This is a genomic window from Pedobacter suwonensis (assembly GCF_044762335.1).
Taxonomy (GTDB): domain Bacteria; phylum Bacteroidota; class Bacteroidia; order Sphingobacteriales; family Sphingobacteriaceae; genus Pedobacter.
In genome coordinates this window covers 1-230,686 of sequence record NZ_JBIWEB010000006.1, presented here as the reverse complement: position 1 = coordinate 230,686, position 230,686 = coordinate 1, and the positions used below count along the sequence as shown (strand labels likewise).

144 protein-coding genes and 1 other RNA gene (1 of these 145 cut by a window edge) are annotated in these 230,686 nt (G+C 40.5%); 62 read left to right on the top strand and 83 right to left on the bottom strand.

Annotation, left to right across the window (positions count from 1 at the left end; all coding sequences use genetic code 11):
* The 9 genes from ACIQXP_RS12055 to katG all read right to left on the bottom strand — a co-directional run.
* Nucleotides 1-679, bottom strand: partial view of an NAD(P)/FAD-dependent oxidoreductase gene (locus ACIQXP_RS12055; protein WP_293744509.1) — the 5' portion only. 599 nt of this gene lie to the left of the window's left edge; only the first 679 of its 1,278 coding nucleotides appear in the window; its start codon is at nucleotides 677-679; its stop codon lies off the left edge, out of view.
* Nucleotides 680-768: 89 nt separating this feature from the next.
* Complete coding sequence (locus ACIQXP_RS12050) at nucleotides 769-1,797, bottom strand: SAM-dependent methyltransferase (protein ID WP_387503929.1); 1,029 nt, start codon at nucleotides 1,795-1,797, stop codon at nucleotides 769-771.
* A gap of 115 nt (nucleotides 1,798-1,912) precedes the next feature.
* Nucleotides 1,913-2,722: a DUF1295 domain-containing protein gene (locus tag ACIQXP_RS12045; RefSeq protein WP_387503928.1), complete on the bottom strand. Its 810-nt coding sequence runs from the start codon at nucleotides 2,720-2,722 to the stop codon at nucleotides 1,913-1,915.
* A gap of 84 nt (nucleotides 2,723-2,806) precedes the next feature.
* Nucleotides 2,807-3,136, bottom strand: a complete 330-nt coding sequence (locus ACIQXP_RS12040; RefSeq protein ID WP_387503927.1) for a DUF1475 family protein — start codon at nucleotides 3,134-3,136, stop codon at nucleotides 2,807-2,809.
* Nucleotides 3,137-3,649: 513 nt separating this feature from the next.
* On the bottom strand, nucleotides 3,650-4,378 hold the full coding sequence (locus tag ACIQXP_RS12035; RefSeq protein WP_090981758.1) for an acyl-CoA desaturase: 729 nt from the start codon (nucleotides 4,376-4,378) through the stop codon (nucleotides 3,650-3,652).
* A gap of 138 nt (nucleotides 4,379-4,516) precedes the next feature.
* Nucleotides 4,517-5,014 (bottom strand): cupin domain-containing protein, encoded by a 498-nt coding sequence (locus tag ACIQXP_RS12030; RefSeq protein WP_387503926.1) that lies wholly within the window; start codon nucleotides 5,012-5,014, stop codon nucleotides 4,517-4,519.
* A gap of 289 nt (nucleotides 5,015-5,303) precedes the next feature.
* Nucleotides 5,304-6,860 (bottom strand): RagB/SusD family nutrient uptake outer membrane protein, encoded by a 1,557-nt coding sequence (locus tag ACIQXP_RS12025; RefSeq protein ID WP_387503925.1) that lies wholly within the window; start codon nucleotides 6,858-6,860, stop codon nucleotides 5,304-5,306.
* 25 nt (nucleotides 6,861-6,885) lie between these two features.
* Nucleotides 6,886-10,086 (bottom strand): SusC/RagA family TonB-linked outer membrane protein, encoded by a 3,201-nt coding sequence (locus ACIQXP_RS12020; RefSeq protein ID WP_387503924.1) that lies wholly within the window; start codon nucleotides 10,084-10,086, stop codon nucleotides 6,886-6,888.
* 911 nt (nucleotides 10,087-10,997) lie between these two features.
* A complete protein-coding gene (katG, locus tag ACIQXP_RS12015; protein WP_387503923.1) occupies nucleotides 10,998-13,274 on the bottom strand; it encodes a catalase/peroxidase HPI in 2,277 nt (758 codons plus the stop codon).
* A gap of 378 nt (nucleotides 13,275-13,652) precedes the next feature.
* On the opposite strand from katG, the gene ACIQXP_RS12010 reads away from it, so the two are divergent.
* Both ACIQXP_RS12010 and ACIQXP_RS12005 read left to right on the top strand, forming a co-directional pair.
* A complete protein-coding gene (locus tag ACIQXP_RS12010; RefSeq protein ID WP_387503922.1) occupies nucleotides 13,653-14,012 on the top strand; it encodes a VOC family protein in 360 nt (119 codons plus the stop codon).
* A 135-nt stretch (nucleotides 14,013-14,147) separates the two neighbouring features.
* Nucleotides 14,148-14,609, top strand: coding sequence for a MarR family winged helix-turn-helix transcriptional regulator (locus tag ACIQXP_RS12005; RefSeq protein ID WP_387503921.1), 462 nt, complete (start codon nucleotides 14,148-14,150; stop codon nucleotides 14,607-14,609).
* Between the two features lie 119 nt (nucleotides 14,610-14,728).
* Here the strand turns inward: ACIQXP_RS12005 and ssrA are convergent.
* Nucleotides 14,729-15,095, bottom strand: a transfer-messenger RNA (tmRNA) gene (gene ssrA, locus ACIQXP_RS12000).
* 387 nt (nucleotides 15,096-15,482) lie between these two features.
* Between ssrA and ACIQXP_RS11995 the strand changes: the two genes are divergently transcribed.
* A complete protein-coding gene (locus ACIQXP_RS11995) occupies nucleotides 15,483-16,073 on the top strand; it encodes a GIN domain-containing protein (protein ID WP_387503919.1) in 591 nt (196 codons plus the stop codon).
* 249 nt (nucleotides 16,074-16,322) lie between these two features.
* Nucleotides 16,323-17,441 (top strand): alpha/beta hydrolase-fold protein, encoded by a 1,119-nt coding sequence (locus ACIQXP_RS11990; RefSeq protein ID WP_387503918.1) that lies wholly within the window; start codon nucleotides 16,323-16,325, stop codon nucleotides 17,439-17,441.
* 257 nt (nucleotides 17,442-17,698) lie between these two features.
* Here the strand turns inward: ACIQXP_RS11990 and ACIQXP_RS11985 are convergent, their stop codons facing one another.
* From ACIQXP_RS11985 to ACIQXP_RS11920, 14 genes are all read right to left on the bottom strand, one after another.
* Nucleotides 17,699-20,611 carry a glycosyl hydrolase 115 family protein gene (locus ACIQXP_RS11985; RefSeq protein WP_387503916.1) on the bottom strand — a complete coding sequence of 971 codons (2,913 nt, stop codon included), beginning with the start codon at nucleotides 20,609-20,611 and terminating at the stop codon, nucleotides 17,699-17,701.
* A 221-nt stretch (nucleotides 20,612-20,832) separates the two neighbouring features.
* Nucleotides 20,833-22,767 (bottom strand): RagB/SusD family nutrient uptake outer membrane protein, encoded by a 1,935-nt coding sequence (locus ACIQXP_RS11980; RefSeq protein ID WP_387503914.1) that lies wholly within the window; start codon nucleotides 22,765-22,767, stop codon nucleotides 20,833-20,835.
* A gap of 12 nt (nucleotides 22,768-22,779) precedes the next feature.
* Nucleotides 22,780-25,872, bottom strand: coding sequence for a SusC/RagA family TonB-linked outer membrane protein (locus ACIQXP_RS11975; RefSeq protein WP_387503913.1), 3,093 nt, complete (start codon nucleotides 25,870-25,872; stop codon nucleotides 22,780-22,782).
* 926 nt (nucleotides 25,873-26,798) lie between these two features.
* Nucleotides 26,799-28,766: a sialate O-acetylesterase gene (locus tag ACIQXP_RS11970; protein WP_387503912.1), complete on the bottom strand. Its 1,968-nt coding sequence runs from the start codon at nucleotides 28,764-28,766 to the stop codon at nucleotides 26,799-26,801.
* Nucleotides 28,767-28,903: 137 nt separating this feature from the next.
* Entirely contained in the window at nucleotides 28,904-30,460 is a 1,557-nt protein-coding gene (locus ACIQXP_RS11965) for a glycoside hydrolase family 43 protein (protein WP_387503911.1), read from the bottom strand.
* Between the two features lie 298 nt (nucleotides 30,461-30,758).
* Nucleotides 30,759-32,441, bottom strand: a complete 1,683-nt coding sequence (locus ACIQXP_RS11960) for an endo-1,4-beta-xylanase (RefSeq protein WP_387503910.1) — start codon at nucleotides 32,439-32,441, stop codon at nucleotides 30,759-30,761.
* A 13-nt stretch (nucleotides 32,442-32,454) separates the two neighbouring features.
* Nucleotides 32,455-33,423 (bottom strand): DUF5627 domain-containing protein, encoded by a 969-nt coding sequence (locus tag ACIQXP_RS11955; RefSeq protein ID WP_293744527.1) that lies wholly within the window; start codon nucleotides 33,421-33,423, stop codon nucleotides 32,455-32,457.
* A gap of 32 nt (nucleotides 33,424-33,455) precedes the next feature.
* Nucleotides 33,456-35,216, bottom strand: coding sequence for a RagB/SusD family nutrient uptake outer membrane protein (locus tag ACIQXP_RS11950; protein ID WP_387503908.1), 1,761 nt, complete (start codon nucleotides 35,214-35,216; stop codon nucleotides 33,456-33,458).
* An 18-nt stretch (nucleotides 35,217-35,234) separates the two neighbouring features.
* Nucleotides 35,235-38,111 (bottom strand): SusC/RagA family TonB-linked outer membrane protein, encoded by a 2,877-nt coding sequence (locus tag ACIQXP_RS11945; RefSeq protein WP_387503907.1) that lies wholly within the window; start codon nucleotides 38,109-38,111, stop codon nucleotides 35,235-35,237.
* A 27-nt stretch (nucleotides 38,112-38,138) separates the two neighbouring features.
* Nucleotides 38,139-40,022 (bottom strand): RagB/SusD family nutrient uptake outer membrane protein, encoded by a 1,884-nt coding sequence (locus tag ACIQXP_RS11940; protein WP_293744530.1) that lies wholly within the window; start codon nucleotides 40,020-40,022, stop codon nucleotides 38,139-38,141.
* Nucleotides 40,023-40,032: 10 nt separating this feature from the next.
* Nucleotides 40,033-43,107: a SusC/RagA family TonB-linked outer membrane protein gene (locus ACIQXP_RS11935; protein ID WP_387503905.1), complete on the bottom strand. Its 3,075-nt coding sequence runs from the start codon at nucleotides 43,105-43,107 to the stop codon at nucleotides 40,033-40,035.
* Nucleotides 43,108-43,820: 713 nt separating this feature from the next.
* A complete protein-coding gene (locus ACIQXP_RS11930) occupies nucleotides 43,821-43,964 on the bottom strand; it encodes a hypothetical protein (RefSeq protein ID WP_387503904.1) in 144 nt (47 codons plus the stop codon).
* A 226-nt stretch (nucleotides 43,965-44,190) separates the two neighbouring features.
* On the bottom strand, nucleotides 44,191-48,366 hold the full coding sequence (locus ACIQXP_RS11925; RefSeq protein WP_387503903.1) for a hybrid sensor histidine kinase/response regulator transcription factor: 4,176 nt from the start codon (nucleotides 48,364-48,366) through the stop codon (nucleotides 44,191-44,193).
* A 209-nt stretch (nucleotides 48,367-48,575) separates the two neighbouring features.
* Complete coding sequence (locus ACIQXP_RS11920) at nucleotides 48,576-49,676, bottom strand: endo-1,4-beta-xylanase (RefSeq protein ID WP_293744534.1); 1,101 nt, start codon at nucleotides 49,674-49,676, stop codon at nucleotides 48,576-48,578.
* Between the two features lie 294 nt (nucleotides 49,677-49,970).
* Here ACIQXP_RS11920 and ACIQXP_RS11915 point away from each other — a divergent pair, with 294 nt between their 5' ends.
* The 4 genes from ACIQXP_RS11915 to ACIQXP_RS11900 all read left to right on the top strand — a co-directional run bounded on the left by ACIQXP_RS11915 (nucleotide 49,971) and on the right by ACIQXP_RS11900 (nucleotide 57,618).
* Nucleotides 49,971-51,059: an endo-1,4-beta-xylanase gene (locus tag ACIQXP_RS11915; protein WP_387503902.1), complete on the top strand. Its 1,089-nt coding sequence runs from the start codon at nucleotides 49,971-49,973 to the stop codon at nucleotides 51,057-51,059.
* A 343-nt stretch (nucleotides 51,060-51,402) separates the two neighbouring features.
* Nucleotides 51,403-54,027: a glycoside hydrolase family 3 protein gene (locus ACIQXP_RS11910; RefSeq protein ID WP_387503901.1), complete on the top strand. Its 2,625-nt coding sequence runs from the start codon at nucleotides 51,403-51,405 to the stop codon at nucleotides 54,025-54,027.
* Nucleotides 54,028-54,089: 62 nt separating this feature from the next.
* Nucleotides 54,090-55,469 (top strand): glycoside hydrolase family 43 protein, encoded by a 1,380-nt coding sequence (locus ACIQXP_RS11905; RefSeq protein WP_293744537.1) that lies wholly within the window; start codon nucleotides 54,090-54,092, stop codon nucleotides 55,467-55,469.
* A gap of 76 nt (nucleotides 55,470-55,545) precedes the next feature.
* The gene (locus tag ACIQXP_RS11900; RefSeq protein ID WP_402757551.1) at nucleotides 55,546-57,618 is read left to right on the top strand and encodes an alpha-glucuronidase; all 2,073 of its coding nucleotides are present in this window, start codon (nucleotides 55,546-55,548) and stop codon (nucleotides 57,616-57,618) included.
* Between the two features lie 204 nt (nucleotides 57,619-57,822).
* Here ACIQXP_RS11900 and ACIQXP_RS11895 read toward each other — a convergent pair whose 3' ends face one another.
* Together ACIQXP_RS11895 and ACIQXP_RS11890 are read right to left on the bottom strand one after the other, a co-directional pair.
* Nucleotides 57,823-60,285: a glycoside hydrolase family 95 protein gene (locus tag ACIQXP_RS11895; RefSeq protein ID WP_387503899.1), complete on the bottom strand. Its 2,463-nt coding sequence runs from the start codon at nucleotides 60,283-60,285 to the stop codon at nucleotides 57,823-57,825.
* Between the two features lie 19 nt (nucleotides 60,286-60,304).
* The gene (locus tag ACIQXP_RS11890) at nucleotides 60,305-61,180 is read right to left on the bottom strand and encodes an alpha/beta hydrolase (protein ID WP_387503898.1); all 876 of its coding nucleotides are present in this window, start codon (nucleotides 61,178-61,180) and stop codon (nucleotides 60,305-60,307) included.
* Nucleotides 61,181-61,657: 477 nt separating this feature from the next.
* Here ACIQXP_RS11890 and uxuA point away from each other — a divergent pair, with 477 nt between their 5' ends.
* A complete protein-coding gene (gene uxuA, locus ACIQXP_RS11885; protein ID WP_387503897.1) occupies nucleotides 61,658-62,842 on the top strand; it encodes a mannonate dehydratase in 1,185 nt (394 codons plus the stop codon).
* 73 nt (nucleotides 62,843-62,915) lie between these two features.
* On the top strand, nucleotides 62,916-64,580 hold the full coding sequence (locus ACIQXP_RS11880) for a glycoside hydrolase family 43 protein (RefSeq protein WP_387503895.1): 1,665 nt from the start codon (nucleotides 62,916-62,918) through the stop codon (nucleotides 64,578-64,580).
* A gap of 273 nt (nucleotides 64,581-64,853) precedes the next feature.
* Here the strand turns inward: ACIQXP_RS11880 and ACIQXP_RS11875 are convergent, their stop codons facing one another.
* Nucleotides 64,854-65,954, bottom strand: coding sequence for a glycoside hydrolase family 43 protein (locus ACIQXP_RS11875; RefSeq protein WP_387503894.1), 1,101 nt, complete (start codon nucleotides 65,952-65,954; stop codon nucleotides 64,854-64,856).
* 601 nt (nucleotides 65,955-66,555) lie between these two features.
* Between ACIQXP_RS11875 and ACIQXP_RS11870 the strand changes: the two genes are divergently transcribed.
* From ACIQXP_RS11870 to ACIQXP_RS11815, 12 genes are all read left to right on the top strand, one after another.
* Complete coding sequence (locus ACIQXP_RS11870; RefSeq protein ID WP_387503893.1) at nucleotides 66,556-67,443, top strand: sialate O-acetylesterase; 888 nt, start codon at nucleotides 66,556-66,558, stop codon at nucleotides 67,441-67,443.
* Nucleotides 67,444-67,453: 10 nt separating this feature from the next.
* A complete protein-coding gene (locus tag ACIQXP_RS11865; RefSeq protein ID WP_387503891.1) occupies nucleotides 67,454-68,827 on the top strand; it encodes a glycoside hydrolase family 43 protein in 1,374 nt (457 codons plus the stop codon).
* A gap of 261 nt (nucleotides 68,828-69,088) precedes the next feature.
* The gene (locus ACIQXP_RS11860; protein WP_387503890.1) at nucleotides 69,089-71,041 is read left to right on the top strand and encodes a glycoside hydrolase family 97 protein; all 1,953 of its coding nucleotides are present in this window, start codon (nucleotides 69,089-69,091) and stop codon (nucleotides 71,039-71,041) included.
* Nucleotides 71,042-71,066: 25 nt separating this feature from the next.
* Nucleotides 71,067-75,104, top strand: coding sequence for a hybrid sensor histidine kinase/response regulator transcription factor (locus ACIQXP_RS11855; RefSeq protein WP_387503889.1), 4,038 nt, complete (start codon nucleotides 71,067-71,069; stop codon nucleotides 75,102-75,104).
* Nucleotides 75,105-75,375: 271 nt separating this feature from the next.
* Nucleotides 75,376-78,507 (top strand): SusC/RagA family TonB-linked outer membrane protein, encoded by a 3,132-nt coding sequence (locus tag ACIQXP_RS11850; protein WP_293744548.1) that lies wholly within the window; start codon nucleotides 75,376-75,378, stop codon nucleotides 78,505-78,507.
* A gap of 67 nt (nucleotides 78,508-78,574) precedes the next feature.
* Nucleotides 78,575-80,407, top strand: a complete 1,833-nt coding sequence (locus ACIQXP_RS11845; protein WP_293744549.1) for a RagB/SusD family nutrient uptake outer membrane protein — start codon at nucleotides 78,575-78,577, stop codon at nucleotides 80,405-80,407.
* A gap of 8 nt (nucleotides 80,408-80,415) precedes the next feature.
* Complete coding sequence (locus tag ACIQXP_RS11840) at nucleotides 80,416-81,096, top strand: DUF3823 domain-containing protein (RefSeq protein WP_293744550.1); 681 nt, start codon at nucleotides 80,416-80,418, stop codon at nucleotides 81,094-81,096.
* Between the two features lie 72 nt (nucleotides 81,097-81,168).
* Nucleotides 81,169-83,088, top strand: a complete 1,920-nt coding sequence (locus ACIQXP_RS11835; RefSeq protein ID WP_387503887.1) for a glycoside hydrolase family 43 protein — start codon at nucleotides 81,169-81,171, stop codon at nucleotides 83,086-83,088.
* Nucleotides 83,089-83,706: 618 nt separating this feature from the next.
* Nucleotides 83,707-84,987: an OmpA family protein gene (locus ACIQXP_RS11830; RefSeq protein WP_387503886.1), complete on the top strand. Its 1,281-nt coding sequence runs from the start codon at nucleotides 83,707-83,709 to the stop codon at nucleotides 84,985-84,987.
* An 18-nt stretch (nucleotides 84,988-85,005) separates the two neighbouring features.
* On the top strand, nucleotides 85,006-85,587 hold the full coding sequence (locus tag ACIQXP_RS11825; RefSeq protein WP_293744553.1) for a hypothetical protein: 582 nt from the start codon (nucleotides 85,006-85,008) through the stop codon (nucleotides 85,585-85,587).
* A gap of 129 nt (nucleotides 85,588-85,716) precedes the next feature.
* Nucleotides 85,717-86,106, top strand: a complete 390-nt coding sequence (locus ACIQXP_RS11820) for a hypothetical protein (protein ID WP_387503885.1) — start codon at nucleotides 85,717-85,719, stop codon at nucleotides 86,104-86,106.
* A gap of 55 nt (nucleotides 86,107-86,161) precedes the next feature.
* Nucleotides 86,162-86,347, top strand: a complete 186-nt coding sequence (locus ACIQXP_RS11815; protein WP_055909662.1) for a CsbD family protein — start codon at nucleotides 86,162-86,164, stop codon at nucleotides 86,345-86,347.
* Nucleotides 86,348-86,784: 437 nt separating this feature from the next.
* Here ACIQXP_RS11815 and ACIQXP_RS11810 read toward each other — a convergent pair whose 3' ends face one another.
* On the bottom strand, nucleotides 86,785-90,309 hold the full coding sequence (locus ACIQXP_RS11810) for a family 43 glycosylhydrolase (protein ID WP_387503884.1): 3,525 nt from the start codon (nucleotides 90,307-90,309) through the stop codon (nucleotides 86,785-86,787).
* 313 nt (nucleotides 90,310-90,622) lie between these two features.
* On the opposite strand from ACIQXP_RS11810, the gene ACIQXP_RS11805 reads away from it, so the two are divergent.
* Both ACIQXP_RS11805 and ACIQXP_RS11800 read left to right on the top strand, forming a co-directional pair.
* Nucleotides 90,623-93,688 (top strand): beta-L-arabinofuranosidase domain-containing protein, encoded by a 3,066-nt coding sequence (locus ACIQXP_RS11805; RefSeq protein ID WP_387503883.1) that lies wholly within the window; start codon nucleotides 90,623-90,625, stop codon nucleotides 93,686-93,688.
* A 1,115-nt stretch (nucleotides 93,689-94,803) separates the two neighbouring features.
* Nucleotides 94,804-96,660: a DUF4859 domain-containing protein gene (locus ACIQXP_RS11800; protein ID WP_387503882.1), complete on the top strand. Its 1,857-nt coding sequence runs from the start codon at nucleotides 94,804-94,806 to the stop codon at nucleotides 96,658-96,660.
* A gap of 122 nt (nucleotides 96,661-96,782) precedes the next feature.
* On the opposite strand, the gene ACIQXP_RS11795 is transcribed toward ACIQXP_RS11800, so the two are convergent.
* On the bottom strand, nucleotides 96,783-98,369 hold the full coding sequence (locus ACIQXP_RS11795) for a family 43 glycosylhydrolase (RefSeq protein WP_387503881.1): 1,587 nt from the start codon (nucleotides 98,367-98,369) through the stop codon (nucleotides 96,783-96,785).
* Nucleotides 98,370-98,410: 41 nt separating this feature from the next.
* Here ACIQXP_RS11795 and ACIQXP_RS11790 point away from each other — a divergent pair, with 41 nt between their 5' ends.
* From ACIQXP_RS11790 to ACIQXP_RS11770, 5 genes are all read left to right on the top strand, one after another.
* The gene (locus tag ACIQXP_RS11790; RefSeq protein ID WP_387504511.1) at nucleotides 98,411-100,786 is read left to right on the top strand and encodes a SusC/RagA family TonB-linked outer membrane protein; all 2,376 of its coding nucleotides are present in this window, start codon (nucleotides 98,411-98,413) and stop codon (nucleotides 100,784-100,786) included.
* 90 nt (nucleotides 100,787-100,876) lie between these two features.
* Nucleotides 100,877-102,781 (top strand): RagB/SusD family nutrient uptake outer membrane protein, encoded by a 1,905-nt coding sequence (locus ACIQXP_RS11785; RefSeq protein WP_387503880.1) that lies wholly within the window; start codon nucleotides 100,877-100,879, stop codon nucleotides 102,779-102,781.
* 33 nt (nucleotides 102,782-102,814) lie between these two features.
* Nucleotides 102,815-104,017, top strand: coding sequence for a DUF4959 domain-containing protein (locus ACIQXP_RS11780; protein WP_387503879.1), 1,203 nt, complete (start codon nucleotides 102,815-102,817; stop codon nucleotides 104,015-104,017).
* Between the two features lie 70 nt (nucleotides 104,018-104,087).
* A complete protein-coding gene (locus ACIQXP_RS11775; RefSeq protein WP_387503878.1) occupies nucleotides 104,088-104,777 on the top strand; it encodes a DUF4998 domain-containing protein in 690 nt (229 codons plus the stop codon).
* Nucleotides 104,778-105,192: 415 nt separating this feature from the next.
* A complete protein-coding gene (locus ACIQXP_RS11770; protein ID WP_387503877.1) occupies nucleotides 105,193-105,492 on the top strand; it encodes a hypothetical protein in 300 nt (99 codons plus the stop codon).
* A gap of 304 nt (nucleotides 105,493-105,796) precedes the next feature.
* Here ACIQXP_RS11770 and galB read toward each other — a convergent pair whose 3' ends face one another.
* Entirely contained in the window at nucleotides 105,797-108,262 is a 2,466-nt protein-coding gene (galB, locus tag ACIQXP_RS11765) for a beta-galactosidase GalB (RefSeq protein ID WP_387503876.1), read from the bottom strand.
* A gap of 312 nt (nucleotides 108,263-108,574) precedes the next feature.
* Between galB and ACIQXP_RS11760 the strand changes: the two genes are divergently transcribed.
* A complete protein-coding gene (locus ACIQXP_RS11760; RefSeq protein ID WP_387503875.1) occupies nucleotides 108,575-111,247 on the top strand; it encodes a glycoside hydrolase family 78 protein in 2,673 nt (890 codons plus the stop codon).
* Between the two features lie 158 nt (nucleotides 111,248-111,405).
* Complete coding sequence (locus tag ACIQXP_RS11755; RefSeq protein ID WP_387503874.1) at nucleotides 111,406-112,236, top strand: SGNH/GDSL hydrolase family protein; 831 nt, start codon at nucleotides 111,406-111,408, stop codon at nucleotides 112,234-112,236.
* Between the two features lie 347 nt (nucleotides 112,237-112,583).
* Here ACIQXP_RS11755 and ACIQXP_RS11750 read toward each other — a convergent pair whose 3' ends face one another.
* The 12 genes from ACIQXP_RS11750 to hemA all read right to left on the bottom strand — a co-directional run bounded on the left by ACIQXP_RS11750 (nucleotide 112,584) and on the right by hemA (nucleotide 124,291).
* On the bottom strand, nucleotides 112,584-113,174 hold the full coding sequence (locus tag ACIQXP_RS11750; RefSeq protein WP_387503873.1) for a hypothetical protein: 591 nt from the start codon (nucleotides 113,172-113,174) through the stop codon (nucleotides 112,584-112,586).
* A gap of 311 nt (nucleotides 113,175-113,485) precedes the next feature.
* On the bottom strand, nucleotides 113,486-114,046 hold the full coding sequence (locus ACIQXP_RS11745; protein ID WP_293744571.1) for a CopD family protein: 561 nt from the start codon (nucleotides 114,044-114,046) through the stop codon (nucleotides 113,486-113,488).
* On the bottom strand, nucleotides 114,043-114,768 hold the full coding sequence (locus ACIQXP_RS11740) for an ATPase (protein ID WP_293744572.1): 726 nt from the start codon (nucleotides 114,766-114,768) through the stop codon (nucleotides 114,043-114,045). Before ACIQXP_RS11740 ends, ACIQXP_RS11745 begins: the two co-directional genes overlap by 4 nt.
* A gap of 17 nt (nucleotides 114,769-114,785) precedes the next feature.
* Nucleotides 114,786-115,019 carry a hypothetical protein gene (locus ACIQXP_RS11735; RefSeq protein ID WP_265850734.1) on the bottom strand — a complete coding sequence of 78 codons (234 nt, stop codon included), beginning with the start codon at nucleotides 115,017-115,019 and terminating at the stop codon, nucleotides 114,786-114,788.
* 45 nt (nucleotides 115,020-115,064) lie between these two features.
* Complete coding sequence (gene hemE / locus ACIQXP_RS11730; protein WP_387503872.1) at nucleotides 115,065-116,090, bottom strand: uroporphyrinogen decarboxylase; 1,026 nt, start codon at nucleotides 116,088-116,090, stop codon at nucleotides 115,065-115,067.
* Nucleotides 116,091-116,295: 205 nt separating this feature from the next.
* Nucleotides 116,296-116,811, bottom strand: coding sequence for a hypothetical protein (locus tag ACIQXP_RS11725; RefSeq protein WP_387503871.1), 516 nt, complete (start codon nucleotides 116,809-116,811; stop codon nucleotides 116,296-116,298).
* Nucleotides 116,811-117,515: a response regulator transcription factor gene (locus ACIQXP_RS11720; RefSeq protein ID WP_039477978.1), complete on the bottom strand. Its 705-nt coding sequence runs from the start codon at nucleotides 117,513-117,515 to the stop codon at nucleotides 116,811-116,813. Before ACIQXP_RS11720 ends, ACIQXP_RS11725 begins: the two co-directional genes overlap by 1 nt.
* A 12-nt stretch (nucleotides 117,516-117,527) precedes the next feature.
* The gene (locus ACIQXP_RS11715) at nucleotides 117,528-118,394 is read right to left on the bottom strand and encodes a sensor histidine kinase (protein ID WP_090981597.1); all 867 of its coding nucleotides are present in this window, start codon (nucleotides 118,392-118,394) and stop codon (nucleotides 117,528-117,530) included.
* 103 nt (nucleotides 118,395-118,497) lie between these two features.
* On the bottom strand, nucleotides 118,498-119,868 hold the full coding sequence (gene hemL / locus ACIQXP_RS11710) for a glutamate-1-semialdehyde 2,1-aminomutase (RefSeq protein WP_387503870.1): 1,371 nt from the start codon (nucleotides 119,866-119,868) through the stop codon (nucleotides 118,498-118,500).
* A gap of 167 nt (nucleotides 119,869-120,035) precedes the next feature.
* Nucleotides 120,036-121,004 carry a porphobilinogen synthase gene (gene hemB, locus ACIQXP_RS11705; RefSeq protein WP_145856722.1) on the bottom strand — a complete coding sequence of 323 codons (969 nt, stop codon included), beginning with the start codon at nucleotides 121,002-121,004 and terminating at the stop codon, nucleotides 120,036-120,038.
* A 124-nt stretch (nucleotides 121,005-121,128) separates the two neighbouring features.
* Nucleotides 121,129-122,709: a hydroxymethylbilane synthase gene (gene hemC / locus ACIQXP_RS11700; RefSeq protein WP_387503869.1), complete on the bottom strand. Its 1,581-nt coding sequence runs from the start codon at nucleotides 122,707-122,709 to the stop codon at nucleotides 121,129-121,131.
* A gap of 355 nt (nucleotides 122,710-123,064) precedes the next feature.
* A complete protein-coding gene (gene hemA / locus ACIQXP_RS11695) occupies nucleotides 123,065-124,291 on the bottom strand; it encodes a glutamyl-tRNA reductase (RefSeq protein ID WP_293744579.1) in 1,227 nt (408 codons plus the stop codon).
* A 139-nt stretch (nucleotides 124,292-124,430) separates the two neighbouring features.
* Between hemA and ACIQXP_RS11690 the strand changes: the two genes are divergently transcribed.
* Both ACIQXP_RS11690 and ACIQXP_RS11685 read left to right on the top strand, forming a co-directional pair.
* A complete protein-coding gene (locus ACIQXP_RS11690; protein ID WP_387503868.1) occupies nucleotides 124,431-124,814 on the top strand; it encodes a DoxX family protein in 384 nt (127 codons plus the stop codon).
* Between the two features lie 550 nt (nucleotides 124,815-125,364).
* The gene (locus ACIQXP_RS11685) at nucleotides 125,365-126,189 is read left to right on the top strand and encodes an alpha/beta hydrolase family protein (RefSeq protein ID WP_293744581.1); all 825 of its coding nucleotides are present in this window, start codon (nucleotides 125,365-125,367) and stop codon (nucleotides 126,187-126,189) included.
* A gap of 332 nt (nucleotides 126,190-126,521) precedes the next feature.
* Here ACIQXP_RS11685 and ACIQXP_RS11680 read toward each other — a convergent pair whose 3' ends face one another.
* From ACIQXP_RS11680 to ACIQXP_RS11655, 6 genes are all read right to left on the bottom strand, one after another.
* Nucleotides 126,522-127,796, bottom strand: a complete 1,275-nt coding sequence (locus ACIQXP_RS11680; RefSeq protein WP_387503867.1) for a mechanosensitive ion channel family protein — start codon at nucleotides 127,794-127,796, stop codon at nucleotides 126,522-126,524.
* Between the two features lie 234 nt (nucleotides 127,797-128,030).
* The gene (gene ispG / locus ACIQXP_RS11675) at nucleotides 128,031-130,010 is read right to left on the bottom strand and encodes a (E)-4-hydroxy-3-methylbut-2-enyl-diphosphate synthase (protein ID WP_387503865.1); all 1,980 of its coding nucleotides are present in this window, start codon (nucleotides 130,008-130,010) and stop codon (nucleotides 128,031-128,033) included.
* A gap of 591 nt (nucleotides 130,011-130,601) precedes the next feature.
* Nucleotides 130,602-131,213 (bottom strand): RDD family protein, encoded by a 612-nt coding sequence (locus ACIQXP_RS11670; RefSeq protein ID WP_387503864.1) that lies wholly within the window; start codon nucleotides 131,211-131,213, stop codon nucleotides 130,602-130,604.
* Between the two features lie 110 nt (nucleotides 131,214-131,323).
* Nucleotides 131,324-132,301 (bottom strand): LiaF transmembrane domain-containing protein, encoded by a 978-nt coding sequence (locus tag ACIQXP_RS11665; protein WP_387503863.1) that lies wholly within the window; start codon nucleotides 132,299-132,301, stop codon nucleotides 131,324-131,326.
* Nucleotides 132,302-132,305: 4 nt separating this feature from the next.
* Entirely contained in the window at nucleotides 132,306-133,001 is a 696-nt protein-coding gene (locus ACIQXP_RS11660; protein WP_293744586.1) for a PspC domain-containing protein, read from the bottom strand.
* Nucleotides 133,002-133,020: 19 nt separating this feature from the next.
* Nucleotides 133,021-133,710: an SDR family NAD(P)-dependent oxidoreductase gene (locus ACIQXP_RS11655; RefSeq protein WP_387503862.1), complete on the bottom strand. Its 690-nt coding sequence runs from the start codon at nucleotides 133,708-133,710 to the stop codon at nucleotides 133,021-133,023.
* Between the two features lie 147 nt (nucleotides 133,711-133,857).
* Between ACIQXP_RS11655 and ACIQXP_RS11650 the strand changes: the two genes are divergently transcribed.
* From ACIQXP_RS11650 to msrA, 7 genes are all read left to right on the top strand, one after another.
* Entirely contained in the window at nucleotides 133,858-134,592 is a 735-nt protein-coding gene (locus ACIQXP_RS11650; RefSeq protein WP_090981566.1) for an MlaE family ABC transporter permease, read from the top strand.
* Nucleotides 134,592-135,344, top strand: coding sequence for an ABC transporter ATP-binding protein (locus tag ACIQXP_RS11645; protein WP_090981564.1), 753 nt, complete (start codon nucleotides 134,592-134,594; stop codon nucleotides 135,342-135,344). The genes ACIQXP_RS11650 and ACIQXP_RS11645 overlap by 1 nt, the downstream gene beginning before the upstream one ends.
* Before the next feature lie 20 nt (nucleotides 135,345-135,364).
* Complete coding sequence (gene vapB / locus ACIQXP_RS11640) at nucleotides 135,365-135,610, top strand: type II toxin-antitoxin system VapB family antitoxin (protein ID WP_293744588.1); 246 nt, start codon at nucleotides 135,365-135,367, stop codon at nucleotides 135,608-135,610.
* Complete coding sequence (locus ACIQXP_RS11635) at nucleotides 135,610-135,996, top strand: type II toxin-antitoxin system VapC family toxin (protein ID WP_293744589.1); 387 nt, start codon at nucleotides 135,610-135,612, stop codon at nucleotides 135,994-135,996. The genes vapB and ACIQXP_RS11635 overlap by 1 nt, the downstream gene beginning before the upstream one ends.
* Entirely contained in the window at nucleotides 135,997-136,878 is an 882-nt protein-coding gene (locus tag ACIQXP_RS11630) for an RsmD family RNA methyltransferase (RefSeq protein WP_090981558.1), read from the top strand.
* A gap of 88 nt (nucleotides 136,879-136,966) precedes the next feature.
* Nucleotides 136,967-138,016, top strand: a complete 1,050-nt coding sequence (locus tag ACIQXP_RS11625; protein ID WP_387503861.1) for a hypothetical protein — start codon at nucleotides 136,967-136,969, stop codon at nucleotides 138,014-138,016.
* Nucleotides 138,017-138,212: 196 nt separating this feature from the next.
* Nucleotides 138,213-138,755, top strand: a complete 543-nt coding sequence (gene msrA, locus ACIQXP_RS11620) for a peptide-methionine (S)-S-oxide reductase MsrA (protein WP_387503860.1) — start codon at nucleotides 138,213-138,215, stop codon at nucleotides 138,753-138,755.
* Here the strand turns inward: msrA and ACIQXP_RS11615 are convergent, their stop codons facing one another.
* The 5 genes from ACIQXP_RS11615 to ACIQXP_RS11595 all read right to left on the bottom strand — a co-directional run bounded on the left by ACIQXP_RS11615 (nucleotide 138,756) and on the right by ACIQXP_RS11595 (nucleotide 146,503).
* Nucleotides 138,756-139,844 carry an acyl-CoA dehydrogenase family protein gene (locus ACIQXP_RS11615; RefSeq protein ID WP_387503859.1) on the bottom strand — a complete coding sequence of 363 codons (1,089 nt, stop codon included), beginning with the start codon at nucleotides 139,842-139,844 and terminating at the stop codon, nucleotides 138,756-138,758.
* 22 nt (nucleotides 139,845-139,866) lie between these two features.
* On the bottom strand, nucleotides 139,867-140,487 hold the full coding sequence (pnuC, locus tag ACIQXP_RS11610) for a nicotinamide riboside transporter PnuC (RefSeq protein ID WP_387503858.1): 621 nt from the start codon (nucleotides 140,485-140,487) through the stop codon (nucleotides 139,867-139,869).
* Between the two features lie 344 nt (nucleotides 140,488-140,831).
* Nucleotides 140,832-143,711: a DNA gyrase/topoisomerase IV subunit A gene (locus tag ACIQXP_RS11605; RefSeq protein WP_387503857.1), complete on the bottom strand. Its 2,880-nt coding sequence runs from the start codon at nucleotides 143,709-143,711 to the stop codon at nucleotides 140,832-140,834.
* A gap of 430 nt (nucleotides 143,712-144,141) precedes the next feature.
* Nucleotides 144,142-145,824 carry a PNGase F N-terminal domain-containing protein gene (locus tag ACIQXP_RS11600; protein WP_387503856.1) on the bottom strand — a complete coding sequence of 561 codons (1,683 nt, stop codon included), beginning with the start codon at nucleotides 145,822-145,824 and terminating at the stop codon, nucleotides 144,142-144,144.
* A gap of 190 nt (nucleotides 145,825-146,014) precedes the next feature.
* Nucleotides 146,015-146,503 (bottom strand): cytidine deaminase, encoded by a 489-nt coding sequence (locus ACIQXP_RS11595; protein WP_293744596.1) that lies wholly within the window; start codon nucleotides 146,501-146,503, stop codon nucleotides 146,015-146,017.
* A gap of 148 nt (nucleotides 146,504-146,651) precedes the next feature.
* On the opposite strand from ACIQXP_RS11595, the gene ACIQXP_RS11590 reads away from it, so the two are divergent.
* The 3 genes from ACIQXP_RS11590 to ACIQXP_RS11580 are packed head-to-tail and all read left to right on the top strand — an operon-like array spanning nucleotide 146,652 to nucleotide 154,969.
* The gene (locus tag ACIQXP_RS11590; protein WP_387503854.1) at nucleotides 146,652-151,640 is read left to right on the top strand and encodes a translocation/assembly module TamB domain-containing protein; all 4,989 of its coding nucleotides are present in this window, start codon (nucleotides 146,652-146,654) and stop codon (nucleotides 151,638-151,640) included.
* Nucleotides 151,624-153,939, top strand: coding sequence for a translocation and assembly module lipoprotein TamL (gene tamL / locus ACIQXP_RS11585; protein ID WP_387503853.1), 2,316 nt, complete (start codon nucleotides 151,624-151,626; stop codon nucleotides 153,937-153,939). Before ACIQXP_RS11590 ends, tamL begins: the two co-directional genes overlap by 17 nt.
* 7 nt (nucleotides 153,940-153,946) lie before the next feature.
* Entirely contained in the window at nucleotides 153,947-154,969 is a 1,023-nt protein-coding gene (locus tag ACIQXP_RS11580; RefSeq protein WP_293744599.1) for a YihY/virulence factor BrkB family protein, read from the top strand.
* 212 nt (nucleotides 154,970-155,181) lie between these two features.
* Here ACIQXP_RS11580 and ACIQXP_RS11575 read toward each other — a convergent pair whose 3' ends face one another.
* A complete protein-coding gene (locus ACIQXP_RS11575; RefSeq protein WP_293744600.1) occupies nucleotides 155,182-157,053 on the bottom strand; it encodes a DNA topoisomerase IV subunit B in 1,872 nt (623 codons plus the stop codon).
* Nucleotides 157,054-157,584: 531 nt separating this feature from the next.
* Here ACIQXP_RS11575 and ACIQXP_RS11570 point away from each other — a divergent pair.
* Nucleotides 157,585-158,922: an APC family permease gene (locus ACIQXP_RS11570; protein ID WP_293744601.1), complete on the top strand. Its 1,338-nt coding sequence runs from the start codon at nucleotides 157,585-157,587 to the stop codon at nucleotides 158,920-158,922.
* A gap of 69 nt (nucleotides 158,923-158,991) precedes the next feature.
* A complete protein-coding gene (locus ACIQXP_RS11565) occupies nucleotides 158,992-160,326 on the top strand; it encodes an MFS transporter (RefSeq protein WP_293744602.1) in 1,335 nt (444 codons plus the stop codon).
* A 432-nt stretch (nucleotides 160,327-160,758) separates the two neighbouring features.
* Here the strand turns inward: ACIQXP_RS11565 and ACIQXP_RS11560 are convergent, their stop codons facing one another.
* On the bottom strand, nucleotides 160,759-162,471 hold the full coding sequence (locus ACIQXP_RS11560) for a RagB/SusD family nutrient uptake outer membrane protein (RefSeq protein WP_293744603.1): 1,713 nt from the start codon (nucleotides 162,469-162,471) through the stop codon (nucleotides 160,759-160,761).
* Nucleotides 162,472-162,486: 15 nt separating this feature from the next.
* Entirely contained in the window at nucleotides 162,487-165,717 is a 3,231-nt protein-coding gene (locus ACIQXP_RS11555; RefSeq protein ID WP_387503852.1) for a SusC/RagA family TonB-linked outer membrane protein, read from the bottom strand.
* A 577-nt stretch (nucleotides 165,718-166,294) separates the two neighbouring features.
* Between ACIQXP_RS11555 and ACIQXP_RS11550 the strand changes: the two genes are divergently transcribed.
* Nucleotides 166,295-167,593, top strand: a complete 1,299-nt coding sequence (locus ACIQXP_RS11550) for a DEAD/DEAH box helicase (RefSeq protein WP_293744605.1) — start codon at nucleotides 166,295-166,297, stop codon at nucleotides 167,591-167,593.
* Nucleotides 167,594-167,942: 349 nt separating this feature from the next.
* Here ACIQXP_RS11550 and leuS read toward each other — a convergent pair whose 3' ends face one another.
* On the bottom strand, nucleotides 167,943-170,729 hold the full coding sequence (gene leuS / locus ACIQXP_RS11545; RefSeq protein WP_293744606.1) for a leucine--tRNA ligase: 2,787 nt from the start codon (nucleotides 170,727-170,729) through the stop codon (nucleotides 167,943-167,945).
* A gap of 538 nt (nucleotides 170,730-171,267) precedes the next feature.
* Nucleotides 171,268-171,696: a hypothetical protein gene (locus tag ACIQXP_RS11540; protein ID WP_293744607.1), complete on the bottom strand. Its 429-nt coding sequence runs from the start codon at nucleotides 171,694-171,696 to the stop codon at nucleotides 171,268-171,270.
* A gap of 199 nt (nucleotides 171,697-171,895) precedes the next feature.
* On the opposite strand from ACIQXP_RS11540, the gene ACIQXP_RS11535 reads away from it, so the two are divergent.
* From ACIQXP_RS11535 to ACIQXP_RS11490, 10 genes are all read left to right on the top strand, one after another.
* Complete coding sequence (locus ACIQXP_RS11535; protein WP_293744608.1) at nucleotides 171,896-172,774, top strand: cell division protein FtsX; 879 nt, start codon at nucleotides 171,896-171,898, stop codon at nucleotides 172,772-172,774.
* Complete coding sequence (locus ACIQXP_RS11530; protein WP_090981518.1) at nucleotides 172,774-173,001, top strand: DUF3098 domain-containing protein; 228 nt, start codon at nucleotides 172,774-172,776, stop codon at nucleotides 172,999-173,001. Before ACIQXP_RS11535 ends, ACIQXP_RS11530 begins: the two co-directional genes overlap by 1 nt.
* Nucleotides 173,002-173,084: 83 nt before the next feature.
* A complete protein-coding gene (locus tag ACIQXP_RS11525; protein WP_293744609.1) occupies nucleotides 173,085-173,879 on the top strand; it encodes an undecaprenyl-diphosphate phosphatase in 795 nt (264 codons plus the stop codon).
* 108 nt (nucleotides 173,880-173,987) lie between these two features.
* Nucleotides 173,988-174,719 (top strand): tRNA pseudouridine(55) synthase TruB, encoded by a 732-nt coding sequence (gene truB, locus ACIQXP_RS11520; protein WP_293744610.1) that lies wholly within the window; start codon nucleotides 173,988-173,990, stop codon nucleotides 174,717-174,719.
* Nucleotides 174,716-175,576: a YitT family protein gene (locus tag ACIQXP_RS11515; RefSeq protein ID WP_293744611.1), complete on the top strand. Its 861-nt coding sequence runs from the start codon at nucleotides 174,716-174,718 to the stop codon at nucleotides 175,574-175,576. Before truB ends, ACIQXP_RS11515 begins: the two co-directional genes overlap by 4 nt.
* A gap of 11 nt (nucleotides 175,577-175,587) precedes the next feature.
* On the top strand, nucleotides 175,588-176,574 hold the full coding sequence (locus ACIQXP_RS11510) for a bifunctional riboflavin kinase/FAD synthetase (protein WP_293744612.1): 987 nt from the start codon (nucleotides 175,588-175,590) through the stop codon (nucleotides 176,572-176,574).
* A 630-nt stretch (nucleotides 176,575-177,204) separates the two neighbouring features.
* A complete protein-coding gene (locus ACIQXP_RS11505) occupies nucleotides 177,205-179,418 on the top strand; it encodes a cation:proton antiporter domain-containing protein (RefSeq protein WP_293744613.1) in 2,214 nt (737 codons plus the stop codon).
* Nucleotides 179,419-179,567: 149 nt separating this feature from the next.
* Nucleotides 179,568-180,602, top strand: a complete 1,035-nt coding sequence (locus ACIQXP_RS11500; RefSeq protein WP_293744614.1) for a DUF2157 domain-containing protein — start codon at nucleotides 179,568-179,570, stop codon at nucleotides 180,600-180,602.
* 70 nt (nucleotides 180,603-180,672) lie between these two features.
* Nucleotides 180,673-181,722 carry a PDDEXK nuclease domain-containing protein gene (locus tag ACIQXP_RS11495; protein ID WP_387503848.1) on the top strand — a complete coding sequence of 350 codons (1,050 nt, stop codon included), beginning with the start codon at nucleotides 180,673-180,675 and terminating at the stop codon, nucleotides 181,720-181,722.
* Between the two features lie 5 nt (nucleotides 181,723-181,727).
* Nucleotides 181,728-182,150, top strand: coding sequence for a secondary thiamine-phosphate synthase enzyme YjbQ (locus ACIQXP_RS11490; RefSeq protein WP_387503847.1), 423 nt, complete (start codon nucleotides 181,728-181,730; stop codon nucleotides 182,148-182,150).
* On the opposite strand, the gene ACIQXP_RS11485 is transcribed toward ACIQXP_RS11490, so the two are convergent.
* The 21 genes from ACIQXP_RS11485 to surE form a co-directional block, all read right to left on the bottom strand.
* Nucleotides 182,151-183,119, bottom strand: a complete 969-nt coding sequence (locus tag ACIQXP_RS11485) for a YihY/virulence factor BrkB family protein (protein WP_387503846.1) — start codon at nucleotides 183,117-183,119, stop codon at nucleotides 182,151-182,153.
* Nucleotides 183,120-183,278: 159 nt separating this feature from the next.
* Nucleotides 183,279-184,598 carry an alpha/beta hydrolase gene (locus tag ACIQXP_RS11480; protein ID WP_387503845.1) on the bottom strand — a complete coding sequence of 440 codons (1,320 nt, stop codon included), beginning with the start codon at nucleotides 184,596-184,598 and terminating at the stop codon, nucleotides 183,279-183,281.
* Between the two features lie 475 nt (nucleotides 184,599-185,073).
* Nucleotides 185,074-185,463, bottom strand: coding sequence for a LiaF transmembrane domain-containing protein (locus tag ACIQXP_RS11475; protein WP_293744619.1), 390 nt, complete (start codon nucleotides 185,461-185,463; stop codon nucleotides 185,074-185,076).
* A 299-nt stretch (nucleotides 185,464-185,762) separates the two neighbouring features.
* Nucleotides 185,763-186,452 (bottom strand): ribose-5-phosphate isomerase RpiA, encoded by a 690-nt coding sequence (rpiA, locus tag ACIQXP_RS11470; protein WP_293744620.1) that lies wholly within the window; start codon nucleotides 186,450-186,452, stop codon nucleotides 185,763-185,765.
* A gap of 499 nt (nucleotides 186,453-186,951) precedes the next feature.
* Nucleotides 186,952-188,913 (bottom strand): hypothetical protein, encoded by a 1,962-nt coding sequence (locus tag ACIQXP_RS11465; protein WP_293744621.1) that lies wholly within the window; start codon nucleotides 188,911-188,913, stop codon nucleotides 186,952-186,954.
* Nucleotides 188,914-188,924: 11 nt separating this feature from the next.
* The gene (locus tag ACIQXP_RS11460; RefSeq protein ID WP_293744622.1) at nucleotides 188,925-190,328 is read right to left on the bottom strand and encodes a 3-keto-disaccharide hydrolase; all 1,404 of its coding nucleotides are present in this window, start codon (nucleotides 190,326-190,328) and stop codon (nucleotides 188,925-188,927) included.
* 141 nt (nucleotides 190,329-190,469) lie between these two features.
* The gene (locus ACIQXP_RS11455) at nucleotides 190,470-192,758 is read right to left on the bottom strand and encodes a GH92 family glycosyl hydrolase (protein ID WP_387503844.1); all 2,289 of its coding nucleotides are present in this window, start codon (nucleotides 192,756-192,758) and stop codon (nucleotides 190,470-190,472) included.
* Nucleotides 192,759-192,795: 37 nt separating this feature from the next.
* Nucleotides 192,796-193,467, bottom strand: coding sequence for a basic secretory protein-like protein (locus tag ACIQXP_RS11450; RefSeq protein ID WP_293744624.1), 672 nt, complete (start codon nucleotides 193,465-193,467; stop codon nucleotides 192,796-192,798).
* Between the two features lie 427 nt (nucleotides 193,468-193,894).
* Nucleotides 193,895-194,875: a basic secretory protein-like protein gene (locus ACIQXP_RS11445; RefSeq protein WP_387503843.1), complete on the bottom strand. Its 981-nt coding sequence runs from the start codon at nucleotides 194,873-194,875 to the stop codon at nucleotides 193,895-193,897.
* Nucleotides 194,876-194,935: 60 nt separating this feature from the next.
* Nucleotides 194,936-195,907, bottom strand: a complete 972-nt coding sequence (locus ACIQXP_RS11440) for a hypothetical protein (protein ID WP_387503842.1) — start codon at nucleotides 195,905-195,907, stop codon at nucleotides 194,936-194,938.
* Between the two features lie 59 nt (nucleotides 195,908-195,966).
* A complete protein-coding gene (locus ACIQXP_RS11435; RefSeq protein WP_387503841.1) occupies nucleotides 195,967-197,793 on the bottom strand; it encodes a RagB/SusD family nutrient uptake outer membrane protein in 1,827 nt (608 codons plus the stop codon).
* Between the two features lie 10 nt (nucleotides 197,794-197,803).
* On the bottom strand, nucleotides 197,804-201,007 hold the full coding sequence (locus ACIQXP_RS11430) for a SusC/RagA family TonB-linked outer membrane protein (protein ID WP_387503840.1): 3,204 nt from the start codon (nucleotides 201,005-201,007) through the stop codon (nucleotides 197,804-197,806).
* Between the two features lie 123 nt (nucleotides 201,008-201,130).
* A complete protein-coding gene (locus ACIQXP_RS11425) occupies nucleotides 201,131-201,691 on the bottom strand; it encodes a discoidin domain-containing protein (protein ID WP_293744629.1) in 561 nt (186 codons plus the stop codon).
* A 743-nt stretch (nucleotides 201,692-202,434) separates the two neighbouring features.
* Nucleotides 202,435-203,310: an ROK family protein gene (locus ACIQXP_RS11420; RefSeq protein WP_387503839.1), complete on the bottom strand. Its 876-nt coding sequence runs from the start codon at nucleotides 203,308-203,310 to the stop codon at nucleotides 202,435-202,437.
* Nucleotides 203,311-203,376: 66 nt separating this feature from the next.
* Complete coding sequence (locus ACIQXP_RS11415; RefSeq protein ID WP_387503838.1) at nucleotides 203,377-205,644, bottom strand: GH92 family glycosyl hydrolase; 2,268 nt, start codon at nucleotides 205,642-205,644, stop codon at nucleotides 203,377-203,379.
* 503 nt (nucleotides 205,645-206,147) lie between these two features.
* Nucleotides 206,148-207,791 carry a RagB/SusD family nutrient uptake outer membrane protein gene (locus ACIQXP_RS11410; RefSeq protein ID WP_293744632.1) on the bottom strand — a complete coding sequence of 548 codons (1,644 nt, stop codon included), beginning with the start codon at nucleotides 207,789-207,791 and terminating at the stop codon, nucleotides 206,148-206,150.
* A 10-nt stretch (nucleotides 207,792-207,801) separates the two neighbouring features.
* On the bottom strand, nucleotides 207,802-210,852 hold the full coding sequence (locus ACIQXP_RS11405; protein WP_293744633.1) for a SusC/RagA family TonB-linked outer membrane protein: 3,051 nt from the start codon (nucleotides 210,850-210,852) through the stop codon (nucleotides 207,802-207,804).
* Between the two features lie 344 nt (nucleotides 210,853-211,196).
* Nucleotides 211,197-212,201, bottom strand: a complete 1,005-nt coding sequence (locus ACIQXP_RS11400) for a LacI family DNA-binding transcriptional regulator (protein WP_090981469.1) — start codon at nucleotides 212,199-212,201, stop codon at nucleotides 211,197-211,199.
* A gap of 261 nt (nucleotides 212,202-212,462) precedes the next feature.
* The gene (gene lpxB / locus ACIQXP_RS11395) at nucleotides 212,463-213,566 is read right to left on the bottom strand and encodes a lipid-A-disaccharide synthase (protein ID WP_387503837.1); all 1,104 of its coding nucleotides are present in this window, start codon (nucleotides 213,564-213,566) and stop codon (nucleotides 212,463-212,465) included.
* Nucleotides 213,567-213,684: 118 nt separating this feature from the next.
* Nucleotides 213,685-213,936, bottom strand: a complete 252-nt coding sequence (locus tag ACIQXP_RS11390) for a stationary phase survival protein SurE (RefSeq protein WP_387503836.1) — start codon at nucleotides 213,934-213,936, stop codon at nucleotides 213,685-213,687.
* Between the two features lie 26 nt (nucleotides 213,937-213,962).
* The gene (gene surE, locus ACIQXP_RS11385; protein ID WP_134204133.1) at nucleotides 213,963-214,802 is read right to left on the bottom strand and encodes a 5'/3'-nucleotidase SurE; all 840 of its coding nucleotides are present in this window, start codon (nucleotides 214,800-214,802) and stop codon (nucleotides 213,963-213,965) included.
* 221 nt (nucleotides 214,803-215,023) lie between these two features.
* Here surE and ACIQXP_RS11380 point away from each other — a divergent pair, with 221 nt between their 5' ends.
* Nucleotides 215,024-217,957, top strand: coding sequence for a M16 family metallopeptidase (locus ACIQXP_RS11380; RefSeq protein ID WP_387503835.1), 2,934 nt, complete (start codon nucleotides 215,024-215,026; stop codon nucleotides 217,955-217,957).
* A 715-nt stretch (nucleotides 217,958-218,672) separates the two neighbouring features.
* Here the strand turns inward: ACIQXP_RS11380 and ACIQXP_RS11375 are convergent.
* The 4 genes from ACIQXP_RS11375 to ACIQXP_RS11360 all read right to left on the bottom strand — a co-directional run bounded on the left by ACIQXP_RS11375 (nucleotide 218,673) and on the right by ACIQXP_RS11360 (nucleotide 225,262).
* Nucleotides 218,673-220,025 (bottom strand): RagB/SusD family nutrient uptake outer membrane protein, encoded by a 1,353-nt coding sequence (locus ACIQXP_RS11375; protein ID WP_387503834.1) that lies wholly within the window; start codon nucleotides 220,023-220,025, stop codon nucleotides 218,673-218,675.
* 11 nt (nucleotides 220,026-220,036) lie between these two features.
* Nucleotides 220,037-223,234: a SusC/RagA family TonB-linked outer membrane protein gene (locus ACIQXP_RS11370; protein WP_387503833.1), complete on the bottom strand. Its 3,198-nt coding sequence runs from the start codon at nucleotides 223,232-223,234 to the stop codon at nucleotides 220,037-220,039.
* 1 nt (nucleotide 223,235) lies between these two features.
* Nucleotides 223,236-224,597: a TlpA family protein disulfide reductase gene (locus ACIQXP_RS11365; RefSeq protein ID WP_387503832.1), complete on the bottom strand. Its 1,362-nt coding sequence runs from the start codon at nucleotides 224,595-224,597 to the stop codon at nucleotides 223,236-223,238.
* 365 nt (nucleotides 224,598-224,962) lie between these two features.
* Nucleotides 224,963-225,262 carry a hypothetical protein gene (locus tag ACIQXP_RS11360; protein WP_387503831.1) on the bottom strand — a complete coding sequence of 100 codons (300 nt, stop codon included), beginning with the start codon at nucleotides 225,260-225,262 and terminating at the stop codon, nucleotides 224,963-224,965.
* 777 nt (nucleotides 225,263-226,039) lie between these two features.
* On the opposite strand from ACIQXP_RS11360, the gene ACIQXP_RS11355 reads away from it, so the two are divergent.
* The 5 genes from ACIQXP_RS11355 to ACIQXP_RS11335 all read left to right on the top strand — a co-directional run bounded on the left by ACIQXP_RS11355 (nucleotide 226,040) and on the right by ACIQXP_RS11335 (nucleotide 230,632).
* A complete protein-coding gene (locus ACIQXP_RS11355) occupies nucleotides 226,040-226,270 on the top strand; it encodes a helix-turn-helix domain-containing protein (protein WP_387503830.1) in 231 nt (76 codons plus the stop codon).
* Nucleotides 226,271-226,539: 269 nt separating this feature from the next.
* On the top strand, nucleotides 226,540-227,421 hold the full coding sequence (locus tag ACIQXP_RS11350) for a DUF4747 family protein (protein WP_387503829.1): 882 nt from the start codon (nucleotides 226,540-226,542) through the stop codon (nucleotides 227,419-227,421).
* Nucleotide 227,422: 1 nt separating this feature from the next.
* Entirely contained in the window at nucleotides 227,423-228,016 is a 594-nt protein-coding gene (locus tag ACIQXP_RS11345; RefSeq protein ID WP_387503828.1) for a hypothetical protein, read from the top strand.
* Nucleotides 228,017-228,113: 97 nt separating this feature from the next.
* Nucleotides 228,114-229,094: a DNA-methyltransferase gene (locus ACIQXP_RS11340; RefSeq protein WP_387503827.1), complete on the top strand. Its 981-nt coding sequence runs from the start codon at nucleotides 228,114-228,116 to the stop codon at nucleotides 229,092-229,094.
* Nucleotides 229,091-230,632 carry an ATP-binding protein gene (locus tag ACIQXP_RS11335; RefSeq protein WP_387503826.1) on the top strand — a complete coding sequence of 514 codons (1,542 nt, stop codon included), beginning with the start codon at nucleotides 229,091-229,093 and terminating at the stop codon, nucleotides 230,630-230,632. The genes ACIQXP_RS11340 and ACIQXP_RS11335 overlap by 4 nt, the downstream gene beginning before the upstream one ends.
* The last annotated feature ends 54 nt before the right edge of the window (nucleotides 230,633-230,686 follow it).

Sequence of the window (230,686 nt, the reverse complement as noted above, 5' to 3'; positions counted from 1 at the left end):
TGATCCTGTCACGAAACGGGGCAATCAGTTTTTCACGGTAAGCCTGACTGCCGTTTTGCAATGTATACCATTGATGCTGAGTATTCAAACCTAAAAAACCATGATTTTTGAAGAAACGGATCAATGTGACAGCAGGAAAATCCAGAATCTGTTCCATTGGTGCACTCCATACCGCAGCACTCATTGGGATGAGGTATTGCCAGAGCATATCGTCACTGTAGCCAAATTCCTTAAAAAACTGCCCGATCGAATAATCCTGGTATTCAGGCTTATCCAAAATTTCTACACTTTGTTTGTTGAAACGGTTAATCTGCACCAACATTTTTAAATACGGAATATTGAATAAATTCTTCCGCTGGGCAAAAAGATGATTCAAGCTTGAGCCGCTATATTCCAACTTTTTGGGGAGAAACTGCACACTAAACGACATATCTGTCTTCATTACGGGTGCGTCAATCTCCGCAAACATTCCTGTCAGATTTGGATAAGTCTGATAGTTAAAAACCATAAAGCCGCTATCCAGGTAAATGGGTTCACCATCCTCTTTAAGCGTTATCGTATTGGTATGTCCGCCAATATAATCTGCTTCTTCGAAAATCGTAAGATCATATTGATGTTGCAGTTTATGGGCACAACCCATGCCTGCTATTCCTGAGCCAATAATGGCGAGTGTTTTCATGATGTATGATGGATAATGTAATACGGATGATGGAAGATGTCAGACATGAGATTTGAGACGGATAAACGATACACCTTAAACCCTTTACATTATACTTTTTCAAACAAATAATGGCATACCATCCATTCGTTCCCATTGTTGTAATTAAAAAGTTCTGCGCATGACATGTAAAATAACCTCCAATATACCCACCATTTCACCGCATGATCTTTCCCGTAAGTCGTTTCGAAAATTGGCATGATTTCCTTCTTATGCTTATCCATATTGCTTAACCAGGCTTCAGCTGTTTTGCCATAATTAGTTCCATTTACCACCCAATGTTTATCAATTTTAAGATCGTCGTTAAAGTAGAAGAACAAATGGTTGGATGGCATAATCCCGCCGGTGAAAAAGTATTTGCTCATCCAGTCGGTTTCGTCAATCACTTCAAATTTGTAAGCCAGGGTTTTGTGCGTAAAAATATGTACGAACAGCTTCCCATCAGGTTTCATAAATGAGGCCACCTTGTTAAGTAAAAATTTATAATTGCGCATGTGCTCAAACATTTCAACAGAAACCACCCGGTCAAATGTATCGGCAATGGTAAACGTATTCATATCGGCGGTTAAAACCGTTAGGTTTTGGATTCCGCGTTGCTTCGCCGTTTCATCAATGAAAATTTTCTGTGTAGCAGAGTTAGACACTACGGTAAAAGTGCTTTCCGGATATTTAGCTGCCATATATAGCGACAGCGACCCCCAGCCACAGCCCAATTCTAAAACATTCTGTCTGTTTTGTAAATCGGCCCTTTTACAGGTTAATGCCAGCATATCTTCTTCCGCAGTATCAATATCCTTAACGCCAGGTTTCCAGTAACCACTGCTGTATTTTAAGTTTCTGCCTAAACAGTACTGAAAAAATTCGGTTGGAAGCTCGTAATGCTGTTCATTCGCATCAGCAGTATTTACCGCAATAGGCGATTGCTTCAGCTCTGCCACCAGGTCCATAAATTTTTCCTGCTGCAATTCTTCATTGCCCAGCGTTTCATCATCCAGGCGCTGTTTGCACAATTTTCTAATGCCTATACGCAAGGCGGTATCCGGAAGTTTGTCGTTTTCTAAAAGTTTATCGTACCACATGTAAATGTAAGATGGAATAATGTAAGATGGTTAATGGATAATTTATTATTGAAACTGCTTAATGTACGATGTAAAGTGGCTGATGGTTTTGCAAATTGCAAGGCCCTCATCCGTATTACTTTTTCCTTTTTCCATCCCTTTTCCCCCAAGGAAAAAAGGCGCTTGTTGTTTCCTGGTATTTTTTATAGGCCACGGGTTTACTCCTCAGGTTTTGTTCTTCGTTGTTCGGAACGCCAGTAATCCTTGTTAATAAATACAAAATCACCGCCGGACTAATAATAGCCAGAATTCCCCATGGCGATGCCAGCGCAAAAATGAAATAAGCCATCCAGGTTAACCATTCAAAAAAATAGTTCGGGTGACGGCTATAGTACCACAAACCGGTGTCGCATACTTTGCCTTTATTAAGCGGATCTTTTTTAAAGGCCGCAAGTTGTCTGTCGGCAATCATTTCTCCAAAAAATGCGATTACCCAAACCAATGCACCTGCATACTCAAAAAAGGAAATAGCCTGCGACTGATTGGTGGTGATGATAAAAAATGGAATGGCCAGTATGACATTTGATATGGCCTGAAATTGAAAAAAGACAAAGAAATTTCGATCGGCTTTGTCTCCCCATTCTTTACGCAACTGTACATACCTTCCTTCTTCTTCATCCAGATGACCAATAACACGTTGCCAAAGATGAACACCTAAACGTAACTCAGCCAGTAAAAACATACCGCAGATTAAAATCTTTCGGGGTTCGTAGCCCTCAGATAAAAAAAATGTGATAATGGTAATTACAGGAAAATTCAGTGCCCAAAAAACATCAACCACACCCGCGTTTTTAATTTTCTTTGCCCAAAGCCAAACCATAGCCATGATAAAACAGCAGGCTATAAGCGAAATGAGTGCGATGAATAGTAGATGTTCGTAATCCATAAAATGTTTAAGGTTTAGGGCATAAGGTTTAAGGAAATGCATTCTACTTTAGGTTTTCACCTTCAGCCTTACACTTTTTGCCTTCTACCTTTTTACCAGCAATTCCTTAACACCTTCACCATCTTTTAGTTTAAATAAATACACTAAAACATAAGCCAGGGTTGCAATGCTGCCTAAACATACGAACAAAATAGCAATAGAGATTTTAAGAATAATGCTTTTTTCTTTATAAAACATCCAAAGTGTAATAATAAAGATGTTGGCATAAAAATCCCAGAGGGTAGCACGCATCCATGGAATGCTACCCAGGAAATTCCATTGTTCGAAAAGGTTGCTTTCTAACGAAGTGCTGATTACTTTATAACACATAAAAACCAACAATGCGGAGAAAATAAATTTGAGGAGGTTGATCATATGATAGTTTAAGTTTTGAAACAGATTGGAATATATACGTTAAGATAGGCGAAAAAGATTTAATATTCTCCCGGACGTTTTATGCTGTCCTTCTAGTACAGTCAGGATGATAGTGCGGAATATACTCGAAGTTTCCGTGGCAAAAATAAATGCATTTTTATTTGGAAAGCAGGTTTCTGTTATTATCGGTTGCGATAGCCCTGCCATTCGCTTCAATCTTTTTGAGGTGCTGTTATGCGCTGAGCAATTACCCTCTTTCATCGGGTGCAGATGCTTCGTACCTCAGCATTGACGGTAAATTAAGGAACCGCAAACAAAAAGGATTTTTGCTGCGGTCAGGTTTAGCTAACACAAAACAGTGCAGAAAAGGAAATCTATTAATCAGTGTTACGTGGCAAAAAACGTTATGTTACTAGTAGAGTTAAATGATGGTCTGTGGGGACACAGACCATGGCAGGAGAAATCGACGCGAGAACTCAAATTTTTTCTGCTTTGGTCTTTTGTCTTTTAACTTTAAACCTTTCTGATTTTGATAATCTTCATCCAGTGCAATACTTTCATTACCGGATAGGTTGGATCAAACTCCCACCATTTAGTAGCAAAATTTGGACTATTTGGTTTTTTGTGATGGTTGTTTTGAAAAAGCTCGCCCATCAATAAAAAATCCCAGGGTAAGGAGTTTTTACTATGGTCCTCATTATCATGATTTGAATAACCATACTTATGTCCACACCAGTTTACAATTGCCCCATGTAATGGCCCCATTAAAAAATGGATTGGTAACAGTAAATACATCCACCAGTAATTGGCAAAGGCAATGTAAAAACCGATATAAAACAACCCACATGCAATTCTCCAGGCCCATGAATTTCCGATCTTATCAACCAATGGCCATTCGGGATAATTTCCCTGAAAAGCTGGTTCCGGCTGTATTTTATATTTCAGATAATTCATGTACATATTCTTTGTGGCAATCATCATCCCGAAAACATCCTTAAAAAAATGCGGAGAGTGCGGATCTTTCTCTGTGTCGCTATAGGCGTGGTGCATCCGATGCAGGATGGCATAAGCCCGCGGGTTTAAAAATGATGAACCTTGCGAAATCAGTAATACCAGATAGAAAAACCGCTCCCAAAAACGCTCCATTTTAAACATCTTATGTGAAGAGTAACGGTGAAGGAAAAAGGTTTGGCTAAACAGGGACAAAAACCAATGGCAAAGAAAAAAAATGAGGATAATCATGTATAGGGGTTGTGTACTATATAAACGTATTATAGCAGCGTTTAGTTTCCGTGATACATAAAACTACGCTAGCTTAACCGTTTAGAAAAGAAGCATCCTGCTTTAATTTATAGACAGGATGCTATTTTTGATTGTTTATTATCTACCGAAATCGTCTTGAACACGTACGATATCGCTTTCATCTGATGGGTTTGAAGAATCGGTATGTTGCCAAATTTCAGCAACTACACCCCAATCTTCTAAACCGATTAGACGGTGGCGTTCACCTTGTTGTAATTTAATCTGATCTTTTGGTGCATATTTTTTTACTTCACCCTCTTCATCAGTCTGACTGGTTTTGATGCCGACTGTGCCGGTAACCACTTGCCAGATTTCTGCTCTGCGGTGGTGATATTGCCATGACAGGCGTGTATTTGGCGCAACGATTAAGATTTTCGGACTTAATTTACCACCAATTTTAAGGTCTTCAACATTTAATCCATCAAAATAAGTATCTGCAAATTGTTGCGCCTGCGCTTCATCTATTACAAAGAAACCACCCCAAGGACGTGTTTCATCGCGATTTACTACATTAAAACCTTCAATTTTTAAACGTTGCGCTACGCTTTCGAATATTTCTTTTTTGTCGTTTGTCATGGATTAAATATTAACTTTCAAATGGTTGTCGAGGTGCACAGGAACTTGTTGATCTCCTGTGTGGTTCTTTAATTTGCTGCAAAAATAAACCTAATAAATTAAAAAAGGCATTTAAAGCCTTTTATTTTTTACTCATTTTATAAATTGCCATAAGCGCAACCATTCGCTGGTTATATGGTTTGGTTTAACAGTCTGCCCCTCTTAACAAAAAGCAGGTATCCAAATATCGGACACCCGTTTTTGTTGAAAATTATTGATGGTCAGTGTTACGGCGACCATTCGATAACTGCTAATAACCCGGATTTGGCGTCAGGTTAGGATTATTCTTGATTTCAGGAGTAGGGATCGGGAACAGCAAATGTTTAGTTTGCAATGGTTGGTTTACACTTTTATTAATGTGTCCGACAAAATTATCAAAACCATTGGTGGTTTCATTGTACACTTTACGCAAACGGACCATATCAAACCAGATAATCCCCTCGTAACATAGCTCGTGCCAGCGTTCTCTCCACACCGCTTCTTCAAACTGTGTTTGGTTCAAACCCGCAAGATCAGTCAGTTGGGCCCTCTTACGTATGGCATTTACCGCAGCATAGGCAGCAACATTCGGACTACCATCTGCCCTGTTCTGTGCTTCGGCATAAATCAAGAAGGTTTCGGCATAACGGATCTGTGGAATATTCAGATCGCTTCTGCTGGTACCTTCTACGCCTAGTGTTCCGTTAGCAATCAGATCGAAGTGTTTAAAAATATATGGCTTACCGCGATTAATCAACGGCATTTTAAATCCATCGGTATAATAATCAGTAAAGAAATAACCTTCCCGGTTTTTAGCCCTTAAATCTCCTGCCTCATACGAACCATAAAAACTTGTAGTCGGAATAGCCGTTCCAATTCCATCAATTTTAGAAACCAATGGCTGGTGCAAAGGTAAATAAGATGACTGTAAGGGGTTCCCTGATCCGGCAGCATCATTGTACTGGATTCCGAACAAATGCTCTACCTTATTGTCATTCTTTGCATCGTGCAGCGCTCCGTAATTGGTAAACAAGCCAAGTGATGATGGATTTCCTGCTGAATAATCAATTACCTCTTTGGCTTTATCCGCAGCTAATCTATAATAAGCTGCTCCTTTGTTAAGGGGCTGCCCGGCCATGGTTAGATATACTTTTGCCAGTTCAGTTTTAATTGCTGCTGTAGAAACACGTCCGCTGGCGTCCATATAAGGCAGGCCGGACGCTTCTGCAGCAACCAGGTCATCAACAATCAATTTGTAAACCTGTTCCTGTGGTGTACGGGAAGGTGCAAAATTAGGATCGTTAGGACTGGTAACCGGCTTAGTAATTAAAGGCACATCGCCCCATAAACGCACCAGGTAAAAATAGGCCCAGGCCCGGACAAAAGCAGCCTCTCCCAAAATTCTTTTTTTCTGTGCATTATCCATTGGATTTATACCCGGAACTTTATCCAAAACCAGATTAGCTTGTGCTATTACTTTATAAAGTCCGTTCCAATTTTGGTTAACATGCAGATTTGTACCGTCATAAATGAGAGAATACAAATTGTTCAGATCGGAGTTTTGTGCGGTTTCGGTAGACTGTATGCCGGTTGGTGCATCAAGCATCTGCCAGTTGTTGGAATAAATACCCGCACCATTCCCTATAAACCGGAGTTCTGCATAAACAGCAGCAATACCTGCTTCTGCGTGTTCTGGCAAAGTATAAAAACTATTTGGTGAAAGATTGGTGGGATCTGTTTCATCTAAAAATTTCTTACATCCCGAATTCCCGATGATAGCGCCGCTCAGCAAAAACAAAACAGCGATGTTTCTTATGTTTATTTTCATGTTGATATCCTTTCTTTTTTAATGTTTATAATCCAATGTTTAAGCCTACCATGAAGGTAGTTGGCTTTGGATAATCGAAAAATGTCTGACCTTGAGCAAATGCATTTCCGTAGGTAGTTACCTCAGGGTCGTTACCGGTGTACCTGGTTGCCAGGAAGAAATTCTGAACAGATGTATAAACACGTAGTTTGCTTAAGCGTAATTTTTCAACAAGTGCTTTATCAAAAGTATAACCCAGCAACAGGTTTTTACCGCGGATGAAAGAGCCATCTTCCAACCAGTGCGTATCTACATTGGTTACATATCCCGCAGCCTGATCCCTGATGGCGGCAATCGGTGTATTTTGATTCTGCGGAGTCCAGGCATTTAGTACGCTGGCAAAACTATTGGCCTGTACCTGCCTGTCTTCACCAGAGTGATGGGTCATATTCAACACATCATTGCCATAAGAGTATTGCAGTTCTACAATCAGTTCTAAGTTCTTATAGCGAAATGAGTTACCAAAGGATCCCCAGCCTTTTGGCATTCCGTTGCCAATAATCTGGCGATCGGCATCGGTAATGGCATGATCACCGTTTACATCCAAATATTTGATGTCGCCCGGAAGCAAGGTTTTACCACCACGGTAACTCACAAATTTAGCTGCTTCTGCCCTTTCGGCCTCGCTCCAGGTGCCTAAACGTACCAGCCCCCAGAATGATCCTACCGGCTCACCTACCCTGATAATACCTGTTTGATTGGTAAAATTTGGGTTACCCACACCAAAAATATCATCAGGAGTGGCTAAAGAAAGCACCTTGTTGCGGTTAAGGGAGATATTGAAACTGGTTTTCCAGGTAAAATTATCGGTTTGTACGTTTACCGTATTAATCCCTAAATCTAAACCTTTGTTCTGCATCGATCCGATATTTTTTCTGATCACCGCGTATCCTGTGGTACGCGGAACCGGGGCATCCAATAACATATCAGTTGTTTTTCTATAATAAAGATCGGCTTCTAAATTAATGCGGTTGTTAAACAAGCCTAACTCTAAACCTGCATCAACCTGTGCTGTTTTTTCCCAAACCAGGTCTGGATTGGCCAACCGGCCAATACCGATACCCGTTACCCTGCTATCGTTAATAATAGCGGCATTATTCACCAATGTAGCCAACGACTGATAGGCTGGCAGTTCTGAGTTACCGCTTAAACCATAACTGGTTCTTAGTTTTAAGTTAGAGATGGTTTTGTTTCCCTTAAGAAAATCTTCATCCGAGGCTTTCCATGCCAGTGCTGCCGAAGGGAAAAAGGCGAATTTATGGTTCTCTCCGAATTTGGATGATCCATCTACCCTGCCTGTAAAAGTAACCAGGTATTTATCTTTAAAGGCATAGTTTAACCTGCCAAAATAAGAATTAAAGGCCGATCTGTTACGACTGGAGCCTACTGTAATCGATTTACTTCCGGAGCCCATGTTATTGTTTCCATAAAAATCGGTCACAAAATTCTCAGCGTGGCTGGTATTGCTAAAGAAATTGGTCGCCTGCCACGAGATACCTAATAATGCATTGATGGCGTGCGATTCGGCGAAACGTTTATTATAGGTTAGATAGTTTTCCAGTGACCAGAAGGTTTCCCGATCGTTGGTTATGTTCGCCGTTCCATTCTGCCCGTCGGAGATACCGTATAATTGTTTGGCATTGTATTCATTAATGTTACGGCTTACAATATTGGCTCCTAATTGGGTACGGAATTCTAAATCTTTGCTAAAGCTAATGGTAGAATAAATACTTCCCAAAGCAGTTTGGGTGACCATTCCATATTTTTGATCGGTTAAGATATGTACCGGATTGGAGCCGCCCTCTGCCCATGGAATCAGTTTATTATCGCCCCATTTGCCATCTGCCAGTTTAATGGGAAGAAAAGGGAATGCTTCTGTAATCATACGCACTGAATTTAAGCCACCTGTTCCCTGATCAACAATGTTTTCAATCTGATTATTGTAGCTTAAATTACCCCCAACCTTTAACCAGGGTTTAATTTTGCTATCAAAGTTAAAACGGCCCGAATAACGTTTTAAATAAGAGTTTAGCAAGAGTCCCTGGTCATCGCGATAGCCTGCAAAAACACCATAAGTATTATTTTCATTCCCACCGGTAAAACCCAGCTGATGATTTTGTGAAAGTTTGTTCTGAGTAGATTCTTTTAACCAATCCGTATTATATAATGGATTTCCGTTGTTATCAAAAAACTGAGGTAAAGCAATTCTGGCAGCCCTGGGAACGGGCGTTGAGGCATAACTTCCTGCTGCCCAACCTACCGGATCGTAAACTTTGATATTTTCATAAGCGAGATCCTGCACTTTTACATACTCAAAAGCATCAAGCATCTTCACATGGTGTGCTGCCAGGGTATTTATGCCAAAATCTGCATCATAGGTAATACGCTGGGCATTTGCAGTTCCTTTTTTAGTGGTAATTAAAATTACCCCGTTTGCACCCCTCGCGCCGTATATGGCCGTAGAAGAAGCATCTTTTAGTACCTCTACTGAAGCGATATCGCTTGGATTGATGTAATCAATGGCATTACTATTCTGTGTTTGCGAGCCCACCGGCAAAGCCACACCATCTACCACATAAAGAGGATTGTTACTCGTATTGATTGAACTAAATCCACGGATTTTAATGTTGGTTTGTCCGCCAGGCCGACCTGAGTTGGTATTTACCTGTACCCCAGAGATACGGCCGGCTAATGCCTGGTTGAGGGATGAAGACGGACGTTCCTGAAGTTCACTTGCTTTAACTACACCAACAGAACCCGTCAGGTCGGTTTTTTTAACCGATCCATAACCAATTACCACCACTTCATCTAACTTATTGGCTTCAGCAGGTGTCATCTTAATGCTGATGTTGGCTTCGCCCCCTACTGTAACATCCTTATTTTGATAGCCAACATAAGAAAAACGGATCACATCGTTTACATTGGCCTCAATGCTGAATTTACCCGCATCATCAGTTACAACAGTTTTACCTGACGAAAGGTTTTTGATGCCAACTCCCGGGATAGGCATATTTTTTTCGTCTAATACGGTGCCTGTAATTACTTTTCGATTTTGAATATGCACCAGAGGCAAGTTAAGGCCGGAAAACCCCTTGGGTTTTTCAACAACCGGATTCATCGAAAAAGCAGGACTATTGAGCAAAAAAAGCGCAGAAAGCCCCGAAATCTTGAGTAGATTGATTTTCATTGGTTTAGGTTTAGTAAATGGTTAGTTAATAGTGTAATATTTCTACTGCTAGCAGCTAAAACGCTTTATCAATTCTTTCAATCAGACGGCTTAAGTAAGCAATTTTGTAATAGGGGCTCCCATATAAATGGATTAAAACTACACAAAAGCAAACTACACAGACATATACTGCGCACAGGGTACAATAATGCCATCAGCTCATCGTTATATTCGGTTATTCATAAATCGTTTTATGTATTCAATAATAAGTATTTTATTAAGAAATCAAGAATATTGTTTCTGACAGTAGAAATACATTATCGTATAAATTAAATTACGGTATAATTATTTTGACAAAAGCTTAAATTTTTGAGTGAATATTTCAGGCAGACAAGAAACCTTTTCGAATTAAACAACTAAACCTCAAATATTTAGACGTATTTTTAAGAATTTCACAAAAAAAATTAGTTTATCGAGTAAAGTCTATTATTTTTTTGAAGGAGAAGTAATCAACATCGACAATGTTACGACCGGATAAGAACCGTATATAAACTAGAAAGCCTCATATTTCTATGAGGCCAATTATTTTGTTTTATTTGCATCCACAGAATAAAACTAAACCAAACAAACTAATGAGACTATAAGACAAATGAGTTTGGGAATTGTTTTTATAAATAAAAAATATTTTTAATATTTTTTATTTGGGTGATGGAAAAGCAGATACTGCAAAGTGATATTGGTATCAGACCAATGATAAAAATGTGATAATATAAATTAAAGAGGCGGTATTACAGATAGAATTGTCATCCTGAGCTTGTCGAAGGGCTTGTTTTAAATGACCTAAAAGGCGTTTCGACAGGCTCAACGTGACAAACCGAAGTGAATTACAATCTACAATACAGCATCTTTATAAATTTGCTTTGTATTTCTAATTAATTTAAATCAAAGCGATCTAAATTCATTACTTTATTCCAGGTGGCCACAAAGTCTTTCACAAATTTTTCTTGTGCATCAGCACTTGCGTAAACCTCTGCAATAGCCCTTAATTCGGCATTGGAACCAAATACCAGATCAGCGCGGGTTGCGGTCCATTTTGGCTGACCGGTTGAACGGCTGCTTCCCATATATAGCTCTTTATCCTCTGCAATAGCTTTCCATGCGGTTTCCATATCTAATAAATTGATAAAGAAATCGTTGGTCAACTGACCTGGTTTTGTAGTTAGCACACCGTTTTTAGATCCATCGAAATTCGTATCCAATGCACGCAAACCACCTACCAATACCGTTAATTCAGGCGCGGTTAAAGTAAGCAACTGGGCTTTATCAATCAGGAATTCCTCAGTAGGAACAGGTGATTTGGTTTTACGGTAGTTCCGGAAACCATCTGCCGCTGGCTCCAGATAACCGAATGATTCGATGTCGGTTTGTGCCTGCGAAGCATCCATCCGGCCGGGTGTAAATGGTACTACAATTGAATGTCCGGCATCAGCAGCTGCTTTTTCTACTGCAGCAACGCCTGCAAGCACGATTAAGTCGGCCAAGGAAACTTTTTTACCATCAAGCTGCGCCGCATTAAATTCATTTTGAATCCCTTCCAATACATTCAATACTTTTTGCAACTGCGGCGGATTATTAACAGCCCAGTCTTTTTGCGGTGCCAAACGGATCCTTGCGCCATTTGCCCCGCCGCGTTTATCGGAACCCCGGAAGGTAGAAGCTGAAGCCCATGCCGTAGAAACCAGTTCTGAAACGCTCAATCCGGAAGCCAATACTTTTGCTTTCAGTGCAGCAACATCATTTTCGTTGATTAATACATGATCAACAGCAGGTATCGGATCCTGCCATAGCAATTCTTCCTGTGGTACTTCTGGTCCCAGATAACGCGCCACCGGCCCCATATCACGGTGGGTTAATTTAAACCATGCTCTTGCAAATGCATCCGCAAACTGATCAGGATTTTCCAGGAAACGTCTTGATATTTTTTCATACGCAGGATCGAACCTTAAAGCAAGATCGGTGGTTAACATCGTTGGCAGGTGTTTTTTTGAGGCATCGAAAGCATCAGGAATAATGGCATCTGCATTTACTGCTTTCCACTGGTGTGCCCCCGCAGGACTTTTCGTTAACTCCCATTCAAATCCAAAAAGATTTTCGAAAAAATTATTGCTCCATTGCGTTGGTGTAGTCGTCCAGATTACTTCCAGTCCACTCGTAATCGCATCAGCGCCTTTACCAGAACCATAACTGTTACTCCATCCAAACCCCTGACTTTCGATACCAGCGGCTTCAGGTTCTTTGCCTACATGATCTGCGGAAGCAGCACCATGGGTTTTGCCAAAGGTGTGTCCACCTGCAATTAAGGCTACAGTTTCCTCATCATCCATCGCCATGCGACCAAAGGTATCGCGGATATCTTTGGCTGCTAGAATCGGATCCGGATTTCCATCCGGTCCTTCAGGGTTTACATATATTAAACCCATCTGCACGGCTGCAAGTGGTTTTTCTAAATTACGGGAGTGTACGTCGCCATCGGCATCATCGTCGGTAACCACCACACCATGTGCTTTATCCGCACCATCAGAGCCGTGTCCATAACGGAGATCGCCGCCCAACCAGGTGGTTTCTGAACCCCAGTATACGGATTCGTCAGCTTCCCAAACATCCTCGCGTCCACCGGCAAAACCAAAAGTTTTAAAACCCATCGATTCTAAAGCAACATTACCGGTTAGGATCATTAAATCTGCCCAGGAAATTTTGCGCCCATATTTTTGTTTAATTGGCCAAAGCAACCTACGCGCTTTATCAAGACTCACATTATCCGGCCAGCTGTTTAGCGGCGCAAAACGCTGCAAGCCGGCACCAGCACCACCACGGCCATCGCCTACCCTATAGGTTCCGGCGCTGTGCCAGGCCATGCGGATAAACAAACCACCATAGTGACCGAAATCTGCCGGCCACCAATCCTGTGAATCGGTCATCAGTGCATGAAGGTCTGCCTTTAAAGCTGCCAGATCTAAACTTTTAAAAGCCTCCGCATAATTAAATCCATCATCCATTGGGTTAGATAAGCTGGAATGCTGACGTAAAATACTCAACTTTAACTGTTTTGGCCACCAGTCGCCATTTCTGGTGCCACCACCTGCTACATTACTCTTCATGCTGCCGTTATGGAACGGGCATTTGCTGATATCGTTCGATTCTTTTTCCATTATGTATAATATTTTGTTAGTGAAAATCTGATCTGTTATTAAAAATTAACCGATGATTAAAATTAGAGAATTGAAATAACTAATCACAATCATTTAATTCTATAATGAAATAGTTAGAATCTATTACTATGTAATATCAGCAATTTAGGGGAGATGCGAAGACCTGGTGCCTCAAAATTTAACCCGGCGTTAATCTTATTTGGAAAATGCCCTTTAGAAGGATATGAAATTTTAAGTGGCATTTTTCAAATAAGATCAATCCATTCAAACTCCGGAACAATCCAAAAATTCAATTGTCCACTATTTGTAAAAATAAATGATCAAACAAAATTTTGTAATCGTGAATATTATATTTGCGACAACAAAAAGATAAAAACTATGAGACAATTAACATTTGCATCCCTACAAGTAAAAAATTTAGACGCTTCAAAAGCCTTCTATGAAAACCTTTTGGGTTTTGAAGTCGGCAATTCGAATCCGCAAGCCTGTGTTTTTAAGTATAACCATGGCGAAGCAAGTTTTGCTATTCGCACGCCTCTTGAACCGCTCGAAGACAGAGAACTGGGTATTGGCGTGGCCATTTGGTTCGCCGTTGAGGAAAATGTCGAAGAACTGAAAGAAAAGTTTATTGGGAACGGGGTTACAACTGCGGGAGAAATCATTGAAACGCCATTTGGCCGTGCATTTCATGTTAAAGATCTTGATGGCTATAAATTGACTTTCCTGAGTGCTAAATAAACCAGCAGATGCAATTCAAGTAAACGACAAAACAAATATTAAAATAGATCTGATATGGAATTAGCTACGGAATTTTTAATTTTATCGATATAAGAAGCGAGTCAACATTTTGATTAAAAAAGAGGATCCTGAATAATGTCTGAAGAAATTGAATTTCATTTTAAAAGCCCGGCAGATAGTCCAGGTTATCTGTTAGGGCAAGTCACTATGCTTTGGCAACGAAAGCAAAAAAGGGTACTTGATCCTTTGAATTTAACACAAACCCAATTGGTATTAATGGCAGCCTTAGCATGGCTTTCGAAAAAAAGTGATGCAGTAACTCAGGTAGACATTGCCAACCAAAGCAATGCAGACAGAATGATGGTGTCAAAAGTATTGCGCACCCTTCAGGAAAAAGGCTTTATCACCAGGCAGGAACACGAAACAGATACAAGAGCAAAGACGATTAAGTTAACAACTGAAGGAGGCCGTGTTTTGCAAAAAGCTCTGATTGAGATTGAGCATGCCGACCTGGCGTTTTTTGATACCTTAAAGGATGGGATTTCGTTATTCAATAAACATATGGTGCAGCTCATTGAAAAAAATAAAGATATTTAGGCTATACCATCTGTTAAAAGATGATCTACTGCTTAATTTACTTCGGATTAGCGAATGATTTCTACAAAAAATTCCTGCAAACATTTGATTTGCAGGAATTTCTATTTTCACATTAAATAATGTGGAGCCGAAGGGAGTCGAACCCTTGTCCAGTTGTGAGATAAATTATACCTTCTACATGCTTATTTTTCAGTTAATTTTCGGGAAATAAACGGGCTGAAAACCGACCTTATTTATATCCTTAGATACTTTGTCTCACTTTAAGTCGTATCTCCTTAAAGCCAGCTTTGTTGTTTCGATGCCCCAGATTCTAACCCAACAATGCAGCAGTTAGAGGGACAAAAGCTAAGCTAGTTCTAAACTAGGCAGCTAAGGCGTAAGTATTTTCGCCAACTAAAATTTGATCGTTCACTTTAAGTGCTCTCCGAACAACGCACTGCATGCTAACATAACTTTCGCCACCCCGTCAAATCCAAGAACGGCCCCAGAGAAAGTTTTTCTGGTACAAATACCAGACCACAAATATACGAAAAACTGTGTTAAATCACAATTTCCTTCATTTACCTATATCAGGTTATGCTCCGGATCAACAATGGATTTGATTGTTACTTAAACCCGAAGGGCATCACCACAACTGCAACGATAAAACCCATCTTCCTCAAATAAAAAAGAAATACGATCATCTACCTGCAAAGCGAATCAGGAAAATTCACAGCGACCACCATCTTTTTGTCTTTAAATTTTGGGCATTGGTCGATTGGCTCCCCAGACTGGTATAATGCCCTGATATACGCTGAAACGTTTGCCGGGTCTGCACGTCTTATAATCAGAACAATCAATAAAAACATTGTAAAAACTTAAAATTTAAAGCATATGAAAACTTTACTTAAAACATTATTCGCATCATCTTTAGCATTGATATTATCAACTTCAGCAGTAGTATCAGCTCATGCAACTGAAACCATTAAACCAGTTCATGCTTCAAAAGTATTGAACTTCAAACGCATTAAAGTAAAAGGAAATGTAGAGCTGACCATTATACAGGGAAAACGTACAGGCATTAGCTATGCGGATGAAAACAGCGGAGAAGTTAAGGTGATACAAAGCGGAGATGGTTTAGAAATTTCCGCTGCAGACAATAACACTGCGAAACTGACCATTTATGTAAATGATATTTACCGAATCCAAGCCATGGATAATGCCAAAGTAAAAACACAAGGTAAAATCAATGCGCAATACCTGCAGGTTTTTTTAAGCGGAAATGCATCCTTAGACTTAAACTCACAAACTGAAGGATTGTATACAGTGATTGAAGATCGTGCTGACTTAACCTTAAGCGGCTCAACCAGCGACCATATGCTGGTAATGGGCAAAGAACAAAAGTTAACGATGAACAAATTTGTTGCCGCTAATACCAAAACCAGTTTAAACACTGAAAATTCACTTGCCTTGCTTGGCAAATAAAGAAAAGGAATTATACTTGATTCAGGCGGTTCATTTACGGGCCGCCTTTTTTATTGGTTAAGAAAGCCGAGAACCAGGTTTAGCGCTGTAAAAGATTTGCTAACCATTTACCTCAATGGCATTAAACATTTCTGCTATAAAACTAAACAATCTGCGCAACCCCAAATAGATATAGCCATTATCTTTAAGCAATCTGCTTAACGCTTCATCTACAGGGCTAGGCGGACTACACAACTTAATCAACCAAATATGATGAAATTCGGAATTATGATAATTGCTTTGGGCACAAGCCTTTGCTTTGGCATATGCCAGGCTCAAAACAACCCGGAGACAATTAAAGAAGACTTCAAACCAGCTGTAACCAATCAACCCGGCCAGGAGTTCCCGCAGGTTAATTCACAAGGCTACGCCCGGTTTCGCATTAAAGCGCCACAAGCAGACAGTATCAGGGTAAGCCTTGGTTTGGGAGGACAAGGCGGAACCAAACTCACCAAAACAGCCGACGGTTTTTTTATCGGCACCACTGCCGGGGCAATGGACGAGGGTTTCCACTATTATCACCTGACCATTGATGGCGGCGTATTTAATGATCCCGGCTCGATGAATTATTTTGGCTCAACGCGCTGGGAAAGTGGAATTGAAATTCCGGCCAGGGACGAAGATTTTTACGCCAATAAAAATGTAGCTCATGGAAATGTGCAGCAAATACTTTTTCCATCAAAGAGTACCAACTCTTCACGCAGAGCATATGTTTACACGCCACCAGGTTATGGTAAAGATAAACAACGCTTTCCGGTACTTTATCTGCAACATGGATGGGGCGAAGACGAGACGGCCTGGAGTAATCAGGGCCGCGCGAACCTGATTATGGACAACCTGATTGCAGAAGGAAAAATTAAGCCGTTTATCATTGTGATGACCTATGGAATGACCAATGAAACTAAATGGGGACGTATGAAAGATTTTAAGATTGATGCCTTTCAAACCTTATTAACGGAAGAGCTGATCCCATATATCGACACCAACTTTTCAACGATAAAAACCTCCAATGGCCGTGCCATGGCCGGACTATCCATGGGCGGTATGGAAACGCACACCATTACGCTTAACAAGCCTGAACTTTTTGGTTCTTATGCGCTATTGAGTGGCGGAACATTCACTCCTGCCGAACTGAAAGACAAGCCAAAACCGCGATTGATTTTCATAAGCTGTGGAAGCAAGGAACGTCCTGAAGGTGTAAAAAATGCTGTAGCAGCGTTAAAAGAAGCGGGCTACAATGCCGTTTCCTATGTTTCGGAAAATACAGGTCACGAATTCCAGACCTGGCGCCGAAGCCTTCTTGAGCTTGCTCCGCTCTTGTTTAAATAGATTATTCTGGTAACGTGCATAAAAGTCAATTCGTGAAGAATCGTCATTGCGAGAAGGCTTTTTCAGCCGACGAAGCAATCTTTATAGTAAGGCTTATTAGTATGATAGATTGCTTCGTCGTTCCTCCTCGCAATGAAGACCATTCTATTGGTATCCATTAATGGTAACGAAATCGATTGCTTTTATTAATGCGTTGAAATAGTCTGCTACGCTCAAACTGACACACGAATTAATTTTATATAACTTTTTAACAGACTCTATCTTAATATCTTATTTTCTATCGGCCCGAGATAACTATATGGCAATTTATCTTTATAGATGATTAGTTTTTCCAGAACCACTGCGGGATCAACCATCCATATTTTTACGGTGTGCCTTCCAGTGTTTTTAAAAGAATGTGAAGAAGTAAGCGTTCTGGCATTATCCTTTACCGCGTTTGCCCAACTGGCATCAGATCCTGAGGCACTAGGCTTAGCTATAATGGTCAGGATTTGAGGTGCTGCGCCATCTACAGAAATTCCAACCCTTAATCCTTCGGGCGAGAAATTTACCGTTGGTCCTACCACCAAATCAATTTTAGCCTCACCGCTTTCGGCAAAGAAAACAGGATATTCTAACACAGGCGTACCAGGCTGATCAAGCGAAGCAGAGGTAACCGGAAAAACCGACATACCAGATTTTCCTCTTCCATAACCCGGTATGGCTTCCCAGCTGACCCCATTTCTGGATACTTTTTTACTGGCCTGAAAAGCCTCAAATGCAATTGGCGCACCTAAACTGGCAAAGGTTCCTTTTGCTTCTGCCAATTGTTTGGGTGTTGCCTTATTGGCTTTCACATTAATGACTACAGTGGTCGTGTCGCCAGATATCTGTATTTTACCTTCGTGTTTTCCACTATTGAGTTTGGTCCAGTCGATATCAACGAATACACGGTAATCATTTGTACCGGGAACACTTTCCTTTTTCAAACGGATCCACTGATCGGCTTTTAACTGGAAATTGATCGCTGCAGCCCCCTTTGCAAAAACTTCAAAGTAAGACTCCGATTTGTTTAAAGATTCGAATGCCGGAAGCGTGGGCGCCGGAGCGCTTGAGGGCCAGCTATCAAATGAGCCATCTATGGCAACGCCAAAATCTGATGTTGAAGACACCTGGATCTCATCTGTTTTAGGCATGATGTTTTGCTTTGGATCGTTCCAGCTGGTGTACCCAATCCTCACCTGATCCATCATGTGATTCCACTTACCGCCTGCCAGTTGATGGTTAAATTCATCGCTGAGTTGTTGATCCTGTTTAAAAAGATCGAGTGCAAGGTTACGCTGAAGATTGGTAGCAGCTCTTCCCTGTTTAAAATACAGGCGGTTTTTACCTACAGCAATATATAAATCGGTAACCGTTTTCATCGCCCGGATGGGATAATATACCAATTGATAAAATGCATCTTTGTATTTTTCAGGCAATTTCTTATTTACCTGCGCTGCCCTGTTGTTTAACGTACTCCATTCCCTACTTACGCGCTGCGCTTCATTGAAGTTTGCCAAACTAAAAGTTTCAGGACTCAGTAGTTCAGGTTTGCGCCTGGTGGTATATTTGGAGTAGAGGCGCACTAAATCTGCAATTTCTTTTGCCTGGCCGGTTCCAAATTCGCGTGTTGCCCAGTGTTCAAGAAAACCTGCCAGCCTTTCGCGGCTCATCGCGTTGGGGTTCCAGGCCATACGTAAAAAGAATTCAATGGGAATCTCCATGGGTTTCAGGTCGCCAACATTTACCACCCAAACACGGTCGGCGCCATACTGATAAGCCAGATTCATTTGCTCCCATACTTTTGGCAGGGAAGTGGTATTTAGCCATTTATAATTTCTGGGTGCGCCAACATAATCGAAATGATAGTAGATTCCTGATCCACCGCTCCGTTTGCGCTCCTGCGCAGTGGGCAAATGCCTTAAGTTGCCCCAATTGTCATCGGCCCACAATAAGGTAATATCATCAGGAACTTTCATTCCGAAATCGTAATAATCTTTAACTTCTTTATATATGGCCCAAAGCTGTGGAATCTTTTCTACAGGCTGATCCATATTTTCTTTAAGAATTTTGCGTTGATCCGTAATAATATTCTCCAGCAAGTTCACGTTGGATGCCATATCTCCACCTTCAACCATGGGTTCGTCTCCATCTCCACGCATGCCCATCGTAATCAGGCTTTCGTAGTTTTTGTTTCTTTTAATTCCCTCCTGCCAGAAAGCGTTTAACCCCTGAGGATTTGTTGCATAATTCCAGGCGCCAACCCCGTGTTTTTTCCATTCCTGTTGTGCCCGGATCATCGGTTCATGATGGGAAGTGCCCATTACAATGCCATATTCGTCGGCCAGACGTGGATTTTCAGGATCATCTTCATTAAATGCATTACTCCACATGGCTGGCCACAGGTAATTGGCCCGAAGGCGCAACAGCAGCTCAAACATATGGGTATACATTTTACTGTTCATCCCGCCAAACTTCTCTTTGGCCCAACCTGTCATGGCCGGGGCTTCATCGTTAATAAATATCCCCCGGTATTTTACCGCAGGTTCGCCAGAACTGTAAGTCCCGGAAAGCGCAAATGCACTTTGGCGGGGTTTGGGCGGAACATCGGCCCACCAATACCACGGCGATACGCCTAATTGTTCTGATACTTCGTATATGCCATATATGGTTCCTCTTTTGTCGCTCCCTGCAATAACCAATGCCTGATTGACGCCGGGAAACGGATTTTTAACAGTTGATATAACAAAACTTTCCCATTTGCCAGAAATGGTAGTACTGCTCAGCTTGCCTGATGAGATCAACTGATCAATGAGTTTGCTTTTACCAAGGGTTCCGATTATAATAACAGACTTGCCAGCAGGGCTCATGCTTTTTAATTCCGGCTTAAGGCCCGATACGCGGAAAAAATCATTTCCTAAATCACCAATTGCCCTTATTACGCCTTTATAATCATTCCCATCATAAAAAATATTTGTTGCGGTTCCTTTTTCTATCAATGCAAAATCTTCTTTATTCTTTCTGGTTTCTTGAATAAATTGCTTTTCCAAACCTAAACTTGCCTGGGCTTTAGTGTAATTAGTCCAAAAAGAGAAAAGGATAAGTGACGTAAAAAAAATATGGCGTTTTTTAAAAAAATTTACTGGCATTAGGGAAAGAAATTAGGTTCTCGATTGATCTTTATTTTTTTTAAGCTAGCCGGTATTTAAGCTATTGAAGTAACAGGTTAGCAAGTGGGATTTTTATTTCGGAATAGTGATTTTTATTGTTGCCCAAATCTTCTGGTCCCCAAAAAAAAGGCAGGCACTTTTATAAAAAACGAATGAGCGACATCAATTGACGCCGCCCACCCAACTAAACCAAAGTATTATTAATATCCAGGATTCTGGTACGCTTTCTTTTCATCTGCACTCATCTGCATTCCGTCTATTTGCGCCTGAGGGATAGGACGTAAATATAAGTTAGGCGTAATGGTACGGGTTACGGTTTGTGGCGTGTGATCGCCGTATGCAGTTCCTGCGATAGTATAGGTAGCAGCAAGCTCGCTCCATTTCTGGGTACGGATCAGATCGTACCTGCGGTATCCTTCAGCATAATACTCTCTTGAACGTTCGGCCAAAATATAATTAATATCTATTGTAGCCGGGGTAGCCGCAACCATTGCTGCACTGTTATCTGCAACTTTAGCCACATTTCCATTGTTATCGAAACGCCATTTACCAGCTCTTGCCCGAATTACATTAATGAGTTCGCGGGCGCTTTTGCCAGCTTTGGTTGTTGCTCCTTTCACCGCTGCTTCGGCTGCAACAAAATAAAGCTCAGAAAATTTAGCTACCGGAAACGGGCGCGTACTACCTGCGTTTGGCTGTCCTAAACCTGTGCCATTATCGGTACGGTAAGGACCTAATTTCCAAAGCCCAGGGTAAACAATTCTGCTGATTCCGCCAGGAGCAATCACATAATCAGCTCTTCCAGGCAGAATACCTGCGCCCACACCACTTATACCAGCACCTGTCGGGTAAGCGATTGTAGCATCATCTGTATTTAGAAAGCTCAGTACAGCATCTCCCGGAACTACAGATAATCCGTTTGCGTTAACCAATGATGCGGGTGCACTTGAAGGTGGGTTGTAACCCTTAGGCCAGTTACCCCTGTAAACCGTAGTGAAAGTACCATCATATCTCGAATCGAGTGTTTTATCTGCAAAGGTATTTTTCAATACTTCAATGGTTGGCGCCATACGGTTCCATGGACGGCCTAAATGCTGCTCCGCTTCGCGCTGAACGGAACTGATACCTCCGCTCCGGATATTGGTGTAATTCCAGGTCATCATCCAACCTGCAAAATTATCTGGCGCACCACCGCTTCCAAACGTTAAGCTACCACCGTTAAATTTCTCGCTTGTTTGTGTATGGTCGGCATATAATAATGTTTCCTTGTTACGGTCATTCACCGCCCAGTTAACATCATAATAGGTATCCATCAGCCCAAATGTACCCGGGTTTTCGATTGCTGCGGTAGCAATATCGTAAGCCTGCTGAAAATAGTAATTGGCATCATGTCCATCAGGGTCAGTCCTTGCAGATGCAGGATAGGTTGGAATATTATTTGGATTTTGTAACCACCATGCATAAGTTAAATAAGCTTTTGATAAGAATAGCTGTGCAGCTACCTTAGTCACACCGCCGGTAACCCTTCCCGTTGCAGGCAGGTCCGCAATAGCTTTTATAAGATCAGGAAATACCGCTTTTGTGTATACAGCCGGTACCGTATTTCGTACGGAAGTTCTAACCGGATTGGTGTTAAATCTCAATTCGCCGGCACCCAGGTCAAGCGGAACGCCACCGAAAGTTTGTACCAAAAGAAAATAGTCGAAGGCGCGGAAAAATCTGGCTTCGGCCACCAAGGCATTTGATATCCCTGCTGCACTGGCATTTTCGATGATACCACTGGCATTGTTGATGTTTGGAAAGGCTTCACTCCACAATATACTACTCGGAAAACTTGTTGATAAGATGGAACCCACTCCGGAGCAGTCCATATCTTTAAAGTTTCCATCAGCATCTTTGCCCCAGGTAGCCTCATCGGTTCCGGTGATTAAAGAATTGTAAAAATAAGCCTGGCCATAAATATTTCTTAAATGGGCATACATAGAAGTTAGTCCACCGTTTACGCCTGTTACCGTTTTAAAATAATCGGGCGTAAAAGTGCTGCGTGGCTCTTCTTCCAAAATTTTAGAACAACCTGAAAAGATCACCATCAGTAACCAAACAGTTGCGACAGTTTTTAATTGTATATTTTTCATATCCTGTTTATGCTAAAATGTTAAATTAAGACCTGCAACGTAATTGCGGGTTGAAGGTGTATTGGTACCAATTGTTAAAATTCTTCGCTGATAAGAATTTACCGCCTGGTTTTCATCTCCATATGAATTTGTTTCCGGATCCATACCCGACTCCCTATGGTAAGGAGAGAACATGACGAAAGGATTTTGTACGGTTAGATACGCGCGAAGCCTTACATTTGAATTTTTGATCAGGTCCCTGTTAAAATCATAACCAAGAGAAATCGTCCGTATTTTAAGGAATGAAGCATCAAAATACCCCAATGTGCTTCCGTATTTAGGGTTATCGCCACTGGCTATGCCTCCTGGCTTAGGGTACTTGGCACCTGTATTATCAGGTGTCCAATAATCTACCTTAACATTATTTCTACGACCAGTTAGTAAGTTCAGGTAGCCTGCTGAGCCATAAAGTGTACTCACCAATGTTCCGCCACTTTTGAAAAGTCCGACTACATTCAGGTCAAATCCCTTATAGGCAACCCTGGTATTAAAACCGCCGGTAAATTTTGGGTCAATATCGATAACCTGTCTGTCGGCGGCACCTATAGCTCTGGTTGGGACACCGTTTGCATTATTATAGTCTCCGGTATACTTCACTTTAATCATCCCTACGTTTCCACCTGGTTCAAGCACATTTAGGTAAGGATCACCTGCCTGCCATAGTCCAATTTTTTCATAGTCATAAATGGCATTGATATTATGACCAACAAACCATGCATTTCCTTCATCGCGGGTCTGTCCGGATGCCAGGGCGGTTAGTTTATTTCTGTTTGCCGTAATGTTGAAGCCTACATCCCAGGTCCATCCACCCTGATTTTCAAGGATCACCCCATTAACACTCAGCTCCCAGCCTTTATTCTGGGTTTGGCCGATATTTGCGGTATAGCTGCCTACACCCGCAGTTGACGGTAAGGCCACGCTAAGCAAAATATCTTTAGTTTTGGTGTCATAGTATTCAAATGTTCCGGAAATGCGGTTTTTTAAGATTGAAAAATCCAATCCATAGTTCCAGGTTTCAGAATATTCCCATCCTAAACCAGGACTTGGAAGCTGAGACACATAATATCCGGTTGCATAAGTATTATCGCCAAAATTATATGGGCGGGTACTCAACAGTCCGAGCGTTTGATATGGAGCAACGGCTTGATTGGAAGTTTGTCCGTAACCTATACGTATTTTTAATCTATCAATCGCGGTAATATCTTTCATAAAAGATTCATTCATTATATTCCATCCTACAGAAACCGCAGGATAGGTATGCCACTTGTGTCCCGGCGCCAAACGCGATGACGCATCAGACCTAAGTGTGGCGCTTAAGAGGTACTTATTATCGTATGAGTACATGATCCTTCCCATGTAAGAAACCAACCCGGTAAGGCTATAGTTACCGTTGCCAATTGTGATTTCGCCATTGGCTTGTCCCAGGTTATAAAACTGGAAAGCTTCAGCAGGAATATCCCTGGCACTCATAGAAGAAGAATTGAATTTATTTTGTTCCGCAGAATATAAAGCAACTGCATTGAAAGTATGTTTTCCAAAACTGCGGTCGTAGGTCAATAAATTCTCCAATGTCCAGTGGTAGGTTTGCGAGTTACTTACTCCGGCAGTAGAAGGTGTAGTGGCTGTAGTACTGCCCACCCCAACACCAGTAAAGTTACCATTGTTGCTCTGGATAAAATCTAATCCCAGGTTGGCACGGTACTTCAATCCTTCAACCCATGGAATTTTAACCTCACCATATAATGAATTATAAGTAGCAAAACCACGCGTTTCATTCAACCATTTGTCATGCAAATCCTTTACAATGCCATTGGTGTAAACAAAAGCTTCGTCTTGCGGCATTCTGATGGTCCGTTTTAAACTTCCATCTGCATTGTAAGGATTTGAGATCGGGGTATTGCTCAGGTTGCCATAAATACCAACCTGATTACCTTCACTGATATTGTAGTTATTGTTGGTGGTAAATCCAACACGAAAAAGCTTGCCGATTTGCTGATCAAGTGATGCTTTCATCGAATACCTGGTGTATTGCTGTGTAGGAATTAAACTCTGGTTTTTATAATACCCGCCACCAAAGCTATAGTTGCTGGTTGCAGAACCGCCGGTTACACCTAGATCATGACTGGTTACAATCGCACTTTTATTATAAAAGAGGTCCTGCCAATCGGTATTCACATCATTGGATTCATCCACACCAAGCGTTGTAAATAACCCTGCGGCTTTCCTCAACGCAACAAATTCAGGTCCGTTCATCATCGGATATTTTGCAAACAAGGTTTGCAAACCGGTATAGGTGTTGTAAGAGATCTTGGCTGGCGCACCAACCTGCCCCCTGTTGGTCGTTAATAAAATTACCCCATTGGCACCTCTGGAGCCGTAGATAGCCGTTGCAGATGCATCTTTCAAAATATCGATACTTTTGATATCGTTAGGGTTGATATCGCCGATTGAGCCTGGAAATGGAATCCCATCCAACACCACCAGCGGATCATTACTTGCCGAAAGTGAACGCTGACCACGGATCAGGATCTGCATGGTTGCGCCTGGTTTGGTTGAAGTTTGGGAAATATTAACACCTGCCAAACGTCCTTGGATAGCCTGAGCAATATTGGGCGCCGGCACTTCACGGATTTTTTCTCCGCCAATAGAGGCTACAGAACCTGTAACAGCTTCTTTGCGTTGAGTACCATAACCTACCACAACCACCTGGCCCAACTCTGCTGCACTCGGCTGAAGGGTTACATTTATGGTGCTCTGATCTTTCACCGGAACCTCTTTAGTGGTATAACCTACATAGGAAAATACTAAAACGGGGTTTGTCCCGGTAGTGGTGATGGAAAAACTTCCATTACCCTGCGATGAAGTACTGGTATTGGTTCCTTTTAAAACAACACCAACACCTGGCAGTGGATTACCTTGTTCATCCACAACCTTACCTTTTACCACAGTTTGTGCCTGTGCAATAAAAGCTGAAAATATCAGTGTTGCCAATAACATCACTTTGGGGAGATACCTGAAAAATTTCCAGCGCGACGTTACACAAAATTGTAAAATTTCACTTCTCATAATTTATGGTTTATAATGGTTAAAGAATAAGAAAGACAGCTCCATCGATCGAAACAATCAACAAGTGCAATGTCAAATTCACTCGCCAAAAATCAGGGGACGACACCTTGTCTGGTCAGTTCTTACTTATGCTGTGATAAAGTTATTTACATTGCCCATCCGGTCCTGATTTGAATGTGCATATTAATAGAATAAATGTTCAAATTGAGAGGGCGCTATTACCACCTTGTAAGACACAAAAATCAAATACAAAAACAAATCATTTATAAGACAAAAATTTGCTAACTAAGTGGAGTCCTCCTGTTTAGGCATTGGAAAATCGACCTAAAAACCGCCTTTAAACCTTAATAAAGCCATTTTTAATCCAAAAACAGATCTGATTATACTTGTTTAAAAATCAGACTTAACCGTTAATCAAGCGTGCCAAAATCCACAAAAATGGCTAACAAAAAGTTACAAATAGGAGAAAACAGGATAAAAATCTATCTTATGCAATCGGTTGAATTTTTGTTTTTATTTTAAAAAAACAGATGACTAAATCACCATATTATTACGATAATAATCAAATTTATTCTACAACCACACAGGCCTATATCACAGTCGTCTTGACCGAAACCACGCAAAGTGGAGAGATCTTTGTACTAACTATTAAAATCAGATTTAAAAGATTTCTCCACTGCGGTCGAAATGATGATTTTTTCTATGAGAGATTCTTTAGCAACCTATTCCATTAATCATTCACATTATTTTATAAAATAAATTATCCCGCAGTACGACAGCAAGATGCTATGCATATTTATAATAAAAATTTAAATAGGCTAATTCTTAAAGTTCATAGCCACGCTACAGCCAGAAACAAAAGAATTTCTACAACTAAAGCTAATCTTTGCTATCGTTCCGGGCAGAAATTTTCAGTTATACATATGCTATTTATTGACTTCCGCTTCAAAAGGTGAAGACGGCAAACCTGCCTTATTGTATAAATTAGCGCGGTCGGGATTATCTGCCCATGCATAGCGGACAAATGCTGGCTTTAAAACCATGGGGCTTGAAAGTACAACGGAATCACCTACCAACCTGGCCTGGGCCCAATAGAACACCTTGTCCTCGCCCGCAAGTGCGAACCCCATCAGCTTGTCAGATCCTTTAATCATCAGCCCGGGCGAACTGTGGTCAAAATTTATCGTCAATTCAGAGCCCTTTAACTGGTTTGATTTATACATAGGCCCTGAATAGGTAATCTGCTGATCATGGTAAGCTAAATGTTCGGCCCATAGCGCCAAGCGTTCACCCACGTCTTTTTTATCCAGCGGATGGATATCATTCCATTCGCCGGCATCAATGGTTACCGCCATTCCCGTATTGGGTACAGAAAGTGCCTCCAGCTGACTTTGCCTAAACTGTGCCCAATTACTTTCTTCGGGCAAGTAGTTAGCTTCCATAAAATTAGGCAGCTGTGCATAAATAAAAGGCAGATCACCCTGCTTCCATTTATTACGCCAGTCTTTTATTAACGCCGGCAATAATTGTCCGTATCCTTTCGGATTTCCGGTATTCGTTTCTCCCTGATACCAAACAAAACCTTTTATTGCAAATTTTACAGCGGGTGCAACCATGGTATTAAATAATCCGGTTGGCTCATTCTGTGCAACCAAAGGCATTTCGGCATCGGCGCGGAAACCCTGGTTTTGCCTTGGTTGGGCATAGCCCACTTCAAAACTCCATTCTCCACGTAAGTCTATTTTTTTATCGGGCGTTAACAAAGAATAATTTTTATCGGGTACAAAGCCGCCTTTGCCACTGTTGCTGATGACTTTAACAATAAGAATATTCTTTCCTGTTTTTAACAGTCCTGCCGGAACAACATACCTGCGGGGTGGATATTGATAGGTGGTATTGCCGATAAATTGACCATTGAGGAATACCGAATCTGCATCGATAATGCGCCCGATATAAAGTCTTGCCTGCTTTCCGCTCATTTCTGAAGGGATTTGCAGTTCTTTTCTGAAATAAAGAATTCCGTTGATGTTCCGTATTCCCTGATCTGCCCAGTAACCTGGCATCCAAAATTTTCGCCAGCCGCTGGCATCAAAATCCGGATCAATCCATTTTATAGGGCCTGATAATCCTTCATCAACTATTGTAGCTGATGTTGATGGCCTTACTAAGTTCTTCTCTTTAAGTTTTTTCTGGAAACTGGCCATAAAAGCTGAATCTCTGAAATTATTTATTTTTCTGAGTTGTTCAGGATTCGTCAAAAATGCATCACGACTCATCCAGGCCTCAATTGGAGTGCCGCCAACGCTCGAATTGATGATGCCAATAGGAACTTTGTATTTTTGGAAGAGCGTTTTGGCAAAAAAATAACTGGTTCCCCCGAAACTTAAAATATCCGCTCCTGTAGCTGGAACCCATTTTCCGGGAGGAAGATCGGCAGATTCTCCTGACAGGTTTGCTTTGGTTGGAACGAAAAAGTTTCTGATCATTGGAAAATGATCCTTTTCAATCACCTGCGGATAAGCTTCTTTTAAACGCTCCATGGGTAAGGCCATGTTAGACTGCCCTGAACAAAACCAAACATCTCCGAGCATAATGTCATCCAGAATGATTGTATTTTCACCTTTGATCATCATTTTAAAAGGGCCTCCAGCTTTCATTTTGCCCATTTTAACAGCCCATGAGCCCTGATCATCGGTAATAGTCTTGTATGTTTTTCCGTTAAAACTGACGGTTATTTTTTCTTTTGCTGCTGCCCAGCCCCAGATCGTTAGATTGGTTTCGCGCTGGAGCACCATGTGGCTGGATACCAATTGTGGTAAAGTAATTTTGGCAGAAGCCGAAAAACTAAAAAGCAGTAGCCAGACCCAGCTGCATAAAATGAATTTTGTTCTCATATTCTAATCAATTTCCAAAACTATCTAACCGCGTCTAGCTTTTTTTTGCCATTTGAGTATAATACAGCCAATAATGTTCAAAATTGTTTATCCCGACAGAAGTAGATCCACATCATATTATCTTTAAACGAGCTGGACTAGTTAACCTTGACATGGAAATAATCAAAATCTGCGTGCCCGCCAATTCGTTCCGTTGCATAATTGAAAAGGCCAAAGCGATAACCCATAAAGTGCGGTAAGGTGTATGACATTTTTAGTTTTTCGCCAACGGTATTCCATGATTTACCATCTAAACTGTAAGCGAAAGAAGCCAGGTCACGACGATCCGTAAAATCACAACTTACCCTTAAATAAATTTTTTGCTGTTTCAACGGAATTTTGATGCTTTCGGTCGGCTGCGTATCGTTTACTGTATTCACAACGATAAATAAGCCTTCTTTTAGAGATTTAACGCCAATCCAGCCATACTTTTTCTGAAGCAATAGCATCCCGGTGCAATCGCCCGCCTTCATATTTTTCAGATCGATGCTGGTTTCGGCTGAACTTCTCGGCCCTACGGTTCTTTGGGTAAGCGTATTTCTGGCAGAGAGCACAGAGGTATCAATCCTGGAGGTTTGAATGGTTAAATAACCTTTTTTTTTGGTGAGCGACCAATTGGCATGATCTGGATTATGATTCCATTGCCAAACTTTTTTAAGCCCCTTCTCTTCTCCTCTACCGTCAAAATCATCAGAATCTATAATACCAGGAATCAGGCTCTGGTTTTTAGCCAGCTGAAGTGCATCCGGAACTTTCGAATTTACGCCCAGAACCGGCCAGCCCTGTTCCCATTTTACCGGAACGAGATAAGGAATCCGCCCTACTGCACCATAATCGCGAAAAAGGTACGAAAACCACTGTCCCTCAGGGGTACTGATCAACCCACCCTGTGCAACACCTTTGTCCTGAAGGCCGATTTTTCCTGTGTATGGCCCCATGAGTTTGTCGGCCTTATGGATAATTACCGTACGCATGCTGTTTCTTGGCCAGGCAATATTAAACAGATAATACTGGTCTTTTACCTTGAAAAGTTGAGAACCCTCTGCAGGCAAACCTGGGTTGTTAACAGCCACCTGAGTGGCATTTTCTATCAATACCTGAGGGCTCGTACCAATTTTTATGCCGGATAAATCGGCATTTAACTCGGCAAGCATAATTTTGCCTGCGCCATAAACCATAAATACCCGGCCATTTTCAAAAAACAGGGAATGATCGTGAAGTGCAGGACTAAAGGCAGACCTTTTCCAGGGACCTTTTTCAATATCTGTAGTAGAATAGATGTAGGTTTTATTGGTAGTACCAGAAAAAGTGCTTACATAAAACTGGCCTTCATGATAACGTAAACTACTTGCCCATGATCCCCTTCCATAATCATTTTTGCCGTTAGTTAAATTTAGCTGGTCAGTATTTGCAAGGGTATCATATACATAAGTTACCATCTTCCAGTTGACCAGGTCTGCAGACTTCATAATCGGAATACCCGGACTCATGTGCATGGTGGTACTACTCATGTAATAGGTTTTTCCAACGCGAATGATGGATGGATCGGGTACATCAGCAAAGATGATGGGATTTTTAGCAGACTGACTATAGGCTGAAAAATAAGACAATCCACTTAAAAGTAAAACACACAGATAAAATACAAGGTTTTTCATGTTTAGGGTAAATTGATTTATTGAATATAGTTATATTAAAGAACTAGGAAATATCGTTATTGCGAGGAGGAACTACGAAGCAATCTCTGCTGGGGTGATTCTTGCTATAAAAGATTGCTTCGTCGAATAAAAAGCCTTCTCGAAATGACGATTTTTTGACAAAAACTATATCATCAATTCTCTCCTCATTGGTAGATCTCAAAAGATATCGTCATTCACAAAAAGCTGGGAATGACGATTCTTCGAGGAGAGCTATATTGTTAATGCTTTTGCATAAAAACTATGAATGGCAAAGAGCTTATTTGCCTTTAAGGGCTTCGGCAACACCTACGTAAGCAGGTTTACGCACAAAACCTCCTGTCCACAATCCAATTGGTTCATCAGGCCTCCAAAATGAACTGGCCGGACTATCTAGAGGGCTCCAGATGGTAATGCCATAACGTTGAGCAGGCGGTATAATCTCAAAATATTTGTCAATTACATAACGGTACATATCTGCCTGTGCTTTGTATTCATCTGGTGTTACTGCAGCCGTTTTTTTATTCGAAACGCCGAGATCCAGTTCAGAAATCTTAATTAATTTACCTGTGGCCGCCAACAGTTTAAACATTTCGGCTATTTTCGTTTTATCGTTTTCGGTACCCATGTGCATTTGTGTACCAATACCGTCCACCTTCGCGCCTTTGCTTTCAATATATTTTACATACTCAATCAATCCCCTGCATTTATCAAGGCTAGTTTCTAAACCATAATCGTTTATAAAATGAATATCAGTTGCATTACCATATTGGCGTGCAAGTTTAAAGGCAGTCACAGCATAATCTTTGCCCAAATAATCCTGCCAATAAAATTCATCAGCAGCTATATTCGTTTTACCTACACCTGTCTTCAACAGTGATGGGTCCGGCCAGTCAGACATTGGCTCATTAACCACATCCCATGCTTTTACGCTGGCTTTACTAACCGCAAGCATTCCGGCGATCCATTTATCAAGTGCAGCTGTTAAAATAGCTTTTTTCTCATCGGCTGTTTTTTCAATGATCTTATCGCCCCCATTTGGATTTACCCTGTTAATGGAGATTTTATCCATAGAAATTTTGCCGGCATAGGCACCGAAGCTAAAAACCAAACGTGTTCTGTCACCGGCGGTAATGGTTTTTTCCAGTTGTACAAGTTTCCAATCCGTTGAAATATTAAAAGAGCCAAAATCATCTGCTCCATAACTTTTGGTTTCCTGTGCCGCTACTGAGGCTGCTCCGGCAACACTACCTTTAACATAAAAACTGAGTTTATAGGTTGAAGCGTTTTGAAATGGAGTAGTGAAATCCATGGCCGTCTGTGCCTCCCAGGAATTAACAACCTTAGGATTAGACATGTTGAGTGCATAGCCTGTACCGCCATAGCCATCACCCTTTGCCGAAACCTCCCTAACAGAACTATTTCCCCAGCCAAACCAGCCTGAAATATTTCCCGATTCAAAGTCACCATTGCTAATCAGGTTGTCCTCAAGTGCCGGTCCGCTGGTTCCTTTAATAACGGTAGGTGCAATTAAACTATTAAGGTACTTGGCATTTTGATTGGCATGCCAGCAAAGCGTATGCCCATACACTTCCATATTTGAATTTTTAGCATTTTCCAGTAATTTCTTCACATTATCAAAATCCATACTGCCATCATCTTTCACAATGGCGCCGTGTTTCATTTCATAACCGATTACAATCTGGTTGAAATTGCTGTTCGCCAGGCGATACAACACCCCTTTGTTATTGTATTCGGTAAGTGATGTGGCTACCCCCAGTTTAAAATTCGGATTGGCAGACCAGTTGAAATAAGATTTTAATGCATTATAAGCATCAATCTGTTCCTGTGCGGCTATTGATGCAGGTTTTTCAACAGAAAAATCAAGTGCTTCATGCTTTTTGCATGATACCGATAAAACCGGAATACCGATGATTAAGGCAATTTTATAAATATTTTTCATCTTGATTAAGATTTTATTTTTTAACCGGATTAAAGGTTTCCATGGTTACGCCGCGGTTGCGCATTACGAGTGTATCCGTAGTGGCTACAGACATGTCCGAAAGGTCGATGTTGTAATTCAGGTAAAGGGCATCCCGATCGGTATTTCCCCAACTGTTCTTTTCTCCCCGCTTGATAAATTTACCATTTCCGCTGGCTGTAAACGTATTATCGGCAGCTGATACTGTACAGTTGCCTGAATCATCGAAAGTAAGCAGCAATTTGCAGGTGATATTCCGGTTATCTTTATCTTTAAATACCGCATTAAAGGTATTAGACTTTAAGGAAGTAGTTACCACCTGATTTACCTCATCACTTTCAACAAAGGTCATGTGTCTGCTAACGGTTTTATTTAAACTGGTATTGCCGTTTTTACCGGTGATTACATCTTTACCTCGGCGCAGGTAATAGCCGTGCCAAGGGTTGATGTATTTAATGGCATATAAGGTATAGTTCTTGGCCTCCAGAATCTTATCAGCATTTTGCACTGAAGTCATCCGAAGCGGAATAACGTACGTATTTTTCAGCGCAAGCGGGTCGGCAAAAAATGCATCGGTAAGCTGTACCTGTACCCCACCGGTAATTTTACCTTTAGGTATGGTGATAGAACCACCCTGAATACTGTAGTAGTTTGCAGGCATGGCCACCACGTTTCCGGCGCCGCCAAAAGTAAGGTTGCTGGCTAAAGAATTATCTACGGCCACACCAATACTCACATCATTCTTAACTTCATATACGCCACCTGTGGTTGCCATGATTTCGCAACGGTGCTGGTTGTCAAGAGAAGTATCATATAAATCTTCACCAAGGGTAATGGTACGAACAGGGCTCTGGTAGGCAAAATATACAGTTTGGGTTCCATAATCAGGAAATTCCCACTCCTGATTTTTGCATGCTCCTAAAAACACGGCCATTGCCAGCAAAAATTGGATTTTCTTTTTCATTTTCTTTAAATTTTAATCCTGGTACTGATGAACTACCAGCCTGCGTTCTGGATAAGGTTATTATACTTTAAAATTTCGCTATACGGTACCGGTCCATAAATCATGTAAGGCTGATACACGCGGTTTTCTACATTAATCGGGGTAAATGTTGTTCCGGTAATGCTTGCTCCCTGGGCCACCTCATTCAGGCTGGCATTCCACCTGCGCAGATCCCAGAAACGGAAGCCTTCAAAACACAGTTCCAGACGGCGTTCGGTGCGGATCAGTTCTCTCATTTTAACCTGATCTGATTTGATCGATTCGAGGTAAGCATCGTTATTATTGGTACCTACACCTGCTCTCCTGCGGATAGCCTTAATTACATCGTAAGCTGAATAAGCATTTGTGCCGCCATTTAAAGGACCCCAGGCTTCATTCGCAGCCTCAGCATAAGAAAGGTAAATTTCTGTATACCGGATCCGTGGGTTATAATGTTTCTGATTGGTGGTTGATGAAGGGTTCAGGTTCACGTCCTGTCTGAGGAGTTTTCGCATGTAATATCCGGTACGGGTAGAAGTTTCTACTTTATTCAAAGCATCATTCGTAGGCCCGTTAAGCGTTGTATTAATAGCGCTACCAGCAGTTCCTGCTGTACCACCGTTCACCAGGATGTACAATTTCAACCTTGGATCGCGGTTATCGTAAGGACTGGATGCAGAAAAACCGCTATTGGCGTCTGCTATCGGATAGCCGTTGGCCATTGGGAATGCATTCACCAGATTTTGTGTCGGATTGATCCGGCCGCTGCCAAAAAGTGTTGGGGGAAAGTTATTTCTTTCCAGGTCATTGCTATTGCCCACATCACTCCGCCATAAAATTTCAGAAGGATTTACACCTGATGCCAACCCATCAATACCGGCATCTTTGTCATACCATTTAATGTCATTCGCAGTCAGGTTTACCAATCCACCCCTTAAATTGATTACAGCGGCAGCATCATTTGCTGCTTTTTCCCATTTGGCAAGCGTTGAAGGATTAAATGCCGGACTTGCAGCCAGCAATGAGGCTTTAGCGCGGATGGCTTTTGCTATACGTGCTGTTACACGTCCCCTGAAATAATAACCAAACACCCGGTTATAGTTATCTTTTCCTACTCCCGAATATTTAGCAGGCACCTGTGCATCACTGGCGATATCCTCAAAATCGGTAGGCAGCAGTTGCTCAGCCATATCCAGATCGCGATAAATTTGTTCCATAGTCGCATCAAATGTGGCTCTGGGTTTATTGAAATCGGCATCCTGGCCTTCTGGTTGCAATACAACAGGAACACCAAGCAATTGGCCGTTATTTCCTTTACCGGCATGCGCCTGCAGAAGGTAATAATTAAACATGGCACGGAGTGCATAACCCTCTCCTTTCATACGATCGTTAAACATGCGGTTAATATTGGGTTCAACGGCCCATTTCACCTGGTCTGTTACCGAGAAAAACAGGTTGAGGTATTGTATAGCAGCACGCGAATTGGTCCACTGGGAAAGTGGATTGTTTATCGCAGTCCATTGCCCGGTAGCAATTTTCAGATAAGCGTTATTGCGGTCATTGCTTACGGCATCGTCAGTCGCTACATCATTAAACGACCAGCTATTGGTGGGTATGCGGGCATAACCATTCAGCAGTAAACCCTGTGCATAGGTTGCATTGTTGTAAGTGCTTTCCAGATCGAGATTGTTCTCGATTTCAGGTTTTAACATATCCTTGCAGCCAACAGAGAAAAGCAGTACTGCCAAACCGATCAGAAGTTGTATTTTTTTCATATCTATTTGTTATCAGGGTTAAAACAAAGCCTTTACACCGAGGTTATAAAACCGGGTTTGAGGTGAAGTATTGACATTGAGTTCCAGTATATCACGTTCCGGAGAAATGGTTAGCAGGTTCATACCACTGGCATAAATACCTAATTCCCTCACAAATCCGTTACGGAACAGGTTGGCCGGAAACTGGTAAGATAACTGCACTTTCGACAAATCAAAACGGTTCGTACTGTACAGCCAGAAGTCTGAAGAGCGGAAATTATTATCGCTGCTTGCTGTGGTTAACCGTGGATAGGTCGCTGTAGCTTGCGTTTCAGGAGTCCAGCGGTCTCTAACTACTACGGAATATTTATCCTCGCCATCTACCCAGAAATAACTACTGTTTTTCATGGCTTTGGCGCCATAACGGCCGGTACCCAATACAAACAGGGTTAAATTTTTCCATTTCGCAGTCAGGTTAACACCCAAAGTCATTGGTGCTCCCATCCATCCAGCTTTACCCAGGTAAACTTCATCCCTGGTATCAATAATACCATCACCATTCTGGTCTTTATACTTTAAATCTCCGGGTTTAACCTGGCCAAAAGACTGTGCAGGCGAAGCAGCGATATCAGCAGTACTGGTAAAAAAGCCCATACTTTGCAATCCCCAAAGCGCGTCAAGTGGTTTTCCTGTCCGGTTCAGGTAATCAAACTGGTAAGATTCAGCACGTTTGGTGGCTTTGGTATCGTAATAGGTACCGGTTACCCCCAGAGTCCAATCTATCTCTCCGGTTCTTTTATTCATCCTGATGCCAAAATCGAATCCTCTGCGCTGATCGTTATCGTAGTTTACATACGGGATATCAGAATATACCGGAAATCCGGTAGTCAGGTAGGAAGGATAAAGTACACCCGGCTGTACTACATTGCCGCGCATTTGACTGAAAAATGCAGAAGCCGTAAAGTTGATCAGGTTTTTATAGAACGATCCTTCCAGACCGATATTAATCTCTCTTCTCTGCGGAAACTTTAAATTGGGGTTATCTCCTCTTCGACGGTCAAAAGTATGTACTAATCCGCCATCACGCCAGCTGTACCAGGCCGCATCGTTATAGGTAAAGTAGCCCTGGTAAAGGTTATAGTTGTTGATGTCGAGGTCGGTATTCAGGATTCCTGCAGAAGCCGTAACCTTCAACTGATCAACGATTTCAGAATTTTTAAGAAAAGCTTCTTCACTAAGACGCCATCCTAAAGAAAGTGTTGGCGAGAATGCGCCACGGTTAGCTATTGGTAATTTTGCCGAATACACATATGCACCGCTGAAATCGGCATAGTAGCGATGATCATAGTTGTAACCCAACTGCAAACCCAGATTGGCGTTGTTGGTAGCATGATAAACCGCAGATTCGCTGATGTTAAAACCATAACCCAACAATGATCCGGTAACATTATGCTTTTGTTTAAAAGTACGTGCATAATTAAACTGACCTGAAAAAGAGATGGTTTGCCGATAAGCACTTCCGCTCACGTTCTGTACGCCCGATCTGGCATCAATACCATACTTTGCTAAACTCGAAATCTGGTCAATGCCTGCATAATTGTTCCATGTTGCTTCGTAAACCGAATAGGTATTATTATACGATTGATTAAAAGCACTTGAATAATCAACGGCAAGCATGGTTTTAAAGCTCAGTCCCTGCATCAGGCTGTTAAGGTCAAAATTTATCCCGGTATTAAACTGGAACTGACGGGATACGTTACGGTTGTAACCTCCGGCATAAATACTGGCAAAAGTATTCGTCTGGTCCAGCTGGCTTCCGCCCAACAGATAGCTACCATTGATGATATTATTGCTGTTATTGGCCTGTGCCAGCGAAGCCACATCACCAGGCTCGATCATACTGATGGGAATAAGCGGCGCAAAACGATACGGACGAACCGTAGCTGCGCTGCCCCAATAATCGGTATTTACACCTTTTCCGGTATAGAAACTGGCCGTAGCATCCACATTTAGGGAAATGATCTTATTCAGTTTTACATCAATATTTCCACGTACATTAAACCGGTTGGCACCACTGTTTTTTACGGCTTCACCAAAATTCAGCAGCGAACCAATCGACCAGTAACCGAGGTTGGTGTAATAACGCGTGCGGTTGTTTCCGCCCGAAATTTCTGCGGTAAGATCGTTTCGTCCATAGCTGTTTCTCAGATAATCTGAAGAATAGTAATCTACGTTCGGGTAGCGGTAAGGATTTGCCCCGGAGGCATAGTTGTATATGGTTTGCTGAGTATAAAGGTCTGGCAATCCGTCATTGCGGCGCGCTTCATTATACAAGGTCATATATTCTGCAGAACCCAGAAACTGTGGATAGCTTTTAGGAACATGCAAACCTGTATTGGCCCTTACATTTACTTTTTGTTCATAATTACCTCCTCTTTTAGTGGTAATGTACAATACGCCTTTAGCTGCACGGCTACCATATAATGCTACTGCATTAACACCTTTAAGTACAGTAACTTGGTCAATTTCCGTCGGCATAATATTGTTGATGTCTCTCGGAATTCCGTCTACCAATACGAGGTAGCCACCCATTCCCCAAATGTTACCGTTAAAACCCGGCAAAAGGGCATCAAGGCCTTCAAGGCTGGAGGTAGTATAGTTTTTTTCCAGCATTTGAGATAGATTTATGGCCGAAACATCACCTAAAAGGTCGCGTTTAGCCACTTTCCTGAATGCAACCTGTACAGAATCTACCTGAGGCATTACAAATATGGTATCTTGTGGCTGGCGTTCTTCGTTTTTATTAACGGATTTATTATTTTTTCTGGCCTGCCTGTTGGTTTGCGCTGATCCTGCTGCCGGCAGTAAAAAGGCAACGGCGAGGCATAAGGCTGATATTATCTTGATCTGTTTCATTTCATTCGTTTGAATTAGTTTACGCCCTTACCAGCCTGGATTTTGTTTAAATTCCATATACATGTTCACATCGGCATTTTTGAGTGGCAGCCAATAATGTTTCTGACTAAACTTCCGCTCCAGAATAACCACTTCTTTCAGGTTAACAACCCGGTTAGCTGTAGGGTCTGTAGTGCTGAAAGTTCCGCTACGATCAAACTCAACCGATGTTTTCAACGTGTATGGTTTTTCAATCAATAGCAACCAGCGGCGCAGATCGTTAAAGCGGTGGCCCTCAAATGATAATTCTACGGCGCGTTCTCTTCGTACTTCACCCAAAAATCCATCTACCGAAGTCAGGAACTTAGCTGCCACATTAGCTACTCCGGCCCTGGTACGGATCACGTTGATGGCATCAACCGCTGTTTTGGAAAAACCAGGATCTTTACCTGTAGGGGAATTGTAACCCATCAGCGCAGCCTCAGCATACATCAGGTAGATATCGGCCAAACGCATATAAGGAACATAAATGTGAAGACTATTTCCATACGAATAACCATTATCATATTTGTTAGCCGTAATCGGAATGAATTTGCGCAAAACATAACCGGTTCTGCTTCCTGTACTTACATCACGGTAACTTCCGCTGGTGTATAAATTGGCATACCTGTTTTTCTCATCACTGGCGCCCATCGCACCTTGTACAAATTTTACACCGTCATAAACGATGTCATTATAAAACCTTGGATCTCTCCCTTTCCATGGATATTCAGGATTGTAACCCGATTCATTGTCGGCCTTGGTAATATCCTGGATCGGCAAGCCGTTGGCCATACCGTAATAATCTACATAGTTAGCCGTAGGCGTAAACTTTAGGTCGCCTTCTGAAATCACTACCGGTGTATATTGCTTACTGGTTCCCCAGTTGGAATTATTGGCACTGAAAAACGGACCACGGAATATGGCTTCGGTGCTTCCGGGTAAATCCCAGTTTTGCCCGCTGGTGTAAAAATTACGATAATAGTTTTTGAATTCTACCAGGGCATATTGCGTAGTACCACTTTCGGTAAGGGTAAGTAGTTCGGCAAATGCAGCTGCTGCTTTTTTACAGTAGTCGGCATCGTAGTTCTTGCTACCGGTGGATTCGAAATTCATCAGCGGACTTCCTGCCCACAGGTAATTTTTACCAAGGTAACCCAAAGCCATGATTTTATTGATGCGCAATGCGTTTTTTCCCAGGCTACGTTTACCCGCTGTCGTATTGTCCCAGTTCACCGGTAAAATATCTGCAGCAGCCCTAAAATCTGCAGCAGCTTTGTCGGCACACGCTTTATAGCTTAGGCGTGGAAGGGTGAGTTTTGAATCGGTAGGCAAAACGGTATCTATATAGGGTAAGCCACCAAAATATTCCATCAGCCTGTGGTGAAACCAGCCACGGAAAAACAGCAGCTGCCCCTTGATCAGGTTTCTTTCCTCATCCGTAGCATCTGTCATCTTATCCATATTGGCCAGGCCCATGTTCACTTTACTGATCCCATACCAGGCCGCTTTCCAAAGGTCTTTGTTAAAACGATCGTTATTAGTGCTAAAATTATTGTGGTTCATCCAACCCGAGCCCCAGCCATCAAACTCAGCTTGCCAGCCCCAAAAATTTCCATCGTCTATTTTATGGATAAAATGAAAGTTTCCGGCGGTTGAAGTAATCTCATCCTCACCCCAATTCCAGGAGTTGGTCCAGTAGTTTGTGCTAAAATTTACAATACAGTTGTAGAGTTCTTCGGTATAGCCCTGGAAATTAACAAAATTCTTAAAAGCCTCTTTTTCCGAAATCACGGTTTCATCGGCTTTATCCAGGTATTTTTCACACGAAGAAAGGGATACTGTCGACCAGATAATGGTACAACATACTAAAGTTTTGATATATTTTTTCATGATTGTAGCATTAAAAAGTAATGTTAGCCCCAATGTTAAATCGCTTTACAGTTGGATAAGCACCTTGTGATGCCCAACCTGTTCCGGCAAAATTGGACTCCCGGTCATCAGGCATTTTGGTCCATACATACAGGTTATTTCCGTTTACATATACCCGCAGCGATTCCATGCCGATCCGTTTGATGAAACTTTTACTTTTTTCGAAAGTGTAAGCCAATTCTGCATTTTTTAAGCGGATGTAAGATCCGTCGTACATGTAGCGGTTACCGGAAGTATAGCCACTGGCCGTGGATAGCCACCGTGGTAGGGGTACATCGGCATTTGGGTTATCTTTGCTCCAGTAAGATCCCTCATTATATACCAAATGATTCTGGCCGGCTAAACTGCTAAATACCACCTGGCGGGTAACATTGTTTACGCCATAGAGCTGAACAAACAGACTGAAACCTTTCCAATCTACTCCAAATGTAGCGTTGTAGGTGTTTTGAGGGTTTGATGGAAAACCATAAGGAATATTATCTTTTGAATCGATAATACCATCGCCGTTATAATCGATGATATAATAATTCCCCGGTAACTTTTGCCCGTCGTTATTGTCGTGGATGGTGCTGCCATAAAGTTCATCCCAGGTATTGTAATTTCCGGCACTCACGTAAGAATAACTCTGGCTGATTTGTTTATTGGCCCTTTTCTGATATTCGGGTAACAATTGGGCATCATCAGCTTCGATCACTTTATCTTTTGCATGGGTATAGTTCAGGTTGGCCCAAAGTCGCCAGTTTTGTCCCAATCTTTTGTTGAAGGCCAGTTCCAGCTCATAACCCTTGTTTTCTACAATACCGAGGTTGGCCACCGGTGCATCAACACCAAAATAAGAAGGGATGGCGCGGTTAGCACCGAGAATCAGAATGTCGGTACGGCGGTCACGGAAAAAGTCAGCCTTTCCGGTAACCATACCTTTAAAGAAACTATAATCAATACCAAAATTGGTTTTCTTTACCTTTTCCCAATGTACATCAGGATTGCCAAGCGCTGATATTTTGTACCAGGTGTAAGGACTTAATTCAGAACCTTCACCGGTTACACCCAGTTTGGTTTGCCCACCATAGGCCCATTGTGTAAGATAAAGCCAGCGACCGCTTACATTATCATCACCAATAGCTCCGTACGAAGCACGCAATTTAAGCATATCAATGAACTTCAGCGGTTTCATAAATTTTTCCTCACTTAACATCCAGCCCAATCCTCCTGATGAAAAGAATGCGAAACGATTTTTCGTGCTGAATTTCTCAGAACCATTGTACGCACCATTATATTCGATCATGTATTTGTTGGCATAATTGTAGGTGGTACGGAAAACCCAGTCTTCACGGTAGTTTGGAATCTCACTTCCTGTTGCTACTTCATTCCGGTTAAAAAGTCCCATAGCTGTAATGTTGTGGTTGGTACCCAGTTTTACAGCATAATTGAGTTGGCCCTGGTAGAACAACCTGCGTTGGGTAGACCAATCCTGCACGGTACCTCCGCTTGTGGTCCAGTTGATCCCATTCTGAAAGTCGAAGCGGTTGGTTCCGTCAAATGCCTGTTCATAGGTAGTTAATCCGGTTTTTGGATCGATCCATTTGCTTTGAATACCATTGTACAAATCATTAATCCCCCTGTTTCCTTCTATAAAAGAATTATCCAGCGCAATAGTACCTTTGAAGTTTAAGCCCTTTACCAGTGATCCCAGGTCCTGGTCAAGTGTAAAATCGGTTGTAATCCTGCTCGTGGTGGTATAGCCTACCCCACTAACGGCCAGGTTCCGGGCAGAGTTTAAACCTTTTTGCACATTCGGTGCATAATAACCCCAAGTACCATCCGAATATTGCGGCATAAATACATCAGGAGCAGTAGAATAAGCAGAAATCCAGTAAGAATAATCACTGTTGGAATTGCCCCATGGGCTTTTCTTCACGCCTCTGGAACCTGATAAATTCACTTTAAAAAGCGTGGATTTACTCAGTTGAAAATCGAGGTTACTTCTTACATTTAACCTGTTAAATCCGTAACCTGGCTCGTAACCACGATCGTTTTTAAAAGTACGGAACAAATCGCCTTCATACAGGTAATCAGCATTGGCAAAATATTTAACTTTAGCGGTTCCGCCCGAAATGTTTAGGTTAACATTGTTGGACAGGGCATAATCTTTAAACAATACCTCGTCCCAGTTTACATTCGGATAGCGTTCTGATTCTGCTAAATTTGCAGGATAACGGTATTTATTAATCGTAGCCTGCGGCAGATAATCTGCCCAGCTTTCAGGCTTAAGGGAAAGTTCATTTTCTATGGCCTGGTTTTTTATGGTCAGGGCATCATAAGAATCATATTTCCCCGGTAAACGTGATGGAGATTTAATTACATTATTGATGGTACCCCTGATAGATGCCTGTCCTTCACGGCCACGTTTGGTGGTAATCAGGATTACGCCATTGGCTCCCCTTACCCCAAATACTGCTGTTGCAGAAGCGTCTTTCAACACGGATATGGTTTCTACAGAACCGATATCCACACTATTCATTGTCCGTTCAATACCATCCACCAGGATTAACGGACCGGTATTGTTCCATGTACTACGACCACGGATCAATATTTGAGGATCTTCCTCGCCGGGCATCCCTGTACTGGCAGTAGTGATCACCCCCGGCACATTACCGGTTAATGCAGCACCTATGCTCGATACCCCACCGGCACGTTCCAGTACCTTACCCGTAGTTTGCGCAATAGCCGCTACCACACTGGCTTTTTTCTGTGTACCGTAACCGATTACCACTACATCATTAAGGGCCGATTGATCTTCTGAAAGGACAATTTTGAGGTTGTTTTTCCCTTTTGTAGAAACTTCCTTAGTTACCATACCCACGTAACCAATTACCAGAATGGACTGATCGTTAGGAACATTAATCACAAACCGGCCATCAGTGTCCGTTTGGGTACGGATATTTGTGCCTTTAACAGTAACTGTGGCACCTATTATTGGCGTTTGCTTATTATCGGAGATGGTTCCGGTTACCTTTGTCTGCTGTGCAAAAGTGATTTTAATCATCAGCATTAAGGTTAGCATTGTTAAACAACATCTTTTAAAGAGTTGTCTTTTCAGGCCCAGGTTATCCCCAGCAAAATGCAATAGTATAATTCTTTTCATTTTTCGAAATCATTTATTGAGCATGATGGGTAAAATTGATGACGTCTGTTTGATATGGCATTCTGGAACATTTTATTCCCGATAAGACGTTTCGAAAGGAAGTAGTTTTCCTAAATGGAATTTTAAGTAAATCTCTTAGCATTATTATTTGGTTAGGGTTTTTAAATAGGAAGAAAAGTTGATTTTAATTCTTTCTTCAATAATGATTAGCTTCACGATGTGGTAACGGTTACTCTCCAATTTCACTGATACGGATAGGCACGCTATCTTTTGAGCATGATTTTATCATTTGGCTATTAATTGTGTAATCAGTTAAGCGCATACCGAAGCCTTAAAAAAGTTACTATGTTGGTGGTTTCATCCAATTGCGTTTTAGCATACCTATTTTTGTAATCAGCATTTCCGGTCTGGGTAATCTAACTTCCGTTTGTATTTTGCCTGTAAATGCCACCTGGCATCTACATCTCCTCGTCGGTAATTTTTAACCAAAGCAATAGTGCATTTAGCTTTGATAAATTTGAGGTCGACCTGTTGTGGCTCAATACCTGCATGTAAATGAAAGTCATTTTTCAACTTACACAGCAAGCCATTGCTTAGCCATTACAGCGCTTGTTCTACCTATCGCTCAATGGAATCAAAAGCGGGTAAACCGAAGTTTTGGGTTGGTATTGATTTGACATCGCCGGCAGATTTGTCCCTTTTTGCAGGGCCAGATTGCTTAAGCCTTCCTCATAGAAGTTGATCAGTTGATTAGTCATGGTTTATAAGTTTTATTTGGTTAATCCAAACATAGCCCAAAAACGAATTTAAAGGTTAGAAGATTTGTGCATAAATCAGATACAAATGTTCTATCAACTCAAATAACTGAAATACAATTATTTAAACAAGTAAAAAACCGCTATTTATACTAATACTCGAAATATCATGTTTAATAAAACGATTTTACCAGCGCAAAACAATCGATTGCATAATAGTAAATTTCAGCTAATTACCCGCATCAGGAGCATGATCATGCTTACGGTAAAGGTTTAAATATTCTGAAGGTTGCATACCAAATTTTGATTTAAAAGACTTGGCAAAATAGTTTGGTGTAGCAAAGCCTACCAGGTAAGCAATCTGCGAAATATTCAGGTCACTTTTTGTGAGTAAAGCCGCAGCTTTATCAAGCTTTACCGAGCGGATATACTCCACCGGCGAAAGCCCCGTTAATTCCAGCACTTTGTGGTAGAGCGAGCCACGGCTCATCCCTACATTTTTGCTTAAATCTTCTACAGATAATTGTGAATTATTGATGTTATCTTCAATGTACTTCAAGATATTCTTAAGCAACTTATCACCATGCGATTCAACCGAAATCTCCGCTGTTTCCATCTTGATCTGTTTGGTATAGGTATTTTTAAGGGTTCGGTTAAGGAGCAAAAGATTTTTGATTTTAATATTGAGGATATCAATATTAAAAGGCTTGGTAAGGTAATCGTTTGCACCAATTTCGAGCCCCGTCAATTGTTCCTGTTCTCCTGTAAGCGCAGTTAACAGAATAACCGGAATATGTTTTGTTCTTTTATCTTCTTTTATCTTTTTACAAAGTTCAATACCCGACATATTTGGCATACTGATATCGCTTACGATAAGCTCAGGATGGTTTGCCAGTGTTTTTTGCCAGCCCTCCTTACCATCGGCCGCTTCTACAATTCGGTAATGCGCTTTCAAATTATCTTTCAGGTACTCCCGAAGGTCCTGATTATCCTCTACGAGCAGAATGGTGTGGATTGCTCCATCCGTTTCACTCATGGCTTTAGCTGAAACTTCTTCCTCCATCTGTATCGGGGTTTCGGGGCTGGAAAAATCAACGTTAAGCTTTTCGATATGGTCTAGCAGCGGTAAAGGCAGGGCAATCATAAAATGTGTGCCTTTTCCAACTTCGCTTTGCAAATCAATGGTACCACCCTGTATTTTGACAAACTCTTTGATGATGGAAAGCCCGATCCCACTTCCCTGGTTCAGGATAGATACCTCGGTATCGGCCTGAAAAAATCGTTCGAATACCTTCTGCTGCTCTTCTTCGCTGATGCCAATGCCCGTATCGCTTACCGTGATCAGAACAGTCTCTTCCCGGCCGTTACGCGGTGTTCTCTTTAAATCAACGGTGATGGTACCACCTGATGGCGTAAATTTAAAGGCATTGGAAAGCAGGTTGAATAAAATACGTTCCAGCTTGTCATGGTCAAACTCCGTTGGATAGCTATCGAACTGGGTCTGGAAAGTAAGACTTATCGATTTACGTTCGCTTAAATCGTTGAAAGATTCGATTACATCGGCAATAAAGGAAACCAGTTCACCCGGGGCATTATTGATCTTGAGTTCATTTTCTTCAATTTTACGAAAATCGAGGATTTGGTTCACCAGGTTGAGCAAGCGGCGGGCATTCCGTTTTACTATTTTAAGCGATGCGTTTTTGGTCTCATCGCCCTGTTGAGAAAGGAGTTTCTCGACCGGCCCCAGGATAAGCGAAAGTGGTGTACGGAACTCATGGCTTAGGTTGGTCAGGAATTTAATTTTTAGCGAATCCAGCTCATGCAACCGCTCGGCCTCTTTTCTATCCTGCAAAATCTGCTGTTCAATTTTTGCTTTTTCCTGCACCAGCGCGAACTTTCTCTCCAGGTTTTTGATGCCCCGATGGCGGATGTAAAGTAAAGTACCGGCAATAGCAACCAGGTAAAAAACATAAGCATAGATGGTTCTCCACCATGGTGGATGAACAATTATCTTTATCGAAGATTCAGTTGTATTCCAAACGCCATCATTGTTGCTTGCCCGTACATGGAAGATATATTCTCCCGGATCGAGATTGGTATAAGAAACCGTTTTAGCTGTACCGGCATCAATCCATTCTTTATTAAAACCTTCAAGCTTATAACTATAACGGTTTTGTTCCGGAGCCGTGTAGTTTACACTTACAAAGCTCAGTGAAAAATTCTGCTTATAATCCAGGTCGATTTTTTTGGCAACCGAAATATGGTCGGTTATCGGTCCGTCTTCACTCGCCTCGATCACATTATTGGAAATTTTTAGCTCGGTAAAAAGTACAGCGGGAACATTTTTGTTTTTTCTGAATCCGGCCGGGTTGAAGTAATTCATCCCTTCTGCCCCACCAAAAAATATTTCACCGTCTTTGCATTTTAAGGCTGCTCCCCTGATAAAGCTATTGTTTTGCACGCCATTGTATATGCCGTAATTGCTAAATTTTTGTGTCTTTGGGTCGAAACGGCTAATCCCTTTGCTGGTACTCAACCAGATATTCTGATTGTCGTCTTCAACAATGGCATCAATAACATCATTTGCCAAACCATTACGTTCGGTAAAATTGATGAACTTATTTGTCCTTTTATCCAATAGGTTTAAGCCGCCTCCAGCTGTACCGATCCAGATCCGCCCCTTTGAATCTTCCAGAAAGGCCTGAACAATATCGCCCTTAAGGCCTGAGTTAAGTTCGTTATAGTGTTTAATACTGGTCTTATCAGCACTAATCATGGCTACACCAGAACCATGAGAGCCTACCCAAATGTTTGCAAAACGGTCTTCTTTAATAAAACGGATATAATTGTTAAGTGGAAATATGCGGTCTGTGGGCGATTGTACCTTATCAACATACCTAAAAACAACCTTATGGTTAGCGTCCATCACGTTAATTCCCCCTCCATTGGTGCCAACCCATATCAGCCCGTTTTTATCCTGGGTCATGCAAAATACATCGTCAGCATTAAGACCGGAATCGGTATTGCTTTTCCGGTAAGAGGCCGCTTTGTTTAGCGTTGAATCCAGCACGATCAGACCATGGCCAAAAGTACCCAGATAGAGTTTCTTAGCTGAACTGACAAATAGCGACATCAGGGTTAAACGCGGCGGCAAACCCAACTTCTCTAAATTAACTTTGTGGAACAGACCAGTATTTCTGTTGAAAATACTCAGTCCGCCGCCCTCTGTAGCTACATATATCTCCGTAAGGTTTTTCGGTGCAAATGAAGTTACTACAGGTGCGTTTAACCCATATATATCGAACACATTACTCTTAATGAGGTTAAAGAGATTGAGGTTGCTATCAAATTTATTGATTCCCTCGCGGTATAACCCTAACCAATATATACCCTCTTTGTCTATATATACATATTTTACACTGGTGCCCCTTAAGCTGTAGGGATTGCGGGGATTTGGCCGGTATACCCTCACTTTTTTGGTACGGAGATCAAAAACATTAAGGCCATCTTCGGTACCCAGCCATAACTGACCGTTTGGCGATACAGCAATACTTTGAACATTATTATCACTCAGTGAATTGGGATCGCCAGGAACGTGCTGATAGTTTTCAAATCCCATACCATCCGATTTGAGCATACTTAAGCCTAAGGTAGTACCAACCCAGATATTGCCATCACCATCTTCAGCTAAAGACTTCACTATAGTTCCTGCCAGTTGTACAGGTTTATCTGCTGCAGATCCGATCCGGATAAAAGAAGCATTTTTTCGGTTAAAAAGAAATAATCCATCCTCTGTTCCTACCCACATCCGATGTTTGCTATCTTCCATCAGGATGTTGATCATGGTTGGCGGAAGTTTACCCAACTGAGCGGCTGCGATTGGAAATCTGGATACTTTTTTTGTTTCTGGATCAAAAAGATCAAGTCCGGTAAAGGTAGCTACCCATATTTTTCCTAAATAATCACTGGTAATATACCTGATCAGGCTGTGACTAAAACCTGCCGGACCATTTGAGGCACGATAATTAATGAAAGAATTTTTTCTTCTATTAAAAAGTGCCAGTGAACCCCCGCTGGTACCAAACCAAAGGTTTCCCTTGCGGTCTTCATGAATAGTTTTTACTTCGTTTGCCTGAATACTTGTAGAATCGTTTGCCTGATATTTATAAGTGGTAAAGTTGGTACCGTCAAATTTATTTAATCCATCTTCTGTACCAAACCACATCAACCCGTACCGGTCTTTAAAAATTACGGTTACATTGTTAGACGATAACCCGTTTTTAGAGGTCAGAGAGGTGAAACGCAATTCAGGCTGTTGCGTTTTAGGCTGTGCTATAATATCGCCCGCATTAAAAAGCAGGTAAACAATTAGAATGAAGGATAGATAAGCAGACCCCCTGAGCATATTTAATGATTTTGCTGTATTAATAAAATTTCAACTTCAAAAGGTGTAGAAAAGCTAAACAATGCGCTGAAATCTGAGGAAGATTCAAAATTATCTGGATACATGATCTATTTGGCTTAGTGGCGGTAAGATAAAAAAACTAATTTAGTTCATTGCATCATTACCGCTTTCACAGTATTATTTTATTCATTATCAGCTTAAAAAACTGATTATTTTCTGAAATCAACCACACTCCAATAGGCTTTTTTTCTTTGCAGGTTTTGATCAAAAAGCAAGGGATAGTTTTTTCTTCCGGGTACGGGGTATTGATCGAGCCATGTCGAACGATCAGAAAGATTCCAAAAAGTTACACTGCTGATTTCCTTTTTAAAGCTTCTGAAAATAGAAAAAATCCGGGTGTATCGGTCAATTTGCTTTTTTTCGAGCGCTGCTGTGAAACGGTCTTGTTCATCTGGCTTCTTAGCCCTTAAATTTTTCTCCCATGGATAGATGGACAGATCCAGTTCTGTGATCTGAATTTGCAGGCCAAGAGATGCATATAATTTTAATGATTCCCTTAATTCAGTATCACCAGGCTCAAAAACAGACCAATGCCCCTGCAGCCCTACACCGTGAATAGGGACCTTGTTATCGACGAGTTTTTTCAGCATTTTATAAATCTTCGCTCTTTTTACAGGTCTTTCAGAATTATAGTCATTATAAAAAAGCAATGCATCAGGATCAGCCTCATGCGCATATTCGAAAGCCCTGGCAATAAACTCTTCTCCACAGATCTCATTCCATAAAGAAGGCCTTAAATACTGGTCATCTTCGTCGCCGATCACTTCATTAACAACGTCCCATGCATATACCTTTCCCTTATAACGGCCTACCACGGTTTTAATATGATCTTTAAGCCTTTTGAGCAATAGGGCTTTATCTACCCTGCCTCCGGAACTGTTTTTAAAAATCCATGCCGGCACCTGCTCATGCCAGCATAAGGTATGCCCCCTTATTTTAAGTCGGTTATCATGTGCAAAATTAACCAGCGCATCGGCATCCGCCCAGTTATAAACATCTTCGCGCGGATGAATAGGTTGCATCTTCATGGCGTTCTCCGGCGTTATGCTATTGAATTCCTTTAAAAGCAATGCGCCCTGATCCCCTTTAATGGTTTGGGGCGAAACCGCTACTCCAATGTTGAAATAAGACTGATAATAATCTTTCAGGCCCGGATTACTTTTTTTAACTTTAGGGTAACTGCCGCAACTGGCAAAAACCGCGAAAACAGCAATAGTAAAAATGGCAATATGAAATTTAGTTGTACGCATTTATATTTGGTTGAATAGCAAGGTTGATTTAATCCTCATCAGGGTAGCGGAAAAATCCAGTAAATTTAGACCTAAGTAAATACACCGGCAGTCATATTTGTCAAAACAATAAGAACAGATGTTCAAAAAAGCATCAAATCGCTCAAAATTGGTTAAATTGATAACCCAGTAAGCAACAAGGTCATCATGTCATAAATTCATTACATGACATTTGTTTCCTTAAATTGACGATAAGAAGCTTGGTCAGCACAAAAAACCTGCGATTTTGCAACTTTATCGCTTACCTAATCAAATATGAGAAAACCGAAAATCTTCCCTTACCTGGCCATTTTACTTTTTTTTACTGGCATCATGTTCAGTGCATATAAAAACAAGGAGTTTAACACCAAAGGATTAAAAGACTATTACCGAAAATATTTTCCCATAGGTGTGGCGGTTACTCCATGGGACCTTAGCGGTGATAAGCGGAATTTAATTCTTAGCCAGTTCAACAGCATCACAGCTGAAAATGCAATGAAAATGGGTCCGATCCATCCTATGGAAAACACCTATAACTGGAAAATGGCAGATTCTATCGCATCGTTCGCCAGTACAAATGGACTGAAGCTGCGTGGGCATTGTTTGGTATGGCATAATCAAACCCCTCGCTGGTTATTTAAAAATGAAGATGGAAGTGTGGTATCCAAAGAAACTTTGTTAAAAAGAATTCAAGCGCACATTAACACTGTTGTAAGCAGATATAAAAAAGATATATATGCCTGGGATGTGGTTAACGAGGTTATAGCCGATGATTCTGCCTATTTCCGCAAATCGCCGCTATACCAGATCGCAGGCGAAGATTTTGTAGAAATGGCTTTCAGGTATGCCCACCAGGCTGATCCCAATGCCCAGTTGTTTTACAACGACTATAACACAGAACAGCCATCTAAACGTGAGAAAATTTACAAAATGCTTAAAGGTCTGCTGGCTAAGGGTGTGCCAGTCCATGGTGTTGGATTACAGGGCCATTGGTCTGTAAATAATCCAAGTCGTTCTGAACTGGAAAAATCCATTGCACTATTTTCCTCATTAGGACTTAAAATTCAGATTACAGAGCTGGATGTATCGGTTTATAGCGGCAATCAGGGCGGACGTTTAATCCAGGGCAGTAAAAGTGGCAATACCGAACAGTTTACACCTGAAATGGAAGAAAAGCAGCGCCAGCAATATAAAATGATTTTTGAAGTGCTGCGTAAATATAAAGCTAACATCACGGGTGTGACTTTCTGGAATTTATCAGATCAATACAGCTGGCTGGACAACCGTGGCCGGAAAAATTTTCCGCTGTTATTTGATCAAAATCTGATGCCAAAAAAAGCATTTTATGAGGTGGTAAAATTTTAACTAACACGCTTACTGTGAGTCGTTTGAACACATAAAAAAAATGATTTTACAGTCACACTGAGGAATAAATTATTATATAAAATCAATATGAATGATAGCAGTATTTAATGGAAACAGGGATTCTTTCAATGGTAGTATGGTCGAAGCGCTTTATTGATGGGTTTAACTCTTCTCCGACGACGCTCAGACTGACCTACGATATAAAATTTTACTTTAAAAACGCTTTACGTCTATATACAGGCACTATTAACCAGATCAATCTAAATCATCGAATCTTTTTATAATCTGCAATAACAAACAGATACAAAAAAATTCCTAGCAGTAAGCTTTTAGCAGCACAATTATGAGAAAACACGACCTTAAAAAATTATTTCTTGCAATCTTGCTCTGCAGTTTCTGTGGTTTTGCCGGTGCCCAGGAGTATCCATTTCAAGACTACAAACTCCCGTTTGAAAAGCGGGTAGATGATCTGGTTTCAAGACTTAGCCTGGATGAAAAGGTTATGCAAATGCTTAACTCGGCACCGGCAATTCCCCGCTTTAAGATTCCGGCATACGACTGGTGGAACGAAACTTTACATGGAGTAGCCAGAACGCCTTTCAAAGTCACTGTTTTTCCTCAGGCCATTGCCATGGCTGCAACTTTTGATCCATCTGCACTTTATAAAATGGCCGATTATTCTGCTTTAGAAGGTAGGGCTATTTACAATAAAGCATTAGCACTGGGAAGAACAAATGAACGTTATCTTGGCCTGACCTACTGGACTCCGAACATTAATATTTTCCGGGATCCGCGCTGGGGAAGAGGCCAGGAAACCTACGGTGAAGATCCTTACCTGACAGGCACGCTCGGCGACGCTTTTGTAAGAGGCCTGCAAGGTGATGATCCAAAATACCTTAAAGCTGCTGCTTGCGCCAAGCATTATGCGGTACACAGCGGTCCGGAACCACTTCGGCATGTTTTTAATACCACAGTAAGCGCTTTCGATTTATGGGACACCTACCTGCCCGCATTTGAAAAACTGGTTACACAATCTAAAGTTGCGGGAGTAATGTGCGCTTATAACGCCTTTCAAGGCCAGCCTTGTTGCGCCAATGATCTTTTAATGACCGATATTCTACGCAGAAAATGGAACTTTAAAGGTTATGTTACCTCTGATTGCTGGGCAATAGATGACTTTTATAAAAACCATAAAACCCATCCAAATGCAGCATTGGCGGCAGCCGACGCTGTTTTTCACGGAACGGATCTGGATTGCGGTACCGAGGCCTACAAGGCGTTGATCACCGCGGTAAAAACGGGCATTATTAAAGAAAAAGACATTGATGTTTCCGTGAAAAGACTATTTATGATCCGATTCCGGTTGGGCATGTTTGATCCGCCTGCCATGGTAAAGTATACCAATACCCCTGGTACTGTACTTGAAAATAGCGAACATAAAGCACATGCCCTTAAAATGGCCCGCGAATCGATGGTGTTACTCCGGAATGAATCACATACGCTGCCATTAAAAAAGAACCTCAGAAAAATTGTTGTATTGGGCCCTAATGCTGATAATTCAATTTCAGTATTGGGTAATTATAATGGAATTCCTTCAAAAATTACCACAGTTTTAGCGGGCATCATGGAAAAGGTTGGCCAGCAGACCAATGTAGTTTACCAGCAGGCCATTTCATTTACTAATGATACGCTTTTAAGTTACCTTGATTTAAACAACGAATACAAAATAAACGGTGTTCAGGGATTTAAGTCAGAATATTTTAATAACACTACGCTTGAAGGCGAACCGGTATTAACCCGTACAGAACCCAGAATTGAAAACAATTGGCAGGAAGGTGAAAAAATTGCCGATAAGTTAACAGCCAACCATTTTTCTGCCAGATACAGCACCACATTTAAACCATCCGCTTCAGGTTCGATCACTTTTGAATTGAATGCTGATGACGGCTATCGTTTTATGATTAACGGTAAAAGTGTAATTGATGCCTGGTCGAGGAACCGATGGGGCGCTAAAACCTATAAACTAGAGACCGTAAAAGATTCGGTTTACAATCTGCTTGTAGAATACTGGCAAGGGGAAGGAAGTGCAAACATCCGCTTTAAGGCTGGCACCTTTGTAAAAACCGATTTCAATGCGCTGAACAAAAGCCATGCAGATGCTGATGCCTTCGTATTTGTAGGCGGGATTTCTCCACAACTTGAAGGAGAGGAAATGAAAGTGGATTATCCTGGATTTAGCGGAGGAGACCGAACTTCTATCATGCTTCCTGCCGTTCAAACAGCCTTAATGAAATCGCTTAAAGAGACCGGAAAACCAGTTGTTTTCGTGATGATGACCGGTAGTGCCATCGCCATACCATGGGAAGCTGAAAACATTCCGGCTATTCTGAATGCGTGGTATGGTGGTCAGGCTACAGGTGAAGCCGTAGCGGATATTCTATTTGGTGACTACAGCCCATCCGGGCGATTACCGGTTACCTTTTACGCAAGTGATCAGGACCTTGGTGATTTCAGCAATTACAGCATGAGCAACCGAACTTACCGTTATTTTAAAGGTAAACCACTCTATGGATTTGGCTATGGACTTAGCTATTCTTCTTTTTTATATGAAAAGTGCGTTGCTCCTGCGGTATTAAAAGCTGGAAAAGGTATGGAGATATCGGTTCAGGTTAGTAATAGAGGAAGTGTAAAGAGCGACGAAGTTGTTCAATTGTACCAGCTCAATAACCAAAAATCAATCAAATCAGCAGCTAAAGCTTTAAAAGGCTTCAAGCGAATCAGCCTTGAACCCGGAGAAAGTAAGCTGGTTAAATTCAGCTTAAAAGCCAATGATCTTGCTTATGTTGACCAGAATGGATCGAAACAATTTTACAAAGGCAGTATTACATTGGCAATCGGTGGTAGCCAACCAGATGAGTTAGCTGCCAAAAGCGGAAATATCATTAAAAAAGTTATCCGCGTAAACTAATCTGGAACTAAGATAACTCATTAATCCTTGCAATAAACCATTAACAATCTACAACAATGATAATGAAACAAGCAAACCAAAAATACCCTAAACTCACGCTCCTATTTTGTCTATTATTCATGCTGGCTAAAAATTCTTTTGCTGATGACCACATTGCCAGCCATCGTCACCTTGCAGACCCGGCCACGCTGGTTTATAACGGAAGGGTTTACCTTTATGCCTCAAACGATGATGACAATACCGATGATAAGGATAGTGGCTATAAAATGAAATCCATTGTTTGTATTTCCAGCAGTGATATGAAAAACTGGACCGACCATGGTGTGGTGTTTGAGGCGCCACGTGATGTAACCTGGGCCAGCAGAACCTGGGCGCCTTCAGTTATTGCCAGAAATGGTAAAATTTACCTGTATTTTGGTAATGGCGGTTCAGGAATTGGTGTAGCTACCTCCTCCTCCCCCATCGGACCATTTAAAGACCCATTGGGCAAAAAGTTAATTGATAATGAGACGCCTGGGGTACAGCCTGCAAAAAATATGTGGTTATTTGATCCGATGGCATTTTTGGATGATGACGGACAGGCCTATCTATATTTCGGAGGCAATGGCGAAGACAATATGCGCGTAATTAAATTAAATGAAGATATGATCAGCGTGAATGGGCGCGCGACCTCATTTCATGTTCCTGCTTTTTTTGAAGCTTCATGGATGCACAAGCGAAACGGCAATTACTATTTTTCGTATTCCTCTAATCCTAAGGCAGAAATGAGGATTGATTATATGATGAGTAAAAATCCGACCACCGGATTTGTTTACAAAGGTGTTATTGGCGCACAACCACCCAACAATAACAATAATAATCACCACGGCATATTTGAATTTAAAGGAAAATGGTACCATGCTTATCATAACAGAGTTGTGGCTATTAAAAAAGGTATTCCTCCGGTTTACAAACGGAATTTGGCAATTGAAGAGTTAAATTATAAGCCGGACGGTTCGATTGTTCAAATCAATTATACTGTAAATGGCGTAACGCAAATTGGCGCAGTAAATCCTTACCAACGTAACGAAGCCGAAACCCTGCAGGATCAGGAGGGGATCATGACTAAAAATACAGCTGATGGCGGGATGCAGATTTCGGGCATGAAGAATAATAACTGGATCAAAATTCAAGGTGTAGACTTTGGCAAAAAAGGCCCAAAACTATTTAGCGCCCAAATCAGCGGCCTCTCAGCCGGCACAAGCCTTGAGGTGCGCGCAGGTAGTTTAGATGGAAAACAGATTGCAAAACTGGTTTCGACCGGAAAACAGGCAGCTGGCTTACAACTGCATACCGGAAAAGCAGAACTTATCAAGGGGAAACAAGATCTGTATCTGGTAGTATCCGGGGTTGATTCGGCTAACGGAATTGATATAGACTGGTGGCGTTTTCAACAGCGTTGAACATTCCGGCATTTATCTCAATAAAAGGAAAAGATTCGGCCTGAGCAGCTGAAAATTAGATCAAATATATCATAGCATGATTGTAAAAGGAAAAATGGCATATATTAAAAGGATCATTATCGTTGCATTGCTGATGCTAAACCAGGCCGCAGTATTAAAAGCTGAAGATGGCCACGCCCTATGGCTTAGAAACCATTCTGCTATAAAAGTTAATATTTTAAGCACAGTACGCTCCGCTACTGTAGATCTTGCCATAGCTGAACTCAGAAATGGCTGGTTGGGTAAGGAGAATATGACCATTAAACTTAATTTAACTAAAAATCCGTCGATTAAGCGTGATGGATTTCAGTTGGAGGAAACAGCAATCAACGCCCGCACAGAACTGGGTTTATTATATGGCACCTACGAATTGTTAAGACGCCAATACCTTAACCTGCCGCAACGCAACGTCATTTCAAACCCATCTTACTCCAGGAGAATCCTGAACCATTGGGACAATTTGGATGGCAGCATTGAAAGAGGTTATGCCGGAAGTTCGATATTTTGGGGCAATACGGCCAATGGATTAAATATTACAAATCAGGACCGAGAAAAATGGAAAGCTTATGCCAGGGCAAATGCATCAATTGGCATTAATGGTGCGGTTTTAAACAATGTAAATGCCGCTGCAAAAATCCTGTCTCCGGCTTACCTGGAAAAGGTAAAAGCCATTGCAGAAAGTTTGCGTCCTTACGGAATAAAAACCTATTTATCTGTTAATTTTTCATCACCGGTGCTTATTGGCAAATTAAAAAAGGCAGATCCATTGGATCCTTTGGTTAAACAATGGTGGAAAGATAAAGCAGCTGAAATTTACAAACTCATCCCTGATTTTGGAGGATTTCTGGTTAAAGCCAACAGTGAGGGGCAGCCTGGTCCGCAGGATTACGGAAGAACCCATGTGGATGGAGCGAACATGCTGGCTGATGCCCTGGCTCCTTTTAACGGAATCGTGATGTGGCGTGCCTTTGTTTACAACCCATCACCGGAAGACAGGACCAAACAGGCTTATAAAGAATTTTTACCACTGGATGGAGCCTTTAAGAAAAATGTAATTTTGCAGGTAAAAAACGGACCGCTTGATTTTCAGCCCAGAGAACCCTTTAGCCCATTATTTGGCGCCATGTCGAACACGCCGGTGATGCCTGAATTCCAAATCACCCAGGAGTATCTGGGCGCTTCCAGACAACTCGTTTTCCTCTCTACCTTATGGGAAGAATGTTTAAATAGCGACACTTACAAAAACGGAAAAGGGAGTACAGTAGCCGCCTGCACCGATGGCTCATTAAGCAAAACAGATTTTACCGCCATTGCTGGTGTGGCCAATATTGGCAACGATGTAAACTGGACCGGACATACTTTTGCCCAGGCAAACTGGTATGCTTTCGGACGCCTGGCCTGGAACAACAAACTTGAAAGCAAAACAATTGCTGAAGAATGGATAAAACAGACTTTTCTGGATGATAAAGAAAAGAAAACCGACGCCAACTTCGTTAAAACCATCCGGGAAATCATGCTTGACAGCAGAGAAGCAGCCGTTGATTATATGATGCCATTAGGTTTACACCATATTTTTGCGGAAGGTCATCATTATGGACCGGCACCTTGGTTTTCAAATGATAAAATCCGCCCCGACTGGACCTCCGTTTATTACCATAAGGCAGATACGGCAGGAATAGGTTTTGACAGGACCAGAAGCGGCAGTGATGCGGTTGATCAGTATCATGAGCCATTAAGCTCAACCTTTAATAATCTTTCCAGCTGCCCGGAAATTTACCTGCTGTGGTTTCATCATGTACCCTGGTCTTACCGTTTAAAAAATGGCAGGGATTTGTGGACAGAACTATGCATCCGTTATGACCATGGCGTTCAACAGGCGAGGTCTTTTCAGAAAGACTGGGACAAAATAAAGGGATCGATAGACAGCGAACGTTTTGCAGAGGTGCAATCTAAACTCCGAACACAGAGCAGAGATGCCCAAATCTGGAAAGATGCCTGTCTACTTTATTTCCAGCAGTTTAGCAGAAGAGAAATTCCATTTGAAATCGAACGCCCGGTCCATGATCTTCAATCGCTAAAAGAACTGACCAAAAGCCGGGATTATGAATAGGAATATCATTCCATCAGGAATCGTCATTGCGAAGAGCTTTTTTAGCCAACGAAGCAATCTTTATAGCAAGGATTTATACGAAAGATTGCTTCGTCCTTCCTCCTTATAATGACGACAAGTCTAGAGTTAATACTTGGAATCCCCCAACATCTTTGCATCCTTCGCGCCAAAGCGCTGTGAACTTTGCGGTAAAACAGAGACTTTTTATTTTTTATACATCGTATAGGTTTTCCCAATAGCTGTTTTAATATCATACAATTGAGTTTCAGGTAAATCAATAGTTACAGCTGGCGCTAGCTTGGAAACTACCGGTTTTGGTGTCTCGTTAAAGAAGAAAAAAGGATTTTCATTGTCACCAGTGGCCTTTTTAGCTTTAAGTTTGGATAAATTTAATTCATTAGGTACCCTGATCCTTAAATTTCCGCCCAAATGCGATTTAATCACCAATTTGGTAACCATACCGTTTACCCATTCCAGTTTAACAATCTCAAACCCACCCTTCGCTCTTAAGCCGTTAACATGTCCGCTTGCCTTCCAGACATCGGGCAGTGCAGGTAAAAGTTGAATGGCGCCGTTATCTGATTGCATCAGCATTTCTGCAATACCCGAAGTACAGCCAAAATTACCATCAATCTGAAAAGGCGGGTGCGCATCAAAAAGATTGTTGTAAGTACCACCGTTTGCACGGTTTCCTCCCACAGGTGTTAACTGGCCCTGAATAAGCTGGTAGGCATGATTTCCATCCAGCAGCCTTGCCCACCAGTTCACTTTCCATCCCATGCTCCAACCTGTAGAAACGTCGCCCCGTTGCAAGAGTGTTTTCCGGGCCGCTGCATACAAATCCGGCGTTTGGTATGGCGATATCTGAGCAGATGGGAATAAGCCATATAAATGAGATACATGCCGGTGATGATCATTTGGATCGTCGATATCATCAATCCATTCCTGCAACTGGCCATACTGACCAACCTGCATTGGCGGGAGTTTACTGCGCATCATTTTCAACGTATCAATCAGGGCTTTATCTTCAGCCAAAATTTCTCCCGCACGGATTACCGAACTAAAAACATCATACACAATTTGGTTACTCATGGTTGTTCCAGCATCGAGCGATGAGCCCTGATGCGCCGGTGGGGCGTTTTCGGGAGACATATCCGGATTTATAACCAAAAGTCCTCTTTTAGGGTCTTTAACCAGAAAATCAACATAAAACATCGCTGCCCCCTTCAAAGTTGGATAGGCTGACTTAAGAAATGATCGATCTCCACTGTAAAGATAGTGTTCCCAAAGGTGCTGACTCGCCCAACCACCACCATGAGTCCATGCGCCCCAGAATGCGCCATCAACAGCGCCTGTTGTTCTCCAGATATCTGTATTATGATGCGCCATCCATCCCCTCGCTCCGTACATATCATGGGCAGTCTGCTTTCCGGTTTCGCCCAGTTCCTGAACCATTTTTAAGAAAGGCTCATGCAACTCGGCCAGATTGGTTTTCTCGGCAGGCCAATAGTTCATTTCTGCGTTAATGTTGATGGTGTACTTGCTGTCCCATGGCGGATATAATTTATTATTCCAGATGCCTTGCAGACTAGCAGGCTGCCCGCCCGGCTGAGAACTCGAAATGAGCAGGTAGCGTCCATATTGAAAATAAAGAGCTGCAAACTGCGGATCATTAACCGAATTGAAATTTTTGAGCCTGATATCAGTAGGTACATGATCAAAATCACTTTTCCCTATTGATAAATCTAGCCGATCAAAATATTTGTGATATTGTAATTGATGTGCTTTTAAAACAGCCTCGAATTTTTTAGGCAACGCGCGGTTTAGCATTTCCCTGGCCTTTAATTTTTCATCGCCGCTAATATTTTTGTAACTGATAAAGTTGGTGGCAATAGCTAAATAAATGGTTACTGCATTGGCATTTTCTACCACAACTGCACGCTCGGTACTCGAGATTTTACCGCCAACATGCTTAAATGCCGCGATCCCATTAAAGCGGACAAGCCCCGGTACGCCCTCATGAGAGGCAGCAGTTCCGGTAATTTCAATTTGCCCTGGCACCTGCATATTCATTTTCGCATTGGGCTGCAGGGAAGATAATGAAGCCGTAAAACTTAATGCACCCGGTTTACTAGAGCTAAGCTCAACCGCAATTACGCCATCGGCCAGTGAGGCCAGCACACGCCTGGTGTAAACAACATCTTTTACCTGGTAAGTGGTGGTGCTTACCGCATTACTGATGTCTAATTCACGGTAAAAGTTAGTATAGGTTTTATGACCAGCAAAATCCAGGTGTAAATCAGCAACAGGTTGAAAAATCTGTCCCTGAGATTTTTTGCTGATGATCACCTTATTGGCAAGCAGTTCTGCCTGTTTTTGTTTGCCGTCAAAAATTAGTGCTCTGATGCGGGGCAATGAATCTAATGCCAAAGGATTATCATTTCTGTTGGGACTACCGCTCCAAAGGCTATGTTCATTTAGCTGAATAATTTCATTAACTACATTTCCATAAACCATTGCGCCAAGCCTGCCGTTACCCACAGGTAATGCATTTTCCCAAGTTTGGCCAGACGGGCTATTATACCATAGTTTTAACTTTGGTTTTTGCTGGGCAAGGCTTGATAAAACAACATTGGTGAATAGCAGCAGGGTTACAATTTTTTTCATGAAGCAGAATAATCAGTCGTTAAGGATTTAGGCTATACTTTTGAAAAGCAGCCTGATCAACAGGTTTAAATAACAATTGACTAAACAGGTAAAGATCATTTTTCCATACTTTGAAATCATGCACGCCCGGTTCAACATAGTAAATATGGGGTACATTTTTTTCTACCAGGTATTCGTGGGTACGTTGAGAGAAATTAAGTAATCGATCGTTATCCCCGCAGGAGATCCAAAGCAACTTAAGCATGGTTTTAGCTTTGGCCGGATCTGGCAATAATTCAGCGGGCACTTTGGTATTTGGCGCAGAAGAAAAGCCGCCAACCCAGGCGAAAGTATCTAAATTACCCAATCCAAAATTTAAGGATTGACCACCGCCCATAGACAATCCGGCAAGAGCTCTGTGTTCCCTGTCTTTAAAAACAGGATAATTTTTTTCTACATATGGAATCAGATCCTGCAACAGATCCTTTTCAAAGGTTACAAAAGCAGCAACTTTATCCGGAGCCATAATATTTCCGGTAGCACGGTCATCTTGCATCGCCCTTCCGTTCGGCATCACCACCAGCATCGGTGCAAGCTTTCCCGCAGCATACAGGTTATCAAAAATTACCTGAGGTTTACCACCGTTCAGCCATTCCCTTTCATCGCCACCAATCCCGTGGAGCAGATATAAAACCGGGTATTTTTTGGTTTTCAGGTAACCTGGCGGGAAATAAATAGTAGCTTTTCTGTTTGTCCCAACAGTTTTTGATGCATACTGGATCGTATCTATTTTGCCATGCGGGATGTTTTCCTGATTAACATCGAAATCTGCAGGCGCCGCAGGAATCTGCTTTTGTGCGAAAACTGCAACCTGAATAAAAATAAGTGTGGCGAAGATGGAGATTAATCGTTTCATTTGAATTGGTTAGCGGTGATTGGCAGCAATAATTGATAGCCTGCCTGAAATTAATTATTAATACAAACTTAAGCGCATCGCACATCAGGGTAATGGAACCATTGATTATTTTGAGTGCAAAAATGTTCAAAAATGCCTTTAAGCAGAACAAATCATCATTTATTTAAAAATCTTTAATGAACTTCGGTTTAGAGATACTTTTCGGAAAAAGGTATCTTACCGGAAGCATTTCGTAATTACCAGACTTTAAACATCAACTAAGCTAAGAAAAAATTAGCTTGGTTAAGCATTTTAGCAATCGATTGCAGAAAAAAGTCCAAATGGTTGCGGGCATAACATTTTACAGGACCAAACCTAAAAACCAAATATGAAAAACAACCTTAAAGAGCAGCGATGTATTACTGCTCAGCGTAAAAAGCAGAAAGGAAATGCGATGATATGCAATCATAAAATCTCTGAAAACAATAACGTGATGCTATGAAAATGATCCAAACCATGCGCTGGTATGGCCCTGATGATATTGTTACGCTTGCCGATATCCTGCAGGCAGGCTGCACTGGAGTAGTAACGGCTTTACATCATATCGCCGTTGGAGAAATCTGGACTGAAAAGGAAATAATGGCACGGAAATCACTCATAGAATCTTCTGGTCTGGTTTGGGAAGTGGTAGAAAGTTTACCGGTACACGAAGATATAAAAAAGAGACAGGGCGACTATCAGCAGTGGATTGAAAATTATAAAATCAGTCTGAAAAATCTGGCCAGCTGCGGCATTAAAGTAATTACCTACAATTTCATGCCGGTGTTAGACTGGATGCGTACCGATTTAACATTTAAAACCAGTACCGGCGCACTCGCCTTACGATTTGAGAAAACAGCCTTCATTGCGTTTGACCTTTATTTGCTAAACCGACCGGGTGCAAGTGCTGACTATACGCCACAGGAACTGGAAGATGCCAAAAACTTCTTTATTAAACTCAATACAAAAGAACAAAGCACTTTAATGAGCAACTGTTTGCAGGGCCTGCCGGGAAGTAATGATCATTTTACCAGAGATCAGGTATTGAATTTATTAGAGGGATATCAAAACATTTCCGCAGAAATACTCAGCAATAATTTAATCAGTTTTTTAAAGGAAATTACGCCAACGGCGGATCAAAACGGATTACAACTCGCTATTCATCCGGATGATCCTCCCTACCCGATTTTGGGTCTGCCCAGAATTATGAGCACAGAAGAGCATGCGCACAAAATATTACAGGCAGTACCTGCACCTTCCAATGGAATCTGTTTTTGTAGCGGGTCTTTCGGTGCCAGGCCAGATAATGATTTAAAAGGAATGATTGAACGTTTGGGCAACAAAATCTATTTTCTACATCTGCGCAGCGTTCAGCGAGAGGATAACGGCAACTTTTATGAAGCCAACCACCTGGAAGGAAATGCAGAGATGAGCATTTTGGTCAGGGCTATCCTAAAACTCATGTCCGAAGAAAACCGTGCAATCCCTATGCGCCCCGATCACGGGCACCAGATGCTCGATGATTTAGATAAAAATCCTTACCCTGGCTACTCTGCTATAGGAAGACTGAAAGGACTTGCCGAACTACGCGGACTCGAATTGGGCATCAGCGAAACTTTAAAGGCAAAAAACATACTTCATTAGATAATCGCAAAAATCCTGTTTTAAAATTAACATCAAAAATCCGAGCATATTTCCTCAATAACTAAATACAATTATGAAAAAAATCCTTTATCTATTTTTATTATGCTTCACCACACAAGCATTTGCCCAAATAAAATTTACCAATCCCATTCTTGCCGGTTTTTACCCGGATCCAAGTATCACTAAAGTGGGATCTGATTATTATCTGGTTAATTCTACTTTTTCCTATTTTCCGGGCATTCCTGTTTTTCACAGCAAGGATTTAAAAAACTGGAAACAGATTGGAAATGTGATTGAGCGAAATTCGCAGATGACTTTTCTGGGCGACGGAACCTCACGCGGTCTGTTCGCGCCGTCTATCAATTACCATAACGGAACCTTTTATATGACTTGTACCAATATAGATAAGGGCGGAAATTTTGTGATGACGGCTAAAAATCCTGCAGGTCCATGGAGCGATCCGGTATGGCTTCGTGATGTACGCGGAATAGATCCATCATTATTTTTTGATCAGGATAAGGCCTATATTGTTTACAATAGTGATGCTCCTGATAACAAACCCCTTTATAGCGGCCATCGTACCATCCGCACCTATGAATTTGATCCTGCAACGCTCAAAGTTAAAGGGGAAGAGCATTTGCTCGTAAATGGTGGTGTGGATATTTCTAAAAAACCGGTATGGATTGAAGGACCACACATTTTTAAACGCGGTGATTGGTATTATATCTGCGCTGCTGAAGGTGGCACGAGTGTAAACCATTCGCAGGTTATACTTAGAAGTCGCTCGGCTACCGGCCCATATGTACCTTATGAAAAAAATCCGATTCTCACGCAACGGGATTTAGACCCCAACCGTGCAAATCCGATCACCTCAACCGGCCATGCCGAACTGGTTGAAGGACCTGATGGAAAAACTTACGCCATTTTTCTTGCAGTGCGTCCATATGAAGGGAATTTTTACAACACCGGAAGAGAAACTTTCATCGCGCCGGTTAAATGGACAGATGGATGGCCGGTAATCAATCCCGATTTCAAAGAAGTACAATATCAATATGAGGCGAATTTTAAAGAAGTTAAACAAAAGGGAACGCCACCACAAAGTGGTAATTTTTCTTATCGCACCACATTTGATAAAGTTTTAGATCCATCCCTGTTATTTTTAAGAAAAAACGACAGTTCATGGTACAAACTGGACAGGAAAAATGGGCTAACGATGAAACTTAAGCCAGCAACCTGCATGGAAAAAGGTAACCCAGCTTTTTTAGGCAAAAGGCAGCAACACATGTTCTGTTCAGCCAGTACATCACTACATTTTTTACCGAAATCTGAAAATGAAAAAGCAGGATTTATGGTCTTTCAGGGGGAGTTTAATTTTTACTTCATGTGTAAATCCGTTAAAGAAAACAGAGATGTCATTCAGCTTTTTAAAGGCGACCAGGCGACAAAACAAATGGTGTTAATTACGGAATTGCCTTTGCCTGAGTCATCAGCCGATCTACAGCTGGCGATTGAAGCTAAAGGTGGCTTGTACGATTTCAAATATCGTCAGGGAAATGGCGACTGGCTGATTCTGAAAAAAGATGTTGATGGCAAATATTTAAGTACGCAGGCCGCCGGTGGATTTATCGGGTCTCTTTTCGCGCTGTATGCTACCTCGTCTGGTCAGCCAAGTGATAATACAGCGAGTTTTAAATGGATCGATTATAGCGGAAATGATAAAATTTATAATTCTAAATAAGATTCGACTCTAAGTCGTATCATTAGTTGAAGGCCCTCTTCTCAGTTCGGTAGTTATCCGTATTGAGAAGAGGGCCTTTCTAATTGTAATTCTGAGAGGCAATTTATGGAATAAAATTAATATGAGTTACAGATGAATTAAGCAGATAATATGCCTTAAAGAATCGTCATTCCCAACTTGATTGGAAATCTTAAAACACTTTCATGAAGATTTCCGCCCGCTCGGGAATGACGAATGTATTGATGGATTTATCTTTAATAGCCCAGGGGATAGTTAACCCTTATTTGGTTTTATCAGCTCAATCGTGCCATCTTTAAGATGCTTCAGCTCGGTTACTTTCACATTTCTTAAATGTGTTTTTCCGGAAAGCTGGGTATCATGATAAAAAATATACCACTTACCTTTAATTTCAACAATGGAGTGATGAGTAGTCCAGCCCTCTACAGGCGTCATGAAAGTGCCCTGGTATTTAAAAGGTCCCCAGGGGCTATCTGAAATGGCTGATGCCAGGTAATGGGTATCGCCTGTTGAATAGGTAAAATAATACTTCCCATTGTATTTATGCATCCAGGCACCTTCAAAAAACCGGCGATCGTGATCTTTTGTAAGCAGTGGCTTGCCTTGAGGATCTAAAATGACTACATCCTTCGCCTTGCCATCAAAAGACATCATATCCTCGCTTAGTTTCGCAACTTTTGCCGTTAAGGCAGGTTCGTTTTCTTTTTGAGAATCAGTCTTAGAACCATTTGGATCATATTTTCCGTCTTTCCAGCGCTGAAGCTGTCCACCCCAGATCCCGCCGAAATACATGTAGCTGCTGCCATCGGTATCGGTAAACACCGCCGGGTCAATACTAAAACTGCCTTCAATCGGTTCTTTAGCTGCTTTAAAAGGTCCGGCCGGATCTGTAGAGGTGGCCACCCCTATCCTGAAAACATCATTTTTATCCTTAACAGGAAAATAAAGGTAATAGGTGCCATTTTTGTAGGCTGCATCCGGCGCCCATAATTGCCTTCCGGCCCATGGAATATCACTTACAGATAGCGCAGGTTCATGAATGGTAACCTTGCCACCAATGCTGTCCATACTCAGAATCCGATAATCTTTCATATCAAAATGATCGCCATTGTCATTTTCTTTTACGCCTGATTCGATATCATGCGACGGATAGATATAAATTTTACCGTTAAATATATGTGCAGAAGGATCTGCAGTATAAATTTCTTTCACCAATGGCTCAGAAAGATATTGTTTCTTCTCTGTTTTTGAAGTTTCTTTTTCCTCAGCATCTTTCTTTTTTTCCTGGCAGGAACTTCCTAAAGCAACCATCAGGGCAATGGCCAATGCAGATTGGCTCTTGATTTTTAGATTCATTTTTATTCATTTTTGGTTAATAAGATTCCTGAAAATTTCATTCAAATCAGGATACAATCATTTACTTCGTTTTAAAATCCTATGGAATTACCTCCATCAACAAGCAAAACAACATTAGTTACATAAGAAGAAATGTCTGTGATACGGCTTCCATTTACCTGAATTATTTTAATTGCCAATTATTTATCGCTCTCTTGATCATAAACTTTATGGATAAATAGTGACAGATCATTTTTTTGACATGCTTATTTTATCTTTAATATTTATTTGGTTAAAATTTGCCCCTGTTTTCAGATAAAATACATTTAAAAACTAAAGGTGAGGCAAAAGATAAAACTATGCTAAAAGAAGATTTTAGTATAGAAACTTTGAATAATATGTTAGCAGAAATGTTGATTTAATAAAAAAAATATACCTGACAACTACATATTATAATCTGCCAACAATATAAACCTATATTGAGAAAATGAAGCTGGTTGGCAACCAGCAATAGAATAATTCGGATCAATTTTAATCATATGAGCGTTTTTTATGACGAAAAATGCTACTGCTAATCTGTGGCATTTAATACTTTAGCGAGAGGTATAAATGATGAATGAGTATGAAAAAATTAACCGCAGACAGGCTAAAACAGGCCGTAAGCTATTCAAAAAAATTGGGCTTAAGATTAGGAGTTATTGTATTACTTGCATTAACGTTTTGCAATAGTGAAAAATCCTATGGTCAGGATCAGAAATTATATGTTTTTCTGAGCTTTGGTCAATCTAATATGGAAGGTAATGCGCCTTTCGAACCTCAGGATACAACAGTAAACAATAGATTCAGGGTGCTACAGGCGGTTGACTGTCCGGAATCAGGCCGTAAAAAAGACAATTGGTATACGGCTAAACCACCGTTGTGCCGATGCAAAACCGGCTTAACTCCGATGGACTATTTTGGCAGAACGCTTTTAGATTCACTTCCTAAAGATGTGCGAATTGGCGTGATCAATGTAGCAGTTGGTGGTTGCAAAATTGAGTTATTTGATAAAGATTCTTATCAAACCTATACCGCTACCGCACCGGATTGGATGAAATCGGCCTTAAATGCCTACGGCGGAAATCCATACGGTCGTTTGGTAGAATTAGCCAAAATTGCACAGCAATCAGGCGTAATAAAGGGCATTATGATGCACCAGGGCGAATCTAATACCGGAGATCAGGAGTGGCCAAAAAAAGTGAAGGCGGTTTATGAACACCTCATCAAGGACTTAAATTTAAATCCGTCAACTACACCCCTTCTTGCCGGTGAAGTGGTTAACGCAGATCAGGGAGGAACATGCGCATCAATGAATAAAATTATTGCAACCTTGCCAACGATAATTCCCAATGCACACATCATCTCATCAGCTGGTTGTACCGCAGCTGCCGATCACCTCCATTTCAATGCGCAGGGCTATCGTATGCTCGGCGAACGTTATGCAAAAACAATGCTGTCTTTGTTAAAATAAGATCAGAGTAATGCAGAAAAAAATATTTGGAATATCGTTTTTAGTGGCACTGTTGCCTGTATTGGTCAGCTTCGCACAAAACCCGATCATTCAGACTTATTATACGGCCGATCCGGCACCAATGGTACACGATGGTACCGTTTACCTATACACTTCTCATGATGAAGATGTTACCGAAAAAAACTTTTTCACCATGAACGATTGGCGGTGTTATTCTTCAAAGGATATGGTGAACTGGACTGACCATGGCGCCATTTTGTCCTATAAAGATTTTAGCTGGTCGCGCGGTGATGCATGGGCAGGCCAGTGTATCTTCAGAAACGGAAAATTTTACTATTACTTACCTGTAAACCAAAAAAATGGCGGAAATGCAATTGGTGTTGCCATCTCCGATAAGCCAACGGCTGGCTTTAAGGATGCGCTGGGAAAACCCTTACTTTCCGGCTTTGGCTACATTGATCCAACTGTTTTTATCGATGATGATGGGCAGGCTTATCTGTACTGGGGCAATCCTCAATTATATTATGTAAAACTGAATAAGGACATGGTTTCTTATGATGAAAAAGTTGGGATCGTAAAAGTGCCGCTTACCAGCCAAGGCTTTAGCCTGAGGAAAAAAGACGCAGAAAAGAGGCCATCAGAATATGAGGAAGGACCATGGCTTTTTAAACGAAAAAATAAATATCACCTGCTTTATCCGGCAGGCGGCGTTCCTGAACATCTGGCTTATTCTACCAGCAAAGGCCCAACAGGGCCGTGGATATATGGAGATACGATTATGAAAGTGATTGAAGATCGTGGTGCATTCACCAATCACCCCGGATACATCGATTTTAAAGGTCAGTCTTATTTGTTTTATCATGATGGTTCTTTACCCGGTGGCGGAGGCTTTAAACGTTCGGTTTGCATTGAACCGTTTAGTTTTAACGCTGATGGATCAATTCCCAGAATTAACCGCACCAAAGCAGGCGTACTAAAAAGCGCTGCAAACCTGAATCCTTTTAACCGTGTAGAAGCTGAAACCATTGCATGGTGTGAGGGATTAAAAACGGCCAAAGATAGCTTAACAGGGACTATTTTTGTAACCAATATTGACAATGGCGATTACATCAAAATCCGCAGTGTTGATTTTAGCAAAGGCGCAACTCAGTTTGAAGCAACCGTAGCCTCCTTATCCTCAAAAGGAAACATAGAACTTCGGGCAGATAGTTTAAACGGCAAGCTGCTGGGAAAACTGGAAATAAAATCAATCAAAAATACTCAGGATTGGAAAACGCAGCTTTGTAAAATTAATAAGATTGCTGGTGTACACGATCTGTATCTGGTATTTAAAGGCGAAGGTAAAAACCTCTTTAATTTCGACTGCTGGCGTTTGATCCGTTGATAGATAAGTGTTTTTATCGTCTGCAGTTCACCAATATAAAAAGCAGCTGTAACCTGCTCACAAATAAGGTTTTTAATAAATTGCTAACCTTTAATTGGGTAACATCATATCTGTATCTGGCAAAATAGATTTTGAAAAAACAATAAACGTTACCATAACATTTAATTTTTTTTCCTAATTTTCGGTTTTCAAATACTGATCCGATCAATCTAAACCAAATAAGCTTATTCTATTTTGATGAATATCCCTAAATTTTTAACTATGAGTTATTTTAAAGGCATTTTACTGGCAGTGGCATTAGTTGCCAGCCACATTTTATCTTTTGCCCAGGATTTGAACGTTACAAGTCCTGATCAAAAATTAATGGTTAAGCTTTATTTGAATGAGGGTAAACTTTATTATAATGTAACACTACAGGGAAAAGAAATGATTGAGCGGTCTCCTTTGGGACTTCGTGGAAGCCAGATGGATTTGTCAACAGGGCTAAAATTGACCGGCCGGCAATTACGAAAAATAGATGAGCGGTACAGTGAACCCAAAATTAAGATCAGCAGTGTAAACTATCAGGCAAACGAGCTCATCTGCAAGTTTGAAAATACCGCAAAAAATCAGCTTGAAGTGGTATTCCGGGTGAGCAACAATAACATTGCCTTCAGGTATCAGATCCCTCAGACCGGTGAACCTGCAAATTTTGTTATTGAAGAAGAATTGAGTGGATACAAATTTCCGGCAAATACCACCACATTTTTAACCCCGCAAGCTACGCCAATGATTGGCTGGATGAAAACCAAACCTAGCTACGAAGAGGAATACAATCCCGATCAGGCCATGGGCATTCCATCAAAATACGGCGTAGGTTACACTTTCCCTGCTCTTTTTCATTTAGGGGCTGATGGCTGGGTATTGCTATCCGAAACGGGGGTAAATTCACTATACTGCGGATCAAAGCTGAGTGAAGGAACTAAAGATGGCCGTTACAAGATTGCTTTCCCTGAACCTGGTGAAAACAATGGGATGGGAAGGGCAAATCCAACCATTCCGCTTCCAGGCTACACTCCCTGGCGAACCATCACAGTTGGCACTACCCTTAAGCCCATTACGGAAACAACCATCCCCTTCGATGTTGTTGAACCGCAGTACAAGGCTTCAAAAGAATACACCTTTGGACGTTCAACCTGGAGCTGGTTGTTATGGCAGGACCCCAGTATTAAATATGATGACCAAAAAACGTTTATTGATCTGGCAGCTTCAATGGGTTATGAATTTGCCCTGATTGATGGCGGATGGGAAAAAAATATTGGCTATAAAAAAATCGAAGAACTGATCGCGTATGCTAAAACCAAGGGTGTTGGTATATGTTTGTGGTACAATTCCAATGGATTCTGGAATGATGCTCCTCAAGATCCTAAAAACCGCATGAACACGGCTTCGGCAAGAAAGCAGGAAATGGCGTGGATGCAGCGAATGGGTGTTAAAGGAATTAAAGTGGATTTCTTTGGTGGCGACAAGCAGGAAACGATGAAACTGTATGAAGACATCCTTTCTGATGCCAATACCTTTGGATTAACAGTAATTTTCCATGGCTGCACACTACCCAGAGGCTGGGAACGGATGTATCCCAATTACGTAGGGAGTGAGGCGGTATTAGCATCAGAAAATCTGATATTCGGGCAACATGCCAATGATAATGAAGCTTTCAATGCCAGCCTGCACCCTTTTATACGGAATGCTGTAGGTGCTATGGAATTCGGACCAGTGCTCTTAAACAAGCGCCACAATAAAACAAATGATGGTGGTACGATCAGAAAAACTACCGAAACCTTTCAGATTGCCACCGCTGTACTTTTCCAGAGCCCGGTACAAAACTTCGGCATTACCCCTAATAACCTCACCGATGTTGCTCCTCATATCATCGACTTTATGAAAAAAGTGCCTACCACCTGGGACAATACGGTCTTTATTGACGGATATCCCGGGAAATATTGCGTACTGGCACGCCGTCATGGCGATACCTGGTATATCTCAGCTATAAATGCTGAAACCACAGCGAAAACAATAGACATTTCACTTCCGATGTTAACAGGCACTGAAGTTACGTTATATTCTGATGCCGACGATCGGTCACCACAGATAAAACAGCTGAAATTAAACAGGTTAAAACAACTAAAAGTAAAACTTTTACCGGGTGGAGCGAATGTGATCGTAGGAAAATAAAATAGCTCAACAGGAGGGGATGGTTATGAAATTGGGATTGAGGGTATTATTAACGCTTTTTTTATACAGCACTGTACTGGTGGCGCAAACCAATCAGGCTAAGTTTTTATCGCTTCAGGAAGGATTGTCGAGCGAGCAGGTAATAGATGTTGTACATGATAAGTATGGGTTTATCTGGATTGCAACCGAAATGGGCCTTAACCGTTTTGCCAGTAATTCTTTTAAACAGTTTTACAAATCAGAAAAGGCAGACGGCTCTTCGGTAAACAGTAATGAAATCAATACCTTATTATATGATAACGATCAGGTTTTTATAGGTACACGCGCAAACGGCTTAAATGTTTATGATTTAAAAACCAATCGTTTTTCATATTACGTTCATGACGATAAAAATCCACAATCGCTAGCCACTAACGATATTACCGATATTATTAAATCACAGAGTGGCCACCTCTGGTTGGCCACCTATCACCAGGGCGTACAACGTTTCAACACCTCAACCAAAACATTTGAGCGTTTTAACAAAAAGAACCTTCCTAACCTGCCGGAAAACAGTACCTGGACACTCATTGAAGACAAAGACGGAACGCTTTACATTGGCCATGTAAATAAAGGAATTTCTATTCTGAACCCCAAAAACCGTAGGGTAACGGTTATCAACGTGACTAATAGCAAGGGTTTACTACCAGACAATGAGGTTAAATCACTGTTTTGTGATCCATTTAACAACATCTGGATCGGAACCAGAAAAGGCCTGGCCATCTTTGACCCGAAAACAAAAAGCCTGAAAAAAATAAGCCTCTTTTCAAAAAGCATTAATGAAAAAGAGCCATTTATCTACTCCATTAAAGCTATTAACGGCTCCATATGGCTTGGCACCGAGTCATCACAGCTATTTATGCTCAATCCCGAATACCTGGCTGATGGCACAATTTCGCAGATAAAAAACATAACCTCTGCTAATTTAAACCGTGGCAAAACCTCATCGGTCCAAAGCATTGATCAAGATCAGTTTGGCAATGTGTGGATGGGGATTTACGGTGGTGGCATTGCCTTTACAAGCCATATTAAACCCTTTTTTTCTATCCTTTCCACACAGGCATTATTTCCCGGACAGGGAAAACCGGCAACCGTCATCAGCATTTTAAACGACCGTGACAATAGCATATGGCTGGGTACTGTTGGCGATGGGGTATTACATGTTAAACCTAATGGAAAGGTAAATAAAATTAACACGGGCAACAGTGCGATAGGTGACGATTTTCTTCTGTCGGGATTACAGGACAGCGACAACAACAAATGGTTCGGTCTTCAAAATGGTGGGGTATCGTTTTTTAATGCAACCACAAAGGCTTGGAAAAAGGTAGAAACCGGCGAAAAAATGTCGGCTGTTAGAGCAATTGTTGAAGATAAAGCAGGCAACATCGCTTTCGCTGCCCAGGAAGGGGTATTTATCCGTTCCAAAACGGGGGCATTCAGCAAATTAACCACCCATAGCCCTGTACTCGGAGACTATGCGCCACGTACCATAGCAGAAGACCAAAATGGAAACAGATGGATAGGCACCTACGGCCAGGGTATTTATATTTTTAACTCTACCGGAAAGTTAATAAAAAAAATAATAAAAGGACAGGGAATCAACAGCAATACCATCAACCATTTATTTACTGATCGTCAGCACAACATCTGGATTGCGACCAATGAAGGTTTAAGCCTACAGCCGGCCACAAAAAAAACAGGTGAGCTGGAAATTATCGTTCCACCTGGTGGTAAAGCCTGGTTAACCATCAATGCTATTGCTGAAGACAAAAGTGGAAACATTTGGTGCTCTACACGTCAGGGGTTGTTGCGCTACCTGATCAAACAGAAAACATTTTTCAGATACGATCAGGCTTTCGGAATACCCCTTGGTGGTTTTACCATCAATAGTGTCGGTACTGATGCGCAGGGATCTCTGTTTTTCGGGATGCCCTCGGGAGCTGTATATTTTAATCCCCTGCAGGTTCCTCTGGTATTACCTAAATCGCCCATCAGGATTAGCAGTTTTGTGGTATTCAATGCTGGAGAAACAAATACACAAAGCGAAAAACACCCCGGCATTGCTGAAAAAATAGAACTTGAACATCATGAAAACAGTTTTCGCGTAGAGCTTGCGGTAATGGATTATGCACTGAACGACATGGTGGAGTTTAGTTATCAGCTTCATGGACTGGATGATAAATGGGTTTTCCTGGGCGATGAAAAAAATGTTGATTTCAGAAATATCCCTCACGGCAACTATGAGCTTCGTATCCGTACCCGCCAGAAGAATGAAAACTGGTCTGATAGTGTTCAGCAAATACGCATTGAAATTTCTCCTCCTTTTTACCTGAGTACATTCGCCTGGTTTTGTTATGTATTGGTGTTTGCCGGAATTATTGTTACACTGATATTTTTTCACATCAGGAAAGTATATGCAGAGGCAGAACTCCGCGTAAAAAAACTTCAAATGCTGCAGCATGAAAAACTAAACCTGGAGCGAATGAATTTTTATACCAATATTACCCATGAACTTCGAACTCCGCTCACGCTCATACTTGGGCCTTTAGAAGACCTCTTACAGGAAGAAAAACTTGCGTCAAAATATAAAAATGGCATATTGATGGTGCAAAAGAATGCCAACAGGCTTTTCTCGCTTGTGAATCAGTTACTCGAATTCCGCAAGGTAGAATCGCAGTACAAACCCCTGGTTTTGGGCGAAGATTATCTTGGTGAACTGGTAAAACAAATTGTTCAGAAATATGCTGAAGCTAACACCAATACCGACCTGCAGATTAGCTGTACAATTGAACAACCAGACATTAAAACCACCTTTGATGGCGAAATTGTTCAATTAATTTTAGATAACCTGTTATCAAATTCCTGCAAACATACCGCTGCAGGAAAAATAGAGGTTCATCTTACCTACGAGCAAGACAACTTAACTACTTCTGCCCTGATCTGTGTTAAAGATACCGGATGTGGCATCGAGGCAGAACATCTTAATAAAATCTTTGAACGGTATTATCAGGTATCGAAAACAGTTAGCCATGGAACCGGTATTGGCCTGGCACTTGTAAAAGAACTGGTAGCCATACACCAGGGAAAAATTTCAGTAAAAAGCCAGCCGGGTGAAGGGAGTGAATTCTGCGTACGGTTGTTAACCAATGCAGTAACTGCTACACCACAAAATAATCTCCACATTTCTTCATCTAATCTCGTAGAAACCGCTAACGATTTACGTGCAGTTGTGCTTCTTATAGAAGATGAAAAAGATTTGAGGGAGTATTTAGCTACCGTGCTATCAGTAAATTATGAAGTAATTACTGCCGCCAACGGTTTGGAAGGATTTGAACTGGCTAAAAAACGCATTCCAGATTTAGTGGTAAGCGATGTAATGATGCCCGATATGGATGGCCTTACCATGCTCAAAAAGCTGAAAGAACTGCGTGAAACCAGCCACATCCCCAGCATATTCTTAACGGCAAAAGATACCAGTACTGATAAAGAAATGGGATATGTCCTTGGTGTTGACTCATACCTCACCAAACCCATAAGTCCAAAGCTTCTAAACAGTCGCATCGAAAACCTGCTGCTAAAGCGAAAAACCTTATATACCGCAATGTTAAGTCAGCTTTCTGGTGATAGAGATGACACGAAAGTTAATCCACCGGAAAACAACCCCGAGCTATGGCAGGAGAATGCTCTTGTACAGGAATTTGTAATGCTGGTGGAAGCATGTATCCAGGACGAGGTACTTGACGCAGCTACCCTTGCCGACAAAATGAACATGAGCCAATCTACACTGTACAGAAAATTAAAGGGGCTTACAGGTAAAAACATCAACCAGCTGGTACGTAAAATCAGGATACAAAAAGCAGCCAGACTTCTCCGTTCAGGGCAGTATAATATCACAGAAGTTTCTTTAATGGTAGGTATAAACAGCGCTATTTATTTTCGTCAATGTTTTAAGGAAGAATTCGGCGAACTCCCATCCGAATATCAGAAAAAAGTAGCCCTGAAAACCAAAATAGCACCATTTTGACGAAAATACAAATCAAAATTGACGGTTTTGTATACCGCCCCACCTGTTTGAAACCTGTAGGTTTGGAACTAACTATTTATAGATCCAGCAAAAGGTGAGTTCACCGACTCATTTTTAAATGAAGCTAACCAGGCAGATTTGAGGGGTACTACCTAAAAGGGTATTCCATCAGATGACTATGGTGTTTACGCACCAGGCCAGGTTTTAACCCATCGGTAGTTTGGATCTATAACACTAGGCAAAAACACTTTTAAACAAAACCAAATATAACATGAGAATCCTGAAAATTTTCTTCTTATGCCTTATGGTATGGGGAATCCCCTATTACTCATTTGCGCAACGTAAGATTTCCGGACAAGTACTGAGTGAACTCAATGATCCGCTGGTAGGCGTAACCATTGTAGTTGAAGGTACTTTACCAAAAGAAATCACCACTACCGACTCCCAGGGACGTTTTACGCTCACCACGAGCAAAGGCGCATTTCTGGTTACTTACATCGGTTACAAAAACCAAACCATTGCCATTGGCGATAAAACACAATTCACAATCAAAATGGAACCCGATAATCAGGGATTGGAAGATGTGGTGGTAGTAGGTTACGGTAAACAATCTAAACGAAACATTACAGGTGCGGTAAGTAACCTGAAAGCCGAAGACGTGGTACGTACTTCTTCTACCAGTACGGCAGGTGCATTGGCGGGTAAAGTACAGGGGGTTTCTGTACGCGCTAAAGATGCCCGTCCGGGACGTGGAGCCAGCATCGAAATCCGTAACATGGGGAACCCTCTATTTGTAATTGATGGGGTAGCTTATGGCGGCCAAACCGGAACCGACTGGGTGGGTACACAAAATGCATCAGGTGCTGATATTTTTAACTCACTGAACCTGGAAGATATTGAAAGTATATCTATTCTTAAAGATGCAGCTGCAGCAGTTTATGGTTTCAGAGCTTCAAAAGGGGTGGTTTTAATTACAACCAAAAAAGGTTCAAAAGACGAAAAGGTAAAAATTAATGTTAATGGTTATCTGGGCTGGCAAAACCTTACCCGTTTCCCTGAAATGGCAAACGCAGCACAATACACACGGGGTTTGGTAGAAGCAGCACAAAATGAAGGCCGCGACCCAAGCTCGGTATATACCCGAACAGAACTTGCCAAATGGCAGGCAGGTACTGAACCCGGTTATAAAAGTTATGATTATGCCGAAATGGTGATCCGCAAAGATATTCCGCAGCAGTACATCAATGCCAACATTACCGGTGGCGGAAAAAACTCAAACTACTTCCTCTCGGTTGGTAACCTGAAACAGGATGCCATGATTAAGGATTTTAATTATAAACGCACCAACCTACAGGCCAATCTGGAAGCAACCGTACTCGAAGGACTTACCGTCGGCACCCAGATTTCTGCCCGTCAGGAAAAAACACAGGATGTAGGGTTACCGGGTGGAGACGGTTATTTTTCTTCCATTCTGGCCATTTTCAAAAACAGACCAACCGTTGGGCCATATGCCAATGATAATCCTCTATATCCGAATCAAACAAACGAGTTTGCCTATAATCCGGCAATCTTTAGCCGGGACATTGCTGGTTATAAAGACAACAGCTTTATGAGTGGTAATATCAATTTCACCGCTTCGTATAAAACAAAGTTTGGCCTCTCAGCAAAAGGTCTCGTTTCTTATAATTATACCAATAATAAGTTTGATGGATTTCAGTATAGCTATGATGTATACCGATACGATAACGGCAACTATGTACGCAGTAACGGAACCAATTCGAGATGGCGCTATAAAACCGACCGTGTAGCGGTAGCGAGATCTGCTCAGTTTCAATTAGATTATACCAAACAAATCGGAGACCATAACTTCTCGGTAATGGGTGGTTACGAGCGTTCAGACTGGGACAGGACACTGACCACAATAGGCTCAAACCCTACCAATAATTATATCCCGCTGGTAAATACCATTTCCGAATTGAGTGGTATAGGCGATGAATGGCTTTACGAAGCAAGAGCAGGTTTCATTGGTCGTTTCAACTATAATTACAAAGGGAAATATTTATTAGAAATATTAGGTCGTTATGATGGTTCTTACCTGTATTATTCGGGTAAAGAATGGGGACTTTTCCCAGGTGGGAGTTTAGGATGGCGGATCTCTGATGAGCCATTTTTCAAGCCATTAAAAGGGATCGTAAACGATATGAAACTTCGTGTCTCTGTTGGTCAAACCGGATTGGAAGAAGGCGTAGGCATGCATGGTTACTTATCAGGTTATAACTGGAATTCGGGAAATGCTGTATTAAACGGAGCATATTATCCGGGCATTCAACCTAAGGGGCTTCCTGTACGCAACCTTTCATGGGTAAAAAACACCAACTATAACGTAGGTATTGATGTTGGGATGTTCGATAATAAGTTAACATTCACTGCCGATGCATTTAAAATTATCCGTACCGGTTATCCTGGTTCAAGATATGATGTATTACTACCTTCTGAAATCGGATACACATTACCGTATGAGAACTTAAACAGCAACGGTTACTACGGAGCTGAGGGTATTATTACTTATGCCAGTAAAGTAGGCGAACTGAACTATACCGTAAGTGGGAACTTTACTTTTTCAAGGTATAAAGTATTGGATTCATACAAGCCGCGTTTCAGTAATTCGTATAACGAATACACCAATTCATCTGAAAACCGTTGGGGCGGCATTTGGTGGGGCTACGAGGTTGTAGGCCGTTTCCAGTCTGAAGAAGAAATCCGTAATTACCCTATTAACAACGATGGCAACAATAACAGAAATCAATTACCGGGAGATTTCATCTACAAAGATGTAAATGGCGATGGCGTGATCAATGACCTTGATCAGCGCCCGATTGGTTACCCTACGGGCTGGGCTCCGATGATGTCTTTCGGTGGACGTATTGGTTTAAGCTATAAAGGCATCGACCTCAACATTGATTTAGCTGGTGGCGCCATGCAGTCATGGAATCAGGATTATGAATTAAGAAACGCCTTCCACGGTGGTGGAAACTCGCCTGCTTACCTGCTGGAAGACAGATGGCACCGTGCAGATCCTTACGACCCGACAAGTGCGTGGATTCCGGGCTACTACCCTGCTATCCGCAACGGTAATTCAGGTCCAAATAGTAGAAACAACAGTTTCTGGTTAAAAAATGTAAGATACCTCCGTGTTAGAAATATGGAGTTGGCTTATAGTCTTCCTAAATCCATTGCCGAAAAAATCAAAGCACAGAAAATCCGCTTCTACGTAAACGGATCGAATATGATTTCATTCGACAATGTAAAAGACTTCCAGATCGATCCGGAGATTGAAGCCGCAGCAGCGGTGGTGTATCCGCAGCAGAGAGTTTTTCTGGCAGGATTTAACATCACATTTTAAACAAAGGTAAATTCACATCAGCCCCTCATTATTCAGGCTGGTTACATCTTTTAGAAAATTGATTACAATGAAAAAATATTATATAGCACTGGCATTGGTTGTTGGTTTAACCATGAATAGCTGCAAACATGATGACTGGTTTTACCGCGATTCTAAAACCACCATTACCGACGAACAATTGTGGAACGACCCAAATCTGATCACTTCACTTTTGGCAAATTACTATAACCGCCTGCCTTCCTTACATGGTGTTTTTAATACCGGGGGAATGACCGAGCTGGATGATGCCATGTGGTCGGGAACGCGTGATCAGAATGGTAGAAATGACTTTCAGTATGGTAACGATTATGGCCGCTATTGGGATTATGGATTAATCCGCGACCTTAACCTTTCGCTTGAAAACATCAATGCACTGGGGGCTAAGTTAACACCAGTCCAGAAAAGCCAGTTTATTGCTGAAATGCGATTTATTCGTGCTTTTGTTTATTTCGAAATGGTAAAACGCATGGGTGGTGTGCCGCTGGTAACCAAACAACTTATTTACGACTTTAGTGGCGACCCAACCCCATTACAGATACCACGAGCTAAAGAATCAGAAGTTTACGATTTTATTTATAAAGAGCTGGAAGAAATTAAAGCGGACTTGGCAGCCAACAATGGCGTAGCAACACGTGCAAACCGATATACTGCACTCGCTTTGGAAAGCAGGGCCATGTTATATGCAGGTTCTATTGCCAGGTATAATAGCCTAATGGCAGCACCAATTACCACCGCAGGTGGCGAGGTGGGCATTCCGGCTTCAATGGCTACAGATTATTACAATAAATCGCTTGCGGCTTCGAAAGAAGTAATGTCAGGTCCTTACGCATTATACAATACCAATCCTGATAAAGGGGCGAACTTCTACGATATGCTGAACAAAAAACCTGTGAGTGAAGTAATCTTTGCAAAAGATTTTGCCCTTGGTACCAAGGTACATCGTTTTACTTATGATAACATCATCAAAAGCATGACAGAGGATAACGAGGCTTCATCAGCAATTTCACCTTCCTTAAGCCTCGTAGAGAGCTTCGATTATTTAGACGGAACAAAAGGTACTTTAAAAGATAAGGATGCCAGTGGCAATTACATTGCTTATGCTAACCCTGCTGATATTTTTGCCAACAAGGATGGTCGTTTATATGGAACTGTTATTTATCCCGGAACAACATTCAAAAACAATGCAGTACGAATACAAGCCGGAGTAGCAGTATGGAATAACGGTAGTTATCAGTTAACTACTTCATCAGTACTCGGTGGAAATTACACGGATAATCAGGTTTGGACAGGTTTTGATGGACCTAAAGATGATGCCGTAGATGTAAGCAATACTGGTTTCTATATCCGTAAAATGGTGAGTGACGCCCCCGCGGCCAGTACACGTGGTACATCGGCTGTAAACTGGTGGCCTTGGTTCCGCCTTGGCGAAATCTACCTGAATGCTGCCGAAGCCGCTTTTGAGTTAGGCCGTCCGGAAGCTCTAGGATATGTTAATACAATTCGTGCACGTGCAGGATTTCCTGCCAATAGTTTAAGTGCCCTTACCAATGACATCATCCGTAACGAGCGTCGCGTGGAGCTTGCCTTCGAAGATCACCGTTATTTCGACCTGAAAAGATGGAGAATTGCCCATTTGGTTTGGGATGGTACAGAAACTGATCCGAATGCGGTAGTAATGGGATTATATTCATACCGTGTGGTAAGGCCAGGCCACCCAGATAATGGCAAATACATTTATGCACGGATACGTCCAACCCGCTTCCGCCGTGCCAGGTTCTTCCGTATGGCGAACTATTACTCTTCAATTGATCAAACGGTATTGAACAATAACCCTAAAATTGTTCGCAATCCATTCCATTAATTATTAAGATGATGAAATTTAGATTTTTAACAATCATAACAGCAGCCAGTATCTTTCTGGCCGGCTGCAGCGAATATGACAATTTCGACGCTCCGGAATTAACCTTATCCGGAAAAGTGGTTTATCAGGGAAAAGCAGTGAGTGTTCGTAACAATGGCCCCCAGTTAGAATTATGGCAGGATGGTTATCCGCTCAAATCACCTATCTATGTGTACATGAATCAGGATGGTAGTTTTTCCTCAAAATTATTTGCCGGTCAGTACAAATTAGTACGTCGGGCTGATGCGCCCTGGTTGCAACAGGCTACTGACACGATCAGGGTAAATCTTACAGAAAATACCAATATTGATGTGCCGGTAACGCCTTACTTTACCATAACCAATGAAACCTTTCAAAAGTCCGGAAACACTATCAATGCAAATTTTGTTGTGAATAAGGTGGTTGCCACTGCCAATGTTGAACTGGTACGCCTCTACCTGGGAAAATCGGTTTTAACCGATCAGGTTCAGCGGGAAGTTCGGGTAGACGCAAGTGTTCCTTCACTTGTATTTGGCGCACAAACAACATTGTCGGCTGATATTCCCGACAACCTTAAATCACTCGATTTTATTTACGCAAGAATTGGGGTAAAAACCACAATTTCCGGTGAATATGTTTACTCACCTGTGCAAAAAATAGCTTTAAAATAATATAAACAGGGTGTGGTTTTAATTCACTACACCCTGTTTATTAAATACCATTGCAAAAATCAACCTTTAAACATGAAAAGACTTCCTTATCAACGCCTGATCCTTTTTACTTTTTTGCATATTGCTTTTATTGGAAATTTATTCAGTCAGGAATATAAATCAGGGCCGGCAGAAAAAGATTTTGCAGGATATCTATTTACCTATTTTAAAGGAAATGCAGTAAAAGACGAAGCCCTTTGCTTTGCCATCAGCACCGATGGTTACAATTACCGCGCATTGAATAACAATGAGCCTGTGCTGGATTCAAGACAGATCAGTTCAACAGGCGGTATCCGTGATCCACACATCTTACGCTCAGAAGATGGCCGTACTTTTTACATGGTGGTAACCGATATGACATCATCAAAAGGCTGGGATTCTAACAGGGCGATGACTTTATTAAGATCAGACGACCTCATTAACTGGAAACACAGCATCATCAATATCCAGAAACGCTTTAAAGGCCACGATGATCTTAAACGCGTATGGGCACCCCAAACCATATTTGATCCCGCTAAAGGAAAGTACATGGTTTACTTCTCGATGCAGCATGGCACCGGCCCTGATATTATTTATTATGCCTATGCCAATAAAGACTTCACCGATTTTGTAGAGGAACCTAAAGTGTTGTTTAGTCCAAAAAATGGCAAATCGTGTATTGATGGCGATATCATCAATAAAAACGGAATCTTCCACCTGTTCTATAAATCGGAGGGCAATGGAAACGGAATTAAACTCGCCCTTATCGATTCGCTAACTTCAGGAAGATGGATTGAACAACCAGGCTATAAACAACAAACCCGCGATGCTGTTGAAGGTTCGGCAGTATTTAAGCTCAACAGATCAGATAAATATATTCTGATGTATGATGTGTATGGAAAGGGTAAATACCAGTTTTGCGAGAGTACAGATTTAGACCGCTTTAAAGTGATTGATCATGAGGTGAAAATGGATTTTCATCCCCGCCATGGTACCATTATGCCAATTTCGCGCAGTGAATTGCGAAACTTAACCGCTAAATGGGGAATTCCATCAGGCATGGAACTAAAACTTGCTAAAAACCCGGTAATCGACGGTTTTTATGCCGACCCGGATGTACTTTATGCCAACAAGACTAAAAAATATTACATCTACCCTACCAGTGACGGTTTTGACGGCTGGGGCGGGTATTATTTCAAAACGTTCTCCTCTACTGACCTTATAAACTGGAAGGATGAAGGCATTATCCTCGACCTGAAAAAAGATGTAAAATGGGGTAACCGCAATGCCTGGGCGCCCACTATTGCCGAAAAAAAGGTAGGAAAAGACTATCAATACTTTTACTATTTTACTGCAGCCCAAAAAATTGGTGTAGCATCGTCAGATCTTCCAACTGGCCCTTTTAAAGACTCCGGGAGGCCGCTGATTAACTTTAAGCCTGAAGGAATTAAAGGCGGGCAAGAAATCGATCCTGCCGTATTTACAGATCCTAAAACAGGAAAAAGCTACCTCTACTGGGGAAATGGTTACCTGGCGGTAGCTGAACTAAACAAAGATATGATCTCATTAAAACCTAATTCGACCAGGGTTTTAAAAACAGATGAAACTTTCAGAGAGGGCTGTTATGTATTTTATAGAAAAGGTATCTATTATTTTATGTGGTCAGAAGATGATACCCGAAGTGAGAATTACCGTGTACGTTATGGAACGTCCAAATCACCATTAGGTCCAATAAACATTCAGCAAAACAACCTCGTTCTACAGAAAAATCCCGAATCCGGTATTTTTGGAACGGGCCATAATTCTGTGCTGCAGATTCCGGGTAAAGACGAATGGTATATCATTTACCACAGATTCAATTATCCTGACGGCATAAACATGGGCGATGCAGCAGGGTTTAACCGTGAAGTTTGCATGGACCGCATGTATTTCGATGACGAAGGGAACATCATTCCCATAAAACCCACGCACTAAACAATATATCAGCTCAATATGGGTGCTATTACTGTAAAAGCCACGCGCGCAATGACAGGCGCCCCACCTCAAATCAGGGTAGCCGGTTATTTCGGTATTGCCAAAAAACGGCACTAAAACCTATTCAAACCGGAACGCCCGAAAGAAGGAAAAAAATGGAGTTGCTCTACAGCCTCAGCTGATTCCGAAAAACTTTTGAGGCCGTATTTAAGATGATTTAAGGAATTGCATAGTGCCGGGATATAGTCAACTCCACAGTGTAAACCCGCGAAGGCTCTGCGAAGCAAATCTTTTAAATTCAATTTAGATAACTTGGTCCAAACTCTCTGCTTCGTGTTGCTCCGTCAGGATCAAGACTATCCGATTTGAATCTTTCAATACCAGCCCGGCCTAAGAATCTTTTAGCCAACCAATTTGGTCAAGAAAAGTAAATTAATGCTAACATAAGTAGCAATCGCTGTAATTTATCTAATCCCGTTACATCACAAAACTGGTTAAATAAGTAATCAATTTCTATTTGGACGCCAAACAAGCTACTCCTTTTAAGAGTATTTTCATGTAACAAAACTGAAACATTCATGTTGTACCTGTGTTATTCCTCCAATAAATAACAACAATATGAATAACAATTTTACAAAATCTACGATGTTGATCGCCTTACTAAGTCTGTCAACTCAACTTTTTTCACAGGAAACGCCAGCAACTCCAGAACGGTTTGGCAAACAATCTTTAAGAACATGGAGCGTAGGAGCGCACGGAGGCATCCTAAGTCAGAATACTTTTTTAGGCAGGGGAAGTGTTAAAGCCAGAGAATTTAAAAGCGTTGGTTACGGCGCTTTCATCAAAAAACAAATTTTACCAGCACTGGGTTTACAGGCCGATTTTCTTCGCGGAGAAATCAAAACTTTAAACAATACCAGCACGATTGAACAGGTGAACAGCATTAACTGGTCCGGTTCCCTTACCGCAGTATTAAATATTGCGAACTTTAGCTTGAATACCCAGAACGCGGTATTGATCCCTTATGTTAAAGCAGGTGCCGGATACATGTCTTCAGATTCAAAAGTAGCCAATGTTGATGTATTTACGGATAGAGAAGGATGGTATATACCAACGGGTGTTGGATTTAAATTTGGTGTAGCCAAAGGCATCAATATTGATTTGGGTTACGACATTAATTTCATCAAATCGTCTCCTACTGTTAAAAATGCCTATAATGAAAGCAGGTTCTCGTACGCGCATGCAGGATTGGAGTTTGCTCTAGGAAACAAAGAAAATTCTCAATTGCAAAACTATAGCGCGGTTGCAGACCTGAGAAAACAAAGTGCAGAAGAAAGTGCCGAACTAAGAAGGGCATTATCTACAGCCGAGCAAAATGCAGCCAGAGACCGTGAGCAATATGCCAAAGATTTAGGCGATGATGATAATGATGGCGTGGCAAACAAATTTGACAAATGCCCGGGTACAGCCGCCGCAACAGTTGTAGACGGATCAGGCTGCCCGATAGCCGTTACGCAGACCGTTATCAAAGAAACAACGGTGGTAACTGAAGCAGACCGCAAAATTTTAAAAGATGCCATTTCTAATCTTGAATTTGATTTGGGTAAGTCAACCATCCGTGCAAAATCTTACACCACATTAAATCGTGTAGCGGCATTGTTAATGGAGAAAAACTTCAGCTTAAAATTAGCCGGCCATACTGACAACACAGGTGGAAGAGAATTAAATCTGCGCTTATCTAAAGAAAGAGCAGAATCTGTTAAAGCATATCTGGTTTCACAAGGTGCGAATGCATCCAGAATAGAGGCAACAGGTTACGGCCCAGATCAACCGATAGCCAGTAACAAAACTGCCGCAGGCCGCCAGGAAAACCGTCGAGTAGAATTCACCTTATATTAATTTTATAAATAATCAATCATGAAAAATTTTTTAGCAACAGTAATTATTTCTGCAACGACTATTTTTGCGGCAAATGCCCAGATCCAAAAAGGCAATGTAATGGTTGGAGGCAACTTAACCAACATTAACCTCGGTTTGGATGATCCAAAAATATTCAGCGTAGACATCACTCCAAAAGCAGCATGGTTTATACAAGACAACGTTGCGGTGGGTGGTTATGTAAATTTTGGATTAAAAACGGCTAAGAATTCAAGCACAACGACCAGCTACGGAGTTGGTGCATTAGGTCGCTATTATACCGGAAAAGATGTTGAAGTATTACGTCACGGACGTTTATTTGCAGAAGCTACTGTTGGTATCGGCGGTGTTAATGTGAGCAATGGCGGAGGAAACACCAACGGATTAAACTTAAGTGTTGGTCCCGGTTTTGCCTATTTCATTACGCCAAATATTGGTCTTGAAACCTTATTGAAATACAATGGCCTGGTTGGTTTTGGAAGTGCAACAACCCAAAATAACCTGAACCTGTCTTTCGGATTTCAGATTTATTTGCCAGGGCAAAGAACGGCTAACAAAGTGAAAAGAGACGTTACAAATTAAGTCTAAAAATCAGAAGCTGCTTTCTATAGGAAGCAGTTTCTTTTTTAAAGTAAAGACGATGGCCTTAGGATTTTCCAAATCCACTATACGCTCTTTACATGAGAACAACTTAACAAAATGATTTAAGCAATGACTACAGGAAAAAAAATCGGAACCATTGCAGCAATAGTTGGCATTGTGCTGGTTTCTGGCCTGATTTATTATCATTACTTCTTTGTATTTGGTGAAGGAGTGAAAGCCGGAGAGCTGAATTACATCGTTAAAAAAGGATATATTTTCAAAACCAATGAGGGGAAACTCATTCAAAGCGGCGTTCGTTCCAAACAAATGGGTACGCTGGAAAACAACGAATTCGAATTTTCTGTAACTGATGAAAGTATAGCTAAACAAATGATGGGAAACAGTGGCAAATTTTACGAACTGCATTATAAGGAGTATAAAAGTAGCCTGCCCTGGAGAGGATTTAGCAGATATGTGGTAGATAGCGTTTATGCTGCTAAAGATGTTCAGAGCAGATAAAAACAGCCCCATTTTCAAAAAATCAATCTAAATATTAATCTTAAATACTAAAACAATGGACAAATTAGAATTAAAAGGTGCCTGGAACGAGCTTAAAGGAAAAGTTAAACAGGCCTACGCAGATTTAACGGAAGACGATTTAAAGTATGAGGAGGGAAAAGATGATGAACTTTATGGCAAACTGCAACAAAAGACGGGCAAAACCCGTGAGCAGGTTGTAGATTGGTTAAAATCTTTGTAAAAGAGAACCTACAGGCTTCTAAGCATTAATAGAAGCCTTTTTTATGATGTGAAAGGTATTTCATCTTATCATTTCATTGCAAGGTGGGATATGAGCGGACTGAAGCAATCTATCACCCATGTATTAGTAAGAAAGATTGCTTCACTCCTACGCAAAGTCCCTCATTCAGTTCGAAATGAGGAAATTAAGCCCCAAAACTCACATTAAATTATTGAAATCAAATTTAAAAAACTTTGCTTTGCACAGCCTTCGAGCAATCTCATTAAGTCAGGGGATAAACCTCAAAAGAGGTTACCCTGAGCCTGGAAGGGCATTTATTTGCAATTTATTAAAATCTCAAGAAGTCTTCTACTATGCTCAGACTAACCAACCGCAGCACCTAATTTAATGATAAATTTGGTCAGCCAATCTCATTAACAAATTATTAATTTCCCCTTCTATTTCTTTTGAATAATTTTAAAATCACTAAACGATGCATAACCCGAAATGTCTCCGTAAGTAGCATGATAAACACCAACCGATAAAACACTGCTCATATCACCCCTTTTTATCGGACTGCCGGGAAGATCTACCCATGCCTTTCCATCATGGCTGCCACGCAAAAAGAATAGATTTCCCTGCCGCTGTATCTGCAAATGACGATAAAAGTTCCATCCTGCCAGGTTATTCACTTGTTTGCGTTCGCCGGCAATTAAATCCGTTATAATGTTTCCAATACCCCAGCCAGGCATTACCCCATTTTGTAAAAGTTTTTTGGCATTAGATGGCTCTTTAACCATTATACCGGCTTCGTTTGCGCCATAAGCTTTCTTCTGGTTAAATCCTAACATATCAGACAGCAACACTTCAGCAACAAAATCGCCTTCCACCTGATGATAGGCAAAAGGTCCGGCTGGCATTGATCCATCCCAAAATGTATGGTGCGACACTAATTTTAACACGCCGGCTTGCTGGGCTACAGTGTCAGCATTTCCCGTAAAACCATCCCAGGAAGTACACTTTAAAGCATCCGCTCCTGCCGGAATTGATATGGCCGATCCGCGTTGTTTTCTGATGATGAAAAGTGTAGAATCTGTTGGGACCATAGCCGGCAAGGAGTTCAGGCTGACATTGCCAAAGTTATCTCTAACCTTTACGGTATAAGCGTAGCGCATTTGAGGTGAAACAGAGAAATCTGTATAAGCTGAAGATTGTAGCCATTTCGGGGTGTTTTTATCTGCATCTTCTTGAAAAAGATACTCAAAACGGGTGCCTGGTAGTGTTGGTTTATTCGCAGCCATATAAACCATATTGGGTGTCACCGCTGCTGGTTTTGAAGCAAATGACGCATTAACGAGGTTGCTATTTTGTGTCTGTTTCCAAAAATCAAACTCCTGCTTACAGGCACTATCTTCAAGCGTGTAATTATATGCAGCCATAGCAGATATGGCTACCGGATCCCCCGTAGTTGCTGCCCCGATTAAAACACGCTGATTTTTTGGTGGGCCTGGCAAATCGGTATTTTCAACCCTTTTACCATTGATAACAACCTTAAATTTTCCTTTATTGCAGGAGCAGATTACCTGCTGCCACTTTCCGGTGCCTAGTATGCTTGTCGTTTTATGGCCAAAAAATAAATCCGCTTTTGCACCAGCCTGCGCGTAGAGTGAAAAAATAGCACTAAAAGGTTTTGAAAAATCTAGTTTTTTCGCCAGTTCATTTCCTAAAAGCAACTGTCCTCCACGATCTAATCTCACCGCTATTTTTCCGTTTACATCCGCAACTTCTGCTTTACCCTCAATTACGAGTTGCCCTAAAGCAGCTCCGTTATTGGTCCACTGATCTAACCCGCCATAGTCAAGATTTTTAGCTTCAACATACAGCGGGGTTTTATTTGGCAGTCCTTTTTTATAGGCGGCTTTAATTTCATCATGGCTTAACGGAACATCATAAATTTTTAACGAAGCCAATGCGCCAGAAAATCCTGCACTTCCATCTTCATTTCCACCGATGAGAAAGTGTTTGAGGTTATTGATAAAAAGCATCCTCCTTTCGCTCCTATCCAATTCTCCATCTACATAAATCCGTTCCATTGTACCATCAAAAACAACGCTGATCAAGTGCCATTCATTGGCTTTTGGCATATGTTTATAGCCTAAATCTGCCCAACCCAAATGGTTGATGGCACCGGCAGTTTTACTGTTCCCATAACCAACCGCTGCATTACTTAAATCAACACCGCCCCGCCCTGTCCAGGATACAATGGTTTCCTCTTTATCAATTTCCGGATTTAAAACCCACATACTCACAGTATAGCTACTGTTTCCAAGCAGCGATTTTGGTGCAGGCTCCGTTGAGGATAAGCGCTCACGGCCAGTAAAAAATAATGCTTTTTTACCACCAATCATCGAGGTAAGGGGTTTAATTGGTCCGACTGCCGAAAAATCCCCACCCAACTTCCCGGTATTTTGAACATTGGTTACCACGACGTTTGCCCGGAGATGATCTAATGACAGATCCACTAACAAACCTTTTGGTTCAAAAGCATTTAAAGGTTCCCATTTTTTAATTTTAGTATGCATTACAGGTTGGTATTCTGCATGATCAAAAACCTTGATATTCCATATGGCTTTATTCAATCCCGGATATTCTGTGTGTAAAACCATTGTACGGAGGTATCGTGCCTTAACATCGCCAAAATCAATCATCGGGCTTCCATGCCGGGTATTTTTACTGCGATCAGCATAAACTTTCCAGTTTTTTCCATCAGCCGAATACATGATTTCATATTGATAATACCAGGTCGCATATTCAAACTGTGTATGAACGCTTTTAACGGGATATACTTTTCCCAAATCTACCTGCACCCAGGCAGGCCCTGCATTGCTTTTACCCTTCCATAAGGTTCCGTTATTATCATCAAAGGCAAATTCCGCTTTAAAATTCTCATCATAGCTGGAAGATGCAGAGACCTTTTTACCTAGAGCTAAATTTGGATGTGGATTGACATCTTTGGCGAGGTAACCGATTCCGGTGTGAGTAGGCACAATCTTCAGAATATTCCCTTCATCATCAAACAGCATTTTATCAGCAGCAACCTGCCTGTGGTAACCGCCATCATTATGCGGATTATTATGCCGGTGGTACACCAGGTAAAAATCATCACCCTGCTGCAATACAGATTGGTGGCCCGGCCCATGCACCGTTCCATCTTGATTGGTAGCTAAAATAGGATTGTTTGCACCATATTTAAACGGGCCCATCGGATTAGTTGCGGTGGCATACTGAACCCGGTAAGTACCATCTTCACAATATCCTGATGAATAAGTCAGATAATAAATCCCTTTTCTTTTAAACACAAAGGGGGCTTCAAAAAATTCTTTTGCATCAGTATTGGGAATCTGGCCCAGCTTGGCAAATGACTTCATATCTGCGTTCAAAAGGCCAACACCACAGCCGTGGTTAGGATAAATCCCCCAGGTACCCCAGTACATATAATATTGGCCATCGTCATCTTTGAAAGTCTGTCCATCAAGTGTAATCACATTTGGCACCATATAATTAGATACAATCGGTTTGCCTGTAGGCAACAGCGAGGTCCAGGGACCAACAGGGCTATGAGAGGAGGCACCAAAAATCTCAACAGGCTGGCAATAGTACAGATAATATTGACCATCGGCACCCTGGGTTACATCCGGCGCCCAGTAATAGTGCGTGGTTGGCCAGTTCATATCCTGCATGGTCCAGTTCACAAAGTCTTTAGATGTCCATACCTGGGAAGGACCGAAACCACCACCGTTACCATCTGTTGTAGCATATATGTAATAAGTATCTCCAAACTTCTTTACCGTTGGATCTGCAAAATAACCCGGTATAATCGGATTTCCGTGTACCACAGCCTCCTTTGCAGATTGCGCCAGTACCATTTGAAAAGTAGAACACAGTAGAAATAAAATGAATGGCTTTAGATATTTTTTCTTCATGGTTAAGTGTTACGTCAGCATTTTTGGAAACAGCTGTTATGGGTCAGCATGTAAATATAAATGAAGTACGATCCAGATTACCGTTGTATATTAATCCATAGTATCAATATTTTAACCTTTCCCATTTTTAATACTCCAATCTTTAAAATATTCTCTTACCGGGAGGGGAAAACAAAAACGATCCAAGAGAATCACTTCACCCCACAATCGGGTATTACTTTGCATTGTCAACATAAAATAAGGTTAAAATATGCACAATACCTGCAATTTCCAGGGCTTCGTCTATTGCTCTTTTTGTTTAATTTTATCAATTATGAAAATTTACAAAGTCTTCCGATCCATGTCATACCTTGCTGTTTTTATAGTAACAGGCAACACGGCTCTGGCACAAAATGGTGATCAAATCCTTGATGGCATTGGCGAAACGGCCATGAGTGCCAGGTATGAACTTAAAGGCGATTTAAAAGATTGGTCCAGAAATCGCTTTAATGCAAATTTCATTGGAGGTCAGCCGCAATTTGCACAAGACAGTCGCTTCGGAAAAGTACTTTCTTTGCCGGGAACTACCGGAACTTATGTAAGTATCCCTGCGGGAGCATTAACAGATGTTGAATCCATCAGCATAACCAGTTGGGTTTTGCTTAAAAGCGACCGTTCGGATCAAAGCTTTTTCGACTTTGGCCAAAGCGCCGATAAACATTTTTCCTCACAACTTAACAGTAAACAGATTGGTCAGGGTTTTCTTGCTATGATCCAAAATGGAAAGCAACCAAGTATAATCACAAAGGGAGCTGCTCCTGCGCTTAACCAATGGGCGCATCTGGCTTTGGTGGTTGATATCCCTTCAAAATCTATGACCAGTTACCTTAACGGTAAAAAAGTTGCTGAAGCAAAAGATCTCAGCTTTGACCTTACATCAATTTTTGGTCAGCACAAACCAGATAAGAAATCACTGATCCTTGGCAATGCCCTGTCAGCTAAAAATAAAGCGTTGAATGCTTTAATCCATGATTTCAGGATTTATCGGGTCGCCTTAAATGCAAAACAAATTGTTTCGGTTTATCAGCACGGACAAAACCAGACTAATGAAACGACAGTTAACACTTCGGCAAAAACGGATGATGACCTGCAACATTTTCCTGCAGATGCCGCTCAGTTATACACCAAATACCTCACTCGGGTAGATGATATTGAAGTGACAACAAGTGTTGGTGATCTTCCCCGGTTACCCGGGGCCATTGCCGGAACTTATCAAACCGGTAAAACCGGTCCAATGGTAAAAGTAATCTGGCCCAATCCAACAGATAATTCAGCCGTTAGCCAACCGGGAAATTATACCATTACCGGTTATGTACCAGGAACAAACTTTAAGCCAAAAGCACAGGTAAAGGTAACTGCGACCGACAAAGAAGCAACACCTGCTATCAAATTACTGCCTTTTGCCCTGAACCAGGTAACGCTTAAGACTGATCATGAAGGACATGATACGAAATTTATTGAAAACAGGGATAAATTTATCCGGACATTGGCCAAAACAGACCCTAATTCGTTCCTGTATATGTTTCGTCATGCATTTGGTCAGAAACAGCCCGCCGGTGCGAAACCACTTGGCGTATGGGATAGTGAAGATACTAAATTACGGGGGCATGCTACCGGGCATTATTTAAGTGCTATAGCACAAGCTTATGCAGGCGCAGGTAATGATAAAGCATTGCAGAAAATTTTCGCCGATAAAATGGAGTATATGGTGAATACACTTTATACCTTATCTCAACTATCTGGAAAACCTCAAAAATCGGGAGGTGCATTTGTTGCCGATCCGTCGGCTATTCCTTACGGTCCGGGAAAAACTGCTTATGATTCTGATATTAGCGAAAAGGGAATCAGAAGGGATTACTGGAATTGGGGAAAAGGATTCATCAGTGCTTACCCGCCAGATCAGTTTATCATGCTGGAAAATGGTGCTAAATATGGTGGTCAAAACAATCAGATTTGGGCACCTTATTATACTTTACATAAAATCTTAGCCGGGCTGATTGATATTTACGAGGTTAGCGGAAATAAAAAAGCACTTGAAATTGCAACCAATATGGCTGATTGGGTACAAGTCCGACTAAGTGGCTTACCACAACAAACCTTAACCAGAATGTGGAATACCTATATTGCCGGTGAGTTTGGCGGCATGAATGAATCAATGGCACATCTTTACCGAATCACCGGAAAGGAAAAATACCTGAAAACAGCACAGCTTTTCGATAATATCCGCTTATTTTATGGTGATGACGCGCACAGCAGTGGCTTAGCTAAAAATGTAGATCTTTTTCGTGGCCTTCACGCCAATCAGCATATTCCACAGATTGTTGGCAGTATGGAACTTTATCGGGTATCCCAACAGTCAGATTACTTTAAAATTGCAGATAACTTCTGGCATAAAGTTGTAAACAACTACATGTATAGCATAGGTGGTGTTGCTGGTGCAAGAAATCCGGCCAATGCAGAATGTTTTATCGCACAGCCAGGAAGCTTATATGAAAACGGATTTTCTGAAGGTGGGCAAAATGAAACCTGCGCCACTTACAACATGCTTAAACTTACAGGAGATCTGTTTCTTTTCGAACAAAAAGCGGAATTAATGGATTACTACGAACGCGCTTTATATAATGATATCTTAGCTTCCGTAGCAAAAGACAATCCCGGAAATACTTATCATATCTCACTTAGACCAGGTTCTGCAAAACAGTTCAGCAATGGAGACATGACCGGCTTTACCTGCTGCAATGGTACCGCATTAGAAAGCAGTACCAAGTTACAGAATTCTATTTATTTTAAAGATCAGCAAAATCAGTCTTTATATGTTAACCTTTTCATTCCATCTGTTTTAAACTGGTCGGAGCGAAAAATTAAGCTTGAACAAACGACCAGCTATCCAAAATCAGATCAAACCAGTTTAAAGATCAATGGTAGCGGTCAATTTGACCTGTACATGCGCGTACCGGGATGGGCAACAAAGGGTTTCTTTGTCAAAATTAATGGTCAGCAACAAAAGTTAAATGCAGTTCCTGGAACTTATCTTAAAATTTCCAGAAACTGGAAATCTGGAGATCAGGTTGATTTAACGATGCCTTTTCAGTTTCATTTAGATCCGGTAATGGATCAGCAGAATATCGCAAGTTTGTTCTATGGTCCGATATTGCTCGCCGCACAGGAGCCGGAGGCAAGGAAAGATTGGCGTAAGGTTGTCCTTAATGCTGATGATTTAGGAAAAACCATCAAAGGCGATCCATCCAAACTGGAGTTTACGATAGGCGGAGTATTATTTAAACCATTTTATGACAGCTACGGAAGGCACTCGGTTTACCTGGATGTGACCTTAAAATAAGCTTATTGACATAAAAAGCTCAAATCGAAATAAAAAGCGCCTGTTTAAAAACTAATTAGTATATCAGTCTGGGGTAATCGAAAGCCATTTCAGTCCGTAGAGTTCCGAACGGCTCTACGGATTTATGATAAAAGGGCGTCTGTGAATTACTTTTATTGGGTTGTAAGTCAATTTTATTCTTGTATCCGGAAAGACGATAGGCTTAACCCTACTTACAGCGCAGGATAAAAAAATTCGGGACAGCCGTTTATTATCTCTTTCACCGGGCTGCTCCTACGCGTTTATAAACCAACCATACCTTGAGATAACTTTCGCTTTACCTTTTATTTAGCTATTGTCAGCCTGCCGGCCTAAAGCGATTCAAATATTTGGTCTGCCCGATCTCTAAAAGGACTATTACTCAACCCACGCAAGTACAAAGCAGTGTGCGAGCAGGTACGAAGCAAGTCTGGCCAGAAGGTGGCATAAACGTGGGGTAAACGTGGTGTAAAGGCGGGCAGGAAATATTTTTTTGGAGGGAATTTGTAATCAGGCGGATTGGTTTGGGTGATCATCCCTTTTTATATATCTAATATACTAAAATTGGTAGAATGGACAAAAAAGAACTTCGTAATTTTGGCACCGGCAACAGCAATGCAATTTGTTAATGTCTGTATGAAGCGTTTCTGAAGGCGCTAAGGATTAATGATAAAAGAGCGTCTGTGATTCGTCTAACTGAAAAAAGATGATTCTGCTATCAATTATGGTAATGCGCTTAGCTTGGTACGGTACCGGTATACAAACAGCTCATTTACGATCATTAAATCGATGTTAAAGAAAATCGTTATTTTCCATTCAACAGGTTTGCTTTCTAAAAACAGAAATAGATATTCTGGCTATTGAAGGTTTACTGATTGATAAAAAAAGGATCGGGCTTTAAGGAGTTGAGCGCACCTGGCTTTATTAAATTTTAGGTTAAAAAAGAAAAGTACCTCAAACTCAAATATGAAAAACAGATGTCAACAGATAATATAGCGACATCAGGTTAAAAATGAGTTATTTATAGGTAAAAACCTGTAATGATAGTTTTAGGGTTCTGGTTAATTTGCTGAATACATCAATTAACTCCTAACCCCATGAACCACTTATCAAAATTAATGCTGAACCGGCGAATAGGTGCAGTACTTTCCTTAATCTTATTGTTAAACTTTACCTCGTGTAAAAAAGCTAAAGTCGCGCCTGATCCTCCGGCAAATGAAACCAGTACGCAGGCCGCTACCGCCCTGCAGATTTACAAACCAACATCCATGCAGAATATGGATTGGAACGCTACCGAAAGCGAATGGTGTTACGCCCGTTCAAAGCAATCCGATCATTTTATATTGTTCTGGGGAAAAGGATATGGTACTAACAATCCTTCCTCCGCAAATGTAGATTCAAAATACCGTGTGGATATTGATGATTTACTGGCTAAGGCCGAATCTTTTTACAACCTAAATGTAAATACATTAAAATTTGCCACCGTTGGAAACGGGACTTCAAAACTGGACAAATACAAAATGATGATCTTTTTATATTATGAAGATGGTTGGCGTGCAACTGGTTCGGGATATGACGATACAATCGGCGCATTATGGGTAAGTCCACAGACCTGCAAACCAGTTGGTTCAACAATCGGGCATGAGATTGGCCATAGTTTCCAATACCAGGTATCCTGTGATTTAGGTACCACTCATGGCTTCAGGTGGGGTTTCGGAGGAAATGGTGCAGGTGGAAATGCCTTTTGGGAACAAACGGCACAATGGCAGGCTTTTACCTCTTACCCCAATGAACTTTTTAGCAGCTGGTTTGATCCTTACCTGGATAATTACCAGAAACACCTCATCCACGAAGATTACCGTTATGCCAATTATATGATCCACCAGTACTGGGCACAAAAAAGAGGTATTGCGGTTATTGGTAAAATATGGCAGGCGTCGCAGACTTATGAAGATCCGATTCAGGTTTATCAGCGTTTATACGGACTTTCTGTGAGCCAGCTCAACGATGAATTATATGATGCTGCATCTAAATTTGTAACCTGGGATATTGATAACATCCGTACGCTTGGCGCAAATAAAATTGGCGCACATCATTATAAAATGAACCTGATGAACGATGGTTCTTTCCAGCCTGACCCAAGCTTTTGCCCGCAAACAACCGGTTACAATGTTATACCCTTAGAGGTGCCTGCAGCGGGTACAATTGTTACCGCGGCATTTCAAGGATTGCCAAACGCTTCGGGATATAATCAGGTAGATGCCAGCATTGCCGGCTGGAGATATGGTTTCGTTGCTTTATCAACAAATGGAACGCGAAGCTACAGCACCATGTTCACAAGTGCCTCCGGAAATGCAACATTTACTATTCCGGTAAATTGCAGCCGCCTTTGGTTTGTGGTAACCGGGGCGCCTAGCCAATACCATCCGCATGCCTGGGATGAAAACAATACCAATGATGAACAATGGCCCTATAAGGTAAAGTTCCAGAACACCAGTTTACCTGGCTACAATAATCAGGCACCTAAAGATGTGGCCTTTACTTACGATCTCGAAGTGAACCGAAGTACTACTTCTTACGATTATGCCACAGCTCAAATTGATATTACTAAACTGGCTACTGCTTTTCAATTACCTAAACAAGATATTACCAGTAAAATTGGCACTGACATTAAATTTTATGCACTTGAACCTAATAACAACTTAAACGCTACCCTAACAGCCAATGGTTTCGGGCAGTGGTTCGATGCCAATGGCTATGTGGTTGGCTACAGTTCAGCTAATTCGCGGGTATTTTGTGAGTTTGATGCACAAAATTTTAAATTCAACGCTGGTCAGTATCCTAACCGTGTTAATACAGGCGATAAGTATACCATGAAACAGGCTTTGGTCTATACGTTAGCTTCAGGCAATAAAGTGACTGCTACCTTTACTGTTAACCTAACTATAAAATAAGGGTTTCGTTCTGACAATCAAAAATGCCCGGATCATGAAGACGATCCGGGCATCTATACCCGTGGTTGGTGTTATAGCAACCACAATCATAATTAAATCAATAGCTCTACATTAATTTTTGACTATCTCTTCCCTACGCCCTCACTCGTCATGATTACTCTTTTAAGCGTTCCATCTTTGTTGTAAAAAATTTCATCTATACAAACCGATCTGTTATTGCTTCCACCTCCAGGTTGCATGGCTCCGTTGTGATAAAAGAAATACCATTTGTTTTTAAATTTAACAATAGCTTGGTGGTTGGTATCACTATTCCCGGCTACTTCATTTAAAATACCCTGATATTTCCATGGCCCCTCCAGGGATTTACTCGTTGCATAAGCAATTTTTTCAGGAAAACCGGTAGCATAAGACAGATAATAGGTTCCCTTTTCCTCGTGTATCCATGGCGCTTCGGTAAAGTTGAAACCTTCAAAATTGATTCTTTTTACAGCGCCATCAATTTCGATCATATTTTCTTTCAATTTGGCGTAATAACACTCACTGTTTCCCCAGAATATCCACCCCTGTCCTTTTTTATCCACAAAAACAGTTGGATCAATACAGGCCCAATAGTTTTTAGAATCATAACAGTCTTTATTCGTCAGCAGCGGTTTTCCGATTGCATCTTTATACGGTCCTTCAGGTCGATCTGAAACGGCAACACCTATGCCCAACGCATTTGTACTGATATACCAATAGTATTTGCCGTTGCGCTTAATCACCTGCCCCGCATAAGCATCGCCACCCTTTGCCCATGAAAAATCAGAAAGCTTAAGCGGAACAGGGTATTGTGTCCAGTTTTTCATATCAGTTGTCGAAAAAACCGACCAATCTTCCATTTTAAAAGTTTTTTGCTTCCCGCCTGCATCATGCCCGGTAAACAGCCATAGTGTTCCCTGATCCACCATCGCTGCAGGATCTGCAGTATATTGGTGCGTGATAATCGGGTTTCCCTCAGCTACGAATTGAAACCGGTCGCCGGGAAGTTTAGGAATAAGCAACTCACCCGGAACACCTTTCCAAATACTGTTTAGGCAGCGGGCTTCCTGACCGCTTAGCCCGATCACACTTCCATGTCTTGGAAAAAAATTCTTGGTGAATGACAATGGCGCATCGCTAAAGTTAAACAGATCGGTACTCTTCTGATATTCATATCTTCCTTTGGTATATAAATCATACATCAATACATAATCCGGAGAATTGTTCAGTTTAAAGATACTTGATCCCTCTACCGGAGTATCTGTTCCGGCGTAAGCATCCAGGTATTTAAAGTCTTCCACCCATGGTCCCTGCAATGATCGGGATGTGGCCTGCTGAATTCCATTTTTTACTTCCTTTCCATCTACCTTGGTATTTCCTTTATAAAAAAAATGGTATATCCCGTCTTTAAAGATAATATCGCCATCAATACCACCAAATTTCGGGCTAAACATTAAAGTTGGCTCCTTTTCAAAGCCGGTGAAGTCTTTGTTAGCATAGGCGCAATAAAAATCAAGCTTTTCATTATCCTCAAACCTGATGGTAAAATATACCAGATATTTCTTAGCAATCGGATCATAAATCGTTTGTGGGGCCCATACCCATTTCACCTTTGAGAAAGTTGCAGGATATTCTTTCGCCAAATCTACCGCTTTATGGCTCCAACGCGTCAAATCAGGGGATTTTAACATTACTATCCCTGTATTTTTAGCCCAGCCATCTAGCAGACAATATTACCTATATGCGCTTGGCTAATGAGGCATTGCTTACCCGATCGCCCCTGGCTAAGCCTACCTACAGCGAAAGTAAAATTAACCATACCATTGCAGGAGACGACCCTTACCTCTATCCAAATAACGACTGGATGGGACAGATGATCAAAAAGAGAACGCTAAACCAAAGTTACAACCTAAATATCAGTGGTGGTAACGCACGTACCAAGTATTATATTTCAGGTACCTATAACCAAGACAATGGTGTGTTAAAAGTAGACCCTATCAATAACTTTAACAGCAATATCAAACTGGCAAACTACTCTATCCGTTCTAACATTAGCCTTAACCTTACCAGCACCACACAATTTAATATCCGCATGTATGGTCAGTTTGACGACTATAATGGGCCGATCGGCGGAGGTCAATTATCATTTAACAATGTACTTTGGGCCAATCCGGTGATGTTTCCTGCCCTTTATCCCAAATCAAAGCTACCATATTCAGACCACCCCTTATTTGGCTCGGGCCGTATTGTAGAGGCAGGCAGTCCAACCTCAACGCTTTACGTAAACCCTTACGCAGAGATGGTGAAAGGATATAACGTATACAAAACATCCAATATACAGCCACAGCTTGAACTCCAGCAAAACCTAAATGCCATTACCCCGGGGCTAAATTTCCGAACCATGGCTTATCTGAGAAGATATTCTTTCTATTCGGCCGACCGGAGTTATAATCCGTTTTACTACGAAGCCATTGTAGACCCCACAACGCTTGATTATAGTCTCAATGTACTGAACAGCGGAACCGGGGTAACTGCGGGGACACCGGGGACAGAATACCTTGGCTTCCAGCAGACCGGAAAAAAGCTGGATTCTCGTTTTTGGCTTGAAGGTGCACTAACTTACAACCGGACCTTTAAAAAACATGCGGTAAGTAGCTCTTTAATATCTTTTATGTCTAATTATGAGGCAGCTGACGCTAACGATCTGACCGCATCTTTACCACAGCGAAATCAAGGTATTTCAGGTCGTTTCTCTTATGGCTTTGATGATCGGTATCTGGCAGAATTTAACTTTGGTTATAATGGTTCAGAACGTTTTGCAAAAAATAACCGGTTTGGCTTTTTCCCTTCTGCAGGTATTGGTTACCGCATTTCTAACGAAAAGTTTTTTAAACCGTTAAGAAGTGTAATTGATCAGCTTAAATTCAGGGCTACCTATGGATTAGTGGGAAATGATCAGATCGGCAACATTGGCGACCGTTTTTTCTACCTGTCTAATGTCAACTTAAATGATGGTGGCTATGGCGCATCATTTGGAACCGGAGACGGAATTCCCTTTTATTACCGTCCGGGCGTTTCCATTTCCAGATATGCCAATAATAACATTACCTGGGAGGTAAGCAGATCTTTAAATATTGGTATGGATTTAACCGCATTTAAAGATCTTAACTTGACCGTAGAGGTATACAAACAGTTTCGTTCACAAATCTTACAACCAAAATCGAGTGTAGAATCCGCTGCCGGCTTTGAAGCTTTACCCTTTGCCAACTTTGGAAAGGCCGAAACTCAGGGGATTGACTTCACCATGGCCTACCAACGTTCTTTTAGCGGAGGTACATGGGTAAATGTGCGTGGAAACTTTACTTATGCAACCAGTAAATTAAAAGTAAGTGATGAAATCCAGTATGCCCCTAACATTGCTTATTTATCACGGGTTAATCACTCGCTTTCGCAAAGCTGGGGTTTAATAGCCGAAAGATTGTTTGCAGATGAGAAAGAGGTAGCCAATTCCCCGCTTCAATACGGAGATAATACGCTGCGTGGGGGAGATATAAAATATAAGGATGTGAATAAAGATGGGATTATCAATGATGATGACATGGTACCCATCGGTTATCCACAACAGCCTGAAATCATCTATGGATTTGGGGTATCCAGCGGATTTAAACGGTTCGACCTCAGTTTCTTTTTCCAGGGTTCTGCCAGGTCTTCATTTTTTATCAATCCAGATAATACGCAGCCATTTTTCATGAATGGTGGTTTTCAAAACAATTTGCTGCAAGCTATAGCAGATAACCATTGGTCAGAAGATAAACAAAATATGTACGCTTTTTGGCCAAGACTAAGTACCAACCGGATTTATTCCAACAACAGACCCTCAACATGGTGGATGCGCAACGGTAATTTTCTACGCTTGAAAAGTGTTGATCTGGGATACAATATACCTGAAATAAAGGCGCTGAGATTAAGAAGTACAAGAATATATTTTTCTGCAACCAACCTGTTCGTTTTCAGCAAATTTAAAATGTGGGATGTGGAAATGGGTGGCAACGGACTAGGCTATCCGGTTCAGTCTGTCTACAGCATTGGCGCACAATTCAACTTTTAAGTAACAACAAGACACTTTCATATGTATAGCATGAAAAAACTATTAAACCAAAATAGGCATATCGGTAAAATTTACCGGGTTATAATGCTCATGAGCATCATAATTGCCATTACATCCTGCAAAAAGTACCTTGATGTAGTACCTGATAACGTTTCTACTATTGATAATGCATTTAAATTAAGATTAGAAGCTGAGAAATATTTGTTTACACTTTATTCCTACCTGCCTAAAAATGGCGACGGCTGGTATAACCCGGGTATGACAGCTGCAGATGAAATCTGGTACCCTCAGAATGACCAGGCGCAATGGCATGCTGCTTTCAGAATTGCGGAAGGACAACAAAACAAGGCAGCACCTTATTTTAACGATTGGACTGGAGCGAATAAAGGTCAGAATGTAACAACAAAGCCAATATGGGGAGGAATAAGGAATTGTAATGTTTTTCTGGAAAACATGGCAGACCAAACCAAAGTGCCCGACATTACACCAGCTGAACGCTCCCGTTGGATTGGAGAAGCACTGTTCCTAAAGGCTTTCTATCACTATTACATGCTACGCATGTATGGACCTATCCCGCTGATTAATACAAATGTACCTGTTGATGCCGACCTTGCAGGAGCTTACGTGAAACGTAAACCCATAGATGAATGCGTGAGCACCATATCCAACTGGTTTGATGAAGCGGCAAAGCTACTGCCAGACCGTATCCAGGATGAAAACACACAAATGGGAAGGGTAACCAAACCTATAGCATTGGCCATGAAGGCAAAGCTATTGATCATGTCCGCAAGTCCCTTATTCAACGGGAACAGCGATTTTGCGAATTTTAGGGATAAAGAGGGCAACATTTTATTCAATCCAAGTTATGATCCTCAAAAATGGATAATAGCCCGCGATGCCGTAAAAGCAGCTATTGATGCCGCCACCAATAATGGCTTTAGGCTTTACAACTATACCAATGATGGATTAGGGCTAAGTGATACCACTAAAACACAACTTAGCATACGTAATGCCATTACCAAAAAATACGGTGTAGAATGTGTATGGGGGAATGCACAATCCTATTTTGTGAACGAATGGTTATGTATGCCACCTACCGAAGATAATGGTGTAAACGGTAGAGGACCTGGTTCAGGTGTTTGGGCGCCGCCAATCAAGATCGCGAAACTATTTTACACTTCAAATGGAGTACCCATAGAAGAAGACAAAACTTTAGATTTCACTAAATACAGTCAATTGAGAACAGCCACAGACAAAGAACGGTTTTACATCAAAAATGGTTTTACAACCGCCCGGCTTAATTTCGACAGGGAGCCACGTTTTTATGCGGACCTGGGATTTGACGGTTCCATCTGGTACATGAAAGACGGTAATGACAGAGGCAATGATGAAAATAATTTTTATGTAAAAGCAAAAAACGGAGATAAGGCGGGCTTTGGTAACGATTTCAGAAATTGGAGCGAAACCGGTTATTTTATTAAGAAACTGGTTAACTGGGAATCTACCACCAACAACAATTCGGTGGTTTGGCGACAATTCCCATGGCCGGAAGTTAGGATGGCCGATCTTTATTTACTCTATGCTGAAGCAGAAAATGAAGTAAATGGAGGCTCAACCTTGGCTATTCAATACCTGGACAGAATAAGAACACGAGCCGGACTTAAAGGCATTGTGGAATCCTGGACCGCATATTCAAGTAATCCTAGAAAATATTCCAGTAAAGAAGGCCTGCGCGCCATCATCCACAGAGAGCGCACAATAGAGATGATGTTCGAAGGGCAGCGTTTCTGGGACCTGCGCCGCTGGAAAGAAGCACCAGAAGAGCTTCAAAAAGACATCACTGGATGGAATATCATTGGTAAAACCGATGCTACATATTATCAGGAACGCTTCATCTTCAGTCAGCGTTTTATCGCGCCAAGAGATTATTTCTGGCCGATTGGCGACTATGATACCCGACGAAACACCAATCTTGTTGAGAACCCAGGCTGGTAATATGAAGAACATGAATAGGTAAATATATTTTATATGAAAAGTAAACTAAAAATTCTGGCATTAATAGCCTGTTCCATCATTCTTTTAGCTTCATGTAAGAAAGGAGAAGAACTGAACACTAATGAACCAGTTGACAATGATCCGACTGCTCCTGCTCAGGTGAGCAATATCAGCGTCGTTAATCAAAACGGAAAAGCAACGATCACTTATACTGTACCTAAAGATCCGAGGTTGCTGATCGTAAAAGCTGTGTACAACTTGTCGTCAGGCAAACAATATGAAGCGCAGACTTCATATTACAACAACTCACTGGAGGTTGCCGGTTTTGCCGATACTGACGAACATGAGGTAAAAGTATATTCTGTCAGCCGTTCAGGCGTATTATCGGAACCCATTATTGTAAAGGTAAAGCCCTTAACTGCACCGATCTGGCAAGCATTTAAAAGTTTAAAAGTACGAGACGCTGCCGGCGGTTACGATATAATGGCGTCTAACCCATCGAAAGGTAATATAAATATCATGGTCATTGGCAAAAATATATATAACGAATACGTTGTGGATTATGATAAAAGTATTTTTACCAATTTAGACAGTGTCTATTCCAAAATTAGGGGTTTAGATACCAATGTTCACCGGTTTGGTTTTTTTGTTCAGGACAGATGGGGGAATAAAACCGATACGATCTATAAGGACATTAAACCGATCTTCGAAGTACAGCTGCAAAAATCCAGATTTCAGGAGTACAAGCTTCCTGGCGACCCGCCAATGTGGGGGGCGGTAAGTAAGGCCTGGGATGGCAGATATGGCTGGGAAGCCTGTTTTACACAACAGGTAGCAGGTGGTAATGGTCCTCATACGGTAACTTTTAGTTTGGGTATATCGGCAAAACTGAGCCGGATCTGGTTGCGTACTTATCCCGAGTCTAATCCACTAAGATATTACTACCTTCAGTCCATGCGCCGCTTTGAAATTTATGGCTCGGATAATCCAAACCCAAATGGTAGTCTCGATCAAAGTTGGGTTCTTTTAGGATCTTATACCATTACCAAGCCATCAGGTCTTCCTTACGGAACTGAAAATGAACTGGATAGACAAACTGCTGAAGCAGGTTTTGATCTACCATGTGATCTTTCTGCACCAAAAGTAAGATATCTCCGGGTACGTTGCCTCGAGAATTGGGTAGGTGGAACAGGTTTGAATATTGACGAGCTAACGGTATATGGTGATACCCGATAAAAATCAGCAATAAACGGATCTGATTTCGGCGCCATGCGCCGGATGTATAATGGAATAAAAATATGATAAAATGGAAAAAAGAAAATTAATAATGATCACAACCATAGCAACGCTGATGCTTGCAATGGTTTCCTGCTCCAAATGGGATGATTTTAAAAAATATACTGCCGATGGAGAAACGATTTATAGTGGCAAGGTCGATTCTTTAAAAATACTGCCAGGAAGACTTCGTGTTCAACTAAAAGGCTTGCTATCAGCAGATGCTAAAATTGAAAAGATCAAAATCACCTGGAATGACAAAAAAGACTCTTTAATTTTTGATATAGCAAAAACAGGAAGACCAGAAGCTATAGAGAAAATTTTTAGTGTGGATGAAGGTGTGAAGAATTTTAATGTGCAGACATTTGACGCCAGTGGTAACGCGTCATTAATCGTTAGCGCGACCGGGACAGTATATGGGCCAAAATATGAAAGTAATCTTTTCAACCGCCCTATTCTAAATGCCGAACTGCTGGATAATGGCAGTGCCAAGATTGATTGGGATACCTTCGATACTTCGACAGGAGCAAAGGGAACATGGATTACCTATACTACGACAGCCGAAAAACGAACTACCGTATTTTCAGAAATTGGTGAAAATTCTCTTACGCTATTAAATTACAAACCAAATACAACCTTCAGCTACAAAACGATGTATTTGCCGGTTCCAACGGTTATAGACACCTTATATTCAGCCGTGGATACAAAACTGGTCCGGTAAAAAGCAGATAAAATTAACGGGCTCTAAATAGCGTCCTCTCAACCGCAGCGGAGAAATCTTCAAACTTTGTTAAAGATTTCTCCCATTTGCGGTGCCTCAGTCGATAATATGGTTTTGAATCTTGCCGATAGCTGATATGCCACTATTTAAACTTGTTGTTACCTTTATTCAAAGAGATGCCTGATTAACCGGCTAGGCTAACTATTACTCCTTTTTCTCTAAGCTACAGCCAGGGTTCTATCCGGCACCGCTTGTCTATTGATCATAACGTTTAGGTTTCAATTTGGATCAACCATATCTCTATAAAAAGCCTTAGTTGCGGCACAAACAGCTTTCTACAGTATGTTATTTTTTGCTAAATTCAACCAAAAATTTGGCTAAGCGCCATTTTCTCTAATTTTAAATCACAAGAGACATGACAAAAAACGTTTTCGCCGTAATGCTATTGGTGACCATATTCGGCTGTAAAAAACCTGGTGATGATGACATTACTGCTTACCGTTGGAAGCGGGATTTGTACCGGGCGCGGGTTCATAGCGAGGGGCCTGCGGTATTTTATTCAAAAGATCCGAATGTTTCCGGGAATCAAGATGCCATCTTTTTAAGCTCGAGTTTTGTGATCTTAACGGAACACCGTAGAAATATACAGCAAGACAGTATCTATAATGCCAGTGGAAGAACACAGATTTATAAGTACGGGAAAGTTGATGACTAATTTTCCGTAATACTTATAGGCTTAGCATAAAGCTTTTCCCTAAATAAAATTATCATCCTGAAGGATGATAATTTTATAAAATCAGTATAAAATGACGGATTTTTTGCCAAATGGTGGGCTATAAAGGTCACCCTTGCAAAAAGACATTCAGCAAATAACCTGTCCCGACCTTTCAGGGAGGCAATATTTACAGCAAGGATCATTAGCTTGCTAAATTGCTTCGTCGTTACTCCTATAATGACGACTTTCTACGGAGTCTGTCAATGGCAACTTGTTTAAAGGGCCTCTTTCAATATTTTAAATGTTATCTGGTTTCAATCGGCAGCACTGCAGCCTTTAAACCTTTAGCAGAAACACTTAGATTTAATTTTCCAGCTTGTTCTGTTGATTGAACGGTGATGACCAGTTTACCTTTAAAGGCCTTCATTTTCGGCAGGTGGAACAATTCCAAACTGGTCGGATCGCCATTGGCCACGGCTTTATATATTCCGTTTCCGGTAACTTTAAAATTAAGACTATTTTCAGCGTCAGGACACACGGTACCGTTGGCATCTACCACGCTTGCGGTAATGTAAGCCAGATCTTTCCCATCTGCCATCAGGTTCTTACGATCTGATTCTAATACAATATGGTGCGGTTTGCCTGCCGTTTTAACGGTTCGTTCGGCAACGGGCTTGCCGTTCCCATCGTAGGCAATTACCTTTAGTTCGCCGGGTTCGTATTTAACATTGTTCCACATCAGCCGGTACCTGCTGGTACTGGTCGCTTTATTTTTGCTTTGCCTGCCCTGGCTCTTATTGTTGATAAACAATTCTGCCGACGGATAATTGGTATATGCAAACACGGGGGTAACCTGCCCTTCACGCCCAGGGAAAGTCCAGTGTGGCACAATATGCAGGGTTGGTTTTTCAGGATTCCATTTGCTGCGGTAAAGGTAAAAACGATCTTTAGGGATACCTGCAAGGTCAATAATCCCAAAATAAGAGCTATGCGACGGCCATTTTTCATCATAAGGCGTAGGTTCGCCTAAATAATCAAAACCTGTCCAAACAAACTCGCCGATTACATACTTCAGTGAATCCTGCATCATAAATTCATCATCCGGAATCTGCGACCAGTTACAATATTCCAGATCGTATGATGAACTTTGATTGTCATCGTACATTTTCATTTTCTGTGGCACAACCGGAAATTTATACACCCCTCTTGAACTCACGGTAGAAGCCGTTTCAGAACCCAAAATCATTTCCTGTGGCAAGCGTTTGTAGGCCTCCCCATACCAAAATGGCTTATAATTAAAGCCCGGGATATCTAATACTGCGGCAAAGTTATTGTCCAGCGCATCTTTAATCCTGTCCATACCTGCTGTTACCGGCCGGGTTGGATCTTCACGGTGGCATATATCCTGTAAAAACTTTAAGATCTTCCCTCCCTCTTTGGTCGATTGATCGGGTACTTCATTTCCGATACTCCACATCACCACAGAAGGATTGTTTCTATTGGCATGGATCATATTTACGATATCTTTTTCGGCCCACTCATCAAAAAGATGGCTGTATCCATTTGAAACCTTAGGTGCTTTCCATTCATCAAAAGATTCGACCATGAGCATAAATCCCATTTCATCACATAACTTTACCAACTCCGGCGCCGGCATGTTATGTGAAGTTCTGATTGCATCGCATCCCATGTCTTTCAATAATACGAGCTGCCTGCGCAAGGCAGAAACATTAATAGCAGCACCAAGTGGCCCTAAATCGTGGTGATTGCAAACGCCTTTAAATTTGCGATAAACACCGTTTAGCGAAAACCCTTTTTCCGCTTCGTATTTAATGGAACGGATGCCAAAAGTAGTGGTGTATTCATCTTTTAAACTGTTTCCGGCATATAATTTTGTTACGGCAGCATACAGATTTGGTGTTTCAGGCGACCATAATTCAGGGTTTATTACCACTAAATCCTGCTCAAACTCATTCAAATCTTCTGTTGTTAAATTCTTCCTCGCTGTTGCTACCGTTTCACCTTTTGTATTAACGATCGTAGTTTGCAGGCTCAAACCATTATAGTTTCCACTTAATGAATTAACCTGAGTTCGTATTTTTACACGGGCAAAATCTTTGTTGATTACCGGCGTGGTAATATAAGTGCCCCAAACCGGAATACTTACCTCGTCTGTAATGATAACATGCACATTGCGATAGAGACCTGCACCCGGATACCAGCGGGAGGCTTCCGGCAAATTCTCCAAGCTGATGGCGAGTACGTTTTTACCAACCCTCATTTTGTCGGTTATATCTATTGAAAAAGAATTATAGCCATATGCCCAGTGTCCGACAGCCTCCCCATTTAAAAATACCTTTGGATAGCTCATGGCGCCATCAATTAATATTACTGCTTTTTTGCCTTTTGTAAAAGCGGGAGCAACAAACGTATTGCGATACCAGGCTTTGCCAACAAAAGGCAAGCCACCCGTTCTTCCTGTTTTTAATGATGCAGTTTGCTCGCCATTTTGTACAATCTGTACATTCTGACTGTCATTATTCCCATCAAAAGGACCTTTGATGGCCCAATCATGTGGAATACGTACCGTTTCCCATTTGCTGTCATCAAAAGCGGGATTTACAGATTCAGGAAAATCACCCTTGCTAAATTTCCAGTTTTTTTCCAGCAGGTATTCTGTCCTGCCCTGTCCTCGAACTGTTCCACAAAATAGTGCAGCTAATAATAAAATGGATAAACCCCGATACAACGATATTTTAATTGCATTCATCCTCAAATCTAAATGTTAAAACAGTGCTCAACAACTTAGGGAATGAACAGGTTAAAATAAGCCAACAAATGGTTTAATTTTAACTGGTTTACTTGCAAAACCTTGGCCCATTTCAGATAATCATCATTAAAATTTTACAGTAAGCGAAATGTTAAATAGAACTTGGTTTGAGCTATAATTAGCGATATTGAGAAGCAAAAAGCATGTGCAAACAGTTAAGGACAGTTGGACCGCTAATTTTAATTATTTTGGACCCGGACAAATAGCAAACTATTTTATCCCGATGTTATTTTTTATTTCCCAATACTCAATATGAGCGTAATCAAACCAAATTTATTAAACTACTTCTTGCTCTTTATACTGCTTTTTTCAGGCGCTCAGTCGGCAAAGGCAAATGGAATCATTAAGTTAAAATGCGAGCATTTAATTAATCCGATTGGCGTTGATAACCCTAATCCCCGGTTATCATGGCTAATGGACGATAACCGTAAAGGTGCATTACAAAAGGCTTATCGGATTATTGTTGGTACAGATTCGTTACAGCTTAAAGGTAACGTGAATATACAGTGGGATACAGAAAAAGTAAATTCAAGTAATAGTTTAATTACCTACAAGGGCAGGGCGTTAATGCCGTTTACCAAATATTTCTGGAAAGTAGATGTTTTGGATCAGCATGATAAGCTCATCTCATCAAAAATCGCAAGTTTTGAAATGGGGATGATGGGTGCTGAAAATTGGAAAGGAACCTGGATTAGCGATGGAAATGATATAAATACCCGTCCGGCACCATATTTTAGAAATGTTTTCGAATCTGCCAGGCGGGTAAAATCTGCACGGGCCTACATTGTAGCAGCAGGCTTGTATGAACTCTATCTCAATGGCAAAAAGGTTGGCAATCATCGCCTGGACCCTATGTACACGCGTTTCGACAGAAGAAATTTATATGTTACCTATGATGTAACATCCAACATGCGGCAAGGCAAAAACGCCATTGGTGTTATTTTGGGAAACGGTTGGTATAACCACCAGGCCATGGCGGTTTGGAATTTTGATCAGGCACCCTGGCGGGCCAGGCCTGCATTTTGTTTCGATTTAAGAATTACCTATACTGATGGTACGACCGAAACCATAACTTCCGGGAGTACTTGGAAAACCAGTTTAGGGCCAATCACTTCTAATAATATTTATACTGCCGAACATTATGACGCAAGATTGGAGCAAGAAGGGTGGAATAAAGTTGATTTCGATGATACAAAATGGCATGGAATCAACCTGAGGGCAGCCCCATCGAAAAATATTGTTGCCCAAACGATGCATCCCATCCGTAATGTGGAGGAAATAAAAGCCAAAAGCCTGCGGAAGTTTAATGACACCCTTTATCTCTACAATTTGGGGAGGAACATTGCTGGCGTAAGTAAGATAAGGGTTTCAGGTAAAAAAGGAACGGTAATTAAACTTAAACATGCAGAACGCTTATCTGCAAACGGCCGGGCAGATTTATCCAACATTGATGTTTACTATCGTCCGAAAGATGATACCGATCCCTTCCAAACCGATATTTTTATACTAAAGGGAAATGGCGAAGAAGAATTTATGCCATTGTTTAACTATAAAGGGTTTCAATACGTAGAAATTACATCAAGTGAGCCCATTAGATTAGAAAAAAAGAGCTTGGTGGCTTATTTTATGCATAGCGATGTCCCCGCTATTGGGAAAATAGCATCTTCAAATCCACTGATTGATAAAATTTGGTGGGCAACAAATAATTCCTATTTATCGAATTTATTTGGCCTCCCAACGGATTGTCCACAAAGGGAAAAAAACGGATGGACCGGAGATGGGCACTTCGCTGTAGAAACAGGCCTGTATAATTTCGATGCTTTAACCATTTACGAAAAATGGTTAGGCGATCACCGTGATGAACAACAACCAAATGGCGTTTTGCCAGATATTATCCCAACCAGCGGATGGGGCTATGGTACAGCTAATGGAACCGACTGGACCAGCACAATTGCCATCATTCCGTGGAATATTTATATGTTTTACGGTGACACAAAAGCATTGGCCGATAATTATAGCAACATCAAACAATATGTTGATTATGTAAACAGCATTAGCAAAGATGGTTTGACAACTTTTGGCAGAGGAGATTGGGTTCCTGTAAAATCTGCTTCAAATTTAGAATATACCTCATCCATTTATTTTTATGTTGATGCTGATATTTTAGCTAAAACCGCTAAGTTATTTGATAAGCAAAACGACTATCTGGTTTATAGCGCTTTAGCCAATAAAATTAAAAAAGCGATTAACAACAAGTATTTCGATGCGGAAAAGATTAGCTATGGTTCAGGCGTGCAAACCGAGTTGAGCATGGCTTTGCAATGGAATATTGTAGAAGATCAATATCGGTTGAAGTTGGCCGAAAATCTTGCGAAACGTGTTGCGGCAGACGGCATGCATATTGACGTTGGAGTGCTGGGTGCAAAAGCAGTTTTGAATGCCTTAAGCGATAACGGACAGGCCGAAACGGCGTACAAACTGGCTGCACAAGATACGTTTCCGGGTTGGGGCTGGTGGATTGCAAATGGTGCTACAACGCTTCACGAAAATTGGAATATAAAGGCCCCCAGGGATATTTCTGACAACCACATGATGTTTGGCGAAATTGGCGGATGGTTTTTTAAAGGAATAGGCGGAATAAAAATTGATGAGCAGCAACCTGGTTTTAAAAACATTTTACTGCAACCCCACTTTGTAGCCGGTTTAACGCATTTTACAGCAAGCCACGAAAGTCCGTACGGTACCATTTTATCCTCATGGAAAAGATATGCGAAAGGCGTAAAATATGATGTAAAAATCCCTGCCAATGCAACTGCCAGGATAACTATTCCGGAAATAGCCGGGAAGAAAGTTTACCTAAACGGAAAAGTAATTAATAATAAACTTGATATGCCTGCCGGCAGGTATGTTTTTGATATCAGATAACCAATAAAGCTCTTTATATTAGCATCGTATAAAGTCCCGTCATTATAAGCTGGAATGACGAAAAAATTTTACCATGATCGTTCGGTTATCTTCATGCCCTGCAATACGATCCTTTAAGCGGTAGATTAATCAGTTTGACACTTACAGATAGCCCTTCAATGAAAAAAATACTTTTTACACTTGGCCTCTTTTTTATTTCATTTTTATTTGATAGCAACAAGACTAATTGGGTCGCCATTGGCGATTCTATTACTTACCTGAACGATCACCTCGAAGAAACCGGAAACCGCGTACATAAAGGTTATCTCAGCAGGGTGACGGATGAATTGAAATGGCTAAATTACATTAACAAGGGTTATAATGGTTGGACAGCAGGGGCAGTAGCAGAAAAGATTGAGAGCCTAAATATCCCTAAAGCGGAGATTTATACCATATTTTTGGGAACCAACGACTGGTGGGCCGGCCGACCGGTTGGGCAGATTGGAGATTATAAGTACAACAAAGGAAATGATACATTCTATGGTTCAATGGCGATCATTATAAACAAAATCAAAAAATTAAGTCCTAATGCCGAAATCATACTCATAACGCCGATGCAACGCGCAGATTTTGTTTATATCGCAGATAAAAACAATAACGCTTATGGTTCTTATAAGCCAAAATCAGGGCAGCTGCTAAAAGATTTTGCCGATGCCGTAGTTAAAATCGGCGCGTGTAATAACTTTAAGGTAATCAATTTATATCGCGATAAAACGCTCAAACTGGAGAAACTCGTAAAATTTAAAAGACTGAGGATTCCAGGTTCAGATGCCTACAAAAATTATCCGTTGAAATCATCGTTCAATATACCTTTTAATGCCCAAAAAGATGATTATCCATATCCTCCGGAAGCGATTCAAATGACATACGACGGTCTGCATCCATCTGACAGCGGCAATCAGGTTATTGCCAACAGATTGATTAAAGTATTGAGGGCAATAAAACGATAAATATTATCGGAAAACCATTTCTGCATCATTTGATAAAAATACCCCAAATCATCTGAGCAGACCATCGGGATAAATAATCATTGGGATGGTTAACATTTTTGCGAGCTATCAGCTTCCGCTGTAGAAAATCTGAAGGCACTGTGAAGCAAAAAATCTTAAACCAGGTTCAATAACGCAGTTCAACGCGCTATCCATTTTGCTGCGCTACAGTCGAGCTGAGGATTTTTTTTAGAATCTGTCGATGGTCCGGTATCGCAATATCTTTCGGATTAATTGTAATCCGATGTTTTAATAAAAAAACCACCTATAATTTCCGCTATAGATGGTTGGCTTGAATTAAAACTAAATTATTTGGTTAGCGCTATTGTCTTATCCTGTTCTGCTTCTATCAGTTGGCTATAAAACTTCCAGTCGATACTGGGGTTTTTCATGGCTGCAACTGATATCGTTTTCATTTTATCATTCTGATTTGCAGTATACATTTTCTTTAAATCTCTCAAGGTTGTTTTGATTCCGCGCAGAATTGCAAAAAACCTGCGATCATAGAAAACGATGTTATTTTTGTTTCTTTTGCTAGACCTATATTCATCATTGGAAGCATCGCTATAGGCTTTCTGGAGTTTATCAAGAACTTTTAGTCTTTCGCTGATATTTTTCAATGACTCTTCAGACAGATCCATGTCCTTAATGCCAATAATTTCTTTTTGATCAGTTAAAACCGTAACACCGTCAATCTCTATTTCGTTTTTACCATCTCTGGAAAACAAATAAACCGAAGCCGGTAAATCATCGATATCAACCGAATCCAATTTTATTAAATTTTTGTTGAAGTTTGTACGGGCAGCAGATAATAAATCGGCAGACAGTGGTTTAACAATTTGGGCTTTGGCACTGGTTATTAAAGTTGATAACACTATGATTTTTAGAGCGTTGTTCATAAAAACAAAGATACTCTTAATTATTTTTTAAAGTTTACTTAACAAAAATTGAGTCTTTGATATTTATCAACAAAGTGCTTTTAAATGGCCGTTAAGCATTTTTTAGAGAGCAAAAAAAATGCAAATATCAATTAAATGTGTATTATTTATACTGCTTTTTACAGAATTTTTGCAATAATAGCCATACGTTCACCTTGATTTTTGATTCGATCTTTGATACCATAACACTTCAGCTCCAGCGACACTAATCACGTATCCGCCAGGTTAATTAACATGAAATATTGCTGAACTATTAACTTCGTAGTAAAAGATTATTCGCCACGTTTTTTGCGGTAGTTTTTGTAGAGCTTAACGGCAATCATGATCGCCATCGCCACGCCCATAATGCCGATTAAACCATAAATCCAGTTAATGGCACTTTTAAGGATTACCACAAATACAATGGCAATCATAAAAATAGTGGCCAGCTCACGCCATAATCTTAACTGAAAGCTAGTTAGCTTGTATTGATTATTTTTAAGCTGTTTAACAATATTTTGGCAGATGAAATGATAGATGAGTAAGCCAACCACAAAGCCAAGCTTAACCCACATCCAATCGGCTTGAAGTAAGCCTGAGTTTAAAGTCAGCATGGAGGCACCCGCCAAAACCGAAATAATCATGGCCGGGGTAGCAATGATTTTCCATAAAGTAGCTTCCATTTTAACAAACTGTTTTTGGAGGATACTTTTTTCAGGTTCCGGTTTGTCGTTTGCTTCCGTATGGTAGATAAAAAGACTTAAAATATAGAATAATCCAGCCATCCAGCTGATTACAAATACAATATGCACAGCAAGGAAATAATGGTAATATGGCAGTAGGGTTTCTATCATTTTTTGATCTTATCCAAAATATACTTATCAATCCAGTTTGGAATATTGCTAAGTTGCAAATCTAAGGTACCATCACAAATTTCACCAACATAATCCTGCGTTTCAGAATTATCCCAAAGATATGTTTGATCAACCTTTTTAATCATCTCGATTAATAAATCCATTGTTAAAAAGTAGCGATTCTCAATTTTATCCTGGTTAACCAAATGTCCTCCTTTTAAAACCCTGTCCTTTACTCGCTCAATATTCATTTTCGGGGTTTCTGTACCTATAAAATAAAGATAAACCTTATAATTATTTTGATGAGCAAAATCAATAAGATCTAATTTTGAAGGATGAGAAAATACGGTTTCAAAACTAAAGGATTTTTTGCTTTTGATTAAAGAGTATCGTATAAAATCAGCGATAATGGCAAAATGATAAGAATTGTAAATTACTGGTCCTAATGTGCTTCTAACAATTACATTTTCTTTTACTACCAGATTCCAACTGGCAGCATCAAAACCAGCTTTTACAAAAAGTCCACTTTGAAAGCAAAATGATTCAAAATCAGTATTAGTAATGTTAATTTCGAAATCAGATAAGTTTATAAAGTTTTTCCTTTTAAAATCTTCTTCCAGCAAATCTGCATTGATAAATATTCTTGTTGAGAAATAACTTGATTTAATAGAATCAAATAAAGTTGTTTTACCTGAGCCGTTTGGTCCTGCAAAAATTCTCAATTTAGACTTCCGAGGCATTAAAAAAGCTTAATTCTTTTTTCAGAAACTTTTCTTCTTTTAAAATTACCTTCAGCTATTTTAACTGTTTCTCCGTTATTAAATGTCCTGTAGATCCCGTCGGCTTTTACTTCGGTTCTACCCAAATTTAAAGCATCAACAACTCTTAATACATCTTCCATTTTCTTATTAACCGCCTTAATTAATTGCTTAATTGGCAATTCATCCTCGTCTTCTAATAATTTAACAGTCATAATATTTGAGTTATAAAGCTAATATACGAAAATCAAATGATTTGATTAATACCTAAACTCCTTTACTACCTCAATTGCATACTTCACATGATCAAAAGGAATATCGGGCATAATACCATGACCCAAGTTAAAGATAAAACCTTCCGTACCGCGCATGCGTTCAAATAATTTATGGATCTGTGCTTTAATTACTGCTTTATCGGCATATAAAATATGTGGATCTAAATTCCCCTGAACGGCAATACCAGCTGGCAAAGCATTTTTAATATTCAATAAATCAGCATTCCAGTCAACCGAAATTACATCTGGTTTAGCTTCGGCCATAATCGGAGCAAAAACCGAACTTCCTTTGCAGAAAGAAATTACCGGAATATCTTGTCTGTTCAAATTGGCAATAATTTCCTGAATATACCGGTGTGAAAACTCCTGATAATCGTTCCATGATAAAGCCAGTGCCCAGCTATCAAAAATCTGAACGGCATTAACACCGGCTGCAATCTGAAGATTCAGGTAATCGGCCGTTACTTTAGCAATTTTAGCCAAAAGTTTATGTGCCAGTTCTGGTTGGTTATGGATAAATAGTTTGGTTAATTTAAAATCTTTGGAAGAACCTCCCTCAATTAAATAACTCATTACCGTAAAAGGTGCACCGGCAAAGCCAATTAAAGGAATACTTCCAGCTAAACGTTGTTGGATCATCTTAATTGCATCGGCAACATACTGCAGTTTATCTAAACAATCAATATTTAGGTTTTCAACGTCCTGGGCCGTCCGCACAGGATTTGCAAACTTTGGACCAACACCTTGAGTAAAACTTAAATCGCCACCCATTGCCTCTCCGGTTACCAAAATATCAGAGAATAAAATAGCTGCATCGATATCCAATAAATCAACAGGTAACATCGTTACATCTGCTGCAATTTCGGGGGTTTTACACATCTCTAAAAAAGAGTATTTGTTTTTAATTTCCCAATATTGTGGCATAAAACGACCTGCCTGACGCATCATCCATACTGGTGGGCGTTCGGTTTGTTTTGAAAATGCTGCGTCTAAAAATAAATTATTCTTCATGATTTGTATTTGGTATCTCACTTATCGTCACCCTGAATCCATTTCAGGGCCTAACCTACAAGAGATGCTGAACTGAATTCAGCATGACGATTTGCTAAGGGACGAAAGTCTAAATTTAATTTTGCAAAGGTATAAATAAAAAAAAAACGAAGTACCTTTTTATCCCTAAACCGGTGCTTCGTTATTCAAAATGACAATATTAGTATTATAACTTACCTATTTCTTTTTCAATTTTAACAATAATATCCTTCGAACGTTGGGTCTCAGCAAGTTCTTTAGCCTTTTTGGTATAGGCTTCTGCTCTTTCCCTATCTTTTTTGCGCAATGCGAGATTAGCCAGGTGGATCAGTACATACGATTTTTCATTCTTACCTCCTACCGGAAAACGGCTTGCCAGTTGAAAGTGATATTCGGCCTTATCAAAGTTTTCTTCCTTCAACGCCATATTTCCCTGCATAAATTCGTAGTAACCCCTGCGGCTTTTGGCCAAACGTTCGGGTTGTGTAACCTCGGCAAGCAAGGCTTTAGCCTTCCCAAAATCATTGTTTTTGAAATGTTTCGAAGCCATTAAAACCGAACCATGCTTAAAATGGCTCCAGATTACAAAACACATAAATAATGCCGAAAGCGCTGCCAACTGGTATTGCTGGTAAAAAACACAAACCAATCCGGCAAGCAGGAAAACGGCCATTAAAGCATATCTGCCCTTATTATTGTACATTAATGACTATCGGTAAATTTGTAACCTACGCCACGAATGGAATGGAAATAAACCGGATTTTTCTGATCTGGCTCGAAATATTTACGGAACGTTAAAATAAAGTTATCAATAGTTCTGGTTGATGGATAAACATCATAATTCCAAACGGTTTCTAAAATCTGCTCTCTCGAAACTGCATCATTTTTACGTTCAATAAGCAATTTTAACAACATGGTTTCCTTCTTGGTTAGGGGTGTGATGGTACCATCATCATGTTTCAGCTCGAAAGAGTTAAAATAAATGGTTTTATCACCAATTTTGTAAGAATTCAATTCTTTCAGATCATCAGATTTTAAACTGCGTTTAACCAGAATACCAACACGAAGAATCAATTCTTCCAGGTTGAATGGTTTAACCAAATAATCATCAGCACCTTTTTTCAAACCGAGAACACGGTCTTCAGAAGTGTTCTTCGCAGTTAAAAACATGATTGGAACCTCTGCATTCTCTAAACGTATGGTTTCACAAACCTGAAAACCATCCATTTCAGGTAACATTACATCCAAAACAATTAGATTAAAGCGTTCTTCTTTAAAAACTTTAAGAGCGGTTTTGCCATCTTTAACGGCATGAACTTTATAACCCTCCAGTTCGAGGTTTAATTTGATAGCATCTAACAAGTGATCCTCGTCCTCTACCAATAGAATTCTTAATTTTTGTGACATAATTGAGATTAACTAACTAAATGTTACTTCAAAAATACTTCCATGAGGCTGATTGTCTTTTACTGTAATATCTGCATCATGGTATTGTAAAACCTCCTTCACAATAAACAAGCCTAAACCTGTTCCTTTCGCTTTTCTGACATTCTCGTTACCAACGCGGTAAAACTTATCAAATATCAACATTTTTTCGGCATCTGAAATACCCGGCCCTTTATCAATTACGCTAAACTGAATATGTCCATCCACTTTGTTTAAATGCACATTTATCTCATCGCAGGGACTTGAATATTTCACTGCATTCTCTATTAAATTGGTAACAACAGACGATAAGGCAAATTTGTCACCCATAAGCTGCAAATTTGGCTGAATATGGGCATTGATCAATTGTTCATTGCCACAGGAATGAACCTGAAGCCGATCAGTAATTTTATAAACAAGCTCTGAAAAATTAAACTCCTCTTTAGGAAAGGTATAAGATCGGTTTTCAATTTTAGTAGCCAGCAACATATTCTCGACCAGATCATCCAGGCGCTCAATATCTTTTAAAGAATTGTTTAACAACGAAATTTGACGCGCTTTATCCAAATCTCTTTTAACAATGGTTTGGATGGAAAGTTTTATAGCTGCTAATGGAGATTTTAACTCATGCGTAATCGACATTAAAAAATTTTGCTGTTGCTCGCGTAATTTATCCTCACGTTTTAAAGATTGATGCAGAAAATAGCCACCGAAACCAAGCAAAAATAAAAATACCGAACCCTCCCCCATAATCATCGTCATGCGGCTGGGTTGCAAACGCACCACCAAGGTACCCCACGAAATGAGTTGAACCAGTGCATAAAGCAATAATGCGTAAAATATAATGATAGATTTCTTCATTCCCTTGGGTTGATTATATGGGTGATTTGATTACACCGATTAATTCTCTCCTAGGTTCGTGTCCGCACGAACCATCGCTCAATATTATATAAGGGGTTAAGAACTATTTCTTAAACACCAAATCCAATGCTTCAAAAATAGCTCTTTTTGCTTTCTCCAATTCAATCTTGGTATGAGCTGAGGATACAAAACCAACTTCATAACCCGATGGACCTAAATAAATCCCTCTATTCAGCAACTCGCGGTGCATTATTTTAAACTTCTCCATGCTGCCGGCATCAATATCATCAGCCGACTGGATTTTATCCTTATCGGTAAAGGCAAACCAGAAAATAGAGCCAATGGTAAACACTTTAAACTTATAGTTACGTGCAGTTGCAAAACGCTGAATGCTCGCTACAAATTCTTGTGCTTTATTGTTTAAATCTCTATAAAAACCAGATTTATTTAGCTCGGTTAAAGTAGCAATTCCCGCTGCCATGGCCACAGGATTACCTGATAACGTTCCGGCCTGGTAAACGCCACCATCAGGAGAAATGTGCGCCATGATTTCGGCACGGGCACCATACATACCAACAGGCAACCCACCGCCAATAATTTTACCATAGGTAACAATATCCGGCGTTATGCCGTAATGCGCTGCTGCACCTTCAAAACCAACCCTAAATCCGGTAATCACTTCGTCAAAAATGAGAAGTGAACCATTATCGGTACAGATTTTACGCAAGAAATGAATGTATTCTTCATCCTGCATAATTAAACCGTTGTTGGCAGGAATACCTTCTATAATTACGGCCGCAATCTGATCTTTAAACTGGGTAAATGCCTGCTTAATCGCCTCCTGATCATTTAATGGAACCACAATGGTTTCTTCGGCAAAAGACTTAGGCACCCCTGCAGAAGAAGTTTCACCAAAAGTAACCAGGCCTGAACCTGCTTTAACCAAAAGCGAATCGCTATGCCCGTGGTAGCAGCCCTCAAACTTTAAAATCTTATCCCGATTGGTAAACCCGCGTGCCAAACGAATGGCTGACATTACGGCTTCGGTACCCGAACTGGTAAAACGGATTTTCTCTACAAAACGGTTGTTTTTAATAATCAACTCTGCCAGTTCATTTTCCAGGGCTGTTGGTGCGCCAAAGCTCATACCACTCTGCATCACTTCGGCAACTTTCTCGCGGATTTTAGGGTTGTTATGCCCTAAAATTAGTGGTCCCCAGCTACCGCAGAAATCGATAAACTGATTACCATCGGCATCCCAGATATAACAGCCATCACCTTTTTCGATAAAAAGTGGCGTACCATAAACTGATTTAAAAGCCCTTACAGGCGAATTTACACCACCAGGGAAATACGTTTTCGATTTTTCATACAATTCAGCAGATTTTGCCCTCGAAATATCAGGTTTACTACCTGTATTTACCGGAATATCGGCTTCATTGCCTGCAAACATTTTCTTTAATGAATCTAACATTTTATTAAGGTTGAAGGCTGAAAGGTGGAAGGTAAAAGGCTTTGGGCGTATAACCCATAACCAATAAACCATCAATCTTTTGCCTCATTATATTTTGTAGGATTTAAAACGAATTGTTAAGGATCTAGATTGTGGGTATATACCCTCAACCATTAAGCCTTCCGCCTCTAAAGCCAGTTATTATTTAAAATATCTTTAATATGGTAAGTGGTAATAATACTTGCGCCTGCTCTAGCAAAGGCATGCATGGTTTCCATTACCACTTTTTGTTCGTCGATCCAACCGCGCTCGGCTGCTGCTTTTACCATCGAATATTCACCAGATACGTTGTAAACTGCAATCGGCAAATTGGTATCCTGTTTTAGCCGTTGAATGATGTCAAGATAGGCCAGGCCCGGTTTTACCATTAAAACATCAGCCCCCTCCTGCTCGTCTAAAGCCGCCTCTCGTAAAGCCTCTAACGGATTTCTGAAATCCATCTGATAAGCTTTTCTATCCCCTTTGCCAGGTGCGCAATCAGCAGCCTCTCTGAAAGGGCCATAATAGGCTGAAGCAAATTTTGTAGCGTGGCTCATAATAGCTGCATTTACAAAACCGTTTTCATCCAAAAGATTACGCATGGCTTCAATCCTACCGTCCATCATATCAGATGGTGCAAACATATCTGCACCTGCTTCAGCATGGGTTAATGCCATTTTTGCGATTACTTCAACTGTTTTATCGTTTTGAACATAATCATTTTCTAAAATACCGCAGTGACCATGGGTGGTATAAGAACATACGCATACATCAGTAATCACATATAAATCATCGGCAAACTGTTTTTTTAACTCGCGTACCGCTACCGGCACTAAGGAATGATCGTGGTAAGCCGATTTGGCATCTGCTGATTTTTCATCACCAACACCAAAAAGCATGATTTTATTGAGCCCCTTCTTCATTCCGGCTTCCACATCTTTTACCAGCGTGTCAATAGAATAATGGTTTACACCAGGCATGGCATCAATGGCGTGGGTAACATTGCTGCCCGGCACCACAAAATAAGGGTACACAAACATATCCTTTGACAACCGTGTTTCGGCTACCATCTCTCTCACTAACGGGTTTTTCCGTAATCTTCGCGGACGATTTAACATTTCTTATCTATGTGTTTAGTATCAAGTATTTAGTATCGAGTATCAAGATTGAAGTATTGAGTATCAAGATTACAGTATCGGGTATCAAGACTTAATTATCTTAAACCCTAAACCTTCCTGCCCTCTACCTCATCTCTATTCCAAACACCGCCTCTGCCAATCCAATTTCATCCGGAGAATATGGCAAAGCATATTTAACGCCCATTTCATCAAATTTCTTGCCGGTAGAGTTTCCTATAGCAATTACCTGCTGACCGGGTTCCAATAAATTGTTTGCGAAATAGGCATCTACATTTGATGGGCTGGTAAAAATAAGCACATCGGCATAACTCCGATCTATATCTTCTTCTATTACCGTTTCATAAATAGGCAGATCGATTACTTTAGCATCAGCAGGTAGCGATTTTTGAATAGACTGCAAAGAATCCTGTGCCCTAGGAAACAATATCTGCTGACCAGCAACCAGTTTTGCAAAATCTTCGGCAACCTCTGTAATATCACCACTCTCACCAACAAAATCAGCAATATGCCCAAATTTACGTAAGGCGTCTTCCGAACCTCTGCCAACAACACCAAACTTGGTTTTCTTTGGCAATACCGGTTTCAGGTTAAAGAAATATTCAACACTATTGCGGCTGCTGAAGAAAACCCAATCTACGTGCTTCAAGATAAACTGATCTAAAACAGTTACGATCGGGAAGGTACGGATTAGTGAGCGTCCCTCAATTTCGATATCGTTATTCTCTAATGCCCTACGGAAATAACTGTGTTCGCCGATTTCGCGCGAAATAAAAACCTTTGCTGGTTTCTTTCTGTCTTTATTAAACTTTTCAACAATTTTTTCAGCCAGTCCTTCGGTGCTTTCTGCACGTAAAAACAAGCGTTCGGGAAAATGGTCGGCAGTTTCGGCTTTTGAAGTCCAGATTTCGAATTTTCCGTTTTCCTTTTTGCAATAACAGCCTAACGGCATATGGCAGCCACCTTCAAAAAGGTTTAACACCTTGCGTTCAACCGTTACGGTTTCAGCTGTTTCGGGATCATGTAATTTTTGAAGTATTTCAAAAAGTTCGGTATCATTTTCCCTGATTTGAATAGCCAAAGCACCCTGGGCAGGTGCAGGGATAAACTCAGTGGTTTCCAGTTCCTCTACATGTAGATCGGTCACATCAAGATTTAAACGTTTAACACCGGCTTTGGCAATCAAAATCGCATCATAATCTTCATCGCGGAGCTTTTGGATCCGGGTAGGTACATTTCCACGTAAATCTTCAATTTCCAAATCAGGTCGAAGACCTAATAATTGTGCTTTGCGACGATTAGATGAAGTACCCACCATTGCACCTTTTTTTAGCGACAGCTTTTGTGTAACATCAATACAGTCTTTTAAAATCAAAAGATATTCACTTGCTTCTTCACGTGGTGGTAAAGCAGCAATGGTCAATCCGGCAGGATGTGTAGTTGGTAAATCTTTAAGGCAATGTACAGCAAGGTCAATCGTCCCACCCAGAAGCTCTTCTTCCAGTTCTTTGGTAAAAAAGCCTTTGCCTTCCAGTTTATCTAATCTTAAGTTCAGGATTTTATCCCCCTGAGTTTTAATGATTTTGATTTCTGCATCAATTCCGATGGCTGCTAATTCATCTTTGATATGATTTGCCTGCCATAAAGCCAGATCGCTACCGCGTGTTCCAATGGTTAATTTCTTCACTATTAAGATTAAATGAATTACAAATTTAATTTAAATAGTGGTTTATACCATGAATTGTTTAAAAATGAGACAGTGAGGTTACAGAAAGGAGAATTTAAAGGATTTCTATGACATTGTGGAACTGGTGCTGCGTTACTTTGTCATTCTGAGATAGACGAATTAATGCGTATACCTTTAAATTCCGTTATTCCGAGCGGAGCGCAACGCAGTCGAGAACCACGAAGTGCTCAGCGAAGCTAAAGCTGCCTCAGGATAGATCTCTCCGCTCCAATAGGTTTCGGCCGGGATGATGCTTTGTATTAAAGTAGATGATCGAAAAAAGGAAATTAAGTTTTTGTATTTCTGAGGTAAAATCTTAAGACTGGTTTACCAGAATTTCTTTGGCCATGACCATCGGTACGCTGATGTATTTTTTTTCCATGTAGTTCATAACACGTTCTAAAACTTCACGCGAGGCTTCATCCATCTGACTGATTTCGTCAGCAAAAACACCATTTATAGCTGTGTTTTTGATTTCTTTAATCTTTCTTGGCACTTCCTGCATCGCCAGTTCAATCCGACGTTGTTTTAAAACAGAGAAAAACTCGGTAATGTTATTGCTGATAATTTCTTCGGCATGCACCAGTTCGTTATAACGTTCCTGGATATTTTTGCGTGCCACCTCCTTCAACGATTCCACCTCGATATAATGCACAGGATTATTATGGATCACTGCAGGCAGAACATCATTCGGAATAGCCAGATCTACAATCACTTTTTTTCCCTGGTCGCCATTTAACAGTTTAGCATATAACGCTTCCGTGATAATTGCTTCAGTAGAACCCGTACAGGTGATGATCACATCAAACCCTTCATTAAAATCTTCAAGTGCCGCCAATGGATAAGCTTTACCCCCTAGCTCTTCAGCCAAAACTTCGGCTTTAGAGAACGTACGGTTGAAAATGGAAAAATTGGAGTATTTATGTTTGTTAAGATATTTTGCAATGTTCTGATTGGTTTCGCCAGCGCCGATAATTAAGATACGTGAGTTGCCGCACATGTTCAACTCTTTTAACTTACGGTAAGCCAATGAAACAACAGAAACCGGATTTTTAGAGATATTGGTATGCGTATAAACTTCTTTCGCCGTTTTAACTACACGATCCATAATCATGCGCATGTAATCGCCGGTGAAACCAGCATCGCGGCAGTTTTCGTAAGCCTTACGAATCTGGGCAAGGATTTCCTTTTCACCAACCACCAAACTCTCTAAAGAACATGATGTTCTAAGCAAGTGGTTAAAGGCTTCTTCGTTTTCGTATACAGTAACATTGTCCAGAAAACGCTCCATAAATTCAGGAGGCAGCCCCATGTCTAAAACAGTGAGAAATTTGGTTACAAATTCCTTGTCTGTTTTCTCTTTCGTCAGGAAAACAAATTCTACTCGGTTACACGTACCAACATAGAAAATTTCGCTAACGGGAAGCTCTGCTTGAACATTCTTCAACCTGCTATCTAAACTCTGGTCACAAATAACTAATTTCCCTAAAGATTTCAGGTCGATGTGGTGATGCGTAAAAGCTATTACTTTTAAATATTCCAAGTGCTTCCGTTATTAACTATTATCGGGATACAAAAGTAACATGGTGAAGGCATGTGACTGTCATTAACCTGTAATTTACATCAATTTAGAACGGTTTTAAATAGCAAACCCAAAGATTTAAACCCTATACCGATCCATTATGAAGAGACCAATTTATAAATTTTTCCTTTGGATTTATGCACTTTTCTACATTCTGGCAGGATGCAACCACTTTTTATCCACTGAGGTATATTACGTGATCATGCCAAAATGGTTGCCTGCACCTGGCTTTTTAATTTATTTTTCTGGAATATTAGAAATTATTTTAGGCCTGTTATTGTTGATTAGTAAGACCAGTAAATTTGCCGCGCTACTCATTATAATGATGTTGATTGCCTTTTTGCCTGCACATATTTACATGATCCAACAGGCACCATTTATGCTGGGTCAAATATTAATTACGCCACTAATCGCGTGGCTTAGGTTACCATTTCAATTCTTGTTTATAGGCTGGGCAGGCTATTATTTTAAAAAAATGGCCTAACAGTTTTTATTTTACGCCATGTTTCCGTAGCAAAAAAGTTTTTTCTGAAAAGCAGGTTCCAGTGTTCATCGGTTGCTTCAGCCCTGCCATCCGCTTCAATCTTTTTGTGGTTAGGGTACTGCTTTTGTAAGGGTACCTGCTTCTATCGGATGCAGACGAGCGTGGTTGGCGGGTTACTGCCAGCAAAAAGGATTTTCGCTGCTGTCAGGTTTAGTTAACGCACAAAAGTGGAAAAAAAATTATCAGTAGTCTATGAGGACACAAGCCATGGAAGGAGAATGAAGAAACGCAGTTTGCAAGCGTAGCCATCATTTCATTTTCAGTTTAGTCGCTATTATTCGTTGCAATCTTTTGTGAACCTCGGCCTGAACTTTTCGAAAACCTGCATCAAAAAGTATTTTTACGACTATCCTTTTTAGAGAACGTTATTTTCTGGTTCTGTGAACGGTTTTACTGGTGTCTGCATCATAACAATACCATCAAGCCAGCACAAAAGCACACAACAAAATGAAATTTTGTAGGTTTATATTTTATACCAATCCTTAAAATTATGATTACACAAAGCAATTTTAGCCTTAGCGGTGCAGACGGAAAATTAATTATTGGCGACATTACTTTTGATGAAAAAAACCCTAATACCCCGATTGTACTTTTTGTACACGGCTTTAAAGGTTTTAAAGATTGGGGCGCGCATAACTTAGTTGCCAGGTATTTTGCCAGCAATGGTTACCGTTACGTCAAGTTTAATTTATCGCATAGCGGGGTTCCGGTTGATGCCCCAACAGATGTTAATGACCTGGAAGCTTTTGCCAGCAACACGGTATCGAAAGAACTCTTTGATATCAATGCAGTGTTGGATTTTATTGAGAAAGCTTATGGTAAAGACACAAAGGTGAACCTGATAGGACATAGCCGTGGCGGTGGATTATCAATTATAGAAGCAGCAAATGATTTGAGGATCAATAAACTGGTTACCTGGAGTGCTATTGCCGCTTTTGATAGTCTTTGGAAAAAAGAACAGGAGGCAGAATGGAAAAAAACCGGGAAGATCTTTGTAACCAACGCCCGAACCAAAGAACAAATGCCACTAAATGTTACCTTATTAGAAGATCTGGAAGAAAATGCAGCGACATTAAATATTATAGATGCAGCAAAGCGCATCAACATTCCCTGGTTAATTATACATGGTGATGATGATGTTAATGTTCCTTTCGAAACCGCCCAAACCTTGGCAGAAGCCAATCCGAAAAGCAGGTTGGTTAAAATTGAAGGCGCCAACCATGTTTATGGAGCAACACAACCTTATACCAGCGAAACTTTACCACCGCTATTGTTTAAAGTTTGCGAAAAGGTTTTGACCTTCTTAGGAGAATAGATTCTTGTCATTTTGAGAAACGAAGAATCTGTAGTTAGAAGAATGTCAATAAATTTTACAAACAAGCACTCTTCGGCAGATTCTTCGGCATGCTATCATTGACAGAATTAACTGGTCCGGTTGTCATCCACAGCAATCGGATCTCACTCATGTCGGAACCACGCATTGCTTGGCAAAGCTAGTCTTAAAGCGCTTGCATTAAGATTCCCGTCCGATGGCTAACCGGATCAAATTAAAATGACAATCTCTCGAGGGATGTTTCGTTAAAAAATACCTATCTCAATATTATTGATTTTTATGCAAGCAATTGTTTATCAATAAGACATCAAACTTTAACTATTCCCTCTCCTTACAAAATCACGCATATCGCTGCCACTCGGGCTTTGGAAAATCTCTAAGTCGAAGTATGGTACCGCTGCCAGCAAGTGGTCAAAAATATCGGCAGCCACTTCTTCAAAACGCTTTAAGGCCTTTTCTTTAGAAAACACGTAAATTTCAATCGGCAGTCCATTTTCTGTGGCCTGCAACTGGCGCACCATAAAGGTAAGTTCTTTATTGATATATGGATTGCTTTCCAGATATTTTTCTGCATACACCCTAAAAGTACCAATATTGGTCATGTGGCGACCGTTCACCAAATTGTTAGGGTTTACTGTATTTTCTGCATTGTAACGTTCAATAAAAGCCTGGGTTTCCCGAAGGTAATCTTTAAGAAAATCGATGCTCTGCAGCCTACCGATCAGTTCCTCATCGCAGAATTTAATACTCGAAATTTTAATATTGATATGCCGTTTAATCCGCCTGCCTTCACTTTCTTCCATCGCCCGCCAATTCTTAAACGATTCACTAACTATGGCATAACTAGGCACAATGGTTACGGTCTTATCCCAATTACGCACTTTAATGGTGGTTAAATTAATTTCGGTTACCTCGCCATCGGCACCATATTTTTCTACTGTGATCCAGTCGCCAACCCTCACCAGATCAATGGCACTCATTTGTACCGATGCTACAAAACCTAAAATAGGATCTCTGAAAACCAGGATAAAAACAGCTGTTACTGCGCCAAAACCACCGAAAACATATACCGGAGATTCGCCAAGAATAATCGAAAGAATAAGTACGAAACCAACGATGTAAAATACAATTTTAGCTACCTGTTTATAGCTTCTGATGGGTTTATCAGCATATTTCTTTGATGATTCCATGATAGAAACCACCGCATTCAAAAACGCATTTATAGCAAACATGACAGCCAAAACCATGTAGATTTTTGCCAGAATCAAAGCATAAAAATGCCAGTTTTTAAAATAGACAAAAAGGTATGGAACAACATTATAAATGATATAAGCGCCAAAAATTAAGGCAAAAGCCCTAAAAACACGAAATTCGAATAACGCTTTTTGCCAGTCTGACTTGGTTTTGGCACTTTTTACCACGACGATAAACACCTGTCTGGTTACCAAAATGGTCACAAACAAGAATAAAATAACCGCAACAAGCCCGATCAGAAAATAAGAATAAATGAGTTCGTTACCTGCAAGGCCTTTACCGGCCAGCCAGTTTTTAAGTTCATTAAAGAGGTATTGAAACTCCGGAATCTTCATCAAGGCAATTTAGGATTTATTGGTTAGAAAATTAAATGGTCTTGTCATTCTGAATGCAATGAAAAATCTTCTGTGAGAATGTCGATGATGTTGAAAATATGCTAGTATTGATAATGCCGCAGTAGTTTATAACCCGGCAATACCAGTATATGGATTCTTCGCTGCGCAGGATAATAGCATAGTAGTTTGTGAGGACACAGACCAGGGCTTACTTTGCCATTCCAGCAATAACAATTAAATCTTTTCTACCCAGTTGCCATCTCCTTTGATGATATCGATCAGTTCATCCAAAGCGTAAGCTGTGGTTACATTTTTCTTTACCACTTCTTTGCCACGATATAACGTAATCTTATCGGGTCCGGTGCCTACATAGCCATAATCGGCATCAGCCATTTCTCCGGGACCATTAACAATACAGCCCATGATGCCTATTTTTATTCCTTTTAAATGGTCTGTACGGGAACGGATCAATTGCGTGGTTTCCTGCAGATCGAAAAGCGTTCGTCCGCAGCTGGGGCAAGAGATATACTCTGTTTTACTGATTCTTGTTCGGGTGGCCTGCAAAATGCCGAAACTGGTTGAATTGATCAGTGAAAGATTTTGTCCTTCAGCATCAATCCAAACGCCATCGCCAAAACCATCAGTAAGCAGGGCACCAAGATCGGTGGCAGCATATAGCATTAAATGATCGGCATCTACATCCTGGTAAGTTCTTTTTATAATTACCGGAACCTGAATATTTTTTTCCTGCAATTCAACAAAAAGGGCCCTTTGTTCAGCCATGCCGTGTGATGCAGAAGTTTTTAAAATCAGAACAACATTAGATTGAAATATTGAAATGTCGGCATGCTGGAATGTTCCTGCATCAACCTCAACAAAGTTTAACAGATCATCTTTATGATCAGCTTTAATAAATTCCTGTAAAGAGAATAGCGGATGACAGTTATTTTTATCCTGAAGTTTTAGCCACGTTTGGTAATTATAAACCTGTTTTAAATTTCCCGGGAAAGAGAAAGATGGCAGATTATCTCCTAAATAAGCTAAATCGCAAGCCTGATCTGCCAAATTATATTTATCTAAACCTGCACTATACTGATAACCAACCGAACTTAAAAAATAAGGATCTTTTAAATTTTCTTTCGAAACATCAATCATCACTACCGGATGGTGATGCCCGCCGATATGTTGTACCGGAGTGGTGATGCGGCGGTTGTATTCGTAAGGATTATAAGTTGGGAGTTGGGGGTTGAGAGTTTGGACTTTTACAGGCGACTCAAAACTCTGAACTCCAAGCTCCAAACTCCTTTTCACGTAGCGGTCTGCCAAAGCTTTAGCCACCGGTGCTTCAAATTCAGGATCTTCGGTTAAAGAAACGCGGATGGTATCGCCTAAACCGTCTTCCAATAAAGTTCCAATACCAACGGCTGATTTAATTCGACCGTCTTCGCCGTCGCCGGCTTCTGTTACACCCAAATGCAAAGGATAATTCATCCCTTCTTTAGCCATAGTTTCTACCAGTAAGCGATAGGCCTGAACCATAACCTGTGTATTACTGGCTTTCATTGAAATCACAAGGTTATAATAATTCTGGTCTTCGCACATGCGGATAAACTCCATTGCCGATTCGACCATACCCCGTGGAGTATCGCCATAATGGCTCATAATCCGATCAGAAAGTGAACCATGATTGGTGCCAATGCGCATGGCGGTGCCGTATTCTTTACAGATTTTCACCAAAGGGATAAACTTTTTATAAATCCGGCTCAATTCCGCATTGTAAGCATCCTGAGTATATTCTATGTTTTCAAATTTCTTTTTATCTGCATAGTTGCCTGGGTTAACACGTACTTTTTCTACAATACGGGCAGCCATCTCGGCAGCATTTGGTGTAAAATGGATATCGGCAATTAATGGAACATTATAACCGCGAAAACGCAGTTCTTTCTTAATATTGGCCAGATTTTCGGCTTCTTTAATACTTGGTGCAGTAATACGCACATATTCACAGCCGGATTCTACCATGCGGATGGTCTGCTCTACCGTACCCAAAGTATCCATCGTATCGGTGGTCGTCATCGATTGGATCCGGATCGGATTGTGCCCACCCAATGCGATATCACCAATGTTTACCTCGCGGGTTAAGTACCTTGAATAAGCGGTTAAACTGTTGCAATATCCGCCAGCCAGATCATGTTTTGCCAATATATTTTCCATCTGTTTGCAAAGATAAGGATTGTTGGAATGTTTTAATGTTGGAATGTTGTAATTAATCGACCCTGTGCTTCAGGACTACATTTAATCTTTGTCGAAAACTGAAATTAGTATCGCTTGATAAATGCATTGGGTTTAGCATGCCTGCACCACCCAGGTTTTTAAAAGGGACGGTAGCGGCATTTTTTGGCTGTCAGCCGGAGCGTAGTCGAATACCATACAGAGATCCAGCGCACGTGCCGGGTAACTCAGATAGATGCACCAGTCTTGCCTTCCTAAATATCAGAGCGTGTGTTTAGCTAGAATTACTGGCATTCTCTTTTGAAGAGCAAGGTCAGAAATAATGGGTTAAGTTCGGTCCTGCTGTTTGTTGCAATCCTTTTGGAAGAAATATTTAATGAAGCACGCCTGTCTAACCCAAAAGGGATTTCCACTCCCATCAGGTCTAATGGTTTTGATGTCAGGTGAGCTTGGCATACTTGCACCAGCCCAGGTTTAATAAACGGTATGGAAGCGGCATCCTCCGATTTTACATCGGAGATATAGCATACAGCCCGGGTAACGAAAACAGATATAATAACCTGGCTTTTCTGATCAGATCAATCTATCTTTTATGACCAAAGTATTAGCGGCAATATCGTGCCAACACTGGTGTTTTTTATTCAGGAAACTGTATAGATAGCCGAAGAAAACAGGAATTACAGATAAGATCTTTGAAAAATTTCTGACTAGAGACACTCCTATGGAAACCTGGCTACCTTCTAAATCGGTTACCTTAATATTGAGGAGTTTTTTGCCAATGGTTGCCTGGCTTTTCATTGCTTCAGCGATGCTGCCATAAACCAATTTAACCAAAAATATTAACGGAAAAGGAACTAAAAACGTCATAATCCGCTGGTCTTTGCCTTCGATAAAAATATAACTGGTTAAAATAATAACGATATAAAAACCGAAAATAATAAAATGATCAATCACTGAAGCCAATAATCTTTGATCAAAAGCAGCGAAATATTGAGGTGCAGTTTTTTGATAAGTAAAACCTAAAAGCTCACGCAGTTCGGGTATTGCGTGAGCTTCTTTATAATCGTCCATTCCAGGTTTTCGAATAAAAGTATTCGCACTGATGTTTAAATCTTTCAGTTCGTTTAAACTATACGGCCCTGTTGGCTTACCATTAATTACAACTGTGTATTGATCAGGATTCATTAGATTAGATCAGGATTATGAGACTTTAGGATTGTAAGATCAGCATTTTAAAAAGATTTCGTTAATGAAGTCTTAGCCTTACGCCTTCTACCTTCTAACCTTCAACCTCCCTAGTATCTGCTCACTTCAAAGTTACTTAATCCACCATCTAAATTGATAAAGATTTTTTTGGTTGAGGTTTTATAGTTTGAAGTTTCGTAAACACCATCACTTAACTTTTCAAAACCATCGAAATCCTTAGCCGATAAGCCTGTTTTGGTTTTAATTCGGCAGCCTGAATTGGTGGGCACTGCAATTTTTACATCGGCTACGCCAGATTTTACGATTACATCGGTTATTGGCAATAATTCTCCGAATTTAATATCCAAAGCTGCCGCTCCACCATCAAAGCGGAAAGCACGTACTTTATATTCGGCAAAATCGAAGTTGGCTTCACCGGCACCCAGTTTCATCAAAATATCCCAGTTGGCTTCCTTATTTAATTTAAAGTTAACATCGTTACCTCCATCGCCGAAATTCCATTTATTCTTTTTATCGTCCATCTGGAAAGTCAGTACGGTAGCACTATCGGTAAGTAATTTCTTTAACGAAAAGTTACCATGTTTTTTCTTTACGTCAGCATTGATCAACTCATCGGTTTCACCATCCAGGTTAAATGATATACCACCTCCGGAAATATTTAATACTGTTTTTTTTGCATTGTCTGCCGCCACAAAAGGCTCAGATAAACTTAAATGGTTAAAAGATGTATCATTATTATTATCGTCGTCATCATCGTTGTTATGGTCAATATTAATATCGACATCTTTCTTAAACTGACGTCCCCACCAACTGCCACGCTCAGGAATCTGTTGGCCTCTATAAAAAAGAAAAGAAAGGGCCACCACTAAAACACCAATAGAAATGATGCTTCCTGTTTGCGAATTATTTTTATTAAACAGGATATTTAAACCTGCTATGATCAAAAATACCGGCCAAAAGCTCCAGACATTGCGCCAATAAAAAGTGATTACGCCGAAGTTTTCGAGTAGGAGTACGCCGCCAATAAAAAGCAGGATGATACCCCACATTAATCTATCTAATTTCATTTCTTTAAACTTGAGGGTTAGCGGATGTTGAATGATCGTCTGTTTTAACTGGTGATGCAGGTTCGTTTTCTACTATCGTTTCCGAAAAATCAGCTTTTTTTTGTTTTTCAGCTTCCTGTTGGTGCTGAAAAGCTGCCCAGTCATTTTTCCTTTTTGATTTGGCTATAATACTTATGCCTAACGCGATAAATATCAGCGGCCACATGTACCTGAATAAATTACGGATACTAAACCAATCAGGTATAAAATCCATTTCTCGCATCAGGAAAAAACAGCCAATTACCAGTAATACCAATCCACCTATAGTACGGCCGGTATCATTCGATTTATTGAATTTACTAAAATCAGGCTGGGTTTCGAAAGGTGTTTTCGGCGTGCCGTCTACCGGTTGGGTCCAATTCTGGTTTCCCTGGCTATTGGGACCTGCAAAAGGATCGGTTGTTCCAAACGGCTGTGAATTTGGGTTTTTATTACCAAAATAATCATTAAATCTGGAAAACCTTGCTGCCGGATCATTGTTAACCGGAACAATAATCCACATGATGATATAGGCAATTAAGCCACCTCCTGCCATAAATATGGCCGATAATGCAAATAACAACCTGATTATGGTAACCTCAACCTGCATGTAATCTGCAAGTCCCGAAGCTACACCGGCAATCATCTTATCGTGTTCGTTTCTAAAAAGCTTCTTTTCCATAATATTGTTCATTTTGTGTTTAAAAATCGAGCGGGGTAATTAAAACCTCATCTACATTTACCCCTTTACTTAAGTTCAAAATGGTAAATAATGTTTCTGCAATATCTTCAGGCTGTACAAATTTTTCATCTGGAATTGTCGTACCTTCCCAAGATGAAGTTTTGGTAGCGCCCGGCAAAAATGCTGTTACTTTAACATCGTGAGGTGCCAACTCTTGCCGCAATACATGATTAAGACTCAACATCGCTGCTTTTGTTACACTATAACTTCCGGCATTTTTTGCAGGCACCTTACTTGCCACCGAACAAATGTTGAATATGTGGCCCTGCTTGGCTGAGCGCATTTTTTTTCCAAAAAACTTGCTCAGATAATATGTGGCATTTGTGTTTAAATGTTGTTGTTTCTCAAAGGTTTCGTCATCCTCGTCAAGCATACTGCCGGGAAAAAAGCCGCCCACATTGTTGATTAAGACATCTACCTGATCAAGATTAATTGTAGCTGAATTTAAAAAAGCATATACTTCTTCTTTAACTGAAAAATCTGCCGCGTGGATAAAAACAACATTCCCATAAGGAGTTAACTCTTCCCGAAGTTTATTGAGGTCGCTCAAGCTCCTCGCTACTAAAATTAAATCGTAGCTGTTTTGGGCAAATTTAGCCGCAATAGCTTTACCAATTCCCTTAGTTGCACCGGTTATTACCGCTTTCATTATTTATGGTTTAATTTTTGTTAACAAAAAACCATAATTATATTCAAAACCACGAATATTTTTGTAATTAGCAAAGCGCTCCAACTTTTTTATCGTTTCTTTGTAGTAGTATAGAATGATCATTTAAATTAAGCAAATATATACGGAATGAATTTTACCAATTTCGGCAGATACATCCTGCTACTTAAGTCTGTATTCAGAAGGCCGGAAAAAATGAAAATTTACCTGAAAGAAATCGCCAAACAGATGGACTATGTTGGCGTGGGTTCTTTAGGTTTAATTGCTATTATTTCTACTTTTATCGGCGCAGTAATGACTTTACAAATTGCTTTCCAGTTGGTTAGTGATTTTATTCCAAAAACCATTATCGGCTCTGTGAACCGTGATTCGAGCATACTTGAATTGAGTCCAACTATTAGCGCGATTGTACTGGCAGGAAAAATCGGTTCGGCCATTTCATCTGAAATCGGTTCTATGCGGGTTACCGAACAGATTGACGCATTGGAAATTATGGGTATTAATGCGCCAGGATATTTAATTCTTCCTAAAATCATTTCGGGCATTACCATGGTACCCATGTTAGTTATTATTTCGATGTTCCTGAGCATTACCGGTGGTTATATCGGCGGTTCGGTTTCTGGCGCAGTAACGCCAGCAGAATATATTCAAGGTATTACAACCGATTTTAACCCTTATACCATTACTGTTGCCCTGGTAAAAGCATTTGTATTCGGATTTATCATCACGTCCGTTCCGGCGTACGAAGGATTTTATGTCCGCGGTGGTGCACTTGAAGTTTCTCAGGCCAGTACAAGGGCTGTTGTAATTAGCTGTATTTCTATTTTAGCTTGCGATTATATCGTGACCCAATTGTTATTGTAATGATCGAAATTAAAGATATTTATAAGTCATTCTCTGGAAACGATGTATTAAAAGGCATTTCCGGAAAGTTTGAAGAGGGTGTAACCAACTTAATTATTGGCGGTTCTGGATCGGGAAAAACAACCTTGCTAAAATGTATGGTAGGGCTGCACCAGCCAGATTCTGGGTCAGTATTGTACGATGGCCGCGACTTTACACCTATGACCTATGAACAGCGTATCGAGGTACGTAAAGAAATCGGCATGTTATTTCAAGGCTCCGCCCTGTTTGATAGCATGACGGTTGAAGAGAACATCATGTTTCCTTTAAACATGTTTACTGATCAAAGCAGAAAGGAAAAGCTTGAAAGAGTTGATTTTTGTTTAGAGAGAGTAAACCTGGCTGGCAAAAACAAATTATTTCCGGCAGAATTATCTGGTGGTATGAAAAAACGTGTCGGTATTGCACGTGCCATTTCGATGAACCCAAAATACTTGTTCTGTGATGAGCCCAACTCAGGCCTGGATCCGAAAACTTCTATCGTAATTGATGAACTAATCAAGGAACTTACTGAAGAATATAAAACCACCACCATTGTAGTAACGCACGATATGAACTCTGTAATGGGGATTGGCGATTACATTTTGTTTCTGCATGAAGGAAAGAAATTCTGGGAAGGCAGCAATAAGGAAATTGCCCATACCGACATTCAGGAACTGAACGATTTCGTATTTGCCAGCCGCTTCATGAAAGCCGCAAAAGACAAGTTTTAAGAAAAATCGTATATTTGTATATGACTACGGCAACGAAAAATATCATTCACAAATTGGAAACCTTACCAGAAAACATGGTAAACGAGGTAGAAGATTTTATTGATTTTTTAAAAGCCAAACATTCGAAGAGCTTCCCTAAATCGGCAAATGAACAGGCAAATGTTGTTGAAGAGCCAAAAAGCCTGTATGGTGCTGCAAAAGGTACAATTCTTTATATCTCTGATGATTTTAATGAGCCATTAGATGAACTAAAGGATTATATGTAATGCGTTTTTTATTAGACACCCACATTTTTTTATTTTTTATCAATGGAGATCATTCTATCTCAAAAAAGGTAATTGATATCATCAACAATCATGATTCAGAAAAATATATAAGTGTAGTAAGCATCTGGGAAATTACGATCAAACTTAATATTGGGAAGTTGAAATTAAGAGATGATATAAATTCTATCTATCAGTTGCTTGAAAAGCATGGTGTAAAAATACTGCAACCATCTAAGAGCGATTTCATTACCTACTTTACATTACCTTTGATACATAAAGACCCATTTGATAGATTAATTATTTCCCAAGCACTTACAAATGATTTAACCTTGATAACTGACGATCAATATATTGTCAATTATCCAAATTTAAAGTTATTTAATTAAATGATACAATTACTCGCCCCCACCCACTGGAAAGATTATGAACTGATAGATTGCGGGGATTTTGAAAAATTAGAACGTTTTGGAAACGTAATCCTGATCCGTCCTGAACCTCAGGCGGTATGGAAAAAAACATTATCAGAACAGGATTGGAAAAAAACTGCCAATATTACTTTTAAAGGCCGCTCGGCAACTTCCGGCGAATGGGTTAAAAAAAACCAATCCATCCCAGACCGTTGGCACGTAGAATATAAAAATAATGAAGTTGCCATTAAACTCCGCTTAGGTTTAACATCATTTAAACATGTAGGTGTATTTCCGGAGCAAGCCGTAAACTGGGATTTTATCTCCTCATCAATTAAAAAGTTTAAAACACCACAGCCTAAAGTTTTAAATCTTTTTGCCTATACCGGTGCGGCATCGCTAATTGCAAATGCGGCAGGTGCAGAAACTACTCACGTAGATTCGATTAAACAGGTAGTTACCTGGGCAAATGAAAACCAGGAACTTTCGGGATTGAAAGATACCCGCTGGATGGTTGAGGATGCGCTAAAATATGTAAAAAAAGAACTAAAAAGGGGCAAGAAATACAATGGCATTATCTTAGACCCACCAGCTTATGGCCACGGCCCTAATGGAGAGAAATGGAAACTGGAAGATCATATCCAGGAAATGATGCAGGATGTTGTACAGTTATTAGATGAAAAAGAACACTTTCTTATCTTAAATACTTACTCGCTGGGGTTTTCTTCTGTAATTGTTGAAAATTTAATCCGCACTTCCTTTCCCGCGGTTAAAAACCTCGAAACAGGAGAACTTTATTTACAGGCTACTTCCGGCATTAAGTTGCCATTAGGTGTTTTTGGCAAATTCTGTAATGTGTAAATGTTGATTACTTTATTTTAAACTACCAGATTTCTGCCCTACTTTCATCGGTCCGGAAAAGACTAAATTTTAATTATCTAATATATCTATGAAATTCCCTCAATTAGCAGGCACCGTAATACTTGGTTTTGCCGCAATAAGCTTATTTGCCAACTGCAATTCAGACAGTAAGGGCGGAAGCAGTATTGGTAAAATCTTCTCCACCGATACCACAAAAAAGAAGACAGACTCAACCGCCAATGTTATGAAACCGGTTGATCCAAAACTTTACGATTCATTGGTAAAAAAACTGGCAAACGGAGATACTACAGGCAAATGGCCGGTAAAAAAACAACCGTACCCTTTGGCTGGGGCAATTTTGCCTTTTAAACGTATCGTTGTTTATTATGGAAACCTGCATTCAAAAAAAATGGGTGCACTTGGCGAATATGCACCTAAAGAAATGTGGCAACGCCTGAGTGCTGAAGTTAAACACTGGGAAAAAGCTGATCCATCTACACCTGTACAACCAGGGTTACATTATATTGCCGCTGTAGCTAGCGGAACACCAGGAAAAGATGGAAAATACATCAACAGGATGGGCAACAAACAGATTGATTCTGTTCTGAAAATTGCCAAAATGCAACCTAATACCATTGTATTTTTAGATCTTCAGGTCGCTTTAAGTACCATCAAAGCAGAATTGCCGCACATCGAAAAATATCTTGAACTGCCTTACGTACATTTAGGAATCGACCCGGAATTTTCAATGAAAGATGGTTCGTTGCCTGGAAAAAAAATTGGCACATATGATGCTGCCGACGTAAATTATGTAACGCAATATTTGGCCGATATTGTTAAAAAGCATAAGCTACCTCCGAAAGTATTTGTATTGCACCGCTTTACAAAAAAGATGGTAACCAATTCAGCCAACATCAAACTCCGTCCTGAAGTACAGGTGGTAGTACATATGGATGGATGGGGCGAACCCGATTTAAAAATTGGCACCTACCGCCACTTTATACAAAGCGAACCGGTGCAATTTACGGGCTTTAAGTTATTCTACAAAAATGATCTGAAAAAAGAACCTAAGCGGTTAATGACTCCAGAAGAACTGTTAAAGCTGACGCCAAAACCGATATACATACAATATCAATAAATCTAGAAGCCTGTAATTCCGATTGCAGGCTTTTTTATTAATATACTGCAAAGTGATGGCGGTAACCTAATGATGAAATGGATGTAAATCAAAACCTGCAAGAATATTTAAACTTTAATGCGATCATTACATCAAAAAAATGTCTTTTTTTGAGATGAACATATAAATTGGAATAGATTTTATATAAGGTAGTATTATGCAAATGGCAACATTTGGCGGAGGTTGTTTTTGGTGCACCGAAGCCGTTTTTCAGACTTTAAATGGCGTAACTCAGGTTACATCCGGATACATGGGGGGAGTATTAAAGCATCCTACCTATATGGAAATATGTAATGGTGATACGGGGCATGCGGAGGTCGTTCAAATTACATTTGACGAGCATGTGATCACATTCAACGAGCTTTTGTTAGCATTCTTTAAAACACATAATCCAACAACCTTAAACAGGCAGGGGAATGACGTTGGTACACAGTACCGCTCGGTAGTGTTTTATGAAAATGAGGATCAGAAAAAACAGACGGAGAAAATGATCGCGGATTTAACGGAACAACATATTTTTGATAGGCCTATTGCTACAGAAGTGGCTCCCGTAGCTGAATTTTATGAAGCAGAAGATTATCATCAAAACTATTATGGCAATAACCAGTCAAAACCATACTGCGCTTTTGTAATACAACCTAAACTGAACAAGTTTATTGTAGATTTTAAAGATCAGGTCAAAGCAGGGTTCTTGCAATGATTAGCTTTCGAAGGTAAGTAAGGCATGCTGGCTGGCCGTATAAAGATCCCTCCAAACCCTATTGATTTCCGATTCTTTCTTTGCCGCCTCTAACCCACAGTATGGAAACAAAATGGCTGCTAATTTCCAACAGGCATGGGCCAATTTACGGCTGTTTAAGCTCACCTCGTTTAACTTGTCATCTCCAATTTTACCTTTATTCATTAATTCATCCCATGATTCATCAAAAGAAAGGTAAAATTGCGTACGTAGGCATAACAATTCGGCTTTGCAGTCGTTAAGCATATTGTTAAAAAACAAAATCTGCGATTCGCTATACCTCCCAAATCCAGAGCGGGCATAAAAAGATTGTTCAACCAATCTGACAAAATGACTGGTCATTCCTAAACTATTTACGGCTAGTGTGGTTTCTGCGAGTTGCAAAAAGGGGTAATCAAACCCGCAATCGGTCACTTCAATTTGTTGATTAATTTTAAAGGTCCGATTTTCGTTCACGCTTAAATTACAAACTTCAAATGCATGGCTTCCTGTGGCTATTAAACCAAAGTACGACCAACCAGGTAAAATATTCACTTCCTCCCTTTTGAGGATAAATGACTTTACTTCCGGCGATCCGTTTTCATCCAAAATATCATCACCGCTTTCATTTTTGAGGGTACAATTGGCGGTAAATATAGTGGCATGTAATGCACCGCTGGCATAACTCCATTTACCATTAAGCAGATAACCTTCCTGAGTTTTAACCGCTACTCCACCAACAGCTCCACTTCCTGCAAAACAAACTTCACGCTCAGCAAAGATCTCTGCTGCCAGTTCGGGATTTAAAAATCCGGCAAACCATCCCGCACCTGCACAAAGGGTAACGGTCCATCCTAAACTTCCATCGGCTTCCGCTAATTCTTCTTCCAACCTTAAAATTTCCGGAAGTTTCTTCCCTGGCCCACCATAAACCTCGGGTACAAAAAGCTTAAACCAATTTTCCTGATAAGCAAGCTCCACAATTTCGGGATGTAGCTTGCCCATTTCTTCAGAAATTGCAGCATAAGATTTAACTCTTTCCTGCCATGTAGAGTTTAATTTTTTATTCATGATCGATTAATGCGAAAGATGATTAGGCTATGCTGAGTTTATTTTTGTTAATGATCTTTTTCCATTCAAAAAAACCAAACATGGCTACTATAAACAAAAATGTTGTTAAACAGGCCATGAGCGGAAGTTTTTTATGAAATAGCAATGGAATGGCCACAATATTGGATATGTTCAGGAATATCCAGTTTTCGATTTTGCGCTTAGCTAACAACCACATGCCAGCCCATGCCGTTGACGACACAAAAGCATCAAACAAAGGCACATCTGAGTCGGTATAATGCCTCAAGATCAGATAAAGCAGTACGAAGCCGATTAGTGAAATTGAAACTGCAATGCTCAATTCATTATTGCCCGACCAAGATACCTGATTCTCACCATCCAGCTTTCTCTTTTTCCAGATAATCCAGCCATAAATGCTCATTATCAGATAATAAATACTCAAAAGCGTTTCAGCGTACAATTTTACGTTCAATAATAAAAACATGGATAGCAGAATCGAAATTATTCCGGTTGGATAAAGCCAGATACTGTTCTTCTTCGCTAATAAAACTTCAGCTACGCCGAAACCTACTGCCAGCCATTCAATTAATGAAGTATCTAAAATCTGCTCCTGAAAAAGTTTAAACCAGTCTTGAAAACTCATTTACAATATTTGTTAAAATGATTGAAAACTGCTTTCAGGGCGAAACAGCAAGGTAATGCTAACCTCTTTCCTACGTCGGTATTATCCGCATCAGGTTCATTTAAGGTGGAGGCTGGACGGTTGGAAGGTGGAGGAGGAAAACCTTCAACCTTTTACCTTTCTACCTTTTACCTTAAAATGGGTATAATCTCAGCAAGTTGGAAGCAACAGAAACTGCAATACCAACAAGCACCCCTTTGAGCAAGGCAAATATAGGTTTAAAAATGAAATGTTTTGATCGAAATGAGAAGAGTTGTCAACTTTCCTGCCAACAGGCTACTAAAGTTGACAACTTCAGAATTTATTTAGAATAACCCCAACTGTCCTTTATCGTCTATATCAACATCATCTGGGTTGGTGATTTCGAAATCTATCTTTTTAACAGGTTTTTCATCTGCCTTGGGTTCATCGCCGGCTTTACCACTTTCCTTTTTAACTGTTCCAGGTTCTGATTTCGGTTTTTCTACTGCAGCAGATGTAGCTTTTACTTCTGGTTCATCAGCCTTAACCGCTGGCGCTTCCGTACGTTCGAACTTTGGTTTTGGCTGTACTCCAGCAGGTTCATCGGGTACAGTCGGTACAGTTTCGCTATCGGTTCCCGCTTCTTCATTGGCAATTTCCGCATCAGGTATTGATTCCTCATCTTCGTTTTCTTCAATAGTTGTTTCTGCTGGTTCTTCAACAACTATTTCGGGTTCTTCTAACGCTACTTTCTGAACATCATGCGGAGATAATCTGTTACCGTTCGCTTTCAGTCCTTTAACATCAATCAGTTCCGACAGGGTTAAATCCAATGTTTCGGGAATCTGGGTTTTACCTTTTAAAACATCGACAATAACTCTCGCAGCCGGATTGGAAGTCAGGTACAGCAATTTCGATTTCTGCTCTTCACTGATAAAAATGGTTTTCTTGCCATTAGCCTGCAGTTCGAACATAAAACGTTTGATAAAATAGTTTTGCGCTTTACCTTCAAAATGCACTGCTGCAAAAATCTGTTCAGGATCAAACTTCTGGATCAGGATCAAGCCATCATCAAAGTGATTGCTCAGTTCGAAAGAACTCAACTCATAATATCCATCTTTATGTACCTGTAAAATACGGTCATCCCCATCAAACTCGCCCAGATATTTTCCGCGTCCATCAACATTCAGGCGCTTCAATAGATCATCATACCAGATTTTCAGCCCTGATAAGGTAGAAACACCCTTACTTTTCAGAACGATTTTTTTTACCGGGTACTTAGATACAATATTACCCTGCGAACCACGTCCTTTAATGGCCACTTCGGCAAAATCAAGATCGAACTGTAGCTTACGCAATTTAGAATGCGGCTTTAGTGCTACATTGATCACTTCAGCTTCTCCATTCGGATTAGCGGTGAAATACAAAACCTTTGAGCCTTTCGATCCCTTGGTTAAATCATATTCTTTATCGCGTGTTACGCCTACCACCGCAAACCTTTTAATATAGGAAGTACCGCTCGCCCCATCCTTATAAACCATGTTATAAATGGTACGCTCATCGTTTTTCTTGAACACCTGCACGTGGATAATGCCTTTACCCACGAAAGTTTTATCAGCTACTTTGGTAATGATGCATTTCCCATCCTCACGGAAAACGATTATCTCATCAATGTCCGAACAATCAGCAACAAATTCATCCTTGCGCAAGCCCGAGCCTACAAAACCATCAGCCCGGTTTACATATAGTTTTACGTTGGCTAAGGCAACTTTTGATGCTTCTACCCGATCAAACAAACGGATTTCGGTTTTACGTTCCCTGCCTTTACCATACTTATCCTTCAGCTTCTGATACCATGCAATGGCATAATCGGTAAGGTGTTTTAAATGATTTTTAACAACTTTTATTTCATCTTCCAGATTTTTCATCTGCTCGTCAGCTTTTTTCACATCAAAACGGGTGATGCTACTCATCGGCTTATCAATCAGCTTCTTAAAATCCTCAGGCAATATCTCGCGGTAAAGCGATGGTTTAAACGGTTCGAATAAAGTATGTAATACCTGAACCACGGTTTCAAAATTGGCAGAATTTTCATATTCAGGATTCTTATACATGCCCTCCTGAATAAATATTTTAAGTAAAGAACTAAAGAAAATTTTCTCCTGTAATTCGTGCAGGCGGATTTCGAGTTCTTTTTTAAGTAAACTCTTGGTATGTCTGGTATTTTCGATCAGGATATCGTTCACACTTAAGAAGTGTGGCTTATCATCCTGGATGATACAGGTATTTGGCGAGATGGAAACTTCACAGGCTGTAAAAGCATAAAGCGCATCAATAGTTACATCAGGCGAAATACCCGGTGCCAGGTGCACTACAATTTCTACATTGGCGGCGGTATTATCCTCAATCTTTTTGATCTTGATCTTGCCTTTATCATTGGCTGATAAAATGCTGTCAATCACAGATCCAGTTGTGGTACTGAAGGGTACTTCAGTGATGACCAGGGTTTTCTTGTCCTTTTCGGTTATTTTTGCACGCACACGGATTTTGCCGCCGCGCTGCCCTTCATTATAGTTCGAAAAATCAGCCATTCCTCCCGTAAAGAAATCGGGCAGGATATTTGGGCGCACGCCGCGTAATGCTTCCATCGATGCATCCAGCAATTCGATGAAATTATGCGGCATTACTTTGGTGGCCAACCCTACCGCAATACCTTCCGCACCTTGTGCAAGCAATAAAGGAAATTTAACCGGTAGCGTAATCGGTTCATTATTACGCCCATCGTAACTCAATTGCCATTCAGTAGTATCAGGATTGAATACCACTTCATTGGCAAATTTTGATAAACGCGCCTCAATATAACGTGGTGCTGCAGCGCTATCGCCCGTAACCGGATCACCCCAGTTACCCTGCATATCAATCAGTAAATCTTTTTGCCCAATCTGCACCATTGCATCTCCTATTGAAGCATCGCCATGCGGATGATACTTCATGGTGTTCCCGATTACGTTAGCTGCTTTATTGAAACGGCCATCGTCCATCTCTTTCAGAGAGTGCATAATGCGGCGTTGAACAGGCTTTAAACCATCATTAATATGCGGAACTGCCCTATCAAGAATTACATAAGACGCATAATCGAGAAACCAGTTTTCGTATAAACCGTTGATTGGGGTTATGGTATGTTTGTGCTCTTCGTTTACGTTTTGATCTAATTCTTCACTCATTTATTTACAGAAATTGGCAGCTGTAAATATAATAAAAATGATGGCACAGCGTGAAGAGAGGTTATTCACATTTTGCAAAGTGCACCCATCCTATCGGCTGGTGGCTCAACTGCCGAAATTTAAATTTGTTTGTGTTGATTTGGAAAGCAGGGTTCTGTGTTCTTTTTGAAACGTTACTTCCGGCTTTCCGATTCGATCTTTTTTGCGCGCAAGCCGTACTCAGCCTACAAAAAAGGATCTCCTCTGCAATCCGGTTTAGATGGTTAGTTTCGTGCTGCTATTTAGGGTGGCAAAGAGCAGAAAACAAATTGTACCTTGGAAACTGGCAATAAAGAACAATTGCAAACATACCATCAAACTTATATTACCTTAAATGCCTTACATGTTGAAGGAACTAAAAAAGATTCTTTACTGCGTTCAGGATGACAGATCATTCTTGCCCCAACAGCACACCCGAAACGTTCCAGGCACTAGAGCTACCGCCTTCAGGTTTACCCATCGGGATGGTTACTTTTATGGTATGCGTACCCGCCTTTAAATCGCCCAGACTGATCCAGTTTGGATTGGTAACCGTACCCGGGCACCAATTAGAACGGCTTAAATCTGACGAAGAAAGTCCACTTTCAAAATTGCCCGAAGCCGGGTTGGATAAACGGTATGATCCGCAATCCTGCCGCCATGGGGTAAAAGCAAAAGCTTCTTTTCCATCTAACCAGATCGTATTTTTCCGGGGTACAAACTCATCGCCATTACCCCAGCCACCATGTCCGGTGGTAATGTAACGCAATTTTGCATCTTTTAAATCATTTGTTAAGGTAAAAGAAACCTCCAATCCCTTATCGCTGCTAAACATGGTCGCATACTCCTGCCCCGCCATTTCCATTACATTGGTAGAATTGAATAAAGGTAAAATCACTTCTTTCGCCACTTTCGGTCTTCCGCCGTTGTGTAGCGTAATATTCAGGGAAACCTGATGTCCGCCTTTATCATAATTTCCAATAAAAACAGCTACCCAGGCTTCTTTTCCGTTCATCAACGGAAATAACTCCGAAACATCCTGACGGTAATAAACTTGCTCCGCCCAGTTTTTATCTTTCAATTTTAAGGTATTGTATTTACCCACTCCAAAAGGCGTAAAAAAGCGCATCAGTTCAATTACCGGATCATAATCTGCCGTAGCCACTACGCCCTGGTATTTCTTCCCGTTTCCAATATCATAAACAGGCAGTTCTTTAACCGAATTTTTAAGCGCGTCCATCAAACTGATCTTCTTGTCAGTCGGGATAATAAATACTGAACCTGTCCTGTCGTAAGCATCACCGTTTGATTTTTCTGTTAAATCAACAAATACAGTTGGGTTGACCAACGCCGGGAATTTAACTTTTCGGGTGATTACCGTTCCACCGGCAAAGCGAAAAACAGAATCGTTTGATCGTGGTTTATCAACAAAATTAATGGTTTCGTTATTAAAAACATTTAAAGTGATAAATCTGCTTTTCCAAAGCAAATCTTTATAAGTTAACCCATCGGTTAGTTTAGCTGATATTTTTTCTAAGTCAATTGGCTTTACCTTCTTAACTTCTTCAATTTTTGTAGCGGTTATATAACTGTTTCCATTACGCACCTGCTCTAAAACCAGTCCCAGACCTTGTCCCAAACTTGTTGGCGCAGCTTTTATACCGGCATCGGCAGTATACCATAAATCGATACGGTTAGAATTTACCACCGTTGTTGCCCTTTTACAGGTGTAGCCTAAAATTACCTTTGTCTCCGTACCCAACTCAAAAGCCTGCTTAGCAATTGTAGTGCTATCAGCAGTAGCAATCTGATTATCGGCACCTAAATCGGCCACCTGATATAAAATCTGATCGGGCTTGTTTACAATGCTCTGTTCGTAAGGATATTTCGCCTTATGATTGAGAATGGCTGCATTGGTAATTAAGTTCTGCTTTGCAGAAGCAATAACCACTGCAGGATTCCGATCTTCTTTTGGCTTCCCATCAGCTGAACGGAAATAAGTAATTTGATAAACGGCATTACCCTTAAGTATGCCCTGCGCATGCAGGTTAAAAGAAATAAAAGTAGAAAAAAAGAGGGTGTAGAGGTATTTCATTGTGGTTAAAAAACCAAATATAGAGAATAGTTTAATAAGCATTGGCAAGCTAGACAGCAACCGATAGCTTACGGCAGAAATCGTCATCACCAAAGCAAGGCGGAGTGGAGCGATCTAACAAGACGGATTTCTCGACTGCGTTGCACTCCGCTCGAAAGGACGACAATCCAAAGAAGAAATACTTCCGCGACTAACGCTCCAACCGATCCTCAACAAACGCAAACGGTATCAAACTCTTTACACTCGGCACTTTTAAAACTTCGCCGTTTAAACAGTAAAAAATTACCTCAATGGGTTTGTTTTGTTTGCGCTCAAATTCGACCATTACCTGTAAGCAACCTCCACAAGAAGTTACTGGCTTTAAAATCTCAAAATTATCGGTCTGCGCCGTAATCGCCATGCTTTCTATCACCGCATCCGGATAGGTAGCACCAATACTGAAAAGAGCAACCCGTTCTGCGCAAAGTCCTGAGGGATAAGCTAAATTTTCCTGGTTGCTGCCTAAAATGATTTCGCCGGAGGCCAGGCGGATGGCCGTACCTACCCTAAATTTAGAATAAGGAGAATAAGAGGTACGTAAAGCCTTTTCTGCACATTCGCAAAGGGTTTTATCGGCCAATGTCAGTTCAGAAATACCTGCATATTGTTCAAAAGTTATATTCAGATTTATAGCATTCATTTTAATGTGATTTGGAACCGCCAATGTTAAATTTTTACAGCGGGCGAACAATTTAGTTTATTTTTTGTATTATTTATTAAAACCTGCCTTAAAATTAATTTTAATGGCATGCTTTAGGCATTTATCTAAATACCAAACACACTTAGCTTTGAATAAATACGTACGCAAAAGTCTTAAAATTTTATTGTGGGTAATTGCTTCCATCATCATCCTGGTGGTTAGTGTGGCCCTTTCGCTAAATATTCCAGCTGTTCAGAATTTTGTTAAAGGAAAAGCGATAAACTATCTTAAAAATAAAACCAAAACCGAAGTGAGTTTGGAGAGCATCAAAATTGCTTTACCAAAAGATGTGGTTTTAAACAAATTCTACATCGAAGACCGTAAAGGCGACACCTTATTGTATGCCGAAAAACTTGCTGTAGACATCAGTTTATTTAAGCTGCTAAAAAATACGGTTGAAATCAATAACGTTGAACTTAAAAATGTTCGAGCCAATGTGAAGCGCATTGCTCCGGATACCACTTTTAACTTTTCTTTCCTGGTTGATGCTTTTGCAAGCGATCAGAAAAAACCGGAGGAGCAGGTGAAAAAAGACACCACTTCTACGCTAAAATTCTCTGTTGATAAAGTTTCCTTTGAAGATATTGGCATTAATTACCGGGATGATGTTGCCGGTAATGATGTAAAATTATATTTGGGTGCATTTAAAACCAAAATTAAAGATTTCGACCTGGCCAATCAGCATTATATCATTAAAGAATTAAGTCTGGTCAACACTTCATTCCGTTATCTACAGCAAAAACCACTGGTCCAATTGGTGCAACATATTACCAATAGCGTAGATAGCACTGAAAAAAAACAGGGTAAACTGCCGTTAATTGAGGTACAGAATTTTATTTTCAACAAGGTTAAGGTTAATTACGATGACCAGATTTCGACGACTAAAGCCGTTGCCGATGTAAACGACCTTGGCCTGGTAAACCTGAAAGTAGATTTAACCAATAGTAAATATGCTGTAGATGATGCGCATTTAAACAAATCTAATATACTTTTCGCATTTAAGCCGGCCCCAAGCAACGATTTAAAGAAAGTTAAAGATACAGTTGTTCCTGAAAAATCATCATTGGGATTGATGATCAAGAACATTAGTTTAGCCGATAACGATGTACAGTTCGACAACCTGGGTGCAAAACCCGCCCCTAAAGGCATGGACTTTAACCACTTAAAAATAAACCAGTTGAACTTAGGTGCAAGCGATGTAAGCTATAGTGCAGCAGGCATAAAAGCCAATGTTAAAAATGGATCTTTAAAGGAAAAAAGCGGTTTTATCCTGGACGAACTGCGAGGCGATGCAGTGTATAATGATAAACAGATCAAACTGAGCAATTTCGTCCTGAAAACACCTAATACCGCCATTGAAAATGCTACAGAGTTAAATTTTACCTCAATGGAGGATTTGACCAAACACCCGGAACGCGTAAAACTGAACATTTCCCTTAAAAATACTACTATTGGTTTAAAAGATGCCGGGTACTTTAGCAATGCAGTACCAGCAAATTATCGCAACGAAAAAATAAAAATCAATGCTGATGTTAACGGCTACCTGAACGACCTGAATATTCCTAAACTGCAGATTAGCGGTTTAAAAAACACCCAGATTGATATCAGTGGAAAGGCAAAAGGTTTACCTGATGTTAAAAAAACCTTTCTTGATTTAAACATCAGGAAACTTCATGTTACCAAAGGTGATATTCTGGTAGCCGTACCTAAAAAATCGTTACCCCCTTCAATTGAACTGCCTAACGTAATTGATGCAAAAGGTAATTTTAAAGGTTCAATGACTGATTTTAACACCAACCTGAACATCAATACCGATATGGGCGGCGCTGTGTTATTTGCAAGTATGAATGGGCCTAAAGGCAAAGAAACTTATAAAGCAGATGTGAGTTTAAATAACTTCAATGTAGGCAGGCTTTTAAAAATGCAGCCTAAACTAGGACGCGTTTCCGTTAAGGCCAATGTAGCGGGAACAGGCCTTGATCCTAAAAAAATCAATGCGAAGTTTAGTGCCAAAGTGTTAAATGCTTATTACAATAAATACACTTACCGAAATTTAACACTTGCCGGAGATTACAGCAATCAGCGTATCAACATCAAAAGCAACATGCCCGACAGTAATGCCAACTTTAATTTAGACGCGAAAGTAAACCTTGCAGGTAAATATCCTGCGGTAAAAGCTAATCTGAATCTGAAACAGGTAAACCTGCAGGCGCTCAACTTCAGTCCGACGGTGTTAAGTGCTGCCGGAGTGGTTAAAGTAGATCTGGCTACTGCCGATGCTGATTATCTGAACGGATCGGTGGATGTTACTGGCTTACAACTGGTAAAAGATAAACAAAGAATTAATGTTGATACAATTTCGGTCCGGGCAAAATCTACCGCAACTGAAAACGAGCTTACACTGAAATCGGAAATACTTTCAGCAAAAATCGACGGAAAATACCAACTGACCAAAGTAGGCAGCGCCATTATTAACGAAATCAATAAATATTACGCTTTTGGTACGGTTACAAAGGTGCCCGATCAACGTTTAAGATTTTTTATCCAGGTGTATGATTCTAAGTTATTAAAGAACTTTGTGCCTGAGTTAACGGTATTCAAATCGTCACAGTTTTACGGGCTGATTGATACTCAAAAAGACAGCCTGCAGATTAAAGGCAACTTTCCACAGGTTGTTTACGGCGATTTTAAAGTAGATACGACGGTGTTAACCATCAATAATGACGACAATAAATTAGACTATAGCTTAACTGTTAAAAGCCTTCAAAGTCCATCTGTTGCACTTTTCAATACCGAAGTAAGTGGCGATGCTGCAAATAACAATTTAGGTGTTAACATTTTCTTGCGAGACAGGCAGAAAAAGGACAAGTATGTAATTGGAGGTAATTTCCAATCGATCAATAAAGATTTTAAATTCTCTTTAGATCCGCAGAAACTTTTGCTCGATTATCAGAAATGGGTAGTTTCGCAGGATAACTATATCCAATTTGGCGCTTCGGGCATATTGGTTAACCAGTTTCAGATCAGCAATAATGGTCAGTCATTATCTATCAACAGCAATCCTACCCAGCCCAATGCACCTTTGAATGTAACATTTAAAGATTTCCAATTGGAAACCTTAACTAAATTTGCTGAAACCGATACGACTTTGGTTGGTGGCCGTTTAAATGGTACTGCAAATGTTAAAGATTTGGCCGGTACACCAAAATTTGAAGCAAACCTCACCATCGATCAGTTGCGCTATCAAAAAGATCAGTTGGGAACCTTACGTTTAGCGGTAAACAACAATACCGAAAATGCCTTCGAGGTAAACGTTGCCTTAACCGGGGTACATGAACTAAGGGTAAACGGATTTTATTATACTGCGCCGAAAAGTGCTTTGGATCTTACCGTGAATATTGATAAGATCGAAATGAAAAATATCGAGAGTTTATCTGCAGGTCAGCTTAAAAATGGAACGGGCACGCTATCAGGGGAACTAAGTGTTAAAGGTGAATTAACTGCTCCAAAAATATTGGGCGATTTAACTTTCAATAATGCAGGAATCAGGGTGGCATACGTAAACTCCTATTTCCGCATGCCCAACGAGAAAATTTCCTTCACAAATGAAGGGATCAGTTTTAACAACTTTACGCTGATCGATTCCTTAAATCAGAAGGCGACCATCAATGGAAAAGTTTATACCAGCAATTTCAAAAATTACCGTTTTGGTTTAGACATCAAGATGAACAATTTCAGAGCAATCAACTCGACCGCAGCTGATAATGACCTGATTTATGGAACGGTATTTTTAACCAGCGACATTAAAGTACGCGGCGATTTGAACCAGCCCGACGTAAACATGAACGTTAGGGTGAACAAAGGCACAAAATTCTTTTTTGCCCTGCCATCAAGCGATCCTTCTGTTATTGACCAGGAGGGAATTGTGCAGTTTATTGATGCTGACGCGCCACCATTTAATGGCCAGAAAGCTTTGAAAGTTGATACCGTTAGTAAAGCTGCTATGAAAGGGATTAACCTGGTTGCTGCCATCACCATTGATCCTGAGGCAGAACTGAATGTGGTGGTAGATCCGTCAAATAGCGATGCCCTGAATATCAAAGGCGAGGCAGACCTCAATGCAACAATGGACCCAAGTGGAAAAATCAGTTTAACAGGCCGTTACGAAGTTATAGATGGTTCGTACAATTTATCAGTTGGTCCGCTAGGCAAAAAAGCGTTCAAACTGGTTAAAGGAAGTACCATTGTATGGACGGGTGAACCTACTTCGGCCAATGTGAACTTAACGGCATTATACGAAGTGAATGCGGCCCCTATCGATCTGATCAATGAGCCGGATAACATCCAGGCCAAAACCAAATTGCCTTTCCAGGTTTATTTGATGATGAAAGGCGAGCTATTGAAACCGATCATTTCTTTCAAACTTGATTTACCAGAAAACGAGCGTGGTGCGTTAAATGGAACGGTATACACCAAACTGATCAACGTAAACCGCGATGAAAGCGAACTGAACAAACAGGTTTTTGCATTATTGGCATTGAACAGGTTTATCGCCAACAATCCTTTCGAGAGTTTAGCTGGTGGCGGCGGTGGTGTTTCTACCCTGGCCAGATCAAGCGTGAGTAAATTATTAACAGAACAGTTAAATAACCTTGCTTCTGATTTAATTCAGGGTGTAGAACTGAACTTTGGCGTAAATTCATCAGAAGATTATTCTACAGGATCACTTCAACAGAAAACAGACCTGGAAGTTGGCTTATCAAAAAAACTATTAAATGATAGGCTTACGGTTACTGTAGGAAGTTCTTTTGCCCTGGAAGGACCGCAGGCACCGGGCGAAAAATCGACCGATATCGGCGGAAACGTAAACGTTGAATACGCTTTATCAGCCGACGGAAGATACAGATTAAGGGCTTACCGACGCAACCAAAACGATGTAATTGTACAGGGGCAGATTATCGAAACCGGTTTGGGTTTCACCCTCGTAGTAGACTACAATAAATTCAGAGAGATTTTCCAGAAAAAACGCAACAGAAGAAACATTGAACAAAAACCTAAAAATGAGACAACTAATTAGACCAATTTTATTAGTACTGGCCTGCTTAGTTTGGGCTGCATGCAGCTCTACCAAATCGTTAAAGCCGGGACAACATTTATACACTGGTGCTGAAGTAAAGATTAATCCGGATTCTTCAGGTAAAATTGATGATGAGAAACAGGTAAAGCGCGATTTAGAAAGTAAGACAAGACCCCGCCCCAATAGTTCTATTTTAGGCATAAAGTTTAAACTTGGGATTTATAACCTCGCCGGAGAACCAAAAAAGCCTAAAGGTTTTAGAAACTGGTTACGGAGACAGGGAGAAGCCCCGGTCCTTCTTAACGAAGTTAAACTAAAATACAATAACGATGTGCTCACCAGCTATTTAATTAGTGAGGGTTATTTACAGGCATCGGTTACCGGAGATACGGTAGTAAAAGGTAAAAAAGGCAAAGCCATCTATACTGCAGAAACGGGTAACCGATATAAAATCAACAAAGTTACTTTCCCTCCTGATACCGGGGTTTTAACCAAAATCATTAATCAAAACAAAAATAAAACCTTAATAAAGGCAGGCGACTATTACGACTTAGACAATTATAAAAACGAGCGTATCAGGATTGATAATGACCTTAAAGAGCAGGGTTATTTCTATTTTGGGCCCGATTATCTGATTATGCAGGTTGATAGCACCATAGGTAAAAACCTGGTAAACGTGAACATTAAGGTAAAAGATATTGCCCCTGATGCCGCATTGAAACCGTATACCATCAGGGATATTAATATTTATCCGAGTTATAGCCTACGTAGGGATACCATCTTAAGAAAGTTAAAGCCACTGGAATATCACGATTTCAGTATTTATGATGACCGGAATACTTTTAAGCCAAGGCTGTTCGACCGTCTGGTGTTTTTCCAAAAGGGTGAACCTTATAACCGTAAAGATCATAACCAATCGTTAAACAGAATGGTTAACATTGGGGCCTTCAGAGATGTCAGGGCAGAATTTTTACCAGTTGACAGCTTCAGAAATAATCAATTGGACCTTAATATTTACCTTACACCATTAAAGAAAAACTCATTGAGTTTTTCGGTTACAGGCACCAGTAAATCGAACAATTTTGTCGGGTCTGAAGTAAAGGTTACCCAAACTACCCGAAATTTGTTCAGGGGTGCTGAGCAATTGGATGTGAGTGTTAGTGGTGGCTTTGAAACACAGGTCAGGGGTACTTCGCTGGGCCGGAACTCCTTATCATTTACAGCAGAGGGAAAACTAACCTTCCCAAGGTTTATTGTACCATTTTATAAGCCAAATAGCACAAACGCTTTTATACCGAAAACCATTGCTTCGCTTTCTTACCAGATGCTTAACCGTGGGTCTGAATATACCTTACATGCTATAAAAGGTGAGTATGGCTATAATTTTAAAGAGAACCAGTATAAAGAACATAACTTAAACCCCATCTCGATTAGTTATGTATCGACCTCTTTCCCCTCTGATACAACTGAACAGAGAATATATACACAAAATCCACTATTGAGGAATACCCTTGAAAATCAGTTTATCATTGGTAGTAATTACAACTTTACCTACACCAACCAGATGGAAACCAACCGCCGCAATAATGTTTATTTCTTCGGGGGTCTAGAAACAGGCGGTAATGTTTGGGGCTTATTTACGCCAACTAATGAGAAGGGACAAAAAACTTTATTTAACACTCCACTAACGCAATTCATCAGGGCTGAAGCCGATTTTAGGGATTATTATAAAATTAACCGCAACCTGATCTGGGCAAACCGTTTAAACCTGGGTTATGGTTATGCCTATGGTAATAGCAGTTCATTACCATTTGTGAGGCAATTTTTCGCCGGGGGGAGCAACGATATCAGGGCTTTTCCGGCCCGTACTTTAGGGCCGGGGACTTACAAAGTTCCGGATAATGCGATTTTTGCTGATCAGGGTGGTGATATTAAATTGATGCTTAATTCTGAACTCCGGTTTAAACTGGTTAGTGTCCTTTATGGCGCATTGTTTGTGGATGCTGGAAATATCTGGCTCAGGAAAGAAGATCTGGGAGAACCTGGAAAACCGGAAACAGCAAGATTAGGATCAGGTTTTAAGCTAAAGAATACCTTTAACGAGTTAGCTGTGGGTACTGGTGCTGGTTTACGTGTAGATGCAACCATTTTTGTTGTTCGTTTAGATGTAGCCTTTCCTTTGCGAAAACCTTATCTGCCTGAAGGACAAAGGTGGGTATTTGATGATATTGCCTTTGGCAATAAAGATTGGCGCAGACAGAATTTAATTTTTAATATAGGCATAGGATATCCGTTTTAATTTTCAGATGAAAGTAATCACCAAGATCAAAAATTTCTTTATTGCACTTTATCATCTTTTTGTTGCTGCCGGAAAAGGTTTTGTAGAAGATCGGGTAACTAAATTGAGTGCTTCGCTCGCTTACTACACTATTTTTTCACTTACGCCACTAATTATTATTCTCCTCTCGGCAGCCACGTTGTTTTTTGGCGACGAAAGAAACCAAAAGACAAGGGTCCAGTTTTATGGCCAGGTGACCGAAATGGTAGGCAGAGATGCAGCTACGCAAATTCAGGGTTTTGTAGAACATGCCAATAAATCTGGTCAGTCTACCATTGGTTTAATTATTGGTATAGGAACGCTGATTATCGGATCAACAGCTATTTTCATTGAAATACAAGATAGCATCAACATGATCTGGAAAGTAAAGGCTGTACCTAAAAAAGGCTGGCTTAAAATGCTTTCCAACCGTTTATTGTCTTTCTCTTTAATTGTTTCCATGGGCTTTTTATTGCTGGTTTCGCTCGTGGTCAATAGCATTGTGGTAGGTTTAGGCTCCAAACTGGCCAGCCTGCTTTCTCAAAGCGAAATAGATGAGGTTATTCCGGTTGCAAATGACACCATGGCCCTGCTGATTTATATTTTAAACAACGTCATTACCCTTGCCGCAGTTACAGCCGTTTTTGCGGTTATTTTCAAAGTATTGCCGGATGTAATTATCCGTTGGAAATCGGCAATCATCGGCGCTCTATTTACGGCTATCCTGTTCAGTTTGGGTAAATACCTGATCGGTATCTATATTGAAAAAGGCAATCCGGGTTCTGCTTTTGGAGCAGCCAGCTCCATCATTGTGATCTTATTGTGGATTTATTATACCTCGATCATACTCTATTTTGGCGCCGAATTTACCCAGGCTTATGCAGAAAAATATGACAGGGGTATTTCTCCAAGTAAATATGCTGTATTTACGAAAATCACCATCGTAGAAAAAAAGGTAGATGTATTGCCCCCTCAGCATCCGGAAAATACAGTGAATGCGCCCGAGGAGTAATTATAGTTTAAAGATCTCTTCAGCCTTTGCGGGTACCCGGCGTTGCTTCGTAGATGACATTTTTTTTGGATTAATTCAATGGATAGGATAGCGTAGCCCTTAAACAAAGAAATCGAGTTTTAAAAACTCGACTTCTTTAATATGCGCGATTGAAGGATCTTTTAATGCATTCATTAAAAACTGGCTCGTGGAACACACAAACCCGAGATAAACTAAGCCACCTCTTCTGTAATTACTTTAGGTTCTTCATTTACTTCATCCTTTTCTATTCTGAGGTTACGGATAATATGCTGCTGCCTGTCTGGGGTATTTTTTCCCATGTAATATTCTAACAGGCCTTTGATTGTCTGATCTTTTAAAATAACAGGATCCAATCTGATGTCTTTGCCAATAAACAAACCGAATTCATCCGGAGAAATTTCACCTAGTCCTTTAAATCGGGTTATTTCAGGTTTATTACCCAGTTTTTCGATTGCATTTTTACGTTCTTCATCACTATAGCAATAAATAGTTTCCTTTTTATTCCGAACCCTGAAAAGCGGTGTTTGCAAAATATATACATGGCCTGCTTTTACCAGGTCAGGGAAGAACTGTAGGAAGAAAGTCATCATGAGCAAACGGATGTGCATTCCATCCACGTCGGCATCAGTAGCGATTACGATATTGTTATAATGAAGCCCATCTAAACCATCTTCAATGTTTAAAGCATGTTGCAACAGGTTAAACTCTTCATTTTCGTACACTACCTTTTTGGTCAGTTCGTAACAGTTAAGTGGTTTCCCTTTCAAACTAAATACTGCCTGTGTATCTACATCGCGCGATTTGGTAATGGAACCAGAGGCTGAATCCCCTTCCGTAATAAAAAGGGTAGTTTCATAACGCTTTTCGTGGGTGGTATTGAAATGAACTTTACAATCGCGTAATTTTTTATTGTGTAATGATGCCTTTTTAGCCCTGTCGTTAGCCAGTTTTTTAATCCCCGCAATATCCTTACGCTCCCGCTCTGATTGCATAATCCTTTTTAGCAAAGCATCGGCAACATCCGGATTCTTGTGCAGGTAATCATCCAGTTCTTTTTTAACAAAATCATTGATGAACGTAGCTACAGATGGGCCTTCCGGTCCCATATTCTGAGATCCGAGTTTGGTTTTGGTCTGCGATTCGAATACAGGCTCCTGCACGCGGATAGAAATGGCCGCAATAATGGATGAACGCACATCAGCTGCATCAAACTCTTTTTTGAAAAACTCGCGAACCGTTTTCACTACTGCTGCCCTGAAAGCTGCCTGATGCGTTCCACCCTGTGTGGTATGCTGTCCGTTAACAAATGAATGGTAATCTTCGCCATATTGCTGCCCGTGGGTCATTGCAATTTCGATATCGGGACCAACCATGTGAATAATCGGGTACCTGATTTCTTCGGGCTTATTGAATTTGGAAAGCAGGTCGTAAAGGCCTCTCTCTGAAAAATATTTCTGATTATTGAAATTTATCGTTAAACCTGTATTTAAGAAAACGTAGTTCCAAACCATGCTTTCCACAAAATCAGGGATGTAATGATAATTTCTGAAAATACTTTCGTCGGGATAGAAAGTAATGGCCGTACCGTTACGTTGCGTGGTATCGATTACCGGATTTTCATTTACGATTTCACCTTTAGAAAATTCTACTTTTTTAGTTTTTCCATCGCGGTACGATTGAACGGTAAAACTGGTCGATAATGCATTTACTGCTTTTGTACCCACGCCATTTAAACCCACCGATTTTTGGAAAGCATTACTGTCGTACTTACCACCCGTATTGATTTTGCTTACACAATCAATTACTTTCCCTAATGGAATGCCCCTGCCATAATCCCGAACGTTAACTTTTTGCTCGGATAATGTAATTTCGATGGTTTTTCCGGTTCCCATCACAAACTCATCAATAGAGTTGTCTACAATTTCCTTTAATAAAACATAAATACCATCATCTTGTGCAGAGCCATCGCCAAGTTTACCGATATACATACCCGGACGTAACCTGATGTGCTCTTTCCAATCCAATGAGCGGATACTGTCGTCGTTATAAATTACTTCTGCCATAATATGTTTATCTGTTCTTCAATGAAAAACCCTGCATTTTTTGATCTGCAAAGTGATGAAGAATTTGTAGAAACAATCCTGATGATTGAAATAGAAACATTTTTCAAATAATCCATCAGAATGATCATACAATAATAGTTTTATTCTGTGAGGCAAACAAAAGAAAGTTTCAACATAAAGATGGATGATGGCATATTTAAAATGGATAATGGCCTGGTAGCATATGGACGATTGTTTGATAGTCATAGTATGATGGTGAGGAGAAGATTAATTACTTATGTTTTTGTATGGTCAATTGTTAACTTATCCATTGGCTATCAACCATGCACCAATGAACTAATGATCAACAAACTAGTGACTAATGACCAATGAACCAAAAGACCATGACCCAGAAGTTTCGCCTCCATCCTCCCTTTTCCATCTTACATCTTATCTTACATCTCACATCACCCATCTCACATCTAACATCTGACATCTAACATCTTTACATAATTTCCCTATCTTCATCCAATTATTCAAAAACCCTTTTTAATGCAACAAAAAAAACAGCTTTCGCTCTTTGATTTATCCATGATTGTGGTGAGTTTAGTGATTGGAATGGGTGTTTTCCGTACTCCCGTAAATGTGGCGGCTAAGGCCCAGGTTCCCGAATTGTTTTACCTGGCCTGGTTTATCGGTGGTTTTGTGGCTTTTTGCGGGGCATTAACTTATGCCGAAATCGGATCGCGTTTCCCTGTAACTGGTGGCTATTACAAAATTTTCTCTGTAGCCTACCACCCTTCCATCGCCTTTGCTATTAATTGTATTGTGATTATTTCAAGCGCCGCATCGGTAGCGGCCATATCTATTATCGGGGCAGAGTACCTGAGCAAGATTATTTTACCACCTGCCATACAAAGTGAAACATCCAGGGTGGCGATAGCCATTACCACCATTTTGGTGTTTTATTTTATTAACCTGTTGGGTTTAAAAGCGAGTGCCAAAACGCAAAATATATTAACGGTAATTAAAATCGGGATGATTTTAACGCTCATATGTGCGGTATTTTTTGGTAGCCAAACACAAACCGTTATACCGTTTTTTAAAACCGCAACAGGAGCTTTACCAACCTGGTCTGATTATGGAAAGGCATTAGGCCTTTGTTTAATTGCCGTTTCTTTCTCTTATGCAGGTTATGCGCAAACCATCAACTTTGGTGGTGAAGTTAAAGAGGCAAAAAAAGTAATCCCGCGCTCCATTATTATAGGTTTAAGCATTATTGTGACCCTTTACCTGGCCATTAACTATGCATATGTGAAAGTAATCGGTTTCGAAGAATTAAAATCGGCCGAAAGTATAGCGGCAATATTGGCTTCAAAAATATTTGGTCCTGCCGGATTTAACGCACTTTCGGTAATTATTTTTTTCTCGGTAATGGGTTATGTGAATGTGAATCTGTTGAGCAACCCAAGGGCCATGTTTGCGATGGGCGAAGAAGGGGCTCTGCCAAAAATTTTTAGCAGGATGAACAAAAAAACAGAAGTAATTACCATTAGTTTAACCGTTTTTACCTTGATTTCGGTGGTGATTATTTTCTATGCGAAAACCTTCGATAAAATTTTAAACTATACCATTTTCTTAGAAAGTATTAGTATGGCGAGTTCCGCAGCAACCATTTTCATTCTCCGCAAAAGAACCGCACATCTTGATAAAAAAAGCATTTATACTGTGCCATTATATCCTATATTGCCTATTATATTTATTGCAGCTTATACTTTTGTTGCTTTCAGCATTTACGCTGATGATAAAAATGCAGCACTTAATGGTTTATACATTTTTGCCGGATTTCTGGTCATCTATTTTGTAAGCAGGTGGTTTAATAAGAAATAATTCATACAAGGTTTAACCTCACAGTTTCAAAAAACCTGCGAGTTTTAAAAAACATTTTTTAAAAAATTAATGAACAAAACACTCTCCTTAAAACAAGAAATTGCTTATGCCGCCGGTATGATTGGCTGGAGTACGATGACCAACATTATCATCGTTATGCTTCCCTATGTCTACCTGCCACCAAGTAACGCTGGCTTAACACCTTTGGTACCACAGCTTGTTTTGTTGGGTGCATTTAATATCCTTTCTATCATTGCGGCCTCAGGCAGACTGGTAGATGCCATTTACGACCCTTTCATCGCTTCAAGAAGCGATGCGAGTACCAATAAAAACGGTCGCCGAATGCCTTTTATGAAATGGGCCATTGTGCCGGCTATGCTTTTCTGCGGATTGGTTTTTTATCCCATTCAAAAAACAGAAAGTTTGCATAATGCCTGGTGGCTCACCATCACACTTTGTTTATTTTTTATATCGGTTACCACCTATATTATCCCCTATAATGCTTTGCTGGCTGAAGTAACCCATACGCCGAAGCAAAAAGTTAAGTTATCCAGCTACCAGCAGGTGGGCTTTGTTATCGGCATTATTTTATCGGCCTGTACCAATAACTTTGCCGATCTGGTTGAAGCTAACTTTCATGTAAGCAGCCGCAGCGAAGCCATTCAGGCCGCAATATGGGGTTTGTGCATCTTATCTGGATTGGTGATGTTATTACCCATTCTTTTCATTAATGAAAAAGAATTTTCGGTGGCCAAACCTACACACGTTCCGTTATGGCCAGCTATAAAAAGTACTTTTAAAAACAGTAATTTTAAATACTACCTCATATCTGATTTTGCCTTCTATACGGCACTGAGCATTATATCAAGTGGTTTATTGTTCTTCTGCACGGTTTTATTGGGTCTGCCGGAATCAGAAGGAGGCAAATTTATGGGCGCCATGGTTATGGCATCTTTGCTATTTTATCCACTGGTAAACTTTGGTTCCGCTAAAATTGGCAAAAAGCCTTTTGTACTGCTTGCCTTTGGCGTGTTGTGTTTAATCTTCGTCACTATTTTCTTTTTAGGTAAATTACCTTTCGGGCCATATACGCAGATTTACATTCTGGTATTATCAGCCTCTTTCCCACTGGCAGCGCTTGGCATTTTACCTACTGCGATTCTGGCCGATATTGCACAAAGAGACACGTTGAAAACAGGTGAAAACCACGAAGGCATGTTTTTCGCGGTGAAATATCTTTTTGTAAAACTTGGTCAAACCTTGGGGATTGCCATTTTTGCCATGCTCACCATTTATGGTAAAGATCCGGGCAATGATTATGGGTTAAGGTTAAATGGCGTGGTAGGTTTTGGGCTTTGTTTAATAGCGCTGCTGGTTTTCAGCAGATTTAAGGAAGATAAATAGTTTTTAGATGTTAAAAGATATAGTGCTAATCTAAATATCATTAATAAATTACTGTTATAACATCTGTTTTTTATGGAAAGCAATTGCGGTGCCGTTTCGGTTACTGTAGTCCCGCCCTTTGCTTAATCCCGATAGCACAAAACGTGTGAATTAAATCCGTTCAGATCGGGATAACGCTGTCGGTCGGGTTTATTTTACTTAGCGCAGTAGCCATATTAAAGTTACCTAACCCCACCGAGCAAGATGCTTTTTCAATCTGCAGAGAAAGGAAACCGGATGAAGAAATATTTCTTAAAACAGATAGCTTCGGGCGTATCAATTTGCTTATTCAGCCCGCAATTAAAAAATATAGATTTAAAAACCATGTAAGAAAACATCAGCGGAGCAATGTTTTGATCATCGCTCCGCTAGTGTATTCAATTATCGATTCACCTAATATCCGGTATTTTGTTTTAACGTTCCCTTACTTCTGTCTATCTGATCCTGCGGTAAAGGGAAATATTCATCTCGGCTTTCTATACTAATTCCTTTCAAGTAGTTAAAATACCCGCCTTCAAAAGCGAAATAACTCTCAAGGGTCTGTTTTACTATACCCCACCTTACCAAATCAAAAAACCGGTGTCCTTCCATAGCTAACTCTAACCTACGTTCGAAACGTACGGCATTTCTGGCATAAGTATCATCGGGAAATGCCGGGTATTGACTTACTTTATACGCGGCTGCAGGCGTTCCATTTATGGTTTGTGGCGTTATTTTAGCGGCACGTGCCCTTACGGCATTTACCAGCGTTAAAGCCCTGCTTAAATCGCCTTTTTCTACTGCACATTCTGCAGCCATTAAATAAACATCGCCTAAACGAATCAGATTCACATTTAATCCGCTCACGTTGGTAGCACCCGGTGCGGTTCCGCTGGTTAGCTGAGCAATATCAATGGTATTTTTAACAGCGATAAAGGGGCCTCCGTTACTGGAATCACGAATCCAGGTATCGCCTGCCATTAAACCCCAGTCACGGTAGGGAACACCCCTTCTTCCTATGGTAGATTCAATTCTAGGATCTAAAGGTAGCGTTTTATCTACCACATAATTATCTTTAGCTGAACCAGTCAGTCCCAAATCAGATTGATATGGATTATTGCGATAGCTTCCATCCAGCAATGGCAAACCTAAAGTACTCACTTTAAAAGAGTTGGCTAAATCAATGGAAGGTTGAAAGAAGCCACAGCAGTTAATTGGTGCATTACCATAGGGAAAATTAAGCATATCGCCAACGTTTCCATTATCTCCGCTTGTACCATCTGTTCCAACCGAATGTTCAACAGCCATAATCGTTTCTGGTCCATCCTCTTTGGTAATGTCGAAATTATCTGAATAAGGCATTGTAGTTAAATCTGCCTTAGCCAAAATTACCGCATTTAACAGATCGTACGCTTCAGTATATTTTTTCTGGTATAGATAAACTTTCCCCAGATAAGCCTGGGCAGCATATTTATCAACCCTTCCTTTTTGGTTTTTGGGTTTGGTTGGACTTAAATTAGCTACAGCATATTGAAGATCGGCTATAATATTAGGATAAATATCCTTATCGTTTGGAACAAAAGTACCATTGCTGGCTTCTGTAACATAAGGTACTGATTTAAATACCCGTACCAAAAAGAAATAATAATGTGCACGCAGTAATCTGGCTTCTCCCTGGATTTCCTTTGCACGGGCATCACTAAATTTACCTGAACCGCCTCCGGACTGCAGACTCGCTAAAACCCTTAGTGTACTGTTACAACGCTGGATTCCTTCAAAACACCGGTCCCAGAGGTTCGATAAGTTATCGTTTGTGCTGGTTGGCGAATGCTGTTCAATGGCGTTCATGGGTGGCTGATCACCTGTGCTACTTCCTTTATGTGCATTATCTGAGGCGACCTCGCCAAATAACCACTGACTCGGTGCCGCCCCATAATTGCCCCAGGTACCGTTCACGTTTCCATTTAAAAGGCCATAAGCACCTATTAAAAGCCCCTCAACTCCATCCTGGCTCATCAGCTGGTCTTCTGAGAGTTGACCTTGAGGCTGAACTGTTAAAAATTCCTTTTTGCATGAAAACGTAATACAAATTAATAAGGAAAGAAGAATATACTTTATATGTTTCATCTTGATATCTTTTAATTAAAATCCAACATTAATACCGATTAAAAATTGACGTGGTGACGGATAAACCCCTTGATCTACTCCCGGAGCAGTAAAAGTGTCTACAATCTGACTGATCTCCGGATCCAGGCCTGTATATTTTGTAATGGTAAATAAGTTACTTGTACTCACATATACCCTTAATTTACTGATACCGGAATTTTGACCAAAAACTTTTGCTGTTGGGATAGAATAGCCAATTTGTAAATTTTTCAACCTCAAAAAGCTTCCTTTCTGGATGTAATAGCTTGAAGATGCAAACTCCAGATCTGAAGCGCCTGCATAAGAAGATGGAATCAGACTTGAGGTATTGGTTGGACTCCATGCATTAAGTAATCTAACACTTTTTGCACCATCAAAGGAAGGAAAATCGGTAAAATAACGGGTAGCCTCAAAAATGTCATTTCCCTGCACACCATATAAGAAAGCAGAAATATCGAAGTTTTTGTAAGATGCATTTAGGTTGATCCCATAGGTGAAATCAGGATTTGGATTTCCAATTATGGTGCGGTCTTTCGGATCAATTACTCCGTCACCATTAATATCCTGATAACGTAAGCCACCCACCCTTGCGCCAGCATAAGAAGGATTATTTTGGATATCGGTTGTACTCTGATAAATTCCTGCTGTTTTATAGCCAAAAAATGAGCCAAGAGGTGAACCTTCCTGTAGTACACTGGTTTGTAAACTCCTGTAATTACCATATACCTGGTTAAAAATACCAGGTGCCAGCTTTACAATTTCATTGTTGTTTTTTGAAAAATTTAAACCAACGTCAAATTTAAAAGGGCTATCTGCATTTCTTCCATAATGATAAGCCACATTAAATTCGACCCCTTTATTGCTCATATCGCCAATGTTTACGAATGGCGAACTTCCTAAACCAACTACACTTGATGGTAACGGCACAGGATAAAGCATATCAGTTGTTTTTTTGTTATACCAATCAACAGATCCATCAATAGCTCCGCCCCATAGGGTAAAATCAAGACCAATATTTAAAGATTTTACTGCTTCCCATTTGATATCGGGGTTTTGATAAGCATTTTGGCGCACACCAGTGATAAGGCCATTTCCACCACCAACTGCATAGGCAGCATTGGCAATAGAACTTTCGTACCTGTTCATGTAGTTATATGGTGGTATCCGCTGGTTACCGGTTTCTCCGTATCCGCCCCGAAGTTTTAAATCCGTAATCCATTTAACACCCTTCATAAATTCCTCTTCAGATACTCGCCATCCGGCACTAACCGCTGGAAAATTACCATACTTATTCGCCTCTCCAAAGTTAGATGAACCATCCCGACGGATAGTGAAACTAGCCAGGTAGCGATCTTTAAACGAATAATCGAGTTTACCAAATACGGAAAATAATGACCCTACTGCTCCGGTACTGGAGTTGTTAATGTTTGAAGAACCGGTAGTCAGGTAATAATAATCAGGATTCCCCAAGAGAAAGAAATCATTACGGCCTCCATTCAGTTGTCTGGATCTCGACCTGATCGCCTCCGTGCCGATTAATGCACTTATTTTGTGCTCTTCATTAATTACTTTACTATAATTTAAGGTATTTGTCCAGGTCCATTCCGTATTATATCCCTGATATTCATTCAAATTATTTGAATTATTACCTTCAGAAAATTCGAGGTTCGGATAACGCATAGATAAACCATTATAGTTTTCATAACGTATACCAAAATTAGTTTTTAATACCAAACCGGGAATGATATCGCCCTCGCCAAAAATGTTACCAAAAAAGAAATTGTTTTTATTGACATTGTCTTTTGCCCTGTATAAAAAGGCAAGCGGATTTTCGGCATTACCTAACTGGCTACCCCGACTACCGGCAAAGTTTCCGGCAATATCATAAACCGGGATAATGGTAGGGATCCGGTATGCCCAGCCTAGCGCACTTCCCTGATCCTGGTAACCACCTGGGGTATTCGGGTTAACCCCGAATCCGTAACCTTCCGTATAACTATACTGAACATTCTCTCCAAAACGTACACGTTTATTAAACGCAGATATCCCCGTATTGGATCTAAAACTATAACGTTTAAAATCAGTATACTTTATCGTGCCTTTTTGATTCAGGTATCCCGCACTAACGGCATAAGTTGCATTTTCTCCGCCACCTGAAGCGCTAAGCTGATAATTTTGAACAGGCGCAGCCTCCGTAATTTCCCTAAACCAATTGGTACCTTCTTTATTGGCCTTTGTAATTTGGTAAAATAAATTCGGATCACGACTGTAATTATATCTGGCAGGGTCTGCGTCTGCCGCCGTTACCTCCTGGCCAAGTTTTAAACCTGCCACTAAATATTCGGGCAATACAGGGGTAGCACCCGAACCATAGTTTTTACCTGCCGCAATCGGTTTGCCCGCATTGGTATATCCATCAAATACATATTGTGCGTATTGCTGAGGATTCATCATTTCAGGAAAGCTGCTCCGTCTTGGCACCTGCGTGCCATAATAAGAATCAAGTGTAATTTTTGGTGCACCGGATACCCCTTTTTTTGTCGTGATAATTACAACACCATTATTGGCCCGCGCCCCATAAATAGAAGCTGAAGAAGCATCCTTGAGAACTTGCATACTTTCGATATCATTTTGGTTGAGCCAGGATAACTTTCCTTCAAAAGGCACTCCATCAATCACATAAAGCGGGTCGTTATTATTAATGGTACTGTTACCCCTGATTCTGATTTGTGGTGTGGAACCGGGCGCACCGTCATTTACAATCTGCACCCCTGTTGCTTTACCCTGAAGTGCCTCTACAGCACTTGCGGCGGGTTGGGCTTTCAGTAAATCCATACTTACTACTGCAACGGCCCCAGTTAAATCTTTTTTTCTCTGAGCGGAATAACCGGTTACCACTACTTCGGTTAAATTGTTGTTCTCGGCCTGCAAAATAACCGTAATACTGGTTTGCGAACCTACCGTTACTTCCTTACCTCCATATCCAATAAATGAAATCACTAGTACGTCAGTAGGTTTTGCATTTAAAGAGAATGTTCCGTTGGCATCTGTAGTCGTACCCCCGGTTCCATTCTTGATTTTGATAGTTGCACCAACAACGGGTAATTTGTCATCACTCGCAATAACTTTACCAGTGATTCTTGTTTGGGCCATTGCACCAAGTGCAAATAAAATCCCTAAACACAAGAGAAGAAACCCCCTCCTGATACAGAATAAATTTTGTTTCATAGGTTTATATTGATTAGTTAAATAATGCGTATTTATAATCCGATGCGACCTGGCTTAATAAACCCAGTAGCATCGCTTTATTTAATCAGCTCACGATGAAGTATTTATAAAGTCCATCCGCCCGGTTGGGATAATTTCAAAAAAAGGCAGGTATGGAAGAAGAATGGATTTCTTCTGCGGGTAAGTAGTTTTTTTCTCATAGGTAGTTGGTTAGACAGGTTTTAACTTGTTTAATTTATAGTTTACATAACGGTATTTTCAAAGCCAGTAATCATTAGTGTAAAAAATACACTTAAATAATAATAAATATACATATAAAAATAATTATACTACAAATTAAAAATCCGAAAAATACTGTTTAAAAATTACTATATGTAATATTTAAAAACATAAATTGTATGATAATCAAGATTCAGATTAGATTTACCATAAAATATACTAGTGGCACTTTTTTTCGTATCTTTGCCACCGAAGCAGGAATAAGGGCTTGCCATTCTGAATGGCATATTCTCTCCGCAAGTTAGTCCTTCAGCAAATTGATTGTTCTAGCTTCTTCGATAAATTATAAAAAACATACATGTTATTCAAAGACTTAAACCTCATTGAGCCAATTTTAAAGGCGCTTGAGACCGAAGGTTATTCACAACCAACACCCATACAGGAGCAATCCATCCCAACCATATTAAAAGGAAAAGATTTATTGGGTTGCGCGCAAACCGGTACCGGAAAAACGGCTGCTTTTGCCATTCCGATGCTGCAGTTACTGCACGAAAAACACATCAATACCAAGGCAACCAAAAATATCAAGGCATTGGTTTTAACACCAACCCGCGAACTGGCTATCCAGATTGAGGAAAGCTTTAAAGCCTATGGCAAAAATTTAAATCTTCGCCATCTGGTAATTTTTGGTGGCGTAAACCAGTTCTCGCAGGTAGAGGCATTGAAAAAAGGAGTTGATATTCTAGTGGCCACTCCCGGCCGTTTGCTCGATTTAATGAACCAGGGCTTTATTAACCTGAATACGATTGAACTGTTCGTTTTAGATGAAGCTGACAGAATGTTGGATATGGGCTTTATCCACGATGTAAAAAGAGTAGTGGCTAAATTGCCTGCCAAACGCCAGACCTTATTTTTCTCGGCAACCATGCCCGATGAAATCCAGAAATTGGCCAATACCATCTTATCCAGTCCGACGAAAGTAGAAGTGACTCCGATTTCTTCTACCGCCGAAACCATTGTGCAATCGGTTTATTTTGTAGACAAACCAGATAAAAAGAAATTATTGATCCATCTTCTTGAAGATAAAAATATCCAGACAGCCTTGGTTTTTACGCGTACCAAACATGGTGCAGACCGTATTGTTAAGGATTTAGGCCATGCCGGGATCAAAGCGGCGGCTATACACGGCAATAAATCGCAAAATGCCAGACAAAGGGCATTGACAGATTTTAAGGACAGGAAAATCCGCGTTTTGGTTGCCACCGATATTGCCGCCCGTGGTATTGATATTGATCAGCTGTCACATGTGTTCAATTTTGAATTGCCAAACATTCCTGAATCTTATGTTCACCGGATTGGCCGTACGGGCCGCGCAGGCGCAAATGGTATTGCCATTTCGTTCTGTGATGCTGAAGAGAACGAATACCTGCTGGATATTCAGAAACTGATTAAAATTACGCTTCCGGTTGTTGATGATCACCCCTATCCGTTAAGCTGGGAAAGTATGTTAGCCAAAAACCAGGTAAAACGTAAACCGCAAGCCCAATCTAAAGGCGGTGGTGGCGCAAAAAAAGGTGGCGATGGCAATATGAGCGGCAAACCTCGCAATGCGAGCAATAACAGGAGATTTGGCGGAAACAGAAGGAAAAGAGATTAGTGAGGCTGAAGGCTGGAAGGCTTAAAACCCAATCTCAAAATAACCTAATAAAACCCGAGTTTTAAAATACAGCTTGGGTTTGTTTTTTATATTAACAGTGCTGAAGTGTCGCGTCATTAATCACATCATTTTTAATCATAATGCAATACGCTTTAAGATTCCCGCCTGCGCGGGAATGACGATACCATTATATAAAAACCCGGATTACGAAACGTAACCCGGGTTTTTATATTTCCAGTTTAGGAGATTGCAAGGAAAACCTTCGGCTCTATTAACCTTCCGCCTTCCACCTCTCTAAGGGCAATTGCAATGGAAAACCTTCCACCCTATTACCTTCCGCCTTCTATCTTTAAACCACTACATTAATAATCTTTCCTTTAACGAAAATAATTTTTTTGGTTGGCTTTCCATCCAGAAATTTTTGGAATTGCTCATCAGCCAATAAAATGCTTTCTACTTCTGGTTGTGCTAAAGTTAAGCTCAAATTCAGGTTCATTTTCATTTTACCGTTAATAGAAACCGGATAAGCAAACTCATCTTCTACTAAATACTCAGGCTTAAATGTTGGGAAGGCAGCATATGATAAAGTTCCCGCTTCGTTACCCAATAATACCCAAAGTTCTTCGCAGATATGCGGCGCATATGGTGAAAGAATAATCACCATGTCTTGCAAAATCTGGTGGTTTTTACATTTCAGGTCCGTTAATTCATTTACCGCAATCATAAAACTTGATACAGAAGTGTTGAACGAGAAACGCTCAATATCATCCTGTACCTTTTTAATGATTTTGTGCAATGATTTCAATTCAGCTTTGGTAGATTCAGCATCAGATACGGTGAATTCCCATGACTCGTTGTGGAATAATCTCCAGAATTTACGCAGGAATTTAAATACGCCTTCAATTCCATTGGTATTCCAGGGTTTGCTCTGCTCCAAAGGCCCCAAAAACATTTCGTACATACGCAACGTATCGGCACCATAACGCTCAATCAAATCATCGGGATTAACCACGTTGAATTTTGATTTCGACATTTTTTCTACCTCAACACCGCAGATGTATTTTCCACTTTCCAGAATAAATTCAGCATTGGCATATTCTTCTCTCCAGGCTTTGAATTTAGTTAGGTCTAAAGTATCGTTTTCAACAATATTCACATCAACGTGTAATGCCGAGGTTTTATATTCTTTTCTTAAACCAGCAGATACATAGGTATTGGTAGGTTTTCCATTCTCGTCGTTAACGCGGTAAACAAAATTACTCCTACCCTGAATCATCCCCTGGTTAATCAGTTTTTTGAAAGGCTCTTCTTCTTTGGTATAACCCAAATCTTTCAAAAATTTATTCCAGAAACGGCTGTACAATAAATGGCCGGTTGCATGTTCAGAACCACCGATGTACAAATCCACATCTTTCCAATATTCAACTGCTTCTTTTGAGGCAAAATTGTTGTTATTATTGGCATCCATATAACGGTACCAGTACCAGCTGCTTCCGGCCCACCCCGGCATGGTGCTTAATTCATAATGTCCGCCATCTTTAGGCAACCAGTTTTCGGCCCTGGCCAATGGTGGTTCACCTGTTTCGGTCGGTAAATATTTATCAATTTCAGGAAGCAACAATGGCAGTTCTTCTTCCTTAACCAGATAAGGCAATCCATCTTTAAAATAAACCGGAATAGGCTCACCCCAATAACGCTGGCGTCCAAAAATCGCGTCACGCTGACGGAAGTTTACCTTTGCCTTGCCTGCACCACGTTCTTCCAACCAATTATTCAAAAAGGCAACCGCCTCTTTGTATTCCATTCCGTTAATAAAACCAGAATTAATGTATCTTCCTTCTTTTGTTGGGTCTGCCTGTACATCGATATCTTTCTGTGCATCTAAAATCTGTACAATCGGCAAATTAAAATGTTTGGCAAATAACCAGTCGCGCTGATCGCCGCTCGGAACCCCCATCACCGCACCGGTTCCATAGCCTGCCAATACATAATCCGCAATCCACAACTGCACGCGCTCACCACTTACCGGATTAATCACATAAGTACCCGTAAAAGCACCCGATACCGTTTTGGTATCAGCCATACGGTCTAATTCCGATTTCTTTTTGGTTACAGCAATATAATTTGCAATTTCTTCTTTTTGTTCTGGTGTGGTCAATTCGGCAACCCATTCGTGTTCCGGGGCCAATACCAGGTACGAAACACCAAAAATAGTATCTACACGGGTGGTGAATACTTCAATCTGCTTATCATTTCCTTCCACCTGGAATTTAACTGATGCCCCAACGCTCTTACCAATCCAGTTGCGTTGCATTTCTTTAATCGGTTCCGGCCAGTCGATGGTATCCAAACCTTGCAAAAGCCTGTCTGAATAAGCGGTAATACGCATACTCCACTGCATCATTTTCTTTTGCTCAACAGGGAATCCGCCTCGCTCAGAAAAACCGTCTTTCACTTCATCATTCGCTAAAACAGTCCCCAATGCCGGGCACCAGTTTACCGTACTTTCACGCAGGTAAGTTAGGCGGTATTTTAACAATTCGATCTGTTTTTCTTCTTCTGTAAAGGTTGCCCAATCACTTGGCAAAAATACCCTGGTATCTTCATCGCATACCGCTTTTACATCAGCGGTACCTGATGCATTGAATTTTTCGATCAGCGTGCTAATGTCCTCGGCCCTGTCGTTTTCGATGTTATACCAGGAATTAAACAACTGCATAAAAATCCATTGTGTCCATTTGTAATATGATGGTTCACTGGTACGCACTTCCCTGCTCCAATCGAAAGAAAAACCAATCTGGTCTAACTGCCTGCGGTAGGTAGCGATATTAGCTTCAGTAGTAATAGCAGGATGTTGCCCGGTTTGTATGGCGTATTGCTCTGCTGGTAAACCGAACGAATCGTAACCCATCGGGTGCAATACATTAAAGCCTTTAAGGCGTTTATATCTCGAAAAAATATCTGATGCAATGTAACCCAGCGGGTGCCCAACGTGTAAGCCTGCTCCTGATGGATAAGGAAACATATCTAACACATAGTATTTTGGTTTCTCAGAATTGCTTTCGGCTTTAAAAGTTTGATGATCTGCCCAGAATTTCTGCCACTTTTGCTCTATTTCTTTGAATTGGTAATCCATTGCAAGTTTTAAATGTTTAAAGGGGCGAAAATACGGAAATTAAGGGGCTTAAAAAAGGAGATTCAGGATAATATTTACTAGATAGAAATGCAGAATGAGAACAAGTTAAGACTAAAATCTGCAATTCTTTCGTGTAGTCAGATGTTTCCATCTGACTATCGGAGCATTCAAGATAAGTGAAATCTAAATTATGTTTTGTTAGTTGGAACAACTGAAAGCACAATAATTTAATACCTAAATATTGATTTACCCATCAAAAATGATTTTCTATTAAAATAATGTATCTATAGAATACGGAATTGTCATCCTGAGCTTGTCGAAGGATCTGACTTAAATATCTTACGAAGCGTTTCGACAGGCTCAAAGTGACAAATTCAAAGTAGATTAAGATTATGATAAACCTTTGCTATGGTAAATCTTTATTTGCTATTCGGTGTAAGTTCGTAAAACCCGAGACCAAAGCTTCTATCCAAAACCACAAAAAAGCGCCATTGATCTTCAAACCAATGGCGCAGCAAATAATTGGGGGATTAAGTTCTTATCTTGATAAAGAATATACTTTGGTTACGTTAGTTTTATCAATTTTAGCCGTAAACTCTAGTTTGTTTGCCGTAATACTGTTTACCTTACAATAATTCAAGCCATCGTTAATATCCATGCTAAACTGATCAGAATATATGATTACGTAAGTTCCGATGGTCCTGTTTCCTGATAAACTCAACTCTACCTGGTCATCATTGTTTGACTTAAAGTCGATATAATCACTTGAAGTACCATAATTAACCGTTCCGTTCATTTTTTTTGGATCTTTCAAAGTTTCTTCAGCGGTGTATCCAGAAGTTACAATTTTATTTAATGTCCATTTACCCATCATTTGGGCTTTTAAAGAAGTAGTGTCTTTTTTGCAGGAAATCAATGTAGAAGCGATAAAAAAGAATAGGCTAAAAATGGTAATTTGTCTGTTCATAGTTAAATTTAGTTTTACGATATCCATAATTAACGCCTTTTTGACAAATTTCGTACCGTCTTTAGAAAAAGGACCACCTTGATTGAAGATTTAATCTTCAAACTAAAAGCAGATCGCGTACGTTAGTATTCATTTAACATTCATTAATTGGCGTTTATCAGGTATAATTTATATTTTCGCAGAAACAAAAATGAAATACATGGAAGAATTCGAAGTAAGTGATGCATCTAAGAAAACCAAAACCGTTTATATCTCTACTATCATCAGTATTGCCTTGGTTTTATTAATGCTTGGATTACTTGGTTTAGTACTTGTACACGCCAAAAACCTATCTAACTACGTCAAAGAAAACATTGTTTTAAACATTATTGTTGATGAAGGCGCAAAAGAAGCTGATGTTTTGGCTTTCCAGAAAGAACTGAATGCCAACCCGGCGGTAAAGCAGACCCAATATGTAAATAAAGAGCTTGCAGCCAGAAACTTAACTCAGGATTTAGGCGAGGATTTTGTTAATTTTCTGGGATACAACCCACTAACTTCTACCTTTGATGTGTACTTAAAAGCAGAATATGCAAACAATAAAAGTATCGAGGCTTTAAAAACCAGTATTTCTAAAAATCCTGTAGTGAAAGAAGTAGTTTACCAGAGTTCTTTAATTGATATGGTAAACAAAAATATCAACACCATCGGTTTAATTATTTTAGCCTTTGCGGCACTACTATTAATTATTTCAATAGCACTGATTAACAACACCATAAGATTAGCAATCTACTCGCAGCGATTTTTAATTAAAAGTATGCAGCTGGTTGGTGCAACGAAAAATTTTATCCGACGTCCTTTCTTACTGTATGCGGCTTTACATGGCTTAATTGCGGCATTTATAGCCATTATTATTTTATTGGCTACTTTAATTTACGCCCGCAAAGAGGTGCCTGAAATTATTATTTTAAATAACTACCAGGAATTTGGCTTTGTATTTATAGGCCTTCTAATTGTGGGTATTTTTATAACAGGAATTAGTACATGGTTTGCAGTAAGCAGATATTTACGTTTAAAATCTTATCATCTTTATAGATAATGGCAGAAAAAAAAACAGGTCCGGTTGTAAAGGACGTTAAAAACGAATTGGTTTTCACCAAAAAAAATTATCAGTTGTTGTTAATCAGCATTGCAATCGTAGCAGTTGGTTTTATCCTGATGATGGGCAGCACTGGTGATATTTACGATTTCAGAAGAACTTTACTGGCGCCGATGGTGGTGTTGGCAGGTTTCGCTTTTGGTATTTATGCCATCTTAAAAAAATAAATTTATCCAATTAGGAATATTAAAATGCTTAATTAATTGATTGATTGAGCATTTTCTTTATTACTTTTCTTTCCTAAAAAATTATGAACGCTTTTGAAGCTATAGTCCTTGCCATTGTTGAAGGATTAACCGAATTTTTACCTGTATCGAGCACAGGCCACATGATCATTGCATCATCGCTTATGGGCATTGCCTCAGAACCATTTGTAAAACTTTTTACCATTGTGATTCAACTGGGTGCGATACTTTCGGTGCTTATACTCTATTTCAAAAGGTTTTTTAAATCGATAAATTTCTACATTAAATTGCTGGTAGCCTTTATTCCCGCAGCCGTATTTGGTTTGTTATTGAGCAAAAAAATCGACGAATTATTAGAAAGCCCGATGGCCGTTGGTATTTCATTGTTAATCGGAGGTGTTATTTTATTATTTGTAGACAAATGGTTTAACAAACCAACCATTAATGAAGAAGAGGAAATCAGCTATTTAACGGCGCTTAAAATCGGATTCTTCCAATGTATTGCCATGCTACCAGGTGTATCACGTTCTGGAGCAACTATTGTGGGCGGAATGAGTCAGAAATTAAGCAGAAAAGTGGCAGCAGAATTCTCGTTTTTCCTGGCAGTACCCACCATGTTTGCTGCAACTGCTAAAAAATTGTACGACTTTTATAAAGAAGGACACACCATTACGCATGACCAAACCAACCTGCTGATTATCGGAAACGTTGTTGCATTTATTGTAGCACTTTTAGCGATAAAAAGTTTTATCGGATACCTGAACAAACATGGTTTCAAAGTTTTTGGATGGTATAGGATTGCAGCAGGTTTAATTATTATCATCCTTTTGCTAAGCGGACATAATTTACAGATTATATAATCCGAAACTATTAACCACAGGTTGATACAATAATTGTAACAGGTGTGCATCTTTTTCACATGTGTTAAAAAACAATATTGAATCCGTATCTTTGCGCAAAAAAGATTTGTGAGTACTGAAAATCCTAAATTCAAAGATTTCAATTTTGCTGAAGGCGAATTGCTTTTAATTAACAAACCATACAAATGGACCTCATTTGATGTGGTGGGCAAAATCCGTAATTCTTTAAAACCGCTAAAATTAAAGGTTGGCCATGCCGGAACTTTAGATCCGCTCGCTACAGGCCTGTTGATTATATGTACAGGCAAGCTGACCAAACAGATCGATACTTTTCAGGCTGAAGAGAAGGAATATACCGGCACCATGATTTTAGGTGCTACTACCCCATCATTCGATATGGAAACCGAGGTTGATGAAACATTCGATATCAGCAACATTACCAAAGAAGAAATTTATGCAGCCTGCCAACCATTTATTGGCGATATCGAACAATATCCTCCTGCGCACTCAGCAGTAAAGGTAAATGGCGAACGTTTATACGTAAAAGCCAGACTGGGCGAAGAAGTTGAGTTACGAAAACGTTTTGTAAGTGTACCGGAATTTGAAATTACCAGGATCGAACTCCCTGAAATCGATTTCAGGATTGTTTGCAGTAAAGGTACCTATATCCGTTCATTGATATCCGATTTCGGTAAAACTTTAAATAGCGGAGCTTATCTTTCTAAACTAACCCGTACCCGAAGCGGAAACTTTATGCTAAAAGATGCGTTTGAGGTATTAGAACTTGTTAATTATATTCGTAACAAGAAAGAAGAAGCTAAAACCGAAGCAATTGTATGAACCATATCAAAAACAGGAACACCAGGTTTATTAAAGAAATCCTTTTAATAATTGCAGGTGTAACCTCGGCATGTTTTGGCTTAAAAAGCTTTTTAATGCCCAGTCATTTTATTGATGGTGGTGTTACCGGTATTTCCCTGTTGGTTAGCACCTTAACAGGCTGGAATTTATCATACCTTATTGCCATCATCAACATTCCCTTTGTTATTTTAGGTTACAGGCAGATTGGTAAAGGCTTTGCACTCAAAACGGCTATTGCGATTGCTACGCTTTCAATCGCGCTAATTATTCTGCCTTTCCAACCCATTACGCACGATAAATTGCTGATTGCATTTTTTGGAGGCCTGTTTTTAGGCGGTGGGATTGGTTTAGCGATGCGTGGCGGCTGTGTAATTGATGGCACAGAAGTTTTAGCGCTTTATATCAGTAAAAACAGCATTTTAACCGTTGGAAATATTATCCTGATTTTAAATATCATCATTTTTGCCTTTGCTGCCTATTTCTTAAATATCGAAACGGCACTTTATGCCATTTTAACCTATTTATCAGCATCAAGTACGATCGATTTTATCGTAAATGGCTTGGAACAGTACACTGGGGTCACCGTTATATCAGACCATCAGGAGGCCATCAAGGATTTTATCATTAACGATATGAAACGTGGTGTTACCATCTATAAAGGCGAGGGTGGATATGGAGAAAAAAAAGATATTGATATTATTTTTACCGTTGTTACCAAACTGGAAATGAGCAAATTGCAGACCGCCATCAGGCAAATTGATTCAGACGCTTTTGTAATACAACAGCAAATTGCCGATTTAAAAGGCGGCGTAGTAAAACGCCATGCATTACATTAATCCTTATCCCATTGAAGATATACAATAACCTTTCGGAATTTAAAAAATTAGCTAACGCCATTGTAACCATCGGTACTTTTGATGGTGTACATTTCGGACATCAAAAAATCATCAAACAACTGGTACAAAAGGCAAAGGCCGACAATGGGGAAAGCGTAATTTTAACATTTTTCCCGCATCCAAGAATGATTATCGATCCTGAAAACCAGGACCTGAAAATGATCAATACCATTAATGAAAAAGCAGAAATTTTAAACCGGTTAGGTGTAGATCATCTGATTATTACGCCTTTTACCCGCGATTTCTCCAACCAACTACCAGAAGATTACATTAAAAATATTTTGGTTGACAATATAGGCACCAAACACATTATTATTGGTTATGATCATCGTTTTGGTAAAGACCGTTCCGGCAATTTAAACGTTTTAAAAACTGCCGGTACACATTTCGGCTTTACCGTTGAAGAAATTATGGAACAGGATATCCACGATGTGGCAGTAAGTTCAACGAAGATACGGCAGGCACTGCTGGCCGGTGATGTTGAGCTGGCTAACGATTACCTCGGCTACCCTTTCTCTATTTTTGGCAGGGTGATTAAAGGTGATAAAATAGGCAGAACAATTGGCTTCCCAACGGCCAATATCTTTGTAGAAGAAATTTATAAACTGATTCCAGGCGATGGCATTTATGCAGTTACGGTAGAGATGAGTTCGGAATTTAAAGAGGATTTGCAATCGACAGGCGGACTTCCGACTCCGGACTCCGGACTGCGGACTTATAAAGGCATGGCCTACATCGGTCAACGACCAACCATTAACGGCATGACCAGGAATATTGAGGTGAATATTTTTGATTTTAACCAGGAAATTTATGGTCAGGATATTAAAATGAACTTCCTGAAATTCCTACGCCACGATGTAAAATTTACCGGTTTAGAGGCTTTAACTGTTCAGTTGCAAAAAGATAAGGAAGCTACGTTGGCTTATTTTAATCGGTAGATCATCACAGTGTCTTCAACGGAATTCGTCATGCTGATCCGATAGCAATCAGATCAGTACGACGCACAACTTAAGTGGTAATATTTATAAATTTCAATTTTAGTAATCCAATTCAAAAAGCATAATTCAGTCAGTTTTACTAATTTTCCCTTTCAAAAAAGCCTTATTTTCGCTATATTAGCGGCAATGAGGCTTTTTTATATCGTTTTATTTCTATCGCTTTCCATAAATTTTGCGGGTATCGCATCGCAAAAGAAAAGAGGTGAGCTACAATCAAAATATACGAAAACAAGCTCGGTTACAGACAAAAAAGTCATCAGACAGCATTCAAATTTGAATCAGGATAACGAAAGCCTGCAAAAAGATTCTATTGGTATTTCTCCTTTAAAAATATCTTTTGGCGCTCTTGTACCGATCACTTTTTTGCTATTCCCTCTTCTTAAGAACAAAATCGTTAATACCAAAGTTATAATCAAAAGATTAAGGTATAATTATTGGTGTTTGTTTAAAATGCTCTATCCAAAACACGTTTTTTGGTAGATAATTTTATCTTATTAAAAATTTAATACCTGTCCGGATACATACGATGTCCGAAGATAGATTATTTATCACCATTACTCATTTTTATAGATGCACTTACCTGATTTAATAGCTGATTTAGGCTTGATACTTGCTGCCGCAGGGATAACCACACTCATATTTAAAAAAATTAAGCAGCCCCTTGTTTTGGGTTATATATTGGCTGGCTTATTGGTTGGCTCACATTTAGATTTTTTTCCATCTGTTACCGATACGAAAAGCATTAACATTTGGGGCGAAATTGGAGTTATTTTCCTTTTATTTAGTTTAGGGCTGGAATTTAGCTTTAAAAAACTGGTTAAAGTAGGAGGTTCTGCTTCCATCACGGCCATTGTAAAAGTATTATTTATCATCCTGGCCGGCTACCTGGTGGGGAAAGCCATGGGCTGGAAAGATATGGACAGCCTGTTTTTGGGTGGAATCCTATCCATCTCATCAACCATGATTACCATTAAGGCTTTCGAAGAACTTGGTTTAAAGCATAAAAAGTTTGCCGGTCTGGTTTTCGGAATTTTAATCGTTGAAGATTTAGTAGCTATCCTCCTCCTGGTATTGTTCTCTACCCTTGCAGTTAGTCAGCAATCGGCAGGTACAGAAATGCTGTATTCTATTTTAAAACTGGCTTTCTTCCTGGTACTTTGGTTCTTAGGCGGAATATTCTTAATTCCATCATTTCTTAAAGCAACCAAAAAATTAATGAATGACGAAACCATGCTGGTGGTATCGTTGGCTTTGTGTCTGGTAATGGTTTTACTGGCTGATAAAGTTGGCTTCTCTCCTGCCCTTGGTGCATTTATTATGGGTTCTATTTTAGCTGAGACTACCCAGGCTGAAAGAATAGAGCATCTAACAAAATCAGTAAAAGACTTATTTGCCGCAGTCTTCTTTGTTTCAGTTGGTATGCTGATTGATCCTGCTATGCTGGTTAAATACGCTGTTCCTATTTTAGTAGCTACTGTGGTTATCATTTTCGGTAAAATCATTTTTACCATTTTAGGTGCATTATTGTCCGGACAGCCATTAAAAACTTCAGTACAATCGGGTATGAGTTTGGCACAAATTGGTGAGTTTTCGTTCATCATTGCCTCATTAGGATTAACCCTAAAAGTAACAAGCGATTTTCTTTACCCGATCGCCGTAGCAGCAGCGGCAGTTACCACATTCACAACCCCCTATCTAATTAAGCTATCCGAACCTTTTTATCAGTATTTGAACCGTATTTTACCAAAAAAATGGCTTGATGGTATCGAAAGATATAGCTCGAGTACCGAGGGGATTACCACTTTGAGCGATTGGAAGGTTTTATTACGCTCGTACATCTTTAATACTATAATCCATTCCGTAATTATCATTGCGATAATCTTTCTGGCTTACCGTTATGTACAACCGTTTATTGCGGGCAACATTGCAAACAGTTTAACTTCCATTATCATCAGCGTGGTGGTATCTTTTATATTGATGTCGCCATTTTTATGGGCCTTATCTATCCGAAGGATCCAACGTACAGCATACGCTCACCTTTGGTTAAACAAAAAATATACCCGCGGACCATTGATCGCAATCGAATTTTTCAGGGTTGCGCTCGGCATATTTTTCGTTGGATTTTTGATGTATCAGTTTTTTAATACCTGGATCGCGGCCTTGATTGCTTTGGCTTTAATTGTACTGGGAATGGTTATATTTTCCAGAAAACTTCAGTCATTTTACGATAAACTGGAAAGACGGTTCATATTGAACTTAAATGCGAGGGAAAATCAGAAACCAGATATTTTACCCTGGGACACCCACTTAACAGAACTCAGGGTTTCTCCTGAATCTGAGGTAGTTGGTAAAACATTAACGGAATTAATGATCAGGGAAAAATACGGGGTAAATATTGCCTTGATAGAACGCGGGAGAAATAATATCCCAACACCGGGCAGAGATGAGCGGCTTTATCCACACGATAAATTGTTATTGATCGGCGCAGATGACCAACTTGCAGCTGTCAAGACACTTTTAGAAGTTAATGCGCCAGAAACAACCGAAGAAAATAATTTTCCGGATAAAGAAATGACCCTGCAAAAGGTTGTTGTGCATACCGAATCGCCGGTTTATGGTTTGAGCATCAGGAATGCAGGGATCCGGGAAAAAGCGCAAGCTTTAATAGTGGGTATAGAAAGGGGCGCCGACCGCATCTTAAACCCCTCATCAGATTTTGTATTTGACAAGGGTGACGTTATTTGGATTGTAGGAAACAATAAGAAGATTAGGGAGGTTATTTAACAGCGATCTTCAATGCGGGAATGTTTTTTCATTTTTAGCCTGTCCTTTTTTTTGGAGCAATCCTAAAAACCCGCTCATGATCAATATTGCTTCGTGGTACCTCATCGCAATGAAGAGATAATTTTATATCTTCGTGTATAACCGATCCTATGAAAGTTGACCGAGAGAAAAGTGAGTTTCTTGATGACATGATTGAGCAATGGCAAAACGATGGCTTAATCGACCCTGAAACAGGAAATAAACTTCGTAAAAGCTATGAAGCCAAAAACTTCGATTGGTTACGCCTGGCACAATATGCTTTTTGGGTAGCCCTGGCTTGTGGTTTTATTGCATTGGGATCACTCCTTATTGACAATTCCATCCTTAACTATTTAAAGCGGGTTTATAATACGCCAAATATTGTGATTGCTATTGTTTCAGGCGGATTGGCGGCATGGCTTTACATTTTAGGTTTCAAGCGGAAAAAGAAACTCGCGCACCTAAAATTTAGCAATGAAGCCATTGTATTTTCTGCTATTCTGCTCACGGCAAATGCCATCGCTTATTTTGGGAAGGCAGTTGATAATGGTTCAGGCAATTTCTCTATCCTGATATTGATATCTGTTTTTATTTATGGGGCTTTAGGTTATGTCTTCAACTCGCGTTTGATCTGGATTTTTGCCTTAATCTCCCTGGGTGCCTGGTTTGGTACTGAAACCGGCTATTTAAGCCGTTGGAATTATTATTTCCTCGGGATGAATTATCCTTTGCGTTTTGTGATTTTTGGCGCCTCATTAACCGCGGCATCCTTCATGATGAAGGCTTTTCCGAAAACGCAAAATTTCTTTCTGGTTACCTATATCGCGGGTATGGTTTATTTGTTTGTATCGCTTTGGGCATTATCGGTATTTGGGAATTTCGCCAACCTCGAAGAATGGTATCAGGTAAGGCAGTTGAGCTTATTTTACTGGGCTTTAATTTCTGCCGCCATTTGTGTAGCCAGTACACTCTTTGGCTTAAAGTATCATGATGATATTGCCCGAGAATTTGGCATTACATTTCTATTCATCAACCTTTACACACGTTATTTCGAATATTTCTGGGATAGCTGGCACAAAGCTTTGTTTTTTTCGGTACTGGCTGCATCATTTTGGTTAATAGGCAGAAAAGCAGAGAAAATCTGGAATGTGGAGTTTTTGAAGTAATCTTAAAAACTAATTTCATTTGATAAAATGCTTAATTCCGAAAGATTGAATATATTTTATTGTTGTCAAAATGCAAGTTGAAAAGCAAAATTTATATACTAAAGTTATTGAACTGCTTAACCAGGCGAGGCAAAATGTAGCACAAACCATTAATAACACAATGGCTACTGCTTACTTCGAAATTGGCAGAATGATTGTTGAAGAAGAGCAGAGAGGCAAAGCAAAGGCAGAATATGGTAAACAAATTTTGATTGAGCTTGCAGAAAAGTTGACCTCAGAATTTGGCAGGGGTTTCTCTGAAACAAATTTAAAGCAAATGAGGTACTTTTACCTTAATTATTCAATTCGTCAGACACTGTCTGACGAATTCAAAAACAATGAGATTTCCGAAGAATCTACGAATTCAATCCAGCAGGTACCGCCCAGACAATTCAAACTCACCTGGTCTCACTATCTTAAATTAATGCGGATAACGGACGCGAATGAGCGTAATTTTTATGAAATAGAGGCTATAAAGAATAACTGGAGCTTACGCGAACTCCAACGTCAATATGACTCCGCACTGTACACCCGTTTAGCATTTAGTAAAAATAGAGAAGAAGTATTAGCGCTGGGGAAAAAGGGACAAATAATTGAAAAGAACAAGGATTTAATAAAAGATCCTTACGTACTTGAATTTCTAGGTATACCAGAACAAAGTTTTTATTCAGAAAGTGAATTAGAGCAAAAATTAATTGATAAGCTTGAACATTTCTTATTAGAACTCGGTAATGGTTTCACCTTTGTAGCCCGTCAAAAAAGAATAACCTTTGAAGAAAGACATTTCAAAATAGACTTAGTTTTCTACAACCGCATTTTAAAATGTTTTGTACTTATCGATTTAAAAATAGGAGAACTCAAACATCAGGACATTGGTCAGATGCAGATGTATGTGAACTATTTTGACAGAGAAGTAAAACTTGAGGATGAAAACAAAACCATCGGTATTATTCTTTGCCAGGATAAAAGTGAATCTGTAGTAAGATATACACTTCCTGAAAACAATGAACAAATCTTCGCAAGTAAGTATTTAACTGTTTTACCTAGTGAAAAGGATTTCATCAAAATCATAGAGAATTAATTCAAATGAAAATATACCAACAAGCCTTAGCCTTAAGAGAAAGAAGAAGAGGTTTCCATATCATTACCGACGAGGTTGAGGATGCCTTGCCCCAAATTGGCGAGATTAACATTGGAATTTGCCAGGTTTTCATACAGCATACCTCGGCTTCACTAACGATTAACGAGAATGCAGATCCTACAGTAAGGGTAGATTTTGAAATGTTCTTTAATAAAATGGTAAAGGAAAACGATCCCGATTATGAGCACGACTATGAGGGATCGGACGATATGCCTGCACATTTAAAATCTGCACTTTTAGGAAATTCTGTAAGTATCCCTATCCGAAATGGCAGGTTAGCGCTTGGCACCTGGCAGGGCATTTACCTTTGCGAACATCGAAATCATGGCGGACAAAGAAAATTAATGATTACTGCCTGGGGCGAATAACTATGCCTTTTTCACTTCTTCTTTAATTTCAGGATGATTATCCTGAATGGATTTACCATCGGTTTCTATTTCAATTTCTTTTGTAGTTACCGCATAATGTGAAGGATAAATCTCTGAACCGAAAGCAACGGCATAAGCCTTGGTAAACTCGGCGCCAAAATACAAAATGATGGAAGAATAGTAAGTCCACAAAAGCACAACCACTAATGAGCCCGTTGCACCGTAAGTACTGCCTACATTGCTTTGCCCAATATAAATAGAGATGGCAAACTTGCCGATCATAAATAAAACCGCAGTAACTATTGCACCGGCAACTACATCACGCCATTTAATAATCGCATCAGGTAATACCTTAAATATTACACCAAATATCAAAGAAATAACAGCCAGCGTTACAATTTGGTTAATAATATAAAACACAATAACAGATACCTCGGCAAATCTGGCCTGTAGGCGACCGCTAAAAGCATCTAATACAGAAGTAACGGCAAGCGAAACCAATAACACGAAACCCAGGCTTACAATGACCGAAAAAGATAAAAAACGATTTTGTAACATCTTCACCCAACCTCTTTTAGGCTTAGGTTTTAATCCCCAAATGGTATTGATGGAATCCTGGATATCGCCAAAAACGGTTGTTGCCCCAATTAACAGGGTAACGATACCGATAATTAAAGCAATGGTACTTTTTCCGTCCAGATAAGCATTTTTAATTAACTGTTGTAAGGAAATGGCCGATTCCCTACCTAAGAATCCTTCAAGCTGGGCATAAACCTGTCCTTCAGCTATTTCCCTACCTAAAAATATGCCACATAGAGAAATAATTACCACAAGCAAAGGCGCCATAGAAAATACAGTATAATAGGCCAGTGAGCCACTAAGTTTCGTTACCTTATGATTGGTAAATCCTGTAAACGATGCTTTTAAAATGCCCCATATTCCTTTTAAAGTAATTTTCTGCTTTTCCATAAACAAACTATTTTTAGATGAGATGCTCTAAATTTAAACCGCTTGTTTTTTGAATTGTTTGTGAAATCTTAATAAAGAAAGAATATTAAGAAAATCGAGCGCACAAAAAAAGCTCCTGATTTGGGTTGGAGCTTTTTCTTTTTTATTAGCTGATTTAGCCTATTTGGCCTTAATCCACGAGGCAAGATCGTTAACCAAAGTTTCGGATACGCTTACAGCAGCCTGATATTGGGCCATCGTTCCCTTTTCGGTTTGCGAACTCAACAGGTGATTTAAATCCGGGTAATATTTAAGAACCACATTTTTCTTTTTTCCCAAAGCATCATTCCATAAATCGAAATCTACTTTACCTACCTGAAAATCATTACCACCCTGCAGGATGTATATCTTAGGTTTAGAAAGGCTTTTGGCTACAGCAACCTGGTTGTAACTATTTAAATCTGCCCAGTATTTCGCCGGCAGGCCTAAAATGACAGAATCAGGCTTTATGGTAGTTCCCAATTGCGAAATTCTGCTTTTATCAATTTCCACAGCGGCATCTGCCAATTGTTTTTTAAATGCAGCCGTCGTATCATTGGCCAGATCGAATATATACTTATTCTGATCAACAATAATATCGGTTAATTTTCTTGCCGGTGCCGCTGCCAAAACAATTCCAGCTAAATCAGGTATCGTACTTGCTATTTTAGGGGCCAACATTCCGCCTAAACTATGACCGAATAAGTAAACAGCTTTTGGATTAGCCCCTACAACGGTTTTTGCAAGTGTTATCGCGGCAGCTGCATCATCCAGTACCTCTTCTTTTACAGTAAATTCCTTACCAAACTCATTAGGATAAATTAAAGTTCTTTTTACATAGCGAACGGACGCAATTCCTTTAGAAGCTAAGCCACCAGCCAGATCTTTGAAAGGTTTATTCGCACCAACGGTTTCATCCATATCTGCAGGTCCGGAGCCGTGCACAAAAACCACAACAGGGAAATTTTTGATATTTTTTGGCGTGGTAATAATGGCCGCCAATTGCTTTCCAGCCGGGCCAATATATACCGACTTCTCCTGGTATAAACTGGTATCTACATAGGTTGGTTTTAAATAAGAGGATGTTCTCCTGGAAGGTGCCAGGAAGATTCCGACAATTTTCTGTTGTTTATTAAAACCTAAAATAAAGTTCTGATCACCGTTAGCGAATTTACCCTCAACCGTAACAGCAAAAAAATCGCCCTGGGCTTTACTTTGAATGGCATCTAACGATTCTGCCTTTCCATATTTTGTTCCAATATCACCCCAAAGTTTCTTTAAATTTTCTTCTGTTAATTTCGTTTTTAAGGTATCGTCAAAAAAAGCATGTGCATCTTTAAATTTTTCTTCCTGCAATAGTTTAAAAAAGTCGTTTGCGCCATTGAAAAGCTGGATTACATTCTGAGAAAATGCGGAGGTTGTTATTAATAAAGCAACTACAAATAAAAGGCCTTTTTTCATCCGTATAGTTTGTTTAAATGGTATGAGATGCATGCTTTATCCCTTTCAGATCTAAAGCCATGAAGATTAAGTATGGTGTTTGGTTTTTTACAATACCCAAAGTTAACAATATTTGGTTCTGAAAATAGGTTTACTCAACCAGTGCTTTAGTTTTAACTAATTTTAACATTTGACGCTAGCACACCCCATTTCCCCTGTTCCTTCTACAGTCTATTAAAAAAAGCAAAAAAAAATAAAGCTGAACACAATATATTCCATTTACAGCGTTTATGTATTTGAGAGCGTTAATTTAGATGACGGGGATACTGCCTGAGGGTGGAATCCCCGTTTCTTTTTTGGCAAAAATGCAAAGGGCAAGGAGCAGCCACCCCATAGTGCAAAGCCCGAAGCTCCTTGCCCTTTGCTACCAAGCATAAAAAAGGGCCATTGTTAGAAAAAAATGGCCCTTTTAATATATATGATGGAGTGAAGAATTTTAGCTTTCTTGATCAGTAAAATCAACTGGTTTCTTCTCAAAATATTGATCAAAGTTCTGAACTTTTTTAGGTTTTAAGATGATATAAAAGCCTAAACCAATCAATACCATTGGAATGCTAATCCTAAACAGATCAAAATCAAAAATGTTTATCGCTTTAAAGGTAAATAAGCCTCCAATAATGGTTAATGCCAACCACCCGTTTCCCTGGAAGCCTTTACGATACCCCATCCACAAACCAATACCCAACATAATGGTGTGCCATCTCAAAATCCAATGTGGAATATCTATTCCCGAGTTTCTTAATAAGAACACCGAACCGATGGTGATGATTAAAATACCTAAACCAACCTGTTTATCTGCGTGATTTTTTTTGATTAAATTTTCCATGACCGTTTTGTTTTATGATTCAAATGTATCACGAATACCAATGCCGGAGAATGGCTTTTCCCTTAGTTATGATATTTTATCGGTGAGTGAAATAAAACTGTCGGTAAAATTTTTGAAGCATTTCACATAACTGAAATTTACCGGTGAAGTTATCCGTTTTGTCACGGAAACAGGGAGAACACGAAATTAAGACCAATTCTCATTACTCCTAATTCCGAAAATTGATTGATTATTCCGCTTACAAATAATTCAAGGAGGAGTACACACGAGCTAATGACTATTGAACAAATAAACTACAATCACTCAAAAATGATGATATCCGTTCCGTCACTCATCATTACTTTTGACGTGAGGTTAATAAATAAGCCATGAGCCAGTAATCCGTTGATCTGATTTAAGTCAGAAGCTAATTTCGCGGGATTATCAATCAGGCCAAAATCGGCGTCAATAATGAGGTTTCCATTATCGGTAATAAATGTTTGGTTTTCTACTGTTCGTAATATACCGTTTCCACCAAGATTGTTAATTTGATCGAATACATACTGATAGGCTAATGGAATGACCTCAACAGGAACAGTAAAAGCACCCAGTTTTTTAACCTTTTTCGAAGCATCGGTAATAATAATGGCGTTTTTACTCAATGAAGCGATTATCTTTTCTCTAAACAATGCACCGCCACCGCCTTTAATCAGATCGAGTGATGCTGTAAATTCATCGGCCCCATCAATACTGATATCAATCTGGCTCAAGTGCCCAAGATCCAGAATTTCAATACCAAGCGATTTTGCAAGTTTTTCTGTACGGATGGAACTTGCGGCTGCTCTTATTTGAAGTCCTTCTTTTACACGTTTACCCAATTCAATAATGGCAAAAGTTGTGGTCGACCCCGTACCCAGACCAACTACATCGCCATCTTTAACCAATTTTACCGCGGCCTTGGCAGCGGCTAGCTTTTCTGCATCCTGTTGATTTTTATCTGTAGTAGCCATAAAGTAAAAATAGGTTTAAATGCTAAACATCCAAAAATGGAAAAAAATTTTACGGCTGATACAATAATTCCTTATTGTAGCGTTTGTATATATGAGAGCGTTAATTTAGATGATGGGGATTCTGCGATAGTGGAATCCCCATTCTTTTTGTTCATACATGCTGTCAATCCTGAAGGATAATTTATTGCATAAAAATCAATATGAGTGACAGATTTAACAAGAAATTTGAATGACCTGAAATATCGCCATTTCGACCGAAGTGGAGAAATCTTTTAAACTAGGTTTTAATCATTCGGTTAAAAAGATCTCTCCATTTCGCTGTGCTACAGTCGAGATGATTTTTTTCTGTGATTCTGTCAATGGTAGCATAATGAAGGATCTTTCAGTGCAAATGACAGTAAAATAAATTTAGGGTAACGATTCCCTGTATAGATTTATACTAATTTTTTATCATAAAAAAACGGCTGGCATTTCTACCAACCGTTTCCTAACAATCAACTTATTTATTTAAAGAATTTATCCAGGCCGCAATTTTTAAAGCTTCTGCTTTGGTTACCTGCGGCATTGGCGGCATTTCTGTTGAATAACCCGGCCAGTTTTGCGGCTGCGGATTGTGGATCAACTGAAATATTTTCTCCGGTGAATATTTACGTTTTGCAATTTCTACGAATGGCGGGCCAATCTGTCTTTTAGTTTGATTATGGCAAGCCAGGCAGGTATTTTTAGTTAATAAACCTTCAACTTCTTTAAAAGTAGGCGCTTTGGCAGTAGCCGCAGGCTTTGCCGGAGTTGAAGTCCCTTTAGCTTCAGGCGCTTTACCTGTTGTTGCCTTTGGTACAGCAGTTTTTTTGGCTGGCGTATTGACAGGCGTTGCTGAGTTTCTGGTACTCACCTCGTTAGCAGAAAGTTTATTTCCATCAGGAATTTGATTCAAAGTATAATAAGCTACCGGATGAATCAGCGAATAAAAACCATCCTGCGAACGGATACCATCTAATGTTAAAGTATGGATATAATATTGGCGGAGGTTCTGTACAATAATCCTGGCCTTTAAACCATCTGCTGAAACCTTAACTCCGGAAATTTTTAATTTCTCGGTGTTTACCGGAGGCGAGCCGTATACCGGATGATATTTATAAATAAAGCTTTCTGCACTGTAAGACGCCAGATCTTCGGCCGATTTACGGTCAACAGGCATCGTAAACTCCACTTCAAAACCATCAGGCATTGCCCTTACGGCTTTCATTTCAAAGGGAGTTTTATTGTTGTACACCAATCTTTCCAAACCTTCATTGGCATCACCTGCTGATCCCCAACCACGGTTGGTTTCGCCAACAAATAGTGAACCATCAGTACCCCATTCCAATCTTAATACACCTGAACGGAAACCTTTGCGGAACAAGAAGGCAGCGCCTTGTTCTTCACCCTTAACGGTTTCCATAAAAATCCTCGAAATGATGCTCATCCCCTGGTCACCAACCAAAATCTGGCCGGCAAACGGTCCGAATGTGTTGGCAGGTATTTTAACAGGCTCTGCAGATGAAATACCGAGAATACCATAAGGCAACCAAACCGATGGCAATCGCAGTTCAGGAAATACTTTTTTCATTTCGAACAAAGTTTTAAATGATTCATTTACCCTGTTTTCCGGTTTAATGTATCTTCCCTGTTCATTTTTGATTCTACGCTCGTCTATCTGCGAGTAAAAGAAATCTGATTGCAGTTTAACCGGAGAATTTGGCAAATTGGTCCACCTTAAACTTGCAGGGTGTCCCATAAAGTCTCCCTTGTTCACTTTCCATAAACCGCCAGAACCTACCCAGTCACCCTGATTTTCGGTATAATAAAACTGACCATCAATACTGCCAATACCGGCTGGAGAGCGGAAACCTGCAGCATAAGGCATCATTTTACCATCTTCGGTAATATTCATGGCCCAACCACGCATAGGTACCCTGCTTTCAGCACGCCACCACTCTTCGTCGCCAAAGGCCACGTTCGCGGTAACCATAAAGCTGCCATCAGGCATTATTTTCGGGCCGAAACTATATTCGTGGTAGTGCCCGCTTAACGGCCAGGCATAAACAGTTTCATAAACATCGGCTTTGCCATCCTGGTCTTTATCTACTAGTTTGGTTAATTCGCCACGTTGCGCTACGTAAATTGCCCCATTTTTATAGGCAATACCTAAAATTTCGTGCAAGCCATAGGCAAACCTGCGCCAATAAGGTTTTGCACTGGTAGGATTTTCAACAATGTACACTTCTCCCCTACGGGTTGAAATGCCTAAATCACCGTTTGGCAGGGTAACCAACCCTCCCACTTCCAGGATCGGGCCTTCGGGTACACGTACTTTGTTTATCCTGAAAAAATCTTCTTCTTTCGGTGTTTCTTGCGCAAAAACTGTGGTAAAGCTAAAACTTAACGCCAGTAATGCTAATTTTTTAAATGTATTTCTCATGATGATCACGACTAAAACAAAATGCTATAATTCAACTTACTTCCAATGGGTGCAATGATTTCCCATTTACCATCAACATTTCTAACTACCGGCTTTGCAGCGCCTTCGCCAAGCTGTATATAATATGCTTTATCGTCAATTAAATACAGGCCTTTACCAGCCTCTTCAATTTTTGAAGCAGTAGCTAAAAGGAAATACAGGTCTTTCGAAGGTTTATCCACTGTAATCTCCCTGCTTAAACCTTGTCCGTTTTCCATCACTTTAACCGCATCGGTAACATTTGCGCCGTTAATCATATATTTAAACTCCGGACGGTCTTGTTTATCCATTACATACCCCTTTGTTTTGAAACCTGTACCAGCCGTATCGGTAACCCACCCGGCCTGGTCGTTTGCCAGCTTTGAAATCGCCAGAACAGGCTTTTTGGTAAAACGGGTAACACTGCCCAAAGCGCGTGAGGTTCCGTTTCCACGGCCATCCCACATAGGTGTAGCATCGATAAAATCACCGTGCCATCCCTGTAAAAGGGTACCATTATCCAAATCGTAGCTGAAGGCCACTTTTTCAGGCCCGCCTACCGAAATAGCATGTACAGAACGTACTCCTGGCGCAACGTCTACAAAACTTCTGATCATATTGTTGCTTGCTGCCTCAATATATATCGGATCTGCACCACCATTTTGGTTTGGTCTTGCCATTTCAGATATCTCGGTGATCTGGATATTTCTGAACGCTACAGAACCGTGATCGCCTTGCAGGCGTAAAGGTCCTTTTGCTTTTTCAGCGCCCGCAGCACCTCTGGTTGCACCAAATAATTCAACATTTTCATGAATCAGCACACCGTTGAGTTCTGCACTGATGATCTTGGCATTTTTTGTTTTTTTGCCTGTAGCATCAAATTGTGGTGCCTGGAAGATGATTTTGATGTGCTGCCATAAACCCGGTGCCTTGCTTGCATTCTGACGGGGAGCAACACCACCAAATCCTTTTTCGGCTTCTGGTTTGCTATCATCCCAGCGCTGATAAATCCCACCATTATTTGAAGAACTTGGGTTTCTAATTCCCCAGGCATCGTCAATCTGGATTTCATAGTTACCCTGAAGATAAATACCTGAATTTGTTCCTTTTGCCGTTAAATAATCCAGTTCTATTACTACGTCACCATATTCATTAATGGTGTATAAATCCGATCCCGCTTTTTTTGCTGTAGATTGGTTAACTAAAATCCCTTCACCTTTGGTAGTTTTTAAAACGTTTTCGGCGTTTAAATCGGCAATCACGTTTTGTGCCAGCGACCATGAATTGGAAGGGTTTTTAAAGGCTGAAAGATCTTTGAGATCAATACGCTGGCCAAATGCCAACAGGGTTCCGCAAAGCCAGAACATGGCTGTAAAACCCGTCTTTGAGATGTTCATATATTTTGGTTTATTAGTTTTAGCCATATTGAGACTAATTATTACTTTGGAAATAAGATGGTATCATTAAGTATAAACTAAACCTGTCTTTGGATAGACTCAGGATAACAATCTCTTTAGTGATACCATCTTTACCTTTCTTTATTTTTCTGTTGATAACGAATAAGGGAAATCAGCTGGATTTGAACCTCTCGTTTTATTTGGTGTTGCCGTCATGTTGAAGTTGAGCACAGCGCCTTTCTGCATACCACTATGGCTGATCCAGTTTTTAGAATACGCCTTACCATTCATCTGCAAAGATTGAACATAACGGTTGTTATCACTATTGGCTGGTGCGTTGATCACCACTGTTTTACCGTTTTCTAAAGTGATGGTTACCTTTTTAAATAAAGGGGCACCCAAAACATATTGGTCAACCGCCGGTGTTACCGGATAGAAACCCATTGCCGAAAACACGTACCAGGCAGAGGTTTGTCCGTTATCTTCATCCCCACAATAGCCATCTGGCGTAGCTTTATACATTCTGTTCATGGTTTCGCGCACCCAATATTGGGTTTTATAAGGCGCACCGCCGTAGTTATACAGGTAAATCATGTGCTGGATCGGTTGGTTACCATGTGCGTATTGGCCCATGTTTGCAATCTGCATTTCACGGATTTCGTGAATTACCCCGCCGTAAGCGCTTTCATCAAATACCGGAGGCATTGAAAACACCGAATCTAACTTGGTTACGAATTTATGGTGACCGCCCATTAGTTTGGCCAAACCATCAATATCCTGGAATACCGACCAGGTATAGTGCCAGCTGTTACCTTCGGTAAATGCACCGCCCCATTTAAACGGACTAAACGGACTTTGGAAAGTACCATCCTGGTTTTTACCTCGCATTAAGCCCGAAGCCGGATCGAAAAGATTTTTGTAGTTCATGGCTCTTTTCTTATAAATATCAATTTCAGATGCTGGTTTACCCAAAGCTCTTCCCAACTGATAAATGGTAAAGTCATCGTATGCATATTCCAGCGTTTTCGCTGCATTTTCATTCTTCTTTACATCAAAAGGTACATAACCCAATTCATTATAATACTTAACCCCGTCGCGGCCAACGGCTTCCATCGGGCCTTCGTTATTTGCGCCATGTTTTACGGCCTGCCATAAGGTTTCTATATCGTAACCGCGCATGCCTTTAATATAAGCATCAGAAACTACCGATGCGGAGTTGTTACCTACCATGATGTTGGCATAACCCGGGCTGCTCCATTCCGGCAACCAACCACCTTCTTTATAATCGTTGATCAGGCCTTGCTGCATCTCTTTGTTAATGGATGGATAAACCAGGTTCAGGAAAGGGTATAATGCCCTGAACGTATCCCAGAAACCTGTGCCGGCAAACATATAGCCTGGTAAAATCTGTCCGTTGTATGGACTCCAGTGTACAATCTGATTTTGCGCATCAATTTCATATAATTTATTGGGGAAGAATAAGGTGCGGTACATCGCAGAATAAAATGTGCGGGTTTGATCAATCGTACCGCCCTCAACCGCAATTTTGCTTAAGGTTTTGTTCCAGGTTGCCCTGCCTTTTGCTTTTGTGGCATCGAAACCATCATTGGCCAGCTCTCTTTTCAGGTTTAAATCGGCCTGCTCAAAGCTGATAAATGAAGAAGCCACTTTTGCAATAACCTGCTCGCCTTTTTGTGTAGCAAAACCGATAACGGCACCAGCATGATCAACCGTTAATTCCAAATCTTTTTCGTTAAGTTTTTTATCATCCCAGGTTTTGGCCAGTTTGAAATCCTTGTTGAAATAGATTACAAAATAATTTTTGAAATTTTTAGGTAGTGGCCCACGTGCATATTTAGTGGTATAACCAATTATTTTCCTTTCAGCAGGTATAATTTTAATGTAGGAGCCTTTGTTCTGTGCATCTACCACCACGTAAGCGCTATCTGTTTTAGGAAAAGTAAACCTAAACTGGGCAGCGCGTTCTGTCGGGGTAATTTCGGTCGTCACATCTGCATCTGCCAGATAAACGCTGTAATAATACGGCTTAGCCACTTCAGCTTTATGGCTGAACCAGCTGGCACGCTCATCCTCACTGAATTTCAACTTACCCGTAACCGGCATCATCGAAAAAGCGCCGTAATCGTTCATCCATGGCGAAGGCTGGTGTGTTTGTTTAAAACCGCGGATTTTGTCGGCATCATAAACATATGCCCATCCATCACCATTTTTACCGGTTTGCGGTGTCCACATGTTCATTCCCCAGGGCAAACCGATAGCCGGGTAAGTATTTCCGTTAGATAGTGCTGGCTTAGATGCCGTTCCCATTAGCGGGTTTATCCAATCTACCGGATCTGTAATTTTGCCTATTGTTTGTGCGAAACCGGTTGATGCCGCAACACTCAATAAGGCGATAAATAATCGTTTCATTTGTTGTTTGTGTTTTTTATATGCTTGTAATTATTTTTTAAACTTCAGAATTTTTAACATAATCTGCCCAAAGTGCATCTAAATCTTTACCTGTTAAGCTGGTCCAGATCTCTTTGGTGTAGGTATGGTCTCTTAAAGAAGCATCAACCGCTTTAATAGTGCCTGGCTTTACGCTTTTTTCGATCCATGCAAAAAATGCTGCGGTAATGCGGTAACTGTTTTTATAACTATGTTCTGGTTTTAAAGCAGGCAGCGACCATTTGGCACCCGCATTATCTACACCGAATTTGTAACGCGCATAATCTGCAATCCCTTCTGTTAACCATCCCGGGCCCACGCTTCGTCCGTAATCCTGCACAATGTGCATCACCTCATGGGTAACCACATCGATATCTTCGGGATGTTTGATCATCCACATCGAACTAAAAGTCACTTTACCATCGGCAGTTGCCGCAACACCTTTATAAGCCGTATCGACAAAAAACTTTACTTCTTTAATGGTAGAAGGATTGTATTCTTTAGCCAGCTTTGGATAAACTTCAAAAAATGTTTTGATCAAGCGTTTTTTTAATTGAGGGTCAAGTTCCCTGAAATTGCTTTCAAACGATAAGGTATAACCGTTTTTCTTAGTAATCTCCTGCGCTGTTGCCTGCAATGCTAAAGCAGATACCAGCATAACGAAAACCGAAAGAATTGATATTTTTTTCATGTATGGTGAATATTGGTGTTTTGGTTAGCGTTTAGTTCTGCAAATTAAATATTTTATGTAAAACGTTTTAGTAAATGATCAAAAATTTTACTTTAATGATGGTTATTTTTACAAAAGACTCTTTAAAAATTAAGTTTTACAGAAAAGTCAGGTTTATTTGCCTATTGACTTTAAACCTGACTTCTCCATAAAATAAACCCTGGCAGGAATCCAGGGATGAAAATGCGCTGAAAATTCGTAAGTTCCTGAAAAATGAAATGGGCTCGAGCATTAGCTGATTCCTCAACAAGTATAAATTTACTTTAAGAGAAATCCTCCCTTTCTTCCATGCTTAAGTTGATGACGGATTTTCCGTAAGTTATCCTCCCTTTTGTAGAAAAAGAATCTTAACCTTAATTTGTTCCGGTAGAGAAGAAAGCTTTAGGCCTTACTTTTTGCGACTATAAGTAAGGCTTACTTTTTGGGGTTCTTTACTATAATCTTCCCAAAGCTGATTTAAGTCTTTTCCGGTTAAAGCTGCCCAGGATTGTTCCGTATATTCATGAGCCCTTAGTTGCTGATCTAATGCAGCAACCAATCCTGGTTTAACATTTTGCTCTAACCAGGCGAAAAAGCGTGCAGTAATCCGATAACTGTTGGTATAATGTTGTTTTGCATTGAAGGCCGGCAAGCTCCATTTGGAGCCGACATTATCTACGCCATATTTATAGCGCACATAATCGGCAATACCTTCTGTTAGCCAAACCGGACCCGCGCTGTAGCCGTATCCCTGTACAATATGCATGGTTTCGTGCGTTACCACATCAATATCGGTTGGATGGGCTTTCATATAATTTGCGCTGAACAGAATCCTGTTACCACTGGCCTCAGCTACGGCTTTATAAGCCGTATCAACCACAAAAAGTACATCATGTGTAGATTTTTGGTTAAATGTTTTTACCAGTGTAGGGTAAATTTCAAAATAGGTAGAAATTAAGTTTTTCCTAACTGCTGGGTCGAGCTTAGGATCTTTGCTGATGAAAGTTAGTGTATATCCTTTGTGTTTTTCTTTACTGTATGATACCCAGTTTTTAGCCAATGCGGTGAAGAGTTCTTTCTCGATCTTCCTTTGCGATTTGTTTTTAACCCATTCGCTGTTTACTTTAATTTCGCCAGCTTTGGCATAAATTGTCGCCGTTTCATCAGTTACAAAATCCAGTATTACATTTCTTTTTGTTCTGTAGCCATCTGCCTGGGCAAAACCGGGATAAACATTTATAAAAGCGGCCTTTAGCTTGGCATCTAAAGCGGCATTAGTAGCGCTGTCCTTATCATTGATGACAATTTTATAGCCTCGCTCTCTGTTTTGGGCAGAAGCAAAAACCGCCGAGCATGATACTAATGCGAAGATTAAAAATTTCTTGATCATTTGTTTTATTGTGATAAATAGAACGATTCAGGCTGTTGCCCAATCTGTCCTGATTTTAGATTAATAAGTGATATTCGGAAAATCGGCTTTGGCTTTAGTTAACATTGGCGCCCAGTCGGCACCTTTTTCGTCTTTTGGTCCAAAGGCGGTTAATGCCAATGGTGCTAAATCGGCTTTGGCTGCACCGCTCCAAAAGTGGATGAATTCACCAAAATTCATTTTTCTGGTATATTGCTGATAGCTTTTGCCCTGTACCATAATATTCTGTTTTGGAAATTGTTGCGATAGGAGGGTAAAAAAGCCGTTCAATACCTTAGTTTTACCATAGTTTTCGTAAATCGGTAGAAACCAGTTTTTAAACCATTGTGTACCAGCCCTTGGATAACTGTCGGTTGTAGTCATCATTTTACTCATCCACCGTTGTGCATCGGCTGGTCTGTTTAAGCCTAAATACACATCGTACTGATAAATTTCCATCCATTTACTATCGTGCCAAATATCAAAAGCAGGCGACTCTTTTACTCCCTTCGATGCGCCTTCTACGATGTGGCCAATCTCATGGGTAGATAAGTCGATGTCGTTATCTACACCTGTAATCCAGGCATTTAAATCATTGGAACCGCAATCTGTAACATTACGGTAATTGTGGCCGGCATCAAGATAGGTACCCGGATGACCGCCTCCATATTTACCTGCGTGATAAATGACGAACAAGCGGCTGTCATCCCCAAACTTACCATAAACTTTTTTGGTATAATTCCAGGCATCAGCCATATAGGTTTTCGGCCAGGTAACAGCTGGCTTCACATCCCCGTCATAATAAACCACTACGCTGGTGTCATAACCTACACGGTTTAATAGTTGCACGTGTTCGAACCAATGTTCCTTCCAGGTTTTGGGCGGCGCATCAGGTGGGTCAACTGCTTCAACAAGTGGTGGTGCTGGTTTCGCCGCCTCTACAGGTTCCTTTTTGCTGTTGCAGGCCAGTAGTAAAACTACTGCAGTTGCTGATAATGTAAAAATATTTTTCATTGCGTGGCTATTGAGAGATGAAAAAAGCACCGGGTAAAGTACCCGATGCTATATTTGTTTTACCAACCTGTATTTTGTACAAGGAAAGGCACTTTTTGAATTTCGCCTGCTGGTATTGGCCATAAGTAGTGTTTCTTTTGGAAAACCCTATTTTCAGTTACTACAGGTGTGAAAAATCCAGGTGCATTTTGAGTAATATTTAAACCTCTGATCTGCGTATCGGTAGTTTCTGCAATTTTCCATTCCCTGGTATAGAAGTATCGGTCCAGTTCAAAAGCTAACTCTACACGTCGCTCTCTGCGGATGGCATCTTTCATATCTGCCGGGATGGGTAAACCACCACTTCCATAAACCGGAATACCTGCTCTGGTGCGAATCCTGTTTAAGTAAATCAAAATATCAGGATCAGACGGATTCGACTCTTGTAATGCCTCGATATAATCCAAATAAATTTCTGCCAGTCTGATTACGGTGAAAATTGATCTACCATTTGTCCAGCCCGCTACCGTTAAATGTTTTCTTGAGGTATAACCTGTTTTGGTATAGTCATTATTCGCAATAGCCGCTTTACCTGCATTACCGTTGAATTCAAAACTAGTGACGATATTAGATGAAGGATTAATCCATTTACGTCCACTATAAGTTATATCAGCATAAAAACGTGGTTCGCGGTTAACGTACATATTGCTAATCGTTCTCGAAACACCCTGGTCGTTTGGATCTGGTGCCTGAAAATTAGAAGTTCCGTTAGCGGTATAGCTTGGATCGTTCTCGATAGGTAAGCCGTTTGCAGTAAAAAAGGCATCCACCAACTGCTGAGATGGCGATAAGAAGGAACCGCCTTTATCACCCCCTGAGGCACCATTATGGTTTGGCGCTAAAGAATACTGGTAAAAAGTAACATCTCCCCCTCTACCGAAAATGATCTCAGAATTCCAGCCATTTAAAAATACATCCCTGGTAGCAATAAATGCCCGGTTAAAAGCTGTATTAGGTAAACCAGCCGGTGTTGCGGGTACTGAATACAGTGCGTAGTTAGAATAGTTAGGGTTGTTTAAAAAAGCCTTCGCTGCTGTAGCCAATCTGGTCCATTTTGCCACGCTATAAGTTTGATTGATCAACTGTTTGCCATCCTGATTTTTGAGATTGGCGTAATCCGTATTTCCGTTAAATAATGGACGGGCTGCGGTCAACAAAGCTTTAATTTTGTAAGCATCGGCTACTGAAGCCGTAATGTGACCATAATCTTCATTAGCCTGTGGTGTTGCAGGCAAACGAGAACTGGTGGCTTCGAGTTCACTCACGATGTAGTCAATACACTCATCCATTGAGTTACGGGGTTTACTAATGGCTTGCAGCGGCGCATCTGACGCAATTGGGTCATTACCCAATAATACAACAGGTCCGTACTGTCTAACGAGATGATAATAATAAATAGCCCTTAAAGCCCTTGCCTCATTGTAATAACGGTTTACGATATCGATACCGCCGATGTTACAATCTGTACACCTGCTCACATTTGCCATAAAAGAACTTGCCGCCTGTATACCACGGTAGTAACTTTGCCAATGGTAATTTACCTGACCGCTGGTAGCGTCCCAGGCACCAGAATTTACGTTTTCAGTAAAGTTTGGCAAAGTATAATCAGCCTCATCAGAAGCGGCTGTCCAAGGCCCGATATTTCCTGACCCGGAAGCCGAACGGTCTTGATTTTGATCTGGTAATGTAGAATAAACGTTAGCCAGTGCCAGATCAACAGTAGCTTTTTTCTCATACATCTGATCGAAAGTTAACCTGTCATCAGGTACCTGATTTAAAAATTTCTTACAGCCATAATTACCAATTACCAGTAATACACCAGCTGTATATATCAATATCTTTTTCATTCTTCTTATTTTAAAAATTAGCGGTTAAACCTAAAGAATAGTTAGAGGTTAACGGATACCGTGTACCGTTGTTGGTTAATAATTCAGGATCCCAAAGCTTAAATTTGCTGATGGTAAACACATTGTAGCCTGTAGCATATACCCTTAAACGTTTAACGCCAAGAGATTTGATTCCATTTTTTAATGTGTAACCTAAATCTGCATTTTTTAGCCTTAAGAAACTGATATCACGTTTCCACCAGGTACTCGATTGATAGTTATTGTTGTTGGTACCGCCATAAGATAATCGTGGATAAACGGCATCCTGGCGTGGGTTAGTTGTGGTCCAGCGATCGGCTGCTACGGCCAACATGTTACCTAAACCACCAGAATAGGCAAACGATGGAATGTTTAACAGAATGTCTGCATTATCCTGCCCCTGGAAGAATAAACCGAAGTCGAAGTTTTTGTAGGTTAAAGAGAAACCAAAACCATAGGTGGTACTTGGAACATCTCCCCTGCCAATAATGGTCTGGTCAAAAGAATCGATTTTACCATCACCGTTTAAATCTTTATACTTGATATCACCCGGCATCAAAGTACCAAACTGGGTTGGGCTCGCATTGATTTCTGCCTGGCTATCAAATAATTTTTCTGCAATGTAACCTACACGTGTCGCAGCTAAAACATTGTAACCGCGTTGCTCCATCCATGGGTATGGTTTTGGTGCCTGATCATTTTCGATTACCTTGTCTTTATTGAAAGTGAAGTTTGCCCTCAGATTAAGTGACCAATCTTTACCAAACTGCGCATCGTATTGTATAGTACCATCAATTCCTTTATTTTCTACAATACCCAGGTTACCAATTGGCGTATTGGCCAAACCGATGTAGTTTGGTACAGTTCCCCTCTGGATAAATTGATCTGTTCTTCTTTCTTTAAAGAAATCGACAATTAACGATAGGTTGTTATTGAACGTTTTTAACTCGAAGCCTAAATCCTGTTTGCGCGTTTCGGCCCAGGTAACATCTACTCCATAGGCAGTTACGCCTAAACCATTATACCCAATATTTCCGGTCTGGCCAAAAGTATAACCACTTGCGCCACCTACTTTTGTTAAGTAATAAAAACGGTCGCCTTCGGCACCAGCATAGCCCGAGCCACTGGCCCCACTACCCACAATACCATCAGAATAGCGGAATTTAACCATCTGAAAAGTGTTTTTAAGCGGCTCGAAAAATTTCTCGCTTGATAGTAACCATCCAATACCCAATGCAGGGAAGAAACCATAACGTTTATCAGGCGCAAAGTTTTCAGAACCATTATAGCCCATATTAAACTCAAAGAAATATTTATTGTCGTAAGCATAAGTGGCGCGACTGGCAACCCCTTGTAAACGATAAGGAAGAGATAACGTTAGGTTTCCGGCAAATGGCGTACTGTTATCGTTTTGGTTATATAATAATAAACCCGAAATAGCATGTTTACCAAAGGTACGGTTATAATTGATTGCCGCCTCGAAATACATTTTTTTGTCACCGCCATTGCTGATCCCATAATTTAGGAAATCCTGTCCCTGGAGTACCAATCCGTATTTGTAACCCGATGCAGGGTTATTTGCCACGATATAAGGATCGTTAGGGTTGATCCTGTAAATGGTTTCCCTTTTAGTTCTCGCTATCGCGTTGTTGTTGTTCACATCAAATGAGAACATAGAAGTTACCGACAAACCCGGGGTCAATTCTTTTAAATCCTGTGTCAAACGTAAATTTGAATATAATTGGTTGCTGTATCCTGTTCTATATCCATTTCTGGTCACATCGCCATAAGGATTACGTTGATCGGCCTGTGGACTGATACCAGGTAAACTTCCATTTGGATAAAGTACCGGGAATGAAGTTGGATTGATCAAAAAAGCCTGACTGAAGATATCTTGGGCGCCGAGATTACTCGGAAAATTGCTCTGCGACAGAATCCCTTTAATACCCAAATCCAGTTTGGTGGTACCTGTAATATCCCAATTTAAGTTTGTGCTCACATTGTAGCGACTAAAGCTTTGTTTAACAGCAGAATTTACCGCTTCGTCTGTTTTAAACAAACCATCCTCACCATAATAACCTAATGAAACGTAATATTTAGCATTACTAACACCACCCGATAGGTTGGCTGTTCCTGACCTGTTATGGCCAAAATCGTTATAAATGGCGTCAAACCAATTTACGTTTGGATAAAGGACCGGATCGGTACCTGCAGCTGTTTTTTGGATGGCATCTATAGAATATGCCGGTGTAAATGCACCTGCTGCCCCACCGCGTAGATAGTCAGAATATTTCGCCTCGTTGGCTAAGTTCATATAATCTACACCGTCAATCAGTTTCGGCCTTTTAGTAAATCGGCTCACCCCCTCATAATACTCGACATTAATTCTTGGGGTACCAATTTTACCTTGTTTGGTGTTGATAAGAATTACGCCGTTTGCACCACGGATACCATATACTGCTGTTGCTGCAGCATCTTTAAGTACAGTAAAATTCTCCACATCATATACACTGATATCGTTTAGGTTACGGTTAGGTACACCATCAATAATAATAAGCGGTCCCCTGTCTCCAGAGTTAAGTGACGATATACCTCGGATAAAAATATCTGATCCGGTTGCACCTGGTTCACCATTCCGGGAAACGTTAACCACTCCGGGGATACGGCCTGCCAATAACTGGCTCATACTGGAAACCGGTTGCTTTAATTCGTCAGCTTTTACTGATGATTGTGCGCCAACCAAACTTTCCTTTTTCTGCGTACCGAAACCCACAATGGCTACCTCTTGTAAATTGGCGCCAACAGTTTCCTTTAAACGGATATCCAATACGGTTTGTGTACCCACGGTGATCTCTTTCGAGTCGTAACCAACATATGTAATGATCAAAACAGCATTCTGATCAGGAACGGTAATGGTAAATGCTCCATTTACGTCTGCAGCAGCACTTGTGGAACTTCCTTTAACTTTAACCCCTGCACCTGGCAATGGCGCACCGGTTTCATCTTTAATGATACCGCGGATTACAATATCAGCCTTGGTTTGATTCACCGCAGCCGAACTGTTTATATTAATGGCCGAAGCGCTGGCATTTGCACAAAAACCACTGCTTAAGGCCAATGCAAAAGCGATAGCTCTAAAAGCACAATGTTTAAGCCTGAGCCTGGCCCCAGTTAAATTTGTATTTTTCTTCATCATAAAATTAATTTGTTGTAAACAGATTACTGTTATTGGTCTATTGATCAGTTGAAATGGATTCTCAGGTCTACCGCTTAGGCCGGTAGAAGATATTGGTGTGTCTTATTTCAAAGGCCGGGCAAATTACTGTTGCTCTTCAGGCACTTCAATTACACGCCACTCGGATAACTGGAATAAAGAACCGCCATTATTCGCCGTAATACTTAGCCTGTAAAATTTATACAGCACTTTGTTTTTAAAATTGTATGTTTTAGTCGTGTTACGGCCCGAAAATGTCTCGCCAGTCCGGGTATCCAAGTCTACCCAGGTATTTCCATCTGTAGAACCGCTTAATTTCCAGTTTTTCGGATCCCGGTCTGGCGCATCATTGCCTGAAGTTAAAGTGTAAGATGCTACCTGCTGAACTGAAGGGAAAGCTAACTGCAGGTAAAGGCTCGATTGATAAGGATTGATCAGAAATTTTGAATTGATATCATTATCAACCACTTTTAAAGATCCTTCAGCGCCTGAAGCACCGCCCGAATTTTCGACATTAACCGAAAGTACCGCCTTTGCGGTTACATCTACCTTTGCTTTCCAGGTAAAAAGATCCACTGCCGGGTATTCTTCTTTACCGCATCCAAGAATTAAAGCTAGGGCAAAGCAGAGCCCAACAGCTTTCCTGGTCATTTTTAAAAGATTCATAATAGTTTGATTATAGTTTGTTATTTATTAAAATGTGCTATATGTATTTGATTGATCAGGAATTAACCGGTTTTAAAAAAAGGTAAATGATCAGCTGTTCAGCAATCTTTTAATCGTGGCACATACCCGTGTAAATTGACTGGTATTAATTATAAATGGCATATTTTGGCCACAGGATTCAGGTTGCTTTAAGCATCAGCCTCTTTCTGTTACGAATAAAAACTAATACTGCCTATAGCCATAAGCTGGTTTAATGAGTTTTTTGGTCATGATGAGTAATGGTTTGGTTGGTTGGTTAAGCGGTAGAATTTGACGTATCAGCATGTAAAATTTATCTCATTTAGGCTCCTCCTTATTTTTAATGAATAAATAATTATTTCAACTAAACTAAAACGTTTTAGTGTTTGAGCATTAAAAAAAAGCCCCAATCTGGCAGATCAACACTTTGTTTTTCCTGGTCCTTACTACAATGCATAACAATTCAATACTAAAACGTTTTATTAAACAATAATAAGCATATTCTCAATAAATTAAAAAATTATTTATTTTTTTCGGAAACTTATTGGGAGCGGTTATTTAACTGAGACAATTGGAAAATTACCGTTATAAACAAATATCTTTTTTAAGATATTGTTTTCTTTAAAACAGGAATAAAGGAAAATTGAATTTAACTACAGAATTAGCATTAAAATCTAATCCTGTAGTCTAAAACAAGCATAGGACCGTGTAGAATCCAAAAAATATCAGGTTAAGCTTAAATCGCAGCAACTTGCAGCACCAATTAATGCCGCATGTTCTTTCAGTTCTGAAATTTTGATTTCAGCATCTATACTATTACCCTTAAGCGTGGCCGTCAATTCGGGCGCAAATGCACTAAAAGACTGTGCAATGTTCCCCCCAACAATTACGGTATTTATTTTGTACGTCCTGATCACAGGGATCAGGAACTGGGCCAGGTTATAGCCAAATTCCATAAATACCATTGTTGCAAAATGATTACTTTCTACCATTCCCACCAGTTCTTTAACACCTTCTACCTCTTCACCGCTCAATTGCTTAAAACGTTTTACGAACCAGCGCGTAGATAGGTAGTCTTCAGCAATTCCATCCAAAAAAGGAGAATTCCATAAGTCTGCATCATAGGCCTTATCATTTAAACAAAGTGAAGATCCGAGTCCGGTTCCCAGGGTCAGGCCCAATACGTTCACATTTCCTTTGGCAGCCCCCGCAAAAACCTCTCCCTGTAAAAAACCGGCCGCATCATTTATAAAATGGATATTTTCCAGGGCAATGTCCAATCTTTTAGCAAGTTCTTCTTTCACATTAACCTGATAAAGCGATTTAAACTTATCCTGGTCTTTGATCAAGGAGATTCCCTCTTTATAATTAAAGGGTCCCGGCATGGCTATGCCTACATTCCTGCTGCCATTTTTTATTTCCTGGAAAGCTTTATTGATAATATCGCACCAGGCCGACAAAATCACTTCCTTATTCTCCTGTGAATTCACAGGGCTACGCTTGATAGAATTTTCCATTAAGGTTCTAGTTTCCAAATCTACCAATGCGGCTGTAATATGCGAGCCGCCAATATCTACACCTAATGCAACAGGCTTTTCCATTCTATATATATTTCTGTTCTCTTCTTTGTCAATTTAACTAATTCGGCAAAAGTAGTCATTCATTATCTATTTACTAATCGAAAATGGCTTATCTTCTTCTAATAACCCTCTATTTAACGCCGGTTTATTACTCATCTCCAATTTTAACACACCGCCTCTTAGTAAATCACTATGATTTAAGTAATTTTTGGTGTAATTTTCACCATTTAAGCTCGCCGATTTTATATAAACACGATTAACATCGTTTGCCGGTGCTTCAATGATAAATTTTTTACCGTTTTCCAAATGAATAGTTGTTTTTTTGAATACCGGGCTGCCTAAAACATATTCACCGGATCCAGGGGTTACACTATAAAAGCCTAAAGCGCTTAATACGTACCATGAAGAGGTTTGCCCCTGGTCTTCATCTCCCGGATAACCGTTTTCTGTAGCATCATAAAGTTTACGCATCACCTCACGGGCATGAAATTGTGCTTTCCAGGGTTGATTGGCATAGTTGTATAAATAAACCATATGCTGTATGGGCTGGTTGCCATGTGCATATTGGCCCATATTGGCCATAACCATTTCAGTCATCTCGTGGATCATCCCGCCATAAGAGCCTACATTAACGGTATTGGGCTCGCTGAAAACAGAATCCAGCTTCGAAACAAACTGTTTGTTGCCGCCCATCAGGTTAATTAAACCTTTGGTATCCTGGAAAACCGACCATTGCCAATGCCATGCATTTCCTTCAGTAAACGGACCTCCCCATTCGGTTGGATCGAAATTTGGTGACCATTTGCCCTCCGCATTTTTTCCCCGCATAAAACGTGTAGAAGGATCGTAAACATTTTTATAGTTAAACATGGGTTTCTCAAAAACCTCCATGTAATGTTTATCGCCGGTCATTTTGGCTAAGGCATAGGCACAATAATCATCGTAGGCATACTCCAGTGTTTTGGCGGTAGCTTCTCTGTATTTTGGATAAGGAACATATCCCAATTGGTTATACTCGGTTACCCCATCTCTGCCATTAGCCGGACCCCATGGCCCCTTGTTCATGGCTTCATGGTAATAGGCTGCCAAAGCCTTTTTAGGATCAAATGTCCTGATCCCTTTTGCCCAGGCATCGGCAAACAGTGAAATGGCATGGTTACCGATCATACTCCCGGCTTCACTGGGAAAAGACCAGGAGGGCAGCCAACCGCATTGCGCGTAGGCATCGAGCATGGCTTGCATATAACGGCCGTGCATTTCTGGTTGTACCAAGGTATTTAGCGGAAACTGGGCGCGGAAAGTATCCCAAAAACCAGTATCGGTAAACATGTAACCATCATGCACTTTACCATCGTACGGACTAAAATAATAAGGTTTGCCGGCTTCGTTAATTTCATAAAATTTCCTGGAAAACAAACTTGCCCTGAAAAAGCAAGAATAAAAAGTTTCCATGTCTGCCTTGGATCCCCCTTCTACTTCTATCTTACCCAGCGATTTATTCCAAACTGCCGCTGCACGGGCTTTTGTATCTTCAAGCGTTTTATCATTCCCCAGTTCTCTTTTTAAATTGAGTTCTGCCTGTTTTAAACTGATGTAAGAAGAAGCTGTTTTTACCTGAACTTTTACACCCGGTTCAAACTCTACAAAGGCGCCCTTACCAAAGCCTTCTGCAGAAACAGAATCTTTTGAAATGGTATTCCGTTTATTTTCCCAGGTACCATAAGCTTTAATGGGCTGATCAAACTGAATGACAAAATAACTTTTCCAGCCTTTCTTAAAGCCTTCACCATTGTTTACCCAACCGGTTATCTTGTTTTCTTTTGGCGAAATCTGAACGCCGCTGAGTCTGGTATAGCCGTCTAAAATCAAAAAGCTTCTTTTGCTTTTTGGGTAACTGAACCTAAGGTGTGCACCTCGCTCCGATGGTGAAATTTCGGTGGTGATATCGTTTTCAAATCTTACCTTGTAATAGTTTGGCTTTGCAACCTCATTCTGGTGACTAAATTTAGCTTCGCGTTTATCTTCGTTTACCTCCAGTTCATCAACCACGGGCATTAAAGAGAATACCGCATAGTCTCTTGTCCATGAGCTGCACTGGTGCGCCTGCTGAAAGCCCCTTATTTTATCTTTAAAGTATTGGTACTTCCAGCCATCGCCATTTTTACCGGTTTGGGGGGTCCAGGTATGCATGCCAAATGGCAATGCCGTTGTTGGGTAGGTGTTGCCCCGTGTAAGCTCATGTTTAGAATTGGTGCCCTGCAGGGTGTTTACATATTGAACCCAGTTTTTCTGCTGCGCCGATAAACCTTTGGTAACGAGGCAGCATAAAATGGATATAATTAATTTAAATTTCATTTTGTGTTTGGTTTTTCGCCTGAGCAATCAATCTTTATATAGCTTACCTTTCTTAAAGCTTTTGTACTAACCATAATCAGCCAGGGAAATTAAATAAGCATGATGCTCAATTAATTGGATAAGCAAGCGCCATTGTTTTTGGGTTTTATACTTAAACCGGCAAGATTTTAACTAAAGGAAGATATACTCATAACTATACTTGGTTTTTGCGTATGTAAATCGTTTTATCTTATAATACGAAACAGTTACCAAATCCTCAGAAGATAGAAAAACCTTTAATTATCTCCGGTTTAATCGATTAGACTTGTTTGGTGTTTAGTAAAAAGTAAAACGTTTTACCAAGCCAATATTAATAAAAAAATATAAAGCTTTTACTTTCAGTAATGTAATATATATATGACAATTAATAAGTCAAGAAACAATAGCTGTTACTACCCATGCAAACGAAAAAGCCGCATCATAGCTTGAGTTATGATGCGGCTTTTTTTAACCTAAATTATTTATTAATTGTATCCTGGGTTCTGTTTCAGGTTGGTATTAAGCGTTAACTGCCTTAAAGGAATTGGATAAAGTGCTTTGGTAGCGGTTGATGGTGTATGATCCCACCAGCTGGCTGATGTAAATTTACCAAAGCGGATCAGATCATCTCTTCTCATGCCTTCAAAAATAAATTCTCTTCCCCTTTCAGCCAGGAGCTCATCCAAAGTTAAAGTGGTTGTGGTATAAGCACGGCTGGCAAAATTTGCCTCTGTAAATGCCCGTTTTTTGCAATCGTTTATCAACTGAACAGCTTCTGCTGTGGCCACTCCTCCGTTCTTACGCATAATCGCCTCTGCTTTGGCAAAGTATATCATGGTTAAACGATAGATATTCCAATCGCCGTTGTTGTAGTTTACATCCACCGCAGGCACCCCACCAGGGCCTGGAAACTGGTTACCTAACTTGTATTTGTTAAAACGTACACCCGAGTTTTCTTCACCTTCGCTCATGTTACTCACTGTTGAGCCTGTTTTGTTTTTCCTGATATTATCAACAAACACCAGTTGTGATCCATTGTATTCCTCAGATGCCAGAACCGGTTTGGTTGGGTCAACGAACTGAAACATTGGTCCTTCCAAAAGCCATTCTCTTTTTCTCAGGTCGGCATCTTCATAGGTGGTAAAAACACCAGGAACCACAACAATTCCGTCGTTACCGTTTCTACCGCCACCATAAATCTGCTGTTGTTTAAAGTGATAGAATTCAGCAGGCCATGAGGGTTGGAAATTAGCTATTGAATAATTGTAAGCAATAGAGAAAATGGCCTCTTTAGACAAATCATTGGTTGTTTTAAACTGATCTGTAATGTTAGGATCAAGCGCCATTACACCGTTTTGTGCACCTGCTTCGCCTGATATTATCTTATTTGCGGCAGCAATACAATCGTCCCAACGTGGGGTTCCTGTCCATACCTCGGCATTTAAATAAAGTTCTACCAACATGGCGTAACCCGCAGCCTGGCTTATTCTGCCCACCATTGCCCGCGATAGTTTTGGTGCTTTATCGATATTGTTTTTGATTTCCGATTCAATAAAGTTAAACACCTCTTTTCTTGGCATGGTTTCCGGCCTTTCCGGAATCCCAACTTTAGTTACTACAGGGATGTTACCAAACAGATCCATTAATTTAAGATAATGGAAAGCCCTTAGAAGTTTCAATTCTGCAATATAGGCATCTTTCTCTGCCTGTGTAATCCCCATCTGCCCGATATCTCTTTTTTCGATATTCTCGATAGGATCGTTACATAATCCCATACCCCAGTTCATCAATACCCACGCCTGGTTAAGCCCGCCTTCATCCACGGTCCAGCTGTGGTAATGTAATCTTTTCCATTTACCACCGTCTTCCCCATGGCGGCCTTTGGTAGGCCAGGCCAGTTGATCGCCTGATAATTCAGCTAAGCGCCACCAGCCATCCTGCCCTGATGGGGTAACCCATGCATTGGCATGGGTGTAGGGCCTCAACACAGCCGATAAAACTTCTGTTTTATTATTATAGAAATTGTCAGTTAATAGCTGACTGTATGCGTTTTCATCAAGTTTGGTACAAGCGCCTGTAATGCTTAATACGCCGGCAAGTACACCATATATAATTGATTTATTTTTCATTTTTTATTTATTAGAATCCAACATTTAATCCGATTACAAATGATCTGGTACTTGGGTATGGACCTCTGGTATCAATACCTAAGCTTTTACCTTCAATTTCATTACCGATACCATTATCCTGTATAAAGTCCGGGTCGTTTCCGGTATAGCCGGTAATGGTTCCAAGGTTTTGGCCGGTGGCATAAAGGCGCAGCTTGCGGATATACTTATTCTTAAATTTAAAATTGTAGCCTAAGGTAACCTCATCCAGTTTCACAAAACTTCCGCTTTCTAAATAGTAATCAGAAAACATATAGGTATCGTTAATGTCTTTATATTTATCAAAAGTACTACTCAATAAATTGCCAGACCACGTTCTGTTTGCGTAGGTTAATGCAGTTGTATTTAAGACATCAAAATCGAATTTACCTCTTAAAAAGATACGGAGGTCGAAATTTTTATAAGTAAAACTGTTCGTCCACGAAGCATAATATTTAGGAACCGCGTTACCGATAACAGCTAAATCTGATTGATTCAAATCATTACGTGAGGTATTGATCTGGCCATTTAAAACCTTTTCGCCGTTTCTGTTATAAAACAACCATTTACCTTCCGGGGTAAAACCGGCAAACCTTTTACCAAAAAACTCGCCCACTTTACCACCTTCAAACAAGGTGAAAGCATCACCTAAATCTCCTGCGCCGCCAATTCCACCACGGGTGATGAATTTAACTTTAAATACGTCGTTCGAGTAGCTGTCCAACCTGTTGCTTAAGGTACTGGCTGTAGCATCCATATTCCAGCTAAAATCGCTATTTTTAATCACCAGGTAACTTAAACCCAACTCAATACCTTTCGATGAGATCTGTCCAACGTTGGTTTGCAGGTTATCGCGTACATATGGTGGCTGAGGGGTGGTATAGCTATCTAAAAGATCTTTAGTAGTTCTTTTAAATACATCAATCGAACCGGTTAAACGGCTGTTAAGCAAGGTAAAATCCAAACCAATGTTGGCCTCCTGCTTACGCTCCCATCTTAAATTCGGATTTGGGTTACGGTCAGGACCATAGGTTTCATAATAATTACCATCAGGGTATAAATACCTTCCGCCTCCACCAAGCGTAACACGCGATAAGTTATTGTCTGTAGGCGCATTACCGGTAACACCATAACCAGCCCTTAATTTCAGGTAGTTTACAAAAGGAATATTTTTCATAAAACTTTCTTCGGTAATATTCCATCCGGCAGAAACAGCCGGAAAATTACCCCATTTGTAGTTTGCCCCAAATTTTGATGAACCTTCTCTTCTCAAGATAAACTGAACCAGGTATTTGTTATCAAAAGCATAGTTTACCCTACCAAAGAATGCGATAAGCGTATTATCATTTTTATTACTAGACATGGTTGCTTTACCAACGCCTAATGCTGCTCCCTGCGACATGTTATCTTCATGAAAAAGATCGTTGATGAAGCCACGGTTAGACATATTAGAATTTTCTTCCATGTAATAACGGTAGCTGTAACCTGCCAATGCGGTAATGTTATGCTTCTGTGCAAATGTATTGGTATAATTTAAAGTAGGTTCAACTGCGTAAGCCTGCGAAAGGAAATTGCCTCTGTAAGCATAACCACCGTTCGGGAAATCGGTATTTTCAACAGAGTTTTCACTGGCCTTTAAGCGGTACTGGCCGTCCAGGTACGAATTCCTCACTACCGAACCAAAAATAGAGGCCTTTAAGCCTTTAACAATATCCAAATCAGCCTTTACATCACCAGATGTGGTTTGTTGTTTTCTGTAACTTGTTTCCTGAAATAAACGGGCATATTCGTTGGTACTGGTTAAATCAAAGCGATAAGAACCGTCAGGATTAAAGTTAGAAAGTGTAGGATTTTTAGCCGATTCACTTTCCCAGCCGCCACCGCCCAACAAGTTGGCCTTGTTAAAATTGGTAACCAAATTCATCTGGATGTTTAAACGGTCATCCAATCCCCGCTGGTTTACATTTAACCTCAAAGTATATTCTTCTCTGCCATTTTGTTTAGCAATACCTTCCAGGTTACGGTAGTTTAAACTGGCCCTGTAGTTTGTCTTTTCCGTTCCGCCGCTAAACGAAAGGTTATGGTTTTGAGAAAGGTTATCGTGGTTGATCAGGTCATTATAAAAATCGGTTGAATTGCCAAAATCCTGTTGTTTGATCTGCCCTGAGGCTATTTTTTGGCGATATTCATCTGCGGTTAAATAATCAGGACGGTTTTGAAGATACTCCTTCCTTAAATAACTTGAATATTCGAACACACCTGGTCCTGCCTTACCTTTTTTAGTGGTAATTAAAATTACACCTGCATTGGCACTTGTACCATAAATAGCCGCACCCGAACCATCTTTTAACACATCAATCGACGCAATATCGTCCTGTTGCAATAAATCGGGGTTACCACCGGGTATACCGTCAATTACAAATAAAGGGCTCCGGCTTCCGGTTACGGTAACAGATCCCCTCAATTGTACCGATACACCACTATTTGGATTACTACCGCCTGGTCTGGTTAAACTCAAACCGGCAATTTTACCCTGGATAAGATCTAAAGGGTTTCTTGAACCACTTTGTCTAAAATCTTCAACACCGGCATGGCCTACTGCAGAAGTAACTTCTTTAATTCCCTGTGTACCATAACCAACAGCTACAACGGTTACTTCTTTTAAGTTTGTATTTTTAGCGACTGCTAGTTTTACATTAATTACTGACGATTGGCCAACCGTGATATCCTGCGTATCGTAACCAATGTAAGAGAAACGGAGCACTTGCCCTTCACTGGCTTCAATAGAAAATTTTCCGTTACCATCAGTTACGGTTGATTTACCGGTGGACTGATTTTTTATACCGGCACCTGGCACCGGCAAACCACTGTCATCCACTACCGTTCCGGTAACATTTTTTTGAACCAGACGCCCCTCACTTCGCATATGCTCATTCAAGAACCCCCGTGTGCTTTTCCACTCCGAATTCATTGAAAATGCAGGACTATTCAGCAATACAATTGCAGCCGACAGCCCTGTAATTTTAAGTAAATTAATTTTCATCAACGGTTTTGTTAAATTATTATAAAAGATTAGTTATTTTTTTTCCTGGTAATGGTTTATCTGGGTTAAAATGACCGGGCGAAACAAATTGCCGGACATTTTAGGGTGTAATCTGATTTAAGGTTTTGGATTTGGTGACGACATAAACGAATGAAACAAGCACTGCTACTTTCTAGCTTCGGTAAAGCCGGTTAAAATTTTATAAGGAGCTGCTGTAATTTTCATGAAAATTTAATTGGTTAGCCTAAAACGATTTAGCACACCAATAATAAGAATTATTAATTGAAATAAAACGATTTAGTATGTAAAAAAAATATTACACCTTACCCGAGAAGCATTTTCAATTAATCCCTTAATACCAGGCGGGTGGGGATAATCAGTTCTTCAGCAGGCAATTTGCCTTTTGATGAAAGGCGGTTTAAAATCAGTTTAATAATGGCTTCAGCTATTTCTTCCAGAGGTTGCTGGATGGCTGATATGCGGGGAGTATGCAGTTCAAAAGCTTCATGGTCATCGTAGGCAATTACGGCAAAATCATCGCCTATTTTTTTATCAATCTGCTTAAGCGCTTTTAAGCCACTAATGGCCAGATAATTGGTTACAAACAATACGGCATCCACCTTTTTGTTCTCCAATAATGATTTAATCTGTGCAATGGTTTCGTTTTCTTCCTGGTTAAAATGAATTTTTAATACCAGGTCATCGTCATAAGCAATTCCGTTATCTTCCAGTGCTTTTTTGTAGCCATCGTGGCGTTCTGTAATCTGCGCTACATTGATATCGGTGGTCACCAGAGCAATGTTCTTTTTGCCCTGATCAATAAAACTTTGTATAGATTGGTAAGAGGCGTTAAAATGATCGGCACCCACATAACTGGTGTCAACATCGGGCAAATTTCTGTCGAAAAAAATTACCGGGTTACCGTCATCCAGCAGCATCTGAACATCTTCTTCTATCCCTTTTATCGGAGAGATGATATAGGCATCAACTTTTCGCGATTTGAACAGGTTGATCAGTTCCTTAGCTTTATCAACATTGTTTTCTGTACTGGAATAAATAATTTTATAACCTCTTTTATAGGCTTTATCCTCAATTAACCTGGCAATCCTCGAAAAAAAGGAATTGGAAATATCTTCGATAATCAGGCCAATGATGTTAGAATTGCCCGTTCTTAAACTTCTGGCAATCTGGTTGGGTTTGTAACCGCTTTCTTCGATAATTTTCTTTACTTTCTCAATTACCGCTTCGCTGATCGACTTCTCTTTGGCTTTACCATTGATAATGAATGAAACGGTGGTAATGGATACGTTTGCTTTTACGGCTATATCTTTGATCGAAAGCGATTTCATTTGGTTGGAATTTCTGTAAGTTAATTAATTCAAAGCTAAATAAAAAATGCAGCTTTTAAGTTTTTGCCATTTATAAAGCTGCAATTTAACATTTTTTATATTAATCGTCTCAGAAACGTTTATTAATAATCCAGGTTCTATCCATTATATATGCTAAAAAAATAAACGATCAGTAGCCTGAATAATTTCTTAGGGCAGGTAACCCGGTATTGCCGCGGCCAGCTTTTCCCTTAAGTTCCGCGCCAATTTGCTCAACACGCCTTATTTCAGATAACCGGTAATCAATCCGGCCGTTTTTGCCGAAGCACCCGGTTTCCCCATCAGTAAAAGCAGTTCATCATAATGTTTTAACATCGCCTCCCGTTCTGCTCCTGCTATAATCAAATCAAGTTCTGCCTTTACTTTTTGTGTGTTGCAATCTTCCTGGATCAGTTCGGTAACAATTTTTTTATTTACGATCAGGTTCACCAATGAGATGAACTTAATTTTAACCAATAGCCGTGCAATGGCGATTGAAATGGTACCGCCTTTATAAACCACCACCTGCGGCACTTTAAATAAAGCGGTTTCCAGTGTTGCCGTACCCGAGGCAACAATTGCAGCATGCGCATGGTGCAATAGGTTATAGGTTTGGTTAAAAAGCAGTTTTACTTTTTTATCTCCGGTAAACTGCCGGTAATAGGCTTCGGTAAAGTTTGGGGCAGCGGCAACGGCAAAGGTATAATCAGGATAATTTTCTGTAACGCTCAGCATTACCGGCAACAACCGCTCTATTTCCTGCTTTCTGCTCCCCGGCAACAGGGCAATCATTTTTTCATCTCCCAACTGATGCTTTACGCGGAATTCCGGATCTGGTATAAACTGTGCAATTTCATCCAACAAGGGGTTGCCCACATAATCCACCTTCATGCCCCATTCTTTATAAAAATCCACTTCAAAAGGAAGGATGCAGAACATATGGTCAACAACCTTTTTAATTTTCAGTACCCGTTTCTGGTTCCAGGCCCAAACCTTGGGCGAGATATAATAACATACTTTTATGCCATTGGCTTTTGCAAATTCGGCTATTTTTAAGTTAAAACCCGGAAAATCGATCAAAATCAATACCTCAGGTTTCCATCTCATTATATCTTCCTTACAGGCCTTCAGGTTTTTAAAAATGGTACGCAAATTTAAAACAACCTCGGTAAAACCCATAAAAGCCATATCGGCATAGTGTTTAACCAGTTCTCCCCCTTCGGCTTCCATTTTATCGCCGCCAAAATACCTGAACACCGCTTCGCCATCCACCGCTTTTAAGGCTTTCATTAAATTGGCGCCATGTAAATCGCCTGAGGCTTCGCCGGCTACGAGGTAGTATTTCATAATTTGTGATGTATGATGGAAGATGGACAATGTTGGATGGACGATGGACAATGGAAGATGGAAATTAGCAACTGAATATTCCCCCTCATCCATATTACATTACCCATCTTACCTCTCTTTAAAAAACTTTATACGCAAAAAACACAAAAGCACACAAAAAAGTGGCAGCCAATATGCCCCTGCCAATGTTTTCTTTATTGTATTTAAAAAATGTTTGCATGGTATAAGCGTTTACCGCAATACCACCAATATACAACAGATCGGCTTTGGCCAATGATGCCACATGGTGCATAATGTACCAGGCAATAGCACAGCACATGGCCGGTACCACTAAACCAATGCCCAGGCCAATCCACACTGAATTATTCAATTTTCTTAAGCGCTCCATTATTGCAGCTAACCTAAATTCAGGCCATCGGGTGCACTCACCTTACTGCCAGCAGCTTTCGCATCACGGCCACCTATAAAGTCCCAACTGTTTAAGGCCTGTATGGCGTGGTGCGCCGTTAAATCAAACTGTACCGGCACAACCGAAACATAACCATGCTCCAATGCCCAAACATCGGTATCTTCTCCCTTATCAAAATTTTCGAAAACACCGGTCAGCCAATAGTAGGGGCGTTTGTAAGGGTCGGTCCGCTCATCAAATTCTTCCATCCATTTGGCATTGGCCTGGCGGCAAACCTTAACACCCTTTAAGTGTTCACCCTTCGGAAAATTCACATTTAAAAGGGTACCTGCCGGCAAACCGTTGGCCAAAACCTGCTCACAAATATTTTTAATGTATTTTTTGGTATGGCTAAAATCGGCATCGGCTGCAAAATCATCGAGCGAAAAACCAATGGATGGAATTTTTTCGATCGCCCCCTCTACCGCTGCCGACATGGTGCCAGAGTACAGTACATTAATGGAATTATTTAAGCCATGGTTAATGCCCGAAACGCATAAATCGGGTTTTTTTCCCTTAAAAATCTTGTTTACGGCAAGTTTAACACAATCAACCGGGGTGCCGCTGCACTTGTACATCTCTACCCCACCGTAAAGGTCAACCTTATCAAAACGGATCGGTTTGCCTATGGTAATGGCATGTCCCATCCCGCTCTGCGGGCTATCGGGCGCCACCACTACTACATTGCCCAGTTCCTGCATCACTTCCATCAGGTTTTTTATTCCCGTAGCGGTAATCCCGTCGTCATTTACCACTAAAATAGTTGGTTTTGTGCCGTGTTTTGTCATGCCGGTAAAAATACAGATTATAATTTCAAGGCACAATAAACCGACATTTATCTGCTAAAACAATTTACCCCTGGCTTTTTAGTTTCTAATCAAAATTATTTCTTTCCCTGCAATAAAGCCATTATATTTGAACAAATAACTTATTAAAAATGAATGCTGTATTTAACCCCGGCCGTAAAGCCTCAAATACTTATTCATTGTCATAAACCAAAAACAAATCAATGAAATTTAAATTATTTACTTTGGCTTGTTTTCTCATTACGGGTGCAGCGGCCATGGCGCAAACCACCTACCAATGGAAAACAGGAACCTCTGGTGGTTACAGTTACAAATATGTAACCAACGATCCGACCAAAACACGTTTTTATACCTTAAAAAACGGTTTAACGGTTATCTTATCACAAAACAACAAAGAGCCTAATATTACCTACAAAATGGCCGTAAGGGCGGGCAGCAATACCGATCCGCGTACCAACACCGGCCTGGCCCACTACCTGGAGCACCTGCTGTTTAAAGGAACCGATAAGTTCGGCACCATGAATTATGCCAAAGAGAAACCGCTTTTAGATAAGATCGAAGCCCTTTACGAAACCTATACCAAAACCACCGATCCGGCCAAACGTAAAGAGATTTATAAAGAGATTGATAAAACCTCGGGCGAGGCTTCCAATTATTCTATCGCCAATGAATACGATAAAATGATGAAATCAATCGGCAGTAACTCTACCAATGCCCATACCTCGGTAGAAGAAACTGTTTACGAAGAAGACCTTCCATCAAACGCCATTGATAAATTCCTGGCCGTACAGGCAGAGCGTTTCCGCGCGCCGGTTTTCCGTATCTTCCATACCGAGCTAGAAGCGGTTTACGAAGAAAAAAACATCGGTATGGATAATGATGGCCGTAAAATGTACGAGAAAATGCTGTATGCCCTTTTTCCAACCCATAACTACGGGCAACAAACCACCATTGGTACCATTGAGCATTTAAAAAACCCGTCATTGGTCGAAATCAGAAAATATTACAACAAATATTATGTGCCTAACAACATGGCGCTGATTATGAGCGGCGATATCAATTACGATCAGCTGATCAAAAAAATCGATAAGGATTTTGCCTACATGGTTCCTAAACCGCTTGCCCTTTACAACCCGGCGCCTGAGAAACCTTTAACACAGGTGCAAAAGGTTGATATTTACGGTCCAAGTGCAGAAAACCTGTATATTGCCTACAGGGGTTTTGCCCAAAATACCCGCCAGAGTTTACTGCTGGATCTGATCGGAAGCATCTTATCAAACGGCAAAGCAGGTTTAATGGATATCAACATCAACAAACAACAAAAAATGTTGCGTGCTGGTGCGGGTTACAACTCCATGAAAGATTATGGCATGTTCATTTTATCGGGGTCGCCAAAAGCCGGACAAAGTTTGGAAGAAGCACAAAAATTATTGTTAGAGCAGGTAGAATTGCTTAAAAAAGGCGAGTTTGACGAAAGCCTGATCAAAGCTACCGTAGCCAATATCAAGTTTGCCGAATTACAGGGTTTTGATAATAACGATGTACGCGCCAACGCCACCATGAATGCCTTTATCTTAAACCGCGGTACCGAGTGGGATAAAATGCTCGCCTCAACCGATGATATGGGCAAAGTAACCAAAAAAGAAATTGTAGATTTTGCCAATAAATTTTTCATCAATAACTATGTAGTGGTTTTAAAACACAAGGGTGAAGATAAAAGCATCATCAAGGTAGAAAAACCGGCCATTACCGCGGTAAAAACCAATACAAACGAAGTTTCGCCATTTACCAAAAGCATTATTGATGCGCCGGTAAAACCTATTGCCCCTAAGTTTTTAGATTATAGCAAAGACCTTAATTTTGGTAAAGCCGGTATTGCTGATGTAATTGCCATCCAAAACACCGAAAATGGTATTTTCCGCATGAGTTACCGTTTCGATATGGGTTCTTACAACTACAAATTGTTGCCTTACGCAGCACAATACTTATCTTTTCTAAGTACCGATAAATATTCGGCTGAAGAGATCAGCAAGGCCTTTTATAACATTGCCTGCAGCTACAGCCTTAATGTTGGTAATGATGTAACCACGGTTTCCATTACCGGTTTACAGGAAAATTTCGATAAAGCAGTAGCTTTGGTTGAAGATGTGCTGGCCCATTGCAAACCAAACGAAAAAGCTTTGGAAGATTTAAAAGGCCGTTTGTTAAAATCGAGAGAGAATGCCAAACTCAATAAATCATCCATCCTGGGCGGTTTAATGAGTTATGCACAATACGGTGCCGATAATCCTTTCAATTACGGCTTAACCAATGATGAGATTAAAAACATGAAATCGGCTGATCTGATTTACCTGTTGCATAACCTTACCAATTACAAACACACCATTACCTATTACGGCCCTAAAACGCTAACGGCATTTTCTGCCGATATTGTAAAAGCCCACCCATTGGCCAAAGAGTTTACTGATGCCGCGCCGATCAAAAAATTTGCCTATACCAAAACCGATTCGAACAAAGTTTACTTTGCCGATTACGATATGGTACAGGCCGAAATCCGCTGGATACGCAACAGCGGTTTGTACGATCCGGCCAATGCCGCTAAAATTGCTTTGTTCAACAATTATTTTGGTGGTGGCATGGGTTCGATTGTATTCCAAACCATCCGCGAATCTAAAGCCCTGGCTTATTCTACCTTTGCGGTATATTCATCGCCAAACAGTAAAGATAAAGAGAATACCATTGTGGCTTACGTAGGTACACAGGCCGATAAAATGAACGAGGCCGTAGCCGGTATGAATGATCTGTTAACCACCTTACCAGAGTCTGATAAATCATTCGCCCTATCAAAAGCCAACTCTTTAAACGGCATCGAAACCAGCCGCATCACTAAAGATGATATCATTGCCAGCTACCTGGCCGATAAAAAACTAGGTTTCGATCACGATTCGCGCATGGATGAGTACGCCAACCTTAAACCGCTTACTTTTGCCGATATCAAATCGTTCCACCAGGGCAACCTTTCGGGCAAACCTTACAACTATTGTATCGTAGCTTCCGAAAAGAAAATCAACATGGCCGATGTAGCCAAATTTGGCCCGGTAACCAAATTAACCTTAGAGCAGATTTTTGGATACTAGGAAGGTTGAAGGTAGTAAGGTAGAGGGTTGAAGGTAAAACCCAAAGCTGAAACAGTAAAGCTGAAAGGCTAAAGCTTAATAATTAAAGCGGTTCCCGGAAACGGGGATCGCTTTTTTTGTTGGGTTTTATGTTAAAGGAAGGTTTGTTGTAACCATTATACGGGCCCCGATTTACTGTGCTAATCAATCTTAATGGCGAGATAACGTCCTGGCTAATTTAATTGCCGTAAGCAAATGCACACGCCAAAGCGCTAAATTGAGCGCCTGCCAACCGTAGCGGGCAAGGCCAACAGCAGGCACAGGCAAGCAGCCTGCTTTGGGGCAACATCACCATAAACACGCTAAATGTTTACCCTGAACAAACCCATTGTTTACCTTTTAGGTAAGCAATGGGTAACCAATAGGTAAAGAATAGGTAACCAAAGGGTAAACAATAGGTAAGCAAAGGGTAACCAACAGGTAAGCAAGGGGTAAGCTTGGTACCAGCAAAGGGTAAATGTCCTATACAACAGGTAAAGCGGGGGTAAACAAATCCGGCACTTTTATTCATAAATCTGGTTATCCATCAGGGTTGCTGATCCGGCAAGCTGAAAGATTTACCGGGCGCATTAAGGATATCTAGGGCAGCAAGACACCGATAGAATGAATGCCGCGCCTTCCCAGCGCGCACTTTAAGTAAATAAGGGCCTGGTTAAAGTAACCGGGCCCTTTGTTTTTACCGCTCGTTCTGGGGCATACCCGTTAGGGCAATAATATCTTCAGGCAGTGGCAGCGCGTAGCGTTTGTCATTTGGTGTTAAGGTATAATCAATCCCGCCTATGGTTCGCTTCAGCACAATATTTCCACCACCGGCATTTAAACGTTTAATATCCATCCACCGCAACCCCCGCATTACCAGCTCTTTCCTTCTTTCGCTTAGCACCATGTTCAAGGCAGTCGCTTTGTCGCTGGCCACCAAAGGCACAAATGTTCCGGTTTTAAACCTGGCCACCAAAAGTTTGTTCAGCGTTTGCATACCCAGCGCTGTTTTTCCGTTCCTCACCTGGCACTCGGCCAGGGTAAGGTACATTTCATCAGTAGCCAGGCCAAAGAAAAGCGCGGGCTGGAAATAGGTGCCTTTAAAATAAGAAGCGCTACCGCTCTGCAGATAAAATACCTGCTTCCTCAAATCATTAGCCTGGTAGGCTTGCAAAAGCTCAGGCATCATCTTCGCCCTGGTATTGGTGAGTATGGTTGGCGGTGGAGAAAAGGTGCTAAAAAGTACTTCAGGATTAAAAAGTGCTACCGGATAAGAGGCTGCCACATTGAGTTGATTATAATCCAAAAGCGATGCATTGATGCGCAGGCAGGAATCAGCATAATTTTCGGCTGCCGGGTAATCGCCCACATATAAAAAGGCGCGCGCCAAAAGCCCGTAGGCTGCTGCCTTTGATGGCCGCGTGGCGCTCAGGGCTTTTTCCGGCAAAAGTGGTACCGCAGCTTTAAGATCGGCCAGCACCTTTTGGTAACCTTCCTGTACGGTAGCCCGGGTAGACGGCGTATTAAAATCGGCACGGGGCCGCAACGGGATACCGAGGTCTGTCGCCGAAGAAATCTGGTAGGCTTTTGCCCAAAGGCCCAGCCCCTGCAAAAAGCATTTGGACCTGTACACCAGTGCCTGCCCTTTTACATTGTTAAATGCGGCATCCCGGGCCATAGCAGAGGCTTCCAGCCCTTCCAGTACGGCATTGCAGGCATATACCGCTTTGTACAGGTAGGCCCAATCGTTACTTCCCGGTTCAAAGAGGTCATCCTTTTGCCAGCTGTACATCCTGCGTTCATACTCGCCTGGCAGCGCCGCAAGGTCGGCATCGGTAAGGTAGTAGTCATCGGCCGATATTTCTGCCGACACCAGATCTTTAGCGGTAAGCACCCCGAAATTATCCATCAGCGCCTGAAAATCGGCCAGTGTGGAGGAGATCACCAGGCGCTGGTCGGGCTTTTCATCCAAAAGTTTTTGGCAACCTAAAATTCCGGCAGCAAAAAGAGTTAGCAGAAGCCAAAATCCAAAGTGGTTTGTCTTTTTCATGTTCATATATTTTAAAGGCCCGCCCTTAAGCCAAAAGCCAGGGTTTGGCCCGGAGGTAAGTTAAAGCCACTGGTTACATATTCAGGATCGAGGTGGTGTTTGTTTGCCCGGTAAATGATGCCCACATTGGCCAGGTTGACAAATACATTTAATGTTTTTAAGCCGGTCTTTTTTGCAATAGCCTTTCCGACCGCATAATCAAGGTTGATGTACTGTATGCGGATATGGTCGCCCTTATCAATCAGTTCTTCAGAAAAGCGGTAAAAAGATTCCCTGCTGCCTGATAACGGATAGGGCATGGAGGGCACCTGGGTAAAGGCCTCATCTCCCGGATTTTTCCAGCGGCTGCCAAAATCGGCATGACCGCTGCCGTTGGCAAACAGGTTGGTATAATCAATCCCCTTGCGCCTGAAATAATAACCAAACTTAAAGCTGAGCGCTACCGAAAGGGTAAAACCTTTAAAACCAAAATCGTTAACCATATTGCCAAAATAACGGGGCAGCGCCGGGCCGTGGAATACCAGGTCGGTCAGTTTGGTACCACTGATGATACTGCTGTAGGCCTTGCTGGGCTGTCCGTTCAAAAAGCCCATCGGTTCGCCGGTTGCCCCATCAAGGCCCGCCCAGCGGTAGGAGAAAATGGAATATACGGGCAAGCCCTCTACACCCGATACCGTGGCATTGGCCTGCAAAAAATTGCTGCCCTGTACCGATGGCAGGTAATACCTGGCTACCTGATCTTTATACACCGAAAGGTTAAACGTGCTGCCCCAGCTCAAGCTGCCCTGCAACACCCGGCCGTTCAGTTGCAAATCTAAACCCCTGCCTTTAATTTCGGCAACGTTGCGGAGTACCGTTGTGCCCACCCCGGTGGTATAATCGATGGGGTAAATGCCGAACAGATCGGAAGCGTGTTTTTGATAATACTCTACACTGCCCGAGAGCCTGGCTTCGAACAAACTAAAATCAAGCGCCACATTCAGCATCCGTACCGTTTCCCAGCGCAGCTCAGGGTTGGCATATTTATCAAAAATGGCATAAGGCGTTTGCGTATAGGGCGAGTTAACCTGGTAACGGATGGTATTCACCCCGCTCATAGAGGGATCGGCATTGCCGCTGAAACCCAGGGTAGACCTTAATTTCAGCTGATCTACAAAACCAACTTTAAAAAAAGGCATCTTCGTGATATCCCAGCCCAGGCCTGCACTCCATAAAGGTTTCCATTTATCGTTGGTGGCTACCCCGAACAGGTTAGAAGCATCGGCCCTGGCACTGGCCGAAAGCGTGTAGGCATCTTTAAAGGTATAGGCCAGGTTTACAAACTGCGAAAAATAGTTATTGGCCGATTGGCTTAAACCGTTGCCATCAGGAATATAGGCGGCACTTCCGGTAACCGAGTTGGGAAAAGTACGGGTATAATCAACCGCCCCGGTATTTAGTTTATCGGTATCTACACCGTACATCCTGCCCGATGCACCTGTTGATTGGGCCTTCCTCCATTCTACCCCCACCAAAGCATCCAACCGGTGCGAAGGCCAGGCCCGGTTATAATCAAGCTGCCCCCGGTACTGCTCCGACCGCAACCTGCCCTCGTTCCTGTCCAGAATGGCACCTACGGGGATTGGATAAGTTACCACACCACCGGTGCTTACCTGCGCAAAACTGTTGATCAGGTTGCGGGTATAATAACTGCCTAAGCCTTGCAAAATCTCCCGGTTGGTGCGCTGCTCTTCTATATTGTATTTCAGCGTTGCTTTAAAACCCAACGGCAGTTTATAACCGAGGTCGAAACCGGCCATCAGGTCGGTAAGCCGGGTTACATTATCGGTATACTGATTATCCAGCAACGGATAGTACGACCAATCTAACAGCTGCGCCACCGCAGGCGAAGCCAGGTAGGTAGCCCTGTAATTCTTGGTAATGGGCAAAGGGTTTCCGCTGGCATCGGCAAAGGCCGCATATGGGTAAAGTGAGGTGGTACTGGTTATGCCGCCAATGCCCGGCCGGCCAGCTGTAACCTTGCCGCCCGTATAACTGAATACCGTACTTAAATTCAGGTTGCGCAACAACGTAAAACTGTTGCTCAGCCTAAGGTTCTGCCTGGCGTTAGCCCCATCCAGGTTATCTGCGTTGTGGTTGTAACCTGATGAAATGAGCCAGGCATGCTTTTCGCTCCCGCCCGATAGCGAAAGTGCGTATTGCTGGTTAATACCTGTTTTATAGAGGTAACGCTCAAAATCATCATACACATCCTGCGCGGCAAAACCTGCCTTTGCCTGCAATAAATCGGCAGTTGAAAGTTTGCCTGCCGCATTTAAAATCAAGAGCTCCACAAAAGGCGTTAAGGCGGGTTTCTGGCTGGAATTGATCTGACTGGTATAATAACCTTTGCCATATAAAAACTGCTCCACATCAAGCGCATCGGCTGATGAAATGCGCTGCTCGTAACGCAGATCGGGCTTTTGCACAAAAGCTATATTGCCCGAAAAGCTGACCGATAACGGACTGTTCTTTTTGCTTTTTTTGGTGGTAATCACAATTACCCCGTTCCCGGCGCGGGTACCCCATATCGAGGCCGCCGCGGCATCCTTTAAAACCGTGATGCTCTCTACATCTTCGGGATTGATATTGGCCAGGTCACCCGCATAAGGAAAATCATCCACCACAACCAGCGGATCGCGCGGCCCACGGATGGTGCTGGTACCCCGGATGGTAAACTTACCTGTGGCCGAGGTAGTACGATCGAAGGTGAGCCCGTTGCCAATGGCCTCTAAGCGATCGAGGATGTTTTTGCCCACCTGCTGATCGAGCCTGGCCTTATCCAGTTTGTCAAAAGATCCGGTGGCGCGTGTCCGGTCCAGCACCTGGTAACCCGTGCTTACGGTAACCTCGCTCAGCTGGTGATCGGCAGGTAACAGCCTGGCCATAAATGCCTGCTTTAAAGGAATGGTGACGGTAGCAGAATAGGTTTTAAAACCTACCGAACTGGCTACCAAACGGTAAGTACCGGCAGGCAACCTGAGCGAAAACATCCCCCTTGCATCTGTTTGGGTTTTATATGCTTTACCATCAGCCCCGGTCAGTTCAATATTCGAAGGAACGCCGGTACTATCTGCAGCACTTAATATTGTGCCGGTAAAGCTTTGCTGCCCAAAGGTGATTATTGGGCAGAAGCCGAAAAATAATATCAGTATATAGATGTTCTTCATTTTAATGGTTTAGTGTTTGGTTTGGCTGGTCGGTGATCAGCATCATGGTTATTTTTTTCCTTGCTGTGCTTAGGCGCAGGCCATATTGTAAAAGCCCGGCATTTACCTCCTGCAGGTTGCCCGTTAAAGGGATGCTGATGGATAAACGCCCACTGATCCCGGTTTTGTTGATCACCGGCAGCCTGTTCCAGGCCAGGTTTTCTAAATGATCTACGAGTGCCTCGGCGGTTACGTTTTTTAAGTTTATTCCCCCTTGCCGGGCAGCGCCCTGATCTAAAATTGTGCCACCGCCATTGTTTAAAGTAGTACATACGGCACCGTATCGCTCCAGCACAAGGCAATCGGTTTCTTCGGTTTTAAAAGTGGCTTTGTATGGTGAATAGGTATTCAGGTCGGCCAGCATCATGGGGTACAATTTCCCCGATAAACGTTCGGGCACCACAAATTCATAATTGTAGCTATCGTGTATAAAAGCCGCCGAATCGGCTCCAGTATACCGGAGCTGTTGATCGGAAAAGCGCTGGCCCGCTGCGCGTTGCAAAACCCTGCCAATGGCACTATAAAGGCTGGAGAAGTTGGTATTGGTAAAGGCACGACCTACCAACGTACCTGATTTAACTTTCCTGAACTGCGTACCACTAGCCAGGCCGGAAACCCGCCCTTTTGTGAGCAGGCTGTACATTTGCAAACCTTCGGTTGGGAAATCGGCTGAGCTGAACAAAGGCAAAGCCGGGTCGATGTTCTTTTTATTAACGAAGCTACTACCCCCGCCTGCCATTGCCTTTAACAGTTTAGCTTCCTCCAGTTCTTCCTCACCGGTGATGGCCAGTACCTTACCATCTTTGCCAATCCATACATAGTGGGGTATGGTGCGGTGTAGGAAAAAATTGTTCAGCAGCGTATCGGCCACAATAGCAGTAAGGGCTTCACCCTGTTCGTCTTTCCTTTTTTGCAGAAACGCAGTTGCTTTGGCTACAGGTTCGTTATTTACCAGAATGATCTGCAGATCGTCTTGGTATTTTTGTTGCAGCACCTGCATTTTCGCAAAACTGGTTATGCAGGGCACACAATAGGTTGCCCAAAAATCGAGCAGGATCAGCTTGCCGCGGTAGCGGTTTAAGGTGACTGAAGTATTTTTGCCTTCATCAGGCATACCGCCCGAAAAAACAAAATGGCTGCTTTGCCAGATGGCTTCAGGAACGGCCCCGCCAACGGCTATGCCGCTGGCCGGCCTGGCTTCCTGTGCTGCAGCCCTATTTGCGGTCAGGGCCGTAAACAGCATCAAAACGGTAAATATTTTTAAAATGCTATGGTAAATATGAAGGCATAACCTTCCTGAGATAGCCATTGTAGATTGGTTCATAAGTTTGGGTAATTTGATCAGTAAAAAAGAACCTGTCTCAAAATAACAGATTCAGAAATAGCAAAAGAATTAAATTTGGCGATGTCGTCATGCTCAGCTTGACTGGGCATCTTAATGCTTTGGTAGGGAATATTTAGTTGCCGTTCTATAGCATTAAGATTCCCGTTTTCACGGGAATGACGCCCTTTCAAAATATTATGCTGCCAAAAATCTACAAAATGATTTCTGAGACAGGCTCCTAAAAAGCAAATGCAGGGGACGGAATTATTTACATCATTAAAAAACCTATTTTAGCCCCCTGCACCGCCAAAACCTATACGGGGTTTTTCGGCTTCAAGGCATACAGCCGATCGAAAGGGTAACAACTACTTACCATCATGCCCCACCCCTTCCTGCCCGGTTAAATAATAATACACCAAAAAATTGAGGTTACAGTTAAACCCCCAGGCTTTATTTCCATAAAAAGTACAGAAACAGGTCAAATCATCAGGCACTGGCTTCCCGCCTTGTGGATGCTGCGATACCTGTTCAACCCTACTTTTCTCCGCCACAACCTGTTGATGCCCGCCGGCACTTGCCAGCCAAATGCTCCATACGGCAAAGGGGCTGTACAAAAAAGCCCAGCAGAGGAAAAAAAGCGGCAGGTAACGGTTATTGGCGGTCATGGCAAATGGTTTTTTGGCGTAAAAAGAATTAAGCATCAGAAGCAGAACGCTCCCTTTACTTAAAAAGAATGCAAAAACCAGCCCCTCTGCCTAAATTTAGGCAGATACGGGAACCCGTATTGCGAATTAGAAAAAAGTTACTTACCTTGGGAATGCGAATATCCACAGTAATGCACCCTTGCCTAAAAAGCAATAAAGGGCTGGCACCAGGCTAAATTAACCCACCGGGAATACGTGCTCTCACACCAACCCCTTTTTTATCGGGCTATTTTATACCTGTAATTCCGGCACTGGCATTACGATGGAGAACAGATCACGTTCTTTAATAGTAGTTGAAGGGAATACGCTTTGATCACCTCCTTGAAGTGACAAAAGTTGATGGCGGTTAATTTGTTCGTTTTCATAAACGGTAGTTTTATGTAAAACGATGCGGACTCAAAAAAGCAGAAGGAAACCAGATTGGCGAGAACCAATAAGGCGAACTTCAACGCTTTTGATAGAGGTACCGTCAAGAACCACTCAAGCCTGAGCCCAAGTTTCACAAAAGACTAACATGAAGTCCGCCCTATTGAATATAAGATATCACGAAGATAACAAAATCCAATAGATACGGCGAACTCACGGTCGGCTCATGTGAAATTTTGACGGTTTTCTATCATGAGTGACATCGTAAAAAGCAGGCAAAAACCCGCTCCTATTTGTCGCTATAAATAACTGATAGCAAATGTAATAATAAAAATTAAATGTTGCAATAGTCCAACAAAATATTTTAATAAATTGGAAAAGCACGAGAAGATATTCGGCCTTGTGGGCTTAAATATTAAAGCATATAGAAAGAAAGCAGGTTTAACACAGCAAGAGTTAGCAGATAAGTTTGCTGGCGATCGTTCTAAAATTAGCCTTATAGAAAATGGTAAAGAAAATTTTATGTTTTCAACGTTATTGGATATAGCAGATGGTTTAAATGTAGATGTAAAAAAGTTTTTTATGCCGATTAAGAAAGATTAAATGCTTTTCTAACTGGCAATGGAAGCAAGATAACAAGCTGCAAGAAAGGTTAATAAAAGTAACATGACAATAGCAATTTGTCCCCATGAGTAATACTGATGGTTTTCTTTCAGGATAATGAGAGATAGCATGTTCGAAAGGCCTTTTCTTAAGTTTTCCATGGTAGTAATTAAATGCAATACAGAGAATACTATATTCTAATAAAACTTACAAATTATAAGCACTTAAAAAACAATAAGTTAAATTAATAAATCTAAATTAGTATCGCTATGGGAAACCTAGACAAAGTACGACCTCATGCTTTTTTCACTATTAATATTAAGTTAAGAAAGCACAACAATAAACGAGATGCTACTGCAGAAGAATATGCAAGCTTAATAAAGAAGGTTCACAAAAAGAAAATTCATAAACCTTCTTCGCCGGGAAAACATTGTATTATACAGTACTTAAGAGAAGTAAAAGATAACAAAGGAAAAATTGATTACTTATATGGGAGGCTTACCCAGTTTACTTATTTTGAAAATAAAAATTGGTTTGACTTATCTACTTTAGATTTCGATAAACAATTTCAACTTCGTGATGGATTATTTCCGGATGCCGCTGATGCTGACTTTATTTTCGACCCCTATACTCATAAATTCGCCTATATTAAAAAATCTAACATATCTATATCACCTTACCCCGTCCGTACTTTCTGGGAAGAGGCTTTGAATGCAGCAAAAGATGATAATGAATTTATTCACGTCGATGTCGTAACGGGTGATGATTTTCAAAAACTTCTAGTTGAAGCTAGGCAAATAAGGAGACTAGAGATAGACCTAAACTATTCTAACTCAGGAATTGGATCTATCACAAAAGAGCTTCTGGACGAGTCACTTAAAAATGCAAATCCCAAAAGTGCGTCATTTGTTATCGTAGCAAAACCTAATGAAAGTTTACAAATTAAAAATAGTGAAATTCTGCAGGGGGCACTAGAACTTGCAAGGGAAGATGGAGATGCCAATGCAAAAGTAATTGATAACAATGGAAATTTGGTAGATATAAGTACAAGGAATTATCCTAGAAAAGATTTTTTCCAGTCAAATATTTTATTAATATGGGATAATTTTATTGAAAAAGCTCGCCAGTTATGGCCTAAAATCATTAATTAATATGGAAGTAGGTTGGAAACAGATTTGGGCATTATATGGCTGGAAAGAACTTCTCAGCAAAAGGAATAAACTTTTTTATTTTTCTGTGTCAGCTAGTTTGATTGCAATAATCACTCTCAACATAGCAAAAAGCTCCACGTTTAAACTAATTGAGAACTTGGCAAACATAAGTAACTCAATAATGCCGACACTACTTGGTTTTAATCTAGGTGCATACGCTCTAATTATTGGCTTCCTATCTAATAAACGACTACTAGAGGCACTCGTGAAAAAAGATGATACAAGTCGCTTTGATAGATTGCAAAAAATAAGCGGGGTATTTGCTATGAATATTATTGTTCAAGCCTTCACACTTTTATGTTCTTTTTTAATAAAAATTTTTATTGATTTAGAAATATCAAGTTTTGATTTTAGTCTATATAACAAGCAAGCTTCTGATATATTTAATATTATTATTTTTTTTCTTATTTTCTTTTTTACACTATATTCTGTAGTTCTTCTAATTCAGAATGCAATCAATATTTTCGATTTTAGTCAACTTTTTTCACATTTTGCAACTAGGGAAGAAAATACAATCGAAAAACAAGATGAATAAGATTACCGAAGAGTAAATTAAGGAACAATATATAAGCTTCGAAATGTTAGTTAGCTCACCTTAGGTAATTAAGAGCGACAAATCAAATCCATCCATATTGAAAACATATAAATCGAATAAAGGAATCTTAATACAAGGTAATTCAATTGACCTATTAACCAATTGTGCCGAACTAGATCATTTAAAAGGAAAAGTAAACTTAATCGTTACTTCCCCGCCATTCCCCTTAAATAACAAAAAGCAATACGGTAACGAAAAAGGAGAAGAATATAAAGACTGGTTTATAAAACTAGCCCCTATATTTTCTGATCTTTTAGCTGAAGATGGTTCTTTAGTAATTGAAATTGGTAATGCATGGGAGCCTGATAGGCCTGTGCAATCGCTATTGCATCTCGAATGTCTTTTTGGCCTTGTAAAACATCCTGAAGCCAACTTAAGACTAATACAAGAATTTATTTGCTACAACCCTTCAAAACTGCCATCCCCAGCGCAATGGGTTACTGTAAATAGATTTAGAACAGTAGATAGTTACACACATGTATGGTGGATTGCGAAAAATGATTTTCCAAAAGCTGACAACAGTAAGGTATTACGTCCCTATAGCAAAAGTATGGAGAAGTTACTTAAAACTCAGAAATATAACGCTGGTAAAAGGCCTTCAGAACATCATATAAGCGAGGAAGGTTTTTTGAAAGATAATGGCGGTAGCATTGCTCATAATTTTTTCGAAATGGAAAATCTGGATAAAAAGCGAGATGTGAGATTACCACACAGTGTATTAAGTTTCTCGAATACAAACTCTAACGACTACTTTCTGAAAACATGCAGGAGTAAAGGTATAATACCACACCCTGCTAGAATGTCTGGGGGCCTAATAAACTTCTTCACGCAGTTTTTAACTCACGAAAATGATTTAATATTAGATCCATTTTCTGGCAGCAATACAACTGGTTACTGTGCGGAGAAATTAAATCGCAAATGGATTTCATTTGAAATAAAAGCCGATTACATAGAACAAGCTATTGTTAGGTTTAGTGAACCCGATTTAAAATCACCTCTCAAAAAAATGAAAGTATGAAAACAACAGATAGAATAAAACAGCTTACATCTGTAGATCCTTTAAAACAAGGAAAACAGCCAGACCTTTTTGTAGGGCATCCTTTTTCACTTGATTACAACAAAGCTAATATTCTAGTCTGTGATGATGATAAGGAAAGAGTGAAAGGAATAGCACAAGGAACTTTTCTACTTGCATTTTATGATAATGAAGAAACTGTTGAAGAAGCAATTCTTTTAAGAGCTTTGGCACCAGCTAAATTACCCACAGACAGTGCTATGATTAGCTCTATGATAGAATACTATAAAGACAATTTACCTACTTCTGGTAAAAGCTCTAAATTGGATGATTTTACACGTTATGAATTTAGTTTTTCAGGACTAGAATGTCGTGTGTTAGGAACATTTTATAGAAATGGAAATAGTATTGAATTTGGTGCGGACTTGGAGAATTTTTACTCCGCTCATCATTATAGTGTTTATAAAGTCAATAAAGATGTTTTAGGATACATTGTTAACCAGAGAGATTCTCCGGACATTATTCCTGGTAACGATAATGAATTTTCTATTGGACATGTACGATATAGCTCTAGCCTAAGATTTCAAAGCAAAAATGAAGAAGACAAAGCAGAGGTTTATATTCATCCAGCTGACCTCCTTGGTAAGAGAACTGCTCTTTTTGGAATGACCAGAACAGGTAAGTCTAATACTGTTAAAAAGGTTATTGAAGCAACATCGCAAATATCGAGTAAAGCAACGGCAACATTACCTTCTAAATCTCCTAATACTATCGAGGAAAATCTAAAATCATTTGACACTAATGGTGCTCCTAAATATCCAGTAGGTCAGTTAATTTTTGATGTGAATGGAGAGTATGCAAATAAAAATTTACAGGATGAAGGAACTGCAATATTTGAAAAGTATAAAACCAATACCGTTCGATACAGTATTTTGGAAAAAAGCGATGCAGATTTTAAAATAATGAAAGTAAATTTCTACAAGGATATTGTAACTGGTTTTAGTTATATCTGTGCTTCTTTAGAAGATGAAAAAGGAGATTATATAACAAGTCTCAAAGTTTTAGACTTTACTCCTCCACTTCTTGATAATGAACATTTTCACGAATGGACAAGGTACAATAAAAATAAGGCTATATATTTCTGCTGTCTGAATAAAGCAGGTTTTAATCCTTCAACAAATTTTACAGTAAAATTTAAAGCTGATGCAACAATAAAAAAATTAGTGTCAGAAAAATACAAAGAGCTAGATATTGAGAAAGGAGTTTCTTTAGATGAAGCAGAAAGTTGGTTTTTATGTGCATGGGAAAATATAAACGATAAAGTTTTTACAGATTATAAAAAAGACAACGGTAAAGACTGGTTTTCGGATGAAATGAAATCACTTATGATCTTTCTCACTCAAAAAAAGGATGGTCGTTCAGTAAGTGGATTTGATAAATTCAAAAAAGTAGCAAAAATGCATACAAATACAACCGACAACTCTTTTGAAGTTGATATATTGGATAAACCGCTTCAAATTGACCCCTCTTCGCCACTTTAAAAAGCCCCCCTTTGCCGAGTTAATTTGATAAGGTCCGCCAAAGCAAAGAGACCC

Excerpts from the sequence above, each read along its gene's own strand:
- ACIQXP_RS11440 (WP_387503842.1), bottom strand. The coding sequence starts at position 195,907 with ATGAAAAATATTTTTACATTATCAGCAACTGCAGTAGTTTTACTACTG.
- ACIQXP_RS11855 (WP_387503889.1), top strand. The coding sequence starts at position 71,067 with ATGAAATTGGGATTGAGGGTATTATTAACGCTTTTTTTATACAGCACT.
- lpxB (WP_387503837.1), bottom strand. The coding sequence starts at position 213,566 with ATGAAATACTACCTCGTAGCCGGCGAAGCCTCAGGCGATTTACATGGC.
- ACIQXP_RS11565 (WP_293744602.1), top strand. The coding sequence starts at position 158,992 with ATGAACAAAACACTCTCCTTAAAACAAGAAATTGCTTATGCCGCCGGT.
- ACIQXP_RS11420 (WP_387503839.1), bottom strand. The coding sequence starts at position 203,310 with ATGGAAAAGCCTGTTGCATTAGGTGTAGATATTGGCGGCTCGCATATT.
- ACIQXP_RS11655 (WP_387503862.1), bottom strand. The coding sequence starts at position 133,710 with ATGAAAGCGGTAATAACCGGTGCAACTAAGGGAATTGGTAAAGCTATT.
- ACIQXP_RS11450 (WP_293744624.1), bottom strand. The coding sequence starts at position 193,467 with ATGAAAAAAATATCAATTCTTTCGGTTTTCGTTATGCTGGTATCTGCT.
- ACIQXP_RS11400 (WP_090981469.1), bottom strand. The coding sequence starts at position 212,201 with ATGAAATCGCTTTCGATCAAAGATATAGCCGTAAAAGCAAACGTATCC.
- ACIQXP_RS11625 (WP_387503861.1), top strand. The coding sequence starts at position 136,967 with ATGAAATTCCCTCAATTAGCAGGCACCGTAATACTTGGTTTTGCCGCA.
- ACIQXP_RS11755 (WP_387503874.1), top strand. The coding sequence starts at position 111,406 with ATGAAAAAAATACTTTTTACACTTGGCCTCTTTTTTATTTCATTTTTA.
- ACIQXP_RS11555 (WP_387503852.1), bottom strand. The coding sequence starts at position 165,717 with ATGAAACAAAATTTATTCTGTATCAGGAGGGGGTTTCTTCTCTTGTGT.
- ACIQXP_RS11970 (WP_387503912.1), bottom strand. The coding sequence starts at position 28,766 with ATGAGAACAAAATTCATTTTATGCAGCTGGGTCTGGCTACTGCTTTTT.
- ACIQXP_RS11835 (WP_387503887.1), top strand. The coding sequence starts at position 81,169 with ATGAAAAGACTTCCTTATCAACGCCTGATCCTTTTTACTTTTTTGCAT.
- ACIQXP_RS11350 (WP_387503829.1), top strand. The coding sequence starts at position 226,540 with ATGGGAAACCTAGACAAAGTACGACCTCATGCTTTTTTCACTATTAAT.
- ACIQXP_RS11680 (WP_387503867.1), bottom strand. The coding sequence starts at position 127,796 with ATGAAGATTCCGGAGTTTCAATACCTCTTTAATGAACTTAAAAACTGG.
- ispG (WP_387503865.1), bottom strand. The coding sequence starts at position 130,010 with ATGGAAAATATATTGGCAAAACATGATCTGGCTGGCGGATATTGCAAC.
- ACIQXP_RS11430 (WP_387503840.1), bottom strand. The coding sequence starts at position 201,007 with ATGATGAAGAAAAATACAAATTTAACTGGGGCCAGGCTCAGGCTTAAA.
- ACIQXP_RS11750 (WP_387503873.1), bottom strand. The coding sequence starts at position 113,174 with ATGAACAACGCTCTAAAAATCATAGTGTTATCAACTTTAATAACCAGT.
- ACIQXP_RS11760 (WP_387503875.1), top strand. The coding sequence starts at position 108,575 with ATGAGCGTAATCAAACCAAATTTATTAAACTACTTCTTGCTCTTTATA.
- surE (WP_134204133.1), bottom strand. The coding sequence starts at position 214,802 with ATGACAAAACACGGCACAAAACCAACTATTTTAGTGGTAAATGACGAC.
- ACIQXP_RS11780 (WP_387503879.1), top strand. The coding sequence starts at position 102,815 with ATGAAAAGTAAACTAAAAATTCTGGCATTAATAGCCTGTTCCATCATT.
- ACIQXP_RS11985 (WP_387503916.1), bottom strand. The coding sequence starts at position 20,611 with ATGCCAGTAAATTTTTTTAAAAAACGCCATATTTTTTTTACGTCACTT.
- hemL (WP_387503870.1), bottom strand. The coding sequence starts at position 119,868 with ATGTTAGATTCATTAAAGAAAATGTTTGCAGGCAATGAAGCCGATATT.
- ACIQXP_RS12035 (WP_090981758.1), bottom strand. The coding sequence starts at position 4,378 with ATGATTATCCTCATTTTTTTTCTTTGCCATTGGTTTTTGTCCCTGTTT.
- ACIQXP_RS11425 (WP_293744629.1), bottom strand. The coding sequence starts at position 201,691 with ATGAATCTTTTAAAAATGACCAGGAAAGCTGTTGGGCTCTGCTTTGCC.
- ACIQXP_RS11595 (WP_293744596.1), bottom strand. The coding sequence starts at position 146,503 with ATGAATGCTATAAATCTGAATATAACTTTTGAACAATATGCAGGTATT.
- ACIQXP_RS11925 (WP_387503903.1), bottom strand. The coding sequence starts at position 48,366 with ATGCTCAGGGGGTCTGCTTATCTATCCTTCATTCTAATTGTTTACCTG.
- ACIQXP_RS11465 (WP_293744621.1), bottom strand. The coding sequence starts at position 188,913 with ATGAGAAATACATTTAAAAAATTAGCATTACTGGCGTTAAGTTTTAGC.
- hemB (WP_145856722.1), bottom strand. The coding sequence starts at position 121,004 with ATGTTAAATCGTCCGCGAAGATTACGGAAAAACCCGTTAGTGAGAGAG.
- uxuA (WP_387503897.1), top strand. The coding sequence starts at position 61,658 with ATGAAAATGATCCAAACCATGCGCTGGTATGGCCCTGATGATATTGTT.
- ACIQXP_RS11615 (WP_387503859.1), bottom strand. The coding sequence starts at position 139,844 with ATGAATAAAAAATTAAACTCTACATGGCAGGAAAGAGTTAAATCTTAT.
- ACIQXP_RS11380 (WP_387503835.1), top strand. The coding sequence starts at position 215,024 with ATGAAATTTAAATTATTTACTTTGGCTTGTTTTCTCATTACGGGTGCA.
- ACIQXP_RS11955 (WP_293744527.1), bottom strand. The coding sequence starts at position 33,423 with ATGAAAAAGAAAATCCAATTTTTGCTGGCAATGGCCGTGTTTTTAGGA.
- ACIQXP_RS11735 (WP_265850734.1), bottom strand. The coding sequence starts at position 115,019 with ATGACTGTTAAATTATTAGAAGACGAGGATGAATTGCCAATTAAGCAA.
- ACIQXP_RS11360 (WP_387503831.1), bottom strand. The coding sequence starts at position 225,262 with ATGACCGCCAATAACCGTTACCTGCCGCTTTTTTTCCTCTGCTGGGCT.
- ACIQXP_RS11345 (WP_387503828.1), top strand. The coding sequence starts at position 227,423 with ATGGAAGTAGGTTGGAAACAGATTTGGGCATTATATGGCTGGAAAGAA.
- ACIQXP_RS11935 (WP_387503905.1), bottom strand. The coding sequence starts at position 43,107 with ATGATTAAAATCACTTTTGCACAGCAGACAAAGGTAACCGGAACCATC.
- ACIQXP_RS11505 (WP_293744613.1), top strand. The coding sequence starts at position 177,205 with ATGCACTTACCTGATTTAATAGCTGATTTAGGCTTGATACTTGCTGCC.
- ACIQXP_RS11915 (WP_387503902.1), top strand. The coding sequence starts at position 49,971 with ATGAGAAAACCGAAAATCTTCCCTTACCTGGCCATTTTACTTTTTTTT.
- ACIQXP_RS11920 (WP_293744534.1), bottom strand. The coding sequence starts at position 49,676 with ATGCGTACAACTAAATTTCATATTGCCATTTTTACTATTGCTGTTTTC.
- ACIQXP_RS11840 (WP_293744550.1), top strand. The coding sequence starts at position 80,416 with ATGATGAAATTTAGATTTTTAACAATCATAACAGCAGCCAGTATCTTT.
- hemE (WP_387503872.1), bottom strand. The coding sequence starts at position 116,090 with ATGAAGAATAATTTATTTTTAGACGCAGCATTTTCAAAACAAACCGAA.
- galB (WP_387503876.1), bottom strand. The coding sequence starts at position 108,262 with ATGAATGCAATTAAAATATCGTTGTATCGGGGTTTATCCATTTTATTA.
- ACIQXP_RS11900 (WP_402757551.1), top strand. The coding sequence starts at position 55,546 with ATGATTGTAAAAGGAAAAATGGCATATATTAAAAGGATCATTATCGTT.
- ACIQXP_RS11965 (WP_387503911.1), bottom strand. The coding sequence starts at position 30,460 with ATGAAAAACCTTGTATTTTATCTGTGTGTTTTACTTTTAAGTGGATTG.
- ACIQXP_RS11895 (WP_387503899.1), bottom strand. The coding sequence starts at position 60,285 with ATGAAAAAAATTGTAACCCTGCTGCTATTCACCAATGTTGTTTTATCA.
- ACIQXP_RS12025 (WP_387503925.1), bottom strand. The coding sequence starts at position 6,860 with ATGAAAATAAACATAAGAAACATCGCTGTTTTGTTTTTGCTGAGCGGC.
- ACIQXP_RS11480 (WP_387503845.1), bottom strand. The coding sequence starts at position 184,598 with ATGAAAAAAGGCCTTTTATTTGTAGTTGCTTTATTAATAACAACCTCC.
- ACIQXP_RS11930 (WP_387503904.1), bottom strand. The coding sequence starts at position 43,964 with ATGACTAATCAACTGATCAACTTCTATGAGGAAGGCTTAAGCAATCTG.
- ACIQXP_RS11950 (WP_387503908.1), bottom strand. The coding sequence starts at position 35,216 with ATGAAAAAAATACAACTTCTGATCGGTTTGGCAGTACTGCTTTTCTCT.
- ACIQXP_RS11870 (WP_387503893.1), top strand. The coding sequence starts at position 66,556 with ATGAAAAAATTAACCGCAGACAGGCTAAAACAGGCCGTAAGCTATTCA.
- ACIQXP_RS11485 (WP_387503846.1), bottom strand. The coding sequence starts at position 183,119 with ATGGAAAAGCAGAAAATTACTTTAAAAGGAATATGGGGCATTTTAAAA.
- pnuC (WP_387503858.1), bottom strand. The coding sequence starts at position 140,487 with ATGAGTTTTCAAGACTGGTTTAAACTTTTTCAGGAGCAGATTTTAGAT.
- ACIQXP_RS11490 (WP_387503847.1), top strand. The coding sequence starts at position 181,728 with ATGAAAATATACCAACAAGCCTTAGCCTTAAGAGAAAGAAGAAGAGGT.
- ACIQXP_RS11975 (WP_387503913.1), bottom strand. The coding sequence starts at position 25,872 with ATGAGAAGTGAAATTTTACAATTTTGTGTAACGTCGCGCTGGAAATTT.
- ACIQXP_RS11775 (WP_387503878.1), top strand. The coding sequence starts at position 104,088 with ATGGAAAAAAGAAAATTAATAATGATCACAACCATAGCAACGCTGATG.
- ACIQXP_RS11365 (WP_387503832.1), bottom strand. The coding sequence starts at position 224,597 with ATGAACCAATCTACAATGGCTATCTCAGGAAGGTTATGCCTTCATATT.
- ACIQXP_RS11580 (WP_293744599.1), top strand. The coding sequence starts at position 153,947 with ATGAAAGTAATCACCAAGATCAAAAATTTCTTTATTGCACTTTATCAT.
- ACIQXP_RS11335 (WP_387503826.1), top strand. The coding sequence starts at position 229,091 with ATGAAAACAACAGATAGAATAAAACAGCTTACATCTGTAGATCCTTTA.
- ACIQXP_RS11455 (WP_387503844.1), bottom strand. The coding sequence starts at position 192,758 with ATGAAACGATTATTTATCGCCTTATTGAGTGTTGCGGCATCAACCGGT.
- ACIQXP_RS11535 (WP_293744608.1), top strand. The coding sequence starts at position 171,896 with ATGGAAGAATTCGAAGTAAGTGATGCATCTAAGAAAACCAAAACCGTT.
- ACIQXP_RS11990 (WP_387503918.1), top strand. The coding sequence starts at position 16,323 with ATGATGAAATTCGGAATTATGATAATTGCTTTGGGCACAAGCCTTTGC.
- ACIQXP_RS11815 (WP_055909662.1), top strand. The coding sequence starts at position 86,162 with ATGGACAAATTAGAATTAAAAGGTGCCTGGAACGAGCTTAAAGGAAAA.
- ACIQXP_RS11435 (WP_387503841.1), bottom strand. The coding sequence starts at position 197,793 with ATGAAAAAGATATTGATATATACAGCTGGTGTATTACTGGTAATTGGT.
- ACIQXP_RS12040 (WP_387503927.1), bottom strand. The coding sequence starts at position 3,136 with ATGATCAACCTCCTCAAATTTATTTTCTCCGCATTGTTGGTTTTTATG.
- ACIQXP_RS11575 (WP_293744600.1), bottom strand. The coding sequence starts at position 157,053 with ATGGCAGAAGTAATTTATAACGACGACAGTATCCGCTCATTGGATTGG.
- ACIQXP_RS11460 (WP_293744622.1), bottom strand. The coding sequence starts at position 190,328 with ATGAACATCTCAAAGACGGGTTTTACAGCCATGTTCTGGCTTTGCGGA.
- ACIQXP_RS11830 (WP_387503886.1), top strand. The coding sequence starts at position 83,707 with ATGAATAACAATTTTACAAAATCTACGATGTTGATCGCCTTACTAAGT.
- ACIQXP_RS11715 (WP_090981597.1), bottom strand. The coding sequence starts at position 118,394 with ATGAAGAAATCTATCATTATATTTTACGCATTATTGCTTTATGCACTG.
- ACIQXP_RS11500 (WP_293744614.1), top strand. The coding sequence starts at position 179,568 with ATGAAAGTTGACCGAGAGAAAAGTGAGTTTCTTGATGACATGATTGAG.
- ACIQXP_RS11800 (WP_387503882.1), top strand. The coding sequence starts at position 94,804 with ATGAACCACTTATCAAAATTAATGCTGAACCGGCGAATAGGTGCAGTA.
- ACIQXP_RS11550 (WP_293744605.1), top strand. The coding sequence starts at position 166,295 with ATGTTATTCAAAGACTTAAACCTCATTGAGCCAATTTTAAAGGCGCTT.
- ACIQXP_RS11890 (WP_387503898.1), bottom strand. The coding sequence starts at position 61,180 with ATGAAACGATTAATCTCCATCTTCGCCACACTTATTTTTATTCAGGTT.
- ACIQXP_RS11660 (WP_293744586.1), bottom strand. The coding sequence starts at position 133,001 with ATGGAAAAGAAGCTTTTTAGAAACGAACACGATAAGATGATTGCCGGT.
- ACIQXP_RS12045 (WP_387503928.1), bottom strand. The coding sequence starts at position 2,722 with ATGGATTACGAACATCTACTATTCATCGCACTCATTTCGCTTATAGCC.
- leuS (WP_293744606.1), bottom strand. The coding sequence starts at position 170,729 with ATGGATTACCAATTCAAAGAAATAGAGCAAAAGTGGCAGAAATTCTGG.
- ACIQXP_RS11865 (WP_387503891.1), top strand. The coding sequence starts at position 67,454 with ATGCAGAAAAAAATATTTGGAATATCGTTTTTAGTGGCACTGTTGCCT.
- ACIQXP_RS11745 (WP_293744571.1), bottom strand. The coding sequence starts at position 114,046 with ATGATAGAAACCCTACTGCCATATTACCATTATTTCCTTGCTGTGCAT.
- ACIQXP_RS11445 (WP_387503843.1), bottom strand. The coding sequence starts at position 194,875 with ATGATCAAGAAATTTTTAATCTTCGCATTAGTATCATGCTCGGCGGTT.
- ACIQXP_RS12010 (WP_387503922.1), top strand. The coding sequence starts at position 13,653 with ATGAGACAATTAACATTTGCATCCCTACAAGTAAAAAATTTAGACGCT.
- ACIQXP_RS11980 (WP_387503914.1), bottom strand. The coding sequence starts at position 22,767 with ATGAAAAATATACAATTAAAAACTGTCGCAACTGTTTGGTTACTGATG.
- ACIQXP_RS11670 (WP_387503864.1), bottom strand. The coding sequence starts at position 131,213 with ATGAATCCTGATCAATACACAGTTGTAATTAATGGTAAGCCAACAGGG.
- ACIQXP_RS11650 (WP_090981566.1), top strand. The coding sequence starts at position 133,858 with ATGAATTTTACCAATTTCGGCAGATACATCCTGCTACTTAAGTCTGTA.
- ACIQXP_RS11475 (WP_293744619.1), bottom strand. The coding sequence starts at position 185,463 with ATGGAAAATTTAATCAAAAAAAATCACGCAGATAAACAGGTTGGTTTA.
- ACIQXP_RS11875 (WP_387503894.1), bottom strand. The coding sequence starts at position 65,954 with ATGAATCTAAAAATCAAGAGCCAATCTGCATTGGCCATTGCCCTGATG.
- ACIQXP_RS11685 (WP_293744581.1), top strand. The coding sequence starts at position 125,365 with ATGATTACACAAAGCAATTTTAGCCTTAGCGGTGCAGACGGAAAATTA.
- ACIQXP_RS11850 (WP_293744548.1), top strand. The coding sequence starts at position 75,376 with ATGAGAATCCTGAAAATTTTCTTCTTATGCCTTATGGTATGGGGAATC.
- ACIQXP_RS11530 (WP_090981518.1), top strand. The coding sequence starts at position 172,774 with ATGGCAGAAAAAAAAACAGGTCCGGTTGTAAAGGACGTTAAAAACGAA.
- ACIQXP_RS11905 (WP_293744537.1), top strand. The coding sequence starts at position 54,090 with ATGAAACAAGCAAACCAAAAATACCCTAAACTCACGCTCCTATTTTGT.
- ACIQXP_RS11845 (WP_293744549.1), top strand. The coding sequence starts at position 78,575 with ATGAAAAAATATTATATAGCACTGGCATTGGTTGTTGGTTTAACCATG.
- ACIQXP_RS11860 (WP_387503890.1), top strand. The coding sequence starts at position 69,089 with ATGAGTTATTTTAAAGGCATTTTACTGGCAGTGGCATTAGTTGCCAGC.
- ACIQXP_RS11540 (WP_293744607.1), bottom strand. The coding sequence starts at position 171,696 with ATGAACAGACAAATTACCATTTTTAGCCTATTCTTTTTTATCGCTTCT.
- ACIQXP_RS11570 (WP_293744601.1), top strand. The coding sequence starts at position 157,585 with ATGCAACAAAAAAAACAGCTTTCGCTCTTTGATTTATCCATGATTGTG.
- ACIQXP_RS11375 (WP_387503834.1), bottom strand. The coding sequence starts at position 220,025 with ATGAAAAAGACAAACCACTTTGGATTTTGGCTTCTGCTAACTCTTTTT.
- ACIQXP_RS11690 (WP_387503868.1), top strand. The coding sequence starts at position 124,431 with ATGAAGAGACCAATTTATAAATTTTTCCTTTGGATTTATGCACTTTTC.
- ACIQXP_RS12050 (WP_387503929.1), bottom strand. The coding sequence starts at position 1,797 with ATGTGGTACGATAAACTTTTAGAAAACGACAAACTTCCGGATACCGCC.
- ACIQXP_RS11820 (WP_387503885.1), top strand. The coding sequence starts at position 85,717 with ATGACTACAGGAAAAAAAATCGGAACCATTGCAGCAATAGTTGGCATT.
- ACIQXP_RS11770 (WP_387503877.1), top strand. The coding sequence starts at position 105,193 with ATGACAAAAAACGTTTTCGCCGTAATGCTATTGGTGACCATATTCGGC.
- ACIQXP_RS11645 (WP_090981564.1), top strand. The coding sequence starts at position 134,592 with ATGATCGAAATTAAAGATATTTATAAGTCATTCTCTGGAAACGATGTA.
- ACIQXP_RS11665 (WP_387503863.1), bottom strand. The coding sequence starts at position 132,301 with ATGAAATTAGATAGATTAATGTGGGGTATCATCCTGCTTTTTATTGGC.
- ACIQXP_RS11785 (WP_387503880.1), top strand. The coding sequence starts at position 100,877 with ATGAGCATCATAATTGCCATTACATCCTGCAAAAAGTACCTTGATGTA.
- vapB (WP_293744588.1), top strand. The coding sequence starts at position 135,365 with ATGACTACGGCAACGAAAAATATCATTCACAAATTGGAAACCTTACCA.
- tamL (WP_387503853.1), top strand. The coding sequence starts at position 151,624 with ATGAGACAACTAATTAGACCAATTTTATTAGTACTGGCCTGCTTAGTT.
- ACIQXP_RS11880 (WP_387503895.1), top strand. The coding sequence starts at position 62,916 with ATGAAAAAAATCCTTTATCTATTTTTATTATGCTTCACCACACAAGCA.
- ACIQXP_RS12005 (WP_387503921.1), top strand. The coding sequence starts at position 14,148 with ATGTCTGAAGAAATTGAATTTCATTTTAAAAGCCCGGCAGATAGTCCA.
- ACIQXP_RS11720 (WP_039477978.1), bottom strand. The coding sequence starts at position 117,515 with ATGTCACAAAAATTAAGAATTCTATTGGTAGAGGACGAGGATCACTTG.
- ACIQXP_RS11560 (WP_293744603.1), bottom strand. The coding sequence starts at position 162,471 with ATGAAACATATAAAGTATATTCTTCTTTCCTTATTAATTTGTATTACG.
- ACIQXP_RS11410 (WP_293744632.1), bottom strand. The coding sequence starts at position 207,791 with ATGAAAAATAAATCAATTATATATGGTGTACTTGCCGGCGTATTAAGC.
- ACIQXP_RS11635 (WP_293744589.1), top strand. The coding sequence starts at position 135,610 with ATGCGTTTTTTATTAGACACCCACATTTTTTTATTTTTTATCAATGGA.
- ACIQXP_RS11825 (WP_293744553.1), top strand. The coding sequence starts at position 85,006 with ATGAAAAATTTTTTAGCAACAGTAATTATTTCTGCAACGACTATTTTT.
- ACIQXP_RS11945 (WP_387503907.1), bottom strand. The coding sequence starts at position 38,111 with ATGAAACAGATCAAGATAATATCAGCCTTATGCCTCGCCGTTGCCTTT.
- katG (WP_387503923.1), bottom strand. The coding sequence starts at position 13,274 with ATGGAAAAAGAATCGAACGATATCAGCAAATGCCCGTTCCATAACGGC.
- ACIQXP_RS11405 (WP_293744633.1), bottom strand. The coding sequence starts at position 210,852 with ATGAAAATTAATTTACTTAAAATTACAGGGCTGTCGGCTGCAATTGTA.
- ACIQXP_RS12030 (WP_387503926.1), bottom strand. The coding sequence starts at position 5,014 with ATGACAAACGACAAAAAAGAAATATTCGAAAGCGTAGCGCAACGTTTA.
- ACIQXP_RS11415 (WP_387503838.1), bottom strand. The coding sequence starts at position 205,644 with ATGAAATTTAAATTAATTATATCCATTTTATGCTGCCTCGTTACCAAA.
- ACIQXP_RS11805 (WP_387503883.1), top strand. The coding sequence starts at position 90,623 with ATGAAAATTTACAAAGTCTTCCGATCCATGTCATACCTTGCTGTTTTT.
- ACIQXP_RS11960 (WP_387503910.1), bottom strand. The coding sequence starts at position 32,441 with ATGAAAAATATTTATAAAATTGCCTTAATCATCGGTATTCCGGTTTTA.
- ACIQXP_RS11725 (WP_387503871.1), bottom strand. The coding sequence starts at position 116,811 with ATGTACAATAATAAGGGCAGATATGCTTTAATGGCCGTTTTCCTGCTT.
- ACIQXP_RS11810 (WP_387503884.1), bottom strand. The coding sequence starts at position 90,309 with ATGAAGAAAAAATATCTAAAGCCATTCATTTTATTTCTACTGTGTTCT.
- ACIQXP_RS11600 (WP_387503856.1), bottom strand. The coding sequence starts at position 145,824 with ATGAAATACCTCTACACCCTCTTTTTTTCTACTTTTATTTCTTTTAAC.
- ACIQXP_RS11495 (WP_387503848.1), top strand. The coding sequence starts at position 180,673 with ATGCAAGTTGAAAAGCAAAATTTATATACTAAAGTTATTGAACTGCTT.
- ACIQXP_RS11370 (WP_387503833.1), bottom strand. The coding sequence starts at position 223,234 with ATGAAGAACATCTATATACTGATATTATTTTTCGGCTTCTGCCCAATA.
- ACIQXP_RS12020 (WP_387503924.1), bottom strand. The coding sequence starts at position 10,086 with ATGAAAATCAATCTACTCAAGATTTCGGGGCTTTCTGCGCTTTTTTTG.
- ACIQXP_RS11525 (WP_293744609.1), top strand. The coding sequence starts at position 173,085 with ATGAACGCTTTTGAAGCTATAGTCCTTGCCATTGTTGAAGGATTAACC.
- ACIQXP_RS11605 (WP_387503857.1), bottom strand. The coding sequence starts at position 143,711 with ATGAGTGAAGAATTAGATCAAAACGTAAACGAAGAGCACAAACATACC.
- rpiA (WP_293744620.1), bottom strand. The coding sequence starts at position 186,452 with ATGGCTACTACAGATAAAAATCAACAGGATGCAGAAAAGCTAGCCGCT.
- ACIQXP_RS11995 (WP_387503919.1), top strand. The coding sequence starts at position 15,483 with ATGAAAACTTTACTTAAAACATTATTCGCATCATCTTTAGCATTGATA.
- ACIQXP_RS11795 (WP_387503881.1), bottom strand. The coding sequence starts at position 98,369 with ATGTTAAAATCCCCTGATTTGACGCGTTGGAGCCATAAAGCGGTAGAT.
- ACIQXP_RS11515 (WP_293744611.1), top strand. The coding sequence starts at position 174,716 with ATGAACCATATCAAAAACAGGAACACCAGGTTTATTAAAGAAATCCTT.
- msrA (WP_387503860.1), top strand. The coding sequence starts at position 138,213 with ATGCAAATGGCAACATTTGGCGGAGGTTGTTTTTGGTGCACCGAAGCC.
- ACIQXP_RS11630 (WP_090981558.1), top strand. The coding sequence starts at position 135,997 with ATGATACAATTACTCGCCCCCACCCACTGGAAAGATTATGAACTGATA.
- ACIQXP_RS11940 (WP_293744530.1), bottom strand. The coding sequence starts at position 40,022 with ATGAAAAAATATATCAAAACTTTAGTATGTTGTACCATTATCTGGTCG.
- ACIQXP_RS11910 (WP_387503901.1), top strand. The coding sequence starts at position 51,403 with ATGAGAAAACACGACCTTAAAAAATTATTTCTTGCAATCTTGCTCTGC.